173 protein-coding genes, 5 tRNA genes and 4 pseudogenes (2 of these 182 only partly in view) are annotated in these 230,686 nt (G+C 72.2%); 78 read left to right on the top strand and 104 right to left on the bottom strand.

What is annotated here, in order from left to right:
• Positions 1 to 1,342, top strand: partial view of an MFS transporter gene (locus tag BGP73_RS01120; protein WP_079127103.1) — the 3' portion only. The gene continues 173 nt to the left of window position 1, outside the view; 1,342 of the gene's 1,515 nt are visible here — the last part of the coding sequence; its start codon lies beyond the left edge, outside the window; it ends in the stop codon at positions 1,340 to 1,342.
• 178 nt (positions 1,343 to 1,520) lie between these two features.
• Here the strand turns inward: BGP73_RS01120 and BGP73_RS01115 are convergent, their stop codons facing one another.
• From BGP73_RS01115 to BGP73_RS01090, 6 genes are all read right to left on the bottom strand, one after another.
• Positions 1,521 to 2,564 carry an enoyl-CoA hydratase/isomerase family protein gene (locus BGP73_RS01115; RefSeq protein ID WP_069811347.1) on the bottom strand — a complete coding sequence of 348 codons (1,044 nt, stop codon included), beginning with the start codon at positions 2,562 to 2,564 and terminating at the stop codon, positions 1,521 to 1,523.
• A gap of 385 nt (positions 2,565 to 2,949) precedes the next feature.
• The gene (locus BGP73_RS01110) at positions 2,950 to 3,750 is read right to left on the bottom strand and encodes a class I SAM-dependent methyltransferase (RefSeq protein ID WP_069811346.1); all 801 of its coding nucleotides are present in this window, start codon (positions 3,748 to 3,750) and stop codon (positions 2,950 to 2,952) included.
• Positions 3,751 to 3,966: 216 nt separating this feature from the next.
• A complete protein-coding gene (locus BGP73_RS01105; protein WP_069811344.1) occupies positions 3,967 to 5,568 on the bottom strand; it encodes an ABC transporter ATP-binding protein in 1,602 nt (533 codons plus the stop codon).
• The gene (locus tag BGP73_RS01100; RefSeq protein ID WP_069811343.1) at positions 5,565 to 6,404 is read right to left on the bottom strand and encodes an ABC transporter permease subunit; all 840 of its coding nucleotides are present in this window, start codon (positions 6,402 to 6,404) and stop codon (positions 5,565 to 5,567) included. Before BGP73_RS01100 ends, BGP73_RS01105 begins: the two co-directional genes overlap by 4 nt.
• Complete coding sequence (locus tag BGP73_RS01095; RefSeq protein ID WP_069811341.1) at positions 6,401 to 7,348, bottom strand: ABC transporter permease; 948 nt, start codon at positions 7,346 to 7,348, stop codon at positions 6,401 to 6,403. Before BGP73_RS01095 ends, BGP73_RS01100 begins: the two co-directional genes overlap by 4 nt.
• A 2-nt stretch (positions 7,349 to 7,350) precedes the next feature.
• Entirely contained in the window at positions 7,351 to 8,892 is a 1,542-nt protein-coding gene (locus BGP73_RS01090; RefSeq protein ID WP_069811339.1) for an ABC transporter substrate-binding protein, read from the bottom strand.
• 266 nt (positions 8,893 to 9,158) lie between these two features.
• Between BGP73_RS01090 and eccB the strand changes: the two genes are divergently transcribed.
• Entirely contained in the window at positions 9,159 to 10,676 is a 1,518-nt protein-coding gene (eccB, locus tag BGP73_RS01085) for a type VII secretion protein EccB (protein WP_069811337.1), read from the top strand.
• A 104-nt stretch (positions 10,677 to 10,780) separates the two neighbouring features.
• On the opposite strand, the gene BGP73_RS01080 is transcribed toward eccB, so the two are convergent.
• On the bottom strand, positions 10,781 to 11,611 hold the full coding sequence (locus tag BGP73_RS01080) for an SAM-dependent methyltransferase (protein WP_069811335.1): 831 nt from the start codon (positions 11,609 to 11,611) through the stop codon (positions 10,781 to 10,783).
• A gap of 363 nt (positions 11,612 to 11,974) precedes the next feature.
• Between BGP73_RS01080 and BGP73_RS01075 the strand changes: the two genes are divergently transcribed.
• The gene (locus BGP73_RS01075; RefSeq protein WP_244501038.1) at positions 11,975 to 13,102 is read left to right on the top strand and encodes a PP2C family protein-serine/threonine phosphatase; all 1,128 of its coding nucleotides are present in this window, start codon (positions 11,975 to 11,977) and stop codon (positions 13,100 to 13,102) included.
• 90 nt (positions 13,103 to 13,192) lie between these two features.
• Here the strand turns inward: BGP73_RS01075 and BGP73_RS01070 are convergent, their stop codons facing one another.
• Positions 13,193 to 14,488 (bottom strand): hypothetical protein, encoded by a 1,296-nt coding sequence (locus BGP73_RS01070; RefSeq protein WP_069811334.1) that lies wholly within the window; start codon positions 14,486 to 14,488, stop codon positions 13,193 to 13,195.
• A gap of 250 nt (positions 14,489 to 14,738) precedes the next feature.
• Positions 14,739 to 17,966 carry a glycosyl hydrolase 115 family protein gene (locus BGP73_RS01065; protein WP_069811332.1) on the bottom strand — a complete coding sequence of 1,076 codons (3,228 nt, stop codon included), beginning with the start codon at positions 17,964 to 17,966 and terminating at the stop codon, positions 14,739 to 14,741.
• A gap of 423 nt (positions 17,967 to 18,389) precedes the next feature.
• Here BGP73_RS01065 and BGP73_RS01060 point away from each other — a divergent pair, with 423 nt between their 5' ends.
• Positions 18,390 to 18,659, top strand: coding sequence for a GlsB/YeaQ/YmgE family stress response membrane protein (locus BGP73_RS01060; protein ID WP_069811330.1), 270 nt, complete (start codon positions 18,390 to 18,392; stop codon positions 18,657 to 18,659).
• Positions 18,660 to 18,757: 98 nt separating this feature from the next.
• On the opposite strand, the gene BGP73_RS01055 is transcribed toward BGP73_RS01060, so the two are convergent.
• The 6 genes from BGP73_RS01055 to iolC form a co-directional block, all read right to left on the bottom strand.
• Positions 18,758 to 20,557 (bottom strand): NAD-binding protein, encoded by a 1,800-nt coding sequence (locus tag BGP73_RS01055; protein WP_069811328.1) that lies wholly within the window; start codon positions 20,555 to 20,557, stop codon positions 18,758 to 18,760.
• A gap of 204 nt (positions 20,558 to 20,761) precedes the next feature.
• Positions 20,762 to 22,255 (bottom strand): CoA-acylating methylmalonate-semialdehyde dehydrogenase, encoded by a 1,494-nt coding sequence (locus BGP73_RS01050; protein ID WP_069811326.1) that lies wholly within the window; start codon positions 22,253 to 22,255, stop codon positions 20,762 to 20,764.
• A gap of 112 nt (positions 22,256 to 22,367) precedes the next feature.
• The gene (gene iolD / locus BGP73_RS01045; RefSeq protein ID WP_069811325.1) at positions 22,368 to 24,314 is read right to left on the bottom strand and encodes a 3D-(3,5/4)-trihydroxycyclohexane-1,2-dione acylhydrolase (decyclizing); all 1,947 of its coding nucleotides are present in this window, start codon (positions 24,312 to 24,314) and stop codon (positions 22,368 to 22,370) included.
• Positions 24,311 to 25,228, bottom strand: coding sequence for a 5-deoxy-glucuronate isomerase (gene iolB, locus BGP73_RS01040; protein WP_069811324.1), 918 nt, complete (start codon positions 25,226 to 25,228; stop codon positions 24,311 to 24,313). The genes iolD and iolB overlap by 4 nt, the downstream gene beginning before the upstream one ends.
• Positions 25,229 to 25,271: 43 nt before the next feature.
• On the bottom strand, positions 25,272 to 26,186 hold the full coding sequence (locus BGP73_RS01035) for a Cgl0159 family (beta/alpha)8-fold protein (protein ID WP_069811322.1): 915 nt from the start codon (positions 26,184 to 26,186) through the stop codon (positions 25,272 to 25,274).
• A gap of 86 nt (positions 26,187 to 26,272) precedes the next feature.
• The gene (gene iolC / locus BGP73_RS01030) at positions 26,273 to 27,289 is read right to left on the bottom strand and encodes a 5-dehydro-2-deoxygluconokinase (RefSeq protein ID WP_069811320.1); all 1,017 of its coding nucleotides are present in this window, start codon (positions 27,287 to 27,289) and stop codon (positions 26,273 to 26,275) included.
• Between the two features lie 238 nt (positions 27,290 to 27,527).
• Here iolC and BGP73_RS01025 point away from each other — a divergent pair, with 238 nt between their 5' ends.
• The 5 genes from BGP73_RS01025 (at position 27,528) to BGP73_RS01005 (ending at position 33,224) form a co-directional block, all read left to right on the top strand.
• A complete protein-coding gene (locus tag BGP73_RS01025; protein ID WP_069811318.1) occupies positions 27,528 to 28,448 on the top strand; it encodes a sugar phosphate isomerase/epimerase family protein in 921 nt (306 codons plus the stop codon).
• Positions 28,449 to 28,540: 92 nt separating this feature from the next.
• On the top strand, positions 28,541 to 29,560 hold the full coding sequence (locus BGP73_RS01020; protein ID WP_069811316.1) for a Gfo/Idh/MocA family protein: 1,020 nt from the start codon (positions 28,541 to 28,543) through the stop codon (positions 29,558 to 29,560).
• Between the two features lie 265 nt (positions 29,561 to 29,825).
• The gene (locus tag BGP73_RS01015) at positions 29,826 to 30,023 is read left to right on the top strand and encodes a MerR family transcriptional regulator (protein ID WP_069811314.1); all 198 of its coding nucleotides are present in this window, start codon (positions 29,826 to 29,828) and stop codon (positions 30,021 to 30,023) included.
• Positions 30,024 to 30,401: 378 nt separating this feature from the next.
• Complete coding sequence (locus BGP73_RS01010; protein ID WP_069812031.1) at positions 30,402 to 30,668, top strand: heavy-metal-associated domain-containing protein; 267 nt, start codon at positions 30,402 to 30,404, stop codon at positions 30,666 to 30,668.
• A 222-nt stretch (positions 30,669 to 30,890) separates the two neighbouring features.
• On the top strand, positions 30,891 to 33,224 hold the full coding sequence (locus BGP73_RS01005; RefSeq protein ID WP_069811312.1) for a heavy metal translocating P-type ATPase: 2,334 nt from the start codon (positions 30,891 to 30,893) through the stop codon (positions 33,222 to 33,224).
• Between the two features lie 537 nt (positions 33,225 to 33,761).
• On the opposite strand, the gene BGP73_RS01000 is transcribed toward BGP73_RS01005, so the two are convergent.
• Both BGP73_RS01000 and recD2 read right to left on the bottom strand, forming a co-directional pair.
• A complete protein-coding gene (locus BGP73_RS01000) occupies positions 33,762 to 35,051 on the bottom strand; it encodes a citrate synthase (protein WP_069811311.1) in 1,290 nt (429 codons plus the stop codon).
• Between the two features lie 153 nt (positions 35,052 to 35,204).
• A complete protein-coding gene (gene recD2 / locus BGP73_RS00995) occupies positions 35,205 to 37,472 on the bottom strand; it encodes an SF1B family DNA helicase RecD2 (RefSeq protein WP_069811309.1) in 2,268 nt (755 codons plus the stop codon).
• Between the two features lie 261 nt (positions 37,473 to 37,733).
• Between recD2 and BGP73_RS00990 the strand changes: the two genes are divergently transcribed.
• From BGP73_RS00990 to BGP73_RS00955, 8 genes are all read left to right on the top strand, one after another.
• The gene (locus tag BGP73_RS00990; RefSeq protein WP_069811307.1) at positions 37,734 to 38,639 is read left to right on the top strand and encodes a ribokinase; all 906 of its coding nucleotides are present in this window, start codon (positions 37,734 to 37,736) and stop codon (positions 38,637 to 38,639) included.
• 1,118 nt (positions 38,640 to 39,757) lie between these two features.
• Entirely contained in the window at positions 39,758 to 40,060 is a 303-nt protein-coding gene (locus BGP73_RS00985; RefSeq protein WP_069811305.1) for an urease subunit gamma, read from the top strand.
• Positions 40,057 to 40,386 (top strand): urease subunit beta, encoded by a 330-nt coding sequence (gene ureB, locus BGP73_RS00980; protein WP_069811303.1) that lies wholly within the window; start codon positions 40,057 to 40,059, stop codon positions 40,384 to 40,386. The genes BGP73_RS00985 and ureB overlap by 4 nt, the downstream gene beginning before the upstream one ends.
• On the top strand, positions 40,374 to 42,080 hold the full coding sequence (locus BGP73_RS00975) for an urease subunit alpha (RefSeq protein ID WP_069811302.1): 1,707 nt from the start codon (positions 40,374 to 40,376) through the stop codon (positions 42,078 to 42,080). The genes ureB and BGP73_RS00975 overlap by 13 nt, the downstream gene beginning before the upstream one ends.
• Positions 42,080 to 42,820 carry an urease accessory protein UreF gene (locus BGP73_RS00970; RefSeq protein WP_079127101.1) on the top strand — a complete coding sequence of 247 codons (741 nt, stop codon included), beginning with the start codon at positions 42,080 to 42,082 and terminating at the stop codon, positions 42,818 to 42,820. Before BGP73_RS00975 ends, BGP73_RS00970 begins: the two co-directional genes overlap by 1 nt.
• Positions 42,813 to 43,556 carry an urease accessory protein UreG gene (gene ureG, locus BGP73_RS00965; protein ID WP_069811300.1) on the top strand — a complete coding sequence of 248 codons (744 nt, stop codon included), beginning with the start codon at positions 42,813 to 42,815 and terminating at the stop codon, positions 43,554 to 43,556. The genes BGP73_RS00970 and ureG overlap by 8 nt, the downstream gene beginning before the upstream one ends.
• Positions 43,556 to 44,302 carry an urease accessory protein UreD gene (locus BGP73_RS00960; RefSeq protein WP_069811299.1) on the top strand — a complete coding sequence of 249 codons (747 nt, stop codon included), beginning with the start codon at positions 43,556 to 43,558 and terminating at the stop codon, positions 44,300 to 44,302. The genes ureG and BGP73_RS00960 overlap by 1 nt, the downstream gene beginning before the upstream one ends.
• Before the next feature lie 167 nt (positions 44,303 to 44,469).
• The gene (locus BGP73_RS00955) at positions 44,470 to 45,189 is read left to right on the top strand and encodes a transporter substrate-binding domain-containing protein (RefSeq protein ID WP_069811297.1); all 720 of its coding nucleotides are present in this window, start codon (positions 44,470 to 44,472) and stop codon (positions 45,187 to 45,189) included.
• A 162-nt stretch (positions 45,190 to 45,351) separates the two neighbouring features.
• Here BGP73_RS00955 and BGP73_RS00950 read toward each other — a convergent pair whose 3' ends face one another.
• On the bottom strand, positions 45,352 to 45,771 hold the full coding sequence (locus BGP73_RS00950) for an ArsI/CadI family heavy metal resistance metalloenzyme (RefSeq protein WP_069811296.1): 420 nt from the start codon (positions 45,769 to 45,771) through the stop codon (positions 45,352 to 45,354).
• Positions 45,772 to 45,851: 80 nt separating this feature from the next.
• Here BGP73_RS00950 and BGP73_RS00945 point away from each other — a divergent pair, with 80 nt between their 5' ends.
• From BGP73_RS00945 to BGP73_RS00935, 3 genes are read left to right on the top strand one after another with little or no spacing between them, the layout of a single operon-like run.
• Positions 45,852 to 46,253 carry an ArsR/SmtB family transcription factor gene (locus BGP73_RS00945; RefSeq protein ID WP_069811294.1) on the top strand — a complete coding sequence of 134 codons (402 nt, stop codon included), beginning with the start codon at positions 45,852 to 45,854 and terminating at the stop codon, positions 46,251 to 46,253.
• The gene (arsB, locus tag BGP73_RS00940) at positions 46,250 to 47,374 is read left to right on the top strand and encodes an ACR3 family arsenite efflux transporter (RefSeq protein WP_069811292.1); all 1,125 of its coding nucleotides are present in this window, start codon (positions 46,250 to 46,252) and stop codon (positions 47,372 to 47,374) included. The genes BGP73_RS00945 and arsB overlap by 4 nt, the downstream gene beginning before the upstream one ends.
• Complete coding sequence (locus tag BGP73_RS00935) at positions 47,367 to 47,780, top strand: arsenate reductase ArsC (protein WP_069811291.1); 414 nt, start codon at positions 47,367 to 47,369, stop codon at positions 47,778 to 47,780. Before arsB ends, BGP73_RS00935 begins: the two co-directional genes overlap by 8 nt.
• 269 nt (positions 47,781 to 48,049) lie before the next feature.
• Here the strand turns inward: BGP73_RS00935 and BGP73_RS00930 are convergent, their stop codons facing one another.
• Positions 48,050 to 48,538: an ATP-binding protein gene (locus BGP73_RS00930; RefSeq protein ID WP_069811289.1), complete on the bottom strand. Its 489-nt coding sequence runs from the start codon at positions 48,536 to 48,538 to the stop codon at positions 48,050 to 48,052.
• 142 nt (positions 48,539 to 48,680) lie between these two features.
• Between BGP73_RS00930 and BGP73_RS00925 the strand changes: the two genes are divergently transcribed.
• Both BGP73_RS00925 and BGP73_RS00920 read left to right on the top strand, forming a co-directional pair.
• Positions 48,681 to 49,526: a helix-turn-helix domain-containing protein gene (locus BGP73_RS00925; RefSeq protein ID WP_079127099.1), complete on the top strand. Its 846-nt coding sequence runs from the start codon at positions 48,681 to 48,683 to the stop codon at positions 49,524 to 49,526.
• Positions 49,505 to 49,714, top strand: a complete 210-nt coding sequence (locus tag BGP73_RS00920; RefSeq protein WP_069811287.1) for a DUF397 domain-containing protein — start codon at positions 49,505 to 49,507, stop codon at positions 49,712 to 49,714. The genes BGP73_RS00925 and BGP73_RS00920 overlap by 22 nt, the downstream gene beginning before the upstream one ends.
• Positions 49,715 to 49,746: 32 nt before the next feature.
• Here the strand turns inward: BGP73_RS00920 and BGP73_RS00915 are convergent, their stop codons facing one another.
• The 12 genes and pseudogenes from BGP73_RS00915 to BGP73_RS00865 form a co-directional block, all read right to left on the bottom strand.
• On the bottom strand, positions 49,747 to 50,595 hold the full coding sequence (locus BGP73_RS00915) for a sugar phosphate isomerase/epimerase family protein (protein ID WP_069811285.1): 849 nt from the start codon (positions 50,593 to 50,595) through the stop codon (positions 49,747 to 49,749).
• Positions 50,592 to 51,788 (bottom strand): dihydrodipicolinate synthase family protein, encoded by a 1,197-nt coding sequence (locus tag BGP73_RS00910; protein ID WP_244501037.1) that lies wholly within the window; start codon positions 51,786 to 51,788, stop codon positions 50,592 to 50,594. The genes BGP73_RS00915 and BGP73_RS00910 overlap by 4 nt, the downstream gene beginning before the upstream one ends.
• Positions 51,785 to 52,936 (bottom strand): Gfo/Idh/MocA family protein, encoded by a 1,152-nt coding sequence (locus tag BGP73_RS00905; protein WP_069811283.1) that lies wholly within the window; start codon positions 52,934 to 52,936, stop codon positions 51,785 to 51,787. The genes BGP73_RS00910 and BGP73_RS00905 overlap by 4 nt, the downstream gene beginning before the upstream one ends.
• Before the next feature lie 214 nt (positions 52,937 to 53,150).
• Positions 53,151 to 54,269, bottom strand: coding sequence for a CapA family protein (locus BGP73_RS00900; protein WP_069811282.1), 1,119 nt, complete (start codon positions 54,267 to 54,269; stop codon positions 53,151 to 53,153).
• 133 nt (positions 54,270 to 54,402) lie between these two features.
• The gene (locus BGP73_RS00895; RefSeq protein ID WP_306303443.1) at positions 54,403 to 54,891 is read right to left on the bottom strand and encodes a hypothetical protein; all 489 of its coding nucleotides are present in this window, start codon (positions 54,889 to 54,891) and stop codon (positions 54,403 to 54,405) included.
• A gap of 86 nt (positions 54,892 to 54,977) precedes the next feature.
• Positions 54,978 to 55,985, bottom strand: a complete 1,008-nt coding sequence (locus BGP73_RS00890) for a carbohydrate ABC transporter permease (RefSeq protein ID WP_079127098.1) — start codon at positions 55,983 to 55,985, stop codon at positions 54,978 to 54,980.
• Positions 55,982 to 56,950 carry a carbohydrate ABC transporter permease gene (locus BGP73_RS00885; protein WP_069811281.1) on the bottom strand — a complete coding sequence of 323 codons (969 nt, stop codon included), beginning with the start codon at positions 56,948 to 56,950 and terminating at the stop codon, positions 55,982 to 55,984. The genes BGP73_RS00890 and BGP73_RS00885 overlap by 4 nt, the downstream gene beginning before the upstream one ends.
• Positions 56,947 to 57,795 carry an ABC transporter substrate-binding protein gene (locus tag BGP73_RS00880; RefSeq protein ID WP_306303442.1) on the bottom strand — a complete coding sequence of 283 codons (849 nt, stop codon included), beginning with the start codon at positions 57,793 to 57,795 and terminating at the stop codon, positions 56,947 to 56,949. Before BGP73_RS00880 ends, BGP73_RS00885 begins: the two co-directional genes overlap by 4 nt.
• A 121-nt stretch (positions 57,796 to 57,916) precedes the next feature.
• Positions 57,917 to 58,222, bottom strand: a pseudogene (locus tag BGP73_RS23810) (extracellular solute-binding protein); the annotation flags it as partial.
• A gap of 93 nt (positions 58,223 to 58,315) precedes the next feature.
• Entirely contained in the window at positions 58,316 to 59,017 is a 702-nt protein-coding gene (locus BGP73_RS00875; RefSeq protein WP_069812027.1) for a cupin, read from the bottom strand.
• A gap of 68 nt (positions 59,018 to 59,085) precedes the next feature.
• Positions 59,086 to 60,021: a PmoA family protein gene (locus BGP73_RS00870; protein ID WP_069811279.1), complete on the bottom strand. Its 936-nt coding sequence runs from the start codon at positions 60,019 to 60,021 to the stop codon at positions 59,086 to 59,088.
• Complete coding sequence (locus BGP73_RS00865) at positions 60,018 to 61,265, bottom strand: Gfo/Idh/MocA family protein (RefSeq protein WP_079127097.1); 1,248 nt, start codon at positions 61,263 to 61,265, stop codon at positions 60,018 to 60,020. The genes BGP73_RS00870 and BGP73_RS00865 overlap by 4 nt, the downstream gene beginning before the upstream one ends.
• A gap of 230 nt (positions 61,266 to 61,495) precedes the next feature.
• On the opposite strand from BGP73_RS00865, the gene BGP73_RS00860 reads away from it, so the two are divergent.
• The 3 genes from BGP73_RS00860 to BGP73_RS00850 all read left to right on the top strand — a co-directional run bounded on the left by BGP73_RS00860 (position 61,496) and on the right by BGP73_RS00850 (position 66,005).
• Positions 61,496 to 62,632 (top strand): LacI family DNA-binding transcriptional regulator, encoded by a 1,137-nt coding sequence (locus tag BGP73_RS00860; RefSeq protein ID WP_069811277.1) that lies wholly within the window; start codon positions 61,496 to 61,498, stop codon positions 62,630 to 62,632.
• Positions 62,633 to 62,979: 347 nt separating this feature from the next.
• A complete protein-coding gene (locus BGP73_RS00855) occupies positions 62,980 to 63,804 on the top strand; it encodes a sugar phosphate isomerase/epimerase family protein (RefSeq protein ID WP_069811276.1) in 825 nt (274 codons plus the stop codon).
• A 347-nt stretch (positions 63,805 to 64,151) separates the two neighbouring features.
• Entirely contained in the window at positions 64,152 to 66,005 is a 1,854-nt protein-coding gene (locus BGP73_RS00850) for a glycoside hydrolase family 3 protein (RefSeq protein ID WP_069811274.1), read from the top strand.
• 336 nt (positions 66,006 to 66,341) lie between these two features.
• On the opposite strand, the gene BGP73_RS00845 is transcribed toward BGP73_RS00850, so the two are convergent.
• From BGP73_RS00845 to BGP73_RS00835, 3 genes are all read right to left on the bottom strand, one after another.
• A complete protein-coding gene (locus tag BGP73_RS00845; protein WP_069811273.1) occupies positions 66,342 to 67,244 on the bottom strand; it encodes a geranyl diphosphate 2-C-methyltransferase in 903 nt (300 codons plus the stop codon).
• Positions 67,245 to 67,249: 5 nt separating this feature from the next.
• Entirely contained in the window at positions 67,250 to 68,560 is a 1,311-nt protein-coding gene (locus tag BGP73_RS00840) for a family 2 encapsulin nanocompartment cargo protein terpene cyclase (protein ID WP_069811271.1), read from the bottom strand.
• Positions 68,561 to 68,672: 112 nt separating this feature from the next.
• On the bottom strand, positions 68,673 to 70,085 hold the full coding sequence (locus tag BGP73_RS00835) for a family 2B encapsulin nanocompartment shell protein (RefSeq protein WP_069811269.1): 1,413 nt from the start codon (positions 70,083 to 70,085) through the stop codon (positions 68,673 to 68,675).
• Positions 70,086 to 70,405: 320 nt separating this feature from the next.
• On the opposite strand from BGP73_RS00835, the pseudogene BGP73_RS22440 reads away from it, so the two are divergent.
• Positions 70,406 to 70,555, top strand: a pseudogene (locus tag BGP73_RS22440) (MFS transporter); the annotation flags it as partial.
• Positions 70,556 to 70,969: 414 nt separating this feature from the next.
• Positions 70,970 to 71,764, top strand: coding sequence for a GNAT family N-acetyltransferase (locus tag BGP73_RS00830; protein ID WP_069811267.1), 795 nt, complete (start codon positions 70,970 to 70,972; stop codon positions 71,762 to 71,764).
• On the opposite strand, the gene BGP73_RS00825 is transcribed toward BGP73_RS00830, so the two are convergent.
• The 10 genes from BGP73_RS00825 to BGP73_RS00780 form a co-directional block, all read right to left on the bottom strand.
• On the bottom strand, positions 71,731 to 72,201 hold the full coding sequence (locus BGP73_RS00825) for a hypothetical protein (RefSeq protein ID WP_069811265.1): 471 nt from the start codon (positions 72,199 to 72,201) through the stop codon (positions 71,731 to 71,733). The genes BGP73_RS00830 and BGP73_RS00825 overlap by 34 nt on opposite strands.
• A 220-nt stretch (positions 72,202 to 72,421) precedes the next feature.
• The gene (locus tag BGP73_RS00820) at positions 72,422 to 73,891 is read right to left on the bottom strand and encodes a S28 family serine protease (protein ID WP_069811264.1); all 1,470 of its coding nucleotides are present in this window, start codon (positions 73,889 to 73,891) and stop codon (positions 72,422 to 72,424) included.
• A gap of 125 nt (positions 73,892 to 74,016) precedes the next feature.
• Positions 74,017 to 74,610: an MSMEG_6728 family protein gene (locus BGP73_RS00815; RefSeq protein WP_069811262.1), complete on the bottom strand. Its 594-nt coding sequence runs from the start codon at positions 74,608 to 74,610 to the stop codon at positions 74,017 to 74,019.
• Positions 74,611 to 74,972: 362 nt separating this feature from the next.
• On the bottom strand, positions 74,973 to 78,704 hold the full coding sequence (locus BGP73_RS00810; RefSeq protein ID WP_069812026.1) for an ABC transporter ATP-binding protein: 3,732 nt from the start codon (positions 78,702 to 78,704) through the stop codon (positions 74,973 to 74,975).
• A 407-nt stretch (positions 78,705 to 79,111) separates the two neighbouring features.
• Positions 79,112 to 79,621 carry an NUDIX hydrolase gene (locus BGP73_RS00805; protein ID WP_280138115.1) on the bottom strand — a complete coding sequence of 170 codons (510 nt, stop codon included), beginning with the start codon at positions 79,619 to 79,621 and terminating at the stop codon, positions 79,112 to 79,114.
• Positions 79,622 to 79,697: 76 nt separating this feature from the next.
• Positions 79,698 to 80,648, bottom strand: coding sequence for an aminoglycoside phosphotransferase family protein (locus BGP73_RS00800; RefSeq protein WP_069811258.1), 951 nt, complete (start codon positions 80,646 to 80,648; stop codon positions 79,698 to 79,700).
• A gap of 103 nt (positions 80,649 to 80,751) precedes the next feature.
• Positions 80,752 to 80,943: a hypothetical protein gene (locus BGP73_RS00795; RefSeq protein WP_139134516.1), complete on the bottom strand. Its 192-nt coding sequence runs from the start codon at positions 80,941 to 80,943 to the stop codon at positions 80,752 to 80,754.
• 297 nt (positions 80,944 to 81,240) lie between these two features.
• Positions 81,241 to 82,251, bottom strand: coding sequence for an agmatinase (gene speB / locus BGP73_RS00790; protein WP_069812025.1), 1,011 nt, complete (start codon positions 82,249 to 82,251; stop codon positions 81,241 to 81,243).
• A gap of 207 nt (positions 82,252 to 82,458) precedes the next feature.
• Positions 82,459 to 82,731: a type II toxin-antitoxin system RelE family toxin gene (locus BGP73_RS00785; protein ID WP_069811255.1), complete on the bottom strand. Its 273-nt coding sequence runs from the start codon at positions 82,729 to 82,731 to the stop codon at positions 82,459 to 82,461.
• A complete protein-coding gene (locus BGP73_RS00780; protein ID WP_069812024.1) occupies positions 82,728 to 82,979 on the bottom strand; it encodes a type II toxin-antitoxin system Phd/YefM family antitoxin in 252 nt (83 codons plus the stop codon). Before BGP73_RS00780 ends, BGP73_RS00785 begins: the two co-directional genes overlap by 4 nt.
• Before the next feature lie 162 nt (positions 82,980 to 83,141).
• Between BGP73_RS00780 and BGP73_RS00775 the strand changes: the two genes are divergently transcribed.
• A complete protein-coding gene (locus BGP73_RS00775; RefSeq protein WP_069811253.1) occupies positions 83,142 to 83,930 on the top strand; it encodes a phosphatase in 789 nt (262 codons plus the stop codon).
• Positions 83,931 to 83,990: 60 nt separating this feature from the next.
• On the opposite strand, the gene BGP73_RS00770 is transcribed toward BGP73_RS00775, so the two are convergent.
• From BGP73_RS00770 to BGP73_RS00760, 3 genes are all read right to left on the bottom strand, one after another.
• Positions 83,991 to 84,875: an acyl-CoA thioesterase gene (locus BGP73_RS00770; RefSeq protein WP_069811251.1), complete on the bottom strand. Its 885-nt coding sequence runs from the start codon at positions 84,873 to 84,875 to the stop codon at positions 83,991 to 83,993.
• A 303-nt stretch (positions 84,876 to 85,178) separates the two neighbouring features.
• Positions 85,179 to 86,336, bottom strand: a complete 1,158-nt coding sequence (locus BGP73_RS00765; RefSeq protein WP_069811250.1) for an acyl-CoA dehydrogenase family protein — start codon at positions 86,334 to 86,336, stop codon at positions 85,179 to 85,181.
• Positions 86,337 to 86,446: 110 nt separating this feature from the next.
• Positions 86,447 to 87,097: an SACE_7040 family transcriptional regulator gene (locus BGP73_RS00760; protein WP_069811248.1), complete on the bottom strand. Its 651-nt coding sequence runs from the start codon at positions 87,095 to 87,097 to the stop codon at positions 86,447 to 86,449.
• Between the two features lie 131 nt (positions 87,098 to 87,228).
• On the opposite strand from BGP73_RS00760, the gene BGP73_RS00755 reads away from it, so the two are divergent.
• From BGP73_RS00755 to glmS, 6 genes are all read left to right on the top strand, one after another.
• Positions 87,229 to 88,890, top strand: a complete 1,662-nt coding sequence (locus tag BGP73_RS00755) for a carboxyl transferase domain-containing protein (protein ID WP_069811247.1) — start codon at positions 87,229 to 87,231, stop codon at positions 88,888 to 88,890.
• A gap of 13 nt (positions 88,891 to 88,903) precedes the next feature.
• Complete coding sequence (locus BGP73_RS00750) at positions 88,904 to 91,051, top strand: ATP-binding protein (RefSeq protein ID WP_069811245.1); 2,148 nt, start codon at positions 88,904 to 88,906, stop codon at positions 91,049 to 91,051.
• Entirely contained in the window at positions 91,048 to 92,067 is a 1,020-nt protein-coding gene (locus tag BGP73_RS00745) for a hydroxymethylglutaryl-CoA lyase (RefSeq protein ID WP_069811244.1), read from the top strand. The genes BGP73_RS00750 and BGP73_RS00745 overlap by 4 nt, the downstream gene beginning before the upstream one ends.
• Before the next feature lie 11 nt (positions 92,068 to 92,078).
• Positions 92,079 to 93,251, top strand: coding sequence for an acyl-CoA dehydrogenase family protein (locus BGP73_RS00740; RefSeq protein WP_069812023.1), 1,173 nt, complete (start codon positions 92,079 to 92,081; stop codon positions 93,249 to 93,251).
• Between the two features lie 174 nt (positions 93,252 to 93,425).
• Positions 93,426 to 93,686 (top strand): hypothetical protein, encoded by a 261-nt coding sequence (locus tag BGP73_RS00735; protein WP_107473941.1) that lies wholly within the window; start codon positions 93,426 to 93,428, stop codon positions 93,684 to 93,686.
• Between the two features lie 153 nt (positions 93,687 to 93,839).
• Positions 93,840 to 95,654 carry a glutamine--fructose-6-phosphate transaminase (isomerizing) gene (gene glmS, locus BGP73_RS00730; RefSeq protein ID WP_069811240.1) on the top strand — a complete coding sequence of 605 codons (1,815 nt, stop codon included), beginning with the start codon at positions 93,840 to 93,842 and terminating at the stop codon, positions 95,652 to 95,654.
• A gap of 137 nt (positions 95,655 to 95,791) precedes the next feature.
• Here glmS and BGP73_RS00725 read toward each other — a convergent pair whose 3' ends face one another.
• Complete coding sequence (locus BGP73_RS00725; RefSeq protein ID WP_069811238.1) at positions 95,792 to 96,313, bottom strand: universal stress protein; 522 nt, start codon at positions 96,311 to 96,313, stop codon at positions 95,792 to 95,794.
• Between the two features lie 828 nt (positions 96,314 to 97,141).
• Here BGP73_RS00725 and BGP73_RS00720 point away from each other — a divergent pair.
• The 3 genes from BGP73_RS00720 to BGP73_RS00710 all read left to right on the top strand — a co-directional run bounded on the left by BGP73_RS00720 (position 97,142) and on the right by BGP73_RS00710 (position 99,270).
• Positions 97,142 to 98,395: a helix-turn-helix domain-containing protein gene (locus tag BGP73_RS00720; protein ID WP_069811236.1), complete on the top strand. Its 1,254-nt coding sequence runs from the start codon at positions 97,142 to 97,144 to the stop codon at positions 98,393 to 98,395.
• 19 nt (positions 98,396 to 98,414) lie between these two features.
• The gene (orn, locus tag BGP73_RS00715) at positions 98,415 to 99,035 is read left to right on the top strand and encodes an oligoribonuclease (protein ID WP_069811234.1); all 621 of its coding nucleotides are present in this window, start codon (positions 98,415 to 98,417) and stop codon (positions 99,033 to 99,035) included.
• A gap of 159 nt (positions 99,036 to 99,194) precedes the next feature.
• Positions 99,195 to 99,270, top strand: a tRNA-His gene (locus BGP73_RS00710).
• A 211-nt stretch (positions 99,271 to 99,481) separates the two neighbouring features.
• Here the strand turns inward: BGP73_RS00710 and BGP73_RS00705 are convergent.
• Both BGP73_RS00705 and BGP73_RS00700 read right to left on the bottom strand, forming a co-directional pair.
• A complete protein-coding gene (locus BGP73_RS00705) occupies positions 99,482 to 99,907 on the bottom strand; it encodes a TetR/AcrR family transcriptional regulator C-terminal domain-containing protein (protein ID WP_212732770.1) in 426 nt (141 codons plus the stop codon).
• Between the two features lie 220 nt (positions 99,908 to 100,127).
• On the bottom strand, positions 100,128 to 101,147 hold the full coding sequence (locus tag BGP73_RS00700) for a LacI family DNA-binding transcriptional regulator (protein ID WP_374701112.1): 1,020 nt from the start codon (positions 101,145 to 101,147) through the stop codon (positions 100,128 to 100,130).
• A 261-nt stretch (positions 101,148 to 101,408) separates the two neighbouring features.
• Here BGP73_RS00700 and BGP73_RS00695 point away from each other — a divergent pair, with 261 nt between their 5' ends.
• The 4 genes from BGP73_RS00695 to BGP73_RS00680 all read left to right on the top strand — a co-directional run bounded on the left by BGP73_RS00695 (position 101,409) and on the right by BGP73_RS00680 (position 106,063).
• Positions 101,409 to 102,725 (top strand): ABC transporter substrate-binding protein, encoded by a 1,317-nt coding sequence (locus BGP73_RS00695; protein ID WP_069811232.1) that lies wholly within the window; start codon positions 101,409 to 101,411, stop codon positions 102,723 to 102,725.
• A 4-nt stretch (positions 102,726 to 102,729) separates the two neighbouring features.
• The gene (locus BGP73_RS00690) at positions 102,730 to 103,713 is read left to right on the top strand and encodes a carbohydrate ABC transporter permease (RefSeq protein ID WP_069811230.1); all 984 of its coding nucleotides are present in this window, start codon (positions 102,730 to 102,732) and stop codon (positions 103,711 to 103,713) included.
• Positions 103,710 to 104,561 (top strand): carbohydrate ABC transporter permease, encoded by an 852-nt coding sequence (locus BGP73_RS00685; RefSeq protein WP_069811229.1) that lies wholly within the window; start codon positions 103,710 to 103,712, stop codon positions 104,559 to 104,561. Before BGP73_RS00690 ends, BGP73_RS00685 begins: the two co-directional genes overlap by 4 nt.
• Before the next feature lie 101 nt (positions 104,562 to 104,662).
• Positions 104,663 to 106,063, top strand: coding sequence for a GH1 family beta-glucosidase (locus BGP73_RS00680; protein WP_069811226.1), 1,401 nt, complete (start codon positions 104,663 to 104,665; stop codon positions 106,061 to 106,063).
• Positions 106,064 to 106,127: 64 nt separating this feature from the next.
• Here the strand turns inward: BGP73_RS00680 and BGP73_RS00675 are convergent, their stop codons facing one another.
• The gene (locus tag BGP73_RS00675) at positions 106,128 to 107,006 is read right to left on the bottom strand and encodes a spermidine synthase (RefSeq protein WP_069811225.1); all 879 of its coding nucleotides are present in this window, start codon (positions 107,004 to 107,006) and stop codon (positions 106,128 to 106,130) included.
• 34 nt (positions 107,007 to 107,040) lie between these two features.
• On the bottom strand, positions 107,041 to 107,484 hold the full coding sequence (locus tag BGP73_RS00670) for a hypothetical protein (RefSeq protein WP_170837739.1): 444 nt from the start codon (positions 107,482 to 107,484) through the stop codon (positions 107,041 to 107,043).
• 330 nt (positions 107,485 to 107,814) lie between these two features.
• On the opposite strand from BGP73_RS00670, the gene BGP73_RS00665 reads away from it, so the two are divergent.
• A complete protein-coding gene (locus BGP73_RS00665) occupies positions 107,815 to 109,188 on the top strand; it encodes a hypothetical protein (RefSeq protein ID WP_069811223.1) in 1,374 nt (457 codons plus the stop codon).
• A 116-nt stretch (positions 109,189 to 109,304) separates the two neighbouring features.
• Here BGP73_RS00665 and BGP73_RS00660 read toward each other — a convergent pair whose 3' ends face one another.
• Positions 109,305 to 109,910 (bottom strand): histidine phosphatase family protein, encoded by a 606-nt coding sequence (locus BGP73_RS00660; RefSeq protein ID WP_069811222.1) that lies wholly within the window; start codon positions 109,908 to 109,910, stop codon positions 109,305 to 109,307.
• Between the two features lie 522 nt (positions 109,911 to 110,432).
• Between BGP73_RS00660 and BGP73_RS22435 the strand changes: the two are divergent.
• From BGP73_RS22435 to BGP73_RS00640, 4 genes and pseudogenes are all read left to right on the top strand, one after another.
• Positions 110,433 to 111,092: pseudogene (locus tag BGP73_RS22435) on the top strand (phosphatase PAP2 family protein); the annotation flags it as partial.
• Positions 111,093 to 111,294: 202 nt separating this feature from the next.
• Entirely contained in the window at positions 111,295 to 112,551 is a 1,257-nt protein-coding gene (locus BGP73_RS22430; protein ID WP_244501036.1) for a hypothetical protein, read from the top strand.
• A gap of 91 nt (positions 112,552 to 112,642) precedes the next feature.
• Positions 112,643 to 114,232 (top strand): hypothetical protein, encoded by a 1,590-nt coding sequence (locus BGP73_RS00645; protein ID WP_069811218.1) that lies wholly within the window; start codon positions 112,643 to 112,645, stop codon positions 114,230 to 114,232.
• 83 nt (positions 114,233 to 114,315) lie between these two features.
• Positions 114,316 to 115,638, top strand: coding sequence for an AAA domain-containing protein (locus BGP73_RS00640; protein WP_069812019.1), 1,323 nt, complete (start codon positions 114,316 to 114,318; stop codon positions 115,636 to 115,638).
• A 472-nt stretch (positions 115,639 to 116,110) separates the two neighbouring features.
• Here the strand turns inward: BGP73_RS00640 and BGP73_RS00635 are convergent, their stop codons facing one another.
• Complete coding sequence (locus BGP73_RS00635; protein ID WP_306303441.1) at positions 116,111 to 116,752, bottom strand: leucine-rich repeat domain-containing protein; 642 nt, start codon at positions 116,750 to 116,752, stop codon at positions 116,111 to 116,113.
• A gap of 387 nt (positions 116,753 to 117,139) precedes the next feature.
• Here BGP73_RS00635 and BGP73_RS00630 point away from each other — a divergent pair, with 387 nt between their 5' ends.
• From BGP73_RS00630 to BGP73_RS00620, 3 genes are all read left to right on the top strand, one after another.
• Positions 117,140 to 117,496, top strand: a complete 357-nt coding sequence (locus tag BGP73_RS00630; RefSeq protein WP_069811214.1) for a hypothetical protein — start codon at positions 117,140 to 117,142, stop codon at positions 117,494 to 117,496.
• A 110-nt stretch (positions 117,497 to 117,606) separates the two neighbouring features.
• The gene (locus tag BGP73_RS00625) at positions 117,607 to 118,242 is read left to right on the top strand and encodes a bifunctional DNA primase/polymerase (RefSeq protein WP_079127176.1); all 636 of its coding nucleotides are present in this window, start codon (positions 117,607 to 117,609) and stop codon (positions 118,240 to 118,242) included.
• A 68-nt stretch (positions 118,243 to 118,310) separates the two neighbouring features.
• Positions 118,311 to 118,384 (top strand) — tRNA-Lys (locus tag BGP73_RS00620).
• Positions 118,385 to 118,698: 314 nt separating this feature from the next.
• On the opposite strand, the gene BGP73_RS00615 is transcribed toward BGP73_RS00620, so the two are convergent.
• From BGP73_RS00615 to BGP73_RS00605, 3 genes are all read right to left on the bottom strand, one after another.
• A complete protein-coding gene (locus BGP73_RS00615) occupies positions 118,699 to 121,065 on the bottom strand; it encodes an MMPL family transporter (RefSeq protein WP_069811213.1) in 2,367 nt (788 codons plus the stop codon).
• A 113-nt stretch (positions 121,066 to 121,178) separates the two neighbouring features.
• A complete protein-coding gene (locus BGP73_RS00610; RefSeq protein WP_170837722.1) occupies positions 121,179 to 121,781 on the bottom strand; it encodes a TetR/AcrR family transcriptional regulator in 603 nt (200 codons plus the stop codon).
• Between the two features lie 95 nt (positions 121,782 to 121,876).
• Entirely contained in the window at positions 121,877 to 123,160 is a 1,284-nt protein-coding gene (locus BGP73_RS00605; RefSeq protein WP_069811209.1) for a M6 family metalloprotease domain-containing protein, read from the bottom strand.
• Between the two features lie 518 nt (positions 123,161 to 123,678).
• Here BGP73_RS00605 and BGP73_RS00600 point away from each other — a divergent pair.
• A complete protein-coding gene (locus BGP73_RS00600) occupies positions 123,679 to 125,388 on the top strand; it encodes a putative bifunctional diguanylate cyclase/phosphodiesterase (protein WP_244501074.1) in 1,710 nt (569 codons plus the stop codon).
• Here BGP73_RS00600 and BGP73_RS00595 read toward each other — a convergent pair.
• The 3 genes from BGP73_RS00595 to BGP73_RS00585 form a co-directional block, all read right to left on the bottom strand.
• Entirely contained in the window at positions 125,298 to 126,458 is a 1,161-nt protein-coding gene (locus BGP73_RS00595; protein ID WP_069811207.1) for an LLM class flavin-dependent oxidoreductase, read from the bottom strand. The genes BGP73_RS00600 and BGP73_RS00595 overlap by 91 nt on opposite strands.
• A 62-nt stretch (positions 126,459 to 126,520) precedes the next feature.
• On the bottom strand, positions 126,521 to 127,312 hold the full coding sequence (locus BGP73_RS00590; RefSeq protein WP_069811205.1) for a maleate cis-trans isomerase family protein: 792 nt from the start codon (positions 127,310 to 127,312) through the stop codon (positions 126,521 to 126,523).
• A 129-nt stretch (positions 127,313 to 127,441) separates the two neighbouring features.
• Complete coding sequence (locus BGP73_RS00585) at positions 127,442 to 128,434, bottom strand: maleate cis-trans isomerase family protein (protein ID WP_069811203.1); 993 nt, start codon at positions 128,432 to 128,434, stop codon at positions 127,442 to 127,444.
• Between the two features lie 231 nt (positions 128,435 to 128,665).
• On the opposite strand from BGP73_RS00585, the gene BGP73_RS00580 reads away from it, so the two are divergent.
• On the top strand, positions 128,666 to 129,628 hold the full coding sequence (locus tag BGP73_RS00580) for a D-2-hydroxyacid dehydrogenase (protein WP_069811201.1): 963 nt from the start codon (positions 128,666 to 128,668) through the stop codon (positions 129,626 to 129,628).
• A 41-nt stretch (positions 129,629 to 129,669) separates the two neighbouring features.
• A complete protein-coding gene (locus tag BGP73_RS00575; RefSeq protein WP_107473921.1) occupies positions 129,670 to 131,145 on the top strand; it encodes an amidase in 1,476 nt (491 codons plus the stop codon).
• On the opposite strand, the gene BGP73_RS00570 is transcribed toward BGP73_RS00575, so the two are convergent.
• Positions 131,126 to 131,641, bottom strand: coding sequence for a DUF3830 family protein (locus BGP73_RS00570; RefSeq protein ID WP_069811198.1), 516 nt, complete (start codon positions 131,639 to 131,641; stop codon positions 131,126 to 131,128). The two genes, BGP73_RS00575 and BGP73_RS00570, sit on opposite strands and share 20 nt — an antisense overlap.
• A gap of 128 nt (positions 131,642 to 131,769) precedes the next feature.
• Between BGP73_RS00570 and ehuB the strand changes: the two genes are divergently transcribed.
• The 8 genes from ehuB to BGP73_RS00530 all read left to right on the top strand — a co-directional run bounded on the left by ehuB (position 131,770) and on the right by BGP73_RS00530 (position 138,975).
• Complete coding sequence (ehuB, locus tag BGP73_RS00565) at positions 131,770 to 132,675, top strand: ectoine/hydroxyectoine ABC transporter substrate-binding protein EhuB (protein WP_069811196.1); 906 nt, start codon at positions 131,770 to 131,772, stop codon at positions 132,673 to 132,675.
• On the top strand, positions 132,672 to 133,418 hold the full coding sequence (gene ehuC, locus BGP73_RS00560; RefSeq protein ID WP_069812017.1) for an ectoine/hydroxyectoine ABC transporter permease subunit EhuC: 747 nt from the start codon (positions 132,672 to 132,674) through the stop codon (positions 133,416 to 133,418). Before ehuB ends, ehuC begins: the two co-directional genes overlap by 4 nt.
• On the top strand, positions 133,418 to 134,068 hold the full coding sequence (gene ehuD / locus BGP73_RS00555) for an ectoine/hydroxyectoine ABC transporter permease subunit EhuD (RefSeq protein ID WP_069811194.1): 651 nt from the start codon (positions 133,418 to 133,420) through the stop codon (positions 134,066 to 134,068). Before ehuC ends, ehuD begins: the two co-directional genes overlap by 1 nt.
• Positions 134,058 to 134,876, top strand: a complete 819-nt coding sequence (gene ehuA / locus BGP73_RS00550) for an ectoine/hydroxyectoine ABC transporter ATP-binding protein EhuA (protein WP_069811192.1) — start codon at positions 134,058 to 134,060, stop codon at positions 134,874 to 134,876. The genes ehuD and ehuA overlap by 11 nt, the downstream gene beginning before the upstream one ends.
• Before the next feature lie 269 nt (positions 134,877 to 135,145).
• The gene (locus BGP73_RS00545) at positions 135,146 to 135,904 is read left to right on the top strand and encodes an IclR family transcriptional regulator (protein WP_069811190.1); all 759 of its coding nucleotides are present in this window, start codon (positions 135,146 to 135,148) and stop codon (positions 135,902 to 135,904) included.
• 95 nt (positions 135,905 to 135,999) lie between these two features.
• Positions 136,000 to 136,076, top strand: a tRNA-Lys gene (locus BGP73_RS00540).
• A 235-nt stretch (positions 136,077 to 136,311) separates the two neighbouring features.
• Complete coding sequence (locus BGP73_RS00535; RefSeq protein WP_069811188.1) at positions 136,312 to 137,460, top strand: PP2C family protein-serine/threonine phosphatase; 1,149 nt, start codon at positions 136,312 to 136,314, stop codon at positions 137,458 to 137,460.
• 156 nt (positions 137,461 to 137,616) lie between these two features.
• The gene (locus BGP73_RS00530) at positions 137,617 to 138,975 is read left to right on the top strand and encodes an MATE family efflux transporter (protein WP_069811186.1); all 1,359 of its coding nucleotides are present in this window, start codon (positions 137,617 to 137,619) and stop codon (positions 138,973 to 138,975) included.
• 245 nt (positions 138,976 to 139,220) lie between these two features.
• Here the strand turns inward: BGP73_RS00530 and BGP73_RS00525 are convergent, their stop codons facing one another.
• The 14 genes from BGP73_RS00525 to BGP73_RS00460 all read right to left on the bottom strand — a co-directional run bounded on the left by BGP73_RS00525 (position 139,221) and on the right by BGP73_RS00460 (position 181,262).
• A complete protein-coding gene (locus tag BGP73_RS00525; RefSeq protein ID WP_170837721.1) occupies positions 139,221 to 139,775 on the bottom strand; it encodes an acyl-CoA-like ligand-binding transcription factor in 555 nt (184 codons plus the stop codon).
• A gap of 124 nt (positions 139,776 to 139,899) precedes the next feature.
• The gene (locus BGP73_RS00520) at positions 139,900 to 141,465 is read right to left on the bottom strand and encodes a DHA2 family efflux MFS transporter permease subunit (RefSeq protein ID WP_069811182.1); all 1,566 of its coding nucleotides are present in this window, start codon (positions 141,463 to 141,465) and stop codon (positions 139,900 to 139,902) included.
• Between the two features lie 119 nt (positions 141,466 to 141,584).
• On the bottom strand, positions 141,585 to 143,357 hold the full coding sequence (locus BGP73_RS00515) for an acetyl/propionyl/methylcrotonyl-CoA carboxylase subunit alpha (RefSeq protein WP_069811181.1): 1,773 nt from the start codon (positions 143,355 to 143,357) through the stop codon (positions 141,585 to 141,587).
• Between the two features lie 55 nt (positions 143,358 to 143,412).
• Positions 143,413 to 144,948: an amino acid adenylation domain-containing protein gene (locus BGP73_RS00510; RefSeq protein WP_244501035.1), complete on the bottom strand. Its 1,536-nt coding sequence runs from the start codon at positions 144,946 to 144,948 to the stop codon at positions 143,413 to 143,415.
• A 98-nt stretch (positions 144,949 to 145,046) separates the two neighbouring features.
• The gene (locus BGP73_RS00505; RefSeq protein WP_069811179.1) at positions 145,047 to 145,361 is read right to left on the bottom strand and encodes an acyl-CoA carboxylase subunit epsilon; all 315 of its coding nucleotides are present in this window, start codon (positions 145,359 to 145,361) and stop codon (positions 145,047 to 145,049) included.
• Positions 145,358 to 146,935 carry an acyl-CoA carboxylase subunit beta gene (locus BGP73_RS00500; RefSeq protein ID WP_069811177.1) on the bottom strand — a complete coding sequence of 526 codons (1,578 nt, stop codon included), beginning with the start codon at positions 146,933 to 146,935 and terminating at the stop codon, positions 145,358 to 145,360. Before BGP73_RS00500 ends, BGP73_RS00505 begins: the two co-directional genes overlap by 4 nt.
• Positions 146,932 to 147,747 (bottom strand): thioesterase II family protein, encoded by an 816-nt coding sequence (locus BGP73_RS00495; protein ID WP_069811175.1) that lies wholly within the window; start codon positions 147,745 to 147,747, stop codon positions 146,932 to 146,934. The genes BGP73_RS00500 and BGP73_RS00495 overlap by 4 nt, the downstream gene beginning before the upstream one ends.
• Positions 147,744 to 152,945: a thioesterase domain-containing protein gene (locus tag BGP73_RS00490; protein WP_069811173.1), complete on the bottom strand. Its 5,202-nt coding sequence runs from the start codon at positions 152,943 to 152,945 to the stop codon at positions 147,744 to 147,746. The genes BGP73_RS00495 and BGP73_RS00490 overlap by 4 nt, the downstream gene beginning before the upstream one ends.
• A 13-nt stretch (positions 152,946 to 152,958) precedes the next feature.
• Complete coding sequence (locus tag BGP73_RS00485) at positions 152,959 to 157,425, bottom strand: type I polyketide synthase (RefSeq protein ID WP_079127094.1); 4,467 nt, start codon at positions 157,423 to 157,425, stop codon at positions 152,959 to 152,961.
• The gene (locus BGP73_RS00480; protein ID WP_069811172.1) at positions 157,422 to 162,902 is read right to left on the bottom strand and encodes a type I polyketide synthase; all 5,481 of its coding nucleotides are present in this window, start codon (positions 162,900 to 162,902) and stop codon (positions 157,422 to 157,424) included. Before BGP73_RS00480 ends, BGP73_RS00485 begins: the two co-directional genes overlap by 4 nt.
• Positions 162,899 to 169,489, bottom strand: coding sequence for a type I polyketide synthase (locus BGP73_RS00475; RefSeq protein WP_069811170.1), 6,591 nt, complete (start codon positions 169,487 to 169,489; stop codon positions 162,899 to 162,901). Before BGP73_RS00475 ends, BGP73_RS00480 begins: the two co-directional genes overlap by 4 nt.
• A complete protein-coding gene (locus BGP73_RS00470) occupies positions 169,486 to 174,060 on the bottom strand; it encodes a type I polyketide synthase (RefSeq protein ID WP_069811168.1) in 4,575 nt (1,524 codons plus the stop codon). Before BGP73_RS00470 ends, BGP73_RS00475 begins: the two co-directional genes overlap by 4 nt.
• Positions 174,057 to 179,573: a type I polyketide synthase gene (locus BGP73_RS00465; RefSeq protein ID WP_280138113.1), complete on the bottom strand. Its 5,517-nt coding sequence runs from the start codon at positions 179,571 to 179,573 to the stop codon at positions 174,057 to 174,059. Before BGP73_RS00465 ends, BGP73_RS00470 begins: the two co-directional genes overlap by 4 nt.
• A 1,098-nt stretch (positions 179,574 to 180,671) precedes the next feature.
• On the bottom strand, positions 180,672 to 181,262 hold the full coding sequence (locus tag BGP73_RS00460; protein ID WP_069811165.1) for a lytic polysaccharide monooxygenase auxiliary activity family 9 protein: 591 nt from the start codon (positions 181,260 to 181,262) through the stop codon (positions 180,672 to 180,674).
• Positions 181,263 to 181,574: 312 nt separating this feature from the next.
• On the opposite strand from BGP73_RS00460, the gene BGP73_RS00455 reads away from it, so the two are divergent.
• A tRNA-Lys gene (locus BGP73_RS00455) sits at positions 181,575 to 181,648 on the top strand.
• A gap of 108 nt (positions 181,649 to 181,756) precedes the next feature.
• On the opposite strand, the gene BGP73_RS00450 is transcribed toward BGP73_RS00455, so the two are convergent.
• The 3 genes from BGP73_RS00450 to BGP73_RS00440 form a co-directional block, all read right to left on the bottom strand.
• A complete protein-coding gene (locus BGP73_RS00450; RefSeq protein ID WP_139134514.1) occupies positions 181,757 to 182,116 on the bottom strand; it encodes a hypothetical protein in 360 nt (119 codons plus the stop codon).
• Positions 182,117 to 182,227: 111 nt separating this feature from the next.
• A complete protein-coding gene (locus BGP73_RS00445; protein WP_069811161.1) occupies positions 182,228 to 183,007 on the bottom strand; it encodes an HAD-IIA family hydrolase in 780 nt (259 codons plus the stop codon).
• A 133-nt stretch (positions 183,008 to 183,140) separates the two neighbouring features.
• Positions 183,141 to 183,758: a GNAT family N-acetyltransferase gene (locus BGP73_RS00440; RefSeq protein WP_069811160.1), complete on the bottom strand. Its 618-nt coding sequence runs from the start codon at positions 183,756 to 183,758 to the stop codon at positions 183,141 to 183,143.
• A gap of 206 nt (positions 183,759 to 183,964) precedes the next feature.
• Here BGP73_RS00440 and BGP73_RS00435 point away from each other — a divergent pair, with 206 nt between their 5' ends.
• Positions 183,965 to 184,741, top strand: coding sequence for a VOC family protein (locus BGP73_RS00435; RefSeq protein ID WP_069811158.1), 777 nt, complete (start codon positions 183,965 to 183,967; stop codon positions 184,739 to 184,741).
• A 258-nt stretch (positions 184,742 to 184,999) separates the two neighbouring features.
• Here BGP73_RS00435 and BGP73_RS00430 read toward each other — a convergent pair whose 3' ends face one another.
• Entirely contained in the window at positions 185,000 to 186,328 is a 1,329-nt protein-coding gene (locus BGP73_RS00430; RefSeq protein WP_069811156.1) for a DUF445 domain-containing protein, read from the bottom strand.
• 269 nt (positions 186,329 to 186,597) lie between these two features.
• Between BGP73_RS00430 and BGP73_RS00425 the strand changes: the two genes are divergently transcribed.
• Complete coding sequence (locus BGP73_RS00425) at positions 186,598 to 187,911, top strand: SGNH/GDSL hydrolase family protein (protein WP_069811155.1); 1,314 nt, start codon at positions 186,598 to 186,600, stop codon at positions 187,909 to 187,911.
• 178 nt (positions 187,912 to 188,089) lie between these two features.
• Here the strand turns inward: BGP73_RS00425 and BGP73_RS00420 are convergent, their stop codons facing one another.
• On the bottom strand, positions 188,090 to 188,794 hold the full coding sequence (locus BGP73_RS00420; RefSeq protein WP_069811153.1) for a DUF1707 SHOCT-like domain-containing protein: 705 nt from the start codon (positions 188,792 to 188,794) through the stop codon (positions 188,090 to 188,092).
• A gap of 384 nt (positions 188,795 to 189,178) precedes the next feature.
• On the opposite strand from BGP73_RS00420, the gene BGP73_RS00415 reads away from it, so the two are divergent.
• Positions 189,179 to 191,512, top strand: a complete 2,334-nt coding sequence (locus tag BGP73_RS00415) for a transglycosylase domain-containing protein (protein ID WP_069811151.1) — start codon at positions 189,179 to 189,181, stop codon at positions 191,510 to 191,512.
• Between the two features lie 182 nt (positions 191,513 to 191,694).
• Here the strand turns inward: BGP73_RS00415 and BGP73_RS00410 are convergent, their stop codons facing one another.
• Both BGP73_RS00410 and BGP73_RS00405 read right to left on the bottom strand, forming a co-directional pair.
• Complete coding sequence (locus BGP73_RS00410) at positions 191,695 to 192,042, bottom strand: GroES family chaperonin (RefSeq protein ID WP_069811150.1); 348 nt, start codon at positions 192,040 to 192,042, stop codon at positions 191,695 to 191,697.
• Between the two features lie 81 nt (positions 192,043 to 192,123).
• On the bottom strand, positions 192,124 to 192,453 hold the full coding sequence (locus BGP73_RS00405) for a DUF3618 domain-containing protein (protein WP_069811148.1): 330 nt from the start codon (positions 192,451 to 192,453) through the stop codon (positions 192,124 to 192,126).
• Between the two features lie 155 nt (positions 192,454 to 192,608).
• Here BGP73_RS00405 and bcp point away from each other — a divergent pair, with 155 nt between their 5' ends.
• The 3 genes from bcp (at position 192,609) to BGP73_RS00390 (ending at position 195,060) form a co-directional block, all read left to right on the top strand.
• Entirely contained in the window at positions 192,609 to 193,076 is a 468-nt protein-coding gene (gene bcp, locus BGP73_RS00400; RefSeq protein WP_069811146.1) for a thioredoxin-dependent thiol peroxidase, read from the top strand.
• Positions 193,077 to 193,313: 237 nt separating this feature from the next.
• Positions 193,314 to 194,858 (top strand): MFS transporter, encoded by a 1,545-nt coding sequence (locus BGP73_RS00395; RefSeq protein ID WP_069811144.1) that lies wholly within the window; start codon positions 193,314 to 193,316, stop codon positions 194,856 to 194,858.
• 118 nt (positions 194,859 to 194,976) lie between these two features.
• A tRNA-Leu gene (locus tag BGP73_RS00390) sits at positions 194,977 to 195,060 on the top strand.
• A gap of 71 nt (positions 195,061 to 195,131) precedes the next feature.
• Here the strand turns inward: BGP73_RS00390 and rdgB are convergent.
• Complete coding sequence (rdgB, locus tag BGP73_RS00385) at positions 195,132 to 195,734, bottom strand: RdgB/HAM1 family non-canonical purine NTP pyrophosphatase (RefSeq protein WP_069811143.1); 603 nt, start codon at positions 195,732 to 195,734, stop codon at positions 195,132 to 195,134.
• Between the two features lie 300 nt (positions 195,735 to 196,034).
• Here rdgB and BGP73_RS00380 point away from each other — a divergent pair, with 300 nt between their 5' ends.
• A complete protein-coding gene (locus BGP73_RS00380; protein WP_069811141.1) occupies positions 196,035 to 196,862 on the top strand; it encodes an alpha/beta fold hydrolase in 828 nt (275 codons plus the stop codon).
• 84 nt (positions 196,863 to 196,946) lie between these two features.
• Here the strand turns inward: BGP73_RS00380 and rph are convergent, their stop codons facing one another.
• The 9 genes from rph to clpS all read right to left on the bottom strand — a co-directional run bounded on the left by rph (position 196,947) and on the right by clpS (position 203,614).
• Entirely contained in the window at positions 196,947 to 197,693 is a 747-nt protein-coding gene (rph, locus tag BGP73_RS00375) for a ribonuclease PH (protein ID WP_069811139.1), read from the bottom strand.
• A 157-nt stretch (positions 197,694 to 197,850) separates the two neighbouring features.
• Positions 197,851 to 198,603, bottom strand: a complete 753-nt coding sequence (locus BGP73_RS00370; RefSeq protein WP_069811138.1) for an MBL fold metallo-hydrolase — start codon at positions 198,601 to 198,603, stop codon at positions 197,851 to 197,853.
• A 252-nt stretch (positions 198,604 to 198,855) separates the two neighbouring features.
• Complete coding sequence (locus tag BGP73_RS00365; RefSeq protein ID WP_069811136.1) at positions 198,856 to 199,806, bottom strand: PLP-dependent cysteine synthase family protein; 951 nt, start codon at positions 199,804 to 199,806, stop codon at positions 198,856 to 198,858.
• A complete protein-coding gene (locus BGP73_RS00360) occupies positions 199,806 to 200,117 on the bottom strand; it encodes a MoaD/ThiS family protein (protein ID WP_069811134.1) in 312 nt (103 codons plus the stop codon). The genes BGP73_RS00365 and BGP73_RS00360 overlap by 1 nt, the downstream gene beginning before the upstream one ends.
• Before the next feature lie 73 nt (positions 200,118 to 200,190).
• Positions 200,191 to 200,289 carry a putative leader peptide gene (locus BGP73_RS23860; protein WP_374701104.1) on the bottom strand — a complete coding sequence of 33 codons (99 nt, stop codon included), beginning with the start codon at positions 200,287 to 200,289 and terminating at the stop codon, positions 200,191 to 200,193.
• A gap of 95 nt (positions 200,290 to 200,384) precedes the next feature.
• A complete protein-coding gene (locus tag BGP73_RS00350; RefSeq protein WP_069811131.1) occupies positions 200,385 to 200,798 on the bottom strand; it encodes a Mov34/MPN/PAD-1 family protein in 414 nt (137 codons plus the stop codon).
• A 117-nt stretch (positions 200,799 to 200,915) separates the two neighbouring features.
• Positions 200,916 to 202,361, bottom strand: coding sequence for an amino acid permease (locus BGP73_RS00345; RefSeq protein ID WP_069811129.1), 1,446 nt, complete (start codon positions 202,359 to 202,361; stop codon positions 200,916 to 200,918).
• A 357-nt stretch (positions 202,362 to 202,718) separates the two neighbouring features.
• A complete protein-coding gene (locus BGP73_RS00340) occupies positions 202,719 to 203,312 on the bottom strand; it encodes a DUF2017 domain-containing protein (RefSeq protein ID WP_069811128.1) in 594 nt (197 codons plus the stop codon).
• Positions 203,312 to 203,614, bottom strand: a complete 303-nt coding sequence (gene clpS / locus BGP73_RS00335) for an ATP-dependent Clp protease adapter ClpS (RefSeq protein WP_107473920.1) — start codon at positions 203,612 to 203,614, stop codon at positions 203,312 to 203,314. Before clpS ends, BGP73_RS00340 begins: the two co-directional genes overlap by 1 nt.
• A gap of 120 nt (positions 203,615 to 203,734) precedes the next feature.
• Here clpS and BGP73_RS00330 point away from each other — a divergent pair, with 120 nt between their 5' ends.
• Together BGP73_RS00330 and BGP73_RS00325 are read left to right on the top strand one after the other, a co-directional pair.
• Positions 203,735 to 205,063 carry a nicotinate phosphoribosyltransferase gene (locus BGP73_RS00330; RefSeq protein WP_069811124.1) on the top strand — a complete coding sequence of 443 codons (1,329 nt, stop codon included), beginning with the start codon at positions 203,735 to 203,737 and terminating at the stop codon, positions 205,061 to 205,063.
• Between the two features lie 172 nt (positions 205,064 to 205,235).
• Positions 205,236 to 205,823 (top strand): isochorismatase family protein, encoded by a 588-nt coding sequence (locus BGP73_RS00325; protein WP_069811122.1) that lies wholly within the window; start codon positions 205,236 to 205,238, stop codon positions 205,821 to 205,823.
• Positions 205,824 to 206,001: 178 nt separating this feature from the next.
• Here the strand turns inward: BGP73_RS00325 and BGP73_RS00320 are convergent.
• A pseudogene (locus tag BGP73_RS00320) lies at positions 206,002 to 206,325 on the bottom strand (hypothetical protein); the annotation flags it as partial.
• 400 nt (positions 206,326 to 206,725) lie between these two features.
• Complete coding sequence (locus BGP73_RS00315) at positions 206,726 to 209,122, bottom strand: immune inhibitor A domain-containing protein (protein ID WP_069811121.1); 2,397 nt, start codon at positions 209,120 to 209,122, stop codon at positions 206,726 to 206,728.
• A 365-nt stretch (positions 209,123 to 209,487) separates the two neighbouring features.
• Between BGP73_RS00315 and BGP73_RS00310 the strand changes: the two genes are divergently transcribed.
• Positions 209,488 to 209,787 carry a hypothetical protein gene (locus tag BGP73_RS00310; RefSeq protein WP_069811119.1) on the top strand — a complete coding sequence of 100 codons (300 nt, stop codon included), beginning with the start codon at positions 209,488 to 209,490 and terminating at the stop codon, positions 209,785 to 209,787.
• A 55-nt stretch (positions 209,788 to 209,842) separates the two neighbouring features.
• On the opposite strand, the gene BGP73_RS00305 is transcribed toward BGP73_RS00310, so the two are convergent.
• Positions 209,843 to 210,481 (bottom strand): RDD family protein, encoded by a 639-nt coding sequence (locus tag BGP73_RS00305; RefSeq protein ID WP_069811118.1) that lies wholly within the window; start codon positions 210,479 to 210,481, stop codon positions 209,843 to 209,845.
• An 86-nt stretch (positions 210,482 to 210,567) separates the two neighbouring features.
• The gene (locus BGP73_RS00300) at positions 210,568 to 212,469 is read right to left on the bottom strand and encodes an RDD family protein (protein WP_069811116.1); all 1,902 of its coding nucleotides are present in this window, start codon (positions 212,467 to 212,469) and stop codon (positions 210,568 to 210,570) included.
• Between the two features lie 358 nt (positions 212,470 to 212,827).
• On the opposite strand from BGP73_RS00300, the gene BGP73_RS00290 reads away from it, so the two are divergent.
• Entirely contained in the window at positions 212,828 to 213,304 is a 477-nt protein-coding gene (locus BGP73_RS00290; RefSeq protein WP_069811112.1) for an SsgA family sporulation/cell division regulator, read from the top strand.
• A 129-nt stretch (positions 213,305 to 213,433) separates the two neighbouring features.
• Here BGP73_RS00290 and BGP73_RS00285 read toward each other — a convergent pair whose 3' ends face one another.
• Positions 213,434 to 214,801, bottom strand: coding sequence for an FAD-binding oxidoreductase (locus BGP73_RS00285; protein ID WP_069811111.1), 1,368 nt, complete (start codon positions 214,799 to 214,801; stop codon positions 213,434 to 213,436).
• 218 nt (positions 214,802 to 215,019) lie between these two features.
• Positions 215,020 to 216,162 carry a 4-hydroxyphenylpyruvate dioxygenase gene (gene hppD / locus BGP73_RS00280; RefSeq protein ID WP_069811109.1) on the bottom strand — a complete coding sequence of 381 codons (1,143 nt, stop codon included), beginning with the start codon at positions 216,160 to 216,162 and terminating at the stop codon, positions 215,020 to 215,022.
• A 124-nt stretch (positions 216,163 to 216,286) separates the two neighbouring features.
• Between hppD and BGP73_RS00275 the strand changes: the two genes are divergently transcribed.
• From BGP73_RS00275 to BGP73_RS00250, 6 genes are all read left to right on the top strand, one after another.
• Positions 216,287 to 216,775, top strand: coding sequence for an Lrp/AsnC family transcriptional regulator (locus tag BGP73_RS00275; RefSeq protein ID WP_069811107.1), 489 nt, complete (start codon positions 216,287 to 216,289; stop codon positions 216,773 to 216,775).
• A gap of 30 nt (positions 216,776 to 216,805) precedes the next feature.
• The gene (locus tag BGP73_RS00270) at positions 216,806 to 217,453 is read left to right on the top strand and encodes an ABC transporter permease (protein ID WP_069811105.1); all 648 of its coding nucleotides are present in this window, start codon (positions 216,806 to 216,808) and stop codon (positions 217,451 to 217,453) included.
• Entirely contained in the window at positions 217,446 to 218,738 is a 1,293-nt protein-coding gene (locus BGP73_RS00265) for a betaine/proline/choline family ABC transporter ATP-binding protein (RefSeq protein WP_069811103.1), read from the top strand. The genes BGP73_RS00270 and BGP73_RS00265 overlap by 8 nt, the downstream gene beginning before the upstream one ends.
• Entirely contained in the window at positions 218,735 to 219,553 is an 819-nt protein-coding gene (locus BGP73_RS00260) for an ABC transporter permease (RefSeq protein ID WP_069811101.1), read from the top strand. The genes BGP73_RS00265 and BGP73_RS00260 overlap by 4 nt, the downstream gene beginning before the upstream one ends.
• A 74-nt stretch (positions 219,554 to 219,627) precedes the next feature.
• Positions 219,628 to 220,554, top strand: a complete 927-nt coding sequence (locus BGP73_RS00255; RefSeq protein WP_069812014.1) for a glycine betaine ABC transporter substrate-binding protein — start codon at positions 219,628 to 219,630, stop codon at positions 220,552 to 220,554.
• Positions 220,555 to 220,691: 137 nt separating this feature from the next.
• On the top strand, positions 220,692 to 221,732 hold the full coding sequence (locus BGP73_RS00250) for a questin oxidase family protein (protein WP_069811100.1): 1,041 nt from the start codon (positions 220,692 to 220,694) through the stop codon (positions 221,730 to 221,732).
• A 36-nt stretch (positions 221,733 to 221,768) separates the two neighbouring features.
• On the opposite strand, the gene BGP73_RS00245 is transcribed toward BGP73_RS00250, so the two are convergent.
• The 6 genes from BGP73_RS00245 to BGP73_RS00220 form a co-directional block, all read right to left on the bottom strand.
• Positions 221,769 to 222,557 carry a S16 family serine protease gene (locus BGP73_RS00245; RefSeq protein WP_069811098.1) on the bottom strand — a complete coding sequence of 263 codons (789 nt, stop codon included), beginning with the start codon at positions 222,555 to 222,557 and terminating at the stop codon, positions 221,769 to 221,771.
• 106 nt (positions 222,558 to 222,663) lie between these two features.
• The gene (locus BGP73_RS00240) at positions 222,664 to 223,305 is read right to left on the bottom strand and encodes an IclR family transcriptional regulator (protein WP_069811096.1); all 642 of its coding nucleotides are present in this window, start codon (positions 223,303 to 223,305) and stop codon (positions 222,664 to 222,666) included.
• 283 nt (positions 223,306 to 223,588) lie between these two features.
• Positions 223,589 to 225,391, bottom strand: coding sequence for a DEAD/DEAH box helicase (locus BGP73_RS00235; RefSeq protein WP_069811094.1), 1,803 nt, complete (start codon positions 225,389 to 225,391; stop codon positions 223,589 to 223,591).
• 116 nt (positions 225,392 to 225,507) lie between these two features.
• On the bottom strand, positions 225,508 to 227,835 hold the full coding sequence (locus BGP73_RS00230) for a xanthine dehydrogenase family protein molybdopterin-binding subunit (protein ID WP_069811092.1): 2,328 nt from the start codon (positions 227,833 to 227,835) through the stop codon (positions 225,508 to 225,510).
• Between the two features lie 67 nt (positions 227,836 to 227,902).
• Entirely contained in the window at positions 227,903 to 229,933 is a 2,031-nt protein-coding gene (locus tag BGP73_RS23720) for a 2Fe-2S iron-sulfur cluster-binding protein (RefSeq protein ID WP_069811091.1), read from the bottom strand.
• On the bottom strand, positions 229,930 to 230,686 hold the 3' portion of the coding sequence (locus BGP73_RS00220; RefSeq protein WP_069811089.1) for an FAD binding domain-containing protein. Its footprint extends 140 nt past the window's final position; 757 of the gene's 897 nt are visible here — the last part of the coding sequence; the start codon falls outside the window, past its right edge; the stop codon is at positions 229,930 to 229,932. Before BGP73_RS00220 ends, BGP73_RS23720 begins: the two co-directional genes overlap by 4 nt.

The raw sequence follows: 230,686 nt of genomic DNA, 5'->3' as shown, positions 1-230,686 counted from the left end.
CGCGGACACGGCGACGGTCTCGGTGGTCGCCGGCGATCTCGAACGCGCTTTCGGGATCAGCAACGCCGGGGTGGGCCTGCTGGTGTCGGCCACCTCGCTCACCGGCGCGGCCTTCACCCTGCCCATCGGCATCCTCACCGACCGGGTGACCCGGGTCCACCTGCTCGGCGGCAGCATCGTGCTGTGGGCCGTCGCGACCGTCGCCAGCGGGGCCAGTCCCTCCTTCAGCTGGCTGCTGGTCTCCCGCATCGCCCTCGGTGCCGTCACCGCCACCGCCGGGCCCACCGTGGCCTCACTGGTCGGTGACTACTTCCCCACCACCGACCGGGCCCGGTTGTACGGCTATGTGCTCGCCGGGGAACTGGTGGGCGCCGGTGCCGGCTACTTCCTCTCCGGCACCATCGCCTCCGCCGTCTCCTGGCGGGTGGCGCTGGCCTGGCTCGCGTTGCCGGCGCTCTGGCTGGCCCGGCTGGTGTGGCGGATGCCGGAGCCGGTACGCGGTCGCCAGGCCCGGTTGGCGGCCCGGCGGCCGACCCCCGCGGACGAGTCCCCCGCCGCCCCCGGGTCCCGCCGGAGCCCGGCCGGCCGCCGCCCACCGCCCGACCGGGCCCGGCGGCTCACCCGCCGCCGCGGCGTGGCACCGGTGGAGCACCTGGTGCTGCCTCCCGGGGCCGCGGAGAGCAGGCCGGTCTGGTGGATCTACCTCTACGTGCTGCGGATCCGCACGGTCGTGATCCTCATCCTCGCCTCGAGTCTCGGGTACTTCTTCTTCGCCGGGCTGCGCACCTTCGCCGTGCTCTACGCCACCCGCCACTACGGGGTCTCCCGTCCCACCGCGAGCGCCCTGACACTGGTGGTCGGTGTCGGCGCGCTGCTCGGGGTGTTCGCGGGCGGTCACCTGGCCGACCGCCTACTGCGCCGCGGCTACCTCAACGGACGGATCCTGGTGCCGTCGCTCGCCCTTCTGGCGGCCCCGGTGGCACTCGCCCCGGGGCTCTTCGTCACCTCACCGCTCCTGGCGGTGCCGCTGCTGACGGCGGGCGGCTTCCTGCTGGCCGTCCCCAACCCTCCACTGGACGCGGCCAGGCTGGACATCGTGCCGCCCGCGATCTGGGGTCGTGCGGAGAGCGTCCGCACGACCGTGCGCACCCTCGGCGAGTTCAGCGCGCCGCTGGTCCTCGGGTTCGTCTCCAGCGACGTCTTCGGCGGCACGGACGGTCTGATGTACACCTTCCTGCTCTGCCTGATTCCGCTCGCCGCGGCGGGCCTGCTCGGCCTGGCGGCGTTGCGCACCTATCCGCGCGATCTGGCGACGGCGGACGCCTCGGCCCGGGCGGGCTGACTCCGTGTCCGCCGCCGCGAGTCGCGGACTCCGGAGCCGCGGCCCTGCTCCTGGCGGACGGGCGTACCGCGTGTGGTCGGCGGGTCTGCGCCGTCCGGCCGGGGCGGGCCCGGGTGCCGCGGCACGGGGCCGCCCCGGCGCCCGGTCGGACCGGGAGGAGCGGGCGGGCCCGGGTCCCTCAGGGCAGTCGGAGTTCGTGCTCGCCCAGCGGGGCGAAGTAGCGCTCCACGTGCTCGTCGGTAACCTCGGCGAGGGTCGCCGGCGACCAGCGCGGCTGCCGGTCCTTGTCGATCACCTGGGCCCGGATGCCCTCGGCCAGATCCGGTGTGGACAGCGCCGCGCAGGAAGTCCGGTAGTCCTGCCGGAGCGCCGCTTCGAGGGTCTCCATCCCTCGGGCCTGCCGGACGGCGCGCAGGGTGACCTTGAGCGCCGTCGGAGCCCTGCCCTGGAGCGTGGCCGCCGCCTCCTTGGCCGCCGGCACCCCGCTGGCCAGCAGGCGTTCGACGATCTCCGCCACGGTGGGGGCGGCGTAGCAGTGGTCGATCCACTCCCGGGCTCCGTCGAGCCGCCCTTCCGGGGCCGGCTCGACGAGGCCGGTCAGGGCCTCCGGGAGGGGTGATGCGGCCAGTCGCTCCAGCAGTTCGGGAAGTCGGCGAGTGGGGACGAAGTGGTCGGCCAGTCCGCACAGCAGCGCGTCGGCGGCCCCGACGGGGGTGCCGGTGAGCGCCAGGTGGGTGCCCAGCTCGCCCGGGGCCCGGGAGAGCAGGTACGTGCCGCCTACGTCGGGTGCGAACCCGATCCCGGTCTCCGGCATGGCGATCCGGGAGCGTTCGGTGACGATCCGGCAGCCGCCGTGCGCGGAGACGCCGACCCCGCCGCCCATGACGATGCCGTCCATCACGGCGACATACGGCTTGGGGTAGCGGGCGATACGGGCGTTGAGCCGGTACTCGTCGCGCCAGAACGCCGGCGAGGTGCCGCCACCGGCCAGAGCGTCCTCGTATATGGCGCGGATGTCGCCGCCCGCGCACAGGCCCCGCTCCCCCGCTCCGGTGAGCACCACCGTCTCGACGGCCGGGTCCTCCTCCCACGCCGTCAGGGCCTCGTCGATGCTCCGGACCATCGCGTGGGTCAGGGCGTTCAGCGCCTTCGGTCGGTTGAGGGTGAGGTAGGCGGCGCGCCCTTCGGTGCGCAGCAGGACTGAGTCGGCGGACCCGGTCATCGACGCTTCGGTTTCCCTTCTTCGGATCGGCCGCGGCGTTTCGGCTCCAGCCGCTCTCCCACTGTCTGCGAGGTCGACCGTACGCCTTCGGCGGTGCGGACGGACGGGCGATCACCAATCTCGTGGCGATCCTGCTGACCGGGCCCGCCGTGCTGCGCCGAGCCGCCCGACGCGCCGCCTTCGACGCGCCGGTCACCTTCGCCCCCGACCTCGGCGACCGCTGAACGGCACGCTCGCCGAGGAGTCGGTGAGCCCGGGCGGACGGGGTGCCCGCCGGCCGGTGAGCCCGGCCGGCGGACACCCCGTCCCGGTCCGTTCCCCAGGGGCAGCGGCTCAGCGCCCCTTCCCCAGCGACGCGGCCGACCTGGGGCGTCCGCGGGCGCTGTCAGCGCAGGGCCGCCACCACCGCGTCGCTAGGCGAGCACCAGACCTGGCGGGCCTCGGCGAAGCCGGAGGCGCGGAGGGTGTCCAGATGCCACTGGACGGTGGTCGGCCGGTCCCGCCGGGTGTGGTCGCCGGGCACCCGGGGATCGCCGAACAGCTCGAAGCGCCGCCGCGCCGGCTCCGCGAGCTCCGGTGACTCGACGACCTGGCCCCACCAGGCGGCCCAGTCGACCGCCCCGGCGGCCAGCTCCCGGTCCTTGCGGGCCTGGCCGAAGGACTGCGCCGCGGCGTTGATCCGGGGAGCGGACTCGTCGGTCATGTGGTCGGCGTTGAGGAAGACCCCGCCGTCCCGCAGCACCTGTCCGATCTGCCCGTAGAGCACCCGGAGCGGCTCGGTGTCCAGCCAGTGCAGCGCGGTGGCCGTCAGCACCGCGTCGTAGGACCGGTGCGGCAGCGCCTCGCGCCACCCGGGGTCGGTGAGGTCGGCGGTCACGAACTCGACCCGCTTCTCCCCCGCGAAGTGCCCGCGGGCGATGGTCAGCAGCGCCGGGTCCAGATCGACGCCCGTGCACCGGGCGCCGGGGAGGCGGCGCAGCACGCGCTCGGTGATGCTGCCGGTGCCGCAGGCGAGGTCCAGCACGACCGGCTCGGGGCCGATCAGCGCCTCCACGGTGTCGAGCATCACCCGGAACCGCTCCTCGCGGTCGGGCATGTACCACTCCTGCTGGCGGTCCCAGCTCTCCTGCCACGCCTGCCAGTCGCCGGGGGCCGGTGTCTGCGCCGGCTTGGCCACCTCAGCCATTCGAAACCTACCTCCGCTAGGTGAGTGCCATGGAGGCACCTGATGGGTCCGAAGCCACCATAGAGCCCACACCGTAATAGGTCTACACTAGGTGCACCTATTACAGCACCATTGTCGCAACTCCCGCCCTAGGTGCTCAGCGGATCGTTCGCACAAGGGGTGCACCGCCGCTCCCCACGCGGCGGCTACCGGAGCCCCGGCGGCCGGGAGGTCCGCTCATCCCGCCGACAAGCTCAGCCCGGGCTCCGGGTCGCCGGTGCCGAGCCGCTCGGCCGCGAGCAGCAGCCGGGTTGGCTCGGAGCGCGGAGCCGCCAGCACCCGGCGGCAGTCGCCCTCCTCCACCACCTCACCGCGGTCGAGGACCAGCAGCCGTTCGGCGACGGTGCGCAGCAGGCGCAGGTCGTGGCCGATCCACAGCACGGCGGTGCCGCGCTCCTTCCGCAGCCGGTCCACCTCGGCGACGATCCGCTCGGCCGTGGCGTCGTCGAGCGAGGCGGTGATCTCGTCGCAGAGCAGTACGTCGGGGGCCGCGAGCAGCGCCCTGGCGAAGGCGGCCCGCTGGAGTTCCCCGCCGGACAGGCCCGGTGGACGGCGCCGGGCCGTCTCCGGCGCCACCCCCAGCCGCTCCATCATCTCGGCCGCCTCCTCGGAGGCGTTCGCCGGCGTCAGCGACCGCAGCCGGACCGCCGTCCGGGCGACCTGCTCCAGCACCGGGCGGTGTTCGTCGAAGGAACCGCGCACCTCCTGCCAGACGTACTGGACCCGGCGGCGCTGTGCGGTGTCGCGGCGGCGCAGCACGGGGAGTTCCTCGCCGTCCAGGAGCACCTGCCCGCGGAAGCGTTCGTGGAGGCCGACGAGGCACCGGGCGAGCGTGGTCTTCCCGCTTCCGGAGCGCCCGGCCACCGCGAGCGCCCCTCCCGGGGGCAGGGAGAGCGAGACGTCCCGGAGGACCTCGCCCCGGCCGCCCGGGCGCAGCCAGGCGGTGAGTCCCCGCACCTCCAGTCCGCGGGCGGGGGGCGCCTCCCGTGGCTCCGTCGGGGCGGGGCCGGGCCGACCGGCCGGCTCCGCCGGTGGCGGGGGCAGGACCTCCCCGGCCGTTCCCGCCGCAACCACCCGGCCCCGCTCCAACAGGACCACCCGGTCGGCCAGCGCGCGCACCAGGTCGTGGTCGTGGCTGAGCAGCAGCACGGCCAGCCCGTTGCGGGCCAGGGCTGCGAGTTCGCGGGCGAGGCCCAGCCGGGTGACGGTGTCCAGGCCGGTGCCCGGTTCGTCGAGGATCAGCGCCCGTGGGCCGCAGGCCAGTACCTGGGCGAGGGCGATCCGCTGGCGCTGCCCGCCGGAGAACTGGTGCGGGAAGCGCCGCAGCAGGGCCCGGTCGGTGGGCAGTTGGGCCTGTTCCAGGGCGGCCGCGGCTCGCTCCTCGGCCGCGGTGGCGGCCTCCCGGCGGGAGCCGGGCTCCTCCCGCCGGTGCAGCCGGGCGAGTTCGGTGAGCACCGGCCCGGTCCGGCGGGCCGGGTTGAGCGCGTTGCCCGGGTGCTGCGGCATGTAGGCGATCGTTCCGCCCCGCACCCGGTCGGCTTCGGCCGTCACCCCGTCGGCGCTGACCACCGTGGTACCGGCCACCCGCACCGTGCCGGTCAGCCGCACACCGGGCTCGCTCTCCCCCAGCAGCGCGAGGGCGGTGGTGGTCTTGCCGCTGCCGGACGGACCGACCAGCGCGGTTACGGCGCCCGCGGGCACCGTCAGTTCCACCCCGGCCAGCAGGATCGCGCCGGCCGTCCGGGCCTCCAGCTCGCGTACCTCGATCACCGGGTTCATCGGTCCGCCTCCTGTGTCCGCCGGACTCGGGAGTTCCTCAGCGCCCGGTCGGCCAGCAGATTGGCTCCGACCGTGAACATCACCAGCATCGCCGCCGGGGCGCAGACCGCCCAGGGCTGGATGAGCAGGGCCTCCCGGCTGCCGGCGATGGTCACTCCCCAGTCGGGCGAGGTCGGTTCCAGCCCGAGGCCGAGGAAGTTGGCGGCGGCGACGGTGAAGACCGCGGTGGCGATCCGGGTCCCGCTGTCCGCTGCGGCGACCGGCAGCACCCGGCGTCCGACGTAGCCGAACTCGATCCGGGCCCAGGTCTCACCCTGTACCCGCATGGCCTCGGCCGCCGGGCTGCTCGCAGCGTCGAGGGCCGCCGCCCGCACCAGGCGGGCGACAGCGGGCACGTTGACGGCGGCCACCGCCAGGGCGATCGCCAGCGGCTCGCCGCGCCAGCCCACCGCCACCACGCTGATCACCAGTAGGGAGGGGATGGGCAGCAGCACCTCGAGCGGCCGCAGCAGCAGTTCGTCGAGCCAGCTGTGGCGGGTGGCCGCGGCGGTGAGCCCGACCGCCCCGCCGACCAGATAGGCCACCGCGACCGCGCAGCAGGACACCCCCAGGGCGCTGCGCCCGCCGCGCAGCAGCAGGCCGAGCACGTCCCGGCCCATCCCGTCGGTGCCCAGCGGGTGCCCGCCGCCGAGGGCGTACGGGGCGCCGTCGGACGGGGTCAGGGCGGGGGCCAGCACGGGTCCGAGGAGGGCGACCGCGAGTGGGAGCGCGACCAGCAGGGCGGCGCCGGACAGCAGCGGGGAGCGGGGGCGGCGGGTGGCCGGCTCGGCCGTCATCGGAGGACCTCCGTGCGCGGGGCCAGTCTGCTGCACACCAGGTCGGCCGCGAGGTTCACGAGCATGGCGACGGCCGCCAGCAGCAGGGTGAGCGCCTGGATGGTGGGGATGTCGCGGTTCTGGACCGCGCTGACGAGCGCGGTCGCCACACCGGGGATGGCGAACACGGCTTCGGTGACCAGCACACCGCCGAGGAGTTGGTCGCCGGTGCGGGCCAGCTCCTGGACACCGGGGACGGCGGCGTTCGGCAGTACGTGGCGCAGCAGCAGGGCCCGGCGCGGCACCCCGAGCCGGCGGGCCTGGACGGTGTAGCCGGCGTGCAGGGTGCTGACGGTGCCCGCCCGGATCTGCCGGGAGAGCAGGCAGACGGTGCGGGCCAGCAGCACCAGGATCGGCAGCACGAACACCGCCGGGCGGTCGAAGAGGTCGCCGCCGTCCACCCCCACCCAGGTGGCGGGGAGCCAGCCCAGTCGCAGCGAGAACACCGCGACCAGGGTCAGGGCCAGGACGAAGTCGGGCACCGAGTTGAGGGCCAGGGTCACCGTGGAGATGGCCCGGTCGGTGCGGCTGCCCTCCTTCACGCCCATGACCAGTCCGAGCACCATCGCCAGCGGAACCACGATGGCGATGGTGGCGGCGGCGAGGACGGCGGTGGCGCCGATCGAGCCGGAGACGACGTCGGCCACCGGTCCCCGGCTGACCAGTGAGGTGCCCAGGTTCCCGGTGAGCAGCGCCCCGGCCCAGTCGGCGAAGCGTTCGGCCAGGGGGCGGTCGAGCCCCAACTGGTCCCGGAGCGCGGCCACCTGCTCCGGGGTGACGTACTCGTTGAAGGCGACTTCGGCGGCGTCGCCGGGCAGCAGGGAGGTAAGCAGGAAGACGAGGACGGCGAGCAGCCCCAGCTGGGCCGCGGTGAGCGCGAGGCGCCTCAGTGCGTAACGGAGCATGTTCAGACCAGCCAGACCCGGTCGAACCTCGCCCAGTCCACCGTGTTGGGCGGCGCGGGGCGTACCCCCCGCAGCCGGGTCGAGACGGCGTTCAGCCAGTCCGGGTGGCCCCACATCAGCAGCCCGCCCTGGTCGCGCACGGTGCGCTGGAGCTTGTCGTAGCGGCGTGCTCGGAGTTCCTCGTCGGCCGTCGCCTGGGCCTGCGCGAAGTCCTGGTCGAAGTCCTTGCGGCGCCAGGCGGTGGCGTTCTGCGGGGAGTCGGAGAGCATCCGCTGGGTGAGGTAGGTGGGGATCGGGGTGGCCCCGGTGCGGTGGCTGCCGATCTCGCCGATGTCGAGCATGTCGGTGTAGTAGCTCTCCGGCGGGCCGGTGACGACATCGATCCGCAGCCCGGCCTCGCCCGCCTGCTCGGCGAAGAGGTGGGCGGCGTCGACGAAACCGTCCGCGGCGGTCGAGGTGTAGAAGGTGAGTTTCCGGTTCAACGCCCCGGAGCGGCGCAGCAGGGCCCGGGCCTCGGGGACGTCGCGCTGCCGCTGCTCGATCCCCTCCGGGTAGTACTGGAAGCCCTTCCCGTAGAGGTCGTTGCCGATGAGCGCCCGGTCGCCGAGCACGACCTCCAGCAGCCGTTCGCGGTCGGCGAGGAGCTTCAGCGCCATCGCCGCGTCGGGGTCGTCGAACGGGGGCCGGTCGGTCTTCAGCACGATGCCCTCCGCGCTGCTGCCGGGGGTGGCGACGATCCGCACCCGGGCGCTGGCCTCGACGATCCGGGCGAACGTGGCCGTCATCTCGTGGGCGTACTCCACCTCGCCGGCCTGTATGGCGGCGGCCCGTGCTTCGGTCTCGGCGGAGAGGACGCGCAGCTCGTCCAGGTACGGCGCGCCGCCCCAGTGGTCGTCGAACCGGTGGGCGACGAAGGACCGGCCGGCGGTGAAGGAGCCGAACCGGAAGGGGCCGGTGCCCACCGGCCGGGCGGGGTCGCGGTAGTCGCGGTGGACGATGGGTGTGCCGGTGTGCGTCAGCAGCGTGGGCAGTTCGGCGTGGGGCCGCTTCAGGGCGATCTCCACCGTGCGCCGGCCGATCGCGCGGGAGCGCTTCAGGTCGACGATCGAGAGCATGCTCTGGGCCAGGTGGTCGGCGGCCTTCGGGTCGAGTATCCGCCCCAGGCTGAACAGCACGTCAGCCGGTTCCAGTTGGCTGCCGTCGTGGAAGGTGGCCGGGCGGAGGTGGAACCGCCACACCGTGGCGTCCGCGTTGGGCTCCCAGCGCTCGGCCAGCCGGGGCACCGGTCGCAGATCGGCGTCGAGCTCCACCAGCTTGTCGAAGACCGCCTTGTGTCGGGCGATGTCCACGAACTGCCGTTGGGCGTGCGGGTCCATCGTCTCCTTGGCGCCGGCGCCGGGGAACACCGCGCGCAGGGTGCCGCCCCGCTTCGGCGGGCCGCTGCGTTCCGCTCCCGGGCCGGGGGCGCAGGCGGCCAGCAGCGCCGCCCCCGCGGAACCGCCCGCCAGGCCGAGGAACCCGCGGCGGGTACGGTCACGCGCCACCCTCGACCTCCTTGATGCATTTATGTTGCAACTACACACTAACCGCAGGAATGATCACATCAGCTGACCGGGTCGGTCAAACGGTTCCGCGCCCACCGGCCAGACAGCGGGAACCAGGCCCCCGAAGGAAAGCGACCCCCCAGCGCAACCGGTCGATCACACTGCGGCATAGTGTTCCGACGCGTCCCACAACCGCCCCGCGCTCATCACCGGGGCCGACGGGGCTGTCAGCCGGAAGTCGTGACCACCGAGGGGAAGTTTCCGCGATGCCGTCCCGGCGGGATGAACTCAACGCCTACTCCTTCGCTCGCCGACGCGCCGTCGCCGCGTTCCTGGCCCCCTCCCCGACGGGCTCCGAGGAGAGCGCACCGCGCCCGCTGCGCACGGTCCTGCCCGGAATGATCATCGGAGCGGTGCTGCTGGCCGGCTTCGGCGCCTGGGGGATGTTCCGGCCCGCGGCCCCCAAGGGGTGGTCGGCCGAGGCGAGGAACGTGGTCGTCGGCAGCGAGTCCACCACCCGTTACGTCGTGCTGAAGACCCACGGCCGCAAGCAGCTGCACCCGGTGCTCAACATGGCTTCGGCCAGGCTGCTGCTGGACCCCGGCTCCTTCGAGGTCCTCAAGGTGGACGAGAAGATACTGGACGGCGGGGAGCTGCCGCGCGGAGCCACCCTGGGTATCCCCTACGCCCCCGACCGGCTGCCGGACGCCCGGGAGGCGGCCTCCCCCAAGGTCTGGACGGTCTGCGAACTGCCGACCGGTGACGAGGGCCGCCTGGTGGAGCGCACGGTCTACGTCCTGGCCGGCGAGGAGCGAGCGAAGGTGGAGGGACGCGATCGGCTGAGGGGGCGTCAGTCGCTCTTCGTGCAGGGGCCGGACCGGACCCGGTACCTGGTCACCGCCGACGGCACCAGCCACCCGATCGGCGAGGGTGCGGCGGCCCGGGCGGAGCAGCCCGGCACCCGGCTGAGCCAGCTGGTCCGCGCACTGCTCGGGGAGGGCGCCCGCCCGCAGCAGGTCAGCAAGGAGTGGCTGGCGGCGCTCAACCCCGGCAAGCCGCTGACCTTCCCCGAGCTGCAGGCCGCCGGGGCGGCCGCCGGCGTCCCCGGGCTGCCGAAGGCGACCGACCGGATCGGCATGGTCCTCACCGCCGCCACCGGCGACGGTCCGCAGCACTACGTGGTGCTGCCCGGACGGATCGCGCCGGTCTCCGACCTGGTGGCCCGGCTGCTGATGTCGGCCCCGGGGGCGCAGGCCATGTACCCGGGCGAGGTGCCCGCGCCGCAGCCGGTCGCCCCGCAGGCGGTGGCCTCCGGGGTCCGGCCGTTCTACGGCGACCGGGGGTGGCCGGACCAGATCCCGGTCCAGGCCAACACCGGGGACCGGACGGTGGCCTGCGGGGTTTACCACGGGGCGAAGGACGCCCCCGAGCGGCCCGAGCTCAGTCTGTGGGCCGGCAGCCGACGACCGCTGGAGGCCGTCGACAGCGGCACCGGCACGTACGTCACCCCGGGCACCGGGCTGCTGCTGCGCCGCCCGGACACCCCGGGCGCCAAGAGCGGCGCGAACTACCTGCTCACCGACAGCGGACTCCGCTATTCCATCCCGGTGAGCGGCGGTTCGCCGGATCAGGACGGCGGAGCGGGGGGCCGGGTGAACGAGAACCAGGTCCGGCTGGGATACGGGGACACCAAGCCGGTGGAGGTGCCCGCGGCCTGGGTGGACTTCCTCTCCAAGGGGCCGTCCCTCGACACGGCGAGCGCCCGGCAGCCGCAGGGCTCCTGAGCCGCGCCCAGGATGGGGCACATCCCGGGGGTGGAACCGGACCTTACGGTTCCACCCCCGGGATGTGTCGTCCCGCCTCCGTGGAGCACGGAGCGGACCGCTGGTTACGGCTTCCGGGCGAGCCCGGCGACGATCAACCGCTCCCAGACGGTCAACTCGCGCTGCTGCGAGGTCTTCCCGACCAGCGACAGCCCCTCGATGTCGTCCGGCCGCCACTCGGCGGTCGGCACGACGCCGGGTTCGAGCAGCTCGAGCCCGTCGAAGAAGGCGCGGATCTCCTCGTCGTCCCGCCAGCGGCCCCGACCGAAGGTGGTCTGGAGCATCCCCTCGATCTCGGCGGTCTCCGGGTTGTGCTCGGTGCGGAAGTGGCTGATGAAGAAGTGGCTGCCGGAGGGGACCCGGTCGTACCAGTAGCGAACGATGCCCGCCGGGTCCTCGTCGTCGTTGAGGTGGTGGAGGATGGCGCACATCACCACGCCGACCGGCTGCTCGAAGTCGATCAGGGAGCGGGTGGCGGGGTGCTCCAGGATCTTCTCCGGCTCACGCACATCGGCCTGGATGACGGTGGTCCGGTCGTTCTCGTCCAGCAGCGCCCGGCCGTGGGCGAGCACGATGGGGTCGTTGTCGACGTAGACCACCCGGGACTCCGGGGCGACGGCCTGGGCGACCTGGTGGACGTTGTCCGCGGTCGGCAGACCGCTGCCGAGGTCGACGAACTGCCGGATCCCGGTCTGGGTGACTATCTCCCGGATCGCCCGGACGAGCACCTTGCGGTTCTCCACGGCGATCGCCTGGGCTCCCGGCAGCGACTCGTTGATCTGGTCCCCGAAGGCCCGGTCGACGGCGTAGTTGTCCTTCCCGCCGATCATGTAGTCGTACGCGCGAGCGATGCTCGGCGTGTTCTGGTCGATCTCGGGGATCGGGGCCTCGGTCATGCCAACCGTCCTTCTGTGTAAGCCTGTTGATCAGTCAGCACATCGTAGGCACGGGAGCGGCATTATAGGAGCCGCTCAGCCGTCCCAGGGGTGATTGGCACCGAGGTCACGACCCCGGTGACGCGCACCGGCGCGGAGAAAGGGCCGGATACCGAGCCCATCCGGACTTTCCGGCATCCCGGCGGAAGCGAGGGGGCCGCCTGCGGTGCCCACCGCGAGGGCCGGGTGCATCGGCACCGCCGCCCCGGCCCGGGGGCGGCCTTCCCGGGCATTCGGCTCCCGGGCCTGTCCCCCCGGCCCGACATTCGGGTGACGGCGCGCGGCGCGAAGCGAGGCGCCAGGGCGGCGGGGTAGGGATGAGCCGTGATCTACCGGCGACTGGTGAACGAGCTGAAATCGTCCCTGCACGGCGGCCGCGCCATCCTGCTGCTGCCGCTCGCCCTGATCGTGCTGATCACCTGGGTCCACATCCTGGCCCCCTCCCGCGTCCAGATCTCCCCGCTGCTGGTGGCTGCGCCGGCCATCACCGCCGCTTTCGCCGGGCCGGCACTCACCGCGCTGATCGGGCTCTGCGCGCTCGCCGCCCAGGTGTACATCGGCTGGGCCGTGGAAGGCCTGACCAACAGCAACTTCCAGGCCCAGACCGCCGCACTGCTGGCGGTCTCGGTCTTCGTGGTCGTCTTCTCCGGCGTCCGGGAGCGCCGGACGGCCGAACTCCACCAGGCCCGCTACGTGGCCGAGGCGCTGCAGGAGGTGATCCTCCATCCGCTGCCGCCGGAGATCGGACCGCTGCGCATCGCCTCGGTGTACCTGGCCGCCGAGGAGGAGGCCCAGATCGGAGGCGACCTGTACGCGGCGACCCGGACCGCCGAGGGCGCCACCCGGCTGCTCATCGGCGACGTACGCGGCAAGGGCATCGCGGCGGTCGGCGACGCGGCCCTGCTGCTGGGCACCTTCCGGGCCACGGCCCGCCACCCCAGGGAACTGGCCGAGCTGGCCGGCTATCTCGATGTGAGCGTCAGCTGGGAGCTGGCGGAACCGCTGCTGACCGAGCACTCGGGGGAGACGTTCATCACCGCCGCCCTCATCGACGTGCCCGACGGTTCGGAGACCCTGCAGATCGTCGACTGCGGCCACCCGCCGCCGCTGGTGCTCCGGCAGAACCAGATCGTCCCGCTCGAAGCCACCGAGCCGGCCCCGCCGCTCGGCCTGGGGCAGATGGCGCCGCGCTCCTACCGGATGGAGAGCTGGCCGTTCCGGGTCGGTGAACTCGCGCTCTTCTACACCGACGGCGTCGTCGAGGCGCGCAACCTCGAAGGCGAGTTCTTCCCGCTGGCCGAGCGGATGACCGAGCACGCCGGCTCCCCGCCGGAGATCCTGCTCGACCAGCTCCGCAGCGACCTCCTGGAGCACGTCGGCGGGGCGCTCAGCGACGACGCCGTCATGATCGCGGTCGAGCGCACCGCCCTGGTCGGCGAAGGCCGGGGATGACGGCCGGCGGCGGGCCACCGCCCGTCGCCGGAGCCCCGGCCGGAACCGCCCCGCACGGGCGGCCCCGGCCGTGGTGCCGTCCCGCCCGGCTCAGCCGCCGTACACGGCGTCCCGCTGGTCCGGCACCACGCTGCCGTCCTCGCGCAGCACCGGGGTGAGGGAGCCGTTCGGGTTGATGTAGGCCGCCGTGGAGCACGGATACGGCTTGGCCTTGCGCGGCAGCGGCTCGATGAACATCGGGTTGACCACCCAGCGTCCGTCCGCGTCGTCGTAGGCCCGGCACATGATCTCGTTCTGGTTCCGGTTGAGCACCAGGTGCGCCCCGGTGGCGTCGTTGACGAACGTCACGTCGGTGTCGGCGTCACCGCCACCCAGCGCGATGCGGTACTTCGGGCTGAGCTTGGTCCAGGCCGCGGGGCCCTTGAACCCGAAGATGTCCTGGTTGATCCAGCAGCGCTTGCCGTCGACGTAGGGGATCGCCTCCCCCTGGCTGTCCGGCATCCCGCCGCAGCCTTCCGTCATGGTGGTGATCTTCCCGTGCCGGAGCACGCTGCGGATCGCGATGGTGTGGTCGGTGTCGATACCCACACCCGGCGACCAGGCGTCGGTGATCGGCTTGACCCCGGCGGAGACGATGTAGACGTCGAAGCCCGCCCTCTTCAGGGTCCGGATCAGATCCCGCTGCTGGGGGTAGTAGCGGACGTAGGCGGGCAGCGTGTGGGTGCCGACGGTCTGCTCGCTCCCCACCGGTGCGGCGAGCGCCTCCGCCCGGGCCTTCTCGGCGATCCCGGTGAGCTGGGCGGGCGTGTAGCCGGCGAAGATCTGCGCCACCCAGGCGTACTCCGGCTTCGTCCGGCGGTGGTTCCAGTCACCGGCGAAGGCCGGGTCGCCGTCCATGGTCTGGGCCGCGGCCCTGATCTCGAAGATCTCGTCGGCGCAGCGGGCGTTCCCGGAGGTCGGCAGCGGTCGGCCGACCGGCACCGAGGTGCCGCAGGCCTTGGTGAGCGCGCGGTGGGCGGCCGGCGTCAGCCATTTGCTGGTGGACCGCCAGCTCTTGGGCTGGAGGATCTTGTCGTGTCGCAGGGCCCAGGCGATCGTCGCGTCCGTGGTGTCGTTCTTGACCACGGTGTTGTCCCAGTCGAAGGCCGCCACCGGGCGGTGGTGCGGGTCCCAGTCCTCGCCGCACCGGCCGCGTTCGTCGATCATCCGCTGGAGCTTGGCCCGGTTCTTGCCGTACCAGTCGAGGCCGGTCGACAGCCTCGGGCAGTGCTTGCTGGTCGAGGTGGCGGTGTGGTCCGCGGCGGCGGAGGCGGCTGCGGGAAAGGCGGCGGCCATGGTGGCCACCACGGCGATGCTCAGCGCGGTCGGCAAGGCTCTTCTGCGCATATGGCTCTCCGGTATCCGTTGGCAGTGGAACCCGGGCCGGTGGCAGCGCCCGGTGACATGCACGGTACATCCCGTTAATGCGCTTTTGTTACATATGCGATAAAAGTCGATCGCAGAAGAAGCGTAGCGATGCTGACGGGCCGTCGGCAGCCCCTCCGGCCGATCCGAGTGGACGCCAGAACGCCCCGCTCACCCATACCCCGCCCGCCCCCGGCCGGAACGGTGATTCCGCCGGGGGCGTGCCGGGAGGTCAGCCCCGGCCCCGAATCCGGTGGCTCTCCGGCGGCCCCAGATAGCTCGGGCGCAGGCCCCCGGTGTCCACCACGATCTTCTGCACCACCACCGTCGGGTCGACCATCCAGATCTTCAGCCGGTGGGTCCCGGCCTTGGCGATGGTGTGGGTGGTGACCGTGCGGTTGACGTTGTCCGAGGTGTTCCGCTCCCACTGGCGGTTCATGGCGGTGTCGTCGGCGCCGGTCGCGGCGGTGACGTCCACCGTCCGCGGCGGCTCGTCGTCGATCGACACCGCGTACCTGAGCCCCTCCGTCGGCAGCACGTTGTTCCGCGGCGACAGGTGGACCCACACCTCGATCGGCCCCGTGGTGAAGAGGGTCATCTCGTACTCCAGGCGCGGACCGCCGCCGCCCGGCTTCCGGCTGGGCGCGGTGACCGGGAAGGGCGTCACTCCCGAGCCGGTGCGCCCCAGGTCGGGGATCCGGGTCCAGGTGACCCCGCCGCTGTCCACCGCGCGGGTGTAGTGCTCGGCCTCCATCGAGACGTAGCCGTTGGCCTCGACGAAGCCCTTGGCCTTCCGCCGGGGCGGCCGCCGGTTCTCCACGACCGCACGCACCTCCACGGGCTCGGCGTCCGCCGGCCCGCTGACCGTGATCGGTACTTCCGTGACGCCCTTGGGCGCCTTCGACCAGTCGACCCGCACCGTCGCCCGGACCTGCTCCCGGACCCTCCCCCGGGACGGTTCGACCGTCACCCAGGGGACGGCGGGCTCGATCCGGTAGTCGAAGGCTCGACGGCCCCGGTTGAACACCTCGATGTACTGCGCGGGCTGGCTCTGGTAGGGGCTGAAGGCCGGCAGCACCGCCGGCCGCCGTTCCGCCGGCCACCAGCGGTCGGAGCCGTCGACGGCCACCCCCAGCTCCGCCCGGTCGGGCAGTTCGATCCGCCGGACGGCTGGGAAGACCTCGTCCGGGAGGGCGACGTCGTCCCGCTCCGGCTGCTGCCAGCCGGCGTCCGGACCGTAACGTTCCACATCCCCGTAGCCGATCTTCGGCTGGGTCTGGAGCCCCCGCCATTTCCCGCCGGACAGGGTGTTGTCGTAGTACTCCGACATCGCCTGGTCGTCTGCGAACCGGGCGTCGGTGACATCGGCCAACCGCCCGGCGCTCGCCCGGCCCTGATCGGCGTAGTGGAGGTTCTTGAACTCCGCCTCCCGCAGCTCGTACAGGTTGGCGGTGGCCTTCACCTGGTACAGCACCAACTGGTAGTACGCGTCCTGGTCCGCCGGAGGCAGCTTCCGGCCGACCCGCTCCGCCCGCTCGGCCAACCGCCGCCACTCCTCGGTGACGCGTTCGATCTCCCGGTAGTCCGTCAGGCTGAACGGGCTCGCCTCGTCGTCGTAGACCACGGCCTCCGGGTCGGTGGGCAGGTTCTTCGAGGGGTCCAGGCTGATCCTGCGGTTGAGCAGTTCGGGCTTCCGGCGGGCCTGGAGGACGCCGTAGCGGTGTAGTACCCCGGCTATCCCCTCCGCCTGCTTCGGGCCGAAGTTCTGCTCGGCGTACTGCCGCTCCCACTCACCGAGCCGCTCGATCGGCCAGCGCTCCGGGTCCCAGGCGTAGTCGAGGAAGAACTGCAGCGGCAGTTCCTCGTTCTTCAGGTCTCCCACGTTGACCACCCAGAGGCGGTCCACCCCGTAGGCGTAGGTGAGGTGGAGCTGCTCCCAGGTGGAGGCGAGGTTGGTGGTGTCCACCCACTTGTAGTTGCGGCCGCCGCCGACGTAGTCGAAGTGGTAGTAGATGCCGTAGCCGCCGGCGCGGGGCGGAAGGCTGCGGTCCGGCAGCATCCGCATATTGCCCCAGTTGTCGTCGCAGAGGATCACCGTGACGTCCTCCGGCGGGCGCAGTCCCTTGTCCCAGTAGCGCTGCACCTCCTTGTAGAGCGTCTGCACCTGCGGGACGGCGGTCACATCCGCCCCGCCGACCTCGGCGAGGATCTTTCGCTGGCTGTCGAGGATGGACTCCATCAGCTCGATGCCGTCGCCGTCCGGCAGGCTCACGTCGCCGTTGCCGCGCATGCCGAGGGTCACCACCCCCTCGAAGCCCTCCTCGACCATCCGGCGGACGCCGTCCGCCCAGTACTTCTTGATGGCCTCGCCGTTGGTGCGGAAGCTCCACTCACCCGTGCCGCCGTACGGGTCCTCGCCCGGCTCGACGATCTCGCCGTCGTCGTCCCGTACCGCCGGTGTGGCGTGCCGGTTCCACTCCTCGATGCCGCGCATCATCGGCGCCTCGTGCGAGGTTCCCATGACCACGCCGTACTCGGTGGCGGTCCGGTGGTTCTCCGGGTCGTCCTCCGCGAACGCCCGGCCCCAGACCGCCGGCCACAGGTAGTTGGCCTTGAGCCGGAGCAGTACCTCGAAGACCCTGGCGTAGAACTCGCTGTTGAGGCCGGCCTCATACCCCGGCGCGTGGCCGGGGCCGAAGTACTCCGGCGCCCAGGTGCCCAGCGCCGGGTTCTCGTCGTTGATGAAGAAGCCGCGGTACTTCACCGCGGGCGTGCCCTGGCTGTGCCGCCCGGGCAGGACGTGGAGCGCGTCGTGGCGGCGCGGTGGTACGTCGTCCCACCAGTGCCAGGGCGACACCCCGATCTGCCGGGAGGTCTCGTAGACGCCGTAGATGGTGCCCCGCTGGTCGCTGCCGGCGATCACGAAGGCCCGGCGGACCCCGGGCAGCGGATCGTGCACCACCTGCTCCAGCGAGGTCTCCCACTTGCCCTCGACACCGGAGACGTCGAGCTTTCCGGCCCGCACCAGGCCGTCGACGAGCGGGCTCCGACCGAGGGTGCCGATGAGCACGATGTCGCCTCGCCCGGCGGGCGGCCCGTCGGTGGCGAGGACCGGGGCCGTCCCGGTGACCCGCTCGATGTCCTGGCGCAGGTCCCCGACCGCCCGGACGACTCCGGGGTGGTCCTCCGCGCTGACCACCAGCGGCGCGGCACGACCGCCGGCGGCCAGCGGGAAACTGCCGGCGGTGGGGGCGAAGGCGATGAACCGGTACGGGTCCCGGCCCGGCCCCCGGGTTTCGGCCGCCGGGCCGAAGGCCGAGCCGGAGCCGCCGGTGCCCGGGGACTCGGCGGCGGCCGCGGGGGCTGCGGCCACGGCGGCCGCCGTGGCGACGGCACCGGCGAGGAGCGTGCGTCGGGAGGGCTGGGTGGGGGTGGGGGAGTTGCCGGATGACCTTCTCATGGCTGGGGCTCCGCAGTGGGGGTGACGAGAATGGCTGGCGCCCCGGAAGTTATCGGAACCATTCCGGAAGGGCAATGTTCACGACAAGCTTCCCGACTACTGCCTTCCGCGCCACCACGGCGTTTCGCTCCGCATATCTCCGAACGAAACAGGCAATCCGCACCCGAGGCACGGCACGGGCGATCGCAAAGCTCCGGAAAATTTCCAGAACGACGCCGGCCGAGGGTGTCTTCCGGGCCCACCCCGGTTCCGGGGCGGGCGGTTGTCAACCAGCCCTGGCCAACCGGCGTCTGTACCAAGGGGCTGTCCCCTACCGCTCGGCCCCCGCGTCTCCGGTCGGGGGGTTGCTTGTTACTGTCCGGGGCGCGGTTCCCGGACGAGGGCCAGCCGCATATTCCGTCATCACCTGGGGAGGACCTCGGCATGGGCATTATCAGTTGGATCATTCTGGGATTGGTCGCCGGCATCATCGCCAAGATCCTGCTGCCGGGCCGCGACCCCGGCGGGCTGGTGGGCACCACGCTCATCGGCGTGGCCGGCGCGTTCATCGGCGGCTGGCTCTCGGCGACCTTCCTCGACAAGCCCATCGCCAAGGACTTCTTCGACCTCGCGACGTGGGTGGCGGCCGTCGTCGGCGCCTTCATCCTGCTCGTGGGTTACCGCCTGCTGTTCGGCAACTCGCGCCGCGGCTGACCGGCCCGCAGCACCGTCTTCACCGGCCGGACCGGCTCGGTACGCCGTCGGCCCGGTGAAGACCTCGAGCCCCTGGGCCGCCTCCGCAGCCCCGGGGCTCACTCCGCGTGCTGGTCGGCGTCGGGCACCCGTTGCAGCAACCGCCCCAGCCCGTACCGGGTGGCGGCCAGCACCACCCGGTCCTCGGGCCGGAGCACGTATCCGGGGCGCAGCTGCCACTCCAGCTCCGGCCGGCGGTGGGAGCCGGTGCGCCCCGGCTCCGAGAGGTCCGGACGGCGGTCCTCCGGAGCCGCCACGTCCAGCGCCAGCACCCGCCACGCGCCGGGCTGGAACGCCTCGGCGACCGTCCGCCCCTCCAACTCGGGATGGCCGCGCACCTCCACCGCGGCGAACAGCAGCACGCTCCGCTCGACCGGGATCGCGCCGAGCACCTGGCGGCCCATCATCGCGGCGGCGAAAGCCGGTCCGGCCAGCGCGGAGACGCTGCGGCTGCGGGTGAGGGCGTCGGGGTAGGAGTCCCGCAGCGTGCGGTAGACGGTCAGCGCGAACTCGTCGTCGTACAGCCGCAGTACGACCCGGAGCCTGGGCCGCTTCTCCCGGGCGTAGAGCACCGCCTCCAGATTGGTGCTGTCACTGCTGGTCAACGCGAGCAGCGCCCGACTGCGGCGGATCTTCGCGGCGTCCAGCACCCCTTCCTCGGTGACGTCGCCGATGACCACGGGCACCCGGCGCCGGCGGGCCAGCGCCACTCCGCGCGCCTGCGGGTCACGCTCGATACACACCACCGGGACGTTCAGCTCGCACAGCCGGTCCAGGGCCCGGGTGCCGATCTTGCCGAGGCCGAGCAGGACGACATGGCCGGAGATACCGCGTGGCGGGCGCCGCAGCGAGGAGGCCACTCGGAAGGCGCCGTAGCTCTCCAGCACCACCGCCAGCAGCAGTGGCAGCACCAACATGCCCGCCAGGCCCGCCAGGAGTTGCAGGATCTGGCGCGGGTTGTCCTCTCCGACCGCCGGATCGCCGATGCCGTAGACGTCGAGCAGGGCCAGGTGGGTCGCGTGCAGGAAGGGCTTGTGGGCGAGCCGCCAGGTGAGCACCGCTAGCAGCACCACCAGCGCCACGAGGGCGACCATGCTGATGCGCAGCCGGCGGGAGAAGAACGAGCCGAGCGGCAGCGAGCCCGCGAGGCGGGGCGGTGGCTTGGCGTTGTCGGCGCCGCCGTTGCTGACACCCTCCAGCATGACCGCGGTGCGGTTGGGCTGGGTGGCCGCCAGCGTCCGGTCGTCCGGGAGGAGTTGGGGCTGGTCGTCCTCGCGCTCGGGGAGCAGCGCCAGGGTGCAGAGCGCCCGCTCGCTCTGCCGGGCCCCGACGGGCAGCTCCCGGGCCCGCAGCAGCGCGCCGTCGGCCTGCACGATCTTGCTGGTGCCGACGATGGCGGCGGCGACCAGCGAGGGCGCGGCGGTGTCGGCGTCGGAGAGCACACTGGTGGTGGCGTCGATCTCACGGAGGCCGAGGTCGGGGGCGCGGACGGCGGACGCCCGCTCCAGCAGGTCCTCCAGGCGTCGGCCGAGGTTGCGGTTGAACAGCTTGATGACCAGCCGGAGTTCGGGGTTGAGGCGACGGGCCCGCAACGCCGCGTGGATGTTCTCCTGGTCGTCGCTGTCGGTGAGGGCGAGCGCCACCGCGCGCTCCACCCCGGCGTCGCTGAGCGCGGTGTCGTCCAGGGTGTCGGACTGCACGATGTTGACCGGCAGGCCGCGGCGGCGGGCCAACGCGGCGATCTGCGGGCCGTGGCGCTCCCGCACCGAGGGCAGGATGACGGTCACCTGCTCGCCGTAGACGGCCGAGAGTTCCAGGGTGAGCCGGTGGGCGAGCGAGCTGTCGCCACAGACGATCATGTGGCCGCTGAACGGCCCACGGCGGGGGAACGGTATCTGCGGAAAGACGAAGGGCAGGCTTGGCACCCCATCAGGGTGCCTGGTCGCAGGTCGTTTCGGGGCCGCACCGATGGATTTGGCCGAGGAGGCGCCGCCGACCACCCGCGAACGGCGCCCGTCCCGCGGCGGTGGCCCGGGCCACCGCCGCGGGACGGGCCCCGGCCGTCAGCGGTTGCTGGGGAAGCCCAGGTCCACCCCGGCGTCGGCCGGGTCCGGCCAGCGGGTGGTGACGACCTTGCCCCGGGTGTAGAAGCGCACGCCGTCCTCGCCGTAGATGTGGTGGCCGCCGAAGAGCGAGTCCTTCCAGCCGCCGAAGGAGTGGTACCCGACCGGCACCGGGATCGGTACGTTCACCCCGACCATGCCGGCCTCCACCTCCAGTTGGAATCGGCGGGCCGCACCGCCGTCCCGGGTGAAGATGGCCGTGCCGTTGCCCCAGGGGGAGGCGTTGACGAGTTCCAGGGCCTCCTCGTAGCTCTCGGCGCGCAGGAGGCAGAGGACCGGGCCGAAGATCTCGTCGCGGTAGGCGTCCATCTCCGGGGTGACCCGGTCGAGCAGGCTCAGTCCGATCCAGTGGCCGTCCTCGTGGCCGGGCACGGTGAAGCCGGTGCCGTCCAGCACCACCTCGGCGCCCTGTGCCGCGGCGCCCCGCACATAGGACGCCACCCGGTCCCGGTGGGCCCTGGTGATCAGCGGCCCCATCTCGGAGGCCGGGTCGTGCCCGGGGCCGATGGTGATCTCCGCGGCGCGCCGGGTGATCTTCTCGATCAACGGGTCGGCGGTGTCCCCCACGGCCACGATGGCCGAGATCGCCATGCACCGCTCCCCCGCCGAGCCGTAGGCCGCCGAGACGGCGGCGTCCGCGGCGGCGTCGAGGTCGGCGTCCGGGAGCACCAGCATGTGGTTCTTGGCCCCGCCCAGGGCCTGCACCCGTTTGCCCGCCGCGGAGCCGGTGGTGAAGACGTGCCGGGCGACCGGGGTGGAGCCGACGAAGCTCACCGCCCGGATGTCGGGGTGCGCCAGGATCCGGTCGACGGCGGCCCGGGCTCCGTTGACGACGTTGAGGACGCCGTCCGGCAGTCCGGCCTCCGCGGCCAGTTCGGCGAGCCGGTAGGCGGCCGAGGGCACCTTCTCACTGGGCTTGAGCACGAAGGTGTTCCCGCAGGCGATGGCGAGCGGGAACATCCACATCGGCACCATGGCGGGGAAGTTGAACGGCACCACGCCGGCCACCACACCGAGCGGCTGCCGGATCGCGGCCACGTCCACCCGGGTGGAGACCTGGGTGGACAGTTCCCCCTTGAGCTGCTGGGGGATGCCGCAGGCCGCCTCGACGATCTCCAGTCCGCGGGCCACCTCGCCGAGCGCGTCGGAGTGCACCTTTCCGTGTTCGGCGGTGATGAGCCGCGCCAGTTCGGTCCGGTGGGCGTCGATCAGTTCTCGGTAGCGGAAGAGCACGGCGGTCCGCGTGGCCAGCGAGGAGTCGCGCCAGTCGGCGTGAGCGGCCTTGGCCGACGCCACCGCGGCGTCCACCTCGGCCGCGGAGGCGAGGGCCACCCGGGCGGTCTGCGCCCCGGTCGCCGGGTCGGTGACGGGGCCGTACTCGCCGGAGCTTCCTTCGGCGGTCTTGCCGTCGATCCAGTGGTCGATGGTCTTCACGGTGACGGAACTCCTCGCGTGGTCGGCGGTTGTGTCGGGGCGGCGCTTCTCGGGAGCGGTGGCTTTCAGGCCGCAGTGGCTTCAGCGGGTGGCGGTTCTCGTGGTGGCGGCCTCACAGGTGGCGCCGGCGCGCGGCGGCCTCGCGGTCGTACTCCGCGCGGGCCCTGACGGCCGCGGGCCGGGTCGCGGTCTCGGCCACCGGCACGTCCCACCACGCCTGCGCCCGGAGGGCGCCGGAGGGCGCACCGGCTGCGCCCGTCTCCACGTAGACGCAGGTGGGACGCTCCGAAGCCCTCGCCTTCGCCAGGGCCGCCCGGAGCTGCCGGACGGAGTCGGCCCGGAGTACCTCCATGCCCAGGCTCGCCGCGTTGGCCGCGAGGTCGACGGGCAGCGGGTCACCGGTGTAGCCGCCGTCGGCGTCCCGGAACCGGTAGGCGGTGCCGAACCGTTCGGCGCCGGTCGCCTCGGAGAGGCCCCCGATCGAGGCGTAGCCGTGGTTCTGCAGCAGGACCAGTTTGATGTTGACGTTCTCCTGGACGGCCGTGACGATCTCGGTCGGCATCATCAGGTAGGTGCCGTCGCCGACCAGGGCCCACACCGGCCGGTCCGGGGCCGCCAGCCGCACGCCGATGGCGCCGGGGATCTCGTAGCCCATGCAGGAGTAGCCGTACTCGAGGTGGTACTGGCGCGGGGAGCGCGCCCGCCAGAGCCGGTGCAGGTCGCCGGGGAGCGAGCCGGCGGCGTTGACCACCACGTCCTCCTCCCCGACCACCGCGTCGAGGGCGCCGAGCACCTGGGCCTGGGTGGGCCGGGCGTCCTCGTCCCCGGCGGCGTAGGCCCGGTCCACCTCTCGTTCCCAGCGCTCCTTGCCGGCCCGGTACTCCGCCTCGTAGCCGTCGTCGACGCGGTACCCGCCGGCCTGTTCCAGGGCCGCACCGAGCGCCTCCAGCCCGGCCCGGGCGTCGGCGACCAGCGGCAGGGCGCTCATCTTGTGGGCGTCGAAGGAGGCGACGTTGAGGTTGACGAAGCGCACCGCCGGGTCGGCGAAGAGGGTGTTGGAGGCGGTGGTGAAGTCGCTGTAGCGGGTGCCCACCCCGATGACGAGGTCCGCGCTGCGCGCCAGGTCGTCGGCGACGGCGGTGCCGGTGTGGCCGACGGCCCCGACGTCGCCGGGATGGTCGTGGCGCAGTGCGCCCTTGCCCGCCTGGGTGGCCGCGACCGGGATGCCGGTGGCCTCCACCAGCGCCCGGAGCGCGTCTTCGGCCTCGCTGTGGTGCACCCCGCCGCCGGCGACGATCAGCGGGCGGGCGGCCGACCGCACCACGCGGACGGCGTCCGCGAGCGCCGCCGGGTCGGGGGCGGCGCGGCGTACCGTCCAGACCCGGTCGGTGAAGAGTTCCTCGGGCCAGTCGTACGCCTCGGCCTGGACGTCCTGGGGCAGCGCCAGGGTGACCGCCCCGGTCTCGACCGGGTCGGTGAGCACCCGCATCGCCTGGAGCAGCGCGGGAACCAGCGCCTCCGGCCGGGAGATCCGGTCGAACCAGCGGGAGACCGGGCGCAGCGCGTCGTTGACCGACACATCGCCCGAGTGCGCCGTCTCCAACTGCTGGAGGACCGGGTCGGCGGGGCGGGTGGCGAAGGTGTCGCCGGGGAGCAGGAGCACCGGCAGCCGGTTGATGGTGGCCTGCGCCGCACCGGTGACCAGGTTGGTGGCGCCGGGCCCGATGGAGGTGGTGACGGCGTGGGTGGAGAGCCGGTTGCGCTGCCGGGCGTAGCCGGTGGCGGCGTGCACCATGGCCTGCTCGTTGCGGCCCTGGAGGTAGGGCATCCGCTGCCGGCCGGTCTCCAGCAGGGCCTGGCCGAGGCCGGCTACGTTGCCGTGGCCGAAGATGCCCCAGCAGGCGCCGATCAGCCGGTGCCGCCGGCCGTCCCGTTCGGTGTACTGGTGGGCGAGGAACTCGACGAGCGCCTGGGCGACGGTGAGCCTGCGGGTGACCGGCCGGCCCGGCGGCCGCTGCGAACCGTCGGGCGCGGGCGGCGGATCGGCGGGGCTGTTCAACGGGGGCCTCCTTCTGCGGACCGGCCGGCGGCGGGGTAGAGGGGAAGGCGGGGGTCGGTGGGCTGGTCGGGCCAGGTGGAGCGGATCCAGGCGTGGTCGGGATGGTCGCTGATCAGCCAGGCCCGTTCGCTGTCGGGACCGGCCATGACGTTGAGGTAGTACATGGTGTGCCCGGGCGCGGCGATCGAGGGGCCGTGCCAGCCGTCCGGGATGACGACGGTGTCCCCGGTGCGGACCTCGGCCAGCACATCGGTCCGCCGGCCGTGGCCGGACGGTGAGACCCGCTGGTAGCCGAGGCCGGGCGCGCCGTGGGCGCGCTCGATCTCGAAGTAGTAGATCTCCTCCAGCCGGGACTCCTCGCCCGGCCGGTGCTCGTCGTGCTTGTGCGGGGGGTAGGACGACCAGTTGCCGCCGGGTGTCAGCACCTCCACCGCGATCAGCCGGTCGGCTTCGAAGACGTCCGCGGCGGCGAAGTTGTTGACCTGCCGGGAGCAGTTCCCGCTGCCGCGCAGTTCGATCGGGACGTCGGCCGCGGGCCCGTACCGGGCGGGCAACCGGCGCCGGCAGCGGGCTCCGGTGAGGGCGAACCGGCCGCCGCCCGCGGTGGTGACCCGGGCTGCTGCCGCACGCGGCAGGTAGGCGAAGTCGCTGGGCGAGGCGAACACACTGGTGCGGCCCTGGAGTTCGAAGGTCAGCCCGTCGCACTCCACGGTGCAGCCACCGCTCAGCGGCAGCACGATCCACTCGCTCTCACCGGTGTCGAAGCCGTGCGCACCGCCGGGCGGGAGTTCGAGGACGCGCAGGCTCGAGTGCTCCCAGCCGGCCTGTTCGGGCTCGACGCGCAGGGTGTACGGGCCGTCCGCCGCGCTGCCGGCCGGGAAGTGGAAGTCGTTCGGTCGGGGCGTCGCGGTCATCGGGGTCCCTCCATGGGCTCCCCGCCGGTGGGCGGGGAGGAAGTCAAGGCCGGCGGTCTCCGGCGGTCGGGCGGGGGTTCTTCAGCAGGCCGACTGCCGTGTCGACGGCCGCGGCGACGTCGCCGTCCGCCGGGTAGAGCAGCGAGCGCCCGACGACCATGCCCTGCACGGTCGGCAGCCGCAGCGCCTGGCGCCACCGTTCGTACAGCGCGTCCTGGTCCTCGTCCACCTCTCCGCCGAGGAGTACGGCCGGGAGCGTGGAGGTCTCCAGCACCGTCGCCATCGCCTCCGGGTCCTCGGTCACCGGGACCTTCAGCCAGGTGTAGGCGGAGGTGCCGCCGAGCCCGGAGGCGACGGCGATCGAGGTGGTGACGGCCTCCGGGCTGAGGTCGTTGCGGACCCGCCCGGCCACCCGCCGGGATATGAACGGCTCGACGAAGACCGGGAGCCGCCGGTCGGCCATCGCGTCGATGGCGCGCGCCGCGGCGTGCAGGGTGGAGAGCGATCCCGGGTCGTCGTAGTCGATCCGGAGCAGCAGCTTCCCGGCGTCGAAGTTGAGCCGGGCGAGGTCCTCGGCCCGGTGGCCGGTGAACCGGTCGTCCATCTCGAACGCGGAGCCGGCCAGCCCGCCCCGGTTCATCGACCCGACCACCACCTTGCCCTCCAACGCGCCGAGCAGCAGCAGGTCCTCCAGGACGTCGGCGGTGGCCAGCACACCGTCGACGCCGGGGCGGGAGAGCGCCAGGCAGAGCCGCTCCAGCAGTTCGATCCGATTGGCCATCGCCAGCCTCCCCCCGCCGGCGGCCAGGGCGCCGCGCGCCGGATGGTCGGCGGCCACGATCAGCAGGCCCCCGCTCTCGCCGATCAGCGGTCGGCGGACCCGGCGGGCCGCGGCCTCGCCGACGGCCTCGGGGTGCCGGGCCCGCAGCGTCACGATGTCGGAGACGCGGATGCTCAACGGAAGGCTCTCTCTCGGAAGGTCGGGGGCGGCGGTCCGGCGAACGCCGGTCGCAGCCGTGGTCAGCGGCGGGGCGGTGCGGCCGGTCAGTGGCGGCCGGTGGCCGCCGCGATCTCCGCCTCGGTGGGCATGGCGGAGGAGCAGGCGAGCCGGGAGGCGACGATCGCCCCGGCCGCGTTGGCCTCCCGCATGATCCGGTCCAGCGGCCGGCCGGCCAGCAGGCCGTGGCAGAGCGCCCCGCCGAAGGCGTCGCCCGCCCCCAGGCCGTTGACCACCTCCACGGCGAGCGGTGGTACCTCGGCCGTGGTGCCGTCCCGGTGTACGGCCAGGACGCCGCCGGGCCCCTGTTTGACGACGGCGAGTTCCACCCCGGCGTCCAGCAACGCCTGGGCGGCGGCCCGTGGTTCGCGCTCGCCGGTGGCGACCTCGCACTCGTCGAGGTTGCCCACCGCCACCGTGGCGTGCGCGAGGGCGCGGGCGTAGTGCGGCCGGGCCGCGGCGGCCCCGGCCGCCTGTTCGGCCTCCGTGGCGCCGCCGGCCTGCCCAGGCGCGTCGCCTTCGGACCAGAACATCGGCCGCCAGTCCAGGTCGAAGACGGTCGCGCAACCGTCGCCCGGGCCTGCCGCAGCCCGTGCCTGAAGGGCTGTCAGTGTCGCGGTGCGGCTGGGTTCTTCGCTCAGCCCGGTGCCGGTCATCCAGAAGATCCGGGCGGCGCGGATGGCGTCGAGGTCCAGTTCCTCGGTGGCGATCTCCAGGTCGGGAGCCTTCGGTTGCCGGTAGAAGTAGAGGGGGAAGTCGTCCGGCGGGAAGATCTCGCAGAAGGTGACCGGTGTGGGGTAGCGGCTGACCGGGGTGACCCAGCGGTCGTCCACCCCGAACTCCCGCAGCGCCTGGTGGACGTATTCTCCGAAGGGGTCCTGGCCGGTGCGGGTGATGACGGCGGCGGAACGCCCCAGCCGGGCGGCGGCGACCGCGACGTTGGTGGCCGAGCCGCCGAGGAACTTGCCGAAGGTCTCCACCTGTGGCAGCGGTACCCCGGTCTGCAGTGGGTAGATGTCCACTCCGACCCGGCCCATGCTGATGACGTCGAACGTCCCGCTCATGCACGTCCCTCCGCTTCTGCTCGGCCCGGCACCGCGGTCCTCAGGTCTAGCCGGGCCCACCCGGGCCTGTCAATAATTTGTCCGGACATAGCGACGTGATCTTGCTCCGCCACCCTGGAGCCGAAGTCCGTACATCCGTATGTCAGGACTTAATCTTGACACCCCTCGGAACGTCGCGGAAAGCTACCGGGGAATCACCTGCCTTCCCGGTCCCACCGACCGGTGAGAGGAGCGCCCCATGACCGCAGCCCGCTCGGCCCCACCCGCCCTGGACCGCATCCGGGTCGGCTCGGCGCCCGACTCCTGGGGCGTGTGGTTCCCGGACGACCCGCTCCAAGTGCCCTGGCGGCGCTTCCTGGACGAGGTCAGCCAGGCCGGCTACTCCTGGATCGAACTCGGACCTTACGGCTATCTACCCACTGATCCGGCCCGGTTGCGCGAGGAGGTCGACAGCCGCCGGCTGACCGTCTCGGCGGGCACCGTCTTCACCGCCCTGCACCGAGGCCCGGCCGTCTGGGAGGCCACCTGGGAACACGTCGCCCGGGTGGCGGAGTTGACGCAGGCCATGGGCGCCCGCCACCTGGTGGTCATCCCGGCCTTCTGGCGGGACGACAAGACGGCCGAGCGGCTGGAGAGCGAGCAGCTCACCCCCGAGCAGTGGCGCCATCTGACCACCGGCATGGAGCGGTTGGGCCGGGAGGTGCGGGAGCGGTACGGCCTGGAGATCGTCGTCCACCCGCACGCCGACACCCACGTCGACGGGGAGGCGAACGTCGCGCGCTTCCTGGACGGTACCGACCCGGAGCTGGTGGGCCTCTGCCTGGACACCGGCCACTACGCCTACTGCGGCGGAGACAGCGTCAAACTCATCGAGACCTACGGGGAGCGGCTCGGCTACCTCCACCTCAAACAGGTGGATCCGGAGATCCTCGCCGAGGTGGTCGCCGACGACCTGCCGTTCGGCCCCGCGGTGCGCCGGGGCGTCATGTGCGAACCGCCGCGGGGAGTGCCCGAGCTGGAGCCGGTGCTGGCCGCCGCTCAGAAGCTGGACGTCGACCTCTTCGCCATCGTGGAGCAGGACATGTACCCCTGCCCGCCGGACCAGCCCTTCCCGATCGCCGAACGCACCCGCCGCTTCCTGCGCTCCTGCGGGGCGTGACCGCGCCCGCCACCCGCTCGGCGGGCATGGCGGTTACGCCGCCCGGCAGCACCGGCCGGCCCCCCACACGAAGAGAGGGCAGCGAAGAGAACATGACACAGCAGCAGACACTCGGCGTGGCGGTCATCGGCACCGGCCGGATGGGCGCGGACCACGTACGCCGCATCGACCGGACGATCAGCGGGGCCCGGGTGGCCGCCGTGGTGGACGTCGATCCCGAGCGGGTCAAGGGCCTCGCCGACCGCATCGAGGGCTGCACCGCCTACACCGACCCGGCCGCCGCGCTGGCCGACCCCGCCGTGGGCGCCGTGGTCATCGCCTCCCCCGGACCGGTCCACGAAGCCCAGCTGCTGCTGGCCTTCGAACGGGATCTGCCGGTGCTCTGCGAGAAACCCCTCACCCCCGACCCGGCCTCGGCGCTGCGGGTGATGGAAGCCGAGCAGCGGCTCGGCCACCGCAGGGTCCAGGTGGGCTTCATGCGCCGCTACGACGCGGAGTTCCTGCGGCTGCGGTCGCTGCTCGCGGAGGGCGCGCTGGGCAGGACGCTGATGCTCCACTGCACGCACCGGAACGTCTCCTCGGCCCCGGGCTTCACCAGCCGGATGACGATCAACGACTCGGTGGTGCACGAGATCGACACCGCACGCTGGCTGCTGGACGAGGAGATCACCGCGGTGACCGTGGTCCGACCGAGGCCCTCCGGTGGCGCTCCCGAGGGGCTGAGCGACCCCCAGCTGGTACTCCTGGAGACCTCCGGCGGGGCACTGGTGGACGTCGAGATCTTCGTCAACTGCGGCTTCGGCTACCAGGTGCGGTGCGAGGCGGTCTGCGAGTCCGGGGCGGCCCGGGTGGGCGACGGCCACTCCATGGTCACCAGCGCGGCGGGGCGCTGGGGCGCGGAGATCGCCCAGGATTTCGTGGTCCGGTTCGCGGACGCCTACGACCGGCAGATGCAGCGGTGGGTGGACGCCACTCGGCGCGGCGAGGTCGAGGGTCCGAGCGTCTGGGACGGGTACGCGGCAGCCGCGGCCTGCGAGGCCGGGGTCCGGGCCCAGGAGAGCGGCGAACGGACGGCGGTGGAGCTGGTCGAGCGGCCCGACTTCTACCGCTGACCCCTCCGGCCACGGCGACGGCCCCGTCATCCCCCGGTGGATGGCGGGGCCGTCCACCGTCCGGACAGCCCGCCGAGCAGGGTGACGCTTGTCACGGTGAAGCCCCCTTTCCGTCACAGGTGATCGACAACGGCCGACCTGCCGCCCCCGCGGTCGTTCTGCACTGGGCCGGTCAGTCTCGGCGGCAGACCCCGCGGGTCGTCCTCACCTCCCCTCCTGACCGGCCGCTCCCGCGGCGCCCGCCCGACCGTCAGGAGGACCGGAGTTGACCGACCAGACCCTGTGGTCGTACAAGGAGATCGCGGCGCACATCAGCGTCCGCACCGATACCGTGCGCTCCTATCGCAAACACGGACTTCTGCCACCCCCGGACCATGTGGAGGGCGGCCGGCCGTACTGGTACGCCGACACCGTGCGCTGCTGGGTCGCCAGACGGCCGGGCAACCGCGGCAGAGGCCGCTGAGCCTCCGCGCCGCGCGGGGCGCGGGCGGCGTCCGACCGCACGCCGACTGGCGCCGCCCCGCCCCCGCCCTCCACCGCACGGCCCGGTGCGGCCCAGCGGTCGTCGGTACGCGCTCACGGCGATGCCGTCGGCGGAAAACAAGAACGTCCCCGGGGTGCGGATCCTCCGTCGCGCCCCGACGAGGGACAACCCCCGTCGGTACCCCCCGGGGGTATACAGTGGCGGTGTCGGGTGCGTTTCGGAAGTCCGGACCGCACCGAAGGCACAGGTCCGTCCCGTAACCCATGGCGGGCGCACGAGGACCCCAAGGCATCTCGCCGCGCCGCCAGGGATCACGGGACCGGCCTCGGACAAGAGACCCACCCGCCCTCGGCGCCGATCCGCCGAAGGGGCCCCGGAAGGAGAGACCGACCGATGTCGGAGAGCACCGCCACCGAGACCACCACCTACCAGGTCACCGGGATGACCTGCGGCCACTGCGAGCACGCCGTCGTCGAGGAGTTGTCCGCCGTACCGGGCGTCGCCTCCGTCCAGGCCGACGCCGCCACCGGCCGGGTGTCCGTGGTCTCGGCCGCTCCGCTGCCGGAAGAGGCCGTGCGGGCCGCGGTCGACGAGGCCGGCTACGAACTCGTCGGCGCCGTCTGAGCCAGTGCCGTGCCCGGCGGCCCCGCCGAGGATGCGGCCTCCGGTGCGGGTGATCGCAAGGCGGCCGAAGCCCTGTGGCGGACCCGCGGGACGCCCGGCCGACGGCGAGCGGACCACCCGCGCCGGAGGTCGCGGCGGGGCGGGCCCCACCGGACGCGGCACCAGCCCCGGCCCATCCCCGGCCCCCCGAAACCGTCCCCCCTCCCGCCCAGGAGTCACCCCATGACCAGCGCGTCCTCCCCGGCAACGGCAACCGACGACCAACCCGGCGGCCGACTGGAACTCGCCATCGGCGGCATGACCTGTGCCTCCTGCGCCGCCCGGGTGGAGAAGAAGCTCAACCGGATGGACGGGGTGACGGCCACCGTCAACTACGCGACCGAGAAGGCGCAGGTCTCCTACGGCGAGGGGGTGCGGGTCGCCGATCTGATCGCCACCGTCGAGCGGACCGGCTACACCGCCCGCCCGCGCCGGCCGGCCGCCCCGCCCGGTACGGCGTCCGGCGCCGGCGCGGCCGCGCCGGACGCGGACGGCGGCAGCCAGCAGTCCGACGGCGAGCCCGACGAGGGAGGGGCGGAGCTCGCCGCGCTGCGGCAGCGGCTCGTCGTCTCCGTCGCCCTCGCCACCCCGGTGGTGCTGCTGGCGATGGTGCCGGCCCTGCAGTTCGACAACTGGCAGTGGCTCTCCCTCACCCTCGCCGCACCGGTCGTGGTCTGGGGCGCCTATCCGTTCCACCGGGCCGCCTGGTCCAACGCCCGGCGCGGCGCGGCCTCCATGGACTCCCTGGTGTCGCTCGGGACCCTGGCCGCCTTCGGCTGGTCGCTCTGGGCGCTGTTCTTCGGCACCGCCGGCGCCCCCGGTATGCGGCACGGCTTCGACATCACCGTCTCCCGCAGCAGCGGCTCATCGATGATCTATCTGGAGGTGGCGGCCGGCGTCACCGCCTTCCTGCTGCTCGGCCGCTATCTGGAGGCGAAGTCCAAGCGGCGCGCGGGGGCAGCGCTCCGGGCGCTGATGGAGCTCGGGGCCAAGGACGTGACCCTGCTGCGGCCGGACGGCACGGAGGAGCGGGTACCGGTGGGACGGCTGGCGGTCGGCGACCGTTTCGTGGTGCGTCCCGGCGAGAAGGTCGCCACCGACGGCACCGTGGTCGAGGGCGAGTCGGCGGTGGACGTCTCGATGCTGACCGGTGAGTCGGTACCGCGGGATGTGGGCCCGGGCGACGCGGTCACCGGGGCGACGGTCAACACCGCGGGCCGGCTGGTGGTCCGGGCGAACCGGGTCGGCGGGGACACCCAGCTGGCCCGGATGGCCCGGATGGTCGAGGAGGCCCAGAGCGGCAAGGCCGAGGTGCAGCGGCTCGCCGACCGGATCTCGGCGGTCTTCGTCCCGGTGGTGCTGCTGATCGCCGTCGGCACCCTGCTGGTCTGGCTGACCGTGGCGGGCGAGGCCGCCGCGGCGTTCACCGCCGCGGTCGCGGTACTGATCATCGCCTGCCCCTGCGCCCTGGGGCTGGCCACCCCGACAGCCCTCCTGGTCGGCACCGGACGGGGTGCGCAGCTCGGCATCCTCATCCGGGGCCCGGAGGTGCTGGAGTCCACCCGCCGGGTGGACACCGTGGTGCTGGACAAGACCGGCACGGTCACCACGGGCCGGATGACGTTGCACGGCGCCGTTCCCGCGCCCGGGGTCACCGAGCAGGAGCTGCTGCGGCTGGCCGGTGCGGTGGAGCACGCCTCCGAGCACCCCATCGCCCGGGCCGTCGCCGCCGGCGCCGCGGAGCGCGTCGGGCGGCTGCCCGCGGTGGAGCGGTTCGAGAACGTCGCCGGGCTCGGCGTACGCGGCACGGTTGAGGGCCGTTCGGTGCTGGTCGGCCGGGAGCGGCTGCTCACCGAGGCGTCGGTGGCCTGGCCCGCGGAGCTGGCCGAGGCCAAGGCGGCGCTGGAGCAGGCGGGGCGCACGGCGGTGGCGGTGGCCTGGGACGACGAGGCCCGGGGTGTGCTGGCCGTCGCGGACACCGTCAAGGACAGCAGCGCCGGGGCGGTGGCGGAGCTGCGCGCGCTCGGCCTCACCCCGGTGCTCCTGACCGGCGACCACCGGGCGGTGGCCGAGTCGGTGGCTCGGGAGGTCGGCATCGAGGTGGGCCCGGAGACGGTGCTCGCCGAGGTGCTGCCGGAGGACAAGGTGGCGGCGGTACGGCGGCTCCAGGAGGAGGGCCGGACGGTGGCCATGGTGGGCGACGGCGTGAACGATGCGGCGGCGCTGGCCGCGGCGGACCTCGGCCTGGCGATGGGCACCGGGGCCGATGCGGCGATCGAGGCCGGGGACCTGACCCTCGTCCGAGGGGACCTGCGGGTGGCGGCCGACGCGATCCGGCTCTCCCGGCGAACCCTCTCCATGATCAAGGGCAACCTGTTCTGGGCGTTCGGCTACAACGTGGCCGCGATCCCGCTGGCGGCGGCCGGTCTGCTCAACCCGATGATCGCGGGTGCGGCGATGGCTTTCTCGTCGGTCTTCGTTGTCAGCAACAGCCTTCGTCTCAAATCATTCACATAACCGGCGATTCTTCACAGCGCCCGCAAGAGCTGCACGACACTCTCACTCAGGGGGTAGGATCTCCTTATCTCTGCTCTTGCCCGAATTGGTATCCATATGGCATGAGACGCAGATCACAGAGGTTGGGACGTAACCATTCGGGGGGTCCGCGAGTCTAACTGGGTGTTGTGGCACTCCCGGCGGATTGCCACAACTGCTGGAACCGGACCGCCTATGGGGGGACGGAACAGTTCCGCGTATGGCCGGGACGACGTACCCGGGGAGCTTTGAGCGGCCCTCCCGTACGTACGCGTCCCGGCAGAGCGCGGCCGGCCGACAAGCCGGCACCGCGCCCCTGAGCGCCCGGCCGGATCCCGTGGGGGGTATCCGATCGGGAACAAAGGGAAGCGCCCCGCCGACCGACCCGTGGGGGGATCGGTCAGTGCGGGGCGCTTCTCATTTCGCCGACCGGTCGGCCTCCGACCCAGGAGAGCCCGCGAAGGTCCGGGGCAGCGGGTGCCGCCCCGGACCCGGGACCGCCTGTCGGCGCTGTTCGGCTCAGCGCTGTTCGACGGGGATGAAATCGCGCTCCACGACACCGGTGTAGACCTGGCGGGGACGACCGATCCGGGAGCCCGGCTCCTTGATCATCTCGTGCCACTGGGCGATCCACCCGGGCAGTCGGCCCAGCGCGAAGAGCACGGTGAACATGTCGGTCGGGAAGCCCATGGCCCGGTAGATCAGACCGGTGTAGAAGTCGACGTTCGGGTAGAGCTTGCGCTCGACGAAGTAGTCGTCGGCGAGCGCGTGCTCCTCGAGCCGCAGTGCGATCTCGAGCAGTTCGTCGGACTTGCCCAGTGCGGAGAGCACATCGTGCGCCGCCGCCTTGATGATCTTCGCCCGGGGGTCGAAGTTCTTGTAGACACGGTGTCCGAAGCCCATCAGCTTCACACCGTCTTCCTTGTTCTTCACCTTGCGGATGAAGGTGTCGACGTCCTGGCCGGAGTCCCGGATGCCCTCCAGCATCTCCAGCACCGACTGGTTGGCCCCGCCGTGCAGCGGGCCCCACAGCGCTGAGATGCCCGCGGAGATGGAGGCGAACAGGTTCGCCTGGGAGGAGCCGACCAGCCGCACCGTCGAGGTCGAGCAGTTCTGCTCATGGTCGGCGTGCAGGATCAGCAGCTTGTCCAGGGCGGAGACCACGACCGGGTCGAGGTCGTACTCCGCGGCCGGCACCGAGAAGGTCATCCGGAGGAAGTTCTCGACGTAGCCGAGGTCGTTACGCGGGTAGATCACGGGGTGACCGACGGACTTCTTGTACGCGTAGGCCGCGATCGTCGGGAGCTTCGCCAGCAGCCGGGTCGTGGAGAGGTCGCGCTGCTCCTGGTCGAACGGGTTGTGGCTGTCCTGGTAGAACGTCGACAGCGCGCTGACCACCGAGGAGAGCATGGCCATCGGGTGCGCGTCGCGCGGGAAGCCGTCGTAGAAGCGCTTGACGTCCTCGTGGAGCAGCGTGTGCCGGGTGATCCCGTCCTTGAAGCTGGCCAGCTCGTCGACCGTGGGCAGCTCGCCGTTGATCAGCAGGTAGGCGGTCTCGACGAAGGTGCTGCGCTCGGCGAGCTGCTCGATCGGATACCCGCGGTAACGCAGGATGCCCTGCTCGCCGTCGAGATAGGTGATCGCCGATTTGTACGCCGCGGTGTTGCCATACCCGCTGTCCAGGGTCACCAGACCGGTCTGGCTGCGGAGCTTCGAGATGTCGAAGCCCGTGTCGCCGACGGTGCTCTCGACCACCGGGTAGGTGTATTCGCCGTCCCCGTACCGGAGTACTACAGAGTTGTCGCTCACGTCATCCCTCACCGACGTTGTGCCTCTTCTTCGAGGTGCCTAGCTCCACCTTCCCCCATCCAGCCCGTTTCCGTGCACTCGGGGTCGGCCACAAGGCCCATTGGTGGCACGCAGTGCCGCGTGTGGCCCCCATCCTGCTCCTCATCACACCCTTTACGGAAGGCTGGGGCGCGAGGAGCCGGCCCCGACCCGCCCGCTGAGCCGGTGGTCGAGCCCGGTCCAACGCCGCCCGGCGGAGACCGTACGGACCGCCTGGCCCAGCGCCCGCCGCGATCCCACCAGCACGACCAGCCGTTTCGCCCGGGTCACCGCGGTGTACAGGAGGTTGCGCTGGAGCATCATCCATGCGCTGGTGGTGACCGGAATCACCACGGCGGGATACTCGCTGCCCTGCGACCGGTGGATGGTCATGGCGTAGGCGTGGGCCAACTCGTCCAGCTCGTCGAAGTCGTACGGCACCTCCTCGTTCTCGTCGGTACGGACCGTCAGGCGCTGCTCGTCTCCGTCGAGTGAGGTCACCACCCCGACCGTGCCGTTGAAGACGCCGTTGGCGCCCTTCTCATAGTTGTTCCGGATCTGGGTGACCTTGTCCCCGACCCGGAAGACCCGTCCGCCGAAGCGGCGTTCGGGCAGATCGGGCCGGGCCGGGGTGACGGCCTGCTGGAGCAGCCCGTTGAGCACCCCGGCACCGGCCGGACCCCGGTGCATGGGGGTGAGCACCTGCACGTCGCGGCGCGGGTTGAGGCCGAACTTCGCCGGGATGCGGCGGGCGACCACGTCCACCGTCAGCCGTCCGGCCGCCTCGGGGTCCTCCTCGGGGAAGAGGAAGAAGTCCGTCATCCCCTGGAGGAGCGGCGGGGTCCCGGAGTTGATCCGGTGCGCGTTGGTCACCACACCGGACTGCTGGGCCTGCCGGAAGATCCGGGTCAGCCGGACCGCGGGTACCGGGCTGCCGGGTGCGAGCAGATCGCGCAACACCTCGCCCGCGCCGACCGAGGGCAGTTGGTCGACATCGCCCACCAGCAGCAGGTGGGCGCCGGGGGGCACCGCCTTCACCAGTTTGTTGGCGAGCAGCAGGTCCAGCATCGACGCCTCGTCGACCACGACCAGGTCGGCGTCGAGCGGCCGGTCCCGGTCGTAGGCCGCGTCACCGCCGGGCTTGAGCTCCAGCAGTCGGTGGACGGTGGAGGCCTCGACGCCCGTCAGCTCGGAGAGCCGCTTGGCCGCCCGTCCGGTGGGGGCGGCCAGGATCACCCTGGCCTGCTTCGCCCGGGCCAGCTCCACCACCGACCGCACGGTGAACGACTTGCCACAGCCGGGCCCGCCGGTGAGCACCGCGACCTTTTGGGAGAGCGCCAGCCGCACCGCCTCCTGCTGCTCCGGGGCGAGTTCGGTCCCGGTCCGGCCGGCCAGCCAGCCCAGCGCCTTCTCCCAGTCCACCTCCTGGAAGGCCGGCAGCCTGTCCTCCTCAGCTCGCAGCAGCCGCTGCAACTGGCCGGCCAGGGAGATCTCCGCCCGGTGGAACGGCACCAGGTAGACCGCCGAATGGGTGAGCTCCTCGGCCTGCTCACCCTGGCCCCGCTCACCGGTCGGCAGCGCTTGGCGTACGACGCCCTCCTCCTCGCCCGCCAGCTCGCCCAGGGCGTCGATGACCAGTCCGGTGTCCACCTGGAGCAGCTTGACCGCGTCGGAGATCAGCTGCTCCTCCGGCAGGTAGCAGTGCCCCTGGTCGGCGGATTGGGACAGGGCGTACTGGAGTCCGGCCTTCACTCGTTCCGGGCTGTCGTGCGGGATGCCCACCGACTGGGCGATCTTGTCGGCGGTGAGGAAGCCGATGCCCCAGACGTCGGCCGCGAGCCGGTAGGGCTGCTCCCGGACCACCGAGATCGAGGCGTCCCCGTACTTCTTGTAGATCCGCACGGCGATGGAGGTGGACACCTCCACGGTCTGGAGGAAGAGCATGACCTCCTTGATCGCCTTCTGCTCCTCCCAGGCATCGGCGATCTTCTTGGTGCGCTTCGGGCCGAGCCCCTCCACCTCGATCAGCCGCTGGGGCTCCTCCTCGATGATCCGGAGGGTGTCCAGCCCGAAGTGGCGGGTGATCCGGTCGGCGAAGACCGGTCCGATCCCCTTGACCAGACCGGAGCCGAGGTACCGCCTGATGCCCTGCACGGTGGCCGGCAGCACGGTGGTGTAGTTCTCCACCGTGAACTGCCGCCCGTACTGGGGGTGCGAGCCCCAGCGGCCGGTCATCCGCAGCGACTCGCCGACCTGCGCGCCGAGCAGGGCGCCCACCACGGTCAACAGGTCGCCCGCGCCGCGACCGGTGTCGACCCGGGCCACCGTGTAGCCGTTCTCCTCGTTGGCGTAGGTGATCCGCTCGAGGACCCCTTCCACCACCGCCAGTTGCGCCTGAGCCATGCCTGCGACGGTACCGCCCGCTCCGGACACCCGTGGTGGACGGCGGCCGTGGGGCGGCCTGGCTGCCGGTGTCTCCGGGCGACAGGGCCGGGGGCGGCAGCAAACCCGGCAAGAGGGACACCATCGGACGGAATGTTGGGTTCCGCCCGATGGGACCGGTGGCGCCCCGTACCGTGTCGGAAGCACACCCCGTCCATGGACTCGGAGCGGCGGATCGGACGGGCCGGTGGGTCTGGAAGCCCGGAAAGAGGAAGCAGCGGAATGCATGTCTACGACCTGCTGGTCGTAGGGTCGGCCAACGCCGACCTGGTGGTCGGCGTGGATCGCCGTCCAGCGGCCGGCGAGACCGTCCTCGGCACCGACCTGACCGTCCATCCGGGGGGCAAGGGCGCCAACCAGGCCGTCGCCGCCGCACGCCTGGGCGCCCGGGTGGCGCTGCTGGCCCGGGTCGGCGACGACGAGCACGGCAGGCTGCTGCTCGACTCCCAGCGCGCGGCGGGCGTGGACACCGTCGGCGTCCTGGTCGGCACCAGCCCCACCGGGGTGGCCCTGATCGTGGTGGATCCGCAGGGCGACAACAGCATCGTGGTCTCGCCCGGGGCCAACGCCCGGCTCACCCCGGCCGACATCCGGGCGGCGAGCAGCCTGCTGGCCGGCGCCCGCGTCGTCTCGACGCAGTTGGAGATCCCACTGGAGACGGTGTGCGAGGTGGTCAGGGCGGCCGGCCCGGAGACCCGGGTGGTGCTCAACCTCTCCCCCGCGGCCCCGCTGCCGGCGGAGGTGCTCGCCGCCTGCGACCCGCTTGTCGTCAACGAACACGAGGCCCGCGAGCTCCTCGACGGACACGCGGCGGCCCGCTCCGAGGAACCGGCCGTGTGGGCCTCGGCGCTGCTCTCCCGCGGCCTGCGCTCGGTGGTCGTGACCCTGGGCCCGGCCGGGGCGCTCGCCGCCACCCGGGAGGGCACCGTGCTGGTGCCGAGTCCGACCGTCGAGGCGGTGGACACCACCGGCGCCGGCGACGCCTTCACCGGCGGTCTCGCCTGGCGGTTGGCTAGCGGCGACGACCTGGAGACCGCCGTCCGGTACGCCGTCCGGGTCGGCGCGGCCGCCGTCACCCGCCCCGGCGCTCAGCGTTCCTTCCCCGGGCCGGACGCGCTGCCGAGCTGAGACCCGGCCGCCCCTCCTACCACTCGACGAGACCCCCACCGCTAAGGGTTGTCCCGTGGTCCCCGGTGGATCAGGGGACAACCCTTAGCGGCTACTGCTTCGCCGAGTGTCCTCGTGTTCCGCCGAGAGCCAGTCCGCGGCGAGGTCCGTGACGAGCGCTCCGCCACGGTCGCTCAGGTGGATGTGGTCGACGAACAGTTCGAGGTTGTTCCCGTGGGCGACCTCGTCCCAGCTGCGGCCGAGCAGGTAGTACTCGCTGGCGGCGGTGAAATCGGCCGGCGAATGGGCGGGCGATTCAGATCACCGTCGGCGCACCGGTCGGTGACGCCGGGCCGGTCGGCGTCAGCAGCCACGAGGGCGGGCGGCAGCAACAACGGCTTCTCGCATCAGCTGTACACGCGTACCGGCTCCCGTGGTCTGAGGCGACTCCCCGGTCCCCGGCCGCGCGTTCCCTCCCGCAGAAGAGTGACGGAGCGGGGGACACCGGAGAACCACCGAGTCGAGGCGCCGGCGCGGCCGTCAGGGCGGCCGCCCATTCAGCCGACGGACCTCGTCCAAGCGGGTCGATCACGGAATCTTCTCCCAGATTCAAGAAGGCCACCTCTTATTCTGACGAAATGACAAATTCCGGCGAACAGCAGCCGGAACAGACAGGGAGGCGAAAGAGCCTCAGTGGAGTGATCGCCGCAGAGCCGCCGCTCGCCGCCGACCGGAGGTCCCGGCACGGGGGCGCTTGAACCCCTCTCCGTCCACAGCCGTGAAGCCTCCGGCGGGAACCGGCCTGTTGATCCAGCCCCCGGGGACCGCCGGAGGCTTCCTGCCGACCACCCGCCCGACCACGACCTGATCCCGCACCCCCGGGCCGAGCGCTCCCTGCGGACGGACGCCGGCCGGATTCGGGCCCGTGCGCCCCTTCCGTCGATCCCACGGAAGCGGCTTTCCCCACAGGATTCAGGGAAAATTTGACGCAATTGTCCGTACATATACGGGTGTAATAGGTAAAACAGACATCCCGCTGCCGTTGGAAATTTGCCGTCCATAACTCCGTGCCTTATAAGTGAGACACAGATTCCAGAGTTTCTTGAAGATTACCCAGGACTTCTCACGGAGGATCTTCCATGCTGCTCACTCCGTCCGACACGGAGAAATTGCTGCTGTCCGTAGCCGGGATGCTCGCACGCGACCGACGTGAGCGAGGAGTACCGCTCAATTACCCTGAGGCGACCGCTCTGCTCGCCTGTTGGGCTATTGAGCGAGCCCGTGAAGGTGCCTCCGTAACGGAGATCATGACAACCGGGCGCACCGTGCTCAGCAGGGCTGATGTCATGGATGGCGTCCCGGAGATGCTGCGGGACGTCCAAGTCGAGGCGACCTTTCCAGATGGGCGGAAGCTCGTCACGATCACCTCCCCGATCCCATGATCCCAGGCGAGATACGAACCGCGCCGGGAATCATCCGGGTGAATTCGGATGCCCCTCGTTCGGAAATACTTGTGACCAATGACGGAGACCGCCCCATTCAGGTCGGTTCCCACGCCCATTTCCCGGACGTCAACGCATTCCTCTCATTCGACCGGGAGCGGGCCCGCGGCTTCCGGCTGGACATCGCCTCAGGCACCTCCATCCGGTTCGAGCCGGGGGTGAGCCGTCGGGTGCCACTGGTGGCGCTCGGCGGCCCCGGCAGGGACGGCGTGGCGGCGGAGGGCGGCGACGCGGAAACGGAAGGAGGGGGCTCATGGCCGAGCTGACGCGCGGCGAGTACGCCGCGCTGTACGGCCCGAGCCGGGGCGACTCGCTCCGGCTGGCGGACACCGACCTGTGGATCGAGGTGGAGGAGGACCGGTGCCTCGGCGGGGACGAGGCGGTCTTCGGGGGCGGCAAGAGCATCCGCGACTCGATGGTGCAGTCCTCCCGGTCCCACGCCGACGGCGCGCTCGACCTGGTGATCACCAACGCGGTGGTGCTCGACCACTGGGGGGTGGTCAAGGCGGACGTCGGAGTGCGGGACGGCCGGATCGTCGCACTCGGCAAGGCTGGCAACCCGGCCGTCTCGGACGGGGTGCACCCGGAGCTGGTGATCGGCCCCGGTACCGACGTCGTCTCCGGAGAGGGGCGGATCCTCACCGCCGGAACCGTCGACACCCACGTCCACATGCTCACCCCGCACACCATGTGGGAGGCCGTCGCCACCGGCACCACCACCGTGGTGGGCGGCGGCAGCGGTCCCACCGAGGGCTCCAAGGCCACCACCGTCACCGCCGGGCCCCGGCATCTGCGGCTGATGCACCGGGCCATGGACGGACTTCCGCTCAACGTCCTGCTGTTCGGCAAGGGCACGGTCAGCGCTCAGTCGCTGCGGGAGCAGGCGATGGCGGGCGCCGGCGGCTACAAGGTGCACGAGGACTGGGGCGCGGGCCCGGCCACCATCGACGGCGCGCTCCGTGCCGCCGAGGCCCACGGGCTCCAGGTGGCCCTGCACGCCGACAGCCTCAACGAGTCCGGTTACGTCGAGCGCACCCTGGAGGCCATCGGCGGCCGAGGCATCCACGTCTTCCACGCCGAGGGCGCCGGCGGCGGCCATGCGCCGGACATCATCACCGCCGCCTCGCACGCCAACGTGCTGCCCGCCTCCACCAACCCGACGCTGCCGCACACCGTCAACACCGTCGCCGAACACCTCGACATGCTGATGGTCTGCCACAACCTCAACCCCCGGGTGCCGGAGGACCTCGCCTTCGCCGAGTCCCGCATCCGGCCGAGCACGATCGCCGCCGAGGACGTCCTGCAGGACCTGGGCGCCCTGTCGATCACCTCCTCCGACGCACACGCGATGGGGCGGATCGGCGAGGTCGTCACCCGCACCTGGCAGGTCGCCCACGAGATGAAGCGGCGTTTCGGCGTCCCCGAGTCGCTGTCGCCCGCCGACAACGAACGGGCCCGCCGCTACGTGGCCAAGTACACCATCTGCCCGGCCGTCGCCCACGGCATCGACGACTGGGTCGGCTCCGTCGAGCCCGGCAAACTCGCCGATCTGGTCCTGTGGGACCCGGCGTTCTTCGGCATCCGTCCGGCCGCCGTGCTCAAGGGCGGTGCCGTCGTGCACGCCCCGATCGGCGATCCCAACGCGGCCATCCCCACCACCGAACCGGTGCTGCTCCGCTCCACGCTCCCCGCCACCGGATCCGGCGCACCGCACCTGTCGGTGAGCTTCGTCTCCCCGGCCGCCCTGGAGGACGGGCTCGCCGACCGGCTCGCGCTCTCCCGGCGGCTGGTGCCCATCCGCCCCACCCGCGGGCTGACGAAGGAGGACATGCCGAACAACACCGCGCTGCCGCGGATCGACGTCGATCCGGAGACCTTCGAGATCCGGATCGACGGGGAGCTGGTGGAGCCCTCCCCCGCCCTCGAGCTGCCGCTCGCCCAGCGCTACAGCCTCTTCTGATGCGCACCGACCGTCCCCGCACCGTCCTCCCCGGCCCGCGGCCGGCCGGCTCCCCGGCGGCGTCCGGTCTGGCCGCCCTGCTCCTGGCCGACGGGCGGCTCCCGGTGGGCGCGTACGCGCAGTCCGCGGGGTTGGAGGCGGCGGTCGCCGCCGGCCTGACGGCCCGGCAACTGCCCGCCTACCTCCGCTCCCGGCTGCGCACGGTGACCCTCACCGAAGCGGCGGGCGCCGTACTGGCCCGACGGGCCGCCGAGCAGCGGTCCGTCGACTACGGCCCGCTCCAGGTGGAGCTGGCGGCCCGTACCGCCGCCGCCCCGTTGCGGGGCGCCTCGGCGGCGGTGGGACGCGGACTGCACCGGCTCGCCCGGCGGGTGGCGCCGGAGCACCCGGCCGTCACGGCCCTGCACACCGCGGCGGCGGCCGTACCCGGGCTGCGGCCGCTACGGCCGGTGGCGCTGGGCGCGCTGGCCACGGCGCTCCGGGTCGCCGAGACGGACCTGGCGTACATCGTGCTCTACGACGACTTGCAGACGGTCGCGGCCGCGGCGCTGAAGCTGCTGCCCGTGGACCCGCTGGACATGGCCGCCTGGGTGCTGGAGGCCGAAGCCGAGGCCGCCTCCACGGTGGCCCGGGCGCTGGCCGTCACCTGTCCCGACGAACTGCCCGCGCGCACCGCGCCGCTCGTGGAGCGGTGGGCGCTCGATCACGACCGACGAGAACGGAGACTCTTCCATGCCTGACACCACCGCCCGTCCCGGCCGGCCGGTCCCCGCACTGCGGCTCGGCGTCGCCGGACCGGTCGGCACCGGCAAGAGCCACATCCTGGCCACCCTCTGCCGGGGACTCGCCGGCCGGCTCTCGATGGCCGTCGTCACCAACGACATCTACACCGACGAGGACGCCCGCTTCCTGCGCACCGCCGGGGTGCTGGACCCGGAGCGGATCCGGGCCGTGGAGACCGGCGCCTGCCCGCACACCGCTATCCGGGACGACGTGAGCCTCAACCTGGACGCGATCGAGGACCTGGAGGAACGGTTCGGCCCGCTGGACCTGGTGCTCGTGGAGAGCGGCGGGGACAACCTGACCGCGACCTTCAGCCCGGCCCTGGCCGACGCCCAGATCTTCTGCCTGGACGTCGCCGGCGGCGGCGACGTGGCACGCAAGGGCGGACCGGGCATCGCACGCGCCGACCTGCTGGTGATCAACAAGACGGACCTCGCGCCGCACGTCGGCGTCGACGTGCGGCGGATGGCCACCGACGCCGAGCGGGCCCGCGAGGGGCTGCCCGTCCTGCCGCTCTCCCAGCACGACCCGGACTCCGTCACCCGGCTGTGCGCCTGGGTGGAGGACGTCCTCGCCCGGCACCGGGCCGGTGAGCACTCCCCCCGCGACCCCGGGCCGATGGCCCCGCACAGCCACGGCCACGACGAGCAGCCGCAGGCGGATCGGGGCTCGGACCCGGCCCCCGTGGCCTGATGGCCACCGAGGAGACCCGGCCGACGGTGGTGGAGGTGCACCGGGGCGAGGGCGGCGCGCACATCGCCACCACCCTGCGGCCCGGCACCTTCCTCACGCCGCGGCCGCTCCACGCCGGCCCGCACGGCCCCCGCATCGCCCTCGTCGGCAGCCGGGCCGGCCTGCTCTCCGGTGACGACCTCCGACTGCGGGTGCGAGCCGGTGCCCATGCCCGGCTGGAGCTGTTGGAACCGGCGGGGCTGGTGGCCTACGACCACCGGGGCGGACGGAGTTCGGCCTGGCGGGCCCGGGTGGATCTCGGGGACGGCGCGCTGCTCGTCTGGCCCGGGCGGCCGTTCGTCGCGGCGGCCGGGGCTGCGACCCGGCGGTGCATGGACGTCCGACTCGGCCGGGGCGCCCGGATGCTGTGGCGGGAGACGCTCGTGCTGGGGCGCTCCGGGGAACGCGGCGGGGGTCTGCGTTCGCTGGCCCGGGTCCGCTCGGGCGGCACCGCCCTGCTGGTGGAGGACCTGGACCTGAGCGACCCGGAGGAGCGGGAACTGCCCGGGATCATCGGCTCGGGCCGAGTCATGTCCTCGGTGGCGGCCTTCGGTTGGACCCCCGACGACCTCAGCCACCCCTACACCACGCCCCTCGCCCAGCGGGGCGCCGTCATCCGGCTGGTCAGCGACCAGGCCCACACCGTGGAGGAGGAGCTCGACGCCGTGTGGCAGTCCTGGCTCCAGGACCTCCGCGGTGCTTCCTGAGCCGACCGGGCAGCCCGCCCTCCTCGTCGGCGGCAGCGGTGCGGGCCGCCGCAGGCCTGCCTCGCCTCCGGACGGGTGCGCCCGGCCCAGCTCCGGCAGCGACCGACCGCGCCGGAGCATGTGGCTTTCCGGGAGGGCTTCTTCCCCCCGACCTCTACACTCCGATCATGGTCATTACAACCGCTGTCACCACGGACCTGGCGCCCAGTGGGGTACTTCGGGCCTCGATCAACCTCGGCAACCCGGTGCTGGCCCAGGGCACGCCGACAGCGCCCAAAGGCGTCACGGTGGACATCGCGCGGGAGATCGGCGCACGGCTGGGGGTGCCGGTGGAGCTGGTCTGCTTCGACGCGGCGCGGAAGTCGCAGCAAGCGCTGACCACGGGCCGGACGGACATCGGTTTCCTCGCCGTCGAGCCGGCGCGCGAGGAGGAGGTCGCCTTCACCGCACCGTACGTGGTGATCGAGGGCGTGTTCGCCGTGCCCCAGGGGTCCCCGCTGGTCACGGCGGCGGACGTCGACCGCGCGGGGGTACGCATCGGCGTGAAGCGCGGCTCCGCCTACGACCTCTTCCTGACCCGCACCCTGCGGCACGCGAGCGTTGTGCGTGGCGACGAAGGGGTCGACACCTTCCGCAGCGAGGGGCTGGAAGTCGCGGCCGGCATCCGGCAGCCGATGACCGAGTTCGTCGCGGCCAACCCCGACGTCCGGATGATCGGAGACCGTTTCATGCAGATCCGGCAAGCGCTCGGCACGACCAGGAACCGGCGGCCGGAGACCGTCCGGTTCCTGCGGGACCTCGTCGAAGAGCTGAAGGCGAGCGGCTTCATCGCCGACGCGCTGCGGCGCTCGTACCAGTCCGACGCCCTGGTCGCCCCTTCCGCCTAGCGAGGAGACAGGCCTGATCGGCAGCAGCGGCGACCTGCGTCCACTCGCGTCCCGGCAACGGCGGATCGACTGGGGCCAGAGGAGCGGTGGAGACGCTGTCGGCTGTTCACAGGCACCGCGGGCAACCGTCGGCTGGGCTCCGCCGATCCGGTGTCAGCGCCACTACCCGCCGCAGCAGGCGTCACCGTCCGGAGTAGCGCTCTTGCCCATCTGCTCCGTATCGGCCTTGACCACGTAGACCTCCCACGGCTCCCCACCGGGGCCATGCACCCACGCCTTGTCCTGGAGGGCGTAGCAGCAGGAGGTGTCGTTCTCCTCGAATGTCGCGAGTCCAGCCTCCCTGAGCCGGGTGGTTGCGGCGCCGACCTCGTCTGTGGTGCCGACCTCGACGCCGAGGTGGTCCAGGCGGGTCTGCTGTCCTGGCTCGCCCTCGATGAGGACGAGCTTGAGCGGCGGGGCGCTGATCGCGAAGTTGGCGTAGCCGGGGCGGCGCTTGGCGGGCTCGACACCGAACAGCTTGGAGTAGAAGGTGACCGACGCTTCGAGGTCGGCGACGTTGAGCGCGAGCTGGGCACGGGACATGGTGACCTCTCCGAACAGGCTGCATTGATGATTACCGATTCAAGCTTGCGCCTTGGATCGAGAAACGTCAACATAGAAGCATGTCGAAACAAGGGCTCGAGGTGCTCGGGCAGGATGGCGTCGGCGGATGCTGCCCCGCACTGCTGACCACCCCCCTGGACGAAAACCAGGCCATCGAACTGGCGAAGGTGTTCAAGGCGCTGGGCGACCCGGTGCGGCTACGGCTGCTGTCGATGATCGCCTCCCGCGCCGGCGGGGAGATCTGCGTCTGCGACCTCACCCCGGCCTTCGAGCTGTCCCAGCCGACCATCTCCCATCACCTCAAGCTGCTGAAGCAGGCCGGACTCATCGACTCCGAGCGGCGCGGAACGTGGGTGTACTACCGGCTGCTGCCGCAGACGACCGACCGCCTGGCCACGATTCTCACCCGCCCCGCCGGGCAGCCGCCGGCCGAGACCGGGCCCGCCGGAGGCCCCTCGTGAACCCGGAAGCCACCACCGCAGCGGTGCCCGCGGGGCCGGTGGCCGCGCGGCTGTCGTTCCTGGACCGGTTTCTCGCCGGGTGGATTCTGCTCGCGATGGCCGCCGGCCTCGGACTGGGCCGGCTCGTTCCCGGCCTGGGGGACTTGCTGGCGAAGGTCACCGTCGCCGGCGTCTCACTGCCGATCGCGCTCGGCCTGCTCGTGATGATGTACCCGGTCCTCGCAAGAGTCCGCTACGACCGTCTGGACACCGTCACCCGCGACCGCCGTCTGCTCCTTCCGTCCCTGGCCCTGAACTGGATCGTCGGCCCGGCGCTGATGTTCGCCCTCGCCTGGGTCTTCCTGCCGGATCTGCCCGAGTACCGGACCGGCCTGATCATCGTCGGCCTGGCCCGCTGCATCGCGATGGTCATCATCTGGAACGACCTCGCCGGTGGTGACCGCGAGGCCGCCGCCGTGCTGATCGCGCTGAACTCGGTGTTCCAGGTGGTCGCGTTCGCCACGCTGGGCTGGTTCTACCTGAGCGTGCTGCCGGGCTGGCTCGGCCTGGAGCAGACCGCGCTGGACGTCTCGGTGTGGGAGATCGCCCGCAGCGTGCTGATCTTCCTCGGCATCCCCCTGCTGGCCGGCTTCCTCACCCGGCGCCTGGGCGAGAAGGCCCGGGGCCGTACCTGGTACGAGACGGAGCTGATCCCGAGAATCGGCCCGTTCGCCCTGTACGGCCTGTTGTTCACCGTCGCCGTGCTCTTCGCCCTCCAGGGCGGGGCCATCACCTCCCGGCCTCTGGACGTCGCCCGCATCGCCCTGCCCCTGCTGGTGTACTTCACCGTGATGTGGGCCGGGTCCATGGCCGTCGGCCGCGCGGCCGGGCTGGACTACCCGAAGGCGACGACGCTGGCGTTCACCGCCGCGGGCAACAACTTCGAACTCGCCATCGCGGTCGCCATCGCCACCTTCGGTGCCGCCTCCGGCCAGGCCCTCGCGGGGGTGGTCGGACCGCTCATCGAGGTCCCCGTCCTCATCGGCATGGTCCATGTCGCCCTGGCCGCCCGCCGGTTCTTCCCCCGGCCCGCGCCGACGGCCGGGTCGGCGCTCTCCCCGGAAGGATCCGCCCGTGTCTGAGTCCAGGCCGTCGGTGCTGTTCGTGTGCGTCCACAACGCCGGCCGCTCGCAGATGGCCGCCGCCTTCCTCACCCATCTCGCCGATGGCCTGGTCGAGGTTGGCTCCGCGGGATCCGCACCGGGCGACGCCGTGAACCCGGCCGCCGTCCAGGCGATGGCGGAGATCGGTGTCGACATCGCCGCCGAGCGGCCGAAGGTACTGACCGTCGAGGCCGTCCAAGCCTCGGATGTGGTGATCACCATGGGCTGCGGCGACTCCTGCCCCGTCTTCCCCGGCAAGCAGTACCTCGACTGGAAGCTCGACGACCCGGCCGGGCAGGGTGTCGAAGCGGTCCGTCCCATCCGGGACGAGATCGAGCAGCGCATCCGCAGCCTGCTCGCCGAACTCCTGCCCGGACACTTCTGACACTCGGCTCTGTCGCCGCACACAAGAGAGGCGTACGGAACCCGGTCCACCGCCGCTGCCCGCCGAACTCACGGCGGCGCGGGCGGACGGGTCGGACGCCGAGACACCGTCAACCGCGAACTCTCCATCACCCGGGAAGCGGCCAGTTGGCGGCAGCCCCTGGACGGATCGAGCCGACCCTGCCCTCGGCATCGAGCGCACCCCGGGCAGAACGGTCACTGTACGTCGAACAGCAAGGCACCTACTGTGTGCAGCGCTGGTTCGCCGGTTCACCGCCGCTGTTGGCGGTGCCGGGACCCAAGTACCTGGGCGCTGATGCGCGAGTCATCCACCAACCCGCCCACTGACCTGGCAGGGAGCTTGACCAACGCCCAGACGCTCTTGCCGACCCCCTCGCGCGGCATGACGCCCCAGTCGTCGGAGAGCGCCGCGACCAGTGACAGCCCCCGTCCGCCCTCGTCACCGTCTCCAGCCACCGTCGGACTCGGCTGCCGATCGCTCGCATCGGAGACCTCCAACCTCAGCAGACCGCCGTTCACGGAGAAGAGGGTCCGGATCTCCCGGCCTTGAGGCGCACAGGCGTGCCGGACGGCATTGGTGACCAGTTCCGACAGCAGGAGTTCGGCCACCTCCGCCGCATCTCCGGCAATGCCCCACACCGCCAGCTGCGCCCGGAGCACCGCCCTGGCCCGCCCGACGCTCCGCGCGTGACGTGAGAAGCGGTTCACCACGGCATCCCTGGGGCTTGCCTGCGTCATCAAGGTCGCACCTTTCCCAAAGCCAGTCGCCCTGTGCAACCAGCCCGCTACGTTGAGTACCCACAGGATCGCCCCAGAAGAACCACACCCAACAGGGGTTTCGCCCCTACGTGGGCGAAGTAGAGATTGAGGTTTGCGAGCCATGGCAGCACGTCCACGGGAACTGGACCCCACGGAATCCGTACCGGCCTACTACGGGGCAGAGCTCCGCAGACTCCGCACCGCCGCCGGGCTCTCACACGCCCGACTCGGCGAAATCGTCTGCTACAGCCCGGCGATGATCGGACACGTGGAAACGACGACCCGGATGCCAACCCGGGAACTCTCCGAAGCACTCGACGCCGCACTCGACACGGACGGCTATTTCAGTCGGCTGTATCCACTGGTCATCAGGGCCGCCATCCCTGGACGCTACCGCCGCTTCATGGAGTTGGAGGCGCAGGCGTCAAGCCTCTGCACCTACGGTCTGGACACCGTGCCGGGCCTTCTCCAGACCGAGGAGTACGCCCGGGCGATGCTGCGCATCGGTCGCCCCCGCGACGAAGCGCGGCTTGAGGAGTTGGTGGCTGCTCGGATGGAACGTCAGGCGCTGCTCAACGGACCATCCCCCGCATCACTCTGGGTCGTTCTCGATGAGGCTGTGGTTCGCCGACCGGTGGGAGGAAGAGCGGCCATGCGGGAACAGTTGGCACACCTGCTGGTGATGGCGGAGCATCCGAACATCCACCTCCAGCTGCTGCCGATCGACCACGGCGAACACGCTGCCATGGGCTCCGCGCTCTGGCTTCTCCATTTCTCCGACGGTCCGGATATCGCCTATCTCGAAGGTGGTTGGGGTGGTCAACTCATCGAAGCCTACGAAGAAGTTGTAGCCCATCAATTAACATACAATCTGCTCAGGGCGAATGCCCTGCCGCCGGACGAGTCAGCGGCTTTCATCCAGACCGTGATGGAGGCAAGCTTCCCTTGGAGACCCCCCGCGACCTGAGCAGCTTCCGCTGGCACAAGAGCAGCCACAGCAATCAGGAGGGTGGTGCCTGCCTTGAGGTCGCGGAGCCCATATCCAAGGCGCTTCCCGTTCGGGACAGCAAGCATCCCGAGGGACCGGTCCTACTGTTCCCCACCGACGCGTGGAGCGCCTTTCTCCGCGACCTCAAGGCTGGTCGCCACCGCTGAGCCCGATCACTTCGACTCCTGTGGCCCGCGCACTACCGCTGCGGTAGCACCAACTCCCGGTAGCGGTCCGCGATCTCCTTCAGCACCTCGCCGCCGTCCCGCGCCCACAGCTCCGGGTTGAAGATCTCGACCTCGATCGGCCCGTCATAGCCCGCCGCGTCCACGCGTTCGCGGAAATCCCGCAGGTCCACCGAGCCGTCCCCGAGTTGCCCGCGGCCCAGGAGTACGCCCTCGGGCAGCGGGGTGATCCAGTCCGCGAGCTGGAAAGCCGCGATCCGGCCGCCTTCGCCGGCCCGGGCGATCTGGGCTCCCACGGTGTCGTCCCACCAGATGTGGTAGGTGTCCACGACCACCCCGACCTGCTCGGCCGGGAAACGCTCCGCGAGTTCCAGGGCCTGCCCCAGCGTCGAGACCACGCAGCGGTCCGAGGCGAACATCGGGTGCAGGGGTTCGACCGCCAGCCGCACCCCTCGTTCGGCAGCGTAGGGCCTCAGTTCGGCCAGTGCGTCCGCGATACGTTCCCGTGCCCCGGGCAGGTCCCTGCTCCCGGTTGGGAGCCCACCGGAGACGAGCACCAGCGTCCCGGTCCCCAGGGTCGCCGCCTCGTCGATCGCCCGGCGGTTGTCGGCCAGCGCCGCCGCCCGCTCGGTGGGGTCGGCCGCGGTGAGGAAGCCACCCCGGCAGAGGCTGGTGACGGCCAGCCCCGCGTCCCGGACGAGCTTCGCCGCCCGCTCGACGCCGTACTCCTGCACTGGCGCCCGCCAGAGGCCGACGCCGCCGAGCCCCGCCGCGGCGCAGCCGTCCGCCAGCTCCGGCAGCGACCACTGCCTGATCGTCTCCTGGTTGAGGCTCAGCCGCTGGAGATCCTTGGGGGCCGTCATACGGTGCCACCTCCGTTGGTCGTCAGGCCGTGGACGGCCAACAGTCGCCGCAGCCGCGCCTCGGCCAGCTCCGGGTCCGGGAAGAGGCCGATCTGATCGGCCAGTTCGTAGGCGCGGGCCAAGTGCGGCAGGGAGCGGGCGGACTGGAAGCCCCCGACCATGCTGAAGTGGCTCTGGTGGCCGGCGAGCCAGGCGAGGAAGACCACCCCGGTCTTGTAGTAGCGGGTCGGTGCCCGGAAGAGGTGGCGGGAGAGTTCGACGGTGGGGTCGAGCATCGCCCGGAAGCCCTGGGCATCGCCGGTGGCCAGCACCCGCACGGCCTCGGCGGCCAGCGGACCCAGGGGGTCGAAGATGCCCAGCAGGGCGTGGCTGAACCCGCGTTCGTCGCCCTCGATCAGCTGCGGGTAGTGGAAGTCGTCACCCGTGTAGCAGCGCACGCCTTGCGGGAGGCGGCGGCGGAGAGCGATCTCCCGGTCGGCGTCGAGCAGCGACACCTTGATCCCGTCGACCTTGTCCGGGTGGGCCGCGATCACTTCAAGGAAGGTGTCGGTCGCGGTGTCGAGGTCGCCGCTGCCCCAGTAACCCTCCAGCGCCGGGTCGAACATCGGGCCGAGCCAGTGCAGGATGACCGGTTCGGCGGCCTGCCTGAGCAGTTGCCCGTAGACCTCGGTGTAGTCCTCCGGCCCTTGGGCCGCGGCGGCGAGCGCCCGGGAGGCCATCAGGATGGCCTGGGCTCCGACCTCCTCCACCAGGGCGAGCTGCTCCTCGTAGGCCACCCGGACCTCGGCCAGGGTGTGGCCCGCGGTCTGTCCGCCGGCCAGTTGGTCGGTGCCGACGCCGCAGGCGATCCGGGCGCCCGGCACCGTCCTGGCCTCGGCGGCGGATCGGCGGATCAGCTCGGCCGCGCCGCCGAAGTCCAGCCCCATGCCCCGCTGGGCGGTGTCCATGGCCTCGGCGACGCCGAGGCCATGGGCCCACAGGTGGTGGCGGAAGGCGAGGGTGGCGTCCCAGTCGACGGCCGCGGGGCCGTCGGGGGTGGTGTCGGCGAGCGGATCGGCGACGACGTGCGCGGCGGCGAGGACGGCGCGGGAGGCCAGCGGCGAACCGCCCGGTGCGAAGCGGGCCGGTTCCCGCCGGGGACGGTAGTCCCGCAGCCCGCCGCGGCCGTCGGGGAGCAGCAGTGGCGCGGTCAAAGCGTCAGCTCCGGCACCTCGAAGCGGCGGCCCTCCGCGGAGGACCTCAGGCCCAGTTCGGCGAGTTGCACGCCGCGGGCTCCGGCGAGCAGGTCCCAGCTCCAGGGGGCGTCGAGCGCCACATGGCGCAGGAAGAGTTCCCACTGGGTCTTGAAGCCGTTGTCGAACTCCCCGTTGTCGGGCACTTCCTGCCACTGGTCGCGGAACGGTTCCGGGGTGGGGAGGTCGGGGTTCCAGACCGGCTTCGGAGTTGCGGCGCGGTGCTGCACCCGGCAGCGGCGCAGGCCGGCCACGGCCGATCCCTCGACGCCGTCCACCTGGAACTCGACGAGTTCGTCGCGGTTGACCCGGACCGCCCAGGAGGAGTTGATCTGGGCGACGGCGCCGCCGTCGAGTCGGAAGATGCCGTAGGCGGAGTCGTCGGCGGTGGCCTCGTACGCCTCGCCCCGCTCGTCCCAGCGGCGCGGGATATGGGTGGTGACCTGGGCCTGCACACTGCGGACCGGGCCGAACAGCTCGTGCAGCACGTACTCCCAGTGCGGGAACATGTCGACGACGATGCCCCCGCCGTCCTCCGCCCGGTAGTTCCAGGAGGGGCGCTGGGCCGGCTGCCAGTCGCCCTCGAAGACCCAGTAGCCGAACTCGCCGCGTATCGACAGGATCCGGCCGAAGAAGCCGCCGTCGATGAGGCGCTTCAGCTTCAGCAGGCCGGGGAGGAAGATCTTGTCCTGGACGACACCGTGTTTGACGCCGGCGGCCCGGGCCAGCCGGGCCAGTTCGAGGGCGCCTTCGAGGTCGGTGGCTGTCGGCTTCTCGCAGTAGATGTGCTTGCCCGCGGCGATCGCCTTCCTGACCGCCGCCTCCCGGGCCGAGGTGACCTGGGCGTCGAAGTAGATGTCGATGGTCGGGTCGGCGAGCACCGCGTCGAGGTCGGTCGACCAGTGCTCGAGGCCGTGCTGTTCGGCCAGTGCCTTCAGGGCGTGCTGCCGCCGGCCGACGAGGACGGGCTCCGGCCAGAGCAGGTCGCCGTCGCCGAGGGCGACGCCGCCTTGTTCGCGGATGGCCAGGATGGATCGGACGAGATGTTGGCGGTACCCCATCCGGCCGGTCACACCGTTCATGGCGATCCGTACCGTCTTGCGAGCCACTCGGTTCCTCCCTCTCGGGCGCCCACCCACTCGAAGGTCTCTGCAGAGGCGACGATCTCCGCAGAGGCGACAGCAAGCGCTTTCTATCCTGGCTAAGCTAACCGCAAGCTGCTCACTGTTCAAGGCTTCAATGAAGGTGGACGGGTCTGCCGCCGGCCATGAAGCGGTTACCCACGCCCCGGCCGCCCGGGCGGAGGAGAACGGTACGGCTGACTCACCGGCCCCGCACGGCGGTCGCCGCTCGGAGCGCGCCTTCCGGCGCCGGGTCGATGACCAGGCCCGGGCTGATCCGGCCGAGCGTCGCCCGCAGCCATGCCCGGTCCTCCTCGGCGGCGGCCTCGAGCCGCATCCTTCCGGCTCGCAGCGGCACCATCCGCAGGTCCACCAGCCGCCCGGTATCCGCCTCGACCGAGGGGAAGTAGGCGAGCCGCAGGTCGTCGCGGTACTCCTCGAAACCGGAGATGCCCTCGTAATCGTCGATGAAGTCCCCGCAGCCGTAGAGGATCAGCCGGTCGCGGTACACCTCGATGGGCCGGGGGTGGTGCGAGGAGTGCCCCTGGACGACGTCGACGCCGCCGTCGACCAGTGCGCGGGCGAAGCGGGTCTGCTCCCGGGAGACGCCGTACCCCCAGTTGGATCCCCAGTGCACGGAGACGACCACGATGTCGCCCGGACGCCGCACCCGCCGGACGCGTTCGACGGTGGCGGCGGCGGCCGCCGCCGTCGGCAGGGGGACATAGGCGACACCGGCCAGGTCCGCCGTGGCCGCCCAGTCCGGCGGTACGCCGCTGGACCCCATCGCCAGGCAGAACACCAGAACGCGCGGGCCGTCCACGGTCGGGCACACCGCGGGCGCGTACGCCCTCTCCGCGTCCCGGCCGGCCCCTGCCGTCCCCAGTCCCGCACTGCTCAGGGCGTCAAGCGTCTCCCGGAGCCCCGTACGGCCGAAGTCGAGCGTGTGGTTGTTGGCCAGGACGCAGACGTCGGGGCGCGCCACGCTCAGGGCGGGCAGGTTGGCCGGGTGCATCCGGTAGTGGACCTCCTTCCCCGGCGCGAACTCGTCACTCCGGGTGACGGATGTCTCCAGATTCACGATGCGCACGTCCGGGGCGGCCGCCGCCAGTACCCGCAGGGCCTCGCCCCATGGCCACGCCGGTGGGACGGGGGCCGGGATCGGGCCGTTCGCCGCCTCCGCCAGTGCGACGTAGCCCCGGGCGTCGCCCATCCCGACCTCCCGCAGGGCCGGCTCGCCGGGGCGCGGGAGGATCTGGTCGACGCCGCGACCCAACATCACGTCGCCGCAGAGGAACAGGGTCACCACGCTGCCGCGCATACTTCCAGCGTATTGGCCTGACGGCAGTCCGGCACGGCGCTTGTCCAGCGCCGGCACTCCGGGCAGCCACCTTCGAAAGCGACTTCCCACCGGCTGAAGCCCGGTACCCGGGGACTACGGGACAGTCCTCGGATCAGGTGGCAGGACGGCGGCGGTCCACGTCGTCGGATCGCCGCCGGAACCGGAGTTCCACCGCGACGAGCGCCAGCGCCAGCGGCCCGGGCAGGAGTGGCAGCAGCGGTGGCAGCATCCAGCCGCAGACCGCCGCGGTGGCCAGCGCGAGCAGGACCAGGCCGCTGCCCGGCAGGTCCCGGTGGGCGCGCCCCGCAGCCTCCCGCACCGCCCGACGCCAGCCGAACCGCGCGCTCTCGGCCTGCGCCGGGGCGGCGCAGGCGCGCAGGGCCACCACCGTGCCCCCGGCCGCGACTGCTGCCAGGGCGAAGGCGAACGGACCGGCGCCGGGCAGCCCGGTCCCCGTGCTGGTCAGCGCCGCATCGGCGGTCAGCAGCAGCACGACCGCCAGGAAGACGGCACCGGCCGCGGCCTCCCGGCCCGGTGCCCGCCGCAGTCGGGCGCCGAGCGCCTTGGCGTAGCGCCCCGCGCCCGCCGGCTCGTCGAACAACTGCCGGCGGTGGAGCAGCCGGCAACCGGTGGCGAGCGCGGCCGGAGCCGTGACCAGCGGGATGCTGCCTACGGTGACGGCGGCCCCTAGGACCAGTACGTCGGCGAAGAGTTCGAACCGGGGGCCGAACAGCTCGCCCCGCTCCCGAGCAGGTGAACCGGTGGTTCCGGCGGTGTCCAGCGGGCTCCCCCCTTGATTCCGGAGTTGGCCATGCCCTCGACCAGGAAGCGTTGGAAAGCGAGGAAGAACAGCACGATCGGCAGCAGCGCGAACACCGACATCGCGAACATCGGGCCGAAGGCGGACTGGCTCGAGGAGTCGACGAACGCCCGCAGGGCGAGGGTCAGGGTGAACTTCTCCGGCTCGAAGAGGTAGATGAGTTGGGTGAAGAAGTCGTTCCACGTCCAGATGAAGGTGAAGATCGCGGTGGTGATCAGGGCCGGCCGGGTGAGCGGCAGGATGATGCTGAAGAAGCTGCGGACCGGGCCGCAGCCGTCGATGCGGGCCGCCTCTTCGAGTTCTTCGGGCAGTCCGCGCATGAACTGCACGATGAGGAAGACGAAGAAGGCGTCGGTGGCGAGGAACTTCGGCAGGATCATCGGCCAGTAGGTGTTCACCATGCCGAGTTGGTTGAAGACGATGTACTGCGGGATCAGCACCGCGTGGTGCGGCAGCATGATGGTGGCGATCATGAACGCGAAGAGCGGGCCGCGCATCCGGAACCGCAGTCGGGCGAAGGCGTAGGCGGCGAGCGAGCAGCTGACCACGTTGCCGAGCACCGCGCCGCCGGCGATGACCAGCGAGTTGGAGAGCAGCCGCCAGATGGAGACGCCCTCCAGGCCGTCCATGGCGGTGGCGTAGTTGCCCCACTCCAGCCGTCCCGGGAGGAGCCGCAGGCTGGCCACCACCTCGTCGGCCGGCTTCAGCGAGGTAGCCAGCAGCCAGGCGAGCGGGTAGAGCATCACCAGCAGCGCCGCGACGCAGCCGGTGTGCAGGGCGATCCGGCCCCAGGGCAGGGGCTTGCCCGGCCCCCGCCGGGCGGCGGGCTCGTTCGACGGGGTCGCGGGCGCGGTCCCAGTGGCGGCGGTATTCATCGGCCCCCCTCGTTGGCGTAGAAGACCCAGGAGCGCGAGGTGCGGAAGAGCACCGCGGTGACCAGGCCGATGGCGGCCAGCAGCACCCAGGCCATGGCGGAGGCGTAGCCCATGTGCGAGGCCGTGAAGCCGCGGTCGTAGAGGTACAGGGTGTAGAAGAGCGTCGAGTCCGCCGGGCCGCCCCTGCCGCCGCTGACCGCGAAGGCCGGGGTGAAGACCTGGAATGCCTGGATGGTCTGGAGGACGAGGTTGAAGAAGACGATCGGGGAGAGCATCGGCACGGTGATGGAGCGGAACTGCCGCCAGCGCCCCGCGCCGTCCACGGACGCCTGCTCGTACAGCTCGGTGGGGATCTGCTGGAGGCCGGCGAGGAAGATCACCATCGGCGCGCCGAACTGCCAGACCGTCAGCAGTGCGACGGCGAGCAGCGCCCAGCCCGGCTGGTTGACCCAGCCGCCGGTGTGCACGCCGACCCGGGAGAGCATGTCGTCGACGGTGCCGCCGTCGTTGAAGACGGCCCGCCAGACCAGGGCGATGCTCATCGAGGCGCCGAGCAGCGAGGGCGCGTAGAAGGCCGAGCGGTAGAAGCCCTTGCCCCGGCGGATGGACTTCAGCGCCAGGGCGACGACGAGCGCCAGCGCCAATTGGAGCGGCACCGCGATGGCCACGTAGAGCAGGGTGGAGGCGACCGAGCGCCAGTAGCGGGGGTCCTCGGTGAACATCTGGGTGTAGTTGCGCAGGCCCACCCAGCTCGGCGGGTCGAACATGTCGTAGTCGGTGAAGGACAGGTACAGCGATACGGCCATCGGCAGCAGGGTGAGGACGACCGCGCCGAGCACCCAGGGGGAGAGGAAGATCCAGGCCGCGCCGGGGTGCCGGTTCCGGGCTCTCCGGGTTCCGCCGGTGCGGCTGGGGGCGCCTTCGCCGCGGGTATCCGCGGGCGTGGTTCGAGTCGTGGTGCTCATTGCCGCAGCTCCGCCTCTGCCTCGGTGATGAACTCCTCGGCCGCCTCGCGTGGAGTTTTCCGGCCGAAGATCACCTGGTCGTAGTCGCGTTGGAAGGTGGACTGCAGGGCGTTGTCGCCCTTGGGCGGGGCCGGTGGGGGCGGGTCGAGCCGGCCCTCCAGCCCCTGCTGGTAGGCGGCCACCGTCCGGTCGAAGCCGGCGAGTTCGGGGCGGAGCTTCTCCCGGAGCGCGTCGTTGGCCGGAATGCCGCGGCTGGCACCGAGGATCTCCGCCGCCGCCGGGTCGTTGACGAGGAAGTCGACGAGGGCGACGGCCTCCTCAGGGTGTGTGCTGTTGGCGCTGGCACCGACGAACATCGACGGCTTGTAGTACTGGCCGGGGGTGCCGTCCTCCCCGACCGGTGCCGGGGCGAGCCCGACCTCCTCCCCGATGACGGCCTGGAAACCGCTGGCCGGTGCGTCCCAGTTGACGTCGGTGAGGGCTTGCAGCCTGCCGAGCGGGGTGTTCTCCACCGAGCCGTCGAGCTGGGTGGTCTGCTGTGCGCTGCTGACCACGCCCTCCCTGCGGAGCGCGTCGGTCATCTCCCACCACTCGGCCAGGTCCGCGGCGGTGAAGCCGAGCCGGCCGTCCGCGGTGTAGAGCGCCTTGCCGCGACCGCGGAGCCAGATCTCGAACCAGTCCTCGGCGTGGCCGGGGTCGACACTGCCGACCTTGCCCGAGGCCCGGGTCAACCGGCGCATGGCGTCGGCCCACTCGGCCCAGGTCCAGTCGCCCCGGGGCGGCTGGACCCCTGCCCGGCGCCAGGCCTTCGCGTCGTAGACGACCGCCTGCGAGCCGCGCCCCATCGGGATGGCGTACTGGGTGCCCCACCGCCCCGGTCTTCAGCAGCCCCTTGTCCATGTCGGACGTGTCCAGGCCCTTCCGCCCGCCCAGATCGAGCAGCACCCCGGAGTCGGCGTACTGGTTGATCTGCCGGTAGTCCAGTTGCATCACGTCCGGGGCGTCGCCGCCGGCCGCCTGGGTGGCGAGCTTCTGCTTGTACGTCTCGTAGCCGGCGTACGAGGTCTGCACCTCGACGCCCGGGTGGCGCTTCTCGAACAGCGCCACCGCCTTCGCGGTGCGCTCGGCCCGGTCGGGGTTCCCCCACCAGGAGAATCTGAGGACGGTCTGGCCGGACTCGCCGGCTCCTGCCGCGCCGCAGCCGGTGAGTCCGGCGGAGAGCGCGAGCGCGGCGGCGAGCGCGCAGCACGCCTTTGTCGAGGAACCGCGCATGGCCCACTCCTTTTCGAGGTCTGTGCCGGTGGTCTCGTTCCTGGATGCGGACCGTTCCGCGGGTGCGGGACGGTCGGCCGGGGTTCCCGCCGTTCACTCCCCGTAGTACGGGAGCGTGGTTCCCGGGAGTTCGTACTCCGCCCGTCGGCCGCACATGCCGTAGCCGTCCCGTCGGGAAGGCGTCGCGGCCCGGACCCGGGCCTGCTCGAGGTGGTCCGGCACACCCTGGCCGAGGGCGGTGATCTGCTCGCCGGTGCGTTCCGCGGCGGCGAGCGCGCCGGCCCGCCACAACGCCTTCCAGCCGGCCGCCCTGGGGGCGACGAGCGCGGCGGCGGCCCGGTGCAGTTCCCGGAGCGGGCCCCGGTCCCCGGCCTCGGCCGCCGTGCGCAGGGCGAGGTAGCCCTCGACGGCGAGATCCCGCCGGGCCCGGGCGGCGGCGGCCCGCTCCTGACCTTCGGGGAGCCGGGCCGCGGCCGCGTAGCGGTCCGGATCGGCGAGCACCTCCGGGGGAAAGGTGAAGACCGCGTCGCCGGCCTCCGGAAGGCCGCTGTTCTGCATCAGCACGGTCACCCGGAGGCCCTCGCGCTGCACCATCCGGTGGACGGTGCCGGGGGTGAACCAGACGACGGCGCCGGGCTCCAGCTCCGTCTCCCGGTAGCCGCCCGGGGTCAGCGTCTGCACGGCGCCGCGGCCGGCGGTGACCACGTACGCCTCGGTGCAGACGAGGTGGAGGTGCGGGCTGCCGCCGCACACCCCGTCGGCCGCCTCCCAGTCGTAGGGGGTGATGTGTGACATGCCGACCGCGCCGGGCAGCGGGTCGGGCAGTGCCGGGGGGCCGCCGTGCCGCCCGGCCGCGCCGCGGCTCACCACGGGTGGCTCCCGAGGTAGGACTCGACCCGGTCTCGGTCCCACTCGCCGTCGGCGACCACCACCCGGTAGCGGTAGGCGAAGCTCTCGCCCGGCCGCAGTTCGAACTCCTCGAAGAAGGCCCAGGAGAAGGCGACGGTCGGGGTGGGTTCGGAGCGTACGAACCAGTGCGACTCGTGGATCGCCTCGGCGTTCTCCGGCGCGTGGGCGAACAGCAGCGTGCTGCTGGCGTCGGTCCCGTCGTGCACGCCGGTGAAGGCCAGCCAGGGGGCCCGGGTGCCCATCATGTCGGCCGCGCCCGCCTCGGCCCGTCCGCCGCGGCCGCCGGGGCCGAGGACGTCGCCGCCGGTGAAGTCGCGCGGACCGCGCCAGTGCAGGCCGGTGTAGCCGGCCATCTCCCGGCCCGCGGTGGTGGGCGAGCCGAAGTGCAGCGGTTCGGAGCGGGTGTTGGTGAGCCGGATCGACCAGTCCAACGCCCAGCAGCCCTCGGTCGGCTCCACCGAGTGCACCTCGATGGTGCGCCGCTCTCGCGCCCACTCCGCGCCGCCGTTCTCGATCCAGGTCAGGGCCTCGGTGAAGGCGAGCCGGTCCGGGGCGGCCCGGAAATCGTCGAAGCCGTCGTGGCGCATCCAGCCGACCCGCTCGTGGATCGGCTGGTAGCCCTGGCCGTGGATGTACGAGTTGCCGCCCCAGAAGTTCTGCCCGGACAGGTGGCTGGCGGTCATCTGGAGACCCTTGTGCCAACGGTGGTCGTTCGGCCGGTAACCGCTGACCGGGCTGTCGGCGAGGGTGCGCAGCGGGTGCACGTAGGGCTTCCGCGACTCGAAGGCCACCGGATCGGGCCGGTAGACGTAGGCCAGCAGTTCGACCCCGCCGGAGGTGACGGAGATCCGCTCGCCGTGGGTGTGGGTGACGGTGATCGGTGCGCTCATCGGTGTCCCCTCGCGGTGGCTTCGGCCGGCTCGTCCGCGGGAGCGGCCTGGGGCGGCGGCGCGGCGGCTGTCCGGGCGCCGCCGCCGACCGCCGGGCCGGGCCCGGGCTCGGCGGCCGGGGCCCAGTCCGGGTGGCCGCCGTGCATGGCCGCGTAGTACGGGTCGCCGGGCACGATCTCGCCGGCCCGCACCGTGGCACCGGTGAAGGCCGCCTTGTAGAGCGCGGCGAGGAACTCCACGGTCCGGCGGGCCTCGTGGCCCGAACCGGGCGGTGGGGTGCCGGCCCGGATGGCGGCGAGCATCCCCGCCAGCTGCGCGGCGTGGGAGCTGGGCCGGTCGGCCTCCGGGGTGCGCCAGGCACGCACCCGGGCCTCGTCGGCGGCGATGTGCGGCGCCGGGGTGTAGACCCAGTCGTCGTTGCGGTGCCCGTACAGGTGGGTGAGTTCGACGGTGGCGTCTGCGCAGTCGATCCGGATCCGGCTCACCTCGTCCGGGGAGAGCACGCTGTTGACGACGGTGGCCATGGCGCCGCTCGCGAACCGGACCAGCGCCGTGGAGACGTCTTCGCTCTCCACCTGGTGCACCAACCGCCCGGCCATGGCGCGCACTTCGGTCCAGTCGCCGAGGAGGTGGAGCAGCAGGTCCATCTGGTGGATGCCGTGGCCCATGGAGGGCCCGCCGCCCTCGGTGGACCACCTACCGCGCCAGGGAACCTCATAGTAAGCGTTATCGCGATACCAGGTGGTCTGGCAGTGGGCGACCAGTGGAGCGCCGAGCCGTCCCGCCGCCAGCAGACGGCGGGCGTGCTCCGCACCGGAGCCGTAGCGGTGCTGGAAAACCACGCCGGCGTAGGGGCCGCCCGTCCCGCCGGCCTCCCGGGCGCCGGCCTCGGCCGCGGCTATCCGGTCGAACTCGGCGAGCGAGAGGCACAGCGGCTTCTCGCAGAGCACCCAGGCGCCGGCACGCAGCGCGGCGACCGTCTGCTCCTGGTGGAAGGCGGGTGGGGTGCCGATGAGCACCAGATCGGGGCGGTGTGCGGCGAGCATCTCGCCGAGCCCGGTGTATCCCGCCACGGCCTCCCCCGTCACGGCGCGGAAGGCCGACAGCCGCTCCTCGTCCACGTCGACGGCGGCGACCAGTTCCACCTCTGCGGAGTGCGCTCGCAACGCCGGCAGATGACTCCCGGTCACGATGCCCCCGGTGCCGACGACCGCGGCTCGGAGGCTTCGGTTCCCTGCGGGCATACAGGTACGCTCCTTCGGCAGACCACGGAAAGCGCTTGCTGCGAGGGACCTTAGGCAGTGCTCGAATGTAAGAACAAGGGGTCGGGTTGTGAAGAACCTGTACCCCTCCACCGGCGGATACCGGGGGTGAGAACATGTCCCCCGGCGGGGTCGTCCGGCCGGTCTCCCGGCAGATGCGCCCCGACCGCGCCTCGACAGGGGGAGGAGTCGTTCATGACCTGGAGTGCGACATGGCAGTGACCCTGGCCGACGTGGCGGCTCACGCCCGGGTCTCCTCGGCCACCGTCTCCCGCGTGCTCAGCGGCAACTACCCGGTCTCCGAGGCGACGCGCTCCCGGGTGCTGCGCGCCGTCGAGGAACTCGACTACGTGCTCAACGGCCCGGCCAGCGCGCTCGCCGCCGCCACCTCGGACCTCGTCGGCATCCTCGTCAACGACATCGCCGACCCCTTCTTCGGCATCATCGCCTCGGCGGCGCAGTCCGAGATGGGCGGCGGGGCCGAGCAGGGCGGCGAGAAGCTGGCGGTGGTCTGCAACACCGGGGGCTCCCCCGAGCGCGAACTCACCTACCTCACACTGCTCCAGCGGCAGCGCGCCGCCGCCGTGGTGCTCACCGGCGGGGCCGCCGAGGTGCCGGAGCACGCCGACGCGCTCGCGGCCAAGCTCCACCGGCTCGCCGCCGCCGGCACCCGGATCGTGCTCTGCGGAAGGCCACCGCTGCCCGAGGCCGCCCAGACCCCGCGGACGGGGAGAGGGCGGGTCCGTCCGGCCGACTCCGCCGACCACGCCCCGGAGTCGAGCCGGACCGCCGTCACCCTCGCCTTCGACAACCGCGGCGGCGCCCGGCGGCTGACCGAGCATCTGCTCAGCCTGGGCCACCGGCGGATCGGCTACGTCGCCGGCCCGGTCGACCGAACCACCACCCGGCACCGGCTGGAGGGCCACCGTGCCGCACTGGCCGCCGCAGGACTCTCGGAGGGAACCGAACGGCTGACCGTGCACGGCTCCTTCGACCGCTCCTCCGGCTACGACGCCACCTTGGAACTACTGCGCAGGGACTCGGAGCTGACCGCGGTCGTCGCCGCCAACGACACGATCGCGCTCGGCGCCTGCGCCGCACTGCGCGACCAGGGGAGGCGCATCCCCCAGGACGTCTCGGTGGCGGGCTTCGACGACCTGCCGTTCAGCGTGGACGCGGTGCCCGCGCTGACCACCGTGCGGCTCCCCCTGCACGCCGCGGGCGCCCGCGCCGGACGGCTGGCGATGGGACGGGAGACCCCGCCTCCGGGAGGCGTGGCGACCATCGGGGCCGAGCTGATGGTCCGCGCCTCCACCGCCCCTCCCCCTCATCCTGACCGGACGCCGTGACCGGAAGGCCTTGCCCGCCGGGAAACGGCAGGAGGCAGGTGGTCGGAAGGGAGCGCCACGCCGACGGGGGAACCGGAACGGCGCTCCCGCATGACGGCACCGACCACGGCGTAAGCTCCTGCCTAAGGGTTGTCCCGTAATCCCCGGTGGATCAGCGCACGGCGTCAGCTGCGGTGCATCGCAAGGCGGAGGGACGTCCCGATACCGGGCGTATCGGGACGTCCCGACAACACGGCGAGGTGCCGTAGCCGTCGTCGTGCGCCCACCAGGGACCACGGGACAACCCTTACCGTCCGCGCGGGCCACCGGCTGCCGCCGCAACGTCTCTGGCACATTCTGGAGCGATCTTGAAATTCGCCTTCTCGACCCTCGGCGTCCCGGGTATGCCGATCCCTGATGTGGCCCGGCTGGCGGCGGAGAACGGCTACCACGGGGTGGAGCTGCGCGCCCACCCGGAGGAGCCGGTCCACCCCGGTATCGGACTCCTCCAACGGGTCGATGCGGTCGAGGCGTTCAAGGAGGCCGGCGTGGAGATCCTCGCCGTCGCCGGATACGCCCGCGCCGCCGAACCGGGGGACGACGAGCCGGTGCTGGAGGAGTTGCGCGCCCTGCTGCGGCTGGCCCGTGACCTCGGCGCCCCCTTCGTCCGGGTCTTCCCGGGCGGTGAGGGGCAGTCGCTGGAGGAGGCCGACGCGACCGCGGCCCGGCGGCTCGCGGCGGTCGCCCCCACCGCCTCCGACATGGGCGTACGACTGCTCCTGGAGACACACGACTCGCACCGCCGGGGTGAGGACGCCGCCCGGGTACTCGGGCTGGTCGGCCACCGCAACGTCGGGGCGGTCTGGGACGTACTGCACACCTGGCTCGGCGAGGAGGAGCCCGCCGCCTCGCACGCCGCGCTCGCTCCGTACCTGGGCTACGTGCAGGTCAAGGACGTCGCCTCGCGCGAGGACACCACCCCGCTGCCGCTCGGCGCGGGGGTCCTGCCGCTGGCGGAGTGCCTGGCGCTGCTCGACCAGGAGGCCGGCGGGGCCACCTCCCGTACCGAATCCGGCGGCGGCTGGGTGTGCTGGGAGTACGAGAAGCGCTGGCACCCGGAGGCCGCGGAGCTGCCCTCGCTGCTCGGACCGGCGCGGGACCACCTCTCCTGGCTGCCGGCCCGGGCGAGCTGACCCACGAGGCCGTCAGGGGCGGCCGCCCCGGCGCGTCCCACCGCTGATGCCCCGGGCGTGGTCCCGCACGGGATGGCTGAGCCCCGTCGCATCCCGGCGGAGTCCTGTCACGGTCGTCTCCGATTGCCCCAAGACCGGGCACGGACAACCGCAGACAGACCCGGGCAGGCCGGTTCCCGACCATTGACCGGAACTAACTTTCCCTATATCCGTAGCTCCTTGGAAGTTTTCTTCAGCCAGTAGCGTCAAGCCCGGCTGCGCCGACCGGCACCACACGCGGATCGGCATCCGGCGCCTGTCGCTCCCCCACCGCACGTCTCGGACGTGCGCCGGCTCAAGGAGCGCGAGTGCAACAACCCACCTCCCGCCGCACCCTGCTCACCGCCACGGCGGCAGCCGCCGCGGCCTGTGCCACCGGCGCCGCCGGCACCGCCTGGGCGGCCCAGCCCGCCGCCGGCCGCGGCAGACGGACCGCCCTGCGCCGACTCATCGCCGGGATGAGCCTGGAGGAGAAGGTCGGCCAACTGTTCGTGATGCGGGTCTACGGCGCTTCCGCCACCGACCCCGACCCGGCCGACGTCGCCGCCAACCAGGAGGAGATCGGCGTCTCCGACGCCGCCGAGCTGATCTCCCGTTACCACGTCGGCGGCATCATCTACTTCGCCTGGGCGAACAACGTCCGCGACCCGCACCAGATAGCCGACCTCTCCAACGGCATCCAGCGGGCCGGGTTGGCCCAGCCCACGCCCGTGCCGCTGCTCGTCTCCACCGACCAGGAGCACGGCACCGTCACCCGGGTCGGGGCGCCCGCGACACTGCTGCCGGGCGCCATGGCACTGGGAGCGGGCGGCTCCCGGGCCGACGCCCGCAAGGCCGCGGCGGTGTCCGGCACCGAACTCGCCGCGATGGGCATCCGGCAGACCTACGCACCGGTCGCGGACGTCAACGTCAACCCGGCCAACCCGGTGATCGGCGTGCGCTCCTTCGGATCCGACCCGGACGCGGTCGCCCGAATGGTCACCGCGCAGCTGACCGGATACCAGGGCGCCGGGGTCGCCACGGCCGCGAAGCACTTCCCCGGGCACGGCGACACCGGGGTGGACAGCCACTACGACCTGCCGGTCATCACCCACAGCGAAGAGGAGTGGGAACGGCTGGACGCCCCGCCGTTCAAGGCCGCCATCGCCGCCGGCATCGACTCGATCATGACGGCCCACCTGCTCTTCCCGGCGCTGGACCCGGCCGACGACCCGGCCACCCTCTCCCGCCCGATCATCACCGGCATCCTGCGTGAGCGGCTCGGCTACGACGGCGTGGTCGTCACCGACTCGCTCGGCATGGCCGGAGTGCGGCAGAAGTACGGCGACGACCGGGTGCCGGTGCTCGCCCTGAAGGCCGGTGTCGACCAGCTGCTCAACCCGCCGGACCTCGACACCGCCTGGAACGCCGTCCTCCAGGCAGTGAAGGACGGCGAGTTGGAGGAGGCCGCGATCGACCGGTCCGTCCTGCGCATCCTGGAACTCAAGGCCAGGCGCGGACTGTTCGAGCAGCCGTTCGTCACCCACCGGGGCGTGGACCGCACCGTCGGCATCGGCAGCCACCTGCGCAGCGCCGACCAGATCGCCGGGCGCACCACCACCCTGCTGGTCAACGAGGCGGCCACCGGGCAGCGCCGAGCGCTGCTGCCGCTCGCCCCCCGCAGGCAGCGCGACCTGCTGGTGGTGGGCGTGGACCCGGCGGCGCCCAGCGGCACCGGTGGCCCGCCGACCCAGGTGCTCGCCGAGGCCCTCACCGAGTTGGGCTTCACCGCGGAGGCGCTGTCCAACGGCTCCTCGACCAGCCCGACCCAGGAGCAGATCGACGCGGCGGTCGCGGCGGCCGACGGCAAGGACGCCGTCGTGGTGCTGACCAACAACGTGACCGGGAGCTCCTCGCAGCGCACCCTCGTCTCGGCGCTGGCGGCGACCGGGGTTCCCGTCGTGCACCTCGCCATCCGGAACCCCTACGACATCGCGCAGTTGCCGACCGGTAGCTTCACCGCCTCGCTGGCCAGCTACTGCTGGACGGATGTCGAGATCCGGGCCGCCGCCCGGGTGCTGGCCGGCAAGGTCCGGCCGACCGGCGAACTGCCGGTGCCGGTGCCGAGCGCCGAGGACCCGTCGGAGGTGCTCTACCCGGTGGGGCACGGCTTGACCTACTGAGGCTCCGCCCGCCGCGGAACGGCTCCGGCGGGTGCGCTCCGCGGACGGCCGGAAGTCCTGGTAGTGGATCTACCAGGGCTTCCGGCCAACACGGCGAGCGCCCGCCGCCGGGCACCGTGACGGTCAGGCATCGCTGGACGCGGCACCGGACCGGCCGTTCCGGTCCCCGGGGCGAGGGCCCGATGACCGCGGGGATGCACACCCATGACGCGAGCGCCGGGCTTCTCACGTGTCAGTGTGTTCGGCTCGGCGTCCCACCGCTTTCCACTGCTCCGGCATGGACCGGGCTCTCAAGGGGTGCTGGCCGGGGAGGGACGGTCCCCCGGGAGCGGAAGGTCAGACTCGGTCGGCTGCGATGAGGAGGTACTGGAAGGAGCCATCCTTGTAGGAGTTGATGAACGCGTCCTCAATTCCCGTGACCAGCGACGACGTTGCCCGCAGCTCCCAGTAGGGCAGAGTCGCGGGGGTGACGTCGACGACGGCCTGCGGCACGAGGCGGTTGTCGGCCATGGCACGCAGGTACTCCCGGCGCGAGTGGATATTGCACTCGAAGTGCGCGTTGATCTGGGAGACCCACTTCGAAGGCTGTCCGTAGCGCGGGTTCCAGCAGCCGGTGATGGTCACGTAGCGACCGCCGACCCTGAGGATGCGGGAGTGTTCCGCGAAGAGGTCCTGCAGGTCGACGTACATGGTCGACTCGTTGTTCCAGGAGGCCGCGGCCCGCCCGGTCTCGAAGGGCGTGGAGAGCATGTTGCAGACGCGGGCGCGTACGTGGTCCTGGATGCCGAGTTCGCGGGCGCGCCGATTGGCGAACTCGGCCTGCCTGGCCGAGAGCGTGACGCCTTCGACGTGGCATCCGAAACGCTGGTGCGCCATCACCATCGAGCCACCGCGCCCGCAGCCCGCGTCCACCACCATGTCTTCGCGCCCGATGTCGCCGAGGTGGCCGAGCAGGTACTCGGCCTGCGCCGACTCCAGCCGGTGAAGCTCGGCGATCAGCTTCTTCTCGCTCTCACTGTCCTCGGGATCGCCGAGCGCGGCGTGGTCGACCTCACCGATGCCGTAGTGGTGGTGGTAGAGACCGTCGACATCGCCGAGACGCAGGTTCACGGGCCGGGCCTCGCCGTCCCAGTAGCGGGCGATGTCCCTCTGGTAGGGAGTCGCCGGACCGGGGATGGGAAGAGGGGCGTCGGTGGCGGTGCGTGCGGTGCTGGTCGTGCTGGTCACAGATGAGTCCATTCTTCCTACCAGAAGTCGGGCAGGCTGTAGCGATAGGTGTTGGTCTGGTGCCAGTGGTGGTTTCCGTCGACCCAGGCGGCCACGCCCCGCAGGAAGCGCTGCACGGCTGGGACGGGACAGTCGGCGGCGAGGGCGGCGGCGTTGGTTTCGAAGTCGTGCATGAGGTCGTTGTGGACCTCGATCGACTTCAGATAGGCGTCCCGGTCGGAGAGGCCCTCACGTTCGGCGATCACGACGGGCAGGTTCAGGTGCCGGCCGGGAGCGTCGAGTTCCTTGGTGTACGAGTACAGGTCGTTCACGATGGTCGTCGCGTTTCCCGCGAGCGCGATGACCTTCTGCATGGCGGTCTGGGCATGCAGGTCCGCCGGCAGTTCGTAGCCCCCGACAGTGTCGGTGATGGTCGGGCAGGGGCGGAAGTTGTTGAACTGGCGCATCGCCAGGTATTCCCACACCTCCGGTACCCGTTCCATCTGGGCCCAGGCGGCTTCGGCGAGGTACCCCAGGTGAAGCCGGGCCATGTCGTGCCGGTATCGGTCGCTCTGCGAGGGGCTGGCTGCTTGGTCGAAGTAGCCCATGGCCGAGCGGTAGGCGCGCCGAGGCGCGTCCGCATGGAGCGAGTTCGCCCATGGCGCCTGGTACTCGTCCGTGGTGTACAGGGGGTCGAGAGCGGTGTGCGCCAGCAGAAGGCGTTCGCCGAGGCCGACGGGCGAGCCCCCGTGGTCCTCGCAGTAGCAGTCGTCCACCGCGTTCTCGGCCACCATCAAGCGGGTGGCGATCATCAGGTGGTCGACGGTGGGGGCGTCCGGATGGCAGCCGACCATGTAGCGGCCCACGGAGAAGCCGTCGAACTGCTCCTCCCAGTCCTTGGGATACAGGGCGACCTCGTCCAGTGCCCAGGACTTGATCCTTCGGCTGACCTCTTCGACCCGCACCGGGTCGGGCTCGGCCACCGGGTGGTGGTAGAGGCCCGGGACCGGTCTGCCCTCAACCGTCGCTGCCGACGGCTCCGAAGGGGGCGGCGGTTGCTCCCGCGGCATCAGGCGGAGCCCCGCCGTGCCCAGGCCGCTGGGGCCGCGCAGGATCCGTTCCAGGCCGTGGGCCGGCGCCGGCAGCCCGGCTGCCGGGCTATCGGGGAGTGGCGGTGCCGGCACGGAAACCACATGCGGTACGGGCACCGACGGAGCATGGGGTGGGCCGCCGGTGACCGCCTTGATATCGCGGGCACGGGCCGCGGCTTCAGCGAGGACGTCCGCCCCGAAGCGGGCGGTGGTCTCCGGCAGGGTCGATTGTGGTGGTGGCGGCTCAGGCGCCGGCATCGATGACTCCTCGGTGGGGTGGGCGTCGTCCAGGCCCTCTCGGGCGTGCGCGACCGACCCGAAGGGCCCGGAGCCTCCGGGATGTCGCACCACGCCGTGCGAGCTGGCCCCGTTACCTGGGCCAGCGGGCGATCTGCACGTTCTCCAGGACGCCGACGGCGTCCGGCACGAGGATGGCGGCGGAGTAATAGGTGCTGACGAGGTAGGAGGTGATTGCCTGCTCGTTGACGCCCATGAAGCGGACCGACAGACCCGGTTCGTACTCGTCCGGCAGACCCGTCTGATGAAGACCGATGACGCCCTGGTTGTCCTCGCCGGTACGCATGCAGAGGATGGAGCTGGTCTTCTCCTTCGTGACGGGGATCTTGTTGCAGGGAAGGATCGGAACGCCGCGCCAGGCCGGGACCTGCTGACCACCGAGGTCGACGTGGTCCGGATAGAGCCCGCGCGCGTTGAACTCACGCCCGATCGCCGCGATGGTCTTCGGGTGCGCGAGGAAGAACTTCGACCCGCGACGGCGGCAGAGCAGCTCGTCCAGGTCGTCCGGGGTCGGCGGGCCGGAGTGCGTCTGGAGGCGCTGTTTGAAGTCGGCGTTGTGGAGAAGGCCGAACTCCTTGTTGTTCACAAGCTCGTACTCCTGGCGCTCGCGCAGTGCCTCGACAGTGAGCCTGAGTTGCTCCTTGGTCTGGTTCATCGGCTCGTTGTAGAGGTCGGCGACTCTCGTGTGGATCCGCAGAATGGTCTGCGCGACCGAGAGTTCGTACTCGCGCGGTTTCAGTTCGTAGTCGACGAACGCGCCCGGCAGCTCGTGCTCGCCGGTGTGGCCGGCCGACATCGCGATCTCTGCCTCGCCACGGTGGTTCTGCCGTTGGCGGGGAAGCGACGTGATCTCCTCGACGTGCTCCCGCAGGCCCGGCGCGGTGGACAGCACGGCCTCGAAGTCGGCGCGCGACAGGGTGAGCAGGGTGCCCGAGGTCTCGGCGGTGGCGGTGTGCTGCCACCGGGCGTCTCCATCCAGGAGGGCGTGGTCGCCGAACCGGTCGCCGTCGGCGAGTACGTCCAGGGCGACCTCGTGGCCGTACTCGCCGACGGCGGTCTGGCTGATGCGGCCGTGGGCGATCAGGTGGAGCTTGTCCGCGGGCGCACCGCGCTCCACCAGCGTCTCGCCGGCCCGGAAGTCGTGTTGGCGGCACCGATCGGCGAGGGCGGTCAGTACCTCCACGTCGTCGAAGCCGCGCAGCGGGGCGAGTTCACCGAGCTCACGAGGGATCACGCGGACGTCGCTGCCTTCCTGGACGAATTCCACGCGGCCGTCGCCGACGGTGTAGGTCAGGCGACGGTTCACCCGGTAGACGCCGCCCTTGGTCTCCACCCAGGGGAGCACCCGCAGCAGCCAGCGAGAGGTGATCTCCTGCATCTGCGGAGCGGACTTGGTTGTGGTGGCGAGGTTCCGGGCGGCCGCCGTGCCGAGGCTGGCCTGCTGGGCCGGCTCCGGTCGTGCTTCCGGGCTCGAGTCAACAGTCATCGGGCGAGCTCTCCTTGTTCAGCGAGGTGACGGCATACCATGTCGGCCTTGTCGGGCAACGGGAGGAAAGGCAGGATCTGAAGGAGAACGCGCCAAGATCCCGGTGAACGACGCTAGTGGCCGCTATGCCCCGTGGACCATGGAAAATCGGCGGCATTAACTCGATCCGCTGATCGCGCCCGCGTGATGTTTGCCCAGGTACCGACGGGATTCAGCCTCGATTGGGCGGCGCATCTGGGAGTTCTAGACTGCCTGCCGTGCCATCCGGTCCAGAGCGCATAGAAGCTGGGAGGCCGTCAGGCACAGTTCGCGTGACACCCCTGCGGATCGCCGCGTTCCGCCGTTTCGTGCTCGCCAACCTCATCTCGGCCACCGGCTCCGCGATGGCACCCCTCGCGTTGGCCTACGCGGTGATCGGACAGGGCGGAGGAGCCGGAGCACTCGGTGTGGTCCTGGCCACCAACGCCCTCGTTCAACAGCGTTGGTGAACGGCTCGCCATGCCGTTCGGTTACCTCATCACGGCGTTCGCGTCACATGCGTTCAGCAACCGGGCGGTGCTTCTGCTCTGCGCCTGTGTCATCGCGGTGGCCACGCTGGCGAACCTGTGCGTTCGGGATGTTTACCGCATCAACCGCCGCGAGGGTCCGTCCGGATCGTGAGTGGTGGGCGGCGGACCGCGCTCCGGGGTTCTTGCTGCCCCGGCCCGAAGCGCGGAGGCGGCCAGTGCCACCGATTGTGCGGTGATGGCCTTTGGCGAAGGCGTCTTGCTCCCCCCCCTGGCGGATCTCCGTGGAGCATTGACGCTGTTGTCGAGGCGATGGGAGCGGAGCCCGCGCGGAGAAAACCGTTGGCCACGTGACCACCCTCGTGCTGGGGTGGCCGGATGGACCACGGAGGAGTACGCGCCCTGTTCGACCGCCAGATGAGGCGCCTTGCCAAGGCTGACCCCGGAACCCGCGTCGAACTGACCGGCGGGGTGGTGCGGCAGATGGGTGCTGAGCACGACTGGAACGGGATCCTCTGGTCGGACCTGGACGCCGCCTCGGCGGCCGCGGCGATCGCCGAGCAGGTGCGGCACTTCACGCAGCTCGGACTGGAGTTTGAATGGAAAGTCTACGCCCATGACCAGCCCGGCGATCTCGGGCGACGCCTGCGGGCGGCGGGGTTCGCCCCCGAACCCGAGGAGGCGCTCATGGTCGCCCCGGTCCGGGACCTGTCCACCGAGGTCGCGCTGCCCGAGGGTGTCCACCTGTGCCCGGTGACCGACTCGGCCGGAGTGGAGCTACTGGCGACGGTTACCGAAGAAGTGTTCGGAATCGACGGCGTTCGTGCGCGTCAGCGGCTGCTCACCCAGTTGGATCGGGGCCCCAAGAGGGTCAGCATGACCATCGCTATGGCCGGCGATCTGCCAGTGTGCGGGGCTCGGTTGGAACTGATCCCCGGCACGGAGTTCGCCGGCCTCTGGGGCGGTGGCACGGTCTCCGCCTGGCGGGGTCGCGGCATATACCGGGCTCTGGTCGCCCACCGGGCCCGGATCGCCGCCGGACTCGGGTACCGCTACCTGCAGGTCGATGCCTCGGAACAGAGTCGCCCGATCCTGCGACGTTTGGGGTTCGTCCAGCTGAGCACCACCACCCCCTACCGCTACCGGCCCGGGGCGCTGTCGAGCCAGGCGTAGGCGAGGCCGGTGGCCACGGCGTAGACGGTGTGGTGCAAGGCGTCCGTGCCGGTGGCCGAAGCGCCGTACTTCCACACCGGAGCACCGACGCCGAGCGCCGGAAGCACCGCCTGTTCCGCACCCCACACCGCACCGAGGTGGGCCGCGGTCGCGGCGGGCGCCGACATCCCGGTCAGGGAGAGCAGGCCGCGGGCGATCCCCCAGCCGGTGCCGTAGCCCCAGTGCGCCATCGAGTTGAAGCGCGTCCGGCCGCTCTCCGTGGGTTCCACGCCCGCCACCGTGGCGGCGGCATCGGCCGGTGCGCTGCTCGCTCCCCGTTTGTTCAGTCTGGCTTCCACGGTGCTGGACACGGTCATCGCCGCCGTGCCGGCCAGCCCCGCGAACAGGCCGCGCCCGACCACATCGGCCAGCGTCCGGATCGTGGCTGCTGACGTCATCGCTCAACCCCCTCACGGATGGTCCCGCGCGGGTACCCGCCTCCCGCCGCTTCTACCCCGGCATCTCCCACGGCGGCCGCTGGCCGCCTGCCGCGCTGCTCACAGCGCGGCAGGCACGGCCGGAAGCCGGCACCGCGACCGGACGATCACTTGCCTGTCCGGCGGGCGAGCGCTTACCGCCCGGAGCGTGGCCTGCCGGCGGGCCGGAGAACGCCGGGCGCTACGGCAGCAGCGCCGGCCGCCGTTCGACCGATCGCTGGTCGAGGGCCGAGTCCCGCTTGGCCAGCGGCTCGGCGGTCGCCTCACCCGAGCGGACGGCGGCCGGGGCGACCCCCGCCCACTCCAGCACCTCCGCGGTGGCCTTGGCCCGCTCCTCCTCGACGAGACCGCCGATGTTCGCGCCGTGGTTGGCGCCCGGTGCGGTGAAGACGTAGGAGTCCTCGGCCCCCTTGCCCAGCCGGAACGGCTCGGCGCCCCAGGGGTCGTTCTCCCCGTAGACGAAGAGCATCCGCTCGGCGTTGTGCCGCACCCAGCGGTCGACGTCCCGCATCACGCCGTCCCGCCACCTCATCGGGATGGTGTCGGGCACGAAGGCGCGCGGGGTGAACATGCCCGGGTAGCGCAGCAGGTCGTCCAGGTGCGGCGTCTGCACGGTGGGCGCGCCCAACTCGGTGCCGGCCTGGTAGTAGTACGGCGTGTAGGGCTCAAGGCCCTGGTCGGTGTAGGAGGAGAAGCCCGAGACCTCGTCGACGAAGCCGTAGAGCTCCTCGGTGGCGGCGGTCGGCTTCGGCACGTCGTTGCAGTCGGCCTCGGTGCTGTACTGCCAGAACGCCCACACCAGGTCGAGGACGGCGCTCTCGTAGGCCTGGTCCAGGCTGCCGATCGTGCTGAAGGTGGCGTCGTTCTCCTCGGCCCACTGCCGGTAGCGGTCGGTCATCTCGCCCCGGCGGACGAGCGCTTCCCGCTGTACGGCGTCGAGGGCGGTGCGGCACTCCTCGGTGGAGACCTGGCGGAAGAACTCGTCGTAGGCGGAGTCCTCGCCGTCCACGACGTCGTTCGGCGCCACGTAGGCCACCACACCGTCCATGTCCCTGGGGTAGAAGCGCTCGTAGTACGTGGCCGTCATACCGCCCTTGCTGCCGCCGGTGGCGAGCCAGTTCCGGGGGTAGATCCGCTTCAGCGCCCGGAAGATCCGGTGCTGGTCGCTGGCGGCCTGCCAGATGTCCAGCTTGGACCAGTCGGCCGGCTCGGGCCGCGACGGGGTGAAGAAGCGGTACTCCAGGGAGACCTGGTTGCCGTCGACGATCTGGGTCGGTTCACTGCGCCTCGGGTCGGTGGAGACGCCGTAGCCGGAGGTGTAGAAGACGGTCGGACGGGCGGTCGACCTGTGCAGCAGGGTGATCCGCTGCTGGAACGTGCCCTTGCCCGGGTGCCGGTGATCGACCGGCTGTGTGTAGTTCAGGACGAAGAACCGGTAGCCGTCCACCGGCTTCTCTTCGATGAGGCTCATACCGCGGATGGCGAGGAGCCGGTCCTTGATGTCCTTGTGACTGCTGCCGGCCGTGCCGGTGGTGGTGCCCGCCTCGGTCTTCGGCTCGGCGGCGGTGGCCGCTGCTGCCGAGGCTCCGCCGACTCCGGTGGTGCCTATGAGCACCACGAGCGACAGGAGCCATCTGAGCGCCTTGCCCATTCGCCCTCCCTGGGACTTCGCGTAGGTCGCCGAGAACCTACCGGGGAGGTGCATGTTCATGCCAGCATCGGACGGCTCCGCCGAGCGGGCGGTCACGGCCCGGGGACCGGCCGCTCCGCCGCGCGCTACACCCACGGCGGTGTCCCGTCCCCGGGCTCAGCCGGCTCCCCGGCCGCCGCATCGGCGTCCGGTGCCGCCGCCCGGCCGTCGGCGGAGGTAGGCGGCCGGTCGGAGAGCGGCCACACATACGGCAGGTTCGGCGGGACCTCCGGGAACACCTCCCCGTACCGGTCGGGAGCCTTTCGTACCAGCGCCGACTGGTGACTGCGGTGGAACGCCGGTTCGCCGAGCCAGGGCGGCAGTTCACCCGCCAGCCCCAGCTCCCGCTGCGACCGCGGCTGCCCCGGCCCGTCCGCGGAGTCCGGTGGGACGACTCCGGTGACGTACCGAAGCCCCGCGAGCCCGGCCAGCAACTGTTCCTGGCAGCTGTCCCGGTGGCCGGCGGCGGACCAGACCCGGCAGACCTCCACGCCGTAGCGGACCAGCGCCTCCTCGTACCCGGCCCACATCAGTACGGCCGGGTGGGAGCGCCACCCGTAGCCGGGAACGGTCAGGGCGCGCAGCACCTGGAGGGCCTCCACCCGCTGTTTGCCGAGCCGACGGGTGTCCAGGAGCTGGGCGCTCCGCAGAAAACCGGGCAGGGGCAGAAAGGTCTGCACAGCGCCGCTCCTTCTCCGACCGGGACCGGGTCCATCCGGCCCGGTGCCGCTCCTCGCACCCGATCGGCTCCGCTGCGCCGGCCGTTACCGGGCGCGCAGCGGTCTCACCGGTGAGCCGTAGCCGGTTCCCCACCGCACCGCCTTCGGCACACCGTTCTCCAGCGCACCGACTCCTCTTCAGCGCTGCTTCTCACCGCACCAAGATTCTTACCGTGGCCGGACCGCCCCCGCGACCGGAGGACGGCCCGGGGTGGAACCGGCCGACTGGAGGCTGTCCGGTGGTTCCTTGCGGCCCGTGGGACGGCGGCCCGGCGAGTCGCCGGGCCGCCGTCCCGTACCGCCGGGGTGACCGGGCGGCGGCCTCAGGCCGCCGCGCCCTCCGGCTCTCCGGTGAAGGTGCGCCACAACTCGGCGTACCGGCCGCCGGCCGACAGGAGTTCGGCGTGGGTGCCGTCCTCCACCACCCGGCCGTGGTCCATGACGACGATCCGGTCGGCTCGGGCGGCGGTCGTCAGCCGGTGCGCGACCACCAGCGTGGTGCGCCGGCCCGCCAACCGATCCGTGGCCTGATTGACCAGCGCCTCGGTCGCCAGGTCCAGCGCAGCCGTGGCCTCGTCCAGCAGCAGCACGTCCGGATCGACGAGCTCGGCCCGCGCCAGGGCGAGCAGTTGCCGTTGGCCGGCGGAGAGGTTCCGGCCGCGCTCGGCCACCTCGTGGCGGTAGCCGCCGTCCAGCGAGGCCACCATGGTGTGGGCGCCCACCGCCCGGGCCGCCGCCTCGACCTCGGCGTCGGTGGCCTCGGGCCGCCCGTAGGCGATGCTGTCGCGCACCGTGCCCGGGAAGAGGTAGGGCTCCTGCGGCACCACCCCGAGCCGCTGCCGGTAGCCGGTCAGGTCCAGCTCCCGGAGGTCCTGTCCGTCGGCGAGGACCGCGCCCGAGGTCGGGTCGTAGAACCGGGCGACCAACTTCACCAGGGTGGACTTTCCGGCTCCGGTCTCCCCGACGAACGCCACCGTCTGCCCGGCCGGGATGTGCAGGTCGACGCCGCTGAGCGCCTCCTCGTCCGGGCCGTAGCGGAAGTGCACGTCCCGGAAGGCGATCTCGCCGCGGAGCCGGCGTACCTCCCGGGGCCGGTCCGCGGGCGCCGTGCTGGTGGGCTCCCGCAGCAGCTCCTGCACCCGGGAGAGCGAGATCGACGCCTGCTGGTAACCGTCGAAGACCTGCGACAGCTGCTGCACCGGCGCGAAGAAGAGGTCGATGTAGAGCAGGTACGCCACCAGCGCCCCGGCCGTCAGGGTGCCCTCCGTCACCCGGCCTGCCCCCACCATCAGCACCGCCGCCGCCGCGAGGGAGGACAGCAGCTGCACGAAGGGGAAGTAGACGGAGATCAGGAACTGGCCGCGCACCCGCGCCTGCCGGTAACCGTCGCTCCGTTCGGTGAAGCGCTGCTCCCCGCTCCGCTCGCGGCGGAACGCCTGGACGATGCGGAGCCCGGCGACGCTCTCCTGGAGGTCGGCGTTGACCACGCTGATCCGGTCCCGGGCCAAGGCGTAGGCCTTGACGCTCTTGCGGCGGAAGAAGACCGTGCCCACGATCAGCACCGGCAGGGTGGCGAAGACCACCAGGGCCAGCTCCAGGTCGAGCGCCAGCAGCGCGACGAGGATCCCGAGGAACGTCAGCAGCGAGACCATCGCCGTGACCAGACCGGTCTGGAGGAAGCTGGAGAGCGCGTCCACGTCGGTGGTCATCCGGGTCATGATCTTCCCGGTGAGTTCCCGCTCGTAGTAGTCGAGCCCCAACCGCTGCAAGTGGGCGAAGGTCTTCACCCGCAGCGTGTAGAGGACCCGCTCACCGGTGCGGCCGGTCATGCGGGTCTCGGCGAACTGGGCGGCCCACTGGACGAGCACCACCAGCAGCGCGAGGGCCGAGGCGGTCCAGACCGCCCCGAGGGCCATCCGCTGCACCCCCTCGTCGATGCCGTGGCGGATCAGGATCGGCAGCAGCAGCCCGGCGACCGCGTCGACCGCCAGCAGGCCCAGGCTGATCAGCAGCGGGGTACGGAAACCGCTGAGCAGCCGGCGCAGGCCGAACTCGGTCTCCGGCCGGGCCGCCCGCTCCTCGTCCACGTCCGGGGTGTCGGTGGCCGGCGGCAGCGCCGCCACCTGTGCGAGCAGCTCGGGGGTGGCGGGCATCCCGGCGAGCGCCCCCGCCACACCGGGGGCGGGGGCGGTGCTGGTTCCGCCGGGGGTGGCCGGTCCGGCCTTCCCGGCGGTGTCCGACGCCGGCCCGGCGTCACCGGGAGCCGCGTCCTCGCCCGCCGCGCCGTCGCCCTCCTCCTGCGGCTCCGGCTCCGCCGGCTCCTGGGCCCGGCCCGCCGGATCACGCTCCACACCGCCCAGCTCGTCCGGGTCGGTCAGCAGCCTGCGGTAGAGCTCGCAGCGCTCCTCCAGTTCCTCATGCGTGCCGACGTCCGCCACCCGTCCCGCGTCGATGACCGCGATCCGGTCGGCGAGCGCGAGCGTGGAGCGCCGGTGGGCGATCAGCAGCGTGGTGCGCCCGGCCATCACCCCGCGCAGCGCGTCGTGGATCTCCTGCTCCACCCTGGCGTCCACCGCGGAGGTCGCGTCGTCCAGGAGCAGCAGCCGCGGGTCGGTGAGGATGGCGCGGGCCAGGGCGATCCGCTGCCGCTGGCCGCCGGAGAGCGTCAGCCCCTGCTCTCCGACGGTCGTGCCGTACCCATCGGGCAGCTCGCGGATGAAGCGGTCCGCCTGGGCGGCCCGGGAGGCCGCCAGCACCTGCTCCTCGGTGGCGTCCGGCAGTCCGTAGGCGATGTTCGCGCGCACGGTGTCGGAGAAGAGGAAGCTGTCCTCCGGCACCAGCCCGACGGCGGCCCGCAGCGAGTCCAGGGTCAGCTCCCGCACGTCGTGGCCCCCGACCCGGACCGCGCCCGAGGTGACGTCGTAGAAGCGGGGCAGCAGCAGCGAGACCGTCGACTTGCCGCTTCCCGAGGCACCGACGACCGCCACCGTCTCCCCGGGCGCGATGCGCAGGCTGAAGTCCTCGAGGACCGGCCGGCTCTCGTCGTAGCCGAAGGTGACCCGGTCGAACTCGACGTCGGCGGGGGCGGAGGCGGGCAGCTCGCGCGCGTCCGGCCGCTCCCGCACCACCGGCTCGGTGTCGACGAGCTCCAGCACCCGCTCCACACCGGCCCGGGCCTGCTGGCCCACGGTGATCACCATGGTGAGCATCCGGACCGGTCCGACGAGCTGGGCCAGGTAGGTGGAGAAGGCGACGAAGGTGCCCAGCGTGATCTGGCCGCGGGTCGCCATCCAGCCGCCGAGCGCCAGCATGGCCACCTGCCCGAGCGCCGGGACCGCCTGCAGCGCGGGGGTGTACAGGGAGTTCAGCCGCACCGTGCGCAGCCGCCCGGCGAACAGCCGGCGGCTGACCTCCCGCAGCTTCTGGGTCTCCTGCTCCTCCTGGCCGAAGCCCTTGACCACCCGCACCCCGGTGACCGCGCCGTCAACCACCCCGGCGACCGCACCGGCCTGCCCCTGGGCGTACCAGGTGGCCGGGAAGAGGCGCTTCCGGCTCCGGTTGGCGATCACCCACAGCGCCGGGGCGACGGCGAGGGCCACCACGGTGAGCAGCGGAGAGAGCCAGCCCATCACCACGAGCGAGATCACGAAGAGCAGGACGTTGCCGATCATCATCGGCAGCATGAAGAGCAGGCCCTGGACGAGTTGCAGGTCGCTGGTGGCCCGGCCGACGACCTGGCCGGTGGAGAGTCCGTCCTGGCGCCGCCCGTCGAGCCGGGTGAGCGAGGAGAACATGGCCGTCCGCAGGTCGTGCTGGATGTCGAGCGCCAGCCGCCCGCCGTAGTAGCGGCGGAGGTAGGTCAGCGCGTAGACGACCAGGGCGGCCAGCACGAGCAGCGCCACCCAGGGGAGCATCGGCCGGCGCTGCTCCACCACCACGTCGTCGATGATCAGCTTGGTGACCAGGGGCACGAGGGCCATCACGGCCATGCCGCCGAGCGAGGAGCCGAGCGCCAGGAGCAGGCTGCTCCGGTAGCGCCAGGCGTAGCCGGTCAGCCGGCGTGCCCAGCCCGGCGAATCGCCCGCGGTCTCCCTCGCGACCGTCCCGGTGCGCGGGCCGCGGTTGCTCGCGGCCGTCCCGTCCCCGGCCTCCGGTCCGCGGTGCGGCGAGCCGCCGCCCGCCTCCCGTCGCGTGCCTTCCCCCGTCTGAGTACCGCCGCTCACCCATGACCTCCGTCGTCCCCGTCCGCTACGCGGTGCTGATTCCGCCACACCACGATCGAGAACGCCTGCGGCTCATCGGTTTGTTTCGGCAGCGGTTCCACCTTATGGCCCGTCCGACCTCAGCCGGAGGTCGTAGTGCGGCGGGCGGCGTCCGTCCCGGCCCGGGTTCGCCGGGACGCGGACGGGTCTCCGCGGTCTGCCGCCCACCCCTGGGGCCGGGTCCGCGCCGGGGCTCCGGGTCAGTCCCGCAGCGGCGGGCCGGGCTGCGCGGGAGCGGCGCCGGGCGGGACCGACCAGGGGCCGTCCGGCACCAGGGCGGCGAGCACGGCCGGCAACTGCGGGGGCTCGACCTCGTCGGGAAGCGAGCCGAGCTCCGACCACGCGACCCAGGCGTGTGTGTCCAGGTTGACCTGTTCGTCCGGGAGCAGTCCGGTGCGAACCAGCGCCGGTTCCTCTTCGGCGAACCGCGCCAGGAAGAAGTGCTCCGGCCCGGTGAACCGCTTGCCGTTCCAGCGCACGTCCCGCTCGACCGGCAGCGACTGGTCGAGGACGGCCGACGGGTCGAGTCCGGTTTCCTCCAGAAGTTCGCGGCGCGCGGCCTCCAGCGGGGTCTCGCCGGGCTCGATGCCGCCGCCAGGCGGCTCCCAGAGCAGCCTCCCGCCGAATGGGTCGCGCCAGTGCAGGAGAAGCAGGCGATGGGCGGCGTCCAGACAGATGACCCGGGCGGCGGGCCGGTGCGTCGTCTCCATCATCCCGACGGTATGCGGTGCCCCGGACGCCGTTCAACAACGCCGGATGCGTACCGGAGGTGGGTCTGGGCGCCGCCTACTCCGACAGCGCCTCGGCGATCGCCCGCTGGTCGGCGGGTACCGCGCGCTGCCCCTGCTCCAGCCGCCAGAGGCAGTTCTGGAGGACCCGCCCGAGGGTCCAGCCCCGCGCACGCTCCCGGTCCAGGGAGAGCGCCTCGGTCATCAGGTCGAACCGGCGGCGGACGGATCGGACGACGTCCCCGGTCGCCACGAGGGCGTCCCAGCGGTTCCAGAGTGCCGGGAAGAGCTCGAAGGCCGGGTCTCCCACCAGCGGTTTCGGGTCGATGGCCAGCCAGGGGCCCCGGTCGGCAGCCGTGGCGGGCGCGGCGAGGACGTTGTCGTGGTGCAGGTCCCAATGGAGCAACCGGTCGCCCGGCGGCTCACCGAGCAGTTCGCGGACCCTGGCCGCGCAGTCGCCGAGCAGCCGGCGGTCGGCCGGGTCGGCCAGGGCGGGCAGCGCCTGCTCGGCCCGGTCGAGCAGGGCCTTCGCGATGCCGGTCAGTGTGCGCAGCCCCTCGGGCGCGGGGTGCGCGGTCAGCCGGGCCAGCAGCCCGGAGAGCACCCGCAGTGCCTCCGTGTCGTCCGGCAGGGAGGCGAGGGAGCGGTCGGCGTCCAACCGTTCCAGCAGCATCGTCCCGGAGGCGGGGTCGTGGCGGAGCAGCCTCACCGCACCGTCTCCGTCCCAGCGGCGCAGGGCCGGCGGTTCCCCGCAGGTCTCCGCGTCCACCGGTTGAAGCTTGAGTACCGCCGGGGCGCCGTCCCGGTCCAGCACCGGCAGGACGAGGGCCATCCTGCCGCACCGCACACCCCCGTCCGGCCGCAGCTCCCAGCGATCGAGGTACTCGGCGACCAGTGCGGGCAGGGCCGCGATCCAGGCCCGCCCCGAGGCTCCGGAGTGGGTCTCGTACGCCGCGGCCAGTGCGGCGGGGACCGGTGTCCGGGCGGGTTCGGGGCGGCAGGCGGTCATCGGGCGCTCCTCGGTCCGTGGCGGGTCGGCCGCGCCGGGGCGGGAGGGGTCCCGGGTTCCGACCGGCCAGGGATACCACGACCGAATTCGCGGCCGCCGGGTCTCAGCCCTTCAGACGGACCTTCAGGTAGATCCAGGTGGCGACGCTCACCGTGAAGACGGAGAGCGGGTAGAACCCCGTGTGGCCGCCGCGGGGCAGGGTCAGCATGGTCACCACGAGGGCGAGCACGGCGATCACGCCGGAGATCATCCGCGCCACCACCAGCGCCGCGGCCTTCTCGAGGTCCTCTTCCACCACCGCGCATCTCCCCTCTCCCCACCGCCGCGCCCGGGGCGGTGGGGAGGGCACGTCCACGATTCGGAAACCGCAGCCACACTATGCCGAGCTCCCGGCGGCGGGGCGGAACGGCGCGTACCGCGGTCCACCCACGGGTGAGCGCCCGGGTGGTGGTGGCGCGGTGTCCGGCGGGCCGCACGGGGCAGCGCTCACGGTGCCTCAGTCGGCTCTTGACGGGGGTCACGGGGCCGGCCGCCCGGCGATCGCGGGCACCGGACGCCGCGACCTGGTCCACGCAGATCCCGACGACACGGCCTAACCGCGGGCTGCCGCGATCTGGCGTGCCATCAGCGTGGTGAGTTCGTAGGCGGTGTGGGAGGCCGCCACCGAGGTGATCTCCGCGTGGTCGTAGGCCGGTGCGACCTCCACCAGGTCGGCGGAGACCAGGTGGCAGTCGGCCAGCCCGCGGAGGATCTCCAGCAGTTCGCGGGAGGTGAGCCCGCCCGCCTCCGGGGTGCCCGTGCCGGGTGCGTGCGCCGGGTCCAGGACGTCGATGTCGATCGAGATGTAGAGCGGGCGGTCGCCGACCCGCTGCCGCAGTTGGTCGGCGACCTCGTCCACCCCCCGGCGCATGACGTCCGCCGAGGTGACGATGCCGAAGCCCATCTTCTCGTCGTCCGTCAGGTCCTGCCGGCCGTAGAGCGGGCCGCGGGTGCCGACGTGGGAGAGCGCCGAGGTGTCGAGGACGCCCTCCTCGACCGCGCGCCGGAAGGGTGTGCCGTGGGTGTACTCGGCGCCGAAGTAGGTGTCCCAGGTGTCCAGGTGGGCATCGAAGTGCAGCAGGGCGACGGGTCCGTGCCGGCGGGCGACGGAGCGCAGCAGCGGCAGCGCGATCGTGTGGTCTCCGCCGAGCGTCATCAGCCGGGCGCCGGTGGCCAGCAGGTCGTCGGCCGCGGCCTCGACCGTCTCGACCGCCTCGTGGATGTCGAACGGGTTGGCGGCGATGTCGCCCGCGTCGGCCACCTGGGCGAGCGCGAACGGGGCGGCGTCCTGTGCCGGGTTGTACGGGCGCAGCAGCCGGGAGGCCTCACGTATCGCGTTGCCGCCGAAGCGTGCGCCGGGCCGGTAGGAGACCCCGCTGTCGAAGGGCACCCCCACCACCGCGACATCGGCCGCGCCCACCTCGTCGATCCGGGGCAGTCGCGCGAAGGTGGCCGGACCGGCGTAGCGCGGGGTCCGGGACGAGTCGACGGGCCCGACCGGGCCATCCGGCCGACGGGGTTGCGTAGTCACCTGTTTTACCTGCCTCTCACACGGCACGGACATCGGAGGACGGTCCACGAGCCTAAGGGTTGTCCCGTAAGCGGTCGCTCTTCCTTCCGCCCGAAAGCACCAAGGGGGCGGTGGGACGGTTCAGGCGGCCCGATCGAACGAGCGGGCCCGACGGTTCGCACTCACGACCGTCGCCTGTCACGCCGTCGTTCAACGGCTTCTCGACGCCCGGCCGCTTCACCCCGGCACCGCGCTGGAAGCTTACCGATGGGGGGAGGTCGCTCGGCCGGACGTGCGCCCGATGTGGGTGACCAGGATGCGGACGACCTGGTCGTCGACGACGTACAACGCCCGGTAGGAACCGCCTCTCAGGCGCCGGTACCCGTTGCCGTACGGCGTGGAGTTGGCGGGCCGGGGATCCCCGGCGAGGGCGTCGACGGCTTCGTACAGGGCGGCCAGACCCTGCGGATCGTCCTTGAGGAACCGCACCGCGGCGCTGGTGGCCTCTGGCTCCCAGATGATGCTGTAGGTCACGTACGCAGCCCCAGCATGCGGCCGACCTCTTCGTGGCTGACACCCTCATCGAGCACGCCCTGGGCCCGGCGCTGCTCGCGTTCAGCGATCGCCAGGGAGTCCTCGAGGTCTTCAATTACCTGAGGCGACACGAGGAGAGCCGCGACGTGGCCGTGATCGGTGAGCGCGATGGTCTCGCGGCCGTGTGCGGCGCGCCGCACGAGGTCACCCAGTTCGGAGCGGGCTTTGCTGATCGCGATCTCAGTCATGGCCACAGGATTCCACAAGATTAACCTAGTGGGATCCTGTGGGTCGAAAGCCTCGGCGAACGACCATCCTGCCGGGAAGTTCCGGGAGGCGGCATCCAACTCCGCAGGTACTTTCGCAGCAGCTCCACGGCGTTCCCCACCCCGGCCAGGCACAATGTGCCCATGCCGATACCCCGTCCCGCCCCCGGCCGTGCCGAACTGATCGACCAGCTCGTCCACACGCGCATCGCGGGCAACGTGGCCACGCCCAGGGAGAACAACCTCTCCCACTACCGCCTGCTGGCCAACGGCGACCGGCACTTCTGGCTGGGGTTGGAGTTCGGCGACCGGTGGAACGACGAGCAGGACGTGCTGGCCGTCATGGCCGACCGGTGCGGGGTGATCGACGACCCGGAGTACCGGGCCGGGCAGGACATCATCGACCCGGAGCTGACCGTCGGCGCCCTCGACCGGATGGCCTCGGTGCTCCGCAGGGCCGCCGACGGCGGCGAGCGGGTGCTGTTCGCGACCGGTCACCCCGGTGGACTGCTCGATGTGCACCGGCACATCGCCGAGGCCCTGCGGCAGGCCGGCTGCGACATCGTGGTCATCCCCGGCGGCCTCCAGGCCGACGGCGGGCTGGTCTTCCAGTTCGCCGACGTCGCGGTGTTGGAGCAGGGCGCGACGCTGTGGCACACCCACTCCCCCGGGCCGATGACGGCCATCCTCGACGGTCTGCTGCGCGAGGGCAGGGCGCTGCCGCAGCTGGTGGTCGCCGACCACGGCTGGGCCGGCTGTGCGGCGCAGCGCGGCATTCCGGCGGTGGGCTTCGCCGACTGCAACGACCCGGCGCTCTTCCTGGCCGAGGAGGAGGGCACCATGGAGGTCACGGTGCCGTTGGACGACCACGTGCTGGACCCGCGCTTCTACGATCCGCTGACGGCGTACCTGCTCTCCGCCGCCGGACTGTGAGAGCGCTCCGCCGCCGCCGGGACGGCCCCGCAGCGCCGGTCCGAACGGCGGGCCGAGGCGTCATCGGCGCGGTACCCGCATCACGCCCTCCTGGACGACGGAGGCCGCCAGTCGGCCGTCCTCGGTGTAGATCCTGGCCTGCCCGAGGCCCCGCCCGCCGGCGGAGGAGGGGCTGAGCTGGTCGTAGAGGAGCCACTCGTCGGCCCGGAACGGCCGGTGGAACCACATGGCGTGGTCCAGGCTCGCGCCGACGATGTCGCCGAGCGACCATCCGCCGCGGCCGTGGGCGAGCAGCACCGAATCAAGCAGCGTCATGTCCGAGGCGTAGGTGGCCAGGCAGTAGTGGAGCAGCGGGCGGTCGGCGGCGCCGGCGAGTTCGCCGGCCACCCGGAACCACACCTGGGACGCGGGCTCGCGGGCCGTCCCGGCCGTGAGGTAGGGCGGGTCGAGGACGTACCGCAGGTCGATCGCCTCGCCGATCTCCAGCAGCCGCCGGACCACGAGCGGGTTGGGGAAGAGATGGGCGTGCCGGGCGAGCCGCTCGGCCGCTGTCGGCAGGGTCCGCGGGTCCGGCGCCTTGGGCATCGGCTCCTGGTGTTCCAGCCCCTGCTCGGCTCGTTGGAAGGAGGCGGAGAGGTGGAAGATCGGCTGCCCTTGCTGGACCGCCACCACCCGCCGGGTGGCGAAGGAGCTGCCGTCGCGGATCCGGTCGACGGAGTAGATGATCGGGGTGCCCGGGTCGCCCGGGCGCAGGAAGTAGGCGTGCAGCGAGTGCGGGCCGCGGTCCCCGGGCACGGTGCGGCCCGCGGCGGCCAGGGCCTGGGCGGCCACCTGCCCACCGAAGACCCGGGAGACGGCGGCGGGCCGGTTGGCGCCGCGGAAGGTGTCCTCGTCGACCGCCTCGAGGTCGAGCAGTTCGAGGAGGCGGTGGAGTGCTGTGCTCATGGGCGCGTTCTTCCGGCTTGTTCCACGTTGTTCCGCTGGTTCAGAGGTGACGGCCGCTCATCGGGCTGGCTGCGGCGGCCTGCCGGCCGTCTCCGACACGGGCTTCGCGGGTGCGGCCGGTCGGGGCTGGCGGCGGTCCGCTAGTGCCGCGTCAGGAAGGTTGGCCCCGTCGCGACGCCCGGCACGCGCGCTCGCCGTGTTGGCCGAAAGCCCTGGTGCGTCCACTACGAGGACTTCCGGCAGCCTTGCGATCACAAGCGCCGGACGCCGCTCCTCGACGTGCGAAGCCTGCCTGACGCAGCACTAGAGGCCGATCGACTTGGCCACGATGGAGCGCATGACCTCGCTGGTGCCGCCGTAGATGCGGGTGACCCGGGTGTCGGCGTAGAGCCGGGCGATCGGGTACTCCGTCATGTAACCGTATCCGCCGTGGAGCTGGAGGCACTTGTCGATGACGACGGCCGCCCGCTCCGTGCAGAAGAGTTTCACCGAGGCGGCGTCCGCGGCGCTCAGTTCCCCGGCGTCGTGGGCGTCGAGCGCCCGGTCCACGAAGGACTGCATGGCGTCGACCTCGCTCCGGCAGTCGGCCAGGACGAACTTGGTGTTCTGGAACTCCGCCACCGCCTTGCCGAAGACGGTGCGCTCCTTGACGTAACCGAGGGCGAACCGCACGGCTGCGGCGGCCTGGGCGTAGGCGCTGACGGCGATGGCCAGCCGCTCCTGCGGCAGGTTGTCCATGAGGTAGGAGAAGGCCGCGCCCTCCTCGCCGAGCAGGTCCTCGACCGGCACCTTGACGTCGGTGAAGGAGAGTTCGGCGGTGTCGGAGGACTTCAGCCCGATCTTCTCCAGTTTCCGGCCAACCGCGAACCCCTCGCTGGCCGCGTCGACGACCAGGAGGGAGATGCCGCCGCGCCGGTCCTCGGGGGCGGCCGGCGCGGTACGGGCGCAGACCAGCACCCGGTCGGCCTGGGCGCCGCCGGTGATGAACGTCTTGGCGCCGTTCAGGACGTAGTGGCTGCCGTCCGCCGAGAGCCTGGCGGTGGTCCGCATACCGGCCAGATCGGATCCGGTGCCGGGTTCGGTCATGGCGATGGCGGTCATGATCTCGCCCGAGACGAAGCCGGGGAGCCAGCGTCGCTTCTGCTCCTCGTCGGCGTACTTGAGGAGGTAGGGCAGGCAGAGCCCGGCGTGCACGCTGCTGCCGCCGAAGGTCACGCCGGCCCGCGTGGTCTCCTCGGTCAGGACCGCGTTGAACTTGAAGCTGGTCTCACCCGCGCCCCCGTACTCCTGCGGCACCTGGATCCCGAAGAGGCCCAGCTCGCCGAGTTTGCGATAGAAGTCCCGCGGCACCTGCCCGTCCCGCTCCCAGTCGGGGTAGACGGGGACGACCTCGGCGGCGATGAAGTCGCGGAGGGTCTCCCGGAACGCCTCGTGCTCCTCGCCGAACACCGTGCGCCGCATCCGTGGGCCTCCTCTGCCGCGATCCGCTCTCCCGAGACCCTCCCCACCAAGGGGCCGACGCCGCCGGAGAATCCTGTCTAAGCGCTTGCTCAGTAAAAGTTACCCGGGCGTCACTCGGACTGTCCAGCGCTCGCGGCGGCGCCGAAGGCCCCGCGGGCCAGCCGGTGGAGCAGCGCGGCGGTGGCGGTGCGCCCGGGCAGCGCGCCGGGGCGGCCCAGATGCGGCGTGGAGTTGAGCAGCCCGAAGACCGCGTGCACCGACGCCCGCGCCTCCGCCTCGGCCAGCGCCGGGTAGACCCGGCGCACGACGTCCACCCACAGCTCGACGTACTGCCGCTGGAGCTGGCGGACCAGCTTGCGGTCCGCGTCCCGGAGCCGGTCGAGCTCCCGGTCGTGGAGGGTGATCAGCGGCCGGTCGTCCAGCGCGAAGTCGATGTGGCCGTCGATGAGCGAGTCGAGCACCGCCTCCGCGGACCGGTCGGCGGCTGCGCCCTCGACCTCCGACCCCTCGTCCGCAGCTCCGGCCACCCGCTGCCTGCCGCCCTCAAGCAACCGCTCGCTGATGCCGACGAGCAGCTCGGCGAGCATCGCGTCCTTCCCCGCGAAGTGGCGGTACAGGCCAGGGCCGCTGATGCCGACGGCGGCGCCTATCTCGTCCACTCCGACGCCGTGGAAGCCGCGCTCGGCGAAGAGCCGGGCGGCCTCTCGGAGGATCTGCTCGCGGCGGGCCGTGGAGCCCACCCTCGCGGCTTGGGTGCTCATGGACATCCATTCTAGATCCAACCTGGACAGCCCCGTTAGCGATCGTTAACCTGGAGGAGGCGGGCCGTTAACGTCCATTAACCACCTGCCGGCCGCCTGACCGCCTCACCGTCCCGAGGGAGCGCAAGCCGATGACCGTCCTCCATGGGAGGCCCGAAGCACCGGTGCTGGGCAGTACCGCCGACCCCGCGTCCGACGCCTGGCGGGCAAACGAGGCGGCCCACCGCGAGCTCGTCGCGGAGCTGCGGCAGAAGCTGGCCGCCGCACGGCTCGGCGGCGGTGAACGGGCGCGGGCCCGGCACACCGCGCGCGGCAAGCTGCTGCCGCGCGAGCGGGTGGACGGCCTGCTGGACCCGGGCTCCCCCTTCCTGGAGCTGGCCCCGCTCGCCGCCGAGGGGATGTACGGCGGGCAGGCCCCGGCGGCCGGGGTGATCGCGGGTGTCGGGCGGGTCTCCGGTCGGGAGGTGGTGATCGTCGCCAACGACGCCACGGTCAAGGGCGGCACGTACTACCCGATGACCGTCAAGAAGCACCTCCGGGCCCAGGAAGTGGCCCTGGAGAACCGGCTGCCCTGCCTGTACCTCGTGGACTCCGGCGGCGCCTTCCTGCCGATGCAGGACGAGGTCTTCCCCGACCGGGAGCACTTCGGCCGGATCTTCTACAACCAGGCCCGGATGTCCAGCGCCGGCATCCCGCAGATAGCCGCCGTGCTGGGCTCCTGCACGGCCGGCGGGGCGTACGTGCCGGCGATGAGCGACGAGGCCGTCATCGTGCGGGAACAGGGCACGATCTTCCTGGGCGGCCCGCCGCTGGTGAAGGCCGCGACCGGCGAGGTGGTCACGGCCGAGGAGCTGGGCGGCGGCGAGGTCCACTCCAAGGTCTCCGGGGTCACCGACCATCTGGCCCAGGACGACGCGCACGCCCTGCGGATCGTCCGCACCATCGTCTCGACACTGCCCGAGTCGGCCACCCAGCGCGGTGCGCTGCCCTGGTCGGTGCGGCCGGTGGAGGAGCCGGCCGTCGATCCGGCCGGGCTCTACGGAGCCGTGCCGGTCGACTCCCGCACCCCCTACGACGTGCGCGAGGTGATCGCCCGGATCGTGGACGGCTCGCGGCTTGCCGAGTTCAAGGCGGAGTTCGGCCAGACGCTGGTCACCGGATTCGCCCGGATCCACGGGCACCCGGTCGGCATCATCGCCAACAACGGCATCCTGTTCTCCGAGTCCGCGCAGAAGGGCGCCCACTTCATCGAGCTGTGCGACCAGCGCGGCACCCCGCTGCTGTTCCTGCAGAACATCTCCGGGTTCATGGTCGGCCGGAGCTACGAGGCCGGCGGTATCGCCAAGCACGGCGCCAAGATGGTCACGGCGGTGGCCTGCGCCCGGGTGCCGAAGCTGACCGTGGTCGTCGGCGGCTCCTACGGGGCGGGGAACTACTCGATGTGCGGCCGCGCCTACTCCCCCCGCTTCATGTGGATGTGGCCCAACGCCAAGATCTCGGTGATGGGGGGCGAGCAGGCCGCCTCGGTACTCGCGACCGTCAAGCGCGACCAGTTGGAGGCGCGCGGCGAGGAGTGGAGCGCGGAGGAGGAAGCCGCCTTCCGGTCACCCGTCCGCGAGCAGTACGAGACCCAGGGCAACGCCTACTACGCCACGGCCCGGCTCTGGGACGACGGGGTCATCGACCCGCTGGAGACCCGCCAGGTGCTCGGGCTCGCGCTCACCGCCTGTGCCAACGCGCCGCTGCCCGAACGGGACCCGGCCGGTCCCGGCTACGGCGTCTTCCGGATGTGAGGGAAGCATGACGATGTTCGACACGGTACTGGTGGCCAACCGCGGGGAGATCGCCGTCCGGGTGATCCGCACCCTGCGGCGCATGGGGGTGCGCTCGGTCGCGGTGTTCAGCGACGCGGACGCGGACGCCGCCCATGTGCGGGAGGCCGACACCGCGGTCAGGATCGGCCCGGCCGCCGCCGCCGAAAGCTACCTCTCGGTCCCACGCCTGCTCGCCGCGGCCGCCCGCAGCGGCGCCCAGGCGGTCCACCCCGGCTACGGCTTCCTGGCCGAGAACGCCGGCTTCGCCCGCGCCTGCGACGAGGCCGGGCTGGCCTTCATCGGGCCGCCGGCGAGCGCCATCGAGCTGATGGGCGACAAGATCCGCGCCAAGGAGACCGTGCGGAAGGCCGGCGTCCCGGTGGTACCGGGCTCCTCCGGCAGCGGCCTGACCGACCAGCGGCTCGCCGAGGAGGCCCACCGGATCGGCATGCCGGTGCTGCTGAAGCCCTCGGCCGGCGGCGGCGGCAAGGGGATGCGGCTGGTCCGCGACGAGTCGCTGCTGGCGGAGGAGATCGCCGCGGCCCGGCGGGAGGCCCGGAGCTCCTTCGGGGACGACACCCTCCTGGTGGAGCGGTGGATCGACCGGCCGCGCCATATCGAGATCCAGGTACTGGCCGACGGCCACGGCCAGGTCGTGCACCTCGGGGAGCGCGAGTGCTCCCTGCAGCGCCGGCACCAGAAGATCGTCGAGGAGGCCCCCAGCCCGCTGCTCGACGCCCGCACCCGGGAGGCCATGGGGGAGGCCGCCGTCCAGGCCGCCCGGTCCTGCGGCTACACCGGGGCCGGCACGGTCGAGTTCATCGTCCCCGGCGACGACCCGTCGTCGTACTTCTTCATGGAGATGAACACCCGGCTCCAGGTCGAGCACCCGGTCACCGAGCTGATCACGGGGCTGGACCTGGTGGAGTGGCAGCTGCGGGTCGCCGCCGGAGAACGGCTCGCCCTGCCGCAGCCGGAGGCCGCCCCCCGGGGCCACGCCATCGAGGCGCGGATCTGCGCCGAGACCGAGCGGGTCGCCGGTGGACGGGTGGATTTCCTGCCGTCCGCCGGCACCGTGCGGCTGCTGCGGGAGCCCGGCGGCGAAGGGGTGCGTGTCGACTCCGGGCTGACGGCGGGCGACGAGGTCGGGACCTCCTACGACCCGATGCTGGCCAAGGTCATCGCCCACGGCCCGGACCGCCCGACCGCGCTCCGCCGGCTGCGCGCCGCCCTGGCGGACACCACGGTCCTCGGAGTGGACACCAACATCGGCTTCCTCCGCGAACTGCTGGCCCACCCCGCGGTGGTCTCCGGCGAGCTGGACACCGGCCTGGTCGACCGGGACGCGGCCGCACTGGTGCCGCGGGAGGTGCCGGCCGAGATCTACGCGGCCGCGGCGCTGCTGCGGCACGCGGAGCTCGCCGCTTCGGCGCCGAAGGCCGAGGACACCGCCTCGAGGAGCGGCGCGAGCGGTTGGGCGAGCCCCTTCTCGGCGACGACCGGCTGGCGGCTGGGCGGCGAGCACGCCTGGACCCCGCACCACATCCGGGTGCCCGGCCACGACCCGGTGACGGTGCGGGTGCGGGGGCCGGTGCACGGCGCCGAAGTCCTCATCGCGGACGGCGAGACCGCCGTCGCGCCGATACCCGCGCGGCTCGTCGAGGCCGGGACTCCCGGCCGGGCGCTGCTGGAGTGGGACGGGGCTACCCACGTCCTGACCTGCGCCGACGACGGGGCGGCCGGCCACTGGCTGGGCCGGGAGGGAAGGGCCTGGCACACGGCCGTCTTCGACCCGGTGGCCGCCGCGCTGCGCGGCGGCTCCGCGGCGGCGCACGCCGGGGCGCTGACGGCACCGATGCCCGGCACGGTCACCGTGGTCAAGGCGGCCGTGGGCGAGGCGGTGACGGCCGGCCAGGGGCTCCTGGTGGTGGAGGCCATGAAGATGGAGCACGTCATCGCCGCGCCGCACGACGGCACCGTCACCGAGCTCGACGTGTCACCGGGCAGCACCGTCGCCATGGACCAGGTGCTCGCCGTGGTCACACCATCCGCCGACCCGTCGGCGGAGGAGGCCTCCGAGGCACCGGTCCCGTTGCCGGGTCACCCCCGGAAGGGACGTCACGAGAAGGAGCGGCGATGATCGACGGTCTGCCGATGCCGGTGCCCGCCGAAGGGCTGCCCGGCAGGGTCCGTATCCACGAGGTGGGCCCGCGGGACGGTCTGCAGAACGAGCAGGCCACCGTCCCGGTGGAGGTGAAGGCGGAGTTCATCCGCCGGCTCGCCGACGCCGGCCTGTCCACCATCGAGGCGACGAGCTTCGTCCACCCGCGCTGGGTGCCGCAGCTGGCCGACGCGGAAGAGCTGATGGCCCTCCTCGCCGAGCAGGGCACCCGCGGCGCGCACACCACCCCGGAGGGCGCGGTCGCGGCCCCCGACGCCAGCGTTTCCACCGCGGCGCCGCGACTTCCGGTGCTCGTCCCCAACGAGCGCGGGCTGGATCGGGCACTGGCGCTGGGCGTGCGGGAGATCGCCGTCTTCGGCAGTGCCACCGAGTCCTTCGCCCGGGCCAACCTGAACCGGACGGTGGACGAGTCGCTCGCCATGTTCGAACCGGTGGTGGCGCGGGCCAAGGAGGCCGGCGCCGAGGTCCGCGGCTATCTGTCGATGTGCTTCGGCGACCCCTGGGAGGGGCCGGTCAGCGCTGACCAGGTGGTGCGGGTCGGTCGGCGCCTGCTCGACCTGGGCTGTGACGAACTCAGCCTCGGGGACACCATCGGGGTGGCCACACCGGGCCAGGTCGCGGCGGTGCTGACCGGATTCGACGCCGCCGGGGTGCCGGCCGGCCGGCTCGCGGTGCACTTCCACGACACCTACGGGCAGGCGCTCGCCAACACCCTCACCGCGCTCCGGCACGGTGTCACCACCGTCGACTCCTCCGCCGGCGGCCTCGGCGGCTGCCCGTACGCCAAGAGCGCCACCGGGAACCTCGCCACCGAGGACCTGGTGTGGATGCTCCACGGTCTCGGCATCGAGACCGGCGTCGACCTCGGCCTCCTCACCGCCACCAGCGTGTGGATGGCCGCTCACCTGGGCCGACCCAGCCCGTCCCGCACCGTCCGTGCCCTCGCCGGCACCACCTCCCACCAGGAGCAGTGACCGCCATGTCGATCGACCACCGCCTCTCCCCCGAGTACGAGGAACTCCGCAGGACCGTCGAGGAGTTCGCCCACGACGTGATCGCGCCGAAGATCGGCGAGTTCTACGAGAACCACGAGTTCCCCTACGAGATCGTCCGCGAGATGGGCCGGATGGGCCTCTTCGGGCTGCCCTTCCCCGAGGAGTACGGCGGCATGGGCGGCGACTACCTGGCGCTCGGCCTGGCGTTGGAGGAACTCGCCCGGGTGGACTCCTCGGTGGCCATCACCCTGGAAGCCGGGGTCTCGCTCGGCGCCATGCCGATCTTCCTCTACGGCACCGAGGAGCAGAAGCGCACCTGGCTCCCCCGCCTGTGCACCGGCGAGATCCTGGGCGCCTTCGGGCTGACCGAGCCGGAGTGCGGTTCGGACGCCGGCGGCACCCGCACCACCGCCCGGCTCGACGAGGCCGCCGGCGAGTGGGTGATCAACGGCACCAAGTGCTTCATCACCAACTCCGGCACGGACATCACCGGGCTGGTCACGGTCACCGCCGTCACCGGCCACAAGGACGACGGCCGTCCCGAGATCTCCTCGATCATCGTGCCCTCCGGCACCCCCGGCTTCACCGTCGCGGCGCCGTACTCCAAGGTCGGCTGGAACGCCTCCGACACCCGTGAACTGTCCTTCTCCGACGTCCGGGTGCCGGCGGCCAACCTGCTCGGCCAGGAGGGCCGCGGCTACGCCCAGTTCCTGCGGATCCTCGACGAGGGCCGGATCGCCATCTCGGCGCTGGCCACCGGGCTCGCGCAGGGCTGCGTCGACGAGTCGGTCTCGTACGCCAAGACCCGGCACGCCTTCGGCCGGCCGATCGGCGCCAACCAGGCCATCCAGTTCAAGCTCGCCGACATGGAGATGCGCGCCCACACCGCCCGGCTGGCCTGGCGGGACGCCGCCTCCCGGCTGGTGCACGGCGAACCGTTCAAGAAGGAGGCGGCGCTCGCCAAGCTGTACTCCTCGGAGATAGCGGTGACCAACGCCCGGGAGGCCACCCAGATCCACGGCGGGTACGGCTTCATGAACGAGTACCCGGTGGCCCGGATGTGGCGGGACTCCAAGATCCTGGAGATCGGCGAAGGCACCAGCGAGGTGCAGCGGATGCTGATCGCCCGCGAGCTCGGATTCTCCGACCGCCCCACCGGCTGAGTCCCGCGCCGCACCGGGTGGGCGTCCGGCCCCCCGGTGCGGTGGCGAGCCGGGCCCTGAGGCGGCTCCCCCGCCCGCCCCCCGAGGGACATCATGTTTCCTGCCCGATTTCGGGCAGATATTTTGCGCAGGAGGGCCTTAGCGCCTCAGTATCGACGGGTGTCCGATCGATCCCTGCCCCACGACGACCTCGTCGACCACCTGGTCCGCAGCACTCCGCTGCGGCGCGGCGAAGCCGCCCGGGTGGTCCTCGACGTGTTGGCGTACTTCGACGAGACGACCGAGGAGTTCGTCCGCCGCCGCCACCAGGAACTGCGCTCCGGTGGTCTGAAGAACCCCGAGATCTTCGAACGGATCACAGCGGAACTGCCGCACCGCGCGGTCAACCCGCCCCCGCTCTCACTGCGGCAGCTGCGTCGGATCGTCTACGGCTGAACCGGCACCGGGTGTCCGCGGCGGCCTGCCCAGCCGCCGGCGGCCGCCACCTCGCCCCGGACGGACCTCCCACACCACCAACCAGACCGGTGACACGGCCGGCCAGACCGCCACGGACAGCCGGACCACCACGAACAGAGAGGGTCGAACCGCATGTGCGGAATCGTCGGTTACATCGGGAAACGGGACGCGGCGCCACTGCTGCTGGAGGGGCTCCAGCGGCTGGAGTACCGGGGCTACGACTCCGCCGGGATCGCCGTCGGCGGCCGGCCCGGTGCCCTGCGGTCGGTCAAGTCCAAGGGCAGGGTGCGTGAGCTCCAGGCGAAACTCCCCAAGCGCTTCGCCGGCACCACCGGCATCGCCCACACCCGCTGGGCCACCCACGGCGCACCGAACGACGAGAACGCCCACCCCCACCTGGACGGCGAGGGGAAGGTCGCCGTCGTCCACAACGGCATCATCGACAACGCCCCGGAACTGCGCGCCAGGTTGACCGCCGAGGGCGTCCTGCTCGCCTCCGAGACGGACTCGGAGGTGCTCGCCCACCTCATCGGCCGCTCCACCGCCGAGACGCTGGAGGAACGGGTCCGCGGGGCCCTGCGGCTGGTCGAGGGCACCTACGGCATCGCCGTGCTCCACTCGGACTTCCCGGACCGGATCGTGGTGGCCCGCAACGGCTCCCCGGTCGTCCTGGGCATCGCGGACAAGGAGATGTTCGTCTCCTCCGACGTGGCCGCGCTGGTCAGCCACACCCGGCAGGTGGTCACGCTCGGGGACGGCGAGATGGCGACCGTGCAGGCCGGGGACTACCGCACCTACACCACCGAGGGGGACCGCACCTCGGCGGCCCCGACCACCGTGGAGTGGGAGCCGGAGTCCTACGACATGGGTGGCCACGACACCTACATGCACAAGGAGATCAGCGAGCAGGCCGAGGCGGTCGACCGGGTGTTGCGCGGCCGGATCGACGACCGGTTCGCCACCGTCCGGCTGGGCGGGCTCAGCCTCGACGCGCGCGAGGCCCGCGGAGTGCGGCGGGTCAAGATCCTCGGCTGCGGCTCGGCCTACTACTCCGGCCAGATCGGCGCCCAGCTGATCGAGGAGCTGGCGCGGGTCCCCGCCGACGCCGAACCCGCCAGCGAGTTCCGCTACCGGAACGCGGTGGTCGACCCCGACACGCTCTACATCGCGGTCAGTCAGTCCGGGGAGACCTACGACACCCTGGCCGCCGTGCAGGAGCTGAAGCGGAAGGGCGCCCGGGTGCTGGGGGTGGTGAACGTCGTCGGCAGCGCCATCGCCCGCGAGACCGACGGCGGCATCTACGTCCACGCCGGTCCGGAGGTCTGCGTGGTCTCCACCAAGTGCTTCACCAACACCGCGGTGGCCTTCGCCCTCTTCGCGCTGCATCTGGGGCGGATCCGGGACCTCTCGGTGGCGGACGGCAGACGGATCCTGGCCGGCCTGCGCAGGCTTCCCGAGCAGATCGCCGAAGTGCTCCGCGGGGAGCGGGAGATCGCGGCGATCGCGGCCGACTACGCCGACGCCCGGAGCATGATGTTCGTCGGCCGGGTGCGCGGCTATCCGGTGGCCCGGGAGGCCGCGCAGAAGCTCAAGGAGGTCAGCTACATCCACGCCGAGGCCTACCCGGCCTCGGAGTTGAAGCACGGTCCGCTCGCGCTGATCGAGCCGGAGGTGCCGACCGTGGCCATCGTCCCGGACGACGACCTGCTGGAGAAGAACCGCGCGACCCTGGAGGAGATCAAGGCACGGAAGGGCCGCATCCTGGCGGTGGCCCACCAGGAGCAGGAGCGGGCCGACCACACGATCCTGGTGCCCCGCAACGAGGTGGAACTCGATCCCATCCTGATGGGCATCCCGCTGCAACTGCTCGCCTACCACACGGCGCTGGCGCTCGGTCGGGACATCGACAAGCCCCGCAATCTCGCCAAGTCCGTGACGGTGGAGTGACCGCGCCCGCGGGGCGGACCGCCCGGTGGACGGGCTGAACCGGTGCGGAGGGAGGGGGCTCGGGCCGCTGCCGCCCATACGAGCGGGTGGTGACGGCCGGGCCCTTCAGCCGGTGGCGATCACCACCCACCGGTCCGTCAGGGGATGGTGACCACCGGACGCTGCGCGCGGCGGGCGAGCCGCCCGGCGACCGAGCCGAACATCCGGCCCACCAGCCCGTGGGTCGAACCGACGACGATGGCGTCGGCCGCGTACTCCCGGCCGACCTCCTCCAGTTCGTGGCAGATGTCCCCGCCGCGCTCGACGAGGATCCACGGCACCTCGGCGAGGTGCTCGGCACAGGCCAGTTCCAGACCGAGCACCTCGGTGCGGTGGTCCGGCACGTCCACGAAGACCGGCGGCTCGCACCCCGCCCACACCGTCGTCGGCAGCCGGTTCGCCACATGGACGATGATCAGGCCCGACCGGCAGCGCCGGGCCATCCCGATGGCATAGGCGAGTGCGCGCTCACTGGACGTCGAACCGTCGAACCCCACCACCACGCCGTGTTGGAACGCGGGGTCACAGGGTTGGCGCACCCCTTCCGCCGCTTCAAGGTCTGCCGTCAGATCGGCGACCTTCCTGCGGTCCGCTGGTTCAGGGATCTCGTGACCGGCCATCGGTGTCTCGGCGAAGAAGGTCCTCTACGGGAGGGAGCGGCGGTGGGTGGCGGAGCGGGCTCCGAAGGGGAAGGGGGATAGTCCGGGAATCATCTTTCCAAGCCCTTACCCCAAAGGGTACGACGACACTCCTCACCTGCCGGGGTCATGTGCACCGACGCGCGGAGAGCGGGGTATTCGTCCGGCTCCCACACACGGCTTCCGGGAGCATGCCGGAGAATGGGCCCATAACGCAACGCCGCTGCGGCCCGCAGACGGGGTCCGTCGGCGGGCCCTCCGCGGCCGCAGGCGGAAGTCCCGTCGCGGACGGGCGCGGCGGCGCCGAGCGCCACCCGTGCGTGGGCGGGGCCGACAGGGTCCCCGACCCTCTGGACCGGCCGCTCCCCCGCCTTCGGGACGGGGCGCAACGGGGGCGCACGGAAGCAGGGAGAGCGTCCGGGGCAGTCTGTCGATCATGGAATCAACCCGCCTCGACAGCTGCGCTTCTTTTCGGCCAACTTCCCGCAACGGCACCAACCTCGCCGGACAGCGCGCCCAGCACCGTTCCGACCTGGGCAAAAGTGGGCTTCGGGGGCGCACGCCACGTGTCCCAGGGGGAGACCGACGGTAGGCGGACTTCCCAGCGGAGCCGACGGCTGCCACGCTTCGTGATCGAATGCTTCACGCCAAGTTGTCATGTCGACATAGCAGTAGGTGGTGAACTAGTCACGCTCGCCACGTGCGACACAGTAGATTCGATCTTGGCCATTCACGGCGGGGGACTTGTGCAGGACCGAGGGGAAACGTGCAGCACCGAGAGGACGCGACCACCGAGGGGGGCTTAGAGCCATGAGCCAGGACTCCACGACGATACCGGAGACGGCGCAAAAGCTGTCCGGGCGCCGCCGCCGGGAGATCGTCGCAGTACTGCTCTTCAGCGGCGGGCCCATCTTCGAGAGCTCCATCCCGCTTTCCGTGTTCGGTATCGACCGACAGGACGCCGGCGTCCCCCGTTACCGGCTCCTGGTCTGCGCCGGCGAGGACGCGCCACTGCGCACCACCGGCGGACTCGAACTGACCGCGCCGTTCGGCCTGGAGGCGCTCGCCCGAGCCGGCACCGTCGTCGTGCCCGCCTGGCGGTCGATCACCGCGCCACCGCCCAGGGAGGCCCTGGAAGCGCTCCGCCGCGCCCAGGAGGAGGGCGCGCGCATCGTGGGCCTGTGCACCGGCGCGTTCGTGCTGGCCGCCGCGGGGCTGCTCGACGGCCGCCCCGCCACCACCCACTGGATGTACGCCCCGACGCTGGCCAAACGCTACCCGTCCGTCCATGTGGACCCGCGCGAACTCTTCGTCGACGACGGCGATGTGCTGACCTCCGCGGGGACGGCGGCCGGCATAGACCTCTGCCTCCACATAGTCCGCGCCGACCACGGACCGGAGGCGGCCGGTGCGCTCGCCCGCCGACTCGTCGTACCGCCGCGCCGCGCCGGCGGACAGGAGCGTTACCTGGACCGGTCTTTACCGGAGGAGATCGGCGCGGACCCGCTCGCCGAGGTCGTGGCATGGGCGCTGGAGCACCTGCACGAGCAGTTCGACGTGGAGACCCTCGCCGCCCGCGCCTACATGAGCCGCCGCACCTTCGACCGGCGCTTCCGCTCACTCACCGGCAGCGCCCCCCTGCAGTGGCTGATCACCCAGCGGGTGCTCCAGGCACAGCGGCTGCTGGAGACCTCCGACTACTCGGTCGACGAGGTGGCCGGTCGTTGCGGGTTCCGGTCGCCGGTCGCCCTCCGCGGTCACTTCCGACGCCAGTTGGGCTCCTCGCCCGCCGCCTACCGGGCCGCCTACCGGGCCAGACGGCCGCAGGGCGGCGCCGAGCGGACCGACGGGACGGCGGCCGCCGAGCATGCGGCGGCCACGCGCCGCCAGGGCCGGGGCGGCCACGGCGGCCCCGCGGGTCCCGGACCGTCCGAGGCCGGCTTCCCCGGCGCGGTCGGCAGGCCGGAACCGGAGGGGTACGTACCGTACGGGGTCGACCACGCTCCGGACCGGTCGGGCGCCCGCCCGATGGTGCCCGGCCAGCGAAGCCGCCCGGTGGAATAGGACGCATAGGCTAGGACGTATGAACGATCGCATGGTGTGGATCGACTGCGAGATGACCGGACTCTCGCTGTCTGACGACGCGCTCATCGAGGTGGCCGCACTGGTCACCGACTCTGAGCTCAACGTGCTCGGGGAGGGCGTGGATGTCGTCATCCGCCCACCGGCCGGCGCGCTGACCACGATGCCCGACGTGGTGCGCGAGATGCACACCGCGTCGGGCCTGCTGGCGGAGCTCGACGACGGCACGACGCTGGAGGAGGCCGAGGAACAGGTCCTGGCCTACATCCGGGAGCACGTGCCGGAGCGTGGCAAGGCCCCGCTCTGCGGCAACTCGGTCGGCACCGACCGCGGTTTCCTGCTGCGTGACATGCCGAAGCTGGAGAACCATCTCCACTACCGGATCGTCGACGTCTCCTCGGTGAAGGAACTCGCCCGCCGCTGGTACCCCCGGGCGTACTTCAACAGCCCGGAGAAGAACGGCAACCACCGGGCGCTGGCCGACATCAGGGAGAGCATCGCCGAACTCCGCTACTACCGGGAGGCGGTCTTCGTGCCGCGACCCGGCCCCGACTCCGAGACGGCGAAGGCCATCGCGGCCAAGCACGTGCTTCCGACGGCTCCGGCGCAGCCGAGCACCTGAGCCGCTCTTCCGAACGCCCCTACCAGAACCGACGGCAACCGGCCGCGTGCCGCCGCGCGGCCCCTGAACGACACGCTGCCCAGGGGGAAAGGCGGGAGCGAGCACCCCGCCGGACCCTGTACACTTCTTCTTGAACGGTTCGAGCAAGAATCGTTCGTGGTGGGTATAGCTCAGCTGGTAGAGCACCTGGTTGTGGTCCAGGATGTCGCGGGTTCGAGTCCCGTTACTCACCCCAGCGCGCGAGGTCCGAACTTTCGACTGAGGAATAGCTCGGTCGAAAGTTCGGGCCTCGCTCTCGTTCCGGAGTTCTCGGCCCAGCCTGGATCATCGGCCTGGCCCCCTGCCGTACGGCCGGTCAGCGGCAGAGCCTCCGTCCCCCGGAAGCTCTGGTCGACGATGTGGTCGCGATCGGCATCTGACCGGCTGCGCACGCGGCCTGGCGGGCGTCACGCTCCCGGGAGGTCGATCTGCCGCGCGATGCCCTCAAGGAGCAGGCCGACACCGCGCCGGTAGGCACCCTCCGGGTCGTTGGCTTTGCCGGTCTGTTCACCGAGTGCGCGTGCGACACGCGAGGCGGTCGGGAACCGGGTCTGCTCGCCGATGGCCGCGGTGAGGGCAGGTTCGATGTTCGCCCACCAGCCGGTGTCCTGGTCCTCACCCGGTTCCCCGGAGCCCTGGGCTGCGAGTGCGGCTCGGGCGGTCCCTCGCACCAGGGAGAGCAGGGCGGTCAGGGTGTGCTCCATCCCGATGTCGGTCAGCCCGATCCCGTCCAGGGCACGCAGCTCGGTCTCGTACTTGGCCGAAGCGCCGGGACCGGGTACGGGACGCCCGATGGCGAGGTCGCTGCTCCGGGGATGGGCGCCGGCGACCACGCGGCACTCCTGGCCTTCGGCTGGCCTCTCGCACTGCCCCTCGGCGTTCGTCGGCGGCGAACGCCAGCGACTCCGACCCGCCACCGAACTCGGCACCCCCGGATGATTCCGGTGCTGGTCGCGAGCGGGACCGGGGGGCGCCGGGTGAGCCGTACGGGAGCACATCGCCCGCCGCCCCGCCGAGTTCGCTCCCCCTTCGGGAGTCACCGAGCGGCCGTTTTCAGGAGGAGGCCCGCCGGACCAGCTCCGTCGGCAGGACCACCTGGCGGCGCTCCGCGGGGCGTTCGGCGATCTGCCCCAGCAGCACCCGGGCCATCGCCCGTCCCATCTCCTCGATCGGCTGACGGACGCTGGTCAGCGGAGGGTCCATGTGCCGGGCCACCGCGGAGTCGTCGAAACCGATCAGGGCCACGTCGTCCGGGACGGCGCGGCCGTGCTCGCGCAGTACCTGGCGGGCACCGGAGGCCATCAGGTCGGAGGCGCAGAACACGGCGTCCAGGTCCGGCCTGCGGTCGAGCAGTTGCCGCATGGCGCGGCGTCCGCCGTCCTCGGTGAAGTCGCCCACGGCCACCAGCTGTTCGTCCACCTCCCGGCCACCGGCCGCGAGCGCCCGGCGATAGCCGTCCAAGCGGCATTCGGCGACGTACATGTCGAGCGGCCCGGTGATCGTGCCGACCGCGCGCCGCCCCCGCTCGATCAGGTGCTCGACTGCGGCGCCGGCACCGCCGACGTTGTCGGAGTCCACGTAGGAGACCGACTCGCCGGCGGCCCGACGCCCGCTGAGCACCGCCGGCATCCCGATCCGCTCCAGCAGGTCGGGCAGCGGGTCGTCGGCGTGCACGGAGACCAGGAGGACGCCGTCGACCCGGTGCGCGGCGAGGTAGGAGGCGAAGCGGTCCCGCTCCTTAGGGGTGCGGATCAGGGTGAGCAGAAGTTGCATTTCGGTATCGGCGAGCTCCGAGCCGACCCCGCGGATGATGCCGGAGAAGTACGGCTCGGCGAAGAGGCGGGTCTCGGCCTCCGGGACCACGAGCGCGACGGCGTCGGTCCGGTTGGCCGCCAGGGCACGGGCCGCGCGGTTGGGCACGTAGCCGAGTTCGGCGATGGCGTTCTGCACGACCTCCCTGGTCCGGGCGCTGACCCGGGGTGACTCGTTGATCACTCGTGAGACCGTGCCGCGGCCCACCCCGGCCCGCGCGGCGACCTCCTCAAGGGTGGGCCTCGCACCACGCTTTCCCATCGCCGACATGACCGCCTCCAGCCACAAGCCGATTCCGGCGCCTCCGCGCCATTCAACATCACTCCCGTTGCGGCGAGTTCGTCATGCCGACGGCCTTGACACTCCACCGAGTAGCGGCAACCCTTCAACACATCACTTTTGGGAGCGCTCCCACGGTACCTGACTCATACACATCCCGTACGTTCCCCGCCCGAGCCTCAGTACAAGCTTCCCCACGAGCATTCCCGGCCGGGAGCGAACGTCAGGGCGCTAGGAGGACTGATGGGCACTACTCGGACGCGGCGGGCGGTGACGCTCGCGGCGGTCACGGCCCTGGGCATCGGCCTGCTCGGCGGCTGCGCCGACGACGGAGACGACGGAGGTTCCGCCAGCTCCGGCAAGGACGGCAAGAAAGTCATCACGATCGGCGTCTTCGGGGTCTTCGGCTACAAGCAGGCCGGGCTCTACGACGAGTACGAGAAGTTGAACCCCGGCGTCACCATCAAGGAAACCTCGATCGAGCGAAGCGACCAGTACTACACGCAGTTGTTGACCCACCTGGGCGCCGGCAGCGGCCTCCAGGACATCCAGGCCGTCGAAGTCGGCAACATCGCGGAGACCACCGCCCTGCACGGCGACAAGTTCGTCGACCTCGGCAAGGAGAAGGGCGTCAACACCGGGGACTTCCTCGACTGGAAGCTCGCCCAGGGGACCACCGAGGACGGCAGGGTCATCGGCCTCGGCACCGACATCGGGCCGATGGCCGTCTGCTACCGCAAGGACCTCTTCGAGAAGGCCGGCCTGCCCACCGACCGGGATGAGGTCGGCAAGCTCTGGGCGGGCGACTGGGAGAAGTACATCGACACCGGCCGGAAGTACATGGAGAAGGCCCCCTCCGGCACGGTGTTCACGGACTCCGCCGGCGGCGTCTACAACGGCGCGATCTCCGGCAGCCCCGAGCGCTACTACGACGCGGACGGCGAGCTGATCTACGAGGACAGCCCGGCCGTCAAGGCGTCGTGGGACCTGGCGATGGAGGCCGTCAAGGGGAAGATGACCGCGAAGCTCAAGCAGTTCGACAAGAGCTGGGACCAGGCCTACGCCAACGGGCGGTTCGCCAGTGTCGTCTGCCCGCCGTGGATGCTCGGCTACATCAAGGAGAAGGCCGGGGAGAAGGCCGCGGACAAGTGGGACGTCGCGCAGGCCCCGCAGCCGGCCAACTGGGGCGGCTCCTTCCTCTCCGTGCCGGAAGCCGCGAAGAACAAGAAGGAGGCGATCAAGCTCGCCACCTGGCTGACCGCGCCGGAGCAGCAGGCCAAGCTCTTCGCCAAACAGGGCAGCTTCCCCAGCTCCCAGGCGGCCTACGAACTACCCGAAGTCAAGGACGCCAAGCACGAGTACTTCGACAACGCCCCCATCGGCCAGATCTTCGTCGAGGCGGCCGAGAACGCCCCGACCCTGCTGCTGGGTGCGAAGGACCAGCCGATCCAGACCGCCATCGTCGACGTGGGCGTTCTCCAGGTCGAGCAGCAGGGCAAGTCACCCGCCGAGGGCTGGTCGGCGGCGCTGAAGAACATCGAGAACCTGCTGGACAAGTGACCCGATGGCAGTCGAGTCCCGTACGGCCGCGCCCCCTGCCGGGCAGGGGGGCGCGGCCCTCCGCGCAGACCGCGAGGCGCGGCGCCGCAGCCGCCGCTACCGCCGCGACGTCAAGTGGAGCCCGTACGCCTTCGTAGCGCCCTTCTTCCTCTTCTTCACCGCATTCGGCCTCTTCCCACTGCTCTACACGGGCTGGTCGTCCCTGCACAGCGTGTCGTTGCACGACCCGACCACGATGGAGTGGGTCGGGCTGCACAACTACACCCGGCTGCTGGAGGACGAGTTCTTCTGGAACGCCCTGCGCAACACCTTCACCATCGGGGTGATCTCCACCGTCCCGCAGCTGCTGATGGCCCTCGGCCTGGCCCATCTGCTCAACTACAGACTGCGCGGCTCCGCCTTCTTCCGGGTGGCGATGCTGACCCCTTACGCCACCTCGGTGGCCGCCGCGACGCTCGTCTTCGTGCTGCTCTTCGGCCGCGACTACGGGATGGTCAACTGGCTGCTGGGCATGGCGGGGATCGACACCATCGACTGGCAGAACGGCACCTGGGCCTCCCAGCTGGCGGTCTCCTCGATCGTGATCTGGCGCTGGACGGGCTACAACACCCTGATCTACCTGGCGGCGATGCAGGCCGTACCGCAGGACCTCTACGAGTCCGCCGCGCTGGACGGCGCCTCCCGCTGGCAGCAGTTCCTCCATGTGACCATCCCGTCGCTGCGGCCGACGATCCTGTTCACCATCGTGGTGTCGACGATCGGCGCCACCCAGCTCTTCGGTGAGCCGCTGCTCTTCGGCGGCCCGGGCGGCGAGAAGGGCGGCGCCTCGCACCAGTTCCAGACCCTGGGGCTCTACATGTACGAGCAGGGCTGGTTCAACTTCCACCTCGGCCGGGCCGCCGCCATCGCCTGGTCGATGTTCCTGATCCTGCTTCTGATCGGCCTGGTCAACTGGCTGATCACCCGGCGGCTGGGGAGGAGCCGATGAAGGGCGCCATGAGAGCCAACCGCGCCGGCGGACAGCTGCACGCCGGGAAGTTCGCCTACGCGGTGCTGATCCTCTTCACCGCCGGGTCGCTCTTCCCACTGGTGTGGACGGCCGTCGCCGCCTCCCGGACCAACACCCGGCTCGCCGAGACCCCTCCGCCCTTCTGGTTCGGCGGGAACCTGTTCCGCAACCTGGAGCTGGCCTGGAGCGACGCCAACATGGGGCTCGCCCTGTGGAACACGCTGCTGGTCGCCGGCACCATCACCGTCGGCACGGTGCTCTTCTCCACCATCGCCGGCTTCGCCTTCGCCAAGCTGCGCTTCCGGTTCCGCAACCTTCTGCTGCTGCTGACCATCGGCACCATGATGATCCCGCCGCAGTTGTCGGTGGTGCCGCTGTTCATGGTCGTCGCGAAGCTGGAGTGGACCAACCAGCTCCAGGCGGTGGTCCTGCCGACCCTGGTCACCGCGTTCGGCGTGTTCTTCATGCGGCAGTACCTCACCGAGGCGCTGCCGACCGAGATCATCGAGGCGGCGCGGGTCGACGGGGCGAGCAGTCTGCGGGTCGTCTGGCACGTCGTCTTCCCCGCCGCGAGACCGGCCATGGCGGTGCTGGGGCTGCTCACCTTCGTCCAGGCATGGAACGACTTCTTCTGGCCGATCATCGCGCTGACGCAGGACAACCCGACCGTGCAGGTCGCCCTCACCGGACTGGGGCGGGGTTACATCCCCGACCAATCGGTGATCATGGCCGGGGCGCTGCTGGGTACGCTTCCCCTACTGCTCGCCTTCACGGTGTTCGGCAAGCAGATCGTCGGCGGCATCATGCAGGGCGCGGTCAAGGGTTGACCGATCCTGCCGGCCCGCAGCCGCCCCGGTCCGCGGTTCAGCGCGACCTTCCCTCGTCCCGATCCCGTCCACCACACCCGACTTCTAATGGGAGCGCTTCCATGACTGCTTTTCCGTCTGATTTCCTCTGGGGCGCGGCGACCGCCGCCTACCAGATCGAAGGCGCGGCGCAGGAGGACGGCCGCACCCCGTCCATCTGGGACACCTTCAGCCACACCCCGGGGAAGGTGCTCGGGGGTGACACCGGTGACGTGGCGACGGACCATTACCACCGGTGGCGCGAGGACGTCGCCCTCATGTCCGAACTGGGCCTGGGCTCCTACCGTTTCTCCGTCTCCTGGCCGCGGGTGCAGCCCACCGGCCGCGGGCCGGCCGTCCAGCGCGGCCTCGACTTCTACCGCGCGCTCGTCGACGAACTGCTGGCCAAGGGGATCCAGCCGCTGCTGACGCTCTACCACTGGGACCTGCCCCAGGAACTGGAGACGGCCGGCGGCTGGCCGGAGCGGGACACCGCCTACCGGTTCGCCGAGTACGCGGCGCTCGTCGGCGAGGCGCTCGGCGACCGGGTGGAGATGTGGACCACGCTCAACGAGCCGTGGTGCAGCGCCTTCCTGGGCTACGCCTCGGGGGTGCACGCCCCGGGCCGGACCGAGCCGGAGTCGGCGCTGCGCGCGGCGCACCACCTCAACTTGGCGCACGGCCTCGGAGCGCAGGCACTCCGCACGGCGCTGCCGCCCCGGGGGAAGATCTCGGTCAGCCTGAACGCCGCCGTGGTCCGTCCGCTCACCGAGTCCGCCGGGGACGTCGACGCGCAGCGGCGGATCGACGCCCTGGCGACCCGCGTCTTCAGCGATCCGATGCTGCACGGCAGCTACCCGGCGGATCTCCTCGACGACACTGCGGGGATCACCGACTGGTCGTACGTACAGGACGGCGACCTGGCCGTGATCAAGCACCCGATCGACGCCCTGGGCATCAACTACTACACGCCCACGGTGGTCTCGGCGACCGCCGAGGGGGAGGCTCCCAGGAGGGACGGCCACGGGGCGAGCGAGCACTCACCGTGGGTCGGCGCGGAGAACGTCGCCTTCCACCAGCCGCCCGGGGATCTCACCTCGATGGAGTGGTCGGTCGACCCGAGCGGACTGCACGACCTGCTGATGCGGTTCACCCGGGAGGTTCCCGGGCTGCCACTGCTGGTCAGCGAGAACGGTGCCGCCTACCAGGACGAGCCCGACGCCGACGGCGCCGTGCACGACCCGGAGCGGATCGCCTACCTGCGCAGCCACCTCGCAGCGGTACAGCGGGCGATCGCGGACGGCGCCGATGTCCGCGGCTACTTCCTGTGGTCGCTGCTGGACAACTTCGAATGGGCGTACGGCTACAGCAAGCGGTTCGGCGCGGTGTACGTCGACTACGCCACCCAGAAGCGCACGCCGAAGTCGAGCGCGCGCTGGTACGCCGAGGTGGCCCGCGGCGGTCGGCTGCCCGCGGAGGGGTAGCCCGCGTTCCTAGCGCGCCCCGGCCCGGAGAAGGGGACTGCCGGGGCGCGCCGCCGTATCCCGATCAGCCGAAGGTGCCGGGCGGTGGCGGTGGTGAAGGCCGGGCCCCGGAGTCGTGGACGGCGGCGGCGCCGCCGGTGAAGTCGGCGAGCGCCCGGCCGTGTTCGACCCGGCCGGGGTGCGGGTCGCCAGCGGCGCGCCGGGTCAGCTCGGCGAGCGGCAGTGGGCGGTCGGCGGCCAGGAGCACGGCGTTCCCGAAGCGCCTGCCGCGCAGTACCGCCGGATCGGCCACCACGGACAGCTCCGGGAAGACGCTGGCGAGGGTGGCGATCTGCCCGCGCAGATGGGCCAGCGGCGGGCCGTCGGTGAGGTTCAGCGCGTACTGACCGCCGGGCCGGAGCGTCCGGCGGACCTCGGCGGCGAACTCGGTGCTGCTGAGGTGGGCGGGGGTGCGGGCGCCGTCGAAGACGTCGGTGATGACCAGATCGGCCCAACCGTCCGCCACCCTCGTCAGGGCGTTCCGGGCGTCGGCGCTGTGCACCCGGATCCGCCAGCCGCGCTCCAACGGCAGTGCTCGGCGCACCAGATCGATCAGCGCCCCGTCCAACTCCACGACCCGCTGGGTGGAGCGGGGCCGGGTGGCGGCGATGTAGCGGGCCAGCGTGAAGGCCCCGCCGCCCAGGTGGAGTGCGTTCAGCGGTCGCCCGGGCGATGCGGCGAGGTCCGCGATGTGGCCGAGCCTGCGCTGGTAGGCGAACTCGAGGCGGGTGGGGTCGTCGAGGTCCACGTGGGACTGCGGCGCGCCGTCGATGAGCAGGGTCCAGCCGCCCGGCCGGTCCCGGTCCGGGACCAGCTCGGCGAGACCGCGGTCCACCCGCTCGGTGATCCGTTCCCGGGCGCTTCGGCCCGGGCCGCGCTCGGCACGCCGTCCGCCCTTCGCCATGGCACCAGTATCCCCGGCCGGCCACCAGGACGGTTCAGCGGCAGCGGTCGGCTGCCTCGATCACCCGCGCGGCCTCCCCGAGGGCGTCCCGGAGCGCTGCCGGATCGGTCACCGTCTCGGCGTCCTCCGGCGGCACCAGCCAGCCGGTGCCGTCGACCGGCGGGGCCGCGTCGGGGGCGAGTCGCGCGCCCCGCCCGAAGGTCTCGGTGCAGGCGCTGCCGGGCAGGTCCCACTGCTCGGCGGTGCCGGGCGGCACCAGGAAGCCGAGGGTGTCGCAGTCGCCGTCGTGCAGTACGGGGCCGACCGGGACGGTCGCGTCCGTCGCGGCTCCGTCGCCCGCCGGCCTGCGCGAGGCCCCGGGCTCCGGGGAGAGCGGGGTGTTCCGCCGGCGCAGGATGTCCACCGCCTCCAGCCCCTGGCGCGCCGGCACGGTGACCAGGTCGCAGGGGCCCTCGGAGTCGTCGCTCCGGGCCACCACGGCACCGCGGCGACGGACCGTCGTCCGGGGGTCGTTCGTGTCCACATCCGCCTCCAACAAGGGAAACCCTCCTCGGCTGAGAACGCCTTCGTCCGCAGAAGGTTCAACGCCGCCGACTCGTCAACGGCTACGGCGGCGCACCGCTGGAAAGGATGGCGCTTCATGGCGGATCGGGGATGAGATATCCGGTTTGTAGCCAAACTCTGAGTGATCAAGCCAACACGAACGGTACGGTTCCTCTCGCCGTTCCAGCGTCTCTCACGCGTTTCGGGACCGGCAGCAGGATCTCCGCCTCGCAGAGCGGTAGCACCGCCAGGAAGAAGGCCAGCCGTGGCGTCGCCAACAGCGTCCTCGTCGTCTTCGCGGGTCCGGGCCGGCAGTCCCGCGCGCCGGCCGAACACGATCTTCAGGCAGTTGCGCGGTCCGCTCTCCCCCGGTGAGTTCGCGGCGGCGGTCCGCCGGGCCGCCCGCGACATCGGGGAGCAGGTCTCCTGCGACGCCCGGTACATCGGCCGGGTCGAGTCGGGAGAGATCCGCTGCCCCAACTACGCGTACGAGCGCGTGTTCCGGCACATGTTCCCCGGGCGTTCGCTCAGCGACCTCGGCTTCTCTCCCCGAGAGACCGTGCGGGGCCGAAGACGGCGCACCCCCGCCGACGCGGCTGCGGGAACCCGACCACCCACCCTTGCCGACACTCACGAGGAGAGCGACGTGCTGCGTCGCGCGTTCATGACCGGCGGTTCGGTCGCGATGGCCACCGCCTCACTGGGGCTGAGCCCAGCCCGTCCGCCCCGTCGCGTCGGGGAGTCCGAGGCGTCGGCGGTCGAGGAGGCCGTGCGTCGCATCCGGCTCCTCGACGACCAGCACGGCGCCGACGGCCTGTACCGCCGCGCGGAACAACCGCTGCGCACCGCCTTCACACTGCTGGAAGCGGGGGCCCCGCGCCGGACGACCAGCGACCGGATCCACGCCGGGGCCGGTGAACTGGCCATCTCCGTGGGCTGGCTGGCGCACGACTCGGGCCGTTTCGCCGACGCCCGCTCGCACTACGCCGAGGCGCTGGCCATCGCCCGGACGTCCGGCGACGCGGCGTTGGAGGCCCACGCCTTCTGCAACACCGCCTTCCTCGCCCGGGACGAGGGGCGGCCGCGGGAAGCGGTGCGAGCCGCCGAGGCGGCCCAGCGGGCGGCGAAGCAGCTCCCCTCCGCGGGCCTGCTCTCGCTGTTGGCCCTGCGCGAGGCCGGAGGCTGGGCCGGGTTGGGCGACCGCGCCGGTTGTGTGGAGGCCCTGGGACGCGCCCGGGACCTGTTCGAGCGGGGCCCCTCCGACGGCGACCCGGAGTGGATGTCCTTCTACGGGGAGGCCGAGCTGGAGGGGCTCGAGGCGCAGTGCTGGGCGGCGCTGGGCGAGTGGCGGCGGGCGGCCGACCATGCCCGGCGGGCAGCGGCACTGCAGGATCCGCACTTCGCCCGGAACACCGCGCTGTTCACCGCGGAGTTGGCGGCTGACCTGGCCCGGGCCGGGGCGCCCGAGGAGGCCGCGAGCGCGGGTGAGCGGGTGCTGGACCTGCTGCGCCAGGTGCAGTCGGCCCGGATCCGCTCGATACTGGCCGGCACGGCCCGGGCCCTCACCCCCCACCGCAGGGACTCGGTCTCGGTCGGCTCCTTCCTCGCCCGGCACGCCGAGCTCGAACGGGCGGCGTGACCTGTCCGGGTTGAAAGCACCGGGGGATGACGCGCGCCGGGTGGTCCCGGCACGGCCCGCCCCCGCCAGGCTTCCGGATTCGGGACGGCCCGGGTCCGGGCACCGCTTGAGGCCCGTCAGCTCTCGGCCGCGGAGAGGTGGCCGGTGTCGTTCCAGCTCTCGACCGCCGGCTCACCGTAGGCCCAGCCCAGCACCGAGAGGGACGAGGGAGCCAACTTGAGCCGGGCCCCGAACGACACCTCGCGGCCGAGCCAGCGGGCGCCGAGGACCCGCAGGATGTGGCCGTGCGAGAAGAGCAGGACGTCCCGGTCGGTGGAGCGCGCCCACTCCAGCACCGCGTCGGCACGGGTCGCCACCTCCGCCCGCCCCTCCCCCTCGGGCACCCCGTCGCGCCAGATGGTCCAGCCCGGGCGTTCGACCTGGATCGCCTCGGAGGTCAGCCCCTCGTACGCCCCGTAGTCCCACTCCCGCAACGCGTCCCATGTCTCGGCGGGTTCGGCGAAGCCGGCGGCGGCGCAGGTGTCGACGGCCCGGGCGAGCGGGCTGGTCCGCACCAGCGCCCGGGCCAGGCCGTCGTAGGGCGGACGGCGGAGTCGCTCACCCACCAGCCGCGCCCCCCGCAGCCCCTCCTCGAGCAGCGGTACGTCGGTTCGGCCGGTGTGCCTCCCGGACAGCGACCACTCGGTCTGTCCGTGCCGGACGAGCAGGATTCGCGGTGCCATGGGCAGGACCTTCCCTAGTAATCCAGATCTTCCCGGAAGAATATGTGCACTGCTGCATCCATCGTCACGTAGCGGACCGGCCGTCAACCTGATCGACCCCAGTGGCGTCCTTGCCCGTGCACGAGCGATGGTCCGGCGCGCTGAACCACCCCGTCGACAGGGGAAGGGGCGGAAGGCTTGGATCGGAGGTCCGTGCACCACCCCGGCTGACGGCTGAGCGCTGTCCCGTGGTCTCTGGCGGATCAGCGCACGGCGTCAGGTGCGTTACACGTCGCAAGGCGGAGGGAAGCCCGGATACCGGCCGTATCGGGTGTTCCGACGACGCGGCGTGGGGCGCCCCTCAGCGGTGGCCGGGGGTGCCGTTGCCGGCGTCGTACGCCCGCCAGGGATGACGGGACAGCGCTCAGTGGCCGGGCGCGACGGCGCGCCGCGCGCTCGGGGCCGATGCACCCGGGGCTCCGCCCACACCGTACGGTTGACGCGCGCCCGCAGGCCGCCTGAACACATTTGGAGAGCGTCCGGATGCCCGACACCGCGACCGCCGCCGGAGCGCCGGCTGTCCGCCGGCTCCGTTGGTGGACCGAACTGCCGCTGATCGCCGTGGTCTACGGCTGCTATCTGGGCGTGCGGCTGCTGGTGCGCGGCGACGTCGCCTCCGCGGTCGAGCACGGCCTGGCCATCCTCCGCTTCGAGCAGTGGCTGGGCATCGACGCCGAGACCCCGCTCAACCGGCTGTTCACCCACCACCCGGCCGTCGGGATACCGGCCGACTTCGTCTACGCCTCGCTCCACTACGTGGTGACACCGGCGTTCCTGGTCTGGCTGTGGCTGCGCCTGCCGACCCGCTACCGGCTGGAACGCAGTTGGCTGTTGCTCTCGACCATGATCGGTCTGATCGGCTACACCTTCCTGCCGACCTGCCCGCCCCGACTCCTCGACGCCGCCCATGGTTTCGTCGACACCATGGCGCAGTACGGCTCCTACGGCTGGTGGGGCGCCGAGGCGAGCGCGCCGCGCGGGCTCGGCGGCCTGACCAACCAGTACGCCGCGATGCCCAGTCTGCACGTCGGCTGGGCGCTGTGGTGCGGGGTGCTGCTCTGGCGGTACCGCGGCACCCCGCTGGCGAAGGCGGTGGGCGTGGCCTACCCGCTGTTGATCTGCGTGGTGGTGATGGGCACCGCCAACCACTACCTGCTGGACGCGGTCGCCGGAGCCGCCGTGATGCTGGCCGGCTGGCTGCTGGTGCGGCCGGCGCTGCGCCTCGTCGACCAACTCTCGGCCCGCTTCGCGCGGCGGCTCCCGGCCGGGCCGGCCGACCGGCCCGGGGAGCCTGCGGCGGTGGGTGATTCGGCCGTTGTCGGTGACGGATGCGAGACTTCGGCGGGTGAACGCATCCCCCGACAGCCGACTCCACAACCGGCCCGGCGACCACAGCCCGACGGCCGCGTCCCGGGCTCCGGGACGGCCGTCACTTCGGGCGCTTCCGCGGCAGACGACGGCGCTCCGGCGGCGGCTCGCTGAACTCCGCGGCCCCGACTCCGCGCCCCGGCCGTGGGACGCCCGGGCGCTGGCGGCGTTGGCCGCCAACCCGGGGTGCCGGCGGCGCGCGCTGCTGGACGGTGCCGGGGTGGACAAGTCCGCGCTGGCCGAGGCGCTGGGCTCACCGGCCACCTTCGGCCAGTCGCAGTTCGCCTTCGTCCGCGGCAACTCCTTCGAGGCGCGGCTCAGCGCCGACGAGGGCAGCGAACTGATCCGGCTGCTGCTCGAACACCTGGCTCCCGGCACGGCCGCCGAGCACGTCGAGTTCGACGTACCGGACCTCTCCGCTTCCGGCTGCGAGGGCCGGGCCGACCGCACCCGGGCGGCCCTGGCCTCGGCGGTCGCCGCGGGAGGCTGGTCCCTGCTGTTCCACCCCATGGTGGAACTGGGCGTGGCCGGCTCCCCGGCCCACCTGGAACCGGACGCGGTGGTGGTGCAGCCGGACGGCGGCCTCACCGTGGTGGAGATCAAGTCCTTCCCGGTGCTGGACGGCGCGGCCGACGCCGCCAAAGTGGGCGCGGCGGCCCGCCAGTCGGCCGTCTACGTGCTGGCCCTGGAGGGGCTGGCGGCGGAGATCCCGGAAGCCCGGGTCCGGCACACCACGCTGCTGGTCTGCCCGAAGGACTTCTCCAACCTGCCGACCGCCGCGCCGCTGGACGTCCGGAAACAGCTCGCGGTCACCCGCCGCCAACTCGAACGGCTCACCCACCTGGAGGAGATCACCGCCGCGCTCCCCGAGGGCACCACCTTCGCCCTGCGGCTGGCCGAGGACGGCCGGACCGCGCCGCGGCCGGTCGGCGAACTCACCGAGGCGGTGGAGGCGGTCGAGGCCGCGTACGTGCCCGACTGCCTGGCCTCCTGCGAGCTCGCCTTCCACTGCCGGCTCCGGGCCAGGGAGGCCGGTTCGGTCCGGGTGCTGGGGCGCGGCGTCCGCAGTGAGCTGGGCGGCCTGCGGACGGTCGGCGAGGTGCTGGCGGCGGCGCACGGCCTCGCGGGCGACCCGGAAGACCCGGCGGTCGCGGCGCTCCGCCGAGCCGCCGCGCTCCGCGCCGAGGCGCTCGCCGCCGCCGGGGCAGCCGGAGGAGCCGCCGCATGCGGCTGATCCCGCGCTCCCTCCCGGGGGTGCCGCGCCGCGGCCCGGGGCACCCCGCGAGCAGGCCGTCGAGCCGGGGCCCGGCCGTGCCGGAGGCGCCGTGTCGCTGATCCAGACCCTCGCCCGGATGGAGGCCGTGGCCACCGGTCGGGCGCAGCCGGCTGCGACCGTGCGCCACCGCCATCTGTCCGACCGCCCCCTGGTGCTGGTGCCCTTGGCCACCGCGGGAGAGGCCGCCGCACCGCTGGGCGCACTCGTCGGCACCGACCGGGAGCGGCCCCGGCTGCTGGTCGTGGCGCAGCCGCGCGACCGCGATCTGCGGTCCGCGTTCCTCGCCGAGTTGGCGGATGCCGTCCTGCCGCACCTTGAGGGGTACGCGGAGGAGGTCGAGACCCGGCAGCGCAAGGAGACCGATCCGGAGACCGGTGAGAAGGTGCCGGTCGAGGTGGAGCTGTGTTCCGACGCCCCGCAACTGCTGGTGCCTGGCCGTGCCGGTGTGGAGTTCCTACGGCTGCTGGGCCGGTCGACCAGGTTCCGGCGGACCGCGGAGGAGGATCCGGAGGCGGCCTATCCCGCTCCGGCCGGGGTGCCCCGCCTCGGCCGCTGGCTGACGCACTACGGTGAGCGCTCCCGCGTGCCCGGGTCCTCGCTGCTGCTCGCGGTCACCGAACTCCTCGGCCGACACTGGACCACCGGCCAGAGCAGCCCGGAGGACGAGCACCTGGGGGCGCTGCTGGGCTGGATCGACCCGCCGGAGGGGCTGTCGGGCGCCGAGGCGGCGCTGCTCGCGGAGTGCGAGCGCGGCGAGGACGGGTTGCTGTGCTGCCCGCCGGCCGGGCCGGCCACCGACCCGGTCTTCGACAACCGGGTGCTGGCCCCGGCGATGGGGCGTTACGACGCCGCTCGCGCCCTCCTCCAGCAGGGCGATCGGGCCGCGGGCACCGCACTGCGCGCGGCCGAGGCGGAGATCCGCCGGGCGGTGGCCGGACAGCTACGACCCACCTGGGAGGCGGTGTGGCGCGGCGTCGACCTGTTGCGGGCGCTGCCGGAGGCCGGCCATGTCGTCGAGCGCTGGGAGCTGGACCGCTGGTCCTACACCCACCACCGCGATCGGTTGCGGGCGGGTGAGCCGCCCCAGCCGAAGTGGGACGACGCGGTGACCGCCGCCCGGAAGCTGCTGGGCCGGGAGACCGCCCAGGCCCGGCTGGAGGCGCAGGAGGCGCTGGACGACCCGCTGGTCATGGCGGGGCACCGGCTCGCCGGAGAGGCCTTCGCGGGCCGGGTGGTGGAGGTGGAGATGGCCTACTCGGCGAGCAGCCGACCGATGCCCCGGCCACTGCTCACCATCCGCACCGAGGACCGGCCGCAGCTCTCCGGGGATGCCAAGGTGTTCCGGGCGCTGCCCGACGGCAGGACGCAGCCCGGGGAACTGGTCGACCAGCGGCCCGGGGCAGTCGTGGTCCGGCTGACCGGCGGGATGGGCCGCGGCAAGGTGCCGGAGCCCGGCTCGGTGCCGGAGGTCGGCGAGGAGGTGTGCTGGACCCTCTTCGAGCACGCTCCGCGGGGTGGTCCACGGCTCCCGGAGCCGGAGCAGACCCCCTGGACCCACGGCGGGCCGCCGGAGGACACCGCGTTGACCGGCGCCCCGGCGACCTCCCCCGACCCCGTCACCGCGGAGGACTTCCTGTGACCGAGGACGATCCCCGGCTCGGAACCGAGCAGTCGCCCGAAGGGCCCTCCGCTGCCCGGCCCGCCGCCGACCGACCGGGGCGGGTGGACCCGGGGCAGGCCGCGGCCGAGGCGACCGCGGCGATCCTCCGCGACACGCTGCACGGCACCGCCCGCGGCGTCGTAGTCGACTCGCCCCCCGGGGCCGGCAAGTCGACGCTGGTGGTCCGCGCCGCCCGCGAACTCGCCGGCGCCGGCCGTCCGCTCATGGTGGTGGCGCAGACCAACGCCCAGGTGGACGACCTGGTGACGCGGCTGGCCGACGCCGACCCGGACCTCTCGGTGGGGCGGTTGCACAGCAGCGATCCCCGGCCCTTCGATCCGCTGCTCAGCGAGCTGCCCTCGGTGCGCACCTCGGCCAAGGCCACCGAGCTGCGCGGGCTGGACATCGTCGTCTCGACCGCGGCGAAGTGGGCGCACACCAGGGATGTCGAACCGTGGGACCAGGCGATCGTCGACGAGGCGTACCAGATGCGCTCGGACGCGCTGCTGGCCGTCGCGGGGCTCTTCGAGCGGGCGCTGTTCGTCGGTGACCCGGGGCAGCTCGACCCGTTCAGCGTGGTGGGGGCCGAGCAGTGGGCCGGCCTGTCCTACGATCCGTCGGCGAGCGCGGTGAGCACCCTGCTCGCCCACAACCCGGCCCTGCCGCAGCACCGGCTGCCGGTGTCCTGGCGGCTGCCGGCCTCCGCCGCGCCGCTGGTGTCGGACGCCTTCTACCCGTTCACCCGGTTCCGCAGCGGCACCGAACACGGCGACCGGAGACTGGCCTTCCGCGATGCTTCGGACGGATCCGCGCCGGACCGCGTACTGGACCTGGCCGCGGAGTCCGGCTGGGGGCTGCTGGAGCTGCCGCCCCGGCACACCCCCCGCACCGACCCGGAGGCGGTACGGGCGGTGGCGGCGGTGGTGCGCAGGCTGCTGGACCGGGGCACCACGACGGTCGACGAGCGCGGACCGGAGCCCACACCACTGACCGAGGAGCGGATCGCGGTCGGCACCGCCCACCGGGACCAGGCCGCCGCGGTGCGGTCCGCGCTGGCCGAACTGGGAGTGAGGGCGGTGGCGGTGGACACCGCCAACCGGCTCCAGGGACGCGAGTTCGACGTCACCGTCGTGCTGCACCCGCTCTCCGGCCGGCCGGACGCCACCGCCTTCCATCTGGAGACCGGCCGGCTGTGCGTACTCACCTCCCGCCACCGGCACGCCTGCGTGGTGGTCTGCCGGGCGGGGGTCGCGGAGCTGCTGGACGAGCACCCCTCGACCGAGCCGGTGCAGCTGGGCGTGACGGTGAAGTTCCCGGACGGCTGGGAGGCGATGTTCGCCACGCTGGACCACTGGCAGCGGCACAGGGTCTCCTGGCGGCCGTGACCCGTACAACGGGACTCCGGCCGTTTCGTCTGGTTCTCCGTGCAGGCAGGAGCTGCCTCTGGAGCTTGCTTTCGCCTGTGACGGCCCGTCGTCCTCGTCCTGGACGTACTCGGCTGACGGTTCGGTGCGGCGAGGGGGTTCCCCGACATTCGCAGGGAAGCCATAGGAACCCCCGGCGGTCAGGCCCGGACGACCGGACCTGGAGTTCCGTCACCCAGTCCTCGCGGTTCTCCGGCCACTCCAGGTTGATCTCCCGGGGATACCCGGCCGACCGGTAACCGTTCCCCTCGATCCAGCGGACCGGGGCCTGGGCTGTGGGCAGGTGCCGGGCTGGGGCCCTCGGCACAGCCAAGGGCGCTCAGCAGTTGGTCTCGATTGCCGCCGGGCGCCCGCCCGGCGCTCCGGTGGCCGTGGCCCGGCTCCAGTACCTGGTGCTCCTCGAAGAGCTGCCGCTGTGCGCGTCGGAACGGTTTCACATCAAGACCACGCATCCCTGCCGCTCCAGTTCGGCCAGCACTGGCTGGGAGGGATCGATCTCGTTCCACCGCAGATCCAGCTTCTCCAGCGACGGCATCCGGGCGAGCCAGTCCGGCAAGCGGCTGAGTCGATTGCTCCGCAGGTCGATCTGGCGCAGTAGCGGAAGGCCAGCCAGGGCCTCGGGAAGCTCGGCGACCGCGTTCTCCCGAAGGTCGAGGTGACGCAGTTCCCGGAGTTCGGCAGCCGATGGCGGCAGGTTCTCGATGGCGTTTCCGCGCAGCCAGAGCTCGCGCAGGTTGCGGAGCCGGCCGATCGACTCGGGCAACGCGGTCAGCCGGTTGTGCTGTGCTCTCAACTCGATGAGGCCGCTCATCTCTCCGATGGCTTCGGGCAAGGCGGCGACGGGGTTCTCGCCGATGTTGAGGTAACGCAGTCGGGTCAGTTGTCCCAGGGTCCGCGGAAGCCGAGACAGGCGGTTGTCGTGCAGGTAGAGGCAGTCGGTGAGCCCTGACAGATCCCCCAGTTCGTCCGGCACGGAGGTGAGCGCGTTGTGGCCCAGATCCAGTGTGCTCAGCCGGTCCAGTTTCCCGACCTCCGGTGAGAGGGTGGTGAGCCCGTTCTCCGCGAGGATCAACACGCGGAGCTCGGTTCGTTGCCAGACCGACTCGGGAACCTCTTCGAGCTCTTGACGCCATAAGTTCAGCGCGTGCCGCACAGCTAGTGCCCCCTCGTCGGCAGTTCCGGCCTCCATTGTCGTCGGTGGTCTTCTGGGCGGCGGGCGAGAGGGCTGTCGCCGGCGTGCTCCGTCTCCGGCCCCATCTGCTCGTCTCGGTCTTCCCAGGCTTGGGAAGTACCAGGCGGTGCTCGTGCACCTCGCCCGGCAGGGGGCCGCTGGGCCGGCGGGCTGCTCGGCGAGCGGCCGGCCCGCGTTCCCGGCAGCGGTCTTGCCCGGAGAGGGACAATGGAATAAGGCACCGAATCCTCGGGACCTCCCCACCGACCCCGGAAAGCCGGAGGCACGCACATGTCCGAGCCGCAGTCGGCTCCCGATCCCCAGCGCCACGGGCCGCGGCGGCTGAAACCCGCGGCACTGCTCTTCGAGCCCCCGGAGGCCGTCACCGACCCGGAACACTTCTTCGGTCTGGAGTCCGTCGAGGACCCGCGCGAGTTGCTTGCCCGCGCCAGCGAACTCGCGGTGGCCTTCCGGATCGCCGCGGACCGGGCCACCGAGTTCCAGGCCGTCGCCGCGGCCCAGCTCGCCGACCCGAAGCGCTTCGACCGCCTCTCGGAGCAGGCCGTCGCGGAGCGGGCCGGGTGGAGCGAGGACTACGCAAGGAAGATGATCGAGTTCGGCCGGGAGCAGCTGCGCGACCGCCACTGACCAGGGGCATATGCAGGTCGGGCGGGCAAGGTACCGCACAACGCCCGCCGATGTCCCCATTTCGCCTAACACGACGAAACGGGCGCACCCGGTGGGTAGTTATGGACGGCATGACGAACCCACAGCGACCTCCAGAGCGCACCGACCTCTTCGGACTTCTCCGCGATCCGGCCCCCCGGAGCGCGACGGAGATCACCGCGGCCGGAGCGGACTGGCTGGCCTCGGCCGCCCTCTTCCCCCGGAGCGTGCACGCGCTGTGGCAGGCATGTCCGTCCACGCCCGTCACCCTGCCCTGCGGCTCCGCCTTCGACGTGGTGAGCGTGCCGGCCGTGTTCGGCCGCCGGATGCTGGACCAGTTGTGGAACAACGGCCCGGGATCCGGGCCGGTGGCGGCCCACCGGGGCCGGGTGCTGCTCTTCGCCGCGCCCGGCACCGCACACCGGCTGCCGGCGCTGCTGAGCTGGGAGGAGTGGGGCCGGGAGGTGCCCCCGCTGCTCTGTCACGGCAGGGGCGACAACGTGACGGTGCCCGCACCGCTTCCCGCGCCGGACCGGGGCGGGAAGCGTCCCGCGCCGGCCGACGCCCCGGCGGGAGCCTCCTCGGCCCGCTGGCTGGTGGCCCCCGACGTGCGCTGGCCCTGGCTGCCGGGCACCGGCGTCCTACTGTGGGCCTGTGTGCGCACCGCCCGGGCCGAGCGGCGCGGCGACGCGGCGCGGGAGGCGACGGCCGCTCCCTGCTCGGGCTGATCGGTGCTCGCCCGAGCGGTATCGATTTTCACTCGGAACACGACGGGTGCTAGTGTTTTACCCATCGGGCGCCGCTAGCTCAGTTGGTTAGAGCAGCTGACTCTTAATCAGCGGGTCCGGGGTTCGAGTCCCTGGCGGCGCACTCTTAGCACAAGGGCTTGAACCTTCGCTGGAAGATCATCGGCGGGGGTTCAAGCCCTTGTGTGCGTGCTGGCCCGTGTGGAGCGCCGGACTCGGGCGCAAGCGGTCGCACGGCCGGGCTTGTCGGCGTGGAGCTGATCGCCCCCGTCGACGCAGACCTCGGGCGAAGAGATCTCCTCCCGCGCCTGGTCCGCGCGACACCGAGCCCGCGGAACGGGTCACCGCGAAATCGGGTGACGAAGCGCTCGCACCCGAAGCTGACGGAATCGGCTGCGGGGCTTCCGGTGCCGCCCGAGAAACCCCGCAGCCGGCGCGTCAGGCGCGCGCCCCGACCTCCTCGGAGCGGTCGTCGAGCTGCTCGCTGAGGACCTCGTCCCTGTACCGCGTCTCCAGGTGGGGACGGTGCAGGTTCTCACCCTCGATATCGACGTTCGGCAGGAGCCTGTCCAGCCACCTCGGCAGCCACCAGGCCTTCTCGCCTATCAGGTACATCAGCGCGGGGACCAGCAGCATGCGGACCACGAAGGCGTCGAAGACGACCGCGACCGCCAGCGCGAAGCCCATCGACTGGATGATCGGCTCGTCCATGAAGATGAAGCCGGCGAAGACCGAGGTCATGATGAGCGCGGCGGCCGTGACGACCCGGGCGCTGTTGCGGAAGCCGTCGACGACGGCCTCGCGGAAGTCCGCGCCGTGGACGTAAGCCTCGCGGATGCGGGTCACGAGGAACACCTGGTAGTCCATCGCCAGGCCGAACACGATCCCGATGAGGAAGATCGGCATGAAGCTGATGATCGGCTGCTCCGGGAAGAGGCCGAACAGGCCGTCCTGGAAGACCGCGACCGTCGCACCGAGCGTGGCCAGCACCGACAGCAGGAAGCCGAGGGTCGCCGTCAGCGGCACCAGGATGGAGCGGAACACCAGGATCAGCAGGACGAACGCCAATCCGATCACGATCGCCAGATAGGGCGCGAGGGCGCCGGCGAGCTTGGCCGAGATGTCGGTCTGCACCGCGGTCATCCCGGTGACGCCGAGCTCGGTGCCGGTCTCGGCCTCGATGCCGGCCTCTCCGTCACGCAGCGCGTCGAGCAGGTTCTCCGTCTGGGCGTCTTCGGGCCCGTGGGTGGGCTGCAGCATGACCATCGCGCCGTTCTCGTTGGACGAGGCGAGCATCGCGTTCGCCACGCCGTCCTGGCCGGCGGCCCACTCCGTGACCTTCTGGTAGGCGGCCTGCCGCTCCTGGTCGCCTTCCACCCCACGCGCGTCCACGATGACCACCATCGGTGCCAGCCGCCCCGGGCCGAACGCCTCGGTGACCAGATCGGCGGCCTTCCGCTTGGAGGTCTCGGTGGAGGCGGTGCTGTCCGAGGGAAGCGCGAGATGGAGGTTCTTGAGCGGGACGGCCAGGGCGCCGAGTCCGACGACGACCAGCAGGATCCAGGCGAGGGGGGCCTTGCCGATGAACCGGGCCCAGCGGACGCCGTTGTTGAGCACCCGGCCGTTGGACTCCCGGCGCGGCGTGTAACGGCGGAACTGGCCGCCGAACGCCTTCGACTTGAGCAGGCCCATGATCGCCGGCAGCAGCGTCAGCGCCACCAGCACCGCGACGGTGACGGTGGCCGCCGCACCGAGGCCCATGGCGGTCAGGAACGGGATACCGACGACGGTCAGCGCGACGAGCGCGATGATGACGGTCAGGCCGGCGAACACGACCGCCGAGCCGGCGGTGCCGACGGCGACGCCCATCGCCTCCTCACGGTCGTCGGTGTGGTCCATCTCGCTGCGGAAACGGGCCAGGATGAACAGCGCGTAGTCGATGCCGACCGCCAGGCCGAGCATCGAGGCCAGGGCGGTCGTCGAGGACGGCACGTCAGCGAACGCGGTGATCGCGGTGATGCCGACGACGCCCAGCCCGACGCCGAGACCGGCGGTCAGGATCGGCATGCCCGCCGCGACGAGCGAACCGAAGGTCAGAGCGAGGATGACCAGGGCCAGCGCGACACCGATCATCTCCGCCGAGGTGCCCTCGGCGTCAAAGGTCTGCATGCCCGTGCCGGACGCCTCGACCTCCAGGCCGGAATCCCGGGCGGTGTCCATGAGCCCCAGGACCTCGTCCTGCATCTCGGGCGTCACGTCGGTGAGCTCGGCGACCTCGAACGCGAAGTCGATGGTGCCCACCCGGCTGTCGTCCGAGAGCGGCGAGACGCCGGCGAGCTGGGCCCGGGCCGCGGCCAGCGCCTCGTCGCGGTCGAAGGGCTGCCCGGCGGCCTTGGCGGCCTGCTCGGCTTCGTCGACGCCCGCGACGGCCATCCCGTCCATGCCCGCGGCCGCCTCGACCGGACCCACCACGTCGTCGGGCACCTTGTCGAGGGTGCGCAACTGCTGCACCAGGGTCTCGACGGCGGCGGCGTACGGCTCGTCCGTCAGCGCCTTGCCCTTGGGGGCGGCGACGACGATCGACGCCGTGGCCGCGTCGACGGCCTGTGCGTCGGGGAACAGCTCCTTCTGCACGTCGGCGGCTTCGACGGACTCGATGCCCGGCATCGTGAACTGGTCCGACATCGGTTTGGAGAACCCGGCCGCAACGGCTCCGACGCCGATCAGTGCTATCAGCCAGCCCACCAAGAACACCGGCCACCGCCTGTACGCGGTCTTACCGAGGCGGTAAAGCAGGGTTGCCATGGTTCAGCGAACTCCTTCAAAGTCGAAGAGCACATGCGCGAGGGTCGTGGAACATCCGCTCGGAAGCGCGGGCCGAACGGGCGTTGGGGGGCAAGAGCCGGGCCGAAGCAGGATCAGCCGAACAAGTCGACCGCCGTGTCGAAGACCCGCAGGTAGTGATCGGCCGCCGACACCGACGAATCGGCGATGAACTCGTCGACCGACATGCCGAAGATGCACAGCGTCACGTGCGCCAGGACCCGGGCCGCGAAGGGCTCGAAGTCGCTGCCCTCACGCTCGACGATCGCCTCGGCGAGCAGCTTCACGACCTTCTCCAGACGGTCGTGCACGGCCTTCGCAAGACGCGGGTCGCTGCGGAGCAGCCGCCGCAACCGGGCGACCTCCTCGGAGTCGTGCTCGTTGAGCCGCAGCACACTGGCACCGACCTCACGGATGTCGGAGACCAGGTGACCGGACGGGCCGCCCAGCCGGAACGTGGTGAACGGTTCGGACTCCGGTTCCGATGGCAGATCGCTGCCGAGCACCGCGTCGATCTTGCTGGGAACGTAGTTGAACAACGTCCGCCGCGACACCCCGACCGCCTCGGCCAGGTCCTCCATCGTGAAGCCGTCGAGACCGCGCTCGTCAGCGAGCGTCTGCGCGCACCGATTGATCTCACGTGCGGTGGATTCCCGGCGGCGCTTCGCCAGGGCTCCCTCGGGTGCACTTCCGCTCATGGAGTGCATCGTATGCACTCAGCCGATTATCGTGCAAACCAGCTCGACCGCAACACCCCGGCCTGACGCCGTGTGCTGCGCCCCCGGCCCGGCCGTCAGCCTCGGTCGACCTGCACCGTCCAGCGCCCGTCAGCCCCCTCCGCGAGCACCCTGACCGACACACCGCTCTCCGGGTCGGTCAACTCCTCCCCCACCTGCAGGGGGGCGTCCGCGAGCTCCGGATAGACGGAGAAGTCGGCGCAGGCACCGGTCCCCGGGTGGCCGTCGAGCACTTCGATGGGCCCGTCGGTGGAGGCCAGCCCGCTGTGCACCCGGTACACCAGCACCCCCTCGGTGCAGCTGGAGCTGTCGTTGCCGACCGCCTGGCGGACCTCGATGCCGAGGGCGCTCTCCAGCCCGGTGCGCACCACCAGCAGCCGCCGGTCGTTCCGGCCCGCGGGCGGCACCCCGGCCGAGCCGGGCAGCCGGCCGGCGTCGGCGGGGGCGGCCAGCGGCACCAGGCCGTAGGTCCCGCTCTCCCCGCTGCGGACACAGCCGACCTGACTCCGGTCCAGCCAGCCGAGCTTCCACTTGTGCCAGCCGAAGGGTTCGGGCGAGAGACCGAACTGACTGCCCATGAGGTCCCAGTCCCCGACGTAGGTGTCCCAGTCGCCCTTCGCGTCCTCCGGCCGGTGGTAGAGATCTGGCAGGTCGAAGGCGTGGCCGGTCTCGTGGGCGAGCACGTTCCGGTCCGGCGGGCGCTGCTCGAAGACGGTCACCACCCGGTGGAGGTCCGCACCGTCGATCCGGATCGGCCGGTCGAAGTTGACGACCTTCGTCGCGTCGGAGTCCACGCCCGGCGCGTCCGGGTCAGCGATCATGTACACGATGTCGTAGCGGGAGAAGTCGACCGAGGGGTCGGCCGCGGCGAGCGCGTCGCCCAGGTAGTCGGCCCGCTTCCCGTCGTCCCAGTCCCGCTCTATCCGGTACGAGGTGGAGTCGGAGGGCATCTCCAGCCAGCTGGACATCGCGTGGTGGCGGAGGTGGAACTTGCCGTACGAGGCGCGCTCGAAGAAGCGGCTGGTCTCCGGGAAGTAGTCGGCGGTCAGCTCGCGAGGGGAGACCCGCGGTTCGGAGTCGGGGAAGGACAGGAACACCAGCACGGCGTCGAGCGTCCGGGTCGGCCGCGGATAGTCGTCGTTCCAGGTGTCCAGCCCCTCGGAGTGGTGGGCTTCGGTCCGCACCAGATCGCACGGCCCGGATGCGGCGGCGGCCGAGACCGGCCCTGCCACCAGCGAGGTCGCCAGCATGGCCGCGAAGGAGGTCAGCACGGCCGCCGGCTTGCGCAGCCGCGCCCCGCCGGCCTTCCCCACACCCTCGGGTGTCTGCGGACGGACCACATCCACCTCCCGGGCGCAGGGAATCAGGACACTTTCACCACTTTGTGACATTTCGACGTAAAGCGCCCTGAGCCGTTGCGCCATGCAGGTGAGGGGCAGACTTATTACTCTCTGTGATGAATAAGCGAGAAGCGATCGCCAGCTCATCAGGCTCGTACACAGCCGTGCAGGAACGATCAGGCAGTCGGAGGACATCCGACGGCGCACGGCCGGGTTGCTGGAAGGACGGGCCCGTCAGCCTCTATGATCGGCACATTTCCAGCGCGGAGCCGGGCGCCCGGCGACCCTCCGCCGCAACCGGAACACTCCATGACTTCTGTACCAGGACGAGCGCCCAGCGGGAGCTATCGGTGAGCGGACCCCCCGACCAGCCGGGCGATGGCCCCGGCCCCGCACTACCGACTCTCACGGAGAGTGACGGATCCGCCCCGATCCACCCTCCCGGCGGACCGCGCTCCGCCCACCCGGGCACCCACGCGCGGGACTGCCAGGCGGCGTTCAACGCCGCCCAGCTCGCCATGGCCGTGGTCGGCCGCGACGGCCTGGTCGTCACGGCGAACGACGCACTCGGCACGCTGCTCGGCGCAGACCCCGCCGGGCTCGCCGACTCCCCCGCCGCCGACCTCGTCGACCTGGAGGCCGACTCCCAGCTCCGGAGCGCGTACCGGGAGGTGCTGCTCGGCCGCAGCGACCGGATGCGTTGCACCCGCCGCCTCAAGCAGGGCGACGGCCGGTCCCTGTGGGCCGAGGTCACCCTCTCGCCGCTGCCGGACACCGGCAGCCTGCTGCTGGCCGTTTCCGACATCAGCGACCGGCGCGCTCTCGAGGCACGTCTGCGGCACCTGCGGATGCACGATCCGCTGACCCGGCTCCCCAACCGGGCGCTCTTCATCGAGCGGCTCACCAGCGCTCTGGAGTCCGCGGCCGAGACGACCGATGCCTCGGGGCGGGCCGGCGGGGGCACCGGGCGGATCGGTATCTGCCACCTCGACCTGGACGGTTTCAAGGCGGTCAACGACACCCTCGGCCACCGGGCCGGCGACCAACTGCTCCGGCTGGTCGCCGAACGGCTCACGCACTGCGCCGACCAGGCGGAGCAGGGGCGCCGGGGTGAGCTACTGGTGGCCCGGCTGAGCGGTGACGAGTTCGCGGTGCTGGTGGCGGACTCGACCGGGACCGAGCAGCTCTCCGAACTCGCCGACTCCATCCTCGCCTCACTCCAGCGGCCCTTCGACGTCGCAGGGCAGCGGCTGTCGATCTCGGCGAGCATCGGGATCGTGGAGCGGACCGCCGGCGGGGCCACCGCGACCGCGCTGCTGCAGGCCGCCGACACCACGCTCTACTGGGCGAAAGCCGACGGGAAGGGGCGGTGGGCCCTCTTCGACCCGGACCGCAACGCCCACCGGATGACCCGTCAGGCCCTCACCAGCACCTTGCGGCCGGCGGTCGACCGCGGGGAGTTCACCCTCGACTACCAACCGCTGGTGGGGCTGGGCTGCGGCGCGGTCCGCGGTGTGGAAGCCCTCGTCCGCTGGCGGCACCCGCGCTTCGGGGTGCTGCCGCCGAACCGGTTCATCGGGCTGGCGGAGGAGAACGGCTCGATCGTCCAGCTCGGGCGCTGGGTGTTGGAGACCTCCTGCCAACAGGCCCGCCGCTGGCAGCTCGACCATCCGCAGGCCCCGGTCTTCGTCAGCGTCAACGTGGCCGTCCGGCAGGTCTGGGACTCCGATCTGGTGGCCGATGTGGCCGAGATCCTGGCGGAGACCGGGCTGCCGCCGGAGCTGCTCCAGCTGGAGCTGACCGAGTCGGCGGTGATGGGCTCGACCGGCCAACCGCTCCAGGCGCTCCAGGCGCTCAGCGACATGGGCGTCGCCATCGCCATCGACGACTTCGGCACCGGCTACTCCAACCTCGCCTACCTGAGCCGGCTGCCGGTCTCCACCCTGAAGCTGGACGGCTCCTTCGTCCGCGGCTTCCGGGACGAGAAGCACCCCAGCCCGGCCGACCAGACCATCGTCGAGGCGCTGGTGAACCTCGCCCACCGGCTGGGCCTCACCGTCACCGCCGAGGGCGTGGAGAGCGCCGAGCAGGCGGAGCGGCTGCGGAGGATCGGCTGTGACACCGGCCAGGGCTGGTTCTACGCCCGGCCCATGCCGGCCGAGCGGATCCCCGCGCTGCTGGCGTCGAGGCCCCCGGAGGCGCCCGGCTCCCCGCCCGGCAGTCCGTAGGCGTCCGCGATCAGCTCGTAGGAGTCGACCCTGGCGCGCGCACCGTGCGCGTTGGCGGTGATCAGCAGCTCGTCGGCGCCGGTCCGGGCGACCAGCGCGTCGAGGCCCTCGCGCACCGCCTCCGGGGTGCCGTGGACGATGTTGGCGAGCCAGCCGTCGACGAACTCGCGTTCCCGGGGGCTCCACGGGTAGGCCGCGGCCTCGTCCGGGGTCGGCACCAGGCCCGGCCGGCCGGTGCGGAGCCGGAGCATCGACAGCGCGCCCGCGAGCACCTCGCGGCGCGCCTCCCGCTCCTCCCTGGCGGCCAGCGCCGAGACCCCGATCGACGCGTACGGTTCCTCGATCACCCCGGATGGACGGAAGGACTCCCGGTAGAGCTCCAGGGCCGGAACGGTGTTGGCGGCCGAGAAATGGTGTGCGAAGGAGAAGGGGAGGCCGAGCAGGCCGGCCAGCCTGGCGCTGAAGCCACTGGAGCCCAGCAGCCAGATCTGCGGCCGGTCGGTGGACTGCACCCCGCCCGCCACCCTGGCCTGGACCGGTCCGGGCACGGCGTGGATCCGGTGGTAGGGGTGGCCCTCGGGGAAGTCGTCGTCGAGGAAGCCGGTCAGCTCGGCGAGCTGGTCGGGGAAGTCGTCCGCGCCCTCCCGGAGGCGGTCGGTGCGGCGCAGCGCGGCGGCGGTGGCCCCGTCGGTGCCCGGGGCCCGGCCGAGCCCGAGGTCGATCCGGCCCGGCGCCAGCGCCTCAAGGGTGCCGAACTGCTCGGCGATCACCAGCGGCGCGTGGTTGGGCAGCATCACCCCGCCCGAACCGAGTCGGATCCGTTCGGTGTGGGCGGCCAGGTGGGAGAGGATCACCGCCGGTGAGGAGCTGGCGATACCGGGCATCGAGTGGTGTTCGGCGACCCAGTACCGGTGGAAGCCGCGCCGCTCCGCGAGCTGCGCGAGTTCGACCGAGGTGCGGAGCGCCTGGCTGGCGGTGGCCCCGCTGCCGACCACGGCGAGGTCGAGTACGGAGAGCGGAACCGGAGCGGTTCCGCCCGCCTGGCCACGTACGTGGTGCTGGTCGGCCATGGTGCGGCTGCCTCCCTGGTTGTCTTGACTGCCGACCCGGCCAACCGGAGAGGTCTTCCGTTTTATTCCCGGTTCGGCGTGGCGCCGGGCGAGAACAGGGTGCCCAGCTCAGGGCAGCGCGCCGGGCGGTCCAGCAGCCGCAGCCCCTCCCACACGGTCACCTGGTTGGCGGTGAGGACGGGCTTGCCGAGCTCGGCCTCGAGCCGGGTGAGGTAGGCGGCGGTGTGCAGCGCGGTGTCCGGAAGGAGTACGGCCCGCGCCTCGGGATGGTCGCCGCCGCGCGCCAGGGCGAGCACCTCCTCCCAGCCCCAGGTGCCCACTTCGGCGGCCGTGATGATGCCGCTGCCGCGCAGGGCCACGACCTCGGTGCCGAAGGACTTGAGGAAGGCCCGGAAGAGTTCGGCGACGTCCTCCGGGTAGGTGGCCGCGATCGCCACCCGGTCGACCCCGAGGGACTGGAGGGCGTGCGCGAAGGCGAAGGAGGTGCTCGAGGCCGGCAGCCCCGCGGTCCGGGACAGCTCCCGCACCTGCTGCCGCGCGCCCTCCGGGCCGAAGACGAAGCTGGCGCTGGTGCAGGCCCAGACGACGGCCCGCGCCCCGAGCGCCCTGACCTCCTCGACCCGCGCGGCGAGCCGGTCCGCCGAGCCCATCTCCAGCAGCGCGTCGACCCGGTGGGCGTCCTCGCCGATGTCCGTGTGCACCAGGGGCAGCCGTACCTCCGGGCCGGCCTCGGCGAGCATGCCCGCGATCCGCGGGTAGTCGTCCTCCGCCGAGTGTCCGGGGTAGAGGAACCCGACGGCGTCCGGCTGCTCCGCGCCCGCCGCCGCATCCGTCTTCGGTGTGTGGTCCGCCATCTCCACCTCTCGCGCTGCTCACGACTGCTCGGGTCCGTGCGGCGTCGGCGTTCCGACGCGTCTTTCGAATGGGGGGAGGAGCCGGGAACCGCCGGACCGTGCCGCCGGGCCGCCGGTTTCCCTGGCCGGTCAGCTGCCCGCCGAGCCGCCCGACTCCTCGGGGTAGGGCGGAAGATCGCCGCCTTCCACGGCCTCCGCCTCGGATCCGCCGGGGGTTCCGGCCCCGGCTAACGCCGCCTCCGGCTCACCGCGGTCTCCGGACTGGTACCTCATCCCGGACTCGTCCGCGATCGGCAGCGGCGGCAGCGCCTCCACCGTGGGAACCGGCGGTTCCGGCGACTGGGACGGCGGCGGCGGCAGAGCCGACATCGATGCCGGCCCGCGTCTGGCCACCGGATCGAGCAGCGCCTGATAAGGGCCCACGGCCCGCTCCCCGATCCGGCGCAGCGCCGCCCACATCGTCACCTGATTGGCCGACAGGACCGGCATCCGCAGCTCCGCCTCGAGCTGCGGGATGACGTCGTAGGTCGGCAGGTTGGTACAGCTGATGAAGAGGGCGTCGACCGAGTCGACCACCGCCCGGCGCGCCATCTCGACGACATCGCGGTACGGCACTTTCCAGATGTGCCGGGTCAGCCCCAGGAAGGCGCAACCGGTAACGGAGATACCGCCCTCGTCGAGGTAGGCGTGGAGCGACCTGGTCACCGAGGAGGTGTACGGGGTCACCAGGGCGATGCGCTCCGCGCCGATCTCCCGGAGCGCTTCGAGCAGGGCCCCCGAGGTGGTGAGGGCCGGCATCTCGCCGGACTGCTCCATGGCCGCGCACATGGCCCGTTCGCCGGCGATCCCGCCGACGAAACTCCCCGAGGCGCAGGCGTAGGCGACGACCTCCGGCGCGACCGCGGTCAGCGCCTGGGTGGCCGCCCCGAGCGTCTCGTGTTCACTGACCAGCCGGGCGAGGTCCAGGCTCACCTCGACCGGCACGAAAGGTGTTCGGGTGAGGTGGAGAGACACCTCGTCAGGCACCCATCGCCAGAGCTCGCGGTCGAGTGCGAAATCAAACGGTGCAACTACGCCCACACCGCGTTGCGGGTGTGGACCGCCCAGGAAGGAGACGTCCATTTCAAGCCCCAATACAACGGAGGGCTGGCCGAGGCCACGGAGAAACGCAAGCCGGAACATGCCGGGACGCCGGGACGGATAGCCGGACAGATACCCGTATTGACGAAGGTAGTTTCCGCTCCCTAGCGTGGTCAATCCTTCCTCTCCGACCGCGCTGATCTCATCTCCGGACCGCGCTCAAACTCGCCGTATGAGCCGAGCGACCCTACGTTCGAAACGGTTGCCCCGCCCATGTCTGACAGCACCCTCCTCGTCTTCGGCAGCCCCGCTCCGCGCCTCGCCAGACTCGCGGGCCGGGTCGAGGTGCGCCACGCCGACGACTCCTCGCTCCCGGACCTCCTCCCCACCGCGGACGCCCTGCTGGTCTGGGACTTCACCTCGGACGCGGTCCGCTCCGCGTGGCCCGGGGCAGGCCCCCGGCCGCGCTGGGTGCACACCGCCAGCGCCGGTGTGGACCGGCTGCTCTGCCCCGAGCTGGTCTCCTCAGAGACCGTGCTGACCAACGCCCGCGGGGTCTTCGACCAACCCATCGCCGAATACGTCGCCGGACTGGTGATCGCGATGGCGAAGGACTTCCCCGGCAGCTGGGCGCTCCAGCGGCAGCGCCGCTGGCTGCACCGGGAGACCATGCGGCTGGGCGGCTCCCGGGCCGTGGTGGTCGGCTCCGGCCCGATCGGCCGGGCGATCGGCAGAACCCTGGCCGCGCTCGGTGTGGCGGTCGACCTCGTGGGGCGCACCGAGCGGACCGGGGACGCCGAGTTCGGCCGGGTGCACGGTGGGGCGGCCCTGCCGAAGCTGCTTCCGACCGCCGACTGGGTGGTCTGCGCCGCCCCGCTGACCGAGGAGAACCGCGGCATGTTCGACGCCGCAGCCTTCGCCCGGATGCGGCCCTCGGCCCGGTTCGTCAACATCGGGCGCGGTCCGCTGGTGGTCGAGGCGGACCTGGTCGAGGCCTTGCGCCGGGGGGCGCTCGCCGGCGCCGCGCTGGACGTCTTCGAGCAGGAGCCGCTCGCCCCGGACGACCCGCTCTGGGAGGTGCCCGGAGTGCTGGTCTCCCCGCACATGAGCGGGGACACGGTCGGCTGGAGGGATGACCTCGAGGAACAGTTCCTGGACAATTTCGACCGGTGGGCGGCGGGCGAACCACTGCTCAACGTGGTCGACAAGAGGCTCGGATACGTACCGGTGCAGTGAGCCGGGGCCGACCCGCCCCGACGACTTCGATGGAGGGCCACTTGACCGAGCTCAGTGATCTCACGGCGACACAGCTCCTGGCCGGCTACGCCGCCGGCAGCTTCTCCCCCGTCGAGGCGGTCCGGTCGGTGCTGGAGCGGACCGAGCGGATCGATCCGGCCGTCAACGCCTTCGTGCGGATCGACGCCGACCAGGCGCTGGCCCAGGCCGAGGAGTCGGAGCGGCGGTGGCACCGCGGGCGGCCGGCCGGCCCGGTCGACGGGGTGCCGGTGTCGGTGAAGGACATACTGCTCCAGCGCGGCGGGCCGACGCTGCGCGGTTCGCTCACCGTCTCGGCGGACGGGCCGTGGGACGAGGACGCGCCCGCGGTGGCCCGGCTGCGGGAGGCCGGGGCGGTCTTCCTCGGCAAGACCACCACTCCGGAGTTCGGATGGAAGGGGGTCACCGACAGCCCTCGGCACGGGGTGACCGGCAACCCCTACGACCCGAGCCGTACCGCCGGCGGTTCGAGCGGTGGCAGCGCCGCGGCGGTGGCGCTGGGCGCCGGGCCGCTGAGCCTGGGCACCGACGGTGGCGGCTCGGTGCGCATCCCCGGCTCGTTCAGCGGGATCTTCGCCCTGAAGCCCACCTACGGACGGGTGCCGCACTATCCGGCCAGCCCGTTCGGAACCCTGGCGCACGTGGGCCCGATGACCCGGGACGCCCTGGACGCGGCGCTGATGATGGACGTGGTCTGCGGACCCGACCACCGGGACTGGTCGCAACTCGCGCCGCCGGCCGGCGGTTTCCGGGAGGGCATCGGCGGCGGGGTGGCCGGGCTCCGGATCGCCTGCAGTGTCTCCTTCGGCGGGCGGGTGGCGGTCGATCCGGCGGTCGCCGCCGCGGTCCGGCGGGCCGCCGGACTGCTCGCCGGGCTGGGCGCCCAGGTGGTGGAGGCGGATCCGCCGATCGGCACCGACCTGCTGGAGTCCTTCCACACCCTGTGGTTCAGCGGAGCGGCCCGCGTCGTCCAGCACCTGGATGGCGCTCGGCGGCAGCTGCTCGATCCGGGGCTGCGCGAGATCTGCGAGCTCGGGGCCGCCTACAGCGCGCTGGACTACCTGGCCGCGGTGGACCGCCGGATGGCCCTGGGCCAGGCGATGGGCGCCTTCCACGACGACTACGACCTGCTGGTCACGCCGACGATGCCGTCCACCGCCTTCGAGGCCGGGGTGGAGGTGCCCGCCGGTTCCGGCGACACCAGGTGGACCGGCTGGACGCCGTTCAGCTATCCGTTCAACCTGACCCAGCAGCCCGCGGCGACCGTCCCCTGTGGAATGGCGGGCGGCGGGCCCGACGGCCCGGGGCTGCCGATCGGTGTGCAGCTGGTCGGACCCCGCCACTCGGACTCGCTGGTGCTGCGCGCGGCGCACGCCCTCTTCGAGGCGGGGGTGGCGGACTCGGTCCCCCGCCCCCCGCTGGTGACGGGCGCCGCGCACAGGGCGGGTCGGCGCCCGGTCACTCCCGCCGGAAGTTGAGGCTCTCCCCCAGCGCTCCGGCCCGCCAGAGGTCCTGACAGGCCTCGGCCATCCGGTCGAGGCCGTCGACGACGGTGCCCCAGACGATCCCCGGGACCCAACCGGCGTCGCCGTTGATCAGCAGGTTGTTCCGCTCGTAGAAGAGTGCCAGATCGACGACGGTGTTCCGGCCCTGGTGGGCGGCGTCCGACTCGTAACCGTAGGAGGCGGTGCCGAGTTGGGTGTCGGAGAAGGTGAAATAGCAGAGATCTCCCGGAATCGGAGTGATCGTGGGGTTCTCCAGCGGCGGCTCCTCGGGCGCGAACGGAGACACCAGGGTGTAGATCTCGTTGCGCGCGTACTTGGCGTGGTAGACATCACCGCCCAGCGGAAGCGCGTTCCACACGGCTTCGCAGGTGATCGGCGCACGCTCGAAGAGCAGTTTCGCGGTGCAGCTCACACCCCGCTTGTCGAGCGAGACCCGGATGAAGCGCTCCGGTGGTGACTGGTCGGCCATGTTCACCTCTCCTGTTCGCTGTTTCCGTACACAGGTCAATAGTGACGTAGCGGTCAATAGGGCAACACTCTCGTCAAGGGCCGGAAACGATCGGCATACCTGTGGCTCGGGCGGGTAGCCGCGCGCCCATGGCTCCACCACAGGGGAACGACGACATGGGAAGAGGGGTGCGCCGCCGCTCGCTGCTCGCGGGTGCGGCGGCTCTTGGTGCGATGGGCGCCGTCGGCTGTAGCCGGGTGTCCACCGCGGAGACGGGAAGCGGGGGAGATCTACTGGAGCGCCTGCGGGCGCAGCGCACGGTACGGCTCGGGCTCGCCGGCGAGCAGCCGTACAGCTACATCGGCCGGGACGGCAAGATGACCGGATCGGCGCCCACGATCGCCAAGCGCATCTTCGAACGGCTGGGCGTTCCCAACCTCCAGCCTTTCCCCACCGAGTTCAGCTCGCTGATCTCCGGGCTGAACTCCCAGCAGTTCGACGTGGTCGCCGCCGGGATGTACATCAATCCCGAGCGTTGCCAGCAGGTCATCTTCGCCGACCCCGAGTACCAGATGCTCGATGCCTTCATCGTGCCCAAGGGGAATCCGCTGAACCTGCGGACGTACAAGGACATCGCGGAGAGCGGGGCCAAGATGGCCACCGGCGTCGGATACGCCGAGATCGCGTACGCCAAGGAGGCCGGGGTCAAGAACATCACGACCCTGCCGGACCAGCTGGCCGGTCTCCTCAACGTCGAGCAGGGCCGGGTGGACGTCTTCGTCGGCACCGCGGTCACCGTGCGCAACGTGGTGCAGCAGTCCAAGAGCCGCAAGGTCGAGGCCACCCCCGAGGTCACCCCGCTGGTGGACGGCGAGCCCGTCATCGACGTCGGCGGGTTCGCGTTCCGGCCGGCGGAGACCAACCTGCGGGACGCCTTCAACCGTGAGCTGCACAAGATGAAGAAGAGCGGCGAGCTGCTCCGCATCATGCGTCCCTTCGGCTTCGGCGAGGAGCAGATGACGGAGATCACCGCAGAGGAGAAGTGCAGGCCATGAGTGAGATCACAGCAGGCCTGTGGGGGCTCCTGTTCCAGGGGCTCTGGGTCACCGTCCAGCTCACCGTCTACAGCGCCGCGCTCGGGGCCTTCGTGGCGTTCAGCGTGGGCATCGCCCGCACCCACCGTCTGAAGGTCGTGCGCTTCCTCTCCGGCCTCTACATGGAGATCTTCCGCGGAACCTCCGCGCTGGTCCTGATGTTCTGGCTGTTCTTCGTCCTTCCGGTCGCCTTCGGCTGGCAGTTGGTGCCGACCTGGGCCGCGGTGCTGGCGCTGGGCCTGTCCTACGGCGCCTACGGTTCGGAGATCGTCCGCGGCGCCGTCGCGGCGGTGGCTCCGGCACAGCGGGAAGCGGGCATCGCGCTCAGCTTCACCCCGTTCCAGCAGCTACGGAAGATCGTTCTGCCGCAGGCCTGGCCGGAAATGGTCCCGCCCTTCAACAACCTGCTGATCGAGTTGCTCAAGGGCACCGCACTGGTTTCGATCATGGGTGTCGGGGACATCGCCTTCGGCGCCTCGCTGGTCCGCAACGCGACCGGGCAGAGCGCGCCGGTCTACACGATCATCCTGCTGATGTACTTCGTCCTCGCCTTCGCCCTGACCCGTGGCATGCGTGTCGTGGAGCGGCACGCCAAGGCCGGGATCGGGCAGGCACCGGCGAGGGGCGAGGGCCCGTTGCAGAAGCTCAGCCTCCGGCAGCAGACCGAGACGTCGGGCGACTTCTCCCGCTCTGGAGGTAACTGATGAACTGGGATTGGTCCGCCGTCGGCGATTTCATGCCGCGGTTCTGGGACGGCGTGCTGGTCACGCTGGAGGCCCTGCTGCTCGGCTCGCTGGTCGCCTTCTCGCTCGGCCTGGTCTGGGCGCTGGCCCAGCGCTCCGAGCTGAAGGTGGTGCGCTGGCCGGTGACCGCCTTCACCGAGTTCGTGCGCAACACCCCGCTGCTGGTCCAGCTCTTCTTCCTGTTCTATGTGCTGCCGGAGTGGAACCTCACGTTCTCCCCGTTGACCACGGGCGTGATCGGTCTCGGGCTGCACTACTCGACGTACACCGCGGAGGTCTACCGCGCCGGTATCGACGGCGTGCCGCGGGGCCAGTGGGAGGCGGCCACCGCCCTCAGCCTGCCGCGGGTCCGCACCTGGAGCGCGGTGATCCTGCCGCAGGCGATCCGGCGGGTGGTCCCGGCGCTCGGCAACTACGTCATCGCGATGCTGAAGGACTCCCCGATGATCGCCACCATCGGTGTTCTGGAGATGTTGGGCGAAGCCCGGCAGTTCGGCTCCCAGACCTTCGTGATGACCGAGCCCATCACGGTGGTCGGCATCGCCTTCATCCTCATCGCCTACCCGGCTTCCCTCCTCATGCGAGCCCTGGAGCGTCGTCTTGTCCGCTGACAGCAACACCCCATCGACCGAGCACAGCAACCCGACCGTCGACGGCAGCGAGCTGATCCGGTTCGACGGCGTGACCAAGCGCTTCGGCAGCAACGTCGTCCTGGACAACCTGGACTTCACCGTCTCCTCCGGGAAGCACGTCACCCTCATCGGCCCGTCCGGATCGGGGAAGACCACCATCCTGCGGCTGCTGATGACCCTCCTCAAGCCCGACGAGGGAACCATCCGGGTGGACGGCCAGTACCTCACCCACGAGGAGAAGGGCGGCAAGCTCAGCCCGGCCGGCGAGCGGCACACCCGCGAGGTGCGCAAGAAGATCGGGATGGTCTTCCAGCAGTTCAACCTCTTCCCCAACATGAACGTGCTGCGCAACATCACCGAGGCGCCGGTGCACGTCCTCGGCCTGAGCAAGGACGAGGCGGAGGAGCGCGCCCGGGAGCTGCTGGAGCTGGTGGACCTCGGCGACCGCTGCGACGCCTACCCGACGCAGCTCTCCGGCGGCCAGCAGCAGCGGGTGGCGATCGCCAGGGCGCTGGCGATGCGCCCGCAGGTGCTGCTCCTGGACGAGGTGACCTCCGCGCTCGACCCGGAGCTGGTCGCCGGGGTGCTGGACGTCCTCCGGGACATCGCCCACACCACCGACATCACCATGCTGTGTGTGACCCACGAGATGAATTTCGCCCGGGACATCTCCGACGACGTGCTGATGTTCGACGCCGGCCGGGTCATCGAGTCCGGGCCGCCGGAGAAGATCTTCACCGACCCCGAGCACCAGCGGACCCGCGAGTTCCTCAGCGCCGTCCTCTGAGCGCCGCCCACTGCGCCCTCCGGTGGGCGCCGAGCGCCGGACCCCCCGGTGCCGGCGAGGCGGATTCCGGCATATGCCAATCCTGCGCGCCCCGGTCGAGCCGACCGGGGCGCGCAGCTGTTCTGTTCAACTCTCTCTCACCAAAGGGCCCTTGGCCGTTATCGTGGACTTCCAGCCGAGCCCCGAGCGCGCGTCGGGCCCACCGGAGCGCCCGCCACGCGCGAGCGTGGCGAACCACGCAAACGGTCATACCTGCAAGGGGGACAACCGTGGCGCAGAACCCGGAGCCGATCGCGCCGTCCCGCTCCGTGCAGCGGGCGCTCCGCGTACTGGAAACGGTGGCCCGGCACGGCGACGGGGTCCGGGCGGAGCGGATCGCCCAGGAGACCGGCCTGCCGGAGGAGCAGCTCGCCCGGATCCTGCCGATGCTCAGCCGCGAGGGGTACATCGCCCGGACCGCCGATGACGGCTACGTGGTGGGCGAGACCCTGCTGCTCCTCGGCTCCGGCGCGAACCACCGGCGGGCGCTGAAGGACAAACTCCAGAAGACCCTCCGGGAGCTGCGCGACACGGTGGGAGCGGCGGTCTACATCAGCCACTACGTCGACGGCGAGTTCAGGATCACCCAGTACGCGGACGGGCCCAGCGCCCCGAAGGTCAACGAGTGGGTGGACTTCCGTTACGCCGCACACGCCAGCGCCGCGGGAAAGTGCCTGCTCAGCCAGTTGGACCACGACGCGCGCCGGGACCATCTGGCCCGGCACCGGACCGCCCGGTTCACCTCCCGGACGATCACGGACGAGAAGGTGCTGCTGAGCAAACTGGAGAACCAGCCGCCCACGGTGCCGGTCCTCGACCTGCAGGAGTACGCGGTCGGCACGGTCTGCGCCGCGGTGCCCATCACGGCCGGGAAGTCCGTCGGGAGCATAGCCCTGTCACTGCCCGTCCGACACGCCCACCGGCTGCGGCAGGCCGCCGACACCCTCAACCGGAGAGCGACGCCGCTGCTGCTCTCCCTGGCCATCTGAGGGCCGGGGCCCAGCGCCGGGGCCGGGGCCCCGGAAGACCTGCGGTCGTGGTCGGAAGCACCCTCGGGGAGCGGGTATGATTTCCTGGTCAGTAGGCGCCGCTAGCTCAGTTGGTTAGAGCAGCTGACTCTTAATCAGCGGGTCCGGGGTTCGAGTCCCTGGCGGCGCACCAGCGATCAAGTGGCTGACCTGGGCGTTCTCGGTATCCGAGGGCGCCCTTTCGCATGTGGCGGACCACCGTGGTGGGCAGCCGTCCCCCCTCTGTCGTGCGTACGGCGGTGACCGCGCCCGGGCACCCGCTGTCCCTCGACGGATCGGCGCGCCCCCGGCGGCAGGCTGTGCGGTCGCCGTCGCCGAGGAGGCGGACGAGACTGGGATCCAGCTCCCGTACATCTCCAGAGGGACGGATGAAGCGCGACAGTGAGTCTGGGCACAGCTCCTCGGCGAGGTGGCGCCGACTGCTGCCCCCGGGGGTTATCTGCTGCGCGATCCTCATCGCGGTCGCCTCGTCGAACAGCGTCAGCGTGTTCCCCCTGCTCGCGGCCGCCCCGGTGGTCGCCGCCCCGCTGCTCTCCCTGGCCGGCACCATCGCCACCGGGGCGGCCGTGATGCTCGCCGGGCTGCTCCTGGTCACCGTCTACGGCGGCCCGTACGACATCACCCACAACGTCGCGCTGACCAGCATGATCCTCCTGACCGCCCTGGCCGCCGGGATCAACCGGATCATCGCGCACGACCGGCGGCAGCTGAAGACCGCCCGCGAGGTCGCGGAGACCGTCCAGCGGGCCGTCCTCCCGACTCCGCCCGACCACATCGGGCCGCTGCTCGTGGCTGCCCGGTACCAGGCCGCCGAGAGGGAGGCCGCCATCGGCGGGGACCTCTACGCCGTCCAGGAGGGTCCGTACGGCGCCCGGCTGATGCTGGCGGACGTCCGCGGCCACGGGGTGGGGGCCGTGCGAATCGTCAACGGACTGCTCGGGGCCTTCTTCGAAGCCGCCATCCGGGTGCCCGAGCTGCCCCGCGTGGTGGACCAGCTGGAGCAGAAGATGCGGCGGATGAACGCCGACCTGGGTGGCCCGCGGGGGGCCGAGACGTTCGCCACGGCCGTCATCGCCGAGATCCCGCCCGACTGCTGCACGGTGCGGATGGCGAACCTGGGGCATCCTCCGCCGCTCCTGGTCGAGGGCGGCCGGGTGCGGTGCCTGGAGCCGGGGTCGCCGTCGCTGCCGCTCGGCCTGGCCGACCTTTCCGTGCCGAACGCCCCCGAGATCCCCGTCGACCGGTTCGACCTGCCGGCCGGCGCCACCCTGCTGCTCTTCACCGACGGCCTCACCGAGGCCCGCGACCCGCGCGGCGCCTTCTACGATCCCGCCCCCGTGCTGTCGCGCCCCGCTCCGCCGGGCCCGGGCGGGCTGCTGAGCGCCCTCGTCGCCGATCTGCGGCGGTACACCGGGGGCCGGCAGGAGGACGACATCGCGCTGCTGGCCCTGACCCGCACCGCGGAACCGGACCGCCCACCGGAGCGGGCGGCCACCGAGCCGGACGCCCGCTCCTGACCGTCCGCCGGACACACCGGTACGCCCGCGGCGCCGGCCGCACTCGGCAGGGAGCGGCCGGGTTTCCTGAGGGCACCACCCCCGGCCGGCCCGGTGCCTACGCTGTTCGGGAGGCGCCTGGCGCGCCGTGTCGGGCACCGGGGAGAGGCGGAGTGGATGTCCGAGAGCCGGAAGGCGGCGGCGCTGAAGAGCCGTTTCGGGGAGATCGCCCAGTCCGCCCTGCCGCTCTACCTGACCATGATCGCGGCTTCCACCGGTTCCCTGGTCGACACCGCTCTGCTCGGCCACCACTCGACGGACTCACTGGCGGCGCTCACCGTGACGCTCGCCGTCTTCAGCCCCGCCACCGCCACCGTCTCCGGCGCGCTGCGCGGCCTCATCCCCTTCGTGAGCGGCAAGGCGGCGGGGGGTCCCGAAGGGATACTGCCCGCAGTGCGGAACGGGATGTGGCTCGCCGTCGTCGTCGGGGGGCTGGGCGGCGCGGCCGTGGCCTCGGTGCCGCTGGTCGCCGCGCTCGGCGGTGTCCCCGAGTCGACGCGGAGCCAACTGGGCGCGCTGCCCATCCTGCTGGCCCTAGCGGTGGTCGCCTCCGCCTGGTCCTCCGCGGCCGGCGCGGTCCTCATCGGCCTGGGGCGCGGCAGACTCGTCATGCGGGCGGGGCTGTCCGGCACGGCGGTGGCGGTGGGGCTGTCCCCCGTGCTGGTGGCCGGGCTCGGACCGGCGCCCCGACTGGGGCTCACCGGAGCCGGTGTGGCGATGCTCGCCTCCTGCCTGGTGAGCGCGGTGCTCGCCCAGTCGGCGCTGCGGAGGAGGACCGTCCTGGCCGGGCACTCGCTCCGGCTCGGCCGACCGAACCTCCCGGAGGCCCTGCGGCTGGCCAGGGTCGGCATCCCGCTGGCGGGGACGGTGCTCGTCAAGTTCGCCGTCCTGGGGGTGCTGGCGTTCGCGGCGGCCCGGATCGGGACCGCGGAGGCCGCGGTCCAGAGCATCTGCGTCTCGCTGAGCAACCTGATCTTCACCGCGGCGGTGGCGGTCGGTCAGGCGACCGTCCCCCCGGTGGCCGCCGCGGCCGAGGAGGGGGACGTGGTGGCGGTTCGGCGTTCGGTGCTGGCCGGAGCCGCCGTCGCGCTGAGCGCGGTGGCCGTGCTGGGCACCACCGCGGTGCTGCTGCGGAGCGAGGTCTTCACCGTCTTCACCTCCGACTCCGAGGTCCGCGGGCGGGCGGTGGCACTGCTGCCGCTGGTACTGACGGTGGTGGTCGCGGACGCCCTGCAGGCCGTCTCCGGATTCGGGCTCATCGGCATCAAGCGGACGCTGCCGAGCCTGCTCTCCTTCACCTGCTGCTACGGGGCGCTCGCGCTGGTGGCGGTACCCGCCGGGTCGGCCGGCGGACTGCCGGGGCTGTGGACCGCGCTCGCCTGCGCCAACCTGCTGCTGGTCGCGGGGCAGTCGATCGCCTTCCACGTCAACAGCGGCCGACTGGGCTCCGCGGCACCGGCCGCGTCCCCGGCCTGAGCGGCCGCTCCGCCGGAGAAACGTCCGCCCTGCCTGAGGACCCCTCAGGCAGGGCGGACGGGACCGCTTCCGGCAGGCAGGACGCCTGATGGCGCGCCCGGGGGAAGCCACGCGGACCAGGCGTTCACCCCCGGAAGAGCGGCCCCCAGTTACAGGATTGAGGGTATTTTGGAAGTCACTTCCATGTCAAACTCGATACCGAATTTCTGGATCCACACGGCCTCCGAGGGGAGGCCCGGCTGTGGTCACCCGGCGCCAACCTCGGAGAAGACCTGGGACATCTCATCGAAGAGCTTCGCGAACAGGTCTTCGAGCGGCTGCTCCCCACCCGCCCTCGCCCAGGCCAGCAGCACCTCCGCCACCATCGAGCCCAGCACGCCCACCAGCACCCGGACCACCAGGTCGTCCGGCTCGCACCCCATCCTGCGCGCGAGGAAGTCCGCCATGAAGTCCGACTCGTCGCGCTGGTGCTGCGGGAGCCTGGAACGGAGGGCGGGCACCCGGTCGATCAACTGCAGGCGCGTCAGCAATTCCTCTTGGTCCGCGACGAGGCTCGTCCGACAGAACTCGGTAATGCCGTTGCGGACCGCTACCAGGAGGGGCTCGTCCTCCGGGCGGGAAGTGATCGCCTCTCTCAGCGGCACATCGTATTCATCAGCGAAGACGACATGCTCCTTGGATGGAAAGTATCGAAAGAACGTGGTATTCGCGACTTCTGCCGCTTCGGCGATCTGCTCGACCGTGGTCTTGTCGTAGCCCCTTTCCGTAAACAGCCGGAGAGCCTCCTGCCTGATAGTCATGCGGACCCGCATTCTCTTGCGTTCGCGCAGACCAGGGGCTGACGACATGACAGCAAACCTCTCGTGTCAGAACTTGATCGGCCGCGCTCGTAAGCGCGGCCGATCAGAGTCTCATTTGTTCAAGCTAGGTGCCTGAATCCACCGGAGCGACCTCCTCCGCTCGGCTGGCTTCGGCCTCGCTGCCGCTTTTCTCGGATAGCAACACGAAGACCGTCAAGGCTCCAAGGAAAGCCATAGTACTACAGGCTAGCGAAAGAGATTCCATGCCATCTGTGAAGGCCTTGTAAGCGACACTCCGCAGCGGTTCGCCCGCGGCCCCCATTTTGTCGGCGACGGCGGCGGCCGCGGCCACCGAGTCCTCCACCGGGCCGCGGACCTCGGCCGGCATCCCGCTCACCACCTCCCTGACCCCGCTCGAGTAGGTCGAGGCGAGCATGCTGCCCAGGACGGCGATGCCCAGGGCGCCGCCCACCTGCCGCAGCGCGGTGGTCAGCGCGGTGCCCCGCCCGGTCTGGTCCGCCGGCAGGGCGTCCATCACGAGGTCCACCGACGGCGGGAGCGAGATGCCGAGCCCCAGCCCCAGGACGACGAACGACAGGGCCGCGTAGGTGTATCCGCTGTCCGACGAGATGCCCGCCATGACCGCCATACCGACGCCGAGGACCCCGAGCCCGCCCACCAGCACCCAGCGCACCCCGACCAACTTCACCAGGGCGTCGCTGACGCCCGCGCCCACCATGTAGGCCAGCACCAGCGGGAGGAGTCTCACCCCGGTGCCGAGCGCGGACGTGCCCAGCACCACCTGCAGGTACTGCGGGGTGACGAACAGGATCCCGTACAGGACGAAGGAGAGAACGGTCAGAACGATGGTGGCGACGGAGAAGTTCCGGTTCCAGAAGAGCGCGAGGTCGATCAGGGCCTCCCGGGCACGCTGCTCCCAGAGGACGAACGCCACCAGGAACAGCAGACCGACCGTGATGGAACCAAGGATGACACCGTCACCCCAGCCCCGGTCGGCACCCTCGATGATCCCGTAGAGCAGGCTGCACAGACCGACGGTGGACAGCACCCCGCCGACCAGGTCGACGCGCGGCCTGGTCTCGTCTCGGGACTCCGGCAGCAGAACCGCCGCGCAGAGCACCCCCACGACGAGCACCGGCACGTTGATCAGGAAGACCGAACCCCACCAGTAGTGCTCAAGCAGGTAACCGCCGAGGATCGGCCCCAGCGGCAGGCCGATGACCGTGCCCGTCGACCAGATGGCGATCGCCTTGCCGCGCTCCTCCTTCGGGAACATCGCGGGCAGGATCGACAGGCTCAGCGGTGTGACGATCGCCGCACCGACGCCCAGCAGACCGCGGGCCCAGATGAGTTCGGCGGCCCCCGGCGACCAGGCGCAGAGCGCCGAGGCGGCGCCGAACACCAGCAGGCCGATGATGATCAGCTTCTTACGACCGAAGCGGTCGCCCAGCACCCCGGCCGGCAGCAGCAGCCCCGCGAAGACGAGCGTGTACGAGTCGGCGATCCACTGCAGATCCTGGTTGGTGGCTCCCAGGTCCGTGGCGAGGGTCGGTAGGGCCACGTTCAGGATCGTGATGTCCAACCCGATGACCAGCAGGCTCAGCACCAGGGCACTCAGTGCCCACCAGCGCTTCGGGTAAGGCGCCTTCACGGCATCGCCGCGGTCCATGTCCGCCTCCTCGCCGACGGTCGGGCCCTGAGGCCATTCTTGATACTCACTAACCATTTAGACAGGATGCCATTTGGAAGCGACATCCAAAAGTCGGTAACCGCCGAGATCGCCGTGGCTCAGTCCCTGATCTCGCAGATCGCCGCTCCCGACGCGACCGATGCGCCGGCTCGGGCGCTCAGGCCCTTGACCGTGCCGCTCCGGTGGGCGTTCAGCGGCTGCTCCATCTTCATCGCCTCCAGGACGACCACCAGGTCACCCTCCTCGACCTCCTGGCCGTCCTCGACGAGGACCTTGACGATGGTTCCCTGCATCGGCGAGGAGAGGATGTCGCCGCCCGCGCCGGAGCCGGAGCGGCGAACCGAGCGGCGCTTCCTCCGGGCGTCGGCCGGCGGCCCGCCGCGGCCCGACGACGCCCCGAAGCTGGCGGGCAGTGAGACCTCAAGGCGCTTGCCGGCCACCTCGACGACGACCGTCTCGCGTCCCGGCCCCTCCCCCGCCTCCGTCTCCGCCGGGGCGGTGAACGGCTCGATGTCGTTGGCGAACTCGGTCTCGATCCAACGGGTGTGCACCGTGAACGGCGCGTCAGATCCGTTGAGTTCGGGGGCGAACGCCGGATCCCGCACCACCGCGCGATGGAACGGGAGCGCGGTCGCCATGCCCTCGACGGTGAACTCCTCCAAGGCGCGGGCGGCGCGTTGCAAGGCCTCGGTACGGGTCCGGCCGGTCACCACCAGCTTGGCCAGCAGCGAGTCCCAGGCCGGGCCGATGACGCTGCCGGACTCGACACCACTGTCCAGCCGCACGCCCGGACCGGTCGGCGGGGAGAACCGGGTGACCGTACCGGGGGCCGGCAGGAAGCCGCGGCCCGGATCCTCACCGTTGATCCGGAACTCGAAGGAGTGACCGCGGTGGACCGGGTCGTCATAGCCGAGTTCCGCGCCGTCGGCGATGCGGAACTGCTCACGCACCAGATCGATGCCGGTGACCTCCTCGGTGACCGGATGCTCCACCTGCAACCGGGTGTTGACCTCCAGGAAGGAGATCGTGCCGTCCACCGCGACGAGGAACTCGACGGTGCCGGCGCCGACGTAGCCGGCCTCCCGGAGGACGGCCTTCGAGGCCCGGTACAACTCGGCGGTCTGCGCGGCGGTGAGGAAGGGGGCCGGCGCCTCCTCCACCAGCTTCTGGTGGCGCCGCTGCAGGGAGCAGTCCCGGGTGGAGACCACGACCACGTTGCCGTGGGCGTCGGCCAGGCACTGCGTCTCCACATGCCGCGGTCTGGTCAGGTACCGCTCCACGAAGCACTCGCCGCGCCCGAAGGAGGCCACCGCCTCGCGGACCGCGGACTCGTACAGTTCGGGGACCTCCTCCAGGGTGTGAGCGACCTTCAGCCCCCGCCCCCCGCCGCCGAAGGCGGCCTTGATGGCGATCGGCAACCCGTGCTCCTCGGCGAAGGCCACCGCCTCCGCCGCGCCGGAGACCGGGTCCGGGGTGCCCGCCACCAGCGGAGCGCCGGCGCGCTGCGCGAGACGCCGGGCGGCGACCTTGTCGCCCAGGTCCCTGATGGCCTGTGGCGGCGGCCCGATCCAGGTCAACCCGGCGTCGAGGACGGCCTCGGCGAAGTCGGCGTTCTCCGACAGGAACCCGTAGCCGGGGTGGATCGCATCCGCCCCGGAGTCGCTCGCGGCCCGCAACACCTTGTCGATGTCGAGGTAGCTGTCGGCGGGGGTGCCGCCGCCGAGAGCGAACGACTCGTCCGCGGCACGGACGTGGACGGCGTCCCGGTCCGGGTCCGCGTACACGGCCACGCTCGCGATGCCGGCGTCCCGGCAGGCCCGGGCCACCCGGACCGCGATCTCGCCACGGTTGGCGATGAGTACCTTGCGCACGATGGCTCCCCATCCTCGGCCCCGAACGGGGCGGATCGTCGTTCACACACTCGCTTCAGTGACCGCTTTCGGAAGCCCGGCGGGCGAGGGCAGCGCGGTCGAGCTTCCCCGACAGGGTCAGCGGCAGTCGGGCGACCTGGAGCAGTCGGGCGGGGACCAGGTGCCGGGGCAGAAGGCCCGCCAGCCGGTGGCCGAGCGTGCTCGCCAACTCCCCACTCCCCATCGCGTCGGCGGAGGCCTCGGGGAGGAAGCAACCGACCAGCACCGGATCGCCGTTGGGCGAGTCGGTCACCACCACGGCGCACTCGCGCACCTCCGGCTGGTCGGCGAGGACCGCCTCGATCTCGCCGAGTTCGATCCGGAACCCGCGGATCTTCACCTGGTCGTCGCGCCGCCCCAGGTATTCGAAGCCGCCGTCGGACCGTTCGATCGCGTAGTCCCCGCTGCGGTACCAGAGCCGGTCCTCGCCCAGCGCCTGGTGGCGGACGAACCGCCGGGAGGTGAGCTCGGGCCGCCCCAGGTACCCCTCCGCCACACTCGGCCCCGCGATGTGCATCTCCCCGGGGACGCCGGGCGGCACCGGGCGCCCGTCCTCCATCAGCGCGATGCTGAGATGGGGCAGCGGCTCCCCGATGGGGGTCCCCACGGAGGGGGCCCGCAGCGCCTCCGGAGTGAGCCTGGCCACCGTGGCGTGCACGGTGATCTCCGTGATGCCGTACATGTTGAACAGTTCCGCCCGGGGCGCGACACCGAGCCGGTACCAGTTCAGCAAGGTCCGCGGAGTGATCGCCTCTCCCCCGAAGACCACGTACCGCAGGTCCGGCAGGGGCACGGGGTCGGCCGAGAGCGCGCGCACCAGGAAGCCGAAGACGGAGGGGACCTGGCTGAGCACGGTGACCCGCTGTTCGGCCAGGAAGGTGGCGAAGCGCCGGGAGTCGGTGGCCGCCTCCTGCGGGACCACCGCGACCCTGCCACCCGACAGCAGGGCCCCCCAGATCTCCCAGACGCTGAAGTCGAAGCTGTGCGAGTGGAAGAACGACCACACGTCGTCCGCCCCCACCTCGTACGTCTTCGAGCACGCCTCCAGGAGGGCCAGCACATGGCTGTGGCGGATGACGACCCCCTTGGGATCGCCGGTCGAACCCGATGTGTGGATCACATAGGCGGTGTCGTCCGGGACGGGCGCCGCCGGCCCGGCCGCACCGCCCCCCGCGGTGACCAGCAGTCCGCCGCCCTCCCCCTCGACGACCGTGTGCCGGAGCCCGACGTCCGCGACGATGTACTCCTGGCGGGCCTGCGGATAGCGCGGGTCGATGGGGACGTAACCGGAGCCGTGGCGCCAGATGCCCAGAATCCCCGCGACCACTCGCCAGCCCCGCCCGAGCTTCAGTCCGACCAGGCCGCCGGGTTCCACCCCCGCGCCGGCGAGTTCTTCCGCGACACCGCCGGCGGCCTCCCAGAGCTCGCGGTAGCTCACCGACCGGCCCGCGTCGACCACCGCCACCGCGTCGGGGTGTTCGGCGACCTGTTGGCGGAACAGTTCGTCCAGGCGACGGAAGCCGGTCGCCCTCTCCGGCATCGCATCCGACATGATCGGGAAGTTCCTTCCTCCGGCTCCCGGGGAGCCGGATCGAGTCGTTGTTCTGCGGCCGTCCACCGGCTGTCCTCCGCGCAGCGGCCGGGGCGCGGTCAACGTCCCGGGCCGGAGGCCCCGCGCCAGCCCCGCATGGGCAGCAGCGTGGACCGCAGCAGCCCCGTACGTGCGGCGCGGGTCCATCCGGACGCCTCGGCCACGACCCCGCGGTCGGCTGCGGGACGACCGGCGGACGCCACCACCAGGCACGCCATCACGGCGGCCAGTTCCTCTGGGGTGGGGTCGCCGCGCACGACGTTCACCGAGGCGAGGTGGTTCGGGGGCACCACCGGTGACGGCTCGGCGCCCCCGGGGGCCCGCACCGGCGGCCCTCCGGTCCGATCGCCGCCGATGTCTCCTCCGGCGGTCACAGCGGCAGGTTTCCGTGCTTCTTCGGAAGTCCGGTCACCCGTTTGGTGCGCAGGGTGCTCAGGGCGGCCTTCACCTGTTCACGCGTCTGGGACGGGAGGATGACCGCGTCCACGTATCCGCGTTCGGCGGCCATGTACGGGTTGCAGAGCTCCTTCTCGTACTCCCGGCGCAGCCGGGTGCTCTCCGCATCCGGGTCCTCGGCCCCCTCGATGGCGCGGCGGTACAACACCCGGACGGCGCCCTCCCCGCCCATGACGGCGATCTGCGCGGTGGGCCAGGCGAAGTTGACGTCGATGCCCAGGTGTTTGGAGCCCATCACCCCGTATCCGCCGCCGAACGCCTTGCGGGTCACCACCGTCACGGTCGGCACACTGGCCTCCGCGTACGCGTAGACCAGCTTGGCGCCGCGCCGGATGATGCCCATGCGTTCCTGCTCGGTGCCCGGCATGAACCCCGGCACGTCGACGAAGGTCAGGATCGGGATGCTGAAGGCGTCGCAGAAACGGACGAAACGCGCCGCCTTCTCACTGGCGTTGATGTCCAGCACGCCGGCCATCCGCAGCGGCTGGTTGGCGACCACCCCGACGGTGCGGCCGTCGATCCGGGCCAGGCCGCAGATGATGTTGGGGGCGTAGAGCGGCTGCACCTCCAGCAGTTCGCCGCCGTCCACCACGCGTGAGACGACCTCGTGCATGTCGTAGGGCTGGTTGGGGTCGTCGGGGACGATGGCGTCCAGCGTCAGCGCCTCCGCCTCCTGCCGCGGATCGGTCTCCGGGGCGTACACCGGCGGGTCGTCGAGGTTGTTGGACGGCAGGTAGGAGAGCAGGTCCCGGACGTACTCGAAGGCCTCCTTCTCGTCGGCGGCCAGGTAGTGGGCGTTGCCGGACACCGTGTTGTGGGTGTGGGCGCCGCCCAGCTCCTCGTGGCTGACCACCTGTCCCGTGACCGTCTCCAGCACGTCCGGTCCGGTGACGAACATGTGGGAGGTGCGGTCCGTCATGACGACGAAGTCCGTGATGGCCGGGGAGTACACCGCTCCGCCCGCGCACGGCCCCATCATCAGGGAGATCTGCGGGATGACGCCCGACGCCTCGACATGGCGCCGGACGAGTTCCGCGTAGTAGGCGAGGGAGACGACGCCTTCCTGGATCCGGGCGCCGCCGGAGTCGTTGATGCCGATGATCGGGCACCCGGTGCGGATGGCGAGGTCCATCACCTTGACGATCTTCTCGCCGTACACCTCGCCCAGACTCCCCCCGAACACGGTGAAGTCCTGGGCGAAGACGAAGACCTTCCGCCCGCCCACCGTGCCGTGGCCGGTGATGACGCCGTCGCCGTACGGGCGCCGCTGTTCCATGCCGAATCCGTGGCAGCGGTGCCGGGCCAGGGCGTCGAACTCGACGAAGGACCCCTCGTCCAGGAGTTCGGTGATCCGTTCCCGCGCGGTCAGCTTCCCGCGGGCGTGCTGCCTCTCGACGGCCGCCGGGGAGGAGGCTTCCGCCGCTTCCCGCTGGCGCCGCTTGAAGTCCTCGATACGGTCGGCGGTGGTGACGGGGCCGAGGTCGTCGCTCATCGCGGGCCTCCTTCGGTCGGGGCCGGGTTCGAGCCGGCGAGCGCGGCCCTGAGGTCGGCCAGGAACGCGCCGGCGACGGCGTCGGCGTGCTCCGTCAGGTAGAAGTGGCGTCCGGGGTAGTGGCGGACGGTCACCGGACCGGTGGTCTCCTGCTGCCATCCCTCCAGCCCCTGACGCTCCGTGAAGGGGTCGGACACGCCGCCGAACACCGACATCGGCAGGTCGAGCGGCGGCTCCTCCCGGTAGCTGTAGCCCTCCACCACCTGGAAGTCGGCACGGAGCGTGGGCAGCACCAGGCTCAGCAGGTCCGGCTCGTCCAGCACGTCCTGCGGCATTCCGCCGAGACGTCGCACCACGGTGAGGAACTCCGCGTCGCTCAGGGTGGTGTACCGACCGTGCGGGAGGCGGTCGCGCGGCGACGACCAGCCGGAGACGCCGAGCGCCACCGGCGCTCTCTCGCCGAGGCGGCGCAGTTCGCGAGCCAGCTCGAAGGAGAGCAGCGCTCCCATGCTGTGCCCGAACAGCGCGAAGGGCCGGTCCGACAGATCGTCCCGCAGCGCGGACGCGAGGGAGCGGCAGAGCGCCGCGCAGTCGACCGCCGGCGGCTCGGCCATCCTGTCCTGCCGCCCGGGCAACTGGACGGCGCGGAGCTCCACCGAGGCGGGCAGCCGATCGGCCCAGGCGCGGTAGAAGGCCGCTCCGCCGCCGGCGAACGGCAGCGCGTAGAGCAGGACGGCGGCCTGTGGTCTGGGCCGGAAACACCGGAACCAGCGGGCGGACCGCTCGGCCGCTATGTGGGTGCGCAAGGTCATCGCGCCTCCCGGGTCCGTGCGGAGCCGGTGATCTCCCGCATCCGCTCGGCGAGGGTGTCGACGTGCGGTGGGTTGAGCAGCGTGAGGTGGTTCCCGGGGGTGTCCACGATCCGCAGGTCCGGAAGGTGCTCGTCCCAGCCGAGCGTCCGGTCGCTCCGGTAGAACTCGGGGTCGTTGAGGTGCGGCGGCATGGGTTCGAGACCGATGAACAGGTGCACCGGACCGCTGTAGTCACCGGGCCGGTAGGCGCGGATCATGTCCCGGACCCGCTGTACGTCCTCGACGGTGCTCCGCAGGATGCCCATGCCGAGGCCGCCCCCGAGGGACGCGTCGACCCGCTGGTAGAGCATCTCCAACTGCTCGTCGGGGGCGAGACCGCGCAGTTCCTCCTCGGTGAGCGGGATCTCCTTGCCGAAGACCAGCTCGAAGACGTGGGCGAAGTGCGCGGTGCGGTAGGCGAGCAGGTCCTCCGGCGTGACGTCCTTGGGCACGGCGCCGGCCAGCGAGGATTCGAACATCGTCACCGCCTCGACCTTCTCACCCGCCTCGGTGAGCTGCCGGGCGACTTCGAAGGCCACCAGTCCGCCGAAGGAGAGGCCGCCGAGCCTGTAGGGGCCGTGCGGAACGAACTGCCGGATGGCCTCCGCGTAGTGGGCGGCCAGTTCCTCGACCGTGCCGAAGCGGTGCAGTGCGGGCGTCTCCAGCATGTGGACCGGGGTGTCCGCGCCGAGTCGTTCCGCGAGGAACTGGTAGACGAGCAGGTTGCCCCCGGAGGGGTGGACGAGGAACAGCGGCGGTTCCTCACCGGCGGCTTGCAGGGTCACCACGGACGAGCGCCCCGGGCCTTCGGCCTCCGCTCTCAGGACGGCCGCCAGTTCGGCCACCGTGGGCTGGTTCAGGAGCACGGCCAGGTCGATGTCGCGGTTGAAATGCCGCTGTAGGCGGGAGATCACCCGCATCGCCACGAGTGAGTGCCCGCCGAGCGAGAAGAAGTCGTCGGTGACACCGACGGGTCGGATCCCGAGCACCTCCTCCCAGACCCGGGCCACCACCAGTTCCGTGGTGTCCCGCGGGGCGGTGATCTCCCGCCCCGGGCCCCGGCCCGAGCCACGCAGGGAGCCGAGCGGCCCCCGAGCGGTCCGCCCGTCGCGGGTGAGCGGCAGGTCGGCGACGACCAGGTAGTCGCCCGGTACCGCGTGGGACGGCAGTCGCCGTTCGGCCAGGGTCTGCAGTTCGCCGAGGAGCCTGGTGTCATGGCGTTGGGCCAACGGGTCGTTGGCCACCCGCCCCTCCACCGGCGGCAGGCCCTCGGCGTGGGCACGCCACTGGCCGGCCCGGGCCTCGGGGGCTGCGGCAGGCGAGCCGTTCCGCACGAAGAGGGCGTCCAGGGTGGCGGGCGCCTCGCCCAGCAGCAGGTCCACCTGATAGCCGGCGCGTTCGGCGGCCTCGTGGAGGGCTTCCGGGTCCACACCGGCCTCCCGGGAGACCCGTTCGGCCAGGCCGCCCGCGGTCGCCGGGGCTGCGTCGCGGTCCAGCAGTTCCACGGCGGCGACCATGTCCCGCACCCGGGCGTCGGGGACACCGCCGATCAGCAGGGTGTCCGGCTCCTCCGCCAGCAGCCCCGCCAACGCGTCGGGCTCCCCGATGTCCGAGGCCCAGTCGAGCACCCGGCCGGCCCGGCCCGACTCGCCCCCGGCCGGTTCGATGAGCACGTCGTACCGGTAGCAGGTCAGTTCGTTGCGGGCCCGTCCGCGCTTGGCGGCGACCCGCGCGACCGCGCCGGGGGCCAGCTGCGCGGCGTAACCGCGGAAGAACCCGGGGCTGAGTACGAGCTCCTCCTCCAGCCGGGCGCGGGAACGCGCGGCGAGCCACAGTTCCGGTGCCGGGTGGTCGGCCGGACGGTCGGCGAGCTGCATCGACAGGTGCATGGCGCGGAGGGTGTCGAGGTTCCGGACGTCGCCGACGAAGATCCGACCGCCCGGCCGCAGCGCGCGGACGGCCCCGTCGAGCACCCGCCGCAGGTACGCCTCGTCCGGGAAGTACTGGACGACGGAGTTGATGACGACCAGGTCGAAGCGGCCGGAGGGGATCCCGGTGAGGTCGTCCGCCTGCTGCTCCCGCAGGGTGACCCGGCTGTCCGCGTAGGCGGGCGCCCGGAGTTGCTCGCGCACGTAGTCGAGGGCCGCGGGTGACAGGTCGGTGGCCCAGTACTCCTCGCACTCCCGGGCCAGCGGCAGCAGGAACATGCCCGTGCCGCAGCCGATCTCAAGGACGCTGGAGGCCCGCAGTCCGCGCAACTGCTCCAGAGTCGCGGTGCGCCACTCACGCATCTCGTCCTCGGGGATAGCGCCACCGGTGAAGCTGCTGTTCCAGCCCACGGTGTTGAACTCGGCCTCGCCCGTGCCGTTCTGGTCGGCGTAGGTGTGCTCGTAGAGCTGGCGCCACTGGTGCACCTGCTCGTCGGCGTCCGCTCCGGAGGATCCCTCGTGGTCCGGTACGACGTACGCCGTGAGGCCGTCGTCGTCCCCACCGACCGTGCAGGCGGCCACCGCCGGGTGGGTGCGGAGGAGTTCCGCCACGGCCGCCGGATCCACCGCGCGACCGGCGACAGTCAGCCTCTCGCCGACCCGGCCGAGCACCTCCAGTCCGCCTGACTCGGTCCACCGGGCCAGGTCCCCGGTGCGGTACATCCTCTCCGGAGCGTCCTGGAAGAAGGGGTCGGGTCGGTAGCGCTCGACGGTCAACGCCGGACGGTCGAGGTAGCCGGGGGAGAGACCGGGGCCGGCCAGGTGGAGTTCCCCGGCGACGCCGCACGGCAGCGGGCTGCCGCCCGCGCCGAGGACGTAGGCGCGGCGCCCGCCGACCGGCCGCCCCTCGGTGGCGCCCTCCGGGGTGACCCGGCCGAGCACCGCCGCACCGGCCGTCTCGGCTGATCCGTACAGCGAGAACACCCGCCGGCCGGTGTCCCGGGCCCAGGCGGCGGCCACGGGCGCCGGGCAGTGTTCCCCGGTGACGATCACGGTACGCAGGGCCCCAGCCGGGCCCTCGGGGTCCAGGGCGCCGAGCAGCGTGGGGGTGAGGACGGCGCAGCTGACGCCGTACTCGGCCACCTGGGCCTCGATCGCCGCGGTGACGGCCGAGGAGGACTCCGCGGCCGAACCGGTGGGCAGGACGAACCGGGCCCCGGCGCGCAGTCCGGCCAGCACGGTGAGCAGGTACAGGTAGGAGTCGGCGGGGGCGTGGAGCAGGACGGTGTCGTCCGGCCTGAGGTGGAGCTCTTCCCGGTGCACGCCGCCCGTCGCGGTCAGGGAACGGTGGTCGAGCGGCACCGCTTTCGGTCCGTCCTCGGCGCCGGAGGTGAAGGCGACGTAGGCGAGCGCCGTCTCCACCGGGGCGGGGGGCCGCACCGGGGAGTCGACGGGCGCCGGGAGGGCGCCAGCCTCCGGGTCGAGCAGCAGCAGTTCGTGGCCGGTGTCGGCGAGGGCCTCGGCGGTCTCGGGATCGGCCACCATCAGGCCGGGGCGTGCGGCCTCGGCCAGGTGGAGCAGGTCGGCGGCCGGGCGCGCCGGGTCCAGGGGCGCCGGGGCGGCCCCGGCGCGCCATACGGCGAGGAGGGCGGTCAGAGCGTCGACGGGATCCCGCAGGCAGAGTGCGACCACGGTGTTCTCCGCGGCGCCCCGCTCCCGCAGCCGGGCGGCCAACCGCTCCACCCCGGTGTCCAGTTGCCCCCAGCTGAGCGAGCGCGCGCCGTGTGTCACCGCGACGGCGTCCGGCCGGTGTGCCCCGTGCTCCGCGCACTCCTGCCCGACCGGCCACGGGGCCTCGTCCGCTCGCCCGCCGCCCGGGCCGACCAGTGCGGTCCACTCCTCCGGGGTGAGCATCGGCAGGTCGGCCAACCGTCGCCCGGGGTCGCCCGCCAGCTCGCCCAGGAGGGTTTTCAGGTGTCCGAGCAGCCGGCCGGCCATCGTGTCCGGCAGCCACGAGGCGTCGTACATCGCCCGCAGCAGGATGCGGTCACCGGGCACCACGGTCAGCGTGAGCGGGAAGCTGGTCCGGGTGAAGTAGACGGGGTCGGCAACCTCCAGGTCCGCGAACCGCTCCCACAGCAACGACAGGTCGAGCGCGTTCTGCACCACCTGGACGCTCTCGAAGAGCTCCGTGCCGTGCGGTACGTCGCTCCATTCCTGGATGCGGGTGAGCGGTACGTGCTCGTGCGCGCGGGCCGCGACCGACTTCGCCTGCACCTCGTCGAGCCACTCGCCCACGTGTGCTGCGGGGTCGACCCGGACCCGGATGGGCAGCGTGTTGACGAAGAGGCCGACCATCTCCTCGGAGCCCTCAAGCTCGGGAGGACGGCCGGAGGAGACGGTGCCGAAGACCGCCTCGGGCGTACCGGCGTAGCGGGAGAGCAGCAGCGCCCACGCCGCCTGCACCAGGGTGTTGAGCGTCAGGCGGCGCTCCCGGAGCAGGTCGGTCAGGCGCGAGCTCTCCCGTGCGCCGAGTTCGACGGCCGCGACCTGCTGCTCGCCGAGCCCCGCGCGGTGCGCGGCGTCCGCCACGGGGAGCGGGGTCGGCCCGGTGACCCCCTTGAGCTCGCGCCGCCAGTAGGCCTCCGCGCTGTCCGGGTCCTTCGCGCGCAACCAGTCCACATAGGCCCGGAAGGGCCGCGCCGAGGGCAGGTCGACGGGCTTGCCCTCGCGCATGGCGGTGTAGGCGGCGGCGACCTCCTTGAGGACGACCCCGGTGGACCAGCCGTCCAGGACGAGGTGGTGAACGCTGACCACGAAACGGTGCCGCCGGTCGTCCAGCCGCGCCAGGTAGAAGCGCATCAGCGGCGGGGCGGCCAGGTCGAAGCCGCGCTCGCGGTCGTCCCGCAGCAGACGCCGTTCGCGCTCCACCAGTTCCTCGGCGGAGAGCCCGCTCCAGTCGAGCGTCTCGAACTCCACCGGTGCTTCCCGGTGGACCATCTGCAGTGGCTTGTCGAGGCGTTCCCAGACGAAGGAGCTGCGCAGCACCGGGTGCCTGCCGACCACCACCTGCCAGGCAGATCGCAGCGCCTCCTCGTCCAGGTCACCGACGTAGGTGTGGGCGAGTTGTTGCGCGTACATCGAGCTGCGCGGGTTCTGCAGGGTGTAGAACAGGAGCCCTTCCTGCATCGGGGAGAGTACGTAGATGTCCTCGACATCATGGGCAGTCATGGATGGTCCGTCCTCACATGTCGCGGTGCTGCTCGCCGAACAGCATCCGGAATTCGTCCTGGTTGACGTCCGCCCAGCGGGTACTGCCGGGGGCGGCGTCCGGGGCGGCCGCGGCGTCCTGGGAGAGGGTGCTCAGTGCGCTCGCCGCCCGGTCGAGCGCGGCTGCCACCACCTCGGGCGCGTACCGGCCGGCGTCGAACCACCAGTCCAGGTGGAGCCGGCCGTGGTGGACGTAGGCCCGCAGTTCCGTGCCGTGCAGCAGACAGCCCGGCACGGCGAGCGCTGACAGCTCCGCCGCGGTCGAGGCCCGCAGCGGCCCGCCGGCGAGTTCGGCGACCGCGTCGTAGGTGACGGTGCCGAGGTAGGTCACCAGCAGGTCCGGTCGCGGCAGGCCGTCCAGCAGCCGTGCGGACGGCGCGTGCAGCGTCCGCAGCACGCCGTACCCCAGCCCCTCGCGGGGCGTCGACCGGATCGCTCGCCGGGCGGAGTCGACGGCGCCGGTCATCCCCCTGCGCCCGGTCTCCACGGTGACCGGATGGAGCGTGGTGCAGGTACCCATGGTGCGGCTGAGGTCCATGCCGGCGGGCAGCGCTGCCCGCCCGTGCCCCTCCACATCCAGCAGCGCGCGTTCCTCGCCGGTCGCCTCGGTGACGGCCACCGCCACGGCGGCCAACAGGAACTCCTCCATGCGGGCGCGTCGCTCGCGCTGGAGCCGGGTCAGCGCCTCGACCGTCTCCTGGTCGAGCTCGGTCGAGGCGAGGCGGACGTCGCGGGTGGCCCCCTCCCGCGACGTGGACCGAGTGGGCAGGCCGACGGCGGCGTCCGCTCGCAGCAGCTCCAGCCACTCGCCGCGCTCGGCGAGCACCTCGGGCGCGGCCGCCAGACCGGCTACCCACCGCGCCCAGGCAGACCACTCGGTGGCCACCTCGGGCAGCCGGACCGGCCGGCCTTCCATGAGCTGGCCGCATGCGGTGGCGAGGTCTTCGAGCAGGATCCGTTCGGAGGCGTTGTCCACACAGAAGTGGTGCATCACCAGGGCCAGCCGGCGCGGCCCCTCGGAAACCGGCTCCAGGATGGCTGCCCTCAGCAGCGGCCCCGACCGCCCCAGCAGGTCCCGGCCCAGGTCGGCGATGGTCGCGCCGACCGCGGCGAGCCCGCCGGGGAGCGGGATGGTGGGGACGTCGAAGTCGCCTGCGGGCTCGATGCGCTGCTGCCACAGGCCGTCGCGGCGCTCCAGGCGGAGGCGGAGCGCCTCGTGGTGTGCGACGACGGCTCCGACCGCCTCCCGGACCACCTCGGCGGCCACGTCCGGCCCGATGTCGAGCAGCAGCGGCACCGTGAACTCCGCCAGGCGCCCGCCCGGGTGTTCGGCGATCCACTGCTGGGTCGGGGTGAGCGGCGGGGTGTCCGTCGAGGCGGTGCCGACGGCGTCGTCCTCCCCGCCGCTGGTCTCCGCCAGGGCGGTCGCCAGGGCCCGCACGGTCTGGTGCCGGAACATGTCCTGGGGCGTCATCGACAGACCACCGCGCGAGGCCCGGGAGGCCACCTGCACGGCGACGACGGAGTCACCGCCGAGGTCGAAGAAGTTGTCGTGCTCCCCGACGTCAGGGACGCCGAGTGTCTCGGTCCAGATGGTGCTGATCAGCCGTACGGCGCGGTCGACGGGGGTCCCACCGGCTTCGGCCGGCGGGTCGGCGGGCGCCGCCGACCGGTCGTGGGAGGCTGCCGCCTCCCACGAGCCGGTGGGGAGGTCGGTGGAGATCGGGGTGATCCAGTGGCGGTCGCGCCGGAAGGGGTAGCCGGGCAGCGACACGCGCCGCCCCGCGGGGCCACCCTCCGGGCCCTGCCAATCCGGGTCCACCCCCGCGGTCCACAGGGCGCCGAGCCCCAGCAGGTACGTCTCGTGGTCGTCGCGTTCCTCCCGCGGATGGCGCACCAGGCGCAGCGCCCGGTGCCCGTCGCCCCAACCGGGGTTACGCCGGGCGAAGGTGGTGAGGGCGCGGCCCGGCCCGCATTCCACCAGGACCTGTCGGGGTTCGCCCAGCAGCGTGGCGAGCAGGTCGGAGAACCGGACCGGGACCCGGATCTGCCGTGCCCACCGGCCTGGGTCGCGGGCCTCGTCGTCGGTCATCCAGTCGCCGGTGGTGGCGGACAGCAGAGGGATCCGGGGCACGTGCAGGGCGACTTCGGCCATGCGGTCGGCGAACCGACCGGCCGCCGGGTCCAGGGCGGCGGTGTGGAAGGCGTGCGCGGTGTGCAGGCGCCGTACGGACACTCCCCGAGCCGCGAGTCGCTCCGTCAGCTCTCCGGCGGCCGCCTCCGGGCCGGCCACCACCGTGTGGCCGGGTTCGTTGACGGCCGCGACCTCCAGACCGGTCCCGGCGACGGCCTCGCGGGCGGCCTGCTCCGGGAGGCCGACGGTGAGCATCGCGCCAGGGGGTGCGGCGTGCATCAGCGCACCGCGGGCGGCCACCACCCGCAACGCGTCCTCCGGCGAGAACACACCGGCCAGCAGGGCGGCGGTGTATTCGCCGACGCTGTGGCCGGCGAGCGCGGTGGGATGGATGCCGTGCTCCGCGAGCCGGCTGGCCAGCGCGTACTCCACCGAGAACAGCGCGGCCTGGGCGAGGTCGGTGCGGCGCAGCGCGTCCTCGTCGCCGTCCAGGACGGCCGCTCGGACGTCGAGGCCGAGGAGGTCGGACAAGCCCTCGGCGGCCCAGTCGAAGTGGCGCCGGTAAGTGCTGTCGGCGCGGTGGAGCCCTTTGGTCATACCCGGGTACTGGGCTCCCTGCCCAGGCATGAGCAGGACGACTCCGGGTGTCTCCAGCAGGGCCCGTCCCTCGTGTCGCGACGGGTGCCCGGCGGTCCGCAGAGCGGCTGCCGCGGTCTCGGGGCTGCTGGCCACCACCGCGCGGCGGTGCTGCTGCGGATGCCGGCCCGTGGCGAGGGTCGCGGCGACGTCGACGAGCGCCGGCGGGCTGTCGCCGTCGAGCCGGTCCGCCAGCAGGCGGCCCGATTCGGACAACTGTTCGGGGGTCCGGGCGCTGAGCAACAGCACGGCGGGACCGGTGCGGGAGGGTTCCGCCGGGACCGGCGGCGCCTCCTCCAGGACGACGTGGGCGTTCGTTCCCCCCACTCCCAGGGCGCTGACGCCGGCCCGCAGCGGACCGGGACCGGTCCAGGGGGACAGCTGGTCAGCGATGTAGAACGGCGTCTTCTCCAGGGCGAGTTCCGGGTTGGGGCGGGAGTAGTGCAGGGTCGGCGCCAGCTCCCGCTGCTTCAGGGAGAGCACCGTCTTGATCAGGCCGGCGATGCCCGCGGCCACCTCCAGGTGCCCGATGTTCGACTTCACCGAGCCGAGAGCGATGTGCCGCCCCGGCCCGACCCCGTCGAACGCGGTGGCCAGCGCCGCCACTTCGATGGGGTCACCGAGCGCGGTGCCGGTGCCGTGCGCCTCGATGTAACCGATACTTCCGGGTGCCGTCCCGGCGACCGCGAGCGCCTCAGCGACGACCTGCGCCTGCCCGTCGATGCTGGGAGCGGTGAAGCCCATCTTCTGCGAGCCGTCGTTGTTGATCGCCGATCCCCGGATGACCGCGTGGACCGGGTCGCCGTCGGCGAGCGCGTCGCCCAGGGGCTTGAGGAGAAGCGCCCCGCCGCCGCTACCGAAGACCGTTCCGGCCGCCCGCTCGTCGAACGGACGGCAACTGCCGTCCGGCGACATGATCGCGCCCGGGTCGTACAGGTATCCCGCCCTGTGCGGGACGCGTATCGACACCCCGCCGGCAAGGGCCATGTCGCACTCCCCGGACAGCAGGCTCTGGCAGGCCGTGTGCACCGCCACCAGGCCGCTGGAGCAGGCCGTCTGGACGCCGACCGCAGGCCCCCTCAGGTCCAAGGCGTGGGCGACGCGGGTGGCGACGAAGTTCGGGTCGTTGCCGCCGACGAGTTGGACGAGTTCGAGGCTGAGCCCGGCGCCGAGCAGGGCTCTGGTGTCCTGTCGGGAGAGCAGGTTGTACAGCAGGTAGGAGCTGACCGACGCGGTGGCGAAGACGCCGACCGACCGGTCGCAGCCCAGCGGGTTGTACCCGGCGTCCTCCAGGGCGTGCCAGCTCAGCTGGAGGAGGAGCCGCTGCTGCGGGTCCATGGTGCGTGCCGCCCGCGGAGTGAGGTCGAAGAACTCCGCGTCGAACTCGTCGACCCCGTCCACGGGTGCCGCGCGCCTGACGTAGTGCGGGTCTCCAAGCAGCTCGTCGGGGACGCCCTCCCCGACGAGCTGCTCCTCCGAGACGTCGACGATGCTCTCCTTGCCGGAGCGCAGGTTGGCCCAGAACTCACCTATGTCGCGGGCACCGGGGAACCGGCCGGCCATGCCGATGACGGCGATGCCGTCGAACTCCTCGTCGGCCGGCTCCGGCGCGCCACCCCGGGACTCCGGAGCCGAGGTCGCCGCGGCGGGGGTCTGTGGGGGTACGTTCACTTGTTCCTCCGGCGCTTGGTCTGCGAGGCCCGCCGTGCCCGGGCGCGCTGCTGTGCCTGCGCGACGGCGTCGGGCCCTCCGGGCTGCCCGGTGCCCTCGCCCGCGAGCTCCCGGACGATGAGGTCCTCGAGTTCGGTGAGGCTGAGGCCCTGCAGCAGCCGGGCGACCGGCAGCGCGACCCCGAAGTCGGCGAGAACGGCGTTCTTGGTCTTCACCGCCATCAGTGAGTCGAGTCCCATCCGGGTCAGGGCCGTGGTGGTGCTCAGCTGGGTGGAGCGGTAGCCGAGGATCCGCGCCACCCTGACCGGCAACCGCGCGGCGACCGTCTCGCGCAACCGCTCCCGCGGAAGCGCCCGCAGGGCGTCCGCACCGATCCAGTCGTCGTCCGCCGGGTCCCGGCGTTCCTCGACGAGCGGGGCGAAGAACGACGACGAGAGCGTCTCCGGCATGGTGCGCGCCAACGCTTCGGTATCCAGCCGGAGCACGGCGGCGGTCCCGGAGCGCCGTCCGGCGAGGGCCCCGAAGACGGCGAGCCCTTCGGCGGGTGGCATCTTCGGGAAGGCCTCGTGGGTGAGTTCCCGGGCCCGGCCGATCTCGGCCCAGCCGCCCCAGTTGAGGGAGAGGGCCGGCAGGCCGCGGGCGGCGCGCCATTCGGCGAGCGTGTCGACGAAGGCGTTCGCGGCCGCGTAGTTGGCTTGTCCGGCGCCTCCGAAGAGGGAGGCGATAGAGGAGTAGCAGACCCACCAGTCGAGTTCGGTGTCCGCGGTGGCGCGGTGCAACCACCACGCCCCGAGGGCCTTCGGCCGCCACACCCGGTCCAGCCGCTCGGCGTCGAGATTGGCGACGACGCAGTCGTCGAGGACCATGGCCGAGTGCACCACGCCGCGCAGCGGGTAACCGGCCTCAGCAACCTCCTTGACCAGCCGGTCAGCGGTTTCGGGGGCGGCGATGTCTCCCCGTACGACGCGTACCTCCGTCCCCGCGGCCCGCATCCGGGAGATCGCCTCCTCGGCTTCGGCGTCGGGTGCGGACCGGGCGTTCAACACCAAGCAGCCGGCGCCGCGGGCCGCCAGCCAGTCGGCGGTGCGCAGTCCCACGCCGGTGAGCCCGCCGGTGACGATGTATCCGCTCCCGGCCCGCACCGCCGGCCGGGAGCCGTCGCTCTCGGGATCCCCGCCCCGCCGCAGCCGGGCGATGTGACGGCGGCCGCCGCGCCAGGCGACCTCGTCGTCGCCGCCTGCCGCAAGCTCCGCCGCGAGGTCGGCGAGGCCGTCCCCCTCCGGGTCGAGGTCGACCAGCGTGGTCCGCAGATCGGGGTGTTCGAGGGCGAGGGTCCGGGCGAGGCCGCGGATCCCCGCCTGCGTCAGGTCCGGGGTTTCTGCGGCGGACAGCGCCCGGGCGCCCCGGGTGATGATCCACAGTCGGGCGCGTGCTCCGCCCTCGCCCGCCGGCGCGGTGGCCAGGGCGACCGCCGCACGCGCCGCGGCGAGGACCTTCGCCTGGGTGTCCACGAGCCACGCGGCTTCATCGGATCCGCCGGCGACCGCCTGGTCCACCTCCAGCGGCAGCAGTACGTCGCCGGCCGTCCGTGCCGCCTCGGCGAGCGCCTGCTCGTCGTCGACCACGACGGTCGTGCACCGCCGGCCCGCCTCCGCCAGGGCCGTTCGAACGGCCTGGGCGTGCTCACCGGTTCCCAGGACCACCACACCCTGCCCCCGGCCGGACGCCTGGCCGGACGGCAGCGCCGCTTCCTCCCAGACGACCTCCAGGAGCCGTCCCCGGGTGGTCACCGGCAGTTCGGTCCCGGCGACCTCCCGCAGGAAGATGCCGCCCGCCTCCGCCACGACCAGCCCGCTCTCGGAGAGCAGTTCCACGTCCGCCAGCAGGTCCGTGCCCTGTCCGGCGGGACGGAGTCTGGCGTGTGCGAAGGCCGCGTCGTCCGGGTCCCCGTGGAACCGCAGCCGGCGGAGTCCCGCCGGCAGGTAGGTCTCGGAACGGTCGAGTACCGCGGCCGCGATCAGGTGGAGCCAACCGTCGAGCAGTGCGGGGTGGGTGTGCAGCATCGGGTGCGGCAGGGCTTCCGCGGGCCGGCCGAGCCGGGAGACGACGGACAGCTCCCCTCCGGCCGACTGCCCGCTCTCCGGGCCGCGGTCCAGCCGTAGCTCGGTGGTCCCCCGGAAAGCGGGCCCGTGGTACTGGCCGGACTCCCGCATACGCCGGTAGAGCTTGTCCGCGGCTCGGTGATCGCCGTGGGCGGCCAGCAGTCCCGGCACATCGCGCAGGGCGGTCGCACCTGCTGACTCCTCGTCAGGGGTGAGCAGACCGGTCCGCGCCGTGGCGTGGACGGTGCGGCCCTCCGCCCCGTCGGCGGCCGAGACGATCTCCACCACGGCCTGCCGCGGACCGGTCGTACGCAGCGTGACGGTGAGCGTGACCGGTTCGTCGAGGCTCAGCAGCGCCTGGTAGTCGATGTCCTCCAGGAGGATCGCCTGCGGCGCCGCCCGGAAGGCGGAGGCCGCGGCCGCCAGCGCCATCTCGCAGTAGGCGGTGCCCGGCAGCACCGGCACATCGCCCACCCGGTGCTCGGCGAGCCAGGGCAGGACGTCCGCACCGACGCGTGCCTGCCAGAGGTGGTGCCCCGGCTCTCCGGGCAGTTCGATGTGCACGCCGAGCAGCGGGTGCGCGTCGCGGGAGACGGCGGGGCCCCGCGCCCCCTCGGGGCGGAGCCAGTAGCGCCGGCGGTCCCAGGCCGTGGTGGGCATGTCCAGGAGCCGACCGCCTCCGGCGCCCGGCAGCGCCACGGGTACGCCGTGGCAGTACAGGGAGCCCAGGTTGGTGAGGAACGTGCGGCGTTCGGGTTCGTCGCGGCGCAGGGACGGCACGACCACGGCGTCCGACACCGCCGCGGCCTCCGCGACCGCGGAGATCTGCGGCTCCGAGGTCGGATGGGGGGAGATCTCGACGAACAACCGGTGCCCGTCCACGAGAGCGGCGGCCACGGCGTCGGCGAAGCGTACGGGGTTGCGCAGGTTGGTGACCCAGTAGTCGGCGTCGAACACCACCTCGGCCCGGGGGTCGTCGGCCGCCGTCGAGTAGAACGTCACCTGCGGTTCGAGCGGGCACAGTTGGCCCAGTTCCTCACGGAGCTCGGGCAGCAGCGAGTCCATCCGCGGGGAGTGGGAGGCGAAGGTGACCCCCCTGATCCGGCGCGCCAGGAGCCCCTCCCGCGACCACTCGGCCACCAGTTGGTCGATGCGCTCGGCAGCCCCGGAGACCACGGTGCTCTGCGGCCCGGACAGGACCGCCACCGAGACGTCGTCACAGCCGGCGAGGCGCTCGGCGGCCGCCTCCGCCGAGAGCTCGACGAGCGCCATGGCCCCCTGGCCCCGTGGGCTCGTCGCCGCCAGGCGAGAGCGCCGGCAGATCACCCGTACGGCGTCCGGCAGCGACAGCGCCCCCGCCACCACGGCCGCGGCGACCTCCCCCATGGAGTGGCCGAGGACGGCCGCCGGCCGGAGGCCGTGGGCCTGCCAGACCCGGGCGAGCGCGACCTGCACGGTGAAGATCAGCGGCTGGGCTCGGGCGATGTCGACGTCCGGGTCGGCGCCCTCGGCGAGCAGTTGCCGGACGGAGAAGCCCGCCTCCTGCCGGACCAGTGGGTCGATCTCCTCGACCGCAGCGGCGAAGTCGGCGTCCTCGGCGAGGAGTTCGCGGCCCATCCCCGCCCACTGGCCCCCCTGTCCGGGGAAGACCCAGACGGTGCCCCGCCGCGCCGCGGGCAGCACACCGCCGACCGCCACGCCGGGCACGGTCTCTCCGGCGGCGTGGGCGCGCAGGCTCTCGGCGAGGGTGACCGGCGGCGTGTGGGCGTCCGCCACGAGGACCAGGCGCTCCTCCAGCGACGAGCGCCGGCCCAGGGTGTGGGCGATATCGGCCGGGTCCGCTTCGGCTCCGGGCCCGTCGAGCCACTCCGCCGTCCGCAGCGCGGTGCCGCGCAGCGCCGCCGGCGACCCCGCGGTCAGCGGCAGCGCGAAGGCCTTGGGGCGCGGGCCCTCGGGCGGGGCTTCGGCCACCACGGGCGGCCCGGAAAGCACCAGATGGGCGTTGGTGCCGCCCATGCCGAAGGCCGAGACGGCCGCGTACCGGGTCGGCGCCTCGACGGGCCACTCCATCGTCCGCCGCGGCACGACCAGCCGGGTGCCCGCCAGGGAAATGTCGGGGTTAAGCGTGGTCAGGTGCAGGTTCGGCGGCACCACTCCGGCCCTAACGCAGAGCGCGGCCTTGATCAGCCCGGCCACGCCTGCGGCCTCCTCGGCATGCCCGAAGTTGGTCTTCACCGCCCCGAGCGCGCAGGCTCCCCGCTTCCCGCCCCCGTATACGGCGGACAACGCCTCGACTTCGATCGGGTCGCCCAGGACTGTTCCCGTGCCGTGCGTCTCCACCAGGCCGACGTCCTCCGCCGCCACCCCGGAGCGGCTCAGCGCCTCGGTGAGCACCTCCCGCTGGGCCGCTACGGAGGGCGCGGTGAGACTGGTGGAGCGCCCGTCCTGATTGACCGCGCTGCCGCGGATCACCGCGAGGATCCGGTCGCCGGCCCGCTCCGCGTCGGACAGCCGTTTGAGTGCCACCACCCCGCATCCCTCGGCCCGGACGATGCCGCTGGCCGACGCGTCGAAGGTCTTGCAGCGGCCGTCCTCGTCGGCCAGCCCCGCGGTGCGCAGTCCGAAGCTGGTCAGTACCGAGCTGATGACGTGGACCCCGCCGGCGAGGGCCAGGTCGCTCTCACCGTCCCGCAGGCTCTGGCAGGCGAGGTGGACCGCGACCAGCGACGACGAGCAGGCGGTGTCGACCGCCACCGAGGGGCCCCGGAGGTCAAGGAGGTAGGACAGCCGTCCGACGGCCGTGCTGTGGATCGCCCCGGTGACGGTGTGCAGGTCGTCCCGAGTGGCCGGGTCGTGCAACCGCTCGACGATGTAGTCGGGAGCGGCGATCCCGACGTAGACGCCGGTGCGGCTGCCGCCGAGCTCCCGTGGTGCCTGGCCGGCGTGTTCCAGGGCCTCCCAGGCGACTTCGAGCAGCACCCGCTGCTGCGGGTCCATCCCGACCGCCTCGCTGGGGGAGATGCCGAAGAACGCCGCGTCGAAGCGGTCCGCGTCCTCGATGAAGCCTCCGCTGCGGATCGGGTTCCGGCTCTCGGGCGCGGCCGGCGGGTGCTCCCCCGTCAGGCCGTTGACCGGCCCGCCCCAGCGCTCGGCGGGGAACGGGCCAACCGCGTCCCGGGCTTCGCTGAGCAGCCGCCAGAAGTCGTCCGGGGAGGCGACGCCCCCGGGGTAGCGGCAGCCGATGCCGATCAGAGCGATCGGTTCCCGGCCCCGCCGGTCGCCGGGCACGGTGACGCCCGCGTCGGCGAGCTGCCGGGCCAGGGCGGCGCGGGCCTGCGGCGAGAGCTTCTCGATGAGTGCGGTCAGATCGGTCATCGGGCAGGCTCCTCGGGTGTGCGCTCCGCGGCGCCCTCGTCGACCGTCCGCAGTATCTGGGCGAGTAGTTCCTGGTCTCCGTCGGTGAGGTCCGGGTCCGGCTCCGGGGCGGGGTCCCCGGTCGGCGGGTCGAGTACGAACCCGAGCCGCTCTCCGAGGTTTCCGGCGAGGGCCGCGAGGGTGGGGTGGGCCCACACCAGCGTCGCGGGCAGGGTGATGCCGAGCGCCTTCTCCAGGCGGTTGCGGAGTTCCAGGGCGCCCAGTGAGTCGATGCCGAAGGTGCTCAGCGGCGCCGCGGGATCCACCGGGGCCGGGCCCAGCCGCAGCACGGTGCGCAGTTGCTCGGTCAGTTCCGCCTCGAGCAGCCGGCGGCGGGCGGGACCGTCCGACGCGGCGGCGAGCGCCGCGGGGAGCCCCGGCGCCGGTGCGCCCCCGCCACCCTCCGAGGCCCGGAATCCGGCGTACAGCGGTGAAGCCGCGGCTGCGGGGAAGTCGGCGAACCACGTGTCGATGTCGAAGTGCAGCACTCCGGTGCTGCACCGGCCCTGGCTGATCAACTCCTCCAGGGCGGCGAAACCCGTGTCCGGCGAGATCATCCGGTAGCCGCGGTCGGCGAGTCCCTGACCGCCGCCGACCGACTCCCACGGTCCCCAGTCGACGCTCAGCGCGGGCAGTCCCCGCTCCCGGCGCCACAGGGCGAGCCCGTCGAGGTAGGCGCAGGCGGCGGCGTAGTTCGCCTGACCGGCTGAGCCCAGCAGGGAGGCGGTGGACGAGTAGCCGACCCACCAGTCGAGGTCCTCGCCCTCCGTGGCGGCGTGCAGCCGCCAGGCACCGACCGCCTTGGGCCACCACGCACGGCCCAGTCGCCGTCGGTCCTGTTGCAGGACGGCGGCGTCGTCCAGGGCGGCCGCGGAGTGGACCACGCCGCGGAGCGGCCGCCCGTCCTTCTTCGCCGCTGCCACCAGCTGCTCCGCCGTGCCGGGCCGCGCCACGTCGCCGAGCACCACCTGGACGCTCGCGCCCAGGGCGCGTACCTCCTCGATCACTCGCCGGGCCGGCTCCGAGGGTTCACCGCGCCCGTTGAGCACCAGTGCGCCGGCGCCCCGCTCGGCGAGCCGGCGGGCCGTGGCCAGGCCGATGCCGGTCAAGCCGCCGCTGATGACGTACGCCCCGTCGCGGCGGGCGAACGGCACCGTGCCGGGCCGCACCACGACGCGGCCCGGCGGCTCGTCGTCGACCGTCACGACCAGCTTGCCGATGTGCTCGGCCGCGGCCATGACCCGGAAGGCCTCGGTGGCCCGGTCCAGCGGGAACGCCGTACTGGGTAGTACGTCGAGGACCCCGTCGGCGACGGCGTTCACCGTCTCCCTGAGCAGTCGGCCGACGAGCGCCGGCCGGCTGCGGGTCAGCAGGTCGAAGTCGACCGCGCTCAGCGTCAGGGCGCGGGCGAACGGCAGCAGTCCCAGGCGGAGGTCCTGGTGGATGTCCCGCTTGCCCAGCTCGATGAAGCGCCCGCCGGGCGCGAGGGCCTCCAGCCCCCATCGGATGGCCGCGCCGGGCAGTGAGTTGAGCACCACGTCGACGCCGGCACCACCGGTGGCCTCCCGTAGTTCCTCGGCCCAGGTCGCGCTCCGGGAGTCCAGTACGCACTCCACGCCCGAGTCGCGCAGGAACTCCCTCTTCGCCTCGTTTCCGGCGGTGGCGTACACCCGGGCGCCGCGGGCGCGGGCGATGGAGACGGCCGCGAGACCGACGCCCCCGGACGCGGCGTGGATGAGGACCCGCTCGCCCGGCTCCAGCCTGCCCACCTCCACCAGGCCGTACCAGGCGGTGCCGTACGCCGTGGGAAGACCTGCCGCGGCGACCGCGTCCAGCCCCTCCGGCAGTGGGACGACCAGTTCCTGTCGGGTGATGGTGTGGGAGGCGAAGCTGTGGAAGGCGATGGCCACCACCCGGTCCCCGACCTCGACCCCCTCGACCCCCGGGCCCACCGCACTGACCACACCGGCGCACTCCCCGCCCAGGTGCAGCTCCCGGTCGTCATTCTCGGGCAGCCGGTACCAGCCCATGCCCTTGAGCACGTCGCTGAAGTTGATCCCGGCGGCCTCGACCCGGATCTCCACCTCGCCCTCGGCCGGCCGCCCGCGCTCCCGCCGGACCGGGCGCACGGCGTCCAGGTTCCCCGGTTCGGTGCTCTCCAGGCGGAACGCGGACCCGCCCTCCACCGGCCGTCGGAGGTGTGCGGCTCGGCGCTCCTCGGTGACCGGCCCCAGCCGGGCCACCAGACGGTCACCGTCCCGGTAGGCCACCTCTTCCTCGTCGGTGTCCGCCGCCAGTTCCGCGACCAGGTCGCCCACCACGGCCGAGGCGGGAGCGGCACCGAAGTCGGTCAGGGACGCTCTCAGCTCCGGATGCTCCCAGCCGAGCGTGCGGATCACCCCGCGGAGCGCGGTCTGTTCCGGCACGACGGTCTCCGCACCGTCCACGGGCAGCGCGCCGTGCCCCGCGACCCGCAGCCGGGGCGGGCCCGCCGCCGGGCGTTCGGTGGTCGCCAGGGCGCGTGCGAGAGCGAGCAGTCGCGCCACCCGCTCTTCCGCCCGTTCCAGAGCCGCCTCGGGGGCGCCCGCCCGCAGCGTCTCGTCCGCGCGGGCGGGCGGCAGCAGCAGAACGACGCCACGCAGCACCGGGTCCGCGGCGGCCGCGCGCACCTCCTCCTCGTCGACGGCTGTCAGTACCCGGCAGGCCTCCTCCCCCAGGCGCTCCCGCAGCTCTCCGGCCAACGGGTCGTCGGCGGACTCCGCGAGCACGAGCCACGCCCCGGGCTCCTCGACGGCTGCCTCCAACGGCTCACGGTGCCAGGACAGCTCGTGGAGCAGCGGAGCGTGCTCCGCTTCCGACCGGGGCGCACGGCTCAGCCACATCAGGCGGACGTCCGACGCCTCGACGACCACGGAGCCGTCCGCGTCGAGCAGGAGCAGCCTGCCGACCAGGGCGGCACCGGCCGCGTCGTCCCGTTCCGGCCGCGCCACCTCCGTCAGGCACCGGACCCCGGTCGAGGGATCGCCCCACACCCGAAGGGAGCCGACACCGGTCGGCAGCAGCACACTGCCCGGCCCGTCGGCGGTGACCGCCTCGGCTGCCGTCGGGGCGGCGCCAAGGAGCTGCATCGCGGAGTCGAGCAGCGCGGGATGGACGTACATGCCGTGGGAGCCGACCCGGCAGCGCGCGGGCAGTGCGAGGCTCCCCAGGGCGGTGTGCCCGTGGTCGGGCGAGGTCGCCACCCCCGTCACTCCGGCGAAGGCCGGACCGTGGTGCTGGCCCGCCGCCCGCAGCCGTGCGTACAGCGAGCCCGCTTCATGGTGTTCGGGATGGCGCGCGGCCAGTGCGTCGAGGTCCCGGACGGGCTGCTCGCCGGCAGCGGCGCGGCGCACCCGGGCACGGGCGTGCCGCACCTGCTCTCCCGCGGAGTCCCAGCTGAGGATCTCGACCACGCCGCTGTCGGCGGTCTCCTCGGTCAGCACGGTGACCGTCTCGACGGGCTCTTCCAGGGTGAGCAGCCGCAGGTACTCGATGTCCTCCGCCCGTACGTCCGCGGGGTGGACCCCGAACGCCTCGGCCGCGGCCGCCAGCACCATCTCGCAGTAGGCGGTGCCCGGCATGACGGCCGCGTCCTCGGAGCGGTGGTCGGCCAGCCAGGGGAGTCGATCGGTGTCGACCGTGCCCCGCCAGACGTGCTGGACGGGTGGGCCGGGGACCCGGACACCGGTGCCCAGCAACGGATGCCCCCCGGTCTCCTCCCCGCGCCCCCGGCCGACGGAGGTGTACCAGTGGCTTTCGTGCCGCCACGGGTTGGTCGGCAGCGTGGTCAGCTCCCCGCTCGGGTGGAGCCGCCGCCAGTCGGCCGACACTCCGTGGACGTGCAGACCCGCCAGGGCGGTGAGGAGCGTCTCGCGCTCCGGTTCCTCGCGCCGTGTGGAGCCGCTGACGTACGCGTCCGTCACATCGAGCGTGGCCAGCGTCTCGGTCACCGACTGCGTGGTGATCGGGTGCGGCGAGACCTCTAGGAAGAGCCGGTGGCCGTCCTCGGCGGCGGCTGTCACCGCGTCGGTGAAACGGACTGGGTTGCGGGCGTTCGCCGCCCAGTGGCCGGCCCCGAAGACCGGGACGGTGCGCGGGTCCTCCAGGACCGTGGTGTAGACGGGGACATCGGGCTCGGCCGGCACGATGTCCGCCAACGCCCGCTCGATCAGCGGCAGCAACGGGTCGACCTGGGGGCTGTGCCCCGCTCCGTTCGCGCCCCTGATCTGCTTCGCCATCAGCCCCTGGTCGCGCACTTCGGCGACCAGGGCCTCCAGAGCGGCGTTCGGCCCCGCCACGACCGTCGAACGCGGTGAGGCGTGCACGGCCACGTTGAGGTCCGGGTGGCCCGCGAGGCGCGCCGCCGCCTCGGCGGCGGGCAGTTCGACCAGGGCCATGCCGCCCTTGCCCGCCAGGTGTTCCCGCAGCAGCCGCGAGCGGCGGCACATCACCCGGGCGCCGTCGGCGCTGGTGAGCGCCCCCGCCGCCACGGCCGCGGCCACCTCCCCCATGGAGTGCCCGAGCACCGCCGCGGGACGCAGTCCCCAGGAGCGCCACACCGCGGCGAGACCGACCTGGAGGGCGTAGACGACGGGCTGGCTCTGCGCGACATCACCGAAATCGCCCGATCCCAGACAGGCCCGCAGGCTGAAACCGCCTTCCTGCCGCATCACCGGTTCCAGCAGGTCGACCGTGTCCCCGAAGGCGGGCTCCGCCTCCAGCAGTTCGCGGCCCATGCCCGCCCACTGCGAGCCGAAGCCGGAGAACACCCAGACGGCGTCGGCCTCGGAGCTCGCCCGCGCCCGTCCGGTGAGCACCTGGGCCGAGGGCGTGTTCTCGGCGTGCGCACGCAGGCCGGCCACCAGTTCCGCACGGTCCCTGGCCAGCACCACGAGCCGCTCCGGGAGCGGGGTGCGGTGCACCGTGAGAGTGCGCCCGACGTCCAGCAGCTCGCGGTCGTCACCGTCCCGGTCTCCGCGGTCCGCCGTTTCGAGGTGGTCGGCGAGCCGCCGTGCGGCCGTGCCCAGAGCTTCCGGGGTCGCGGCGTACAGCGGGTAGAGGCGGTGGCGGTCGCCGGGGGCGTCCTCCACGGCGGTCGGCTCCGGGTCCGCGTCGGCGCGGTACTCCTCCAGCACGATGTGGGCGTTGGTCCCGCTGACCCCGAAGGCGCTGACACCGGCGCGGGCCGGCCGGCCGAGGTTCGGCCAGTCGGTACCGTCGGTGGGGATCCTCAGCTCCGCGGCGCGCCGGCTGATCCTCGGCGTCATACGGCGGAAGTGCAGATGCGGGGGGATGTGTCCGTGTCGCAGGCTGAGGACCGACTTGATGAGTCCGGCGATCCCGGCCGCCGCCTCGACGTGGCCGATGTTGGTCTTGGCCGAGCCGACGATGAGCGGGGCCGCGGCGGCCCGGTCGCCGAACACGGCGGCCAGGGCCTCCAGTTCGATCGGGTCGCCCAGGGCCGTACCGGTGCCGTGGGCCTCGACGTAGTCGATGTCCTCGGGGGTCAGCCGGGAGTCGCTCAGGGCGGCACGGATGACGGCCTCCTGCGCGAGCCCGTTGGGGGCGGTGAAGTTGCTGCTGGCCCCGTCCTGGTTGACGGCGCTGCCACGGATCACGGCGAGGACCCGGTCGCCGTCGCGTCTGGCGTCCGCGAGGCGCTTGAGCACCACGACGCCGCAGCCCTCGCCGCGGCCGAGTCCGTCCGCTGCGGCGTCGAACGCCTTGCACCGGCCGTCGGGGGCGAGCGCGCCCCACCGGTTCATCGTGATGCTGGTCTCCGGCATCAGCATCAGGTTGGTGCCGGCGGCCAGCGCGAGGGAACTCTCCCCGGTGCGCAGGCTCTGGCAGGCGAGGTGGGTGGAGACCAGCGAGGACGCGCAGGCGGCGTCCACCGCGATACTCGGGCCGTTGAAGCCGAAGAAGTAAGAGAGACGGCCGGAGGCGTGGTTGGGCAGCGAGCTGGTGACGGTGTACGCGTCCACGTCCTCGGGCCCCAGGTGCCGCAGCTGCCGGACGGCGTACTCGTGGAGGGTGACCCCGGTGAAGACCCCGGTGGCACTGCCGCGAAGGTCGGTCGCGCGCAGCCCGGCGTGTTCGAGAGCCTCCCAGGCCACTTCCAGCAGGAGTCGCTGCTGCGGGTCCATGGCCGCCGCCTCACGGGGCGAGATGCCGAAGAACGAGGCGTCGAACCGGTCCGGCTCCCAGCCGGTCAGGAACCCAGCCCCGCGGGCCCGGATGGTCCCCGGAACCTCGGGGTCGTCCCCGAGGAACCGGTCGTGTTCCCAGCGGCCGGGCGGAACGTCGACCACGGCGTCGCGTCCCTCGGCCAGCAGCCTCCAGTAGCCGTCCGGCCCCTCGGCACCGCCGGGCAGACGACAGCCGACCCCGATCACCGCGATCGGCTCCCGGCGGGAGTCCTCGGCTGACCTGAGGCGTTCCTCGAGGCGCTCGATGGTCTCCATCGCCTCGATCAGCAGGCCACGGCGGTCATCGTTCTTTGCGGTCATGACAGAGACCTCAGCTTTTCCGTCAGACGTTGCACGAGTTCGTCGTCGGACAGTTCGTCGTTGCGGGAAACCGGTGCGGGCGGTTCCTGCCGCCCGGCGGAATCCGCGTCCGGTGGGGCCAGCAGGGCCAGCAGGTGGTCGGTCAGCGACTCCACCGTGGGGTGGTTGAAGACGGCCGCCGGGGCCAGATCGCAGCCGAGAGCGCCGCTGAGCCGCTGCTGTGCCTGCACGCTCATCAGCGAGTCCATGCCGATCTGGAAGAAGCCCTCGTCGGTGGGAAGTTCACGCGGATCGGCGAACCCCATCACGCCGGCCACGGTCTCCCGCACCTGCTCCCGCAGGAGGACGCGGCGCCGGGCCGGGGGCGCCGCCTTGATCCGCTCTCCCACGGCTCCCGCCTCCGGGGCGGACCGCGCGTCGGCGCCGTCGGCCGCGGCCAGTTCGTTCAGCAGGGGGATGGCCGTCCGGGAGCGATAGGCAGCGGCCAGTCCCGGCCAGTCGGCCTCGACCACGACCCGCTGCACCTGGTCGTCGGCGAGGACGTACTCCAGCAGGCGGACCGCCGCGGCGTCGTCGAGCCCCCGCATCCCGGAGTCCGACATCAGTTCGCCGTAGGACGCGGCGTCCATCCAGGAGCCCCAAGCGCCCCAGTTGACGACGTGGCAGGGGAGCCCCTGGGCCTTACGGACGTGCGCGAAGGCGTCCTGGAAGCGGTTGGCGGCGGCGTAGTGGGCCAACCCCCGGGAGCCCAGGAGCGCGGTCGTGGAGGAGAAGAGGACGAAGTGCCGGACCGGTTGCCCGAGGCTCAGCCGGTGCAGGAGCACCGTCCCGTCCACCTTGGGCCGGAGCATGTCCGTCACCTCGGCGGCCGTCAGCTCCGAGGTCTCGGTGTAGCCGCCGGACAGGGTGGCGTTGAAGACTCCGTGCAGCTCGGGCAGGTCCGCGCCGAACCGGTCGAACAGCGCCCCCATGGCCTGGGCGTCCGCGACATCCGCGGCCACCGCCGTCACCTCGGCGCCGGAGGCCCGCAGGCGTTCGACGAGTTCCCGGGACGGCCCGCGGCGGGAGACCAGCACGAGGTGCCGCGCCCCCATGGCCACCAGGGAGTCGGCCAGCCGCGGCCCGAGCAGACCACTGGCGCCCAGCAGCAGTTGGCTGCCGTCCGGCTCCAACCTGGCCCGGGGGCCGGTGAGCCGGTCGCGCTCCAGCCGGAGGACGTGCCGCTGGCCTTCGCGGTAGGCGATCTGGGGTTCGTGGTCCGGCTCCTCCGGCCGGGTGCGGAGCAGTTCCCCGGCGAGCAGTTGGGCCGCCGCTGCCGGCTCGTCGACGTCCAGGTCGACGGCCCCGCCCCAGGTCCGGGGGTAGTCCAGGGCGAGATTGGAACCGAGCCCCCAGAGCGCGGCCGCGGCGGGACGGACGCCCGAACCGTGGTGGACGACCTGCGCCCGCCGGGTGGCGATGTGCAGTCGGGCCCTTGGGCACCGGTCGGCGAGCACACGGAGCACCCGCAGCAGCCGGTACGTCTCCTCGTGGACGACGGACGGGTCGGCGTCCAGTTCGGCCGGCATCGCGAGTCCGCCTAGGTGGACTACGCGGTCGGCGCCGGCGAGCAGGTCGGAGAGGGCCCCGTCGTCCGCGGCGTCGACCTCCGCGAGCGGCAGCCGGTCACATCCGACCCCGGCCTCCTCCAGCCTGCGGGCGAGAGCACCGGCCGTACCGGCCGGGTCGTCGCCGAGCAGCAGCCAACGCACGCCACGCCGCGCCGGGGCCGGCTCCGGTTCCTGCCGGGGCGACGGGGCCGGGCGCCAGGTGAGCCGGTGCAGCCAGTCCTCGCGGACCGGCTGGGCGCCGTCGACCCCGGGAGCGCCCGGAGTGTGCGGTCTGCCGTGGTGGTCGTGCTGCCAGGCGTACCTCGGCAGGTCCGTCAGCTCGCCGTCCGGCACGAGGGTTCCGAGGTCGACGGGCGCACCGGCGCCGTACAGCCCGGCGAGGGCGGCCCGCAGCGTCGCGGCGGCCGGCACGCCACGCCGCCCGGCAGCCAGCGCGGTGACGCCGGGAACCTCGCGTTCCTTCGCGACCCGCGCGATCGAGGGGACCACGATGCCGCGCGGGGCCACCTCCAGGAAGGTCCGGTGGCCGTCTTCGAGCGCGGCTTCGAGCGCGTCGGCGAAACGCACGGTGCGGCGCAGGTTGTCGGCCCAGTAGGCGGCGTCATAGGCGGGTTCCCGGCGTGGGTCGTCATGCACCGTTCCGTAGACGGGAACCTGCGGCCGGCTCGGTGTGAGCCCGGCGACGCTCGCGGGCAACCGGGCGGCCAGGTCGGTCATCCACCTGCCGTGGAAGGCGACGTCGGCCGCGACCCGCCGGGCCGGTATCCCCTCCGCCGCGCACTCCGCCACCACGGCGTCCACGGCCTCCGGCGCTCCGGAGAGGACGACGGAGTCGCCGGTGGGCCGGATCGCGATGTCGACGCCCGTGTCCTGCCACCGCCGGGCCGCCTCCGGAGCGGGCAGCGTCACCGCCGCCATCGCGCCCTTCCCGACGGCCTCCGCGAGCAGTCGGGAGCGGCGCAGCACCAGTCGGGCGGCCTCGGCCGGGGACAGTGCACCGGCCACCACCGCCGCGGCGATCTCGCCCATCGAGTGGCCGATCACCGCTGCCGGGGCGGCTCCGTACGCGCGTAGCGTCTGCGCGATGCCGACCTGCACGGCGAAGATGAGCGGCTGGACGCCGTCGGCACCCAGGGAGTCGAGGTCGGCCTCCGCGAGTCCGGCCCGCAAGTCGATCCCGGACTCCTGCCGGTACACCGGTTCCAGCTCGTCGACGACGGCCGCGAACGCCGGCTCTTCGAGCAGTTCACGCCCCATACCCGTCCATTGCGAACCGTGGCCGGAGAACACCCACACGGCGCCCTTGGCGGCGGCGGGGGAGGCGGTTGAGCAGGAGGTGAACGCGGCGGCCTCGCCCCGGGCCGCGCTCCTGAGACGTGCGGTGAGCTGCGCCGCCTCCTCGGCGACGACCGCGATCCGGACCGGCTGCGGCGAGCGCCGGTGCGCCAGCGTGTGGGCGACGTCGGCAAGATCGACCGGGCCGGCTTCGAGGTGCTCCGCGAGCCGGGCGGCGTTCGCCCTGGCCGCCCCCTCGTTCGCGCCGGAGAGCAGGAAGACCCGCGGGGCAGCCGGCCGACCCACCTGGGCACCGTGCTCCGGGAGCGGTGACTCCTCGACGATGGCGTGGGCGTTGGTTCCCCCCATGCCGAAGGAGGAGGCGGCGGCCAGCCGGGGGCCGCGGGCGACCGGCCAGGCGGTGAGGGAGGTCGGCACGAACAACCGGGTGCCCGCCAGGTCCAGCTTGGGGTTGAGCCGTCGGAAGTGCAGATTCGGCGGTACCGCCCCGTGGCGTACGGCTAGGACGGCCTTCATCAGCGCGGTGACCCCGGCTGCCGCCTCGGTGTGGCCGAGGTTGGTCTTCACCGCGCCCAGCGCGAGTCCGCCCTGGTCCCCCTCGCCGTAGACGGAGGCGATGGCCTCGACCTCGATCGGGTCGCCCAGTTCGGTCCCGGTGCCGTGCGCCTCGACGAAGCCGACGGTGCTCGGGTCCGTGCCGGAGCGGGCGACCGCGTCCGCCAGCAGCTCCCGCTGAGCCGTGCCGGAGGGCGCGGTCAGGCCGTTGGACCTGCCGTCCTGGTTGATCGCGCTGCCGCGCAGCACCGCCAGGACGCGGTCACCGTCGTCGAGGGCGTCGCCGAGCCGCTTGAGGAGGACCATCGCGCACCCTTCGGTGCGCACGATGCCGTCCGCCGAGGCGTCGAACGTCTTGCACCGCCCGTCCGCCGCCAGCAGGCCGTACCGGTGCAGGGAGAGCGTCAGTTCCGGCCCGAGGATGAGGTTGGCCCCGCCGGCGAACGCCAGGTCGCTCTCCCGCAGGCGCAGGCTCTGGCAGGCCAGGTGCACCGCGGCGAGCGAGGACGAGCACGCCGTGTCCAGGGCGAGGCACGGACCGCGCAGCCCCATCGTGTAGGAGATTCTGCCGGCCGCCACGCTGTGCAGCCCGCCGGTGATGGTGTACGCGTCCACCGACTCCGGATCGGCGAGCCCGGCCTGCAGGTGCTCGTTGTAGTACAGGCCGAGGAACACGCCCGTGCGGCTGCCGCTCAGACCGCGCACCGGTATCCCGGCGTGCTCGGCGGTCTCCCAGGCCACCTCCAGGAGCATCCGCTGCTGCGGGTCCATGGCCGCGGCCTCACGGGGGGAGATGGCGAAGAACTCGTTGTCCAGGCCCCAAGGATCGTCGAGGAAGCCGCCGTGCCGGAGCGCCGGGTCCGCGACGGCTCCGGTACGGCCGGCCCCGTTCGAGCGGTTGTCGGAGCGCTCACCGACGAGGTCGCGCCCTTCGGCCAGGGCGGACCAGAGCGCCTCGGGTGTCGCGATCCCGGAGGGGAAGCGGCAACCCAGTCCGACCACGGCGATCGGTTCTGTCGCGACGGTGCCGGCCGCCTGGGCCAACCGCGTGGCGAGTTCACCGCGTCGCTCGCGCGGCAGACCGGCCAGCCGTCGACTCATGCTCGTCATGCCTGTCCCTTCGTTGCGGATCGCCCAGCGCCCTCGGATGGACCAGCACCCTCGGATGGACCGGCGCCGTCGGGGCTCACCGAGCCGGTTTCGAACTCGTCCAGCAGCACGGCGAATCCGTCGACCGCCGGGAAGGTGTCGTCACTCACCGGAGGCGGCGCGGGCTCCTCCTCGGCCCCCGTCCGCTGGGCCGGGTTCAGCAGTTCGGCGACTCGTTCCGCGAGCGCATGCACGGTGGGGAAGTTCCACAGCAGCGTGGCGGGGAGCGGGAGGGCGAACTCCCGCTCCAGGCGACGGCGGATGGCCAGCGCCATGATCGAGTCCATACCGATCTCGGCGAGCGGGCTCCGCCGGTCCAGGGAGGCCGCCGCCATGCCGAGTTCCCCCGCCGCCAGGCCCGCCACGGAGTCCGCCACCCGCTCCCGGAGTTCCGCGCCGGCCAGGTGCCGATAGGAGGTGTTGCCGGGGTCCTCACGCCCGTCGTCGGTCGGCGTCCCGGTGAAGAGACGTTCCAGGAGCGGTAGCGCCCGCGCCGGCCGGCGGGTTCGGTCCACCGGCAGGACCACCAGGTGTGCGGGGGCGCAGCGCCCGGCATACCGCCATGCCGCGAGTCCCTCTCGCACACTCATCTCCCGCACTCCGACCGCGTCGAACTCCGTGGCCAGGGAGCCCGCGGTCGCGGCCAGACCGGTGCCGCGCCAGGCCGGCCAGGCAATGCTCACCGCATGGCGGCAGCCCGCGGCACGGCGCCGCTCGGCGAGAGCGTCGAGGAAGGCGTTGGCCGTGGCGTACCCGGCCTGTCCGGCGAGCCCCAGTTGGGCCGCCACCGCCGAGAAGAGGACGAAGAAGTCGACCGTGCCCGGCGGGTGAAGCCGGTCGAGCGTCGTCGCGCCGGCGACCTTGGGCAGCAGTTCGGCGTGGAGCGAGCCCTGGGTCAGACCGCTCAGCGTGCCTCCGCTGATCACACCGGCCGCGTGCACCACGCCGCGGATCGGCGGCATACCCAGCGCCTCCGGGGCTAGGAGGGTGCGGGCCTGCTCCTCGTCGGAGATGTCGACGGCCACCGTGCGGACGGTGGCACCCGCGTCCTCCAGAGCTCGGATGCGCTCGGCGCGGTGGCGCGTCGCCGTGTCGGTCGCATCCGGCCAGGCCGCCCGTGGTGGCATCGGCCGGCGGCCGGCCAGCACGAGCCGCCGGGCGCCCATCGCCACCAGTTCCTCGGCGAAGCGGAGTCCGAGCGCCCCCAGTCCGCCGGTGACCAGGTAGGTGCCGTCCGGGCGGCATCGCAGACTCACGGTGTCCGACAGCGGTGCCGGAGCGAGCCTGGGCCGCAGCGGTTCGGCGGCAGCGATCCGCACGACCTCCTCGCCCGGGTCCTCGCGGAGCACCCGCCGCAGGTCCCGATAGGCCGGGTGGTCCGCGGTGTGACCGTCGCGGTGGACCAGACCGCCCCATAGTTCGGGGTGTTCTCCCGAGGCGACCCGGCTCAGCCCCCGGAGCGCGTGGTGCGCAAGCGCCTCGGCGCCCCGGCCTTCCCAGTCTCCGACCGCGCACCACAGCTTCGGCGCGGTCCCCTCGGGCCAACGCGCTAGTTCACGGATCGCGCGGACCGTCTCCCAGGCGGCCCACCCGACACGCTCCGCCATGTCGGTGCCGGAGGCCGGACCGGTGTCGGAGAGCACCAGCAGGGCGGCATCGGCCCGCGTAGGCAGGGTGCGGAGTCCGGGGTCGGCCAGCCGCTCGGGGCCGTCGATCCGGAGGGGGTGGGCGCCGGCGGCGCGCAGCCCTTCCTCGACGGTCCGGGCCGGCCCGTCCGGCGGTCCGATGACCAGCACGGTGCCGGTGTCCGGCTCGGGCGCGTCGACCGGGCCGGGCAGGGCTTCCCACTCCACGGCGAGCACGCTCTCCTCGGGAGAGGCCGGACCGCCGGCGTCCGCCACCGAGAAGGAAACCCCGCCGAGGCGCAGCAGTTCGCCCTTCGGGCCCGAGACCGTCCCGTCGACCGACGGTCCACCGCGGGCGGAGAGCGCCGACTCGTCGCCGTCCTGGGCGTTCTCGGAGCGGGTGAGGGTGACCAGGGCCCGGCGAGGGGCCGGTCCGACGGCGGTCATCTCCTCCAGCCGCTCCACCAGGGCCGGTCGCTCGGCCTCGGGCAGGAGGCCGGAGGCCAGCGACAGCACCGCGTCGATCCAGTCGGCCCACGCGTCGGCGGCCCCACGGCCCGCGTCGGGTTCCCGCACGAGCTCGACCTCGGCGGTCAGTCCGTCCTCGGAGCGGCGGTGTGCGAGGACCTGCCACGGGGAGGCCGCAGGGAGGGAGGCTGAGACGCCCGGCGGCGGTCCGGCCACCGCCTCGTCGAGGGCGCCGCCGACCGGGCCGTCCACCTCCGCTCCCCGCTCCAGCCGTCCCGTGGCGTGGGTGAGGTCCGGCTCGTCTTCCCCGACGGGCATCGATGTGACGCTCAACTCACCGTCGTAGGAGACCACCTGGACCTGCCTCTCGACGTCCACGGGAAGGCGGTCCAGCAGTTCCACCCCGCGCACCGTGACCACTTCCGCGGTGGTACCGGCCGCCGACGCCCGTGCGGCGGCGGTCAACGTCGCCAGCAGGACGGACGCTCCGACGGCCGGGCGCCCACCGGACCGTTCGGGGGTGCCGGGCACCGAGGAGGCGTCGAGGACGGTGTGCCACATCCGGCCTCTCGCACGACCGCCGAGCGGCACGGGGCTGCCCAGCAGTGTCCCGCCGTCCGGGGAATGCCCGCCCGCGATCCGGGCGGCGGGCGAGGCTCCGTGCCAGTGCCGCCGGTGGTCCCAGACCGTGGTCGGCGCCGCCACCCACGCGCGGGGCGGGGCGTCCGTCGCGGACGCGTCGCCCTCGGCATCCAGCCGGACCGGCACCCCGTGGCAGTGCAGGGAAGCGGCTGCCCGGAGGAAGGCCCGGCGCTCCGGCAGGCCCCGCCGCAGCGTCCCGGTGACGCAGACGTCCTCGACACCGGCGTGATGCAGGGTCTCGCGGACGGAGTGCACGACGACGGGGTGCGGGGCGAGTTCGAGGAAGACCCGGTAGCCGTCCTCCGCCGCCGCGCGGACCGCCGCGTCCAGGCGGACCTCGCCACGCAGGTTGCGGACCCAGTAGGAGGCGTCCAGCAGGTGGGAGCCCCGCGGCCGGTCCGCGGAGGTGGAGTACAGGGGAAGCTCCGGAGTGCGGTGGCCGAGGTCTTCGACGGCGGTGGCCAGATCCCCCAGGAGGGGGTCCATCTGCGGGCTGTGGAAGGCCACGTCCGAGGCGACCCGACGGGCCAGGACCTCCTCGCCGCTCCACCGTTCGATCGCGGTGTCGATGTCGTTCGGGGAACCGGCTACGACGGTGGACTCGGCGGAGGCGCTGATGGCGACGGAGAGTCGCAGGTCGCTCTGTTCCTCCAGCAGTCGCCGCACCTCGTCGGCGGGGAGGGCGACGAGGGCCATGGCCCCCTTGCCCAGGACCGTGCGGAGCAGTACCGAGCGGCGGCAGACCAGGCGCGCGCCGTCCGCCCGGGAGAGCCCGCCACACGCCACCGCGGCGGCGATCTCTCCGACGGAGTGGCCGATCACCGCCGAGGGCCGCACACCGTGTGCCCGCCACATCTCGGCGAGAGCGGTCTGGACGGCGAATATCACGGGTTGGAGCCGGTCCGCCCCGGCCCGCTCCGAGTCCCCGCTCTGGAGGAACTCCCGCAGGGAGAACCCCGCCTCCGCCACGAAGACGGGCTCCAGTTCGTCCACGACACCGGAGAAGACCGGTTCGTCGGCGAGGAGTTCACGGGCCATACCCGTCCACTGAGAGCCGTGGCCGGAGAACACCCAGACGACACCGGTCTCGGCCCCTGGCAGCGTGCGCCCGGTGACCAGATCGGCGTCCGCGTCCCCGGCCGCCCCCGCCCGCAGCAACCGCTCCAGTTCGTCGAGGTCCTCCGCCACCGCGGCGGCGCGGTGCGCGGCGTGTGAACGGCGTTCGGTCAACGTGTGTGCGAGCGCTTGGAAGTCGACCGGCTCCGCGGCGTCCCGCACCCACACTCCGAGGCGTTCGGCCGCCCGGTCCCGCGCGGCACGGGAGGAGGCGGACCAGGGGACCACCAGGGGGCGCCGCGGACCGTCGCCTCTCCTGGCCTCCGCGGTCTGCCGCGACGAGCCGCCGTCGGGCGCCTCCTCGACCACGAGGTGGGCGTTGGTGCCGCCGAATCCGTACGAGGAGACCCCCGCCCGGCGCGGCCGGTCACCCCGCGGCCAGGGCTCAGGTTCCGTCACGACGCGGAAGCCGAGCCCCCCTTCGGCCAGCGTCGGGTTCGGCCGCCGGTAGTGGAGGCTCGGTGGGATGAGGCCGTGCCGCAGTGTCAGCAGGACCTTGATCAGACCGATGATGCCCGCGGCCGACTCCGCGTGCCCGATGTTCGTCTTCACCGATCCGACGAGGCAGGGGGCGTTCTCGGGCCGGAGCGCACCGACCGCTTCGGCGATGCCGGCGGCCTCGGCACGGTCCCCGGCCGGCGTGCCGGTGCCGTGCGCCTCGATGTAGTCGAGGGTCCCGGGCCGCACGCCCGCCGCCGCGCAGGCCATCCGGATGGTGCGCACCTGGGCCCGGCTGTCGGGGGCCATGATTCCCGGGCCACGGCCGTTCTGTGTCACGGCGCTCCCGCGCAGTACACCGAGCACCCGGTCGCCGTCGGCGAGGGCCTCGGGAAGGCGCTTGAGCACGACCACGCCGCAGCCTTCGGCGCGTACGTAGCCGTCGGCATCCGCGTCGAAGGCGCGGCATCTCCCCGTGGCCGAGAGCGCTCCGGCCCGGTCGAAATTGACCGTGAGGCCGGGCGAGAGCAGGAGGTTGACGCCTGCTGCGATCGCCAGCGGCGTCTCACCGAGGCGGAGGCTCTGGGAGGCCTGGTGCACCGCCACCAGAGAGGAGGAACAGGCCGTGTCCACCGTCACCGACGGGCCGTGCAGGCCCAGGTGATGCGAGATCCTGGCCGCGGCGCTGCCGAGACTGGAGCCCACCCCGGTCCACGCCTCGATCCCCGGCAGGTCCTCCAGAAGGCGGCGGCCGTAGTCGTCCGACCATGCCCCGACGAACACCCCCGTGCGGGTGCCGGCGAGGCTGCCCGGGGCGATCCCGGCGGCTTCCAGGCCTTCCCAGGCGACTTCCAGTAGTTGGCGTTGCTGCGGATCCATGGCCTGCGCCTCGCGGGGACTGATCCCGAAGAAATCGGCATCGAACTCCGCGACATCGGCGATGAATCCGCCGTACCGGCTCGTCTGCCGTATCACGGAGTCCGCCCTGGCGTCCCGACCGCGGTATTCCTGCCAGCGGTCAGCGGGCACCTCGCTGACAGCGTCTCCCTTACTGGATATCAACTCCCAGAAGGCTTCGGGTGATTGGACATCCCCGGGCAACCGGCAGGCCATACCGATTACCGCGATCTCCGCACCAGGATTGGAAGTAGGACTTCCAGACACGCCACAACGCCCCTTCCGCATACCCATGAACCCGGCAGCCCCGGAGAACACACGACGGAAGTCAGGAAACGAATCCCCCGACTAAAGAAAGCCCACTTCAGCGACTACTCGACACAACGAGCACCGGCCACCGGAAAGAGCCTTTGAACGGCACTAGGCCAGAGAAATACCCGCGACAGCAGGGCAGGGACAAGGCCACAAAAGAACGTGCACGGAAACCCCCATCAATTACCTTCTAACACGCGGCCACAGAGGCGTTCAACCAGGAACCAGCGCTGGAACCGGCACGCCCGCACGTCGCGACACCCGGTGCGCGCGCCTGCCGCGCCGACCGAAACCCGGGTAGCTCCGCTACAGGGGATCCTGGCCGTCCTACGGCCGCGAGCACTGAGTGCCGCTCCTCAACGGGCAGGCACCACCGGCCGCAGCACTGGCCGAACAATCAGGTATTCACTGCCACTTGCCACACTGACCCTACAGTCACTGCGTTGCACATGGAAGACATTACGTCACCCGCGACGAGCCCAACAAACATCGCTCCGTGAGCAGAAAAGGGCGGAGAGTGACGAAATATCGACGCCCCCTTCGAGGGGCCGGCCGGAAAGGGTGGAAATTTCTGATTTAAAACCCCTCCGGTAATGCCGGAAGCCGCATCGAACGACGGCAGCGACGCCGCAACCCCGGAGGTTCCGTCATTTGCAACAACCGCCAACTATCCGACCCTCGCAAACACAACGCCATCAGCCGGAAGCGGAGAGTGAGAGTTTCTTTCGCACCCCGCCCCGAGGACGGGCCGCGATCCTCGGAAGACAGCGGCCGGCCGTCGCGAGCAGGCGCCGACGACCCTCCGGTCCGCACCGAGCCGGCGCCTTCGGCTGGGGCACCGCCACCCGAAAAGACCGTCGGGCCCCTTCGTCAGCACGAAGGGGCCCGACGGACCTCGACCGCCCGCGATGCCGGCGGCTCGCCGTGTTGCCGTACGGACCGGTCACGGACCCCCTGCGCCGGGTCACTCCCGCGCCTGTCGCCGCACGCCCGTCACGGCCCCAGCGGTCAGCCCGGACCGCGGACAGAGACGGGGAACCGCGGCCCCGAGCGGCCGGGACCGCCGGAGCGGGCCTAGAACTGCACGTCGGAGCAGGCGTAGAAGGCGTTCGGGGTGTCGTCCACGTTCCAGACCGCGAGGATCAGGTGCTTGCCCGACTTCTGCGGCATGGCCCCCTGGTGGGTCACGGTCTCGTCGGGCTGCGCGCCGTTGTACGGGACGGTCAGGAACGGCTCGGGCTCCAGGTCCGCCCGGGTGAGCGGAGCGCTCGGGTCATAGCCGTCCTTGGTGATGTAGTAGCGGAAGTCGGTGGTGGAGTGGCGGGCGGTGAGCCGCCAGTTGAAGGAGAAGTCCTGTCCGGCGGAGACCTGCGTGGCCGGCCAGGAGCCGCCGCGCGGGTCGTCCAGCTGCGCGAACCTGCTGTTGCCGCCGGCGCAGATGGCGCCGTCGGCCGGGCCGGCCGCCGGGAATCCCTTGGGGCCCTCGACGCTCTGCGGTTCGTACTGGATCTCACCGCAATCGGCCACCGTGCCGTTCGCGCACATCCACTGCCGGCTCTGGGGGGAGTCGGTGTAGCCGTGCCCCTGGGCGCTGCCGGTGGCCAGCAGGGAGAAGCCGGCGATCGTGGTGAGTCCGAGCAGGGCGGCCGTGATCTTCCTACGCATGCTTCGCTCCTGTGGAAGTGGGGTTCCATGAGATCGGGACGGGAGGCGCCGATCTCGGCATGCACTGCGGTCTAGACCAAGTGGGAGACTAGCCAGGGAGGGCTGGTCATGTCCAGACCAATGACAAGCGGGGGACGGCCTGCGCCCGGCCAGGAACTCCCGGACAGCCCCCGCGGCGGAGCCCCACCGACAGCCCCGCCACACCGGCCGGCAACCACGTGAGGATCGTCACTTCTCGGCCCGCAGAGCCCGCGGCGTCCGGTACGCGTGCGGACCACCGTTCACCATCCGGTACGCTTCCATGGTCGGCAGGCGCCGCTAGCTCAGTTGGTTAGAGCAGCTGACTCTTAATCAGCGGGTCCGGGGTTCGAGTCCCTGGCGGCGCACCCGAGACCGGGGTCCTTTCCTCCAGCGGGAAGGGCCCCGAGTCGTTTCCGGCCACCCGGCGGCGGTTCACCCGGCCTTGAGCACGGCACGCGGGTCCGCCGGAGCCCTCACTCCCCGTCGGCCGCCGGAAGGCGATCGCCCCGGCCCGCGTCCCGGCGGCGGCGCGCGCTGCCCGAGACCGCCAGTACGGCGGCGCCGGCGAGCGCGGCCGCGAGAGTGATCTGCCGCTTGTTCGGCGGATCCGCGGTCCCCCGATGCGGCGCCGGATGACCGCTCTGCGCCGGCTCCGCGCTCCGGCCGGTACCGTCCGGGGCGGCGCCACCCGGCGCCGCGGTGACCGTGGACACCTGCCCGTGGGCGGGTCGGGGTTCCGCCCGCTGCCCGTGGGTCTCAGACGAACAGCCGGCGCAGAGGGCCGCCGCCAGGGCGAGACCCGCGGCAGCGGGTGGCCTCCGGACAGCGCCCATCGTGAACCTCCTCGACACCAGCAGACTCCCGTGAGCCGGGTCCTGGCGCATCCCCGGACAGCTCCGGGTACTCCTTCCGGCGGCGCCGGAACCACCCGGCGGTCCGCTCCGTCAGACGAGGTCGATGAGGTCCGCGATCGAGTCGACGGTCCGGGACGCGGTGAACGGATAGCGTCCGATGTCCGCTGCCTGGGTCACCCCGGTCAGCACCAGCAGGGTCGTCATCCCCGCCTCCAGGCCGGCGAGCACATCGGTGTCCATCCGGTCTCCGATCATGGCGCTGGTCTCGCTGTGCGCACCGATCACATTGAGCCCCGCGCGCATCATCAGTGGGTTCGGCTTCCCCACGAAGTACGGTTCGCGGCCGGTCGCCTTGGTGATCAGCGCGGCGACCGAACCGGTGGCAGGCAGCAGTCCCTCGGTGGAGGGGCCGGTGCTGTCCGGATTGGTGGCGATGAACCGGGAACCGTTCTTGATCAGGCGGATCGCCTTGGTGAGCGACTCGAAGCTGTAAGTGCGCGTCTCACCCAGCACCACGTAGTCGGGCTCGGTGTCGGTGAGGGTGTAACCGACCTCGTGCAGCGCGGTGGTCAACCCCGCCTCCCCGATGGCGTACGCCGTACCGCCGGGCCGCTGCTCGTCCAGGAACCGGGCGGTGGCCAGCGCCGAGGTCCAGATGTTCTCGGCGGGCACGTCCAGTCCCATGTGGGACAGCCGGGCGTGCAGGTCCCGTGGGGTGAACATCGAGTTGTTGGTGAGCACCAGGAACGGCTTCGCCTTCTCCCGCAGCCGGTCGATGAACGCTTCGGCACCGGGGATCGGTACGCCTTCGTGGATCAGCACCCCGTCCATGTCGGTGAGCCACGACTCGATCGGCTTACGCTCTGCCACGAAAAGGCTCCCTCACCGTGTGCGCCAAGGACATCCGCCGGGGCGGTCCGGACCGGCTCCGCGGGCCGGGCCGCCAAGCACCTCCAGCCTAACCGGGCCGTCCCGGCCCGCAGTCCGGGTGTCGGCGCACGCGTCAGCCGGCGGTGCCCGGGGCTCCCGCGGCCGGGCACCGCGGGCCACCTTCCTCCCAGTCGCCGCGGAGCAGTTCGTACACCACCTCGCCCCGCTCGGATCCGGCCAGCGGTACCGGCCAGGCCGCGTGGTACGTCCGCAGGTACCTGAGCCCGGCCTTCTCCATGACGCGCCGCGAGCCGCGGTTCACCGCCATCGTCTCGCCGAAGACCCGCCGGACTCCGCCGAGGGCGGGGTCCGTGAACGCCCTGTGGACCAGTCCGCGCGCGCCCTCGGTGGCGTACCCGTGGCCCCAGGCCGACCTGCACAGCCGGTAGCCGAGTTCGAGTTCCTCGGGCGGCCCGCCCTCCTGCGGCCGCAGCTCGAACCATCCGAGGAAGGAGCCCGCGTCCGGCCCCGCCCGCCGCACCGCCGCCCAGTAGCCGAGCCCGCCGTACCGCTCGTAGCACTCCAGGAGCCGCGGGAGCAGTTGCTCGCGCACCGCCTCCCGGGCCATCGGCGGCCCCGCGTCGAGGTACTTCATGACCTCCGGATCGGCGTGCAGGGCGAACAGGTCGTCCACGTCGTCTCCGGTGAGCCGGCGCAGCACCAGCCGCTCGGTCTCGAGAAAGATCCGCACCCGGCGCAGGGTAGGAGGGGCCCGCAGGCCGGCTCCAGTGGTTTTTCCGGCGCGGCCCGCGGGTCCCACACACCTGCCGCCGCCGGCTGAGCGGCGGGGTGCGGCCCCGAGTGGCAGGCTCCGACCGAATTGGGGAACGTGGGATGCGGGCACTCGAGACATCCGACGGGGCCCGAGGGCGGGACCCACCGTTCTGGAGGCGCAGCATGCCCGAGATCACCACTCCCTACGCCCCCGGCACACCGTGCTGGATCGACTTGGTGGCACCCGACCAGCAGGCCGCCATCGACTTCTACGCGGACCTGTTCGGCTGGTCCGGTGAGATCGGCCCGCCCGAGATGGGCGGCTACACGATCTGCCGGCTCCGCGACCGGGCGGTGGCGGGGATCACCGGTCCGATAGGGGACGAGACGTCCGCGAAGCCCTCGTGGACCACCTACCTCTCCGATGCGGACGCCGACGCCACCGCGCAGGCCATCACCTCCCACTCGGGCACCGTCATGCTCCAGGTGACCGACGTCTCGACCTTCGGCCGGATGCTGCTCGGAGCGGACCCCACCGGGGCGGTCTTCGGCACCTGGCAACCGCTCGACTTCCCCGGGGCCGGGATCGCCAACGAGCACGGCTCCCTGATCTGGAGCGAGCTGGTCACCACCGACCCCGGCCGGGCCGCCGACTTCTACTCCACCGCACTCGGTCTGGAGGCCGAGCCGCTCGCCGACGTCGAGGGCTACCTCACCCTGAAGGTGGCGGGTCGCGCGGTCGGCGGCGTACGGCGGCTGGAGAGCGAGGGTCTGCCGACGGACACCTCGCACTGGCTGCCCTACTTCGCGGTCGACGACCCGGACTCCACGGTGGACGCGCTCACCAAGCGGGGCGGCTCGGTGCTGCAACCGCCCTTCGACATGGTCGCCGGCCGGATGGCGCTGGTGCAGGACCCGCAGGGCGCGATGTTCGCCGTCATCGCCCCGAAGGCTCCCTGAGGGTTGTCCCGTAATCCCCGGTGGATCAGCGCACGACGGCAGATGCGGTACATCGCAAGGCGGAGGGACGTCCCGATACTGGGCGTATCAGGATGTTCCGACAACGCGGCGAGGTGCCGTAGCTGTCGTCGTGCGCCCACCAGGGATTACGGGACGACCCTTAGCGGGCCGACCGCGGGCCGGGGGGCGCTCCGGGTCGGCGTCCGGCCGGCTTCGCGTTCCCCTCAGGCCCATGTCCCTCGGGGCTTCCCGCGGCCGTCAGGCCCCGAGCGCCCGGGAGACGGTGTGGATCAGCAGGCCCACGAGCGCCCCCACCACGGTTCCGTTGATCCTGATGAACTGGAGGTCCCGGCCGATGTGCGCCTCGATCTTCCGGGTGGTCTGCTGCGCGTCCCAGCTGGCGATGGTGTCCGTGATCAGCAGGGTGATCTCGGACCGGTAGGAGGTGACCACATGCACCGCCATCCCTTCCAGCCAGTCGTCCACCCTGCTCTGGAGCTTCGGGTCCCCGGCCATCCGCCGGCCCAGTGAGAGCAGTCCCGCCCGGGCGCGGAGCCGTAGTTCGCTCCGCTCGTCCTCCGCCGCGGCGACGACCATCGCCCGCACGGAGTTCCAGGCCGAGGCGATGAGGTCCTGCACCTCCTGCCTGGCCAGGGCCTCGGACTTCAGTCGCTCCACCCGCGCCCTGGTGGCGGTGTCCGACTGGAGGTCGGCCGCGAAGTCGGTGAGGAAGCGGTCGATCGCCCCCCGTGCGGGATGGGCGGGGCTGTCCCTCATCTCGGTGACGAAGCGGAGCAGTTCGCGGTAGACCCGGTCCCCGACCTTCCGGTCGACGAACCGCGGGGTCCAGCCGGGGGCCCCGCCGGTGACCGCGGCCATCACCGAGTCACTGTGCTCCACCAGCCAGTCGTGCGCCCGGGCGCACACCAGGTCGACCGCCTTGCGGTGGCCGCCGTCGGCCACCACCCGCTCCAGCGTCTTCCCCAGCCCGGGGGCGATCTCCTGGGCGTGTGCCCTGCGGGTGATCGCCTCTCCCACGACGGCCTGCACATCGACGTCCCGCAGCACGGTGAGCGCCCCCCGCAGCGCTGTCGAGAGCTCCGCCGTCACCCGGTCGGCGTTGGCCGGCTCGGCCAGCCAGGCACCGAGCCGAGCGGCGAACCCCACCGACCGCAGCCGTTCCCGCACCACGTCGGAGGAGAGGAAGTTCTCCCCCACGAACTCGCCCAGGCTCCGGCCCAGGACGTCCTTCTTCGTAGGGATGATCGCGGTGTGCGGGATCGGGAGTCCCATGGGGTGCCGGAAGAGCGCGGTCACCGCGAACCAGTCGGCCATCGCGCCGACCATGCCGGCCTCGGCCGCGGCGGCGACGTACTCCGTCCAACCGCCCGCGCCGTTGGCGGAGGCCCAGGTGGCGAGGGCGTAGACGACGGCGACCAGCAGCAGCAGGGACAGGGCGAAGGCCTTCATCCGCCGGACGCCGCGCCGCCGCCGTTCGTCCGCCGCGTTGAAGGCGAAGGCCGCGGAGAGGCCGCCGGGCCCGGCGGGCTGACTCGGCTCAAGCGTTTCCTCGTCGGTCCGTTCCATCCACTCCACCTGTCCCAGCCGGCCCCTGTCACTTACCGCACAATTCAAATACTCCTGGAACGGACTCCGGGTTCCCCTCGTCTGAGTGAAGAGAGCCCGACACAACAGAACCCGTCGACCACGCGGAGTCGGTTCGACACCGCTGTCTGAAGATCGTCCCGCCCATGGGAACATGGGGCCGGCCAGTCCGCGCCACCGCCGCCGCCACCGGCCAGGCTCCGTGCCACAGAGGCGGAGCCCAGGAACCCGTTCGAGGAGAAGCACCCCGCATGACCAAGCGACACGGTTATGCCCTGCTCGCCGCGCTCGCGGCAGTGGTGGTCCTCATCTCCGGCGCGATATTCGTCGGCGCCGGCGGTGGTGGTGAGGAGGCCGCCTCCGCCGGTCGTTCGAAGCACGGGGGCCCGGCGGCGCCGGCGGCCTCGGGCAGCTGGGTCGGAAGTTGGTCCACCGCCCCGGCGGCGGCCGAGCCGCACTCCGAACGCGGATATCCGAACACCTCGATCCGCAACATCGTGCACACCTCCATCGGGGGCAGCGGCATCCGCGTCCGGCTGTCCAACCTCTACGGCACCGCACCGCTGACGATCAGTCATGCCTCGGTCGCCCTCGCCGAGGCGCCCAGCACCCCGGTGGCCGCCCACGGCACGATGCGCCGGCTGACCTTCTCGGGCGCGGCCACCGTGGTGATACCGGCGGGCGAACAGGTCGTCAGCGACACCGCCCGGCTACCGGTGCCGGCCGCCGCCGACCTGCTGGTCAGCACGTACTCGCCGAGTCCGGCCGGCCCGGTCACCTACCACCCCTTCGCCCGCCAGTCCTCCTACCTGGCAGCCGGCGACCGGACCGAGGAGACCACCGGCGCCTTCTACACCCAGCAGAGCCCGTACTGGCGCTACCTCACCGGTGTCGAGGTCTGGAGCACGGAAGCCGCGGGCTCCGTCGTCATCCTCGGCGACTCCATCACCGACGGCATCACCTCCACCTTCGGCGCCAACCAGCGCTGGACGGACTTCCTCGCCACCCGGCTGCGCACCGAGGCGGGCGCACCCCGGTACGGCGTCCTCAACCAGGGCATCAGCGGCAACCGCATCCTCGTCGACGGAAGCCTCCTGGCACCCACCAACGGGCCGAGCGCCCAGCGCCGGTTCGGCCGCGACGTGCTCTCGCACAGCGGGGTGCGCGCGGTCGTCGTCCAACTCGGCGTCAACGACATACTGAAGACGCCCCACCAGACGGACCCGGAGAAGATCATCGACGGGATGCGGGCGCTGGTCCGACAGGCACACGCGCACGGGCTGCGGGTGGTGGGCGGAACCCTCATGCCGTTCGGCGGCCACCGGGCCTACGCGCCGCACCTGGACGCCGTACGGGAGCAGGTCAACGCCGAGATCCGGGCAGGGCGCGTCTTCGACGCGGTCGTCGACTTCGATCTGGCGCTACGGGACCCGGCCCATCCGTACCGGCTGCTCCCCCGCTACGACTCGGGCGACCATCTGCACCCCAGCGACGAAGGCTTCCGGGCGATGGCGCACGCGCTGGATCTCAGGCACCTCAAGGGATCGGTGCCGGCGAGGCTCTGAAGCCGGGGGCCGACCTCGGCCGGTGGCGGCGGTCGGACGCCGGTGGCGGGGCGGGCGCCCGGCCTTGGCCGGACACCCCTCGCCGCTCTTCCGCAGCCCGCCCTCCGCCTTGGGGCGTTGCCCGCTCCGCCCTGGCGGTCGGGCCGCCCCCGGATGCTCCGGCACGGCTGGCAGCCGCCTACCGCTGCTCCGGGCCGGCCTCCCGCGCCCCGCCGTCCAGCTCCCGACCGGTGGAGGACGGCTTCCCGTCGAGGCTCCGCTCCGCCCGCTCCGCCTCCAGCCGCTGCCGCTCCGCCTTGGCCCGTTTCCGTATGGTGCCCACCCCACCCCAGATGGCCAGGCCCTTCACCACGACTCTTGGCGCCCCCGGCTCCCCGCCGCCGGTCTTGCTCTGGTCGAAGCCGCCCATGATCCCCACGCCCCGCACGTCGAGCTCGATCTCGGGGGGCACCACCACGGACATACCGCCCATCAGTGCGAAGCAGCGGATCACTACTTCGCGGTCCTCGAAGCGGGCCTCCCGCAGGTCGATCTGACCGCCGCCCCAGATGGAGAAGGCGGTGAACCGGCGCGGCGCCACCCAGCGGCCCTTGCGCTGGAAGCCGCCCATGATGCCCACGGCCCACTTCGACGAGGGAGTTCCGCCGACGCGCTCGGCCCAGGCCCCCCGCGCCCCGTCGGCCGGGGCCGCGGCGGCCGCCGCCGGCAGGTCGGCGGTCAGGGGCTCCAACTCGGCGAAGGTGCGCGCCCGGTAGGCGGCCTCCAGCCGGGCGTCGAACTCCTCCATGTCCAGGCGGCCCTCGGCTACCGCTTCTCGGAGGGCCTCGGCCACCCGCTCTCGGTCTGAGTCGGAGGCCCGGAGTTCAGGGAGATCGCTCGTCATGCGAACAGAGTACGCATCAGACGGTCCCGCTGTGACCGACCGGCACCGGGTCAGCCAGCGCCGTGCGCCCTCCGGGACCGCGGTTTGTCCGCGAAGGACCGATGTCCTCCGTTCGCCCGCCGCCCGGACCGCTCGGCCGGCAGGGGCAGCCCCTCGTCGCGGTCCTGCCGCCGAGCGGCACCGAAGGGCCGCGGCTTCCGGCCGTCGGAGTGGGCGGAGTGGTCCATTCGGCCCGCCCTCGACCGCGCCGCGGAGCGCGCCACCGCCGGAGAACGGGGCTGATGATGCGACAGTGTGCTGAAGTGGCCGGATCACCTGTCGCCTGGTTCGAGCGTCACCCGTCACAGCACAACCTTCCGCGGTGTCCGAGGAGTCCCTGGAAACATGAGTGACGAACCGCAGCAGAATCCGCTGGGCTGGTCCGGGCAGGCCGGTCAGGGAAGCGGAGTCGCCAAGCGCACCGGACTGCGCCGGGCCCTGCCGACCTGGCGGATGCTCTTCGGCGCACTGCTGCTCGCACTCCTCTTCATCGGAGGTGGTCTGGTCGCCGGCTACCTGCTGGTCGACATCCCCTCCGCCAACGCCTCCGCCGTAAAGGAGAGCAACGTCTACCTGTACGCGGACGGCAGCCAGCTCGCCCGGGACGGGGACGTCAACCGGGTGAACGTCCCGCTCTCCAAGGTGCCGAAGACCGTTCAGCAGGCGGTGCTCTCCGCCGAGGACCGGGACTTCTACTCGGAGTCCGCGATCGATCCGCAGGCCGTGGTCCGCGGCGCATGGAAGACCGCCACCGGGAAGGGCAGGCAGTCGGGCTCGACGATCACCCAGCAGTACGTCAAGAACTACTACCTGGGCCAGGAGCAGACCTACACCCGGAAGGCCAAGGAGTTCTTCATCTCGATCAAGCTCGACCGGGAGAAGAGCAAGTCCGAGATCCTCGAGGGCTACCTCAACACCAGCTACTTCGGCCGGAACGCCTACGGCATCCAGGCCGCCTCCCAGGCGTACTTCGGCAAGGACGTCAGCGAACTGAACACCGCCGAAGGCGCCTACCTGGCCTCGCTGCTCAACGCTCCCAGCGCCTACGACATCGCCGTGCACCCGGAGAACAAGTCACGGGCGCACTCCCGCTGGAACTACGTCGTCGACGGCATGGTCAAGGAGGGGTGGCTCAGCCCCCGGAAGCGGGCCGCCCTGCACTTCCCCGAGACCAGGACCGGCCGGCCCTCCTCCGGACTCTCCGGCCAGCGCGGCTACCTGGTGGAAGCGGTCAAGTCCTATCTGACCTCGAACGACATCATGGACGAGCAGACGCTCGCCACCGGCGGCCACCGCATCACCACCACGATCACCAAGAAGAACCAGGACGCTCTGGTCAAGGCCGTCGACGAGCAGTTGATGTCCAAGCTGAGCGACGACCGGAAGATCGACAGCCATGTACGCGCCGGAGGAGCCTCGATCGACCCGGCCACCGGCAAGGTGCTGGCCCTCTACGGCGGTGTCGACTACACCAAGCAGTTCCTCAACAACGCCACCCGCCGCGACTACCAGGTCGGCTCGACCTTCAAACCGTTCGTCTTCGCCGCGGCGCTGGAGCACGGCTCCAAGACCCAGCACGGCGAGCCCATCACCGCCAAGACGGCCTACGACGGCAGCAGCGGGCGCGAGGTGCGCGGCCCGCGCGGCGGCACCGGCTACAAACCGGCGAACGAGGACGGCCACAGCTACGGACAGATCCCGGTCTCCGAGGCCACCGACAAGTCGGTCAACGCCGTCTACGCGCAGATGGCCCAGGACGTCGGGCCGGCCAAAGTCAAGGAGACCGCGATCGCGCTGGGGCTGCCGAAGGACACCCCGGACCTCGCTTCCGACCCGTCGATGGCGCTCGGTGTGGCCACCGCCAGCGTCCTCGACATGACCCAGGCCTACGCGACCCTCGCCAACCACGGCCGGTACACCCCGTACTCCCTCGTCGAGAAGATCACGAAGGACGACGAGAAGTTCTCGCTGCCGGACCGGTCGGACAAGCAGGCGGTCAGCCGCAAGGCCGCGGACGAGACCACCGCCGTCCTGCGCGGCGTCATCGACAGCGGTACGGGCACCGCCGCCAAGTCGGCGCACCGGCCGGCGGCCGGCAAGACCGGGACCGCAGAGGAGGACAAGGCCGCCTGGTTCGCCGGCTACACGCCGGACCTGACCACCGTGGTCTCGGTCATGGGGCAGGACTCCGAGACCGGCGCGCAGAAGCCGCTGTACGGAGCGACCGGCAAGGACCGGATCAACGGCGGGGACTTCCCCGCCAGGATCTGGGGCCAGTACACCGCCGACGCCCTCAAGGGCAGCAAGGCCCGGAAGTTCGACCTCCTCAAGGACGGCAAGAAGCCCGAGAAGAAGTCGAGCAAGTCCCCCTCGGCTTCCGAGGAGGAGACCGACGAACCGTCCGACAGCACGGACTCCCCCGGTGACTCGGACGACACCGACGAGCCGAGCGAGCCGGACACCCCGGAGGAGTCGCCGGGCGCCACCGAACCGCCGGGGGACAGCGGCGGAGAGACCGGCGGGGACACGGGTGGCGGCGAGGACGACGGTGGGCAGAGCACCGGCGGCGAGGACGGCGGGAGCACCACCGGCGGCGGGGACACCGGCGGCGGGGACAGTGGCGGAGAGACCGGCGGGGCGACCGGCGGCGGACAGGACACCGGCGGGGAGGCCGGCTGATACCGCTCCGTCGGCCGAGGGCCGCCGTGCCGGCGGCCGACTGGAGCGGACTCCGCGCCCCGTCCGGCCGACCCCCGCCGGGAGGCCCGGCCGGTCCGCCCCGGGCACCGGACGGCCGGCCGCGGTTCACGCCCGCGCCCCTCACGGGGGCCACAGCCGCCAGCGGCGTCGCCGTCAGAGGTTCAGAGGTAGAGCCCCGTGGAGTCCTCGGACCCTTCCAGCCGCTCCGCCGCGACCGCGTGCAGATCGCGCTCCCGCATCAGGACGTAGGCGACACCCCTGACCTCCACCTCGGCCCGGTCCTCGGGGTCGTAGAGCACCCGGTCACCGGGCTCCACCGTCCGTACGTTCTGCCCGACGGCGACCACCTCGGCCCAGCTGAGCCGACGGCCGACCGCGGCCGTCGCGGGGATGACGATGCCGCCGCTCGACCGGCGCTCCCCCTCCGCGATGTCGGTGCGGACGAGCACCCGGTCATGGAGCATCCAGATGGGCAGTTTGTCGTGGGAAACGTTCTCACTCACGGGCATGACGGTACCCGCCCCGGCTCCGGGGAGCCGCCACGGGGCGTTGCTCACCCGATGCCGTCGGCCGGGCGGAGCGCCGGCCGGTCAGCGGCGCCGGCGGCGGACCGCGACGGCCATCAGCCCCACGCCGGCCACCACGGCCACCGCGAGCACCACCGGGGCGGCCTTGCCGAGCTGACTCGCGGAACCGTCCTTGGAGACCAGTCTGCCCCGCACATCGGTCACCGCCCGGTTCACCGCGACATAGGCCCGACCGGCCGTCCGGTCCACCGCGGACACCGCCCGCGCCTTCGCGTCGCTCACGATCGCCTTCGGGCTCACCCGCGACGCGATCTCGTCGAGCGTCAAGGCGAGCTCCCCCCGCCTGCGGGCGATCTCCGCCTCGATCTGCGCCGGGGTCCTGGCATCCGCCACCGCGCTGCCTCCGTCGTCTGGTCCGATCCGTGATGGTCAGTCTGTCAGCTCGCCGCGGGACGCGCTCCGCGGCACCCCAACCGGCACGGCTAATCTCTCACTGTCGGCCGGCCCTCCCGGCCCCCGAACCACCCGCATCGACGAGGAGAGACCCGATGAGCGAGCGACTCGCCCCAGGTGACACCGCCCCCGCCTTCACCCTGCCCGACGCGGACGGCAAGGAAGTCTCACTCGCCGACAAGCGCGGGCGCAAGGTCATCGTCTACTTCTACCCGGCCGCGCTCACCCCGGGCTGCACCAAGCAGGCCTGCGACTTCACCGACAACCTCGAACTGCTCTCCGGCGCGGGGTACGAGGTGATCGGCGTCTCGCCGGACCGCCCGGAGAAGCTCGCGAAGTTCCGGGAGGCCGAGGACCTCCAGGTCACTCTGTTGGCCGACCCGGAGAAGAGCGTGCTCGCGGCCTACGGCGCCTTCGGTGAGAAGAAGCTCTACGGCAAGACGGTGACCGGCGTCATCCGTTCCACCGTGATCGTGGACGAGGAGGGCAAGGTCGAGCGGGCCCTCTACAACGTCAAGGCCACCGGGCACGTGGCGAAGCTCATCCGGGACCTCGCCATCTGACAGGCCCGTCTCGGGAGTCCCCGCGTCCCCCGAACGGCCCGGAGCGCTCCGCGCCGTTCGGGGGACGCATACGGGAAAACCGCTCGACCTGACGGGCAATCGACCGCGAGCCCGTCCGACATAAGCAACAATTACCCCTAGCGCCCCATCCGGCACCAGTCGACCTCCGTGGGGTCTCGACCCACCACCGTGCCATCAGGCGCACCGGCTCCAGCTTCCGTCAGCGAGAGGAGCGCCATGCCGGTCGACAGGGGCTCCGCAGGCGAGACCGATCCGTACGCCCGGAAGCGGCACCCGGCCCTCTTCCGCGCCGTCCAGCGCAGGCGCAACCCCAAGCTGCGCCGGAGCGACATCACCGTCACCGACACGCACTCCGTCAAACGCGCCGTCAAGGCAGCCGCACTGGGCAATGCGATGGAGTGGTTCGACTTCGGGATCTACAGCTACCTGGCCGTGACCATCGGCCATGTCTTCTTCCCCGGCGGCAGCGGCACCACCCAACTCCTCTCCTCGTTCGCCACCTTCGCCGTAGCCTTCGTGGTCCGCCCCCTCGGCGGCTCGTTCTTCGGCCCACTCGGCGACCGGATCGGCCGCAAGAAGGTGCTCGCCGCCACGATCCTCCTGATGGCCACCGGCACCTTCTGTGTCGGGCTCATCCCCAGCTACGCCAGCATCGGCCTGTGGGCTCCCGTGCTGCTGATCTTCTTCCGCCTGGTGCAGGGCTTCTCCACCGGCGGCGAGTACGGGGGCGCGTCCACCTTCATGGCGGAGTACGCGCCGGACCGGCGACGCGGCTTCTTCTGCAGCTTCCTGGAGTTCGGCACCCTCGCCGGCTACGTCGCCGCCGCCAGCCTGGTCGCGGGTCTGCGGGCCTGGCTCGGTCCCGACACCATGGACGCCTGGGGGTGGCGCATCCCGTTCCTGGTCGGCGGCCCACTGGGGCTGGTCGGCCTCTACCTGCGGATGAGACTGGAGGAGACCCCGGCTTTCCAGCGCCTGGAGGCCTCGAAGACGAACGTCCCCGAAGCAGCGGAGACCGCCGCCCAGCCGCACGAGCAGGAGCAGGAGCAGTTCGCGCACCTCTCGGAGAACGCGCCCCGCAAGGCGTTCGGCCGGATCTTCGCCGAGCACTGGCCCAGGCTGCTGCTGTGCGTCTGCCTGGTGGGCGCGTACAACATCACCGACTACATGCTGCTGTCGTACATGCCCACCTACGTCACCGATCAGCTGCACTACAAGGAGTCCCACGGGCTGCTGGTGCTCATCGGCGTCATGATCGCGCTGATGGCCGTCATCAGCCAGGTCGGACGGCTCAACGACCACTACGGTCGCAAGCCGCTGCTGATGGCCGGGATGCTCGGTTTCGTCGTCCTCTCCCTCCCTGCCTTCCTCCTGGTCAGACAGGGCAGTCTGCTCGCGGTGATCGCGGGGATGGGGATGCTCGGCCTCTGCCTGGTCTGCCTGCTCAGCACCATGTCCGCGGCGCTGCCGGCCCTCTTCCCGACCGATGTGCGTTACGGCTCCCTGTCCATCAGCTACAACCTCGCGGTCTCCATCTTCGGCGGCACCACCCCCCTGGTCATCACCGCCCTGATCGACACCACCGGCAACCCCCTGATGCCCGCCTACTACACGATGGCGGCGGCCCTGATCGGCGTCGTCGCGGTGGCCCTCATGACGGAGACCGCCAGACGTCCGCTGGAGGGCTCACCCCCCTCGGTGACGACCAAGGAGGAAGCGGCGCGCCTGGTCAGCTCCCAGGCGCAGCAGCCCACTTTCTGACCGTCGGACCGCCGCGCCGCCGCCCGGGCCCTGCCTTTCGCCGTCCGCCCTTCCTCGGGCGGACGGCGAAAGGCGGAGGTCCGGCGGCTACGGCGACCGGTTACGATATGTCTGGCCCGCGGCCGTGATGGAACTGGCAGTCATGCTGGGTTTAGGTCCCAGTGGGTTAACACCCGTGAGGGTTCGAATCCCTCCGGCCGCACCGCTCCGAAGGCCCCGAGGCGGAGGTGTCCCGGGGCCTTCGGCACGTCGGGCAGGCGACCGTGCTCCGACTCAGCCCAGCAACTCGCGGATGACGGGCACCAGTTCCCGGAACGCCTTCCCCCGGTGGCTGATCGCGTTCTTCTCCTCGGCCGTCAGCTCGGCACAGGTGCGGTCCTCCCCGTCCGGCTGGAGGATCGGGTCGTAGCCGAAGCCGTTCTTCCCGGCCGGTTCGTGGCGCAGGGTCCCGGTGAGGCGACCCTCGACGACGCGTTCGGTACCGTCCGGCAGGGCGAGCGCCGCGGCGCAGCGGAAGGACCCGCGCCGATGGGGTGCGGGCACGTCGGAGAGCTGGGCCAGGAGCAGTTCGAGATTGGCCCGGTCGTCACCGTGCCGGCCGGCCCAGCGGGCGGAGAAGATGCCCGGAGCGCCGTTCATGACGTCCACGCAGAGTCCCGAGTCGTCGGCGACGGCGGGCAGGCCCGTCGCGCCGGCCAGGGCGTGCGCCTTGAGCAGGGCGTTCTCCGCGAAGGTCACACCGGTCTCCTTGACGTCCGGCACCTCGGGGTAGGCGTCGGCCCCGGAGAGTTCCACGTCGAGTCCGGCGCCGCTCAGGATGGCACGGAGTTCGGTGACCTTGTTGGCGTTGCGGGTGGCGAGGATGAGGCGCTTCATGGGGCGATTATCCCGGCCGCCCCGGAGCCGCCTTGCCCCGGGCCGGACGGGGAACGTCACACCACGACCTGCCCCCGAGGACGGGCGGCGGACGGGAACCACGGCCGGTGCGCGTCGTGCCCCGGGTCGGTGCTGCCGGGTGGCTAGCGTAACCGGGAGGAAACAGCTGTTCCGGTCGCCTCTTCCGTCTTCCGCAGCTCCCTCCTCGGTTGCACCCGGGCGGCCCGGCCCGGTGTTCCGAGGAGAGCCAGGCGCCCGCCTCGGCCTGGCGTCCTGGAACCCGTCGAAAGGATCGGCACCATGCCCTTCGTCACCGCCGGAGACGGCACGGAGATCTACTACAAGGACTGGGGGACCGGTCAGCCGGTGGTGTTCAGCCATGGCTGGCCGCTGACCGCCGACGCCTGGGACCCACAGGCGAAGCTGATGGCGGACAGCGGTTTCCGGGCGATCGCCCATGACCGACGCGGTGGCGGACGCTCCGGGCAGCCCTGGCACGGGAACGATCTCGACACCTACGCCGACGACCTCGCCGCCCTCATCGAGACGCTGGACCTGCGGGACGCCATCCTGGTCGGCCACTCGACCGGCGGGGGCGAGGTAGCCCGCTACATCGGCCGGCACGGCTCCGGCCGGGTCGCCAGAGCCGTGCTGCTCAGCGCCATCCCACCGCTGATGCTCAGGACGGAGGCGAACCCCGAGGGACTGCCGATCGAGGTCTTCGACGAGATCCGGGCAGGCGTCGCCGGGGACCGCTCGCAGTTCTACCGGGATCTCAGCGCGGCCTTCTTCGGCGCCAACCGCGAGGGGGCGACGGTGAGCCAGGGCACCCGCGACGAGTTCTGGCTCTGGTCGATGTCGGTGGGGATCAAGGGCGCCTACGACTGCGTCAGGGCCTTCTCCGAGACGGACCTCACCGAGGACCTGAAGCGGATCGACATCCCGACACTGATCGTGCACGGTGACGACGACCAGATCGTGCCCATCGCTGCGGCCGGCGACAAGTCCTCGAAGCTGGTCAGGGACGCCACCTTCAAGGTCTACCCGGGCGCCCCGCACGGTCTCGCGATGCTCCCCGGGTTCGCCGAGCGGTTCAACGCGGACCTGCTGGCCTTCGCTCGCGGTTGAACTCGCCCCCGCGCCCGTTGAACTGACAGCCCGTAACCGGTGAGCCGGATGCCGGGGCCCGCGGGTCCCGGTGTGCCCCCCAGGTCACAGCGTCCTGGCGAGCGCCTCCCGCTGCACGCCGTCGAGCTCCGCGCAGCCGGCGACGGCGAGGTCGAGCAGTCCGTTGAACTCCACCCGGGCGAAGGGCTCGCCCTCCGCGGTGCCCTGGATCTCCACGAAACGGCCGTCGCCGGTGCAGACCACGTTCATGTCGGTCTGGGCGGTGACGTCCTCCCGGTAGCAGAGGTCGAGCAGCGGAACGCCCTCGACGATGCCCACGCTTACGGCGGCGACGGTGCCGGTGAGCGGCTGGCGGCCGGCTTTGACGAGCTTCTTGCCCTGGGCCCAGGCGACGGCGTCGGCGAGGGCGACGTACGCGCCGGTAATGGCGGCGGTGCGGGTCCCGCCGTCGGCCTGCAACACATCGCAGTCCAACACGATGGTGTTCTCACCGAGCGACTTGAAGTCGACCACGGCCCGCAGCGAACGGCCGATCAGCCGGGAGATCTCATGGGTCCGCCCGCCGATCCTGCCCCGGACGGCCTCCCGGTCGCCCCGGGTGTTGGTGGCGCGCGGGAGCATGGCGTACTCGGCCGTGACCCAGCCCTCCCCGCTCCCCTTGCGCCACCGTGGGACGCCCTCGGTGACGCTGGCGTTGCAGAGGACCTTCGTGTCGCCGAAGGAGATGAGCACGGAACCTTCGGCGTGCTTGCTCCAACCGCGCTCGATGGTCACCGGGCGGAGCTGCTCGGGGGTTCGGCCGTCGGTGCGCACTCCATCTGTCAAAAGCATGGCCCCGACCCTATCGGCAACGCCGACCCACCCGGTCCATGCGGGAGCCGTGCAGCGGAAGAGCGCCGGTACCGGCCGCTCGCGCCGCCTTGCGTCCACGCGGCCGAGGGCCGTGCGCTGGTCCGCCCGGGAGCGACGCCACCGGGCGTCGGGGGCTTCAGAGGTGGTAGACCGCACCCGGGCGGGCCAGCTCGGTGGGGCCTGCGAAGGCCGCCTCCGCGTCGCGGAGGTTCACCGACGGATCGGTCCAGGGCGGGATGTGGGTCAGCACCAGCCGGCCGACCTCCGACCTGCGGGCCTGCTCCCCGGCCTGCCTGCCGTTGAGGTGCAGGCCGGGGACGTCCTCCTTGCCGTCGGTGAACGACGCCTCGCACAGGAACAGGTCCGCCCCCTTGGCCAACCCGTCGAGCGCCGCGCACTCGCCGGTGTCTCCGGAGTAGGTCAGCGCCCGGCCGCCGTGCTCGACCCGGACGCCGTAGGCCTCGACCGGGTGGTTCACCTGGTCGACCCGGAGGGTGAAGGGGCCGACTTCGAGCGTGCCCGGCTGGAGCACCCGGAAGTCGAAGACCTCGCTCATCGACTTCTCGGACGGTGTGTCCGCGTAGGCGGTGGTCAGCCGCTGCTCGGTGCCCTCGGGGCCGTACACCGGGATGGCGGCCGCCGGCCCGCCGTCGAAGCGGTAGTAGCGGGCGACGAAGTAGGCGCACATGTCGATGCAGTGGTCGGCGTGGAGATGGCTGAGGAAGATCGCGTCGAGGTCGTACAGGCCGCAGTAGCGCTGCAACTCGCCGAGAGCTCCGTTGCCCATGTCGAGGAGCAGCCGGAAGCCGTCAGCCTCGACCAGGTAGCTCGAGCAGGGGGAGTCCGCGGACGGAAACGACCCCGAGCAGCCGACGACCGTGAGCTTCATGGAGCGGAGACCTCCGTGGACTGGGGGCCCCGTGGGAGGTTCAGGGGGGCCGTATGGTCCGTCGAGCGTAAGACGGGATACGGCCGGTGGCTCCTTCGCGGGTCGCCGTTGTGGGGCAACTCACCCGCGGCTTCACCGGTATGGGGGCTCCGGGCCCAGGAACCGAGCTGGCGGGGTCCGCCCGGCGGATCTTCCCGATCGGCCGGACAGGCCCCCGCCTCGGAACCTGCCCGATGCGGCGCCGAGGAGCGCTCAGGCCCAGAGTTGGCCGTGCAGTGCGGCGACGGCGTCCTCGGTGGTCTCCGCCGTGTAGACCCCGGTCGACAGGTACTTCCAGCCACCGTCGGCCACCACGAACACGATGTCCGCGCTCTCCCCGGCCCTGAGGGCCTTCCGCCCGACGCCGAGCGCGGCGTGCAGCACGGCGCCGGTCGACACGCCGGCGAAGATGCCCTCCTGCTGGAGCAGTTCCCGGGTGCGGGCGACGGCGTCCTCGGAGCCCACCGAGAAACGCGTGGTGAGCACGGACTCGTCGTAGAGCTCCGGCACGAACCCCTCTTCGAGGTTGCGCAGACCGTAGACGAGGTCGTCGTAGCGCGGTTCGGCGGCCACGATCCGGACGTCGGGCTTCTGCTCCCGAAGGTAGCGGCCGACGCCCATCAGGGTGCCGGTGGTGCCGAGTCCGGCGACGAAATGGGTGACGGAGGGGAGGTCGGCGAAGATCTCCGGGCCGGTGGTGCTGTAGTGCGCGCCGGCGTTGTCGGGGTTGCCGTACTGGTAGAGCATCACCCAGTCGGGGTGCTCGGCTGCGAGCCCCTTGGCGCGGCGGACGGCCTCGTTCGAGCCTCCCTCGGCCGGGGAGGGGATGATCTCCGCCCCCCACATGGTGAGGAGTTCGCGCCGCTCGGCCGAGGTGTTCTCGGGCATCACGCAGACCATGCGGTAGCCCTTGAGCTTGGCGGCCATCGCGAGCGAGATACCGGTGTTCCCGGAGGTCGGCTCGAGGATGGTGCAGCCGGGGCTGAGCCGGCCGTTCTTCTCCGCCTGCTCGATCATGTGGAGGGCCGGCCGGTCCTTGACCGACCCGGTCGGGTTCCGGTCCTCCAGCTTGGCCCAGATCCGGACCTCCGGGGCCGGCGACAGCCGCGGCAGGCACACCAGGGGGGTGTTGCCCACCGCGGCCAGCGGGCTGTCGTATCGCATCAGCGGTTGGCCGCGCTGCGGACGGTCGCCTGCGCGGAGGAGCCACCGGCGACGGCGGGGAGGATGGTGACGTTGTCCCCGTCGCTCAGCTTGGTGTTGACGCCCTCGAGGAAGCGGACGTCCTCGTCGTTGAGGTAGACGTTGACGAAGCGCCGCAGTTCGCCGTCTTCGAGCAGCCTCTCCTGGATGCCGCTGTAGCGGGACTCGAGGTCGGCGAAGAGCTCCGTGACGGTGGCCCCGCTGCCCTCCACGGTCTTCTGCCCGTCGGTGTAGGTGCGGAGGATGGTGGGGATGCGGACCTCGATGGCCATGGGGAAGCTCCTGTCGGGATGGGTGCGTGGCTCGGCACACTGGCCGGCGGGGGAAAAGCGGATGGGGGCCGGCTCAGCGACAGAGAGCGGCGGCGAGGCGGCCCAGGTCGACGTGTGGGCGGCCTACGAGCAGCTCGCCCGGCGAGTTGGGGTTCACGTCCTGGACAACCATGGGTGCATGGTATCGATTCCCCGTCCGAGGCCCGAGATCATGTCCCGCCATGCGGACATCATCTGGACAGACGGGCGGTCAGTCGCGTCGAAGCCTCAGTAGGACTCGACGACCTTGACCTCCTCCTCGGTGATCTCGCCGTCCACGATGCGGTAGGAGCGCAGGTCGCTGGGGAACTCGTCAGCCGTCGAGACCAGCACGTAGTGGGCGCCGGGTTCGTTGGCGTAGGCCACGTCCGTCCGGGAGGGGTAGGCCTCGGTGGCGGTGTGCGAGTGGTAGATGACCACCGGCTCCTCGTCCCGGTCGTCCATCTCCCGGTAGAGCCGCAGCAGGTCCTCGGAGCTGAACTCGTAGAACGTGGGGGAACGCGCGGCGTTGAACATCGGGATGAAGCGCTCCGGGCGGCCGGACCCCACGGGGCCGGCGATCACTCCGCACGCCTCGTCCGGGTGGTCGGCGCGGGCGTGCGCGATGATCTGGTCGTGGAGGTCCCTGGTGATGATGAGCATGGCGCCAGGATAGGCAGACAGACCCCGGGAACGACCCGCGGGTGTCTCACTCCTCAAGAACGGGTCTCTCTCCTCGGGCAGCACCCGCCCGCGCCGCGGTGGCGCCGGGCCGCGAGGTCACGGAGCGGGCTCCACCTGCCGGGACGGCTGCCCGGTCCGCTGGGCGGAGCGCCCGCGGACGAGCCAGCCGGCGCCCAGGACCACGGCCCACAGGATGCCCACGTAGAGGGAGACGCGGGCGTCCTCGTCGATGGCGGTGAGGACGGTGACGAAGCTGAGGAAGGCGAGCGCCGCCCAGCTGAACGAGGAGCCGCCCGGCGCCGGGAAGGAGGAGGCGGGCAGCCGGCCCGCGACCACCGCGCGCCGGTAGCTGATGTGGCTGACCAGGATCATCCCCCAGGTCCAGATGGCGCAGACGGTGGCGACCGAGGTGACGTAGAAGAACGCCTTCTCGGGGACGACGTAGTTGAGCACCACACCGATACCCATCAGACTCGCGGAGAGCGTGATGCCGGCGGCCGGGGTGCGGCGGGCGTTGAGCCTGCCCAGCGCCTTGGGCGCTTCCGCGTTGGTGGCGAGGTCGCGCAGCATCCGGCCGGTGGAGTACATCCCGGAGTTGCAGGAGGACAGCGCCGCGGTGAGGACCACGAAGTTGACGATGCCGGCCGCCAGGGGGATCCCGATCCGGCTGAAGGCGTGGACGAACGGGCTCTCACCGGCGGAGAACTCGGTCCACCGCACCACGGCGAGGATGACGGCGAGCGAGCCGACGTAGAAGAGGACGATGCGCCAGGGCAGCGTGTTGATCGCCTTGGGGAGGGTCTTCTCCGGGTTCTGGCTCTCGCCGGCGGTCACCCCGACGAGTTCCACGGCCACGTAGGCGAACATCACCCCCTGCAAGGTCATCAGGCTGGAGCCGATGCCGTTGGGGAAGAAGCCGCCGTGGGCCCAGAGGTTTCCGGGGGTGGCGCTCTCCCCGGCGGCGGAGAAGCCGAGCGTGAGCACCCCCAGCCCGATGACGATCATGCCCATGATGGCCGTGACCTTGATCATGGAGAACCAGAACTCGACCTCCCCGAAGGTCCTCACCGAGATCAGGTTGACTCCGAACAGGACCACCAGGAAGGCCAGGGCGCTGACCCACTGCGGGACCCCCGGGAACCAGTAGTGGACGTAGATGGCGGCCGCCGTGAGTTCGGCCATGCCCGTGACGATCCAGAGCAGCCAGTAGGTCCACCCGGTCGCGTAGCCGAAGAACGGCCCCAGGAACTCCCGGGCGTACTCGGCGAAACTCCCGGTCACCGGGCGGTAGAGGAGCAGTTCCCCCAGGGCCCTCATGATGAAGAAGATGACCACGCCGGCGAGCGCGTACATCGCGATGATGCTGGTGCCGGCCCTGGCGATGTTGGCTCCGGCCCCCATGAAGAGCCCGACGCCGATCGCGCCGCCGATCGCGATCATCTGCACCTGACGGCCGCCGAGGGCCCGCTGGTACCCCTCGGCCGGGGCGCCGTCTCCGCCCTGGTGATCGCCGTGCGCTCCGGTGACCTGCGTCGGGGCCATGAGTGTGCGCCTTTCTCACTACCGGCCCAGCCGGTCCGGGACGGCTTCCGCCCCGGGGCGGAGCCCGCCCGTCGGCGGTGGACCGGTTCGGCCCCGGCGGTCGGGGAGGAGCCGGTACCGGGAGCGCGGACGTGCGGAACTGCCACCCGGCGCCGAGGTCGCGCCGGGAACCCTCAGTGGACGGATGTGGGCAGACCACAACAGAAGGCGGAGAAAAGCACCATCGACGCGCAAATCAGGATGATCTTTTTTACTGATCGTTACCTGACGCCGATCGTGGCCCTGGTCGCCGGTCGTCTCCCGGTGCCCGCGCCGGGCGACCGCTCCGCGCGGAGACGGCTCGCCCCGGAGCAGAACTCAACCGGTCAGCGTCTCGATGAGGCTGCCCTGCAGTTCACCGAGCCAGAGGTAGGCGATCACCATCGGCTTGCGGGGGTCGTCGTCCGGCAACCGGTACAACTCGCCGCCGTCCTGGTCGTCGGTCACCTCCAGCCTGGCTCCGATGGCCAGCCGCAGGTCGTTGAGGGCGCCGAGCCACTGCCGGGCGTCCTCAACGCCCAGCTCCAGCACCGCGCCGTGCTCCCCGGTGGCCGCCAGCGCGTCGAGCGACCGTACGACCGCCAGGGCGTCCTCGCGCTTGCGGGTGCGCAGGTCCGGCTCGGTGAAGCGGCGGAACTCAGCCGAGCGGGCCCGGGCCTCCGCTTCTTCCTCCGGCCGGCCGGGGTCCCCGTAGGCGTCCGGGAAGAGCCGGGCCAGCGCGGGGTCGGCGGGCGGCTCACTGGGGCCCTCGCTGAACAGCGCGGCCAGCGGATCCTCACCCGCGGCCGGTTCGTCCCCCGGACCGATCAGCTCGAGCAGTTGTACGGCGAGACTGCGCAGGATGGAGATCTCCACCTCGTCGAGCAGCACCGCGCAGCCGCCATCGCCGAGGGGTTCGAACTGCCCGGGCATCAGCGGTCCTGCTGGAGGGTCGCCCACAGGCCGTAGCCGTGCATGGCTTGGACATCCCGCTCCATCTCTTCCCGGCTCCCGCTGGAGACGACGGCGCGGCCCTTGTGGTGCACGTCGAGCATCAACTTCTCGGCCTTGTCCTTCGGGTAACCGAAGTACGTCTGGAAGACGTACGTCACATAGCTCATCAGATTCACCGGGTCGTTGTGCACCAGGGTGATCCAGGGGACGTCGGGCGCGGGCACCTCGACCGGTGCCTCCGCCGGTTCCGTGCGTTCGATCTCGGTGGGTGCGACGCTCATCACGCGAACCATGCTGCCACCCGGGGCCGTCCGTCGCACAAACGGACCACCCCTCGACGCGGCGGCGCCGGGGGGCCGGATAAAATCGTCAACCTGACGAGATGGGGTTAGCATCAGAGTATGAACACAGCAGACCTCGGACTTCCGGTCACCGTACCGTCGACTGCGCTCTTCACCGACCAGTACGAACTGACCATGTTGCAGGCCGCACTGCACTCCGGCACCGCCGACCGCCGCTCGGTCTTCGAGGTCTTCACCCGCCGGCTGCCCACCGGTCGGCGCTACGGGGTGGTGGCGGGTACCGGCCGGGTGCTGGACGCCGTGGAGAACTTCCGCTTCGACGAGGGCGTGCTGGGCTTCCTCCGGGAACAGCGGGTGGTGGACGAGCGGACCCTGGAGTGGCTGGCCGGCTACCGCTTCCGCGGGGACATCTGGGGCTATCCGGAGGGCGAGGTGTACTTCCCCGGCTCACCCGTCCTGCGGGTGGAGGGGAGCTTCGCGGAGGCGGTGCTGCTGGAGACGGTGGTGCTGTCGATCCTCAACCACGACTCCGCCGTCGCGGCGGCCGCCTCCCGGATGGCGGTGGCCGCCGGGGACCGCCCCCTGGTGGAGATGGGCGCCCGGCGCACCCACGAACTCGCCGCGGTGGCCGCCTCCCGGGCGGCGTACATCGGCGGCTTCTCCTCGACCTCCGACCTGGCCGCGGGCTTCCGGTACGGCATCCCGACCGTGGGCACCAGCGCCCACGCCTTCACCCTGCTGCACGACAGCGAGCGGGACGCCTTCCGGGCCCAGGTCGAGTCGCTCGGCAGGGGCACGACGCTACTGGTGGACACCTACGACGTGGACGAGGCGGTCCGGCTGGCCGTCGAGATCGCCGGTCCCGAGCTGGGCTCGGTCCGGATCGACTCCGGAGACCTGCTCCTGATCGCCCACCGGGTCCGGCGGCAGTTGGACGAACTGGGGGCGACCAGCGCCAGGATCGTGGTGACCAGCGACCTCGACGAGTACGCGATCGCCTCTCTGGCCGCCTCCCCCGCCGACTCCTACGGGGTCGGCACCCAGCTGGTCACCGGCAGTGGCCACCCCACCTGCTCCATGGTGTACAAACTGGTCGCACGCGCGGAGTCGGGAGCGCCGGACGCACCGCTGCGCGCGGTGGCCAAGAAGTCGATGGGCTCCAAGACCTCGATCGGCGGCCGGAAGTGGGCCGCGCGCCGACTGGACGCGGCCGGGGTTGCGGAGGCCGAGGTCATCGGCGTCGGCCCGGTCCCCGGGGAGCTGGCCGACCGGCAGCTGCTGACGGAGCTGGTGAAGGACGGTGAGGTGCTGGTGCGCGAACCCCTGGAAGCGGCTCGCGACCGGCACAAGGCCGCGCTTGCGGGCCTGCCGCTGTCGGCGATGCAGCTGTCGCGGGGCGAGCCGGTCATTCCAACGGAGTACGTGTGAACTCCGCCGTGGCGCCGGGGCTCACCGGTCGGGGACCCGGTCGACGCCGTGGCGGCCGGCGGCGCACCCCTCCCGCGCGGGCTCTCGATTCTCTACCCTCGGGTCTGGGAAGGTTCCCAGGCCTTTCGGACGGGGCTGAGCCCCGCCGCACATCCAGCCGAAGGGCGGCACCATGCACCGGGCACTGATCGTCGTAGACGTGCAGAACGACTTCTGCGAGGGGGGAAGCCTGGCCGTGGCGGGCGGCGCCGACGTCGCCGCGGCCATCACCGATCTGGTCGGCCAGTCGACCGCCGGCTACCGGCACGTGGTCGCCACCCGGGACCACCACGTCGATCCGGGCGACCACTTCTCCGAACAGCCGGACTACCAGACCTCCTGGCCGGCGCACTGCGTCGCGGGCACCGAGGGCAGCGGCTTCCATCCGAACTTCACCCCCGCCATCGCCTCCGGCGCGATCGACACGGTCTTCGACAAGGGCGCCTACAGCTCCGGGTACAGCGGGTTCGAGGGCACGGACGAGAACGGCACCGCGCTCGGGGACTGGCTGCGGGAGCGCGAGGTGACCGAGGTCGACGTGGTGGGCATCGCCACCGACCACTGCGTACGGGCCACCGCGCTGGACGCCGCCCGGCAGGGGTTCACCACCCGGGTGCTGCTCGACCTGACGGCGGCCGTCGCCGAGGAGACGACCGCCCTGGCGGTTGAGGAGCTGCACGCCGCCGGCGTGGCCCTGAGCGGCAAGCCGGTCATCGGCTGAGCCGGCGTCCCCCGGCGGTGAGCGGCCCGCCGGCGGCGGGCTCGGGGCGTACCGCGGACCAGCCCGCGGAGCGCTGCCGGGGCGGAGTGCCGCCCGGCCCGACGGCGGGCTCGGCAGCCTGGTCGGTGCCGAGCAGCGCCGGAGCGGCGATGTCCTCGAGGGTCCAGCGGACCTCCGGTGCGGCCGGTCGCAGCAGGCTGGATATCGGCTGCCAGCACTCCGCCGGCCCGCTGGGGACGGAGCGCCAGACGATCCCGTCGGGGTGGTGGAGCACCGCGGTGACCTCGTCGGGGGTCGGCGGGTCCGCGTTGCCTCGGAGGAAGACCGAGCACCACCCGAGGTTCCGCACCCGGGTCAGCGCCCGCGCCCGGTTCAGGGCGTGGACCAGCACCCGCACTCGCGGCCCGGGGCCGCCCGCTGCCGCCCGGCCTCCGGGGCGGGGAAGCGACAGTGCGACCACCACGGCGCCGCTGGGCAGCTTGACGAATCCTCCACCGGCCATCTCTTCTCCACTCCCCCCGCCCGAGCCACGTGTCGACAAAACCTTCTGACTGCATCTAAACCCCTCCGTCGGCCGACCGCCAGAGGCTCTTCTGCGGATCAAGCTCTGACCTGCGGAAACAATGCCGAAATCGGCATCCCGGCCACCACGGCCGGTCAGCTGCGGCGCGCTGACGCCGAGCTGGCGGCCGCTTCCGAGGAGTGACCGCCAGGAGATCCGGGTCACTGCCGGCGGGTCCCGCCGGCCTCCGCGGAGGGGCGACGAGGCGGCCCCGTGTGGATCGGGCAGCCGGCGGTGTCCGGTGCCGGAACGGGCCGGACGTGACGACGCCCCGCCCCGGTGTGGCCGGGGCGGGGCGCTCGGTCACCGGAACCGGTGGCCGATCCGTCCGAGCAGTCGGTCAGCGCCGGCTGGAGGGGCCGACCTTCACGGTCATCGTGACACCGCTGCGCGGCTCCTTCACGATCTCGATCCGGGTGTTGGTGTCCGGCACCTTCACACCACCGGTCGGGTTGGACTCGTACCAGTACGTGCCCTTGCGGTCGTCGAAGACCTTCACGCCCTTCTTCGCCTTGACCTTCGTCGGCACCCCGTCCAGGTGGAGGGTGAAGCCGTCCGTGGGCCAGCCGCTGAACGGCGAGTCGTAGGCCTGGAAGCGGTTGCGCATGATGCTTCCGTCCGCCCACTTCTCCGGCTTGGCGTGCGCGTCGATCGGCAGGACCAGCCCCTCACCGGGGTGCACGCCGACCTGGTTGTCGGTGTGCGAGGTGTCCCAGAGCCAGATCGCCAGCCCGTTCTGGTAGGGGTAGTGCTCCACCCAGTTGGGACGGGTGGAGGTGAAGCCGAAGTTGTACGGACCGGTCTTCAGCGTCTTGTCGTAGGAGACGTACTGGCGGTTCTCCGCGATGTAGTACTGCGGGTAGTCCTTGGTGTAGGACTCGCCGATGCGCGAGAAGCCGTTGGCCGTCCAGCCGTTGTCGTCGCCCTCGGCGCCGTCGGTGAAGACCGCCTCGCCGTCCGCGACGACCGAGATGGCGTCCGCCGCGAAGCCCTTGAGCGCCAGTCCGCCGTCCGTCTGGTAGCGGAAGCGGATGTCGATCTTCTGCCCGGCGTAGTCGTCCAGCGGGAAGACCAGGTCCCGGTAGCTCTCCGAGGAACCGGTCAGGCCGGGCTTGTCGCCGCCGTCACGCGGAATGGCCTGTCCGTCGGCCGTGCCGTCCAGCACGGTCCAGTTGGCGCCGCCGTCCGTCGTCGCCTCGGCGTAGAGGAAGTCGTAGTCCTCCTCGATCTCCCACCAGCCCCGCAGTTCCAGTGAGGCCGACGAGGCGTCGGTGAGGTCCACGGAGCGGGTCAGGGTGTTCTTGAGGTTGTTGCCCATGTCGCTCCACCACTGCTTCTCGCCCTCCGCGGGCTTCACGATGGTGGTGGTCTTGGACTTCGCCGGGAGTTCGACGACCAGGGCCTGCTTGTCCTTGGTGTTGTACTCCGCGACCCCCAGCTTGTGGGTCGACTTCTTGCCCGCCTTGGCGGTGTCGTAGTTGAGCCAGCCCAGTTGCAGCTTGTCCCAGGCGCTCATGTCGTTCGGCAGGTCGCCGATCTCGTTCTTGCCGGTGCCCATCCAGGAGCCGGAGGCCATCAGAGACCAGAAGGCCACCGACGACTCGCCCAGTCCGCTGGTGTCGTAGAGGTCCGGGAGACCGAGGTCGTGGCCGTACTCGTGGGCGAAGACGCCGAGACCGCCGTTCTCCGGCTGCATGGTGTAGTCGCCGACCCAGATCCCGGTGTCACCGATCTCCGAACCACCGGCCTTGTTGTCAGCCGGGCCGGTCTTGTCCGCGTCCGTTCCGTAGGCGTACCAGCGGTGGGCCCAGATGGCGTCACCGCCCTGGACACCGCCGCCCGCGGACTCGTCCTCGCCCGCGTGCACGATCTGGAAGTGGTCGATGTAGCCGTCCGGCTCGTTGAAGTCGCCGTCGTCGTCGTAGTCGTAGCGGTCCCACTGGTCGTACTCGGCCAGCTCCGCCCGGATCTCCTCGGTGCTCTGGCCGGCGGCCTTCCGGTCGGCGACCCACTGGTTGACGCCGTCGCGGATCAGGTCCCAGACGTTGTCGCAGATGGAGTCGCCGCAGTAGTTCGAACCGTAACGGGCCTCGTTGTACTCGACCTTGACCCAGTCCGAGACCTCGCCCTCGACCGAGTAGCGGCCGGAGGACTGCTTCTCGTAGTACTTCTTGAGGGACTCCTTGCCCTTCTCCTCGGAGAAGTACAGGTCCTGGTAGTGCTCCTGGTTGTAGTCAGCCTGCCAGGCCGTGCTGTTGTCCTCGCGGCGGTCGGGCTCGGCGATCTCGTTGTGCCGCGGGCCGGGGTCGCCACCGTATTTCACGATGGGCTCCTCCGGGCCCTCCGGCCCGTCCGGGTCGTACATCGTCGTGTCGTCGACCTTGTCGCCGAACTCGACGAGAATGGTGAAGATCTTGTCGGTCTTCTCCCGGCCGAGCTCGACGTACCGGCCCTTGCCGAGCTTGACGACCTGTGAGTTCCCTCGCTTCTCGGCCTTCTTCTTGCCCGCCAGGACATCCTGGAGCGCTTCCTTGCGCTCCGCCTCCTGGCGGTCGCTGAAGGGGCCCTTGAGGTCGTGTTCGGTGTCGACCTTGGCCGGCGCCGGGTCTCGGCGCTCCAAACCGGTGGTGGCTTCGCCGCCGTTGGACGGCGCGGCGGCTGCGGGCAGAGCTATCGCTCCGATCGCAGCGACGGCCGTGGCCAGGGCTGCGGATCTGTATGCCCTCCGATGGCTCATTCTCACTTCGCGCTTGTCCCTCCGGAGTTGCCAGTGCTGCTATTCAGGGGGGCATTGCACCTGAGGGACGGCCAAAAAAACAGTCCTTGACCTGAACACGCCAGCATAGTAGGGCAACCCTCCGCGCGGGCAGCAGGAACCGGACAGCTCCGCCATAGCCGGACCGGCGCGTACGCCCGATGGTCACGGAGGACGGCTGACTCCGTGCGCCCCCCGTGCAACGTGGCGTGGCTGAGGTCACGCTTACCGGTGGCCCCGCGGGGCAGACAGCAGCGTAGAGTCTCCGCGGCGCGCCTGGAGTCGTGCCGTTCACGGCCCGAAGGCCAACCAGACCCCCATCAGACGTCCCAAGGACGGTTTCCGCTATGCCGCGTCCGACTGCCGCACAGCTCGTCTACGGTTCGGCCACCGTCGTCTTCGGTACCGCCGCCCTGTTGCTGCTGACCCAGGCCCGCTCGGGGCTCGGGGTCGCCCTCGCCTCCGTGATCGGACTGGTGCTCGGGATCGTCGTGGCGATCAGGGCTCCGGCCTCCCGCCCCGCGGACCGGTCGGTCCGCCCGGCAGCGCCCCACCGGAGCCTCACCCACGGGGTTTCCGCTCGGCTTTCCGGTTCCGAACCGCTCGCCGCACGCCGCCGGGTGAGGGAGCACTCGCTCAGCCGCTGACGATATGGAAAGGGCGGCGGCCGGAAGACCGGCGCCGCCCTCGCCTCCGCGGCGGTCAGTGCGCCGCCACCACGACGGTCCTGGCCACCTTGTCGTGCAGGCACTGGTGGTAGGGCCGGTCCCAGGTGCACCACAGGACGTTGATGAGCCAGAAGACGAACCCGCAGCACGGCACCAACTGCGGAAGGGCGTAGGTACCGGCCCGGAACCAGCCCGCCTGGCCGGAGGGGATCGACCCGTCGCTCAGCATCGCGACCCGGATCCTCATCAGCTTCTTGCCGACCGTCTGCCCGTAGGTGGTCAGCATCACGGCGTCGTAGACGAAGTACGCCAGGAGCACGATGATCTGCACGATCGTCGACTGCCCGCTGTCCGCGGTGAGGACCCTGTTGTTCTCGATCCCGCCGACGATCAGCGACATGACGAAACCGACCGGGATGCCGATCAGCAGGCTGTCGATGATCCGGGCGAGCAGCCGCCGCCCCCGGTTGGCCAACGGGGGCATCCCGGCCAGCGGGTCCGGCGTGTCGTAGGGTCCTCCGCCGAACGGCTCATGCCCGTGGAAGCCCCCGCCGAACGGATCGTCTGAGCCACCCCCGAACGGCGCGTTCGGCGGTGGTTCCCGGGGCGGCCCCTTGCGGAACGGGTCCTCGTCCTGCGGACCGCCCGCTTCCGGCGGCTGGTCGCTGCTCATGCCGCCAGTCGACCGCGGCGGCCGCGGCGGCGCATCCCGGCCTACGCCGTCCGGGCGGGGACTCCGGGACGCCGGCGGGAGGACCCTCAGCTGCCGACGAAGGTGTGGGCCGCCTTGTCGTGCCAGCACTGCCGCCAAGGCCGGTCGAAGAGGCACCACACCACGTTGACCACGCCCACCGCCAGCAGACCGAGAACGCTGTAGACCAGCCAGCGGCGGAGCGCCTGCCCGAAGGTGGGGGTGCTGTGCGACTCGATGTCCAGCACCCGGAGGCCGCAGAGCCGCTTGCCGAGCGTACGGCCCCACCTGGCGGTGGGAAGCACTTCGTAGACCACCCCGAGGAGCAGCAGCACGCCGACGAGGATCCCGAGGTAGGCCCCGGTGGTTCCGTCGACGAGCCACACGGTCACCGTCTCGCCGCTCAGCTTGGCCGCTTCGATCTTGTCGTCGACGTGACCGACGGCCCGCGTGCCCAGCGGTACGGCGGCCGCCGCCAGCAGCAGGCCGAGGAGCAGCGCGTCGATGACGCGGGCGACGAGGCGTTTGCCGAGGGACGCGGGCCGGGCGGCCGCCTGGTCCTGCGCGGCCTGGAGGAAGGGGTCGCTGACCGGCGGCCGCCAGCCGGTGTGGACTCCGGCCGGCGCGTCGGCCGGCCCCTCCGGCTGCGCCAGTTGCTGCACCTGCTGGGCCCAGGAGGGCTGGGGGCTCGGTGGGGCGGCTCCCGCCGCTCCCTGCCCCGGTGCCGACACCGCAGCAGGCCCCGGGACCCCGTGCGCCTGGCGGGGGTCGGGGATGGCCGGCGGAGTCGGCTGAGCCGGCCGCACCGGAAGGTCCTCGCGCGGGGGCAGCGGGGCCGGGCCTCCCCGGCCGGGCGCGTCGCCTCGCGCCGGTCCGAGGCTTCGGATCGCCATCGTGCCGGGGTCTGCGCCCACCGGCCCCCGGGGGTCCGGTCCTGCCGGCGGAAGAGCCGGCGGTTCACCGTCGCCTCGGCGCTCCGCGGCGCCGGAGCCGGCGCCTGCGGCCGCCTCCCCCGGGCGGAGCGCCCGGATCGCCATGGTGCCGTCGGCCGCCCCGGGGCCGGCACCGCCTTCCGGCCGACCCGCCGCACGGATCGTCAACGTGCCGTCGGTGGCCCCTGGCCCCTCACCGCCTTCCGGCCGACCCGCCGCACGGATCATCATCGTGCCGTCGGTGGCCCCTGGCCCCTCACCGCCTTCCGGACGACCCGCCGCACGGATCATCATCGTGCCGTCGGCCGCCTCCGGGCGCTCACCCTCACCCGGCCGACCCGCCGCACGGATGGTCATGGTGCCGTCGGTCGCCTCGGGGCCGGTGCCCCCGGCCGGCGTGGTGCCCCCCGGGTCCCCGGTGGGCGTCGCAGGGGTCCGCCCGCTCTGCTCGTCCCGGCGGAACGTCACCGTCTGCTTGTCCTGCCCGGCGCCTCCGGAGCCGCTCTCCACCGCGCCCGCTCGGGCCCCGGGGAGCCGTGGATCAGGCACCGGGGCGGAGGAGTCGCCCGCTGCCCCGGGGACACCGCGGCCCGGACCGTCACCGAAGCCCGCCTGGCGGGAGACGTCCGCGCCCCAGGCGGCCGCCGGTTCGGGGCGTGAGCCGTGCAGTCGCTGCGGGTCGTCCCAGGCCATGCTCTGCGGCTCCGGCTGCGGATCCGGGGTGCCGAGCTGCCGCAGGTCGACCTCTCCCCGCTGCCGGAGCTCCGGCAGCGCGCGACCGCCGCCGTCACCGGTGCCCTCTATGGCCGGGTCCTCGTCGAGGAAGACCGGCCCGGTCTCGTCGGTGGGTGCGGGATCGGGCTCCGGGAGCGGGTAGCCGGCCGGGGGAGAGGGCATCTCCTCTCCCGGGCGCGGGGCGGGCCGGCTGGTGCCCGGTACCCAGGCATCGCCGTCCCAGTACCGGATGTAGCCGGGAATGGAGGGGTCGGGGTAGTACCCCGCGCGGGCTGCTTCTTCACCGTTGCCGGAGGAAACCAAGGCCCCCAACTCCCATCGTGAGCACCATGCTTGATCTGTTCCGAGTGTCCGGGTCCGGTCGCGCCCCAGCCCCGCACGTCCACCGGTCGGGAGTCGTGCGCACCCGGGCGGTCGGGTACGTGTCTCCGCCTGTCAAGGAGGACATTAACGAAGAACGCGGTCCGGAGCGGAAGCAGACCGGTAGGAGGACAGCCTTCCCGCTCGGGGACCACGGGATGCGGGGCTTTGGGGCCGGGCGGAGGCCGACGATGGACGCCGCGGGTGAGGAGTTCCCGGAAGTCGCGTAATGACCGGCCCGGAAGGGGCTCTCCATGTGTGCGGGCCGGACAGCCGCCCGCAGGGAGAAGGGACATCACCCATGCACACTGTGGTGGAACGAGAACTGGAGATCGCTCTGGTGCTCTCTCCGGAGCGGAGCATCCCGGTACCGGCCCGGCTGACCTACCGTGCCGAGGACCCTTACGCCGTGCACATCAGCTTCCACATCGACTCCGACGCGGCCGTCAACTGGACCTTCGCGCGGGACCTGCTGGTGGAAGGGGTTTTCCGGCCGTGTGGACAAGGTGATGTCCGGGTCTGGCCGCGGCGCTCCCAGGGCCGCGGAACCGTCTGCATAGCGCTCAGCTCGCCGAACGGCGAGGCGTTGCTGGAAGCGGCCGCGGCGCCGGTGTCGGCGTGGTTGGAGCGCACCCTGCGGATCTGCCCTCCCGGTTCGGAGCACGAGCGGGTGGACGTGGAGGGGGCGCTGCTGGAGCTGACGGCGGTGGCACCGTACGACGAGGGGCGGCCGGGCGAGTCCCGTCCGGTGGACGGGCCGCCGGACGGAGCCGCGTGAGGCGGGTCGAACACCGCCCGGAAGGGGACGGCCGACCGGTGCCGGCGGGGCGCGGCACCGGCCGGCCGTACCGGTACCCCGCTCCCGCCGGGCGCCGGTCCCGCACACGCAGCAGCCGGGACCGCGCCGTCAGAAGAGTTTGCCCGGGTTGAGCAGGCCGAGCGGGTCGAAGGTCCGCTTGATGCCGCGCTGGAGTTCCAGGCTGACCGGCCCCAACTCGCGTGCCAGCCACTCCTTCTTGAGCAGCCCGACCCCGTGTTCACCGGTGATGGTGCCGCCGAGTTCCAGGCCGAGCGCCATGATCTCGTCGAAGGAGGCCCGGGCCCGGGCGGCCTCGTCCTGGTCGCCCGGGTCGAAGCAGACCACCGGGTGGGTGTTGCCGTCTCCGGCATGTGCGCAGACCCCGATGGTCAGGTCGTGCTTCTCCGCGATGGCCGCGGTGCCCTCGAGCAGCGCGGCCAGTTGGGACCGGGGGACGCAGACGTCGTCGATCATGGTCGCCGACTTGAGGACCTCCAGCGCGGGCAGCGCGAGCCGCCGCGCCTGGAGCAGCAGCTCGGACTCCGCGAAGTCCTCGGCGGGGACGACCTCCGTGGCCCCGGCCGCTTTGCACAGCTCACCCACGGCCGCCAGGTCGGCGGCCGGGTCCGGGGTGTCGAAGGCCGCCAGGAGCAGCGCCTCGGTGCTCTCCGGGAGCCCCATCTGCGCCATCTCGTTGACCGCGCGCAGGGTGGTGCGGTCCATCAGTTCCAGCAGCGAGGGGACGTGGCCGCCGGCCATGATCTCCTTCACCGCCGTCCCCGCCGAGGCGACGCTGGGGAACTCCGCGGCGAGTGCGAGCTGCTGGGGAGGCTGCGGCTTGAGCGCGAGTACCGCCCGCACCACGATGCCCAGGCTGCCCTCCGCCCCCACGAAGAGCCGGGTGAGGTCGTAGCCCGCGACGCCCTTGGCCGTGGAGCGTCCGGTGGAGAGCAGCCGGCCGTCGGCGAGGACCACGTCGAGACCGAGCACGTACTCGGCGGTGACGCCGTACTTGACGCAGCACAGGCCGCCGGAGGCGGTTCCGATGTTGCCGCCGATGGTGCACTGCTCCCAGCTGGAGGGGTCCGGCGGGTAGTACAGGCCGTGTTCGGCGACCGCTCGGGAGAGCACCGCGTTGACCACGCCCGGTTCGACGACCGCGATCCGGTCGACCGGGTTGATCTCCAGGATGGCGTCCATCTTGACCAGGGAGAGGACGATGCAGCCGTCCGAGGCGTTGGCGGCTCCGGACAGGCCGGAGCGGGCGCCCTGGGGGACCACCGGCACCCGCAGCTCGGTGGCGGTCCGCATGACGTGTTGCACCTGTTCGACCGTGCGCGGCAGCACGACGACGGCGGGGGTGCCGGCTTCGCAGAAGCTGGCCATGTCGTGGGCGTAACCGGCGGTGACGTCGGGATCGGTGATGACGGCCTCGGCAGGAAGTCCGCCGCGCAGAAGTTCGATCAGCTGCTCCATGGGGCCTAGCCTGGCATCCGACGGCCCCCCCGAGGAAGGGCTCTTCAGCACCGGGACCCGCCACTGAGCAGCCACGGGCGGGGCAGGTCCGGTCACCACCGTCCGGCGCGGCGGGCGCCGGAACGGGAGGGCCCCGGGCCCGGTGGCCGCCGCCACCGAGCCCGGGGCTCGCCGTTCATCCCGTGCCGTCCACGCTCACGACTCGGTGCGCGACGCGGTCAGAGGTTGCCGCGCTTTTCCTGCTCCCGCTCGATCGCCTCGAAGAGGGCCTTGAAGTTCCCCTTGCCGAAGCCCATGGAGCCGTGCCGCTCGATCATCTCGAAGAAGACCGTCGGGCGGTCCTGGACCGGCTTGGTGAAGATCTGCAGCAGGTAGCCGTCCTCGTCCCGGTCGACGAGGATCTTCAGCTCCCGCAGCGTCTCGACCGGCACCCGGGTCTCACCCGCCCACTCGCCAAGGGTGTCGTAGTACGAGTCGGGGGTGTCCAGGAACTGCACCCCGGCGGCGCGCATGGCCCGCACCGAGGCGACGATGTCGTTGGTGGCGAGCGCGATGTGCTGGACGCCCGCGCCGCCGTAGAACTCGAGGTACTCGTCGATCTGCGACTTCTTCTTCGCGACGGCGGGCTCGTTGATCGGGAACTTCACCTTCAGGGTGCCGTCCGCGACCACCTTCGACATGAGCGCGGAGTACTCGGTGGCGATGTCGTCACCGACGAACTCCTTCATGTTGGTGAAGCCCATGACCTTGTTGTAGAAGCCGACCCACTCGTTCATCCGGCCCAGCTCGACGTTGCCCACGCAGTGGTCGATGGCCTGGAAGAAGCGCTTGCCGGGCTCGACGATCGGTTCGGCGGCGACGAACCCCGGCAGGTAGGGGCCGGTGTAGCCGCCGCGCTCGACCAGGGTGTGCCGGGTCTTGCCGTAAGTGGCGATGGCTGCCAGGACGACGGTGCCGTGCTCGTCCTTCAGCTCGTACGGCTCCTCCAGCCCGGTGGCGCCCTGCGCGACGGCGTAGGCGTAGGCGGCACGGGCGTCCGGCACCTCGATCGCGAGGTCCACGACCCCGTCGCCGTGCTCGGCGACGTGGTCGGCGAGGAACCGTCCGTGGTCGGTGGCCGGCTTGATGACGGAGGTGAAGACGAAGCGGGCGCCGCCGGACTCCAGCACGTAGCTGGCGGTCTCCCGGCTGCCGTTCTCCGGACCGGAGTAGGCGACCCGCTTCATACCGAAGGCGGTGGAGTAGTAGTGGGCGGCCTGCTTGGCGTTGCCGACGGCGAAGACGACCGCGTCCATCCCCTTCACCGGGAAGGGGTCTGCCTGCGGTGCGCTGCCCGGGGTCTGATCGAGGGTCTCAGTCATGTCGGAAGGGTCTCGCCGTTCCACAAGGTGCGCAATAGTTGTGAACTTTGCTGTACAACACGTACGGCGGAGACGGGAAAACAGAGGACGTTCTGTACAGGCTGACCACCGGAAGGAGCGGGGCATGGGGATCGACGAACTGGACGGCAGACTGCTGGAGCTGCTCGCCGAGGAGCCGCGGATAGGGGTGTTGGAGGCCTCGCGGCGGCTGGGGGTGGCACGCGGCACCGCGCAGGCCCGACTCGACCGGTTGCGCGCCAACGGGGTGATCCGCGGCTTCGGCCCGGACGTGGACCCGGCGGCGCTGGGCTACCCGGTCACCGCCTTCGCCACCCTGGAGATCAAACAGGGCCAAGGGGCCGATGTCCGCACCCACCTCGCCGGTGTGCCCGAGGTCCTGGAACTGCACACCACGACCGGGCACGGCGACATGCTCTGCCGGCTGGTGGCCCGCTCGAACGCCGACCTTCAACGGGTGATCGACCGGGTTGTGGGTTTTGATGGGATCGTGCGGGCCTCGACGGCGATCGTGATGGAGAACCCCGTCCCCCTGCGGATCATCCCGCTGGTGCGGCAGGCCGCCGAGGACCGCTCTCGAAAGTTCAATGTTTGAGGTGATCGGAACTGGCAAGGAGACGCCCTCGTGAGCTTCTGGGAGTATCTCGGCCATCGCCACCAGCAACTACTGGCGGACGCCTTCCAGCACGCGAGCGCCGTCTTCCAGTGCATGGTGCTCGCCACGCTGCTGGGCGTCCTCATCGCCGTGCTGACCTACCGAAAGGAGTGGGCCGGCAACCTCGCGACCACCACCACGTCGGCGATTTTGACCATCCCCTCCCTCGCCATGATCGGGCTGTTGATCCCGATCGTCGGCCTCGGCGTCGCGCCCACGGTCATCGCGCTGGTGCTCTACGGGCTGCTGCCCATCACCCGGAACGCGATCGTCGGGCTGCGCGGGGTGGACCCGACGCTGACCGACGCGGCCAGCGGCATCGGCATGTCGCGGTTCTCCCGGCTCCTCCGGGTCGAGCTGCCGCTGGCCTGGCCTCCCATTCTCACCGGCATCCGGGTGTCCACCCAGATGCTCATGGGCATCGCCGCCATCGCGGCCTTCGCCTCCGGACCGGGGCTCGGCAACCAGATCTTCCGCGGCATCTCCAGCCTCGGCAGCTCCAACGCGCTGAACGAGGTGCTCTCCGGCACACTCGGAATCGTCATCCTGGCCCTGCTGTTCGACGCCGCCTACGTCCTCATCGGGCGTCTGACCATCTCAAGGGGAATCCGTGCCTGATCCCGAGTCGCCATCCCAGTCCTCCTCGGGGCCAGCCGTCACCGGGGCCACCATCCAGTTGGACAACCTCAGCAAGCGTTACCCCGGGAACGCCCTGCCCGCGGTGGACAGCGTCACCATGGACATCAACGCCGGCGAGGTGGTGGTCCTGGTGGGCCCCTCCGGCTGCGGCAAGAGCACCACCCTGCGCATGATCAACCGGCTGATCGAGCCCTCCTCCGGCCGGATCCGGATCGACGGCGAGGACGTCACCGACATGGACCCGGTGCAGCTGCGCCGGAAGATCGGCTACGCCATCCAGTCCTCCGGGCTGTTCCCCCACATGACGGTGGCGGACAACATCGCGCTGGTGCCCAAGATGATCGGCTGGCCCAAGGCGAAGGTCCGCGCCCGGGTCGAGGAGATGCTCGACCTGGTGGGGCTCGACCCGCGCGAGTTCCACGGCCGCTACCCGCGGCAGCTCTCCGGTGGCCAGCAGCAGCGGGTCGGGGTGGCCCGGGCGCTCGCCGCCGACCCGCCGGTGCTGCTGATGGACGAGCCGTTCGGCGCGGTCGACCCGATCACCCGCGACCACCTCCAGGACGAACTGATCCGGCTCCAGCACGAACTCCACAAGACCATCGTCTTCGTCACCCACGACTTCGACGAGGCCATCAAGCTGGGCGACCGGATCGCGGTGCTGCGCGAGCAGTCGCACATCGCCCAGTTCGACACCCCCGAGGCGATCCTGACCAACCCGGCCGACGACTTCGTCTCCGGATTCGTCGGCGCGGGCGCCGCGCTCAAGCGGCTCAACCTCACCCGGGTGCGGGACGTCGAGATCGCCGACTTCCCGACCGTCACGATCGAGGACCCGCTGCAGACCATATTCAACCGGCTGAAGGCCGGGCCGACCAACGAACTGCTGCTGCTGGACAAGCGCGGTCGTCCCTACAAGTGGCTGCGCCGCGGCGACCTGATGCGTGCCAAGGGCTCGCTGGCCCGGGCCGGCACCCCGGTCGGGGACTACGTCACCCGGAACGCGACGCTGCGCGACGCCCTGGAGGCCGTACTGACCGACAGCGGCGGCCGGGTCGCGGTCACCGGGCGGCGCGGTGAGTTCGTCGGCGTCGTCGACATGGAGACGCTGATGAACTCCGTGCACGAGCTGCTCCAGGCCGACCGGCTGGCCGCTCTGGAACACGAGCACGAGCAGGAGCTGGCCCACGCCTCCGCGGAGCAGGGGCCGGCCTCCTCGGACGGCAGCGGGACGCCGAAGCTGGGAGTGGTCGGGGACCCGTCATGAGCACCGCCATCGACATCGACCGCGAAGACGACGAGGCCGCGGCCGACTTCCGGGCGGAGCAGGACGGCGCGGGGCTCCCCCGCCGACTCCACGCCCGGAACGTGCTGACCGTCCCCGCCGTGCTCTCCGCGATGCTCGCCATCACCTTCCTCTGGCTGCACTCGACGGAGTTGGACTCGATCGCCGAGAACGCGCTCGGCGAAGGGGCGATCACCACCGCGCTGTGGCAGCACATCGAACTCACGGCGATCTCGACCTTCTTCGTTCTGATCATCGCCATCCCGCTGGGGATCGCACTGACCAGGGGCCTGCTGCGGCGGGCCGCCCCGGTGGTGGTGGCGTTCGCCAACATCGGCCAGGCCACTCCGGCGCTGGGCCTGCTGGCCCTGCTGGTCATCTGGCTCGGCATCGGTGAGAAGGCCGCGCTGATCGGCATCATCAGCTACGCGGTGCTGCCCGTCCTGAGCAACACCATCGCGGGGCTGCGGGCCATCGACCCGACGCTGGTGGACGCGGCTCGGGGTATCGGCATGTCGCCGACCCGGGTGCTGACCCGCGTCGAACTCCCGCTCGCCGTACCGCTGATCCTCGCCGGCATCCGCACCGCGCTGGTGCTCAACGTGGGCACCGCCACCCTGGCCACCTTCGGCGGCGGCGGCGGGCTCGGCGACCTGATCGCCGCCGGCATCACGCTGCAGCGGATGCCGGTGCTGGTGGTGGGGTCCGTACTGACCGTGGCGCTGGCGCTGACGGTGGACTGGCTGGCCTCGCTCGCCGAAGTCCTCCTGCGGCCCCGGGGCCTGGAGGAGAAGTGAACATACCCGGCACCTACCGCAGGCGGCTGGCCCGTCCGGGCACCGCCCTGGCCGCACTGGCCGTCTGCGGCTCGATGTTGGCCGGCTGCGGCCTGACCAGCGGAAGCCCGATGGTGGACGCCGTGCAGCCCGGGACGGTCGGGAGGGGGCAACCGCTGAAGGGCGCCAAGCTGACCGTCACCTCCAAGCAGTTCACCGAGCAGATCATCCTCGGGCAGATCATGGGGCTGGCCTTCAAGGCCGCGGGCGCCGAGGTACTGGACCGGACGAACATCCAGGGGTCGATCGGCTCCCGGGAGGCGGTCAGGACCGGTGCCGCGGACGGCGGTTACGAGTACACCGGGACCGGCTGGATCACCTACCTGGGGAGGAGCAAGCCCATCGCCGATCCCCGCAAGCAGTGGGAGGCGGTGCGCGACGCCGACCGGAAGAACGGCGTCGACTGGCTCCCGCCGTCCAAGCTGGACAACACCTACGCCCTGGCGGTCAATCCGAAGTACGCCGAGAAGTACGGCCTGAAGACCGTCTCCGACGTCGGTCGGCTGCTGAAGGAGAACCCGAAGGCGGCCACCCTCTGTGTCGAGAGCGAGTTCGCGGTGCGGGACGACGGTCTGCCCGGGCTGGAGAAGAAGTACGGCTTCAAGTTCCCCTCGCGGAACCTCAAGAAGATGGACAGCGGCATCGTCTACACCCAGGTCTCCCGCGGCCGGGCCTGCACCCTCGGCGAGGTCTTCACCACCGACGGGCGCATTCCGGAGCTGAAGCTCAAGGTGCTGGAGGACGACCGGAAGTTCTTCCCCAACTACAACGCCTCCCCGATGATCAACGCCAAGACGCTGGAGAAGTACCCGCAGATCAGGCAGGTGCTGGCGCCGATCACCGAGAAGCTGACCACGGGGCTGGCCCAGCGGCTCAACGCCAAGGTCGACGTGGAGGGGCAGGACCCGCACGAGGTGGCCAAGGACTGGATGGTGGAGGAAGGCTTCATCAAGGAGGACTGAGCACCGCACCCGGGCCGCCCAGCCTTCCTCGGCCCGGGCCCGCTCGCCCCCGTGCGCCCGGTCGTAGGTCCCCAGGCCGCCTCGGCTCCCTACCGCGGACCGAGGGCACCCCGGAACAGCGGCCCTAGCCTGGGCGCATGGACGCGAAGGATCAGAGCGGGGTACTCGAGGAGGCGCTGGAGCGGCTCCACGCCTCCGGCCCCGAGCGGCTGGGGCGGCTCACCAACCACGCCCCCATGGTGGTCGAGGCGCTGGTCTCCCGGGGCCACTCGGCCGCCGTGCACCGCTGGCTGGACTACTACCAGAGCAAACTCGAGGACTTCCCGGCCCCGGTGGAGCCCGTCACCGACGCCGACTGGCCGCGGGCGCTGGGTGATCTGCGGCGGGCCGGCGACTGGATCGCCTACTTCACCCGGCTGCTCTCCGAGTCCCCCTGGCGGCAGGTCCTGGCCCGGTGGTGGCCGCGGCTGCTCCCCGGGATCTACGGAGGGTCCACCCATCCGGTGATCCGGGTCGGGCACGCGGTGCGGGCGCTCTCCCGGAGCGGGCCGACCGGGCGCCCCGAGGACCTTCCGCAACTCGGCGAACTCGCCCACGGACTCGGCTACTGGGCGGCCCGCCACCGTCCGGTCCCGGGCCTCCGGGAGCAGCCGGGGGCGGCGAGCGCCGCCGAGGCGCTGGACGCCGTCCCCCTGCTCACGCGGGCCCCGTCACCGGACGGCTTCCCGGCCCGTCTGGCGCTGGTCGACCGGCTGCCCGTCTGGTCGGCGCGGGTGACCGACGCGGAGGAGGCTCAGCGCCGGCTGGCCGAGTTGGTGCGCGCCGCCACCCACCGCTACCTCACCCACGGGCACGGGGAGGAGACGATGCTGGTGCACTCCGCGACGGCCCCGAACGCCGTGCTGCGGGTGCTGCCCGCGCTGCCGCGGGATCTGTGGGTGCCGAGCCTGCACGCGGCCTGGACGGCTTCCGCGGCGGTGACGGCGATGTACTCGCCCCCGGAGGGGGTGCCGTACGCACCGGTCGGCCGGCCCACGGCCGAGGAGGTGCTGGAGCGGGCGCTGGAACACGGTGACGAACACGTCATCAAGTTGGCCGACACCGCCCTGGACGTCGGGGACGACCAGGCCCTCGCCGCCGCGCTGCGCGCCGTCGAGCTCAGCGAGCCGGCCTTCTGAAGCCTGTCAGGGCGGTCGGGCGGTCGGCCGGCGTGCTCAGCAGGAGGGGACCCGGCCCCCGGAGTCCAGCGCCTTCAGCGCGGACACCGCGCCCTTCAGCGTGCTGACCGGGATCAGCCGGAGGCCGTGCGGAAGGCTCGCCTGGGCCTCGGCGCACTCCTGTTTCGGCACCAGGAAGACGGTGGCCCCGTCGCGGACGGCGGCCCGGGTCTTCAGCGGCACCCCGCCGACCGCGCCGACCGCGCCGTGCTCGGTGATGGTTCCGGTGCCCGCGATGGTGCGTCCGCCGGTCAGATCGCCGCCGCGCCCGTCCCCGTCGAGCTTGTCGACGATGCCCAGCGCGAACATCAGCCCGGCGCTCGGCCCGCCCACCTGCGCCAGGCTCAGCTTCACCCGCACCGAGCCGGGGGACCGGTGCAGCAGCCGCAACGCGGCCGCCGTGGCCGTGTGCTGCGACTCCCGCATCTCCGCGGCGTTGTGCTTCTCGACCTGCTCCGGCGTCTTGCCGGCGGGGTAGACGGCGTCGTGCGGCAGCACGGCCCGCTCCTCGTCGAACCAGGCGTCGACGACGTCGGTCACGCCCACGTCCGTCTCGGGGGCGGTGGCGGCGATGGTGGTCATCCGCAGTTCCCCGGAGGTCTTCCTGGTCTCGGTACCGGAGACGGTGATCACCTCTTCGCCCCGGTAGTCGCCGAGGACGTCGGCGGTCATCCCCGGCTCGGTGATGGCGAACGGGAGCGGGGCGAGGGCGGCCACGGCGACGAGGGCGACCACCGGGGCGGTGCAGCAGGCGAGGAGCGTGGTGCGGAGGGAGACGGCGCGCATGGCAGGAATCTAGTCGACGCGCCACCCGCCCTCCCCACGGCGGTGGCCGGTCCGGGGCTCCGCCGGACCGGCCGAGCGGGTCAGCACAGCCTCCGTGGGGAACGGGTCAGCACAGCGCGTCGGAGACCTCGCGGGCCGCTTCCACCACCCGGGGGCCGACCCGCTCGGGCACCGATTCGGTCAGCATCACCACGCCGACGCTGCCCTCCAGCCCGGTGACCCCCCTGAGCGGGGCCGCGGCCCCGCTGGCGCCCGCCTCCAGCTCTCCGTGGGTCAGTACGAAGCCGGGGTCGCCGCCCGGTGACTTCCGGGCGGCGAGTATCGCGCGCCCCGCGGCCCCCTTGTCGAGCGGGTGCCGGAAACCAGCCCGGTAGGCGACGTGGTAGTCCGTCCAGGTCGGTTCGACCACCGCGACGGCCAGCGCGTCCGTCCCGTCGACCAGGGTCAGGTGGGCGGTCGCGCCGATGTCCTCGGCCAGCGATCTGAGGGCGGGGAGCGCCGCCTCCCGCACCAGCGGGTGGACCTGCCGGCCCAGGCGCAGAACGCCGAGCCCGACCCGCGCCCGGCCGCCGAGGTCCCGGCGCACCAGGGCGTGCTGCTCGAGGGTGGCCAGCAGCCGGTAGACCACGGTTCTGTTGACGCCGAGCTTGTTGGAGAGCTCGGTCACCGTGAGCCCGTGGTCGGTGTCGGCCAGCAGCTTGAGGACGCGCAGGCCCCGGTCGAGCGTTTGAGACGTCTCCGCGGTCACGACGCCCCTCCCTCGGGTGAGTGCGGCGGCTTCTCATGGCGGCGCGCCTCGCCGACCCTGCGACAGCGCGTGGAACGGTCGGCGGGCTCCTGGCGTGGGTTTCCGCCGCCGCGGCGGACCGCCACGAGGTCTGAGTGACCGGAACGCTACTGACCTGCCCCGCTCAGCGGAAGAGCCCGTCCAGAATCCGGGCACACCCATACGGGTTTGTCCGTTTCGCGCCGACGTCCGTGGCGTGTAGCAGTCGGTCGGTCACCGATCGACGCGCTGGTCGACGGCCTGGTCAACGCATCCGGGTCGCCCACTCCTGGACTTTCTGGATCCGTGCGTTCAGCTGCCCGGCCGTCGCCTCCGCGCTGGGTGGTCCACCGCACACCCTGCGCAGCTCGGTGTGGACCACCCCGTGCGGTTTGCCGCTCTGGTGGACGTACGCGCCGACCAGCGTGTTCAACCGCTTGCGCAGCTCCATCAGCTCCTTGTGGGAGACCACCGGCCGCCGCTCGGCCGGCAGTTCCAGCAGGTCGGCCTCCTCGTCGGGCTTCTTCCGGCTGTGGGCGATCTGCCGGGCCTGCCGCTTGCGGAGCAGCAGCTGCACCTGCTCCGGCTCGAGCAGCCCGGGGATGCCGAGGTAGTCCTGCTCCTCCTCGCTGCCGGGGTGGGCCTGCATGCCGAACTCGGCGCCGTCGTAGAGGACCCGGTCGAAGACGGCGTCGGACTCCAGCGCCTCGAAGGGGAGCATGTCCTGCTCACCGGTGTCCTCGTCCTGCTGCTGTTCCGCCTCCCGCAGCAGCTTTTCCTCCTCGGCGTAGGGGTCCTCCTCCGAATCCTTCCTCGGCCGGTCGAGCACGTGGTCCCGTTCGACCTCCATCTCGCCCGCGAAGCCGAGCAGGTCCGGGATGGTGGGCAGGAAGACGGAGGCGGTCTCGCCACGCCGGCGGGAGCGGACGAAGCGGCCGACGGCCTGGGCGAAGAAGAGCGGCGTGGAGATGGTGGTGGCGTACACGCCGACCGCGAGGCGCGGTACGTCCACCCCCTCGGAGACCATCCGGACGGCCACCATCCAGCGGTCGGCCGGATCCTTGGAACCGCTGAACTCGTCGATCCGCGCGGAGGCGCCGGTGTCGTCGGAGAGCACCAGGGTGGCGGCGGTACCGGTGATGTCCCTGATCAGCTTGGCGTACGCCCGGGCCGAGTCCTGGTCGCTGGCGATCACCAGTCCGCCGGCGTCCGGGATGCCCTTGCGGACCTCGCTGAGGCGCTGGTCGGCGGCGCGCAGCACGTTGGGCATCCAGTCGCCGTGCGGGTCCAGCGCGGTCCGCCAGGCCTGGGACACGGCGTCCTTGGTCATCGGCTCACCGAGTCGCGCGGCGACCTCGTCCCCGGCCTTGGTCCGCCAGCGCATGTTCCCGCTGTAGGAGAGGAAGATGACCGGCCGGACGACTCCGTCGGCGAGCGCGCTGCCGTAGCCGTAGGTGTAGTCGGCACTGGAGCGGCGGATTCCGTCGTTGCCCTCCTCATAGGCCACGAAGGGGATCGGGTTGGTGTCCGAGCGGAACGGCGTACCGGTCAGCGCCAGCCGCCGGGTGGCCGGGTCGAACGCCTCCGAGCAGGCCTCGCCCCAGGACTTGGAGTCGCCGGCGTGGTGGATCTCGTCGAGGATGACCAGGGTCTTGCGCTGCTCGCAGCGGTTGCGGTGGAGCATCGGACGCACCCCGACGCCCGCGTAGGTGACGGCCACCCCGTGGTACTCCCGGCCCAGCGGACCGGCCGAGTACTCGGGGTCGAGCTTGATGCCTATCCGGGCCGCCGCTTCCGCCCACTGCTTCTTCAGATGCTCGGTCGGCGCCACCACCGTGACCTGCTGGACGACGTGGTGGTGTAGCAGCCAGGAGGCCAGCGTCAACGCGAAGGTCGTCTTTCCGGCCCCGGGTGTCGCCACCGCCAGGAAGTCCCGGGGCTGGCTCTGGATGTAGGTGTCCATCGCCGCCTGCTGCCAGGCGCGCAGCTTGTTCGCGGTGCCCCAGGGGGCGCGGCCCGGGAAGGCGGGCGACAGGTGGTGTGACGAGGACGCGGCGGTGGTAGACACGGTCTCCGGTTGGTGCTCTCGGTGTTGTACGTCAGCCCGGCCACCCTATCCGGGGCCTCCCGGGCGGGGTGGCGGGGTGAGCCGGCGCCCGGCCCCGCCCCGCCGGGCTCCCCCGGTCACTGCGCCGGCGGCACCACGGCTGCCTGCGGACGGATCGGCAACCGGTTCACCGGGCGCCCGGTGGCCGCCCGGACCGCCGCGGCCACCGCGGCCGGCGAGGTGACCACCGGTACCGCGCTCGCCGCCTTCGCCCCGAAGGGCGCGACCACGTCCCGTTCCTCGACCAGCTTGACGATGCGGACTTCGGGCGCGTCCAGCGCGGTCGGCAGCGCGTAGCCGGTGAGGTCCGGTTGGCGGACCACACCGCGGGAGGTGCGGAGGTGCTCGGTGAGCGCCGCGCCGACCCCCTGGGTCACCCCGGCCTCGATCCGGGTGGCGAGTTGGCGTGGGTTGAGCACCCGGCCGACGTCCTGTGCCACCGCCATCTCGACCACCCGCACCGATCCCAACTCGATGTCCACGTCGACCACGGCCCGGACGGCGGCGAAGGCCAGTCCGACGAAGGCGTCGCCCTGCCCCGTCTCGTCCAGCGGCTCCGTGGGGTGCGGGCGGCACTGGGCGGTGGCCCACAGCTCCCGTCCGTCCAGGGTCTCCTCGACCGTGGTGCTCAACACCCCGTCATAGGAGGTGATCTTGCCGTCGGCGATGGTCAGCAGCTCGGGCGACATCCCGAACTTGTGCGCCAGCGGTTGGAGGAGCTGGGTGCGGACCATCTTGGCCGCACGCTCCACCGCGCCACCTGACACCCAGGTGTGCCGGCTGTGTGCGGCCGGCCCGGCCGGCGGCTGGTCGGAGTCGACCGAGGCGACGTGCACCTCCTCGATGCCCAGCGTCTCCTGGACGATCTGCCGGGCGAGGGTGGCGAAGCCCTGGCCGGTCTCGACCGCGGCGCAGATGACGGTCGCCGTGCCGGCGTTGACCCGGACGGTGGCGGTCGACACCTCGTCGGCGCCCTCCGCCCCCAGCATGTGCACCATGCCGAGCGCGTAGCCGACCCCGCGGCGCACCGCGCCCGGCTCGCCGGCGCCCTCGGGGCCGCCGGGCAGCAACCAGTCCTGCCTCGGCGTGTCCTTGGGCAGCGGCGGCAGGTCGGCGTCCCGTACGGCCTGGAGGAGTTCGGCGACCGGAGCCGGACAGGTCACGGTCTGCCCCGTGGGCAGCAGGTCGCCGGTCGCCATCACGTTCCGCATCCGCAACTCGACCGGGTCGATGCCGAGTTTCGCGGCGAGCTTGTCCATCTGGCCCTCGTAGGCCGCGCACACCTGCATCGCGCCCTCGCCCCGGACGTGTCCGGAGGGCGGGTTGTTGGTGCGCACCGCCCACCCCTCGACGAAGGTGTGCGGCACCACGTACGGTCCGGCGGCGAAGGCCACGGCGGCGGCGAGCGATTCGCTGGAGGAGTCGGCGTAGGCGCCCGCGTCCAGCAGGATCTGCGCCTCCACCTTCACCAGCCGCCCCTCCGCGTCGGCGTGGTGGCGGTAGCGCAGCAGCGTGGGGTGGCGGTGCGGGTGCGCGAGGAAGGACTCCTCCCGGGTGGCGGCCAGCTTCACCGGGCAGCCGGTGCGCAGCGCCAGCAGTCCGAGGGCCAACTGCACGCCCGGGTCCTCCCGGTCGCCCATGGCGCCCGGCACTCCGGTCACCACCACCTTCACCCGCTCCGATTCCAGGCCGAAGCAGGCGGCGGCGAGGTCGCGGTCGGCGTGCGGGTCGGTGGAGGCGGTGTAGATCTCCACCCCGCCGTCTGGGCGCGGCACCGCGAGCCCGGCCTCGGCGCCGATCGGGGCGGGGTCCTGGCGGCCGATCCGGTACAGGCCGTCGACCACCACCTCGCCGGTGGCCTCCGGGTCGCCGAACCGCAGGGGGATGTGGCGGATGAGGTTGCCGTCCGGGTGCAGCGGCTCGGCTTCGAACGCCTGCTCCGGGTCGGTGACCGGCTCGAGGACCTCGTACTCGACCGCGATCGCCGCCGCGGCGAGCCGGGCGGTGTCGGGGTGGTCGGCGGCCACGGCGGCGATCGGCTCGCCGTGGTGCCGTACCAGGTCCTTGGCGAAGACCGGCCGGTCCGCCACCCGACGGCCCTGGTTCGAGTCGCCCGGCACGTCCTCGGCGGTCACCACGGCGTGGACGCCCGGCATCTCGGTGGCGCCGCCGGTGTCGACGGAGAGGATCCTGGCGTGCGGGTGCGGCGAGCGGAGGACCGCGGCCCACAGCAGGCCCTCGGCCCACAGGTCGGCCGCGTAGGGGAAGGTGCCGGCGGTCTTGGGGAGGGCGTCGGCCGGGGCGAGCGGGGCTCCCAGCCCCTGCGCGGGCTGTTCCGTGCTGCCGGGACCGCTGCCGCCGCCCCCGGCGGGGGTGGCGGCGGTGGCCGCGCCGGGACCGCTCATCTGGCTTCCCTTCCGCTACCGCTGTGTGCCGGCCCGGCACCCGGGGACCGGCTTCCGATCTGGTACATCAGAGGTGCCCTCCCGGGGGAGGCGCGTCGCCGGGGCCGGGCGACCCTGGCTGCTGCGGGATCCGGGTCCCGTCCGGGCGGGGTTCGGCCGCTTCGGCGGGGTTGCCCGGCTGCGTGGAGTCCGCCCGTGCCCTGACCACCTGTCGGACGGCTTCCAGGACGCCCCGGTAGCCGGAGCAGCGGCAGAGATTGCCGCAGATCGCCTGCCGGGTCTCCAGGTCGCTCGGGGACGGGTTGCCTTCGAGCAGGTCGTGCACGGTCATGGCGATGCCCGGCACGCAGAAACCGCACTGCACGGCCCCGGCCTCGACCAGTGCCGACTGCACGTCGGACGGGACGCCGTCGTGGGCCAGGCCCTCGACCGTGCGCACCTCGGAGCCGGCGGTGGTGGCCGCCGGCACGAGGCAGGAGGCGACGAGCCGGCCGTCGACCTGCACCGAGCAGGCGCCGCACTCCCCCTGAGAGCAGCCGTCCTTGGCGCCGGCCAGGCCGAGGCGCTCGCGCAGTACGTAGAGGAGTGACTCGCCGAGCCAGGCGTCCGTGACGGGCCGGTCGACGCCGTTGACGTTCAGGACGTAGGAGGCCTGCGGGTGCTCGCTGACCCCTCCGGCCGCGGTCTCCTCGCGGCCGTCGCCGGTACCGGCCCGCTCGCCGTCGTCCGAGGCGGCCGACTGCCCGTCGGCTGCCGGATCCCGGAGCCCTTCCGGCTCACCGCTCTCCGCCTGGGCATCGACCGGCGCCTCGCCGCCCGGGGCGGTGGTCGGCATGCCTTCGGCTGCGGTGCCGTTCTCGAACAGTCCCGGGTGCTCGACAGGTGCCTGCTGCCCGGTTGGCCCCTCCTGCTCGGCAGACTCGGGGTGCTCGGCAGTCAAAGCGTCTTCGCCGGGCCCGGGGTGTTCGCCGTACGGGGGGTGTTCGACGGGTGCGGTGAACACGGCGGCGCCGTCGGCCGGACCGCCCTGCCACGCCGTGCCCGTCGCCTCCGGACGGCCGGGTTCGGGGTGCTCCTGGGGGCCTGTTTCCGCGAGCCGCGCCTCGGAGTCGGTGTCCGTGGGGTGCGGGCCGGCCAACCGGGCCTCAGACAGGTGTGGTTCGGGCAGGTGTGGTTCGGGCAGGTGCGATTCGGGCCGCTGGGCGCCAATGCCGGGTTCGCCGACGGCCTCCGCTCCTCCGGCCGGCGGCCATGCCTCCCGGTCGAAGCCGGCACCGGCGACCTGCGCGTCGGGGGCGGGCCACGCCCCGCTGCCGGGGTGGGCGGCGTGCGGGGTCTCGTGGGTGCCGTTGGCACCATCGGCGGGGCTCGTCCAGGGACCGCCCACGACCGGGTCGGCCCAGGCGCCTTCGGGCATCCGGCCCTCCCCCGCCGGCATCCGCTCGGCCGGGTACGTCCAGCCGCCGTCGGTGGGCAGACCGCCCCACTGTCCGCCGGCGGCGGGTGCGTTGGGGGCGTCCCAGCGGCCGGAGCCGGTCGGGTCCGCTCCGCCGCCGGTCGGGGAGGGCGCGCCGGAACCCGGCGACCGCCCCTCACCCTCCGCCGGGTTCTCCCAGCGGCCGGGCCGGTCGTTCGGTCCCGCCTCGGGCTGGCCGGGCCAACCCCCGGTGCTCGGCCCCTGCGTGCCCGGGTCGCCGGGGAGCGGCCGCTCCCCGGAGTCCCCGGCCGCCGGCTCCGGCTCGGGCCACCGCTGGGCGGGCCGCTCCGGACCGTCCATGGAGAGCGGTCCCCGCGGGCCGGGCACATGCTGCCCGTCGTGCGGCTGGTTCTGCGCCGGGATCTGCCCCTGGGCCGAACCGGTCGGTGGCACGGCCCAACCGCCCGGTGCCCCGGGGTCGGTGGTGGCCGTCGAGATGGGGGGCGGCACGTAGCCGTGACCGGGGGCCGCCAGCGGGTCGACGCCCGGCGGCACCGCGGACGGGTCGAGCAGGTGCTCCGGGAGTTGGAGGAAGCCGGTCGCGTCCGCGTCGTGCTCCCCGCTCTGCGAGGTGGGTTCCCAACCCGTCGGTCGGGGACGGTCCTGGTTGCCGGATGTCATGCGAGCGCCCTCCCCAGTGCTCGGCGGGCCAGGATGGCCACGGTACGCCGGAGGTGCAGGACCGCGGGCGACAACCGGGGAGCTTCGGCGCCCTCCCCGGTCGGCGGCGGGTCCGGGATGCAGGCCGCCGCGACGTACTCACCGAAGGCCTCGCAGGCCTCGGCCGCGATCGCCCGGCCGCTCTCCCAGTCGATGAGACCGGCCACCCAGCGCTCGGCCTCCAGGGGCCGCAGCGGCATCGGGGCCACCGCGCCGACGGCACAGCGCACCTGCCGCCGGGCCGGGTCGAGGACGACCGCCACGGAGGCGGCGGCCCGCCCGGGCCCGGTGCGGCCGGTGGCTTTGAGGAAGGTCTGCGGGGCGTGCAGCAGCGGCACCCGGACGTAGCCGACCACCTCGCTGGGGCGCAGCATGTCGACACCGGCGAGCAGATGGCTGACCGGGATCTCCCGGCGCTCGCCGCCCGGGGCGGCGATGACCAGCGTGGCCTCCAGTGCGGCGAGTACCGGGAGGGTGTCACCGGTGGGCGCCGCCGAGACGATGTTGCCGCCGAGGGTCGCGGCGTTGCGGATCTGCGGTGGCCCGGCGGCGCGCGCCGCGGCGGCGAGGGCGGGGATGAGCGCCCCGAAGTCGGGGCGGCCGATCCGGGCGTGCGTGAGCCCGGCGCCGAGCAGGGCGTTGCCGTCCTGGTACTGCCAGCCGCGGATCTCGCTGATCCGGCCCAGGCCCACCAGGGCGGCGGGCCGCAACTGG

The organism is Streptomyces sp. TP-A0874, assembly GCF_001748085.1.
GTDB lineage: Bacteria > Actinomycetota > Actinomycetes > Streptomycetales > Streptomycetaceae > Streptomyces.
This window is presented reverse-complemented; position numbering and strand designations above follow the sequence as displayed.

Excerpts from the sequence above, each read along its gene's own strand:
- BGP73_RS01115 (WP_069811347.1), bottom strand. The coding sequence starts at position 2,564 with ATGACCGGGTCCGCCGACTCAGTCCTGCTGCGCACCGAAGGGCGCGCC.
- BGP73_RS01110 (WP_069811346.1), bottom strand. The coding sequence starts at position 3,750 with ATGGCTGAGGTGGCCAAGCCGGCGCAGACACCGGCCCCCGGCGACTGG.
- BGP73_RS01105 (WP_069811344.1), bottom strand. The coding sequence starts at position 5,568 with ATGAACCCGGTGATCGAGGTACGCGAGCTGGAGGCCCGGACGGCCGGC.
- BGP73_RS01100 (WP_069811343.1), bottom strand. The coding sequence starts at position 6,404 with ATGACGGCCGAGCCGGCCACCCGCCGCCCCCGCTCCCCGCTGCTGTCC.
- BGP73_RS01095 (WP_069811341.1), bottom strand. The coding sequence starts at position 7,348 with ATGCTCCGTTACGCACTGAGGCGCCTCGCGCTCACCGCGGCCCAGCTG.
- eccB (WP_069811337.1), top strand. The coding sequence starts at position 9,159 with ATGCCGTCCCGGCGGGATGAACTCAACGCCTACTCCTTCGCTCGCCGA.
- BGP73_RS01080 (WP_069811335.1), bottom strand. The coding sequence starts at position 11,611 with ATGACCGAGGCCCCGATCCCCGAGATCGACCAGAACACGCCGAGCATC.
- BGP73_RS01070 (WP_069811334.1), bottom strand. The coding sequence starts at position 14,488 with ATGCGCAGAAGAGCCTTGCCGACCGCGCTGAGCATCGCCGTGGTGGCC.
- BGP73_RS01065 (WP_069811332.1), bottom strand. The coding sequence starts at position 17,966 with ATGAGAAGGTCATCCGGCAACTCCCCCACCCCCACCCAGCCCTCCCGA.
- BGP73_RS01060 (WP_069811330.1), top strand. The coding sequence starts at position 18,390 with ATGGGCATTATCAGTTGGATCATTCTGGGATTGGTCGCCGGCATCATC.
- BGP73_RS01055 (WP_069811328.1), bottom strand. The coding sequence starts at position 20,557 with ATGATCGTCTGTGGCGACAGCTCGCTCGCCCACCGGCTCACCCTGGAA.
- iolB (WP_069811324.1), bottom strand. The coding sequence starts at position 25,228 with ATGACCGCGACGCCCCGACCGAACGACTTCCACTTCCCGGCCGGCAGC.
- iolC (WP_069811320.1), bottom strand. The coding sequence starts at position 27,289 with ATGAGCGGGACGTTCGACGTCATCAGCATGGGCCGGGTCGGAGTGGAC.
- BGP73_RS01025 (WP_069811318.1), top strand. The coding sequence starts at position 27,528 with ATGACCGCAGCCCGCTCGGCCCCACCCGCCCTGGACCGCATCCGGGTC.
- BGP73_RS01020 (WP_069811316.1), top strand. The coding sequence starts at position 28,541 with ATGACACAGCAGCAGACACTCGGCGTGGCGGTCATCGGCACCGGCCGG.
- BGP73_RS01005 (WP_069811312.1), top strand. The coding sequence starts at position 30,891 with ATGACCAGCGCGTCCTCCCCGGCAACGGCAACCGACGACCAACCCGGC.
- recD2 (WP_069811309.1), bottom strand. The coding sequence starts at position 37,472 with ATGGCTCAGGCGCAACTGGCGGTGGTGGAAGGGGTCCTCGAGCGGATC.
- BGP73_RS00990 (WP_069811307.1), top strand. The coding sequence starts at position 37,734 with ATGCATGTCTACGACCTGCTGGTCGTAGGGTCGGCCAACGCCGACCTG.
- BGP73_RS00985 (WP_069811305.1), top strand. The coding sequence starts at position 39,758 with ATGCTGCTCACTCCGTCCGACACGGAGAAATTGCTGCTGTCCGTAGCC.
- ureB (WP_069811303.1), top strand. The coding sequence starts at position 40,057 with ATGATCCCAGGCGAGATACGAACCGCGCCGGGAATCATCCGGGTGAAT.
- BGP73_RS00975 (WP_069811302.1), top strand. The coding sequence starts at position 40,374 with ATGGCCGAGCTGACGCGCGGCGAGTACGCCGCGCTGTACGGCCCGAGC.
- BGP73_RS00970 (WP_079127101.1), top strand. The coding sequence starts at position 42,080 with ATGCGCACCGACCGTCCCCGCACCGTCCTCCCCGGCCCGCGGCCGGCC.
- ureG (WP_069811300.1), top strand. The coding sequence starts at position 42,813 with ATGCCTGACACCACCGCCCGTCCCGGCCGGCCGGTCCCCGCACTGCGG.
- BGP73_RS00960 (WP_069811299.1), top strand. The coding sequence starts at position 43,556 with ATGGCCACCGAGGAGACCCGGCCGACGGTGGTGGAGGTGCACCGGGGC.
- BGP73_RS00955 (WP_069811297.1), top strand. The coding sequence starts at position 44,470 with ATGGTCATTACAACCGCTGTCACCACGGACCTGGCGCCCAGTGGGGTA.
- BGP73_RS00950 (WP_069811296.1), bottom strand. The coding sequence starts at position 45,771 with ATGTCCCGTGCCCAGCTCGCGCTCAACGTCGCCGACCTCGAAGCGTCG.
- BGP73_RS00945 (WP_069811294.1), top strand. The coding sequence starts at position 45,852 with ATGTCGAAACAAGGGCTCGAGGTGCTCGGGCAGGATGGCGTCGGCGGA.
- BGP73_RS00930 (WP_069811289.1), bottom strand. The coding sequence starts at position 48,538 with ATGACGCAGGCAAGCCCCAGGGATGCCGTGGTGAACCGCTTCTCACGT.
- BGP73_RS00925 (WP_079127099.1), top strand. The coding sequence starts at position 48,681 with ATGGCAGCACGTCCACGGGAACTGGACCCCACGGAATCCGTACCGGCC.
- BGP73_RS00915 (WP_069811285.1), bottom strand. The coding sequence starts at position 50,595 with ATGACGGCCCCCAAGGATCTCCAGCGGCTGAGCCTCAACCAGGAGACG.
- BGP73_RS00900 (WP_069811282.1), bottom strand. The coding sequence starts at position 54,269 with ATGCGCGGCAGCGTGGTGACCCTGTTCCTCTGCGGCGACGTGATGTTG.
- BGP73_RS00890 (WP_079127098.1), bottom strand. The coding sequence starts at position 55,985 with ATGAATACCGCCGCCACTGGGACCGCGCCCGCGACCCCGTCGAACGAG.
- BGP73_RS00885 (WP_069811281.1), bottom strand. The coding sequence starts at position 56,950 with ATGAGCACCACGACTCGAACCACGCCCGCGGATACCCGCGGCGAAGGC.
- BGP73_RS00880 (WP_306303442.1), bottom strand. The coding sequence starts at position 57,795 with ATGGGGCGCGGCTCGCAGGCGGTCGTCTACGACGCGAAGGCCTGGCGC.
- BGP73_RS00875 (WP_069812027.1), bottom strand. The coding sequence starts at position 59,017 with ATGTCACACATCACCCCCTACGACTGGGAGGCGGCCGACGGGGTGTGC.
- BGP73_RS00870 (WP_069811279.1), bottom strand. The coding sequence starts at position 60,021 with ATGAGCGCACCGATCACCGTCACCCACACCCACGGCGAGCGGATCTCC.
- BGP73_RS00865 (WP_079127097.1), bottom strand. The coding sequence starts at position 61,265 with ATGCCCGCAGGGAACCGAAGCCTCCGAGCCGCGGTCGTCGGCACCGGG.
- BGP73_RS00860 (WP_069811277.1), top strand. The coding sequence starts at position 61,496 with ATGGCAGTGACCCTGGCCGACGTGGCGGCTCACGCCCGGGTCTCCTCG.
- BGP73_RS00845 (WP_069811273.1), bottom strand. The coding sequence starts at position 67,244 with ATGGACTCATCTGTGACCAGCACGACCAGCACCGCACGCACCGCCACC.
- BGP73_RS00840 (WP_069811271.1), bottom strand. The coding sequence starts at position 68,560 with ATGCCGGCGCCTGAGCCGCCACCACCACAATCGACCCTGCCGGAGACC.
- BGP73_RS00835 (WP_069811269.1), bottom strand. The coding sequence starts at position 70,085 with ATGACTGTTGACTCGAGCCCGGAAGCACGACCGGAGCCGGCCCAGCAG.
- BGP73_RS00830 (WP_069811267.1), top strand. The coding sequence starts at position 70,970 with ATGGACCACGGAGGAGTACGCGCCCTGTTCGACCGCCAGATGAGGCGC.
- BGP73_RS00825 (WP_069811265.1), bottom strand. The coding sequence starts at position 72,201 with ATGACGTCAGCAGCCACGATCCGGACGCTGGCCGATGTGGTCGGGCGC.
- BGP73_RS00820 (WP_069811264.1), bottom strand. The coding sequence starts at position 73,891 with ATGGGCAAGGCGCTCAGATGGCTCCTGTCGCTCGTGGTGCTCATAGGC.
- BGP73_RS00805 (WP_280138115.1), bottom strand. The coding sequence starts at position 79,621 with ATGGAGACGACGCACCGGCCCGCCGCCCGGGTCATCTGTCTGGACGCC.
- BGP73_RS00800 (WP_069811258.1), bottom strand. The coding sequence starts at position 80,648 with ATGACCGCCTGCCGCCCCGAACCCGCCCGGACACCGGTCCCCGCCGCA.
- speB (WP_069812025.1), bottom strand. The coding sequence starts at position 82,251 with ATGTCCGTGCCGTGTGAGAGGCAGGTAAAACAGGTGACTACGCAACCC.
- BGP73_RS00780 (WP_069812024.1), bottom strand. The coding sequence starts at position 82,979 with ATGACTGAGATCGCGATCAGCAAAGCCCGCTCCGAACTGGGTGACCTC.
- BGP73_RS00775 (WP_069811253.1), top strand. The coding sequence starts at position 83,142 with ATGCCGATACCCCGTCCCGCCCCCGGCCGTGCCGAACTGATCGACCAG.
- BGP73_RS00770 (WP_069811251.1), bottom strand. The coding sequence starts at position 84,875 with ATGAGCACAGCACTCCACCGCCTCCTCGAACTGCTCGACCTCGAGGCG.
- BGP73_RS00765 (WP_069811250.1), bottom strand. The coding sequence starts at position 86,336 with ATGCGGCGCACGGTGTTCGGCGAGGAGCACGAGGCGTTCCGGGAGACC.
- BGP73_RS00760 (WP_069811248.1), bottom strand. The coding sequence starts at position 87,097 with ATGAGCACCCAAGCCGCGAGGGTGGGCTCCACGGCCCGCCGCGAGCAG.
- BGP73_RS00755 (WP_069811247.1), top strand. The coding sequence starts at position 87,229 with ATGACCGTCCTCCATGGGAGGCCCGAAGCACCGGTGCTGGGCAGTACC.
- BGP73_RS00750 (WP_069811245.1), top strand. The coding sequence starts at position 88,904 with ATGTTCGACACGGTACTGGTGGCCAACCGCGGGGAGATCGCCGTCCGG.
- BGP73_RS00745 (WP_069811244.1), top strand. The coding sequence starts at position 91,048 with ATGATCGACGGTCTGCCGATGCCGGTGCCCGCCGAAGGGCTGCCCGGC.
- glmS (WP_069811240.1), top strand. The coding sequence starts at position 93,840 with ATGTGCGGAATCGTCGGTTACATCGGGAAACGGGACGCGGCGCCACTG.
- BGP73_RS00725 (WP_069811238.1), bottom strand. The coding sequence starts at position 96,313 with ATGGCCGGTCACGAGATCCCTGAACCAGCGGACCGCAGGAAGGTCGCC.
- BGP73_RS00720 (WP_069811236.1), top strand. The coding sequence starts at position 97,142 with ATGAGCCAGGACTCCACGACGATACCGGAGACGGCGCAAAAGCTGTCC.
- orn (WP_069811234.1), top strand. The coding sequence starts at position 98,415 with ATGAACGATCGCATGGTGTGGATCGACTGCGAGATGACCGGACTCTCG.
- BGP73_RS00700 (WP_374701112.1), bottom strand. The coding sequence starts at position 101,147 with ATGGGAAAGCGTGGTGCGAGGCCCACCCTTGAGGAGGTCGCCGCGCGG.
- BGP73_RS00695 (WP_069811232.1), top strand. The coding sequence starts at position 101,409 with ATGGGCACTACTCGGACGCGGCGGGCGGTGACGCTCGCGGCGGTCACG.
- BGP73_RS00690 (WP_069811230.1), top strand. The coding sequence starts at position 102,730 with ATGGCAGTCGAGTCCCGTACGGCCGCGCCCCCTGCCGGGCAGGGGGGC.
- BGP73_RS00685 (WP_069811229.1), top strand. The coding sequence starts at position 103,710 with ATGAAGGGCGCCATGAGAGCCAACCGCGCCGGCGGACAGCTGCACGCC.
- BGP73_RS00680 (WP_069811226.1), top strand. The coding sequence starts at position 104,663 with ATGACTGCTTTTCCGTCTGATTTCCTCTGGGGCGCGGCGACCGCCGCC.
- BGP73_RS00675 (WP_069811225.1), bottom strand. The coding sequence starts at position 107,006 with ATGGCGAAGGGCGGACGGCGTGCCGAGCGCGGCCCGGGCCGAAGCGCC.
- BGP73_RS00660 (WP_069811222.1), bottom strand. The coding sequence starts at position 109,910 with ATGGCACCGCGAATCCTGCTCGTCCGGCACGGACAGACCGAGTGGTCG.
- BGP73_RS00630 (WP_069811214.1), top strand. The coding sequence starts at position 117,140 with ATGTCCGAGCCGCAGTCGGCTCCCGATCCCCAGCGCCACGGGCCGCGG.
- BGP73_RS00625 (WP_079127176.1), top strand. The coding sequence starts at position 117,607 with ATGACGAACCCACAGCGACCTCCAGAGCGCACCGACCTCTTCGGACTT.
- BGP73_RS00615 (WP_069811213.1), bottom strand. The coding sequence starts at position 121,065 with ATGGCAACCCTGCTTTACCGCCTCGGTAAGACCGCGTACAGGCGGTGG.
- BGP73_RS00610 (WP_170837722.1), bottom strand. The coding sequence starts at position 121,781 with ATGAGCGGAAGTGCACCCGAGGGAGCCCTGGCGAAGCGCCGCCGGGAA.
- BGP73_RS00600 (WP_244501074.1), top strand. The coding sequence starts at position 123,679 with ATGGCCGTGGTCGGCCGCGACGGCCTGGTCGTCACGGCGAACGACGCA.
- BGP73_RS00595 (WP_069811207.1), bottom strand. The coding sequence starts at position 126,458 with ATGGCCGACCAGCACCACGTACGTGGCCAGGCGGGCGGAACCGCTCCG.
- BGP73_RS00590 (WP_069811205.1), bottom strand. The coding sequence starts at position 127,312 with ATGGCGGACCACACACCGAAGACGGATGCGGCGGCGGGCGCGGAGCAG.
- BGP73_RS00585 (WP_069811203.1), bottom strand. The coding sequence starts at position 128,434 with ATGGACGTCTCCTTCCTGGGCGGTCCACACCCGCAACGCGGTGTGGGC.
- BGP73_RS00580 (WP_069811201.1), top strand. The coding sequence starts at position 128,666 with ATGTCTGACAGCACCCTCCTCGTCTTCGGCAGCCCCGCTCCGCGCCTC.
- BGP73_RS00570 (WP_069811198.1), bottom strand. The coding sequence starts at position 131,641 with ATGGCCGACCAGTCACCACCGGAGCGCTTCATCCGGGTCTCGCTCGAC.
- ehuB (WP_069811196.1), top strand. The coding sequence starts at position 131,770 with ATGGCTCCACCACAGGGGAACGACGACATGGGAAGAGGGGTGCGCCGC.
- ehuC (WP_069812017.1), top strand. The coding sequence starts at position 132,672 with ATGAGTGAGATCACAGCAGGCCTGTGGGGGCTCCTGTTCCAGGGGCTC.
- ehuD (WP_069811194.1), top strand. The coding sequence starts at position 133,418 with ATGAACTGGGATTGGTCCGCCGTCGGCGATTTCATGCCGCGGTTCTGG.
- BGP73_RS00535 (WP_069811188.1), top strand. The coding sequence starts at position 136,312 with ATGAAGCGCGACAGTGAGTCTGGGCACAGCTCCTCGGCGAGGTGGCGC.
- BGP73_RS00530 (WP_069811186.1), top strand. The coding sequence starts at position 137,617 with ATGTCCGAGAGCCGGAAGGCGGCGGCGCTGAAGAGCCGTTTCGGGGAG.
- BGP73_RS00525 (WP_170837721.1), bottom strand. The coding sequence starts at position 139,775 with ATGACTATCAGGCAGGAGGCTCTCCGGCTGTTTACGGAAAGGGGCTAC.
- BGP73_RS00520 (WP_069811182.1), bottom strand. The coding sequence starts at position 141,465 with ATGGACCGCGGCGATGCCGTGAAGGCGCCTTACCCGAAGCGCTGGTGG.
- BGP73_RS00510 (WP_244501035.1), bottom strand. The coding sequence starts at position 144,948 with ATGTCGGATGCGATGCCGGAGAGGGCGACCGGCTTCCGTCGCCTGGAC.
- BGP73_RS00500 (WP_069811177.1), bottom strand. The coding sequence starts at position 146,935 with ATGAGCGACGACCTCGGCCCCGTCACCACCGCCGACCGTATCGAGGAC.
- BGP73_RS00495 (WP_069811175.1), bottom strand. The coding sequence starts at position 147,747 with ATGACCTTGCGCACCCACATAGCGGCCGAGCGGTCCGCCCGCTGGTTC.
- BGP73_RS00490 (WP_069811173.1), bottom strand. The coding sequence starts at position 152,945 with ATGACTGCCCATGATGTCGAGGACATCTACGTACTCTCCCCGATGCAG.
- BGP73_RS00480 (WP_069811172.1), bottom strand. The coding sequence starts at position 162,902 with ATGACCGATCTGACCGCACTCATCGAGAAGCTCTCGCCGCAGGCCCGC.
- BGP73_RS00475 (WP_069811170.1), bottom strand. The coding sequence starts at position 169,489 with ATGACCGCAAAGAACGATGACCGCCGTGGCCTGCTGATCGAGGCGATG.
- BGP73_RS00470 (WP_069811168.1), bottom strand. The coding sequence starts at position 174,060 with ATGACGAGCATGAGTCGACGGCTGGCCGGTCTGCCGCGCGAGCGACGC.
- BGP73_RS00465 (WP_280138113.1), bottom strand. The coding sequence starts at position 179,573 with ATGCGGAAGGGGCGTTGTGGCGTGTCTGGAAGTCCTACTTCCAATCCT.
- BGP73_RS00460 (WP_069811165.1), bottom strand. The coding sequence starts at position 181,262 with ATGCGTAGGAAGATCACGGCCGCCCTGCTCGGACTCACCACGATCGCC.
- BGP73_RS00450 (WP_139134514.1), bottom strand. The coding sequence starts at position 182,116 with ATGGGCGCTGTCCGGAGGCCACCCGCTGCCGCGGGTCTCGCCCTGGCG.
- BGP73_RS00435 (WP_069811158.1), top strand. The coding sequence starts at position 183,965 with ATGCCCGAGATCACCACTCCCTACGCCCCCGGCACACCGTGCTGGATC.
- BGP73_RS00430 (WP_069811156.1), bottom strand. The coding sequence starts at position 186,328 with ATGGAACGGACCGACGAGGAAACGCTTGAGCCGAGTCAGCCCGCCGGG.
- BGP73_RS00425 (WP_069811155.1), top strand. The coding sequence starts at position 186,598 with ATGACCAAGCGACACGGTTATGCCCTGCTCGCCGCGCTCGCGGCAGTG.
- BGP73_RS00420 (WP_069811153.1), bottom strand. The coding sequence starts at position 188,794 with ATGACGAGCGATCTCCCTGAACTCCGGGCCTCCGACTCAGACCGAGAG.
- BGP73_RS00415 (WP_069811151.1), top strand. The coding sequence starts at position 189,179 with ATGAGTGACGAACCGCAGCAGAATCCGCTGGGCTGGTCCGGGCAGGCC.
- BGP73_RS00410 (WP_069811150.1), bottom strand. The coding sequence starts at position 192,042 with ATGCCCGTGAGTGAGAACGTTTCCCACGACAAACTGCCCATCTGGATG.
- bcp (WP_069811146.1), top strand. The coding sequence starts at position 192,609 with ATGAGCGAGCGACTCGCCCCAGGTGACACCGCCCCCGCCTTCACCCTG.
- BGP73_RS00395 (WP_069811144.1), top strand. The coding sequence starts at position 193,314 with ATGCCGGTCGACAGGGGCTCCGCAGGCGAGACCGATCCGTACGCCCGG.
- rdgB (WP_069811143.1), bottom strand. The coding sequence starts at position 195,734 with ATGAAGCGCCTCATCCTCGCCACCCGCAACGCCAACAAGGTCACCGAA.
- BGP73_RS00380 (WP_069811141.1), top strand. The coding sequence starts at position 196,035 with ATGCCCTTCGTCACCGCCGGAGACGGCACGGAGATCTACTACAAGGAC.
- rph (WP_069811139.1), bottom strand. The coding sequence starts at position 197,693 with ATGCTTTTGACAGATGGAGTGCGCACCGACGGCCGAACCCCCGAGCAG.
- BGP73_RS00370 (WP_069811138.1), bottom strand. The coding sequence starts at position 198,603 with ATGAAGCTCACGGTCGTCGGCTGCTCGGGGTCGTTTCCGTCCGCGGAC.
- BGP73_RS00365 (WP_069811136.1), bottom strand. The coding sequence starts at position 199,806 with ATGCGATACGACAGCCCGCTGGCCGCGGTGGGCAACACCCCCCTGGTG.
- BGP73_RS00360 (WP_069811134.1), bottom strand. The coding sequence starts at position 200,117 with ATGGCCATCGAGGTCCGCATCCCCACCATCCTCCGCACCTACACCGAC.
- BGP73_RS23860 (WP_374701104.1), bottom strand. The coding sequence starts at position 200,289 with ATGGTTGTCCAGGACGTGAACCCCAACTCGCCGGGCGAGCTGCTCGTA.
- BGP73_RS00350 (WP_069811131.1), bottom strand. The coding sequence starts at position 200,798 with ATGCTCATCATCACCAGGGACCTCCACGACCAGATCATCGCGCACGCC.
- BGP73_RS00345 (WP_069811129.1), bottom strand. The coding sequence starts at position 202,361 with ATGGCCCCGACGCAGGTCACCGGAGCGCACGGCGATCACCAGGGCGGA.
- BGP73_RS00340 (WP_069811128.1), bottom strand. The coding sequence starts at position 203,312 with ATGCCCGGGCAGTTCGAACCCCTCGGCGATGGCGGCTGCGCGGTGCTG.
- clpS (WP_107473920.1), bottom strand. The coding sequence starts at position 203,614 with ATGAGCGTCGCACCCACCGAGATCGAACGCACGGAACCGGCGGAGGCA.
- BGP73_RS00330 (WP_069811124.1), top strand. The coding sequence starts at position 203,735 with ATGAACACAGCAGACCTCGGACTTCCGGTCACCGTACCGTCGACTGCG.
- BGP73_RS00325 (WP_069811122.1), top strand. The coding sequence starts at position 205,236 with ATGCACCGGGCACTGATCGTCGTAGACGTGCAGAACGACTTCTGCGAG.
- BGP73_RS00315 (WP_069811121.1), bottom strand. The coding sequence starts at position 209,122 with ATGAGCCATCGGAGGGCATACAGATCCGCAGCCCTGGCCACGGCCGTC.
- BGP73_RS00310 (WP_069811119.1), top strand. The coding sequence starts at position 209,488 with ATGCCGCGTCCGACTGCCGCACAGCTCGTCTACGGTTCGGCCACCGTC.
- BGP73_RS00305 (WP_069811118.1), bottom strand. The coding sequence starts at position 210,481 with ATGAGCAGCGACCAGCCGCCGGAAGCGGGCGGTCCGCAGGACGAGGAC.
- BGP73_RS00290 (WP_069811112.1), top strand. The coding sequence starts at position 212,828 with ATGCACACTGTGGTGGAACGAGAACTGGAGATCGCTCTGGTGCTCTCT.
- BGP73_RS00285 (WP_069811111.1), bottom strand. The coding sequence starts at position 214,801 with ATGGAGCAGCTGATCGAACTTCTGCGCGGCGGACTTCCTGCCGAGGCC.
- hppD (WP_069811109.1), bottom strand. The coding sequence starts at position 216,162 with ATGACTGAGACCCTCGATCAGACCCCGGGCAGCGCACCGCAGGCAGAC.
- BGP73_RS00275 (WP_069811107.1), top strand. The coding sequence starts at position 216,287 with ATGGGGATCGACGAACTGGACGGCAGACTGCTGGAGCTGCTCGCCGAG.
- BGP73_RS00260 (WP_069811101.1), top strand. The coding sequence starts at position 218,735 with ATGAGCACCGCCATCGACATCGACCGCGAAGACGACGAGGCCGCGGCC.
- BGP73_RS00255 (WP_069812014.1), top strand. The coding sequence starts at position 219,628 with ATGTTGGCCGGCTGCGGCCTGACCAGCGGAAGCCCGATGGTGGACGCC.
- BGP73_RS00250 (WP_069811100.1), top strand. The coding sequence starts at position 220,692 with ATGGACGCGAAGGATCAGAGCGGGGTACTCGAGGAGGCGCTGGAGCGG.
- BGP73_RS00245 (WP_069811098.1), bottom strand. The coding sequence starts at position 222,557 with ATGCGCGCCGTCTCCCTCCGCACCACGCTCCTCGCCTGCTGCACCGCC.
- BGP73_RS00230 (WP_069811092.1), bottom strand. The coding sequence starts at position 227,835 with ATGAGCGGTCCCGGCGCGGCCACCGCCGCCACCCCCGCCGGGGGCGGC.
- BGP73_RS23720 (WP_069811091.1), bottom strand. The coding sequence starts at position 229,933 with ATGACATCCGGCAACCAGGACCGTCCCCGACCGACGGGTTGGGAACCC.